This is a genomic window from Brevundimonas sp. DC300-4, from assembly GCF_049897365.1.
GTDB lineage: Bacteria > Pseudomonadota > Alphaproteobacteria > Caulobacterales > Caulobacteraceae > Brevundimonas.
In genome coordinates this window covers 110,592-333,836 of sequence record NZ_JAFCWC010000003.1, presented here as the reverse complement: position 1 = coordinate 333,836, position 223,245 = coordinate 110,592, and the positions used below count along the sequence as shown (strand labels likewise).

Here is a 223,245-nt window from a genome sequence, read left to right as displayed (position 1 = left end):
CGTATTTGCGGACCTGGCCGCCGACGGGGACCGGCTTGAGCGCGATCTTATGGCCTGCGGGGACATCGGTCGTGGCGGTGACGCCATCGACGGTCTCGCCGGCGGTCAGGGCGCGGACGGCGACGGCGACGTCGTCATCAGGATGGAGGCGGAGAACGAACGGGGAGGACATGGTCCTCCCCGCCTAGCATGAGGCAGCGGAAACGTCAGGCCGCAGGTGCGGCTTCGGCTTCAGCAGCGAGCTTCTTCTTTGAACGGCCGCGACCGACCCGGTAGACGGCGAAGGCGATACCGCCGCCGATGGCCAGGATGATGATCGTGGTGATGGGACGGAAGGCCAGCCACGCCAAAGCGATGGTCACGGTGCCGACGATCAGGCCGAGCACGAAGCCGATCAGGCCCGTGCCCATCCGCACGATCGTTCCGGCCAGGGGCAGGACGTCGGCCAGCACCCCGAACGGCGCCAGGATCAGACCGAAACCGACCATCAGCAGGACCATGCCGACGACGCGGATGATCCAGGCGATCACGTTGTTGGCGTCCTGGGCCGACTGGAACATGTCGCCGGCGGGCACGTCGCCGTCCGCGACCAGCAGGAATTCCGAGCCGTTGCGGGCGCGGTAGTCGAGGAAGTTGTCGCCGTTCTGACGGGCGACGACGCTGATTTCCGACGCCGGGGTGGCCTCATAGGAGACGCGGGTGTCGCCGATGGCGGGCGTCTGCGGGGTCTCGCCGAAGAAAATCGCGCCTTGCGACACCGTCAGGGTCGAAGCCTCGCCGGCGGCGGCCTCGATGGCATCGGTCTGTTCTGTCAGGTTCACGGCCTCGGCGCCGCCGACCTGGCTGAGGACGTTCTCCTCCAGACGATAGTCACCCAGCGTCGCGTCGGTCGCATAGATGTCGGCGCTCTCGACCGACATCTCCGGATTCTCGTGACCGGCCGGGGTGTTGAAGGCGCTGGAGTCGATCGCGGTCGAGGACCAGGCCTTGGTGTAGGTGTAGGTGGTGACGGTCTCTTCACCGCCGCCGAGCTTGGTACGGCTCTCGGACTTCGACTCCTCCTGCCACTGATACATCTCGGCGGTGCGCGACAGCTTCAGGCCGGTCGCGGCGACACCGTACTGATTGTCCTCCAGCGGCGCGGTGACAACGGTCTGGCCAGTGACGTGGACCAGCTTCTGGTCGTTGGCGGGATCGATCGGAGAGGCGGGCGCCTCGACCACGGCGCCGGCGCCTTCGGTCAGGCCGCGCGCGACCTTGACGGCATTACCCTCGTTCCAGGCCAGCCCCCACACGCAGGCGAAGATCAGGACGATACCGACCAGAACGCCGGCGAAGGCCGAGCCGATGCGGCTGAACCAGCCCTGGTTGGTTGTGACTGTGACTTGATCCGGCATGTGAGCCCCCCACGAGCTATCCGGCCGAAACCCGGCCGTCAGGCGCGCAGATATAGCACCGCTTCATCGCTGAGATAGCGATGGCGCGCATACGGAAGCTGACGACGCCCTACAGCCCGCGCCAGTCCCGCCACCAGGTCACGAACCGGCCCAGCCCCTCGGCCAGGGCGACCCTGGGCGCATAGCCGGTCAGGGCGGTCAGCCTGGACACGTCGGCCCAGGTGGCGGTGACGTCCCCCGCCTGCATCGGGCGCATGACCTTGACCGCCTCGCGACCCAGCGCCGTCTCCAGGGTGGCTATCATCTCCATCAAGCCGACCGGGCTGGAATCGCCGATGTTGTAGATCTCGTGCCCGCCCGGGGCCGGCGGCCTGTCCAGCACGCCCATGACGCCGTCGACGATGTCGTCGATGAAGGTGAAGTCGCGCGCCATCCGGCCCTCACCGAAGACCTGGATCGGCTCGCCCGCCATGATCTTCTCGGTGAAGCTGAAATAGGCCATGTCAGGCCGGCCCATCGGCCCATAGACGGTGAAGAACCGCAGGCCCGACTGGGGGAAGCCGTAGAGCGAGGCGTAGCTCTGGCTGATCAGTTCGCAGGAGCGTTTGGTGGCGGCATAGAGCGAGACGGGGCTGACCGTCGGATCGTCCTCGCGGAAGCCCTGCCCGGCCAGCGGCCGGTCGCCATAGACCGAGCTGGACGAGGCGTAGACCAGGTGCTCGACGCGGTTGTGGCGGCAGGCCTCAAGGATCGAGAGGTGGCCCTGCAGGTTCGAGCGCTGGTAGGCGAAGGGGTTCTCGATCGAGTAGCGGACCCCGGCCTGGGCGGCGAGATGGACCACACGGTCGGCGCCCGAGGCGCGGACCAGTTCGGCCATGACCTCGGCGTCGGCGATATCTGCGCGCACCATGCGGAAGCCCGGATAGGTCGCCAGCCGCCCCGCCCGCAGCTCTTTCAGCGCGACGTCGTAATAGGCGTTGAAGTCGTCCACGCCGACGACGGTCTCTCCGCGTTGCAGCAGGCGTTGCGCCACGTGCATGCCGATGAAGCCGGCCGCTCCGGTCACAACGACGGTCATGAGGCTCAGCCCCGTCCGATGCTGGTGTAGGCGAACCCGCGGGCGCGCATTTCCGCCGGACGATAGATGTTCCGCAGGTCCACGATGACCGGCGCCCGGGCCATCAGCTTGATCCGGTCGAGATCCAGAGCGCGGAACTGATCCCATTCCGTCAGAATCACGATCGCGTCGGCGTCCTGTGTCGCGCTGTAGGCGTCGTCCCGGTAGTCGACGTCAGGCAGAAGCTTCCGCGCCTCGTGCATGCTCTCGGGATCATAGGCCTGGACCTTGACCCCGGCAGCGATCAGGGCGGGCACGATGTCGAGGCTGGGGGCGTCGCGCATATCGTCGGTGTTGGGCTTGAACGCCAGGCCGAGAATGCCGACGGTCTTGCCCGCACCGGAGCCGCCCAAGGCCGCGATGACCCGGTCGGCCATGGCCTTCTTGCGCGCGTCATTGACCTCGACTGTCGTCTCCACCAGCCGGACCGGCGTGCCGTACTGCTGGGCCGTGCGGACCAGGGCGACGGTGTCCTTGGGGAAGCAGGAGCCGCCGTAGCCGGGGCCGGCGTTGAGGAATTTCGAGCCGATCCTTCCGTCCAGACCGATGCCCTTGGCGACCTGCTGCACGTCGGCTCCGACCTTTTCGCACAGGTCGGCGATCTCGTTGATGAAGGTGATCTTCAAAGCGAGGAAGGCATTGCCAGCGTATTTGATCAGCTCGGACGTCCGGCGCGACGTATAGATGACGGGGAAATCGTTGAGGCTCAGCGGACGATAGACCTCGGCCATCACGGCCTTGGCGCGATCATCGTCCGTACCGACCACGACGCGGTCCGGGCGTTTGAAGTCCTCGATCGCGGCGCCTTCGCGCAGGAACTCAGGGTTCGAGACCACGGCGAAGTCGGCGTCCGGATTGACCCGGCGGATGATGGCCTCGACCTCGTCGCCAGTGCCCACGGGAACGGTCGACTTGTTGACGATGACGGTGAAGCCCTCGATCAGGCCCGCGATCTCCTCGGCTGCCGCATAGACGTAGGACAGGTCCGCATGGCCGTCGCCGCGCCGCGTCGGCGTGCCCACGGCGATGAAGACGACATCCGCCGAGCGGATCGCCTCGGCGCCGTCCAGGGTAAACTCCAGACGGCCGGCCCTGACATTGTCGGCCACCAGTTGTTCCAGGCCGGGCTCAAAGATCGGGATCTCGCCCCGATGTAGTCGCTCGATCTTCGAGGGATCCTTGTCGACGCAGACCACGGTGTGGCCGAAGTCGGCGAAACAGGCTCCAGACACCAGGCCGACATAACCAGTGCCAATCATCGTGACGCGCATCAAAACATTCCCAGCGAGAGCGCGGGCAGCCTTAGCCCAGTCATCCCGGCGGCGCAAAAGGCGGGCGATACGCCCTGTTAAGCCTGTCCCCTTACCCGATCTTGAGCCGGACCCGTCAGGGTAGGCGCATGACCGACGCCTCCCGCTTCTCCCTGCCCGAAGCTGTTGCGACCGATCGCCGTCAGCAGGCGCGGGCGCCCTTCCGCAAGGCGCGGCGTGAGCACGAGCGCGTCCGCCTGCTGGGCCAGACTGTCGACCTGGTCAGGCCAGAGGAGGTTCTGCACCACGTCGAGACCTGGGTCGAGGCGCGCCGCAAGGTGCTTATCGCCAATCACAACCTCAACAGCCTCGCCCTGCTTCAGAAGCACCCAAGGCTTCAGCGCTTCTATGATCGGGCCGATCTTGTCGAGGTCGACTCCACGCCGCTGATCCATTTCGCAAGGCTGCTGGGCCTTCAGGGCAAGGCGTTTCACCGCTGCACCTATCTGGACTGGCGCGACCACTTCTGGAGCCTGGTCGACCGCAAGGGCTGGCGGGTGATGTACATCGGCGGTGCGCCGCAGGTGGTCGAGCGGGCGCGCGGCCGTCTGGCTTCGGAGTACCCGAACGCCGACATTCGCGCGCGTGACGGCTTTTTCGTCCCCACCCCGGGCTCGCGCGACAATGCAGTCGTGGTCGCCGAGGTGAAGGCCTTCGATCCGCACATCCTGTTCGTCGGCATGGGCATGCCGCGTCAGGAACTGTGGATCCTCGACAATCTGGACGCCCTGCCCGACTGCGCCGTTTTCTCGGTCGGCGCCGCATTCGACTATGAGGCCGGTGAGCAGAAAGCCGCGCCGCGCTGGATGGGTCGGATGGGCCTCGAATGGTTGTTTCGCCTGGTCCATGACCCGAGGCGGCTGGCGCGCCGCTATCTGATAGAGCCGTGGAGCCTGAGCCAACTGATCGTCGCCGATGTCTGGACGGCGATCCGGACGAAACGGTTCGGCCGGGCCTAGACCGCCAGGGACGAGGTGGTAATCGCGACGCGGCCAGCCCGGCCCGTGGCCCGTACCTGGGTCCGCGTCTCGCCCTCGAGCCGGACCGCCGACAGCACATTCGTTGCATAGGCGCCGGTGTCGACGCCGATTCGGCGCGCATCGGAATGAACCCCCTCGGCGGGGGTGTGGCCGTGCACAACCACCTGCTCGAACAGGCCTGCGTGATCCAGGAACGGCTCACGAATCCACATCAGATCTTGGGGCGACTGGACTGCCAGGGCGACGCCAGGCCGGGCGCCGGCGTGGGTGAAGAAATAGTCGCCGATCGAGATCGACATCTCCTGGCTGGCCAGCAACTCGCGGTGGGAATCCGGCAACGCCTCGTCGAGCGCTCGCGAGGCATCGGCCCAGGCCAGAGTATCGCCGCGCAGCGGGGGCGGACTGACGCCGTAGGACACCAGGGTGTCGCGGCCGCCGTCGTCGCACCAAGACGGGCCGACCTGGGGATCGCGCAGGAAGGCCTCCATCCGGTCCTCGTGGTTGCCGCGGATGAAGCGAACCTCCAGCCCCGGATCGGCCGCGAGATTGATCAGCTGATTCAGGACCCCTTTTGAGTCGAGACCGCGATCGACACAGTCGCCGAGGACGACGACGACCTTGCGCTTCACCTCGGCCGCATACAGGTCGGCACGGATGGCCTGTATCAGCCGGTCGGCCAGATCGGACCGTCCGTGGATGTCGCCCACCGCCCAGATGACACAGTCGGGCGGCGTGCGCGACGCCGGCCGTGCAGGCCGATTGGGGAACAGGCGGGAGAGCATGCCGATCACATGCCTCCTCGCTTCCCCGCGTTCAAGCCGAACCCGGGGGCGACGCCTCTAACGCCGGAGGATCAGTCGTGGATGAAGTGGGGAACGAAGCGCGAGACGTTGCGCGTGATCCGGCCTTCGTCCTCGCGCACCGACATGCCGGCCGGTTCCTCGCCAACCACCCATGAGCCGATGATGGCGTGACGGCCGTCGAACACGGGCGGAGCGTGGACGGCCTGGAGGATGGCGCGGCCGTCGTAGCCGCCGTCCTTTCCCTGTTCCGTACCGCCGGGCTCGACGATCGAGATGTTGTCGCCCTCACGAGAGAAAAGCGGCTTGCGGACGTGGGCGGAGGACAGGGCCGAGGCTCCGGGATCGTCCTCGAACCAGCTCTCCAGCAGGTTGGGGTGACCGGCGTGGCGTTCCCACAGCAGCGGCAGGATGCCCTTGTTGGACAGGATCGATTTCCACGCCGGCTCCAGCACCGTGATATCGGCGTGGGGCAGAGGCTCGGCGTAGTCGTCGCGCAGCATCTGTTCCCACGGGTAGAGTTTGAACATGGCCTGGATCAGCCAGTTCTGTTCGTCCACAAACTGCCCGTCGGCGTTCAGGCCGATGTCGCCGATGGCCACGAATTTCGGGTCGAGACCGGCCTGTCTGGCGATATCCTCGAGGAAGCGGACGGTCTGGCGATCCTCGACGAAATCGGGGTCCGACGAGAAATGCACGAACCCGCCCATCGGGAAGATGGCGCGGAAGCGGGCGACCAGTTTCTCATGCAGGCTGTTGAACTGGTCGGCGGCGGCCGGGATCGAGCCGTCGGCGATCCGGTCTTCCAGCCACAGCCACTGGAACACCGCGCTCTCATAGATCGACGTCGGGGTGTCGGCGTTGTACTCATAGAGCTTGGCGGGGCCCTGGCCGTCGTAGGCGAAGTCGAACCGGCCGTATAGCGACGGGTCGCCCCGCTTCCAGCTGTCGGCGACGTAGTCCCTGAGCTTTTCCGGGATGTCGAGCAGGCTCATCAGCCGTTCGGACTTCACCGCCTCGTCGACGAGATCGAGGCACATCTGATGCAGTTCGGCGGTCGGCGCCTCGATCCCCTCCTCCACTTCCTGAAGCGTCAGGGCGTAGGCGACCTCGTCGGACCAATAGGGATCGCCCGACGTGTGGTGCCAGGTGAAGCCGAGGCTGTCGGCCTTGGCCTGCCAGTCGGGACGTTCGGGGAGGATGAGGCGTTGCATATGATCTCCAATCCTCCCCCGTCGGGGGAGGTGGCGCGGCGCTACTTCAGCGCCGTGACGGAGGGGGCCAGCCGCGAATCCGGTGTCTGGGGCCAGCCCCCTCCACCGCTTCGCGGTCCCCCTCCCCCAAAGGGGGAGGATTTAGGCTGGGTCTTTATCCGGCGTCGCCTGCCCGATGCGCGGCGTGACCACCGTAATGTCCTGTTGCGTCAGCCGCGCCAGCACATCGTCGGCCGACGAATGCCCGGGCAGAATGCCGGCCTCCTTAAGCTTGGCGTCGAGGTCGGCGCCGGTGCGCTTGTCCTCGAACTCCTGGCCGACACGGAGACGCTCCTCCTGAACCGCCTGGCGCTGCTTGATGCGCTGCAGGCTGTCGGCGGCGGAGCCGATGCGCGAATGGGCGCCGGCCGATTGCAGGGCGACCGAGGTCTGGGCGCGTTGGACGCTTTCGTTGACCTTCACGATATCGATCTCGCGACGCAGGGTCTCAATCTTCTGGTCGGTCGAGGCGATGGCGGTGCGCAGGCGCGCCTCGGCGGCCTTCATGTTGTCGATCAGCGGACCGCGCGTGCCGATCTCGGATTCCAGTTCGGCGATCCGGCCTGCGACCTCGCGGGCCAGATCGGTCTTGCCCTGGCCGAGCGCGGCGCGGGTCGAACTTTCATATTTGCCGATCTGGTCGCGGAACGAGGCCATCTCGCTTTCCGCCATGCGGCGGCGGGCGACAAGGCCGGCAAGGTCGTCGCGGGCCTTACCCTGGGCCGTGTCGGCGTCGCGGATTTCCTGATCGAGGATCTTCAGGGCGTTGGCGTCAACCACCGACTGGGCGGTGTCATGGGCGGTGCCGCGGAACAGGGCGGAGAGTTTGCTGAGCATGGACATGGGTCTGGTCTCCGGTTCAGGCGGCGGCTTCGGTGCCGAAGGTTTCGCGCAGGTCGGTGGCGTCGATGGCGTTCTCGGCCAGGGTGCGCAGTTCAATCAGGATAGTCTGGAGCGTGGTCTTGGACGACAGTTCGCCCATCAGCTCATAGACGTCCTGATCGCCGACGGTGGTGATCGCGAAGTTCGACAGGGGCACCAGCCGCTGGGCCTTCAGCAGGAAGGCGTTGAACCGGGCCGTGTCGGCCTGTTCCGCCACCGGCCACAGCAGGACCGAACAGACGATCTGCGCCCCGCCGACGCTCAGATAGACCGGCAGGTCGCCATACTCATGCATGGTGGCCAACAGCACGGGATCGGCCCCTTCCAGCACGCGCAGGGTCATTTCCCCCTCGCGAACCAGGGCGGACTCGTCCAGCGCGGCCTTGATGGCGGGCACGGTCCAGGCGATTTCGATGACGGCGTCCATGTGCGGTTCGGCTCCGGTTGATGTCGAAGAGGTGGGGCGCCGACGGCGCGGCGCAAGCGCGGGTCCGCGCGTCGAATCGGTGACAATAGCGTGCACTGCAGCCCTGACATCGTCTCGGGTCGGGGCCGGCACCCAGAACTCCAGCTTGACCATGCCCGCTTCACGCCGGGCCTTTCGCCAAGCTCTGATCCGATCATTCGCCGACTGCAAGGGGGCTGTGTCCAGATTACGCATGTTTCATGTTACGCGTATCAGGAACGATTGACATCCGCTAGCCACCTGCCAAGATTCAACCTTGGGCATAGGGCCCGGCCGGGGTCACGGGCGAATGCTGCTGCCGCGAATGAAGCTCGCGCGACTGTTCGATGAGGCCTTCCATGCGATGGCCGATCTGCACTGGACCCTGCTTTTCCTGCTGATCAGCTTGCATGCCGTCTCGACCTGGGTGCTTTTCGTGCTTTTCGGAGAAACGGAACTGACGGCCCCAGCGACGTTTTTCTACTGGTACGCCACCACGGCCTATACGGTCGGCTATGGGGATCTGAGTCCCTCAAGCGACGGCGGCAGACTGATCACCGCCCTGTGGGTCTTTCCAGGGGCCATCGCCGCATTCACCACCGTCGTCGCCAAGGTCCTCGCCGCCATCGGCGAAGTCTGGCGCCTCCGCCGCGCCGGCAAAGGAGACTACTCCAGGATGACCCAGTCCATCGTGCTGATCGGCCATCACGCCGCTCGCACCCCGAAAATGATCGCCGAACTGTGCTCGGACGTGGCCCACGTCGTCTGCTATTTCGAAGACGAAGATCACGCTCGTTTGATCGACCAGCATTGCCCGGAGGTTGAGGTGATCCTGTCCGCCGGCCCGGAGTTGGTCGCGCGCGCCTGCAAGGACCCCGGCGCCAGTCAGGTCATCAGCGCCCTGACCAGCCATCTCGACGCCAGCGCGACCCTGTTCAGCCTGCAATGGCCGGATCGCGCGGCGCGTCCGTTCGGCGACCTGGCCAGAGTCCTTCTGGACCGGGGAGCCACGCTTCTGGCCATTCAGCCCGGACAGGACACCCGCCCGACCTTCAACCCGCCGGCAGACCGCCGCGTCGAACCAGGCGATCGTCTGTTCTATGTCGCGTCGAATAGGCTCGATGCCTCGGCAATCGCGGGGTAAAGACCGGGCCATGTTCAAGCGTCTCTTCGGCGGACAGCCTCCACCCGAGCCTACAAACCGGCTGGCGGTGGTGCGCAACATCACCGTGGGTCGCACCGTGTCCCTCGACCCGCTCGCCTGGCGCCGGCTGCAGCCCGAGACAGTCTTCAACCTGGACACCGACGCGCTGGAGATCACGGCCCAGGGCACGATCGCCCTGGACAGCGGCCAGCATGTGCATCGCTTCTACACCGACGACCACGTGATGCTGCAGGCCATGAGCGACGACGCCACCGGCGCCGAGGCCTATGATTTCTCCCTGTTCATTCCCTGGACAAGCGCCTATCCGCCCGGTCCGCGGGAGCGCCGAATCTGGACCGACCGGCTGAGCGAGCCCGTGTTCGACGGGACGGCGGAGGAGCTGCCGTCCTACCCCCGTTACTGGTTCGCCGAGAGCGACGCGCGCCAGCCGCCGGTGACGTTGTGGGAATCGATCTGGGACGACCGCACGGCGACCGTTCCCCATGGCCGGATCTTCCAGACCTGCATGCTGTATGCGCGGGACCTGTCGGGCGGGCGCGAACTGATGCTGGCGCTGGAAATGGAGCCCGAGAAGGTGCCAGGGAAATCCGCCGACATCAGCCACGAGATCATGGTCGGCATCCCCCTGGAAGTCGGCGAGTTCACGGCGTGAGCCGTCCCACGACAATGGAGCACTGAGACGATGGACTGGTTTGCATTCCAGACGGGGGCCACGGCCTTCGTCATCGCATTCGCCGCGGCGGGGGTCTTCACCGTGGCGTTCAAGCTGATCTACCAGTGGATCACGCCCTATCATGAGCGGACCCTGATCCGGGACGGCAATCCAGCGGCGGCCATTGCCCTGGGCGGCGCCCTGATCGGCTATGTCCTGCCGCTGGCCTCGGCCCTGTCGCATACGGTCAGCCTGATGGAGTTCGCCGCCTGGGCGACGCTGGCGGGCGTGATCCAGATCGGGGTCTTCGTGGTGATCAGCCGGCTGGCGTTCCGCAACCTCGCGACCCGGATCGAGGCCGGCGAGACCGCCGCGGCTATCTATCTGGCCACAATTTCCATCTGCGTCGGCTTGCTGAACGCCGCCTGCATGACGACGTGAGGGAAACATGAGCGACCTTCCCGAGACCACCACCATCCGCCGCCTCAAGCGATCGCGCACACTGCAGGTCACCAGTCTGATGGCGACAGCCTCCTTCTCGCTCGCCGCCTGCGGCGCGCCGCAGGTCGCGGTGCCGGAGCCGGTGCCGGCCCTGGCCTATACGTCCCTGGACGAGTGCAAGGCCGCCAATGACATCACCGACACGGAATGCGACGCCGCCGAGGCCAACGCCCGCACCCAGGCCGAAACGACCGCGCCCCGCTATGCCACCCAGTCGGAATGCGAGGGCCAGTGGGGTCCGGACCAGTGCCGTCCGAACAGCTCCGGCGGCTCATTCTTCACGCCCCTGCTGACCGGCTTTGTCATCGGCCAGATGCTGAACGGCGGCGGCTATCGCGGCGGCGGCGGCCTCTACCGCGACCGCAACGGCAATTTCCAGAACGGCTATGGCGGCGGATATCTGAGCCGCGACTATCGCACGGGGCGCCAGGTCGCCAATGGCCGCGACTACGGGACCGACCTCGCGCGTCAGGCGCCGAGCCGCGTCCAGAGCCGCACGACCGTGGTCTCGCGCGGCGGCTTCGGCGGCGGCGGACGGGTTTACGGGGGGTAGGCCCCTCTCCCCTTGCGGGAGAGGGCTTGAGCGCCCGAGAGCGAAGCGAACGGCCTCGCGCGAAAGGGGGAGGGGTCGAGATGCCTCTCGGGTCAGCGCCCCGCGTCACCCCTCACCCGACCGCGCCAGAACGACGGCTTCGCCGCCGTGCGCGATCTCCCTCTCCCGCAAGGGGAGAGGGTCTTGTTCTAGTGCCCGCCGCTCACCGTTGCCGCGACCTCGCCCCGCACCTTGGTCCGGGCCGCTGCGATGGCGAACACCGTCAGCGCCACATAACCCAGCAGCGGCACCCAGAAGGCCGGGTTCAGCACCCCGCCTGCGCTGTCCGCGATCCGCCCTGCCAGCAGCGGCAGGACGGCGCCGCCGATGATGCCGAAGACCAGCAGGCCCGAGGTCGCCGAGGTCGGGGCTGAGGACCGCTCCAGCGTCAGGGTGAAAATGGTCGGGAACATGATCGAGTTGAACAGCCCGATCGACAGGGCTGCATAGGCGGCCGTGGTCCCGCCGGTCTGGATGACGACGAAGCACAGGATGCCTGCCGCCACGGTGCACATCGCCAGCAACCAGCCGGCGGGAATGAAGCGCAGCAGGAGCGTGCCGACGAAACGGCCGACCATGGCGCCGCCCCAGTACAGGGCGACAAGCTTGCCGGCCTCCTCCAGCGGACGGTTGAGGATGCTCTCCGAGGCCAGGAAGTTGGTCATCAGCGAACCGATGGCCACTTCGGACCCGACATAGATGAAGATGGCCACGGCGCCGAAGATCGCCCAGGGCGAGCGGAAGGCGGTCAGGAAGTTGGAACCGGCCGCGTCGGTCACCGGAGCGGCCGCATTGATCTGTTTCCGCGCCGAGAAGATGAAGGCGGCGACCAGGGCGAAGAAGCCGCCCAGCGCCAGGAAGGCCAGGTCGATGGCGCGCATGGACTCGCCGCGAGTAGCGACAGTGACCACCGCGCCGGCCGCGAACACGCCGCCGGTCAGAAGGACGTGCGACCCCAGCCACGGCCCAATCGTCGTGCCGAGCGAGTTGAAGGCCTGCGACAGCGTCAGGCGCAGATGCGAGCTCTTCTTCGCCCCCAGCTCGGCGACCAGCGGATTGGCGGCGACCTGCAGCAGGGTGACCCCTGAGGCGATCACGAACAGGGCGATCAGGATGCCGGGATACCAGTCGACCATGGTCGAGAGCGGCACGATCAGACAGCCCGCCACCATCGTCGCCAGAGCCGCCAGGATGGCCCGGCTGTAGCCGAGGCGGGCGAGGACCGCAGCCGCCGGCAGGGAGGCGACCCCATAGGCGATGAACCAGGCGAAGGTGGTCAGGAAGGCCTCGGTGAAGCTGAGATCGAACACCCGCCGCACAGCCGCGATCAGCGGATCGATCAGCGAGGTCGCGAACCCCCAGGCGAAGAACAGCGTCGTCACATAGGCGAAGGCGAGGGTCGTGCCCTTCGTCGGGGTCGTGGTGGTCTCGGTCATCCTGGCCTCGTTTCCTGTCGGGCGTTGGTCGCCCGTAACCGCTTACGTCCCATGGGTCACGCGGATCGTCCGCGCCGTCCAGTGCGATCTTCCGCCCGTAACGAAAAGTGGCCGTGCAGGCGGACCCGCACGGCCAGTTTCACGCCTCAGGAGGCGGCGACCACACCCCGGCCCCTCGGGGCAAGGGGACGGGGGCGACCAATGATCGGATCAGTATTTGTAGTTCACACCGATCAGGAAGGTCCGGCCGTAGGTCTGATAGTCGATGACCTGACGCTCGTCGCCGTTCTGGAAGGTCTGGAACGGCTCGTCGGTCAGGTTGTTGACCTGGAACAGCACCGAGGCGCCCTCGAGCATGCCCGACTGGAACTCGTAGCCGACCTGGGCGTCGACGACGTTCTCGGCGGCGACGCTGCGCAGGGTGCGGCCGTTGCCGAAGCCGGCGACCTCTCCGAGGAAGTCGGAGCGGTAGCGGTTCGAGACCCGCGCCTGGAAGCCGTTGGCCTCGTAGTAGACAGTCAGGTTAGCGACTGTTTCCGACAGGCCTGGCAAGGCCGTCGCGGCCTGGCCGTCCGGCTTGATCTCGCTGGAGGTCTGCGAGACCGAGGCCTGCATACCGAAGCCTTCCAGCGCCGGGTGGACGATGTCGAACGGCATCGACAGGGCGAACTCGATGCCCGAGATATAGCCGCCCTCGCCGTTGTCCGGGGCCGAGACCACGCCCTGGTTGATCACCGGGACGACAGAGCCCGATGGGTAGCCGCTGAAGTCGAAGATCTGGTTCCGCGTAAAGACGAAGGTCTCCAGGTCCTTGTAGAAGCCGGCGATCGAGACATAGCCCTGACGGTCGGCGAAATATTTCTCGAACGAGATGTCATAGACGTTGGCGATGGTCGGCATCAGGTCCGGATTGCCGCCCGAGCCGCTCCAGGGCGAGTTGAGGTCCGGACGCGCCGCCGGCGTGTTGTTCGTCACGTTGAAGCTGAAGTTCCGCGACGCGCGCATATCGTCCATCCGAGTCCGCGCGAGGGTGCGGGCCGCGGCGAAGCGCAGGAACATGTCGTCCTGAACTTGGAGAATGAAGTTGGTGGAGGGCAGGAACTCCTCGTACTCCCGACCGCCGGACACGGCCCTCGAGACGGTCGATGCGCCGCTGCCCGAGGCTGCGAAGCCGTTCGAGCTCTGATCCGTGCCAATGTACTGCAGGCCGATGTTGCCCGTCAGAGGCAGGGAGCCCAGCATGTGATCGATGTTCAACTGGACGTAAGCCGTGTTGACCTTCTCGGTCACTTCCCAGTTGCCCGAACGCACATCGGCGTTGGGGTTGCGGACCCGGTTGTAGAAGCCGGAGTTCACCAGGCCCAGCGCGTCATAGCTGATGACGCCGCCCAGGCCGAGGTATGTCAGCTGGGTCGCGGGCAACAGGAAGGCGGTCGGCACGACGGCCGAGGCGCCGCCCGGAACGCCGAGGAAGAACTGGTCATTGACGAAGGTCTTCTCGCGCTCAGAGATGTTGACGCCGAACTTGATCGAGGAGAACGGACCTTCGCCGTTGAACTGGTGGCGAGCTTCGAGGCGCACAGCCTTGAGCTCGTCGTCGATGCTCGGGTTGTTCAGGTAGCCGTCCTGGCCGCCCGGAATGATGTCGCCGCCCCAGCCTTGCGGGCTGGTCAGACGGATCAGGTTCGGATCGGCATAGTTCAGGTTGTGGGTGAAGACGGGGACGTTGTTCTCATCCAGGCGGAAACCGAGCGTGTCCAGTGCTCCGGCGACGTCGCGTCCGGTGCCGGAATAGGTTTCCAGCACGACGTCCTCGCGCTCGACCTTGGAGTAGCTCAGGTCGGCCATGAACGACCAGTCGTCGTTCGCGTCGAAAACCGTGTTCCAGCCCAGCGAGGTGATGTTGCTGTCGCGGGTGTTGACGTCGTTGCGGATGACGCCCTTCACATTGTTGAACGTTCCGGCGGTGACGAAGCCGTTGGCGACTGTGGCACCGGTCTGCAGCGCCGGGCCGGGACGGCAGGTCGCCGTCTGCACCTGGGCCGGGCAGTTGCCCGAAGAGCCGCCCCACCACAGCGGGAACTCGATGCCGCGCAGGATCTGGGTGTTCTGGAACTCGGAATAGAAGCCGTCGATGGTCGAATGGAAGCGATCGTTCGGGCGGAACTCCAGCGTGCCCATGAAGCCGTCGCGTTCCAGCTCCGATGACATGACATAGGGCTTCACGCCGCCGATGACGAAGGCGCCCGAGCCGGTGGTCGGATAGCCCCAGGCGTTATAGCGCTCGGACTGATAGGGGCTGGTGATGTGGGCGTAGCCCAGGGCGATGCCGATCGTGTCGTCCGCGAACTGGTCGATGTAGGACACGCTGTAGCGGACGCCGCTGTCCTCGGTGCCCGAGTTGAGCGCGCCGATGTCGTTCTGCTCGTAACGGACGTTGGCGGCGATGGCGCGACGGCCGTAGGCCAGCGGGCGGATCGTCTGCAGGTCGACCGTGCCGGCCAGCCCCTGACCGATCAGCTGGGCGTCCGGGGTCTTGTAGATGGTGACGCCGCTGAGCAGTTCCGACGGGTACTGGTCGAATTCGACGCCGCGGTTGTCGCCGGTGGTGACCTGCTCGCGACCGTTCAGCAGGGCGGTGGTGAAGTCGGGACCGAGGCCGCGGATCGAGATCAGCTGACCCCGGCCGTCCAGGCGCTGGACCGTCAGGCCCGGCAGGCGCGCCAGGGATTCGGCGATGGAGACGTCCGGCAGTTTGCCGATGTCCTCGGCCGTGATGACCTCGACGATGGAGGTGTTGCGGGCCTTGGCGGCGATCGAGCTAGCGATCGAGCCACGGATGCCGGTGACGATGACTTCTTCCACCTGGGTGGCGTCATCGTCCTGTGGAGTGGTCTGGGCCTGCGCGCCACCGGTGACAACCAGCATTGCCAGGACGCTCGCCGCGCCTCCGGCCATCAGACGCGCACGCGTGTTGAAGCGGTTCCTCATCGTCTTCCTCCCTGCGGCCATCTCGCGTTTCTGACGAAGCGATCCCGACCTGTTACGCAAATCTATGCAAACTCTGCGCAACCTTGCAAGCCTGTAATGCGAGGGTTCGAAACAAGGCGAACCTGAAATCCAGCGATTCCGCCCAATATTGCAGCGCAACATATACACAGGGTAGCCGAAGGGGCGCTACCGTTGCTGCATTGACACGGCGAACCGAGCCTGCAAAATCTTGCAAAGAGTTCTGCCGGGCCTTGTATCCGGCGACCAGGAAGGGAGGAGATAGAGCGATGACCACATCATCCCGTCGCGTCCCGAGCATGGCTCGGGGCCTGACCCTGGGTCTCATGACGACGCTGCTGGCCTCCACCGCGCTTGCGCAGACGCCGGACTATCGCGCGCGCCTGCCGCAGGACGAGGTGATCTATTTCCTGATGCCGGACCGGTTCGACAACGGCGATGCGTCCAACGACACGGGCGGCATTTCCGGCGGGCGGCTGGACCACGGCTTCGACCCGACGCACGAAGGCTTCTATCACGGCGGCGACCTTGCCGGGATCGAGCGTCGGCTGGACTACATCCAGGGCCTCGGCGCGACAGCCATCTGGATGGCTCCGATCTTCAAGAACAAACCGGTGCAGGGCGAGCCGGGCCGCGAGTTCGCCGGGTCGCACGGCTACTGGATCACCGACTTCACCCGCGTCGATCCGCATTTCGGCGACGAGGCAGCGATGCGCGCCCTGGTCGAGGCCGCCCATGCGCGCGGCATGAAGGTCTATATGGACATCGTCGCCAACCACACGGCCGACGTGATCCGCTATCGCGAGTGCCCGGCCAACGACTGCGCCTATCGCAGCCGGGCGGACTATCCGTTCACCCGTCGGGGCGGTGTGGACGGCGAGGCGATCAACGACGGTTTCACCGGGCGGAATTTCGACCGGCTGACCGACACCGACTTCGCCTGGACCCCCTACGTCCCGGCGGGCGAGGAGACGGTGAAGGTCCCGGCCTGGCTCAACGACCCCGCCTATTACCACAACCGTGGCGACACGACCTTCCGGGGCGAGAGCTCGCTGGACGGCGACTTCGCCGGCCTCGACGACCTGATGACCGAACACCCGCGCGTGGTCGAGGGTATGATCGAGATCTTTGGCGACTGGATCGACCGCTACCAGATCGACGGCTTCCGTATCGACACGGCCCGGCATGTGAACCCCGAGTTCTGGCAGGCCTTCGTCCCGGCCATGATCGCGCGGGCAGAGGCCAACGGCATCCCGAACTTCCACATCTTCGGCGAGGTCTATGACGTCGATCCGGCGGTGACGGCGCGCTTCACCCGGATCGACGGCTACCCGGCGGTGCTCGACTTCGGCTTTCAGTACACGGTGACCGACATCGTCGCCCGCGACGCGCCGCCCGATCGCCTGTCCAGGGTGTTCGCCTCGGACGCCCTCTACCAAGGCGGCGAAATCGGCGCGCTCGGCCTGCCGACCTTTCTCGGCAATCACGACATGGGCCGGATCGGCGGCTTCATCCTGACGACCAAGCCCGACATCTCGGATGAAGAACTGCTCCAGCGCGAGACCCTGGCCCACGCGATGATGATGTTCTCGCGCGGCACCCCGACCCTCTACTACGGCGACGAACAGGGCTTCTCTGGCGCCGGCGGCTACGGCAGCGCGCGTCAGGACATGTTCGAGACCCAGGTCGCCTCCTATCGCGACGACCGGATCGTCGGCGGAGCCCAGCCGACCTTCTCGATCGAGGCCCCGCTGTACCGTGCGATCGCTGCGATGGCTCGCCTGCGCCAGGCCGATGTCCGCCTGCGCCGGGGTCTGCAAACCGTGCGTTTCGCCGCCGAGGCGCCGGGCCTTCTGGCCGTATCGCGCCGCATCCTGGACACGGCGGGCGAGACCCTGATCGTCTACAACACCTCGACCGCACCGATCACGGCGAACATCGAGGTGGACGCCGCCTCCGGCGACTGGTCCTCTTTGCGGGGTGATTGCCCCATGTCGGCGACCGCCCCCGCCAGTATCCGGGTCACCGTGCCCGCGCTCGATTATCTGATCTGTAGTTCCGAAGGTGTGCGTTGACTGCTGAACCCCTGAGCCAAGACCTGTACGCCGTCCCCGGGGGCGAGGCCGCGCCGCATCGCGAGTGGTGGCGCGGGGCCGTCATCTATCAGGTCTATCCGCGCAGCTTCGCCGACACCAACGGCGACGGAATCGGCGACCTGCCAGGCATCACCGCGCATCTGGGGCATGTCGCCTCGCTGGGCGTGGACGGGGTCTGGCTGTCGCCCTTCTTCACCTCGCCGATGAAGGACTTCGGCTACGACGTCGCCGACTATGTCGGCATCGATCCGATCTTCGGCACGATGGAGGATTTTGACCGGCTGGTGGCGCGAGCGCACGAACTGGGCCTGAAAATCATCATCGACCAGGTCTATTCCCACACCTCGGACCTGCATGAATGGTTCCAGGAAAGCCGCCAGGACCGGACCAATCCCAAGGCCGACTGGTTCGTCTGGGCCGACGCCAGGCCGGAAGGCTCGCCACCGTCCAACTGGCAGTCGGTGTTCGGCGGCCCGGCCTGGACCTGGGATGCACGCCGGCACCAATACTACATGCACAACTTCCTCAAGGAGCAGCCGCAGCTGAATGTGAGGAACGCCGAGGTCCAGGAGGCTCTGCTGGGCGTGGCCCGCTTCTGGCTCGATCGGGGGGTGGACGGGTTCCGTTGCGACGCCCTGAATTTCTCGATGCACGACCCCGCCCTGACCGACAACCCACCGGTCCTGACGCCCGGCAAGCGCACCCGCTCATTCGACTTCCAGCACCACGACCACAACCAGTCGCATCCCGACATCCTGACGTTCCTGACCCGGCTGCGTCAGACGACCGATTCCTATGACGGGGACCGGTTCCTGGTGGCCGAGGTCGGGGGCGAGAAGGCCAACGAGGAGATGAAACTCTACACCGAGGGCGCCGACCGGCTGCATTCGGCCTATGGCTTTCTCTATCTGTATGCCGACAAGCTGACGACCGATCTGGTCGATCGCGGCCCGGCAATGTGGCCGGGGACCGAGGGCGAGGGCTGGCCGTCCTGGAGCTTCTCCAATCACGACGCGCCCCGCGCCCTGTCGCGCTGGGCAGAGGGTCGCAACCCCAAGGCCTTCGCCGAGATGGCGCTGCTGCTGCTCATGTGCCTGCGCGGCAACGTCTTCGTCTATCAAGGCGAGGAGCTGGGACTGCCCCAGGCCGAGGTTCCGTTCGAGCGGCTGGTCGATCCCGAGGCCATCGCCAACTGGCCCGACACCCTGGGCCGCGATGGCGCCCGCACCCCCATGCCGTGGAAGAGCGACAACGGCTTCGCCGGTTTCTCGGAGCACGAGCCCTGGCTGCCGGTCGATCCGCGTCATCGCGCCCTGGCGGTCGAGGTGCAGGAGAAGGATCCGAATTCGACCCTGCATCTGGCGCGTCGCCTGATCGCCCTGCGTCACAGCCATCCAGCGCTGCGCACCGGCACGATGACGATGCTGAAGGACGCCGGCGAACTCCTGCTGTTCCGGCGCGAGGGCGGCGGCGAGACCCTGCTCTGCGCCTTCAACCTGGGTCACGATCCGATCGCCTGGACGCCGCCCGCGGGCTGGTCCGTAGTCGAGGCGGTGAACCAGCCGGACGCACGATCCGGTCAGCTTGCGCCGATGGCGGGGCTGATCTTCTCCGGGCCGACCGGATGACCTCAGCCGCCGCACGTCTCCCTGATGATCAGGTCGGTGGGGATGCGTTCGGAGCGCCCGCCGCCCTCGCCGGCGTGGTCCAGCAGTTTGGAGACCATCAGCCGGCCGGCCTTCATCGTGTCCTGGGCGATGGTCGACAGGGCCGGACGGCTGTAGCGGCTGAAGGGCACATTATCGAAGCCGATCACCGACACGTCCTCGGGCACCCGTTTGCCGGCATGAAGCAGGGCGCGCACCGCGCCGAGCGCGATCAGGTCGGACGCCGCGACGATGCCGTCGAAATCCAGTCCCCTGCGGATCATGGAATCGACCGAAGCCTCCGCGCTCTCGACCTCGAAATGCGCGGGGACGATCAGGTCGGGATCGACGCCCAGACCCGCCGCCTCGCAAGCCTCGGCATAGCCGCGCTGACGCTGCATCGCCTCGGGCGGTTCGAGGTCGCCGAGGAAGACGATGCGCTTCCTGCCCAGCCGCGCCAGATGCGCCGTCGCCCGGCGTCCGCCGTTGATGTTGTCCGAGCCGATCGAGCAATAGTTCTGGTCCGGCAGTTCGGCGCCCCAGACCACGAACCGGCCGTCCGTCTCCGCCATCCGGTTGAAGGCCGAATGCAGGGTCGATTGACCGAGAAAGATCACTCCGTCCGCGCGGCTGGTGTTCATGGCCGCGTTCAGATCATCGATATTCGCCGGCGAGACGTGGCTCATCACGAGGTCGCAACCGCGCTCGCGCGCCGCCTCCCCCACCCCGGCCAGAAGCTCAAGGAAGAAGGGATCGCTCAGACGCCCTTCACGCCCCTGCGGTCGCGGTGTCACCAGGGCGATGGTGCCCGAGGCGCCGATGGGGCCGGCGGGCATGTAGCGGCGGAACGGATAGTCGTGCTCGCGCGCCAGCTTCCAGATCGCCTGCTTGGTGCGCGCGTTCACCGCCGGGCTGTCGTTCAGCGCCCGCGAGGCGGTGGAGATCGACACCCCGGCCAGGGTCGCGATGTCTTCCAGACGGGTGGATCGCTTGCTCAAGCCCGCCCCGCCGATACTGCAAATTTTGCTGCAAACCACGTCATCGCCGCATCTGCATCCGTTGCGCGGCGCTTGGCAAGGGCTTCGATCCAGAAGCTTTAGAGGAGTGAAGCCGATGCGTATTCCGTTGCTTGTGCTGGCGCTGGTCGCCCTCTGTTCGCCGGCCGTGGCGCAGACCCCGCCCCCGGCGCAGGCAACCGTCTCCTCGCCCGACGGGTCGCTGACGGTCAGTGTCACGACCGACGGCGACGGCCGCCCGAGCTACGCCGTCAACCGCCTTGGCCGCCCTGTGATCGCCCCCTCGCGCCTCGGCTTCATCCTGACCGATGCGCCGAAACTGGAGCGCGGACTGGTCGTTTCGGCCGAACCCGCCACCGATCACGACGATACCTGGGAGCAGCCCTGGGGCGAGCGCCGGTTCATCCGCAACCACTACCGGGAACTGCGCGTGCATCTGCGCGAACGCACCGCCCTGGCGCGGATCTTCGACGTCGTGTTCCGCGTCTATGACGACGGTTTGGGCTTCCGCTACGAGTTCCCGCAGCAGGACGCCCTGCCAACCGTCCGCATCGGTTCGGAGCTGACCGAGTTCAACATCGCCGAGGACGGCGAGGCCTGGTGGATCCCCTCGCACGAGTGGAACCGCGAGGAATATCTGTATCACCGCACCTCGATCCAGGAGGCGTCGAACACCCAGACGCCGATGACGATGCGGCTGGACTCGGGTCTGCATGTCTCGATCCACGAGGCGGCCCTGATCGACTATGCCGGCATGAACCTGCGCCGCGCCGAGGGCCGTCGCTTCGTCGCCGACCTGACGCCCGGCTTCACCAACGCGGCGGTTGAGCGCGAGGCGCCGTTCAACACACCATGGCGCACCCTGCAGATCACCGACACGGCCGGCGGCCTGGTCGAATCCGCCCTGATCCTGAACCTGAACGCCCTCAATGCGATCGGTGACGTCAGCTGGTTCCGGCCGATGAAATACGTCGGCGTCTGGTGGGAAATGCACCTCGACCTGAAGACCTGGAACGCGGGTCCCCGTCACGGCGCAACCAATGACAACACCCGCCGCCACATCGACTTCGCCGCCGAGAACGGCTTCGGCGGGGTGCTGGTCGAGGGCTGGAACGTCGGCTGGGACGGCGACTGGTTCGGCAACGGCTGGGATTATTCGTTCACCGAAGCCTATCCCGATTTCGACATCGAGGGCCTCGCCGCCTACGCCCGCGAGCGCGGCGTCCAGCTGATCGGCCACCACGAGACCGGCGGCAACGCCTACCACTACGAACAGCAGATGCAGGCCGCCTTCGATCTGGATCAGCGGCTGGGTATCACGACGGTCAAGACCGGCTATGTCGCCGATGCCGGCGGAGCGCGGGTCACCGGCCCGGACGGCCAGCCGACCTTCGCCTGGCATGAGAGCCAGGCCATGAGCCGCCACCATCTGGCCGTCGTGCGCGAGGCGGCCGAGCGCCACGTCGCGATCAACGCCCACGAGCCGTTCAAGGATACGGGCCTGCGTCGCACCTACCCGAACATGACCTCTCGCGAAGGCGCGCGGGGCACGGAGTTCAGCGCCTGGGGCCAGCCGAGCAATCCGCCCGAGCACGAGGTCAACCTGGTCTTCACCCGCCTTTTGGCCGGGCCGATGGACTATACGCCGGGCATCTTCGGCATGGTCACCCGCGCGCCCGACGGAATTGCCACGACCTGGGCCAAACAGCTCGCGCTGTATGTGACGATCTACAGCCCGATCCAGATGGCGGCCGATCTGCTCGACAAATACGAGGCCAATCCGGCCCCCTTCCAGTTCATCAGGGACGTCGCTGTCGACTGGGACGAGACCCGGGTGCTGAACGGCGAGGTCGGCGACTTCGTCACCATCGCGCGCAAGGAGCGCGGAACCCGCGAGTGGTTCCTGGGCTCGATCACCGACGAGAACCCGCGCGTACTGCAAGCGTCACTGAGCTTCCTTGAGCCCGGGGTCCGCTATCGCGCGGAGATCTACCGCGACGGTCCCAGCGCCGACTGGCGAGATGGAGACGGCCGCAGCCGCACCGACATCGTCATCGAGCAGCAGGAGGTGACCTCGGCCGAGACCCTGACCCTGCGGCTCGCACCCGGCGGCGGCCAGGCCATCCGGTTCGTGCCGCTCGGGAGCGCGCGCCGGTGACCCCGCCCTCCGCCCTCCTGACCCTTCGCCCACGCCTGAACGCCCTGGCGATCATGAACATGTGCGTGGGGTTCTTCGGGATCCAGATCGGTTTCGGCCTGCAGAACGCCAACACCAGCCGAATCTTCCAGACCCTGGGCGCCGAGGTCGACAGTCTCGCCATCCTGTGGATCGCCGCGCCCCTGACGGGCCTGCTGGTCCAGCCGATCATCGGCCATCTCAGCGACAAGACCTGGACGCCGCTGGGCCGTCGGCGACCCTATTTCCTGGTCGGCGCGGTGCTGACGTCGCTGGCTCTGGTGGCGATGCCGAACAGCCCGACCCTGTGGTTCGCGGCCGCCATGCTGTGGATCATGGACGCCTCGATCAATATCACCATGGAGCCGTTCCGCGCCTTCGTCGGCGACCTGCTGCCCGACGAGCAGCGGACCGCCGGCTATGCGATGCAGAGCTTCTTCATCGGCACGGGTGCGGTGTTTGCGTCGTGCCTTCCGTGGATCCTGTCAAACCTCGGCGTCGCCTCCGTCGCGCCCGAGGGGATCACCCCCGACAGCGTCCGCTGGGCCTACTACATCGGCGCCGCCTGCCTGTTGTCGGCCGTGCTGTGGACCGTCTTCTCGACGAAGGAATACAGCCCCGAACAGGTCGCCGCCTTCGATGCCCACCGCGCCCTGCCCGGCCAGCTTCCCGACGGTGAACAGGCCCCTGCGCGGTCATCGAAATCCTACATCCTCGGCGGTCTGGTCTGGGCCGCCGTCGGCTTCGCGGGCTTCATCGGCGTCGCGGGGGCCGGGCTGGAGAAGGAACTCTATATCGCCGCCGGAGGCATCGCCGCCTTCGGGGTTTTACAGATCGCCGTCGGCGCCCTGCATGCGGCGAAGGCCTCGAACGGCGTGACCGAGATCGTCGATGACATCTTCCGCATGCCCGAGGCCATGCGCGGCCTGGCCGTGGTCCAGTTCTTCAGCTGGTTCGCCCTGTTCGCCATGTGGATCTACACCACCGCCGCGGTCACGGCCGTCCACTACGGCACGAGCGACACCACCTCGGCGGCCTACAACACCGGGGCGAACTGGGTCGGAGTCCTGTTCGGCGTCTACAACGGCGTGGCGGCACTGGCGGCCTTCGTCATCCCGGTGCTGGCCCGGAGGACCGGCCGCCGGGGCGCGCACGCCATCAACCTGGTGCTGGGCGGACTGGGCCTGATCGGCATCGCCATGATCCGCGACCCGGCCCTGCTGTGGGTTCCGATGATCGGCGTCGGCTTCGCCTGGGCCTCGATCCTGTCGATGCCCTACGCCATCCTGTCGGGCGCCGTGCCGGGGGGGAAGATGGGCGTCTATATGGGCATCTTCAACATCTTCATCGTCGTGCCCCAGCTCCTGGCCGCGACCATCCTGGGCCTGACGCTGAAGCACTTCTTCGCCGGCGAGGCGATCTGGGCCTTGGTCATCGGCGGCGGGTCGTTCTTCATCGCGGCCGTGTGCGCCCTGTTCGTCAGGGAGCCCGGGGCGGCATGATGGATCGGCGCGCCCTCCTCGTTGCGCTTGCGGCCCTGCCCTTTGCCAGCGCTGTACGGGCCGAGCCCGTGGCCGGCGGGCGGCTTGTCGAATACCCGGACATGAACTCGGCCCAGGCGGCGACGCGCAATGTCACCGTCTGGCTGCCTCCGGGCTACGACGTCGGCGCGGACCGCCATCCCGTCCTCTACATGCATGACGGCCAGAACCTGTTCGACGCGGCCCGGGCCCCGTTCGGAGAATGGGGCGTCGACGAGCATCTGGTCCGGCTGATCGCGACCGGCCAGGTGCGGGCTCCCATCGTGATCGGCGTCTGGAACACGCCGCTGCGCCTGCGCGAGTACGTTCCGTCCGAGCTGATCGCGGCCCTGCCCGACGCGACCCGCGCCGACGTCGAAACCCTCTATGGCGGCGCGTCCCTCTCGGACGGCTATCTGCGGTTTCTGGTCGAAGAGCTAAAGCCCCGCATCGACGCGGACTTCCGAACGCGGCCCGGGCGCGACGACACGGTCATCATGGGCTCCAGCATGGGCGGGCTGATCTCGCTCAGCGCCCTGATGCAATATCCCGACGTGTTCGGCGCCGCCGGCTGCCTCTCCACCCATTGGCCTCTGCGGCGTGACGCGCTGCAGGGAGAAGCCCTGGCGGCCTGGCGCGAGACGGTGGTCGCCGCCTGGTCCGGCGTCATCGCGGCTGGCCTGCCCGATCCGGCGACGCACAGACTGTATTTCGATCGCGGCGACGAGACACTGGATCAGTTCTACGCCTTCTTCCAGTCGCGCATCGACCAGGTGGTCACGGCTGCGGGCTGGCCTGCCGATCGTTTCCGGACCCTGGTCTTCCCCGGCGCCGAACACAACGAGAAGAGCTGGAACAGCCGGCTCGACATCCCCCTGACCTTCCTGCTTCCGCCCCAGTGAAAGTGATCCCGATGCGTAGTCTGACCGCCGCCCTGATGCTGAGCGCCGCCCTCCTGCCGCTGGGCGCCTGCGCTTCGATGAGCGCGGCCCCTGTCGCCGTCGCGCCGCAGATCGCCGAAGGCGTCGCCCCCGGCGCGCCGGGCGCTGTTCCGACCTGGTCCAGCGCCGTCAAACAAGGCGTCGGCGCCTCCTACGAGGCCTATGTCGACCGCCAGTATCGCGACGGCGGCCGCACCGGGACCGTCTCCCGCGTCTGGTTCTCGATCGCCGACGGGGTCCTGACCGAGACCATGTACGGCCTGATCCACGAGGCCCAGATCAAGCAGATGCGCTTCGCCGTGATGACCGGAACCGGTCTGTCCGTCGAAGGAACCGACACCACTTCGCGCATCGAATACCTGCACACGGACGCGGAAGGCCGCCCCCTGTCGCCCGCCTACCGCGTGATCACCCGGGACAGGCAGGACCGGTTCGAGATCGAGAAGCACGTGTACACCGACCCTGACCGCCAGAGCCTGGTCGTGCGCACGATGATCCGCGCCCTGTCCGGCCCGGTCACCCCGTATCTGCTGCTAGAGCCGCATATGGCCAATACGGGCGTCGGTGATCGCGGCGCGGCCTCGACCCGGTCACTCAGCGCTATGGAGGGCGACGTCGCCCTGAGCCTCGTGCCCAGCACGCCGTTCGAGGCGGCCAGCGTCGGGTTCTTGGGTGCGTCCGACGGCCTGACCGACCTCGCCGACGGGCGTCTCGATCACGCCTATGCCCCCACAGGGTCCGAGCCGGGCAACATCATGCTGACCGGCGCCCTGCCGACGGTGGGCCGGGGCCAGACCCTGAGCCGCGATTACGTCATAGGCTTCGGCGAGAACGCGGCCGGCGCCGAGGCCCAGGCAGCCGGGACCCTGACCGACCTCGACGGCGCGCTGGAGGCATTCACCGGACAGGGCGAAGCAGTCGGCTGGGAGGACTATCTCGGCTCCCTGACAGAACTGCCGCGCCTGGCGGAGCAGTCCACCGACGGCGGCAAACTGGCCTACGCCTCGGCCCTCATGTTGAAGGTGCAGGAGGACCGCACCCATGCGGGCGCGCTGATCGCCTCCCTCTCCAACCCGTGGGGCGACACGGTGGACGCGACCAACAGCTCGACCGGCTACAAGGCCGTCTGGCCGCGCGACTTCTATCAGGTGGCCATGGCCCTGATGGCGCTGGGCGATGCGGAGACCCCCGTCGCCGCCTTCCGCTACCTGCCCCAGGTTCAGGTGACGGCCGAGACGCCGGGCAATACTGGCGCGACCGGCTGGTTCCTGCAGAAGACCCATGTCGACGGCCAGATCGAATGGGTCGGGGTCCAGCTGGACCAGACCGCCATGCCGATCATGCTGGGCTGGCGCCTGTGGAAGGCGGGCGAGGTGTCCGACGCAGAGATGGCGCTGATGTACACCAGGATGATCAAGCCGGCCGCCGACTTCCTGGTGGACGGCGGCACGATCGCACTCGACTGGAACGACCGCACCATCACCCCGCCGTGGTCGCAGCAGGAGCGCTGGGAAGAACAGGAAGGCTACTCCCCCTCGACCACCGCCGCCGTCATCACCGGCCTGACTGTCGCCGCCGAGATCGCGCGGGCGTCCGACGACGCCGCCTCCGCCCACCGGTACCAGGCCGCCGCCGACGACTATGCGTCGAAGGTCGAGGCGCGGATGTTCACCACCGAAGGGACGCTGGGCGACGGCGACTATTTCGTCCGCCTGAGCCGCAACGAGGACCCGAACGACCACGCCCCGCTGGGTGAGAATAACGGCCAGGCCGCCCTGCCGGAGGATCAGATCATCGACGGCGGCTTCCTGGAGCTGGTGCGCTATGGCGTGCGCCGGGCTGACGCGCCGTCGGTCCTGGCCACCCTGCCCGAATACGACGACCTGACGCGCGAGGATCGCCTGCGCGTCCGCTACGACGTCGGCGGCGCGCCGGCATGGAGACGCTATGGCAACGACGGCTACGGCGAGAACATCGAGACCGGCGGAAACTACGGCCTGGGGGGCATGACGCCGGGCCAGCGCGGTCGCCTGTGGCCGATTTTCACCGGCGAGCGGGGTCACTACGAGCTGGCGCGGGCGCTTCAGGGCGGCGCGTCCGAGGCCGAGATCCGCGCGATCCGTGAGACCTATGTCGCCGGCATGGAGGCCATGGGCAACGACGGCTACCTGTTGTCCGAACAGATCTGGGACGGGGTCGGCGATCCGACGGTCCACCGTTATCAGCCCGGCCAGGGCACCAACTCCGCCACCCCCTTGGCCTGGAGCCATGCGGAGTACCTGAAGCTGTTACGGTCGCTGGCGGACCGGGCGGTCTGGGATCGCTACGCTCCCGTCGCAGAACGCTACAGCCGATAACGAAAACGCCGCCCCGGATCGCTCCGGGGCGGCGTCTTCAGGTTGGTCCAGAGGAAGACTAGAACAGGACTTTCAGCGTGGCGACCGCGCGGCCGTCGTACAGCGGAGCGTTGTCGACGTCTGTGTCGTGATAGCGGACGTCGAAGATCAGGCTATCGGTGAAGGCGTAGGCGGCGCCCACGTTCCAGGTGACGTAGTCGCCGGTGACGTCCAGCCACTGCTTGCCGACGGCGCCGGAGACCGTGACCTTGTCGATCGGCGTGAACGCCACATTGCCTTCGACGTAGGTGGCGGTCTCGTCCACGCCGAAGAAGTCCGGCGAGTAATAGACGGCGACGCCGGCGGTCACCGGGCCGATCGCGCGGGACGCGGCGGCCTTCACCTCGACGTAGTCGTAGTCGGAGGCCTGGTCGTCATGAGCGTAGAAATAGCCGACCGCGCCGAGGTCGAAGGCGAAGCCCTGCGCTTCGAAGCGGAAGCCGCCGTAGGCGTCGATCTCGGCCGAAGTGTCGTCGCCGAAATCGACGGTCGAGGCCCAGACGCCGCTGTAAAGGCCGCCGATGGTCATATCGACACCACCCGAGAGGGCGAAGTTCTCGTTGGACTGGCTGGCGCCGCGGAAGACGTAGTCGTTGGTCGCCGCCGCGTTGAAGGCGAACTCCGCGTCCTGGGCCAAAGCGGCGCCGGCCGTGGCCAGGGTGGCGATCGCGGCGGCCAGGGCCGCGCAGGAAGCTTGCAGTCTCATCTCGGTATCCCCGTGTGTTCTGTTTGAATCTGTCAGATTGGCTGCCGGGCGCGAGGAAAGTCGCGCCCGGCGGAACCGTCGTCAGTGTTCCAGGGCTTCGCCGTGGAGTGTGGTGTCGAGGCCTTCGGCTTCCTGCGCATCCGTCACGCGAAGCCCGGTCGTGAACTTGCAGATGATCAGGATGATGAAGGTGCCGACCGCCGAATAGGCGATGGTCCAGGCCAGGCCAAGGGCCTGGGTCGGGATGTTGGCGCCTTCGCCCAGGCTGTTGATCGCGGTCGTGGCGAACACGCCGGTCAGCAGGGCGCCGATCAGACCGCCTGCGCCGTGGATGCCGAAGGCGTCCAGAGAGTCGTCATAGCGGAGCAGTTTCTTGATCCACACCGAGGAGATGTAGCAGACCGGTCCGGCGATCAGGCCGATGATGACCGCACCCTTCGGATCGACGAAGCCGGCGGCGGGGGTGATGGCGACCAGACCGGCGACGACGCCGGACAGCATGCCGATTAGCGACACCTTCTTCTTCTCGATGACCTCGACAATCTTCCAGGTCAGGGCGGCGGCGGCGGCGGCCAGGATGGTGTTCAGCAGGGCGACGCCCATCAGCTCGTTGGCCGCGCCCGCGGAACCGGCGTTGAAGCCGATCCAGCCGACCAGCAGCAGCGAGGCGCCGATCATGGTCAGGACAGGGTTGTGAGCCGTGATGACGTCGGTGCCGTAGCCCTTACGACGACCCAGGAAGAGGGCGCAGACCAGGCCCGCGACACCCGAGTTGACGTGAACGACCGCGCCGCCGGCGAAGTCCAGCACGCCGGCCGAACCGAGGAAGCCGCCGCCCCAGACCCAGTGGCAGATCGGTGCGTAGATCAGCAGCGACCACAGGGCGGTGAACAGCAGCAGGGCCGAATATTTGAACCGTTCGGCGAAGGCGCCGGTGATCAGGGCCGGCGTGATGATGGCGAAGGTCATCTGGAAGGAGATGAACAGGAATTCGGGAATCCCGGGCAGCAGGGCGTTGGCCGTCTGCAGGGAAATGCCGTTCAGGAAAAGGGCGTCGAAGCCCCCGATATAGGGCTGGAGTGCCGGGTCGGCGTTGGCGCCGAAGGCGATCGAATAGCCGGCGATGAACCAGACCAGTGTCACGACGGCGAACACGCCGACCGACTGGGTGATGGTGGCCACGACGTTCTTGCGACGGACCATGCCGCCGTAGAACAGGGCCAGACCGGGGAGGGTCATCAGCAGGACCAGTGCGGTCGAGGTACCCAGCCAGCTGGTGCCGGCGGCGTCGAGCTCGAGCGCGGCCTGGTGGGCCAGAAGCGTGGGAGCGGCTGCTTCTTCCTCGGGAACGATCGCCTCGGCCACCTCGGTGGCGGCGGCTTCGACCGCAGCGGCGGCCTCCGCGATCGGAGTGGCCGGAGCTGCGGCCTCGGTGGTCGGGGCCGGCGCAGCGGCTTCCTGGGCGAAGGCGCCCCCCGTGTAGAAGAGTCCGATGGTTAGAAGACAGAGGGCAAGGATGCCCGGTAGCCGATTGAAGAACTGCGACATGAATGCATCCCCCGTGTGATCTCGCAGTTGCGAACTGTTTACCGCAAACGCGAGAGACGCAAGAGGTTGAGCCGTATCCGGCGCAATTTTCGTGTGCGTGTCGTGGGTTACACACCCATGCACGGCAAGTTATTACCTTAGCTGTCGCTGCGGCGCGCAATCGTTTCGCGCGCCGCAGCTATGATGAAAAGGTTAACCCCAGTGCATCTGAACCCGGTGCGCGGCGGCCCAGTGGATGGCCCGGATTGCGTCGATGATCGCCTCCGCCGCCGCCCGTGTGCCCAGTTCGCCACCCAGGTCCGCCGTCGTGGCGCCAGCGGCCAGCACGGCCGCAACCGCCGCCTCGATCGACGAGGCCTCGTCGTCCAGGTTCAGGCTGTGACGCAGCATCATCGCCGCCGACAGAATGGTTCCGACCGGGTTGGCCAGGTCCTGGCCGGCAATGTCCGGCGCCGAGCCGTGGATCGGCTCGAACAGGCCCGGTCCCGATTCGCCCAGCGACGCCGACGGCAACAGGCCGATCGAGCCGCCCAGTACGGAAATCTCGTCAGACAGGATGTCGCCGAACATGTTTTCCGTCAGGATGACGTCGTACTCTCGCGGCTTGCGGATCAAATGCATGGCCATGGAGTCGACCAGGGCATGCTCCAGCTGGACCTCCGGGAACTCCTCGGCATGGATGCGGGTCACGACCTCCCGCCACAGCCTTGAGGTTTCCATGACGTTGGCCTTGTCGACGGACGTAACCTTGCCGCGCCGTTGCAGGGCGGTCTTGAACGCGGCGCGGGTGATGCGCTCGATCTCGGGCACGGTGTAGATGCACAGGTCCGAGGCCATCGTATCGGTGCGGGTCTTTTCGCCGAAATAGACCCCGCCGGTCAGCTCGCGAAAGACGATCAGGTCGACGCCCTCGACGATCTCCTTCTTGAGCGGCGAGCGGTGCGCCAGGACCGGCGATACCTGCAGCGGACGCAGGTTGGCGAACAGTCCCATCGCCTTGCGGATGCCAAGCAGTCCTTCTTCCGGGCGCCGCGCCCCGCCGTCCCACCTGGGTCCGCCGACCGCGCCGAGCAGTACGCCGTCAGCCGCCAGACAGGCAGTTGTCGTCTCCGGCGGCAGGGGATCGCCGGTCGCGTCGATGGCGGCGCCGCCAATCAGATGCTCCTGGAACTCGAACCTGTGGCCGTAGAAGTCGGCAATGACGCGCAGCACGTCCCTGGCCGCCGAGATCACCTCCGGCCCCACGCCGTCGCCGGGCAACAGGACGATGTTGTAGGTCTGGGTATTCGGCATCACGCGGGCTCCGGGGAATGGGTACGCTCGTAGGATTCAATGTCAGGCATGTGTTTCTGGAGCCAGCCCAGGGTGTCGACGCCGTCCAGCAGGCACTGGCGCGCGAAGGGCTCGACTACAAAGGTCACCGGCGCATGGTTGCCCCGGCGGACCTCTCCGGCCTCCAGGTCAATGGTGACGACCTGTTCCGGGTTGGCGACCAGATCCTCCCAGGCCGCCTGATCGACGACGACGGGCAGGAAGCCGTTCTTCAGGGCGTTGGAGGTGAAGATGTCGGCGATCGAGGTCGAGATCACGGCCCGGAAGCCGTAGTCGTACAGAGCCCAGGGCGCATGCTCGCGCGACGAGCCGCACCCGAAATTGTCGCCGACGACCAGGATGCGATGCTCGGCCGGATCGATCCGGTTCAGCACCGCTTCCGGCCGCGCCGAGCCGTCGGCCTCGTAGCGCCAGTCGTAGAAGGCCTTCTGACCCAGACCCGTGGCCTCGGTTGTGGTCAGGAACCGCGCCGGGATGATCTGGTCAGTGTCGATGTTTGCTTGCGTGAGGACCAGCGTCCGCGAGGTCAGGATTTTCAGGGGTTCAGGCATGCGCGGTCTCGCTCAGATAAACTCGCGGATCGGTCAGCACCCCGGCGATGGCCGTGGCCGCCGCCGTCGCCGGACTGGCCAGGATGGTGCGGGCGCCCTTGCCCTGGCGGCCTTCGAAATTGCGGTTGGACGTCGACACGGCCAGCTGGCCGGGCAGGACGAAGTCGCCGTTCATCGCAATGCACATCGAACATCCGGGGATGCGCCACTCGGCGCCCGCCTCGGTGAAGACCTTGTGCAGGCCCTCGGCTTCGGCGTCGCGGCGCACGGCCTCGGAGCCCGGCACGACCAGCATGCGGACGCCCGGCTTCACCTTGCGCCCCCGCAGCACTTCGGCCGCCGCGCGCAGGTCGGGCAGCCGACCGTTGGTGCAGGAGCCGATGAAGACCACGTCGACCGCCTGGGTCGTCGTCGTCTCGCCGGCCTCGAACCCCATATAGGCCAGGGCCTTGCGGTCGCTGTCGGATTTGGGCTCGGGCACGCGCGACCCGATCGGCGAACCTGCGTCCGGCGTCGTGCCCCATGTCGCCATCGGGCGGATGGCGGCGCCGTCGATCACGATCTCCGCGTCGAAGACCGCGCCCGGATCGGTAACCAGCGTCAGCCACTCCGCCGCCTTCGCCTCATAGGCCTCGCCTTGCGGCACATGTTTGCGTCCCCGCAGCCAGTCGATGGCCACGGCATCCGGCGCGATCATTCCCGCCCGCGCCCCTGCCTCGATCGACATGTTGCAAAGGGTCATCCGCCCTTCCATGTCGAGAGACCGTACCGCCTCGCCGGCGTATTCGATGACGAAGCCGGTGCCGCCGCCGAAGCCCAGTTCGGCGATGACGGCCAAGGCCATATCCTTGCCCGACACGCCCGACTTCAGGGCGCCGGTGACCGTCACCCGCATGGCCTTGGACTTGCGCTGCAACAGGCACTGGGTCGCCAGCACATGGCCGACTTCCGACGTGCCGATGCCGAAGGCCAGCGCCCCGAAGGCCCCATGCGTCGCCGTATGGCTGTCGCCGCAGACGACGGTCATCCCCGGCTGGGTCAGGCCCAGCTCCGGCCCCATGACATGGACAACGCCGCGATCCGGAGAGCCCCAGCCGGCCAGGTCGATACCGTGGCGGGCGCAGTTCTCTTCCAGCCGCGTGACCTGAGACTTCGCCTCGGCCGTCACATACGGCCGCTCGCCGTCGATGGCCGGAAGGGTCGGGGTCGAATGGTCCAGGGTCGCGAAGGTCCGATCCGGGCGACGGACCGTCAGCACCCTCGCCTCGATCTCGGTGAAGGCCTGGGGGCTGGTGACCTCGTGGACCAGATGCAGGTCGATATAGAGGACGCCCGGCGTCTCGGCTGTTTCCGGCGTGACGACGTGGGCGTCCCAGACCTTGTCGAACAGAGTCCGGGGCACGCGGGTGTCAGGCCGCGACATGCGCATGCCTCTGCGTCGCCGTGCAGATGGCGATCAGTTCGGCGTCGTCGATCTCGCCGATCTCATCCGCCCGCGTCTTGAAGGCGGCGAAGGCGTCGTTCAGGTGGTCGCCAGTCAAAGGATAGCCCAGCACCTCGGCCCGCTTCTGCACCGCCGTCCGGCCCGAGTGCTTGCCCAGCACGAAGAAGCTGCCCGAGAAGCCGACATCCTCGGGACGCATGATCTCATAGGTGCGGGCATCGGCGTACATGCCGTGCTGGTGGATGCCGGCCTCGTGGGCGAAGGCGTTGATGCCGACGATGGCCTTGTTACGCACGATCGGCGAGTGGGTGACCTCACTCAGTGTGCGGCTGGTTTCCAGCAGCTTTGTGGTGTCGATCCCGGTCGTGACGCCATAGCGTTCGGCGCGGACGCGCAGGGCCATGACGACCTCTTCCAGCGCCGCGTTGCCGGCGCGTTCGCCGATGCCGTTGATGGTCGATTCGACCTGACGCACGCCCGCCTCGATGGCCGACAGGCTGTTGGCGACGGCCAGGCCGAGGTCGTTGTGGCAGTGGGTCGAGAAGATCACGTTCGGGAAGTTCGGGCGGATCCGCGCGATCAGGAACCGGTACAGGCTCGCGATCTCGTCCGGCGTGGCATAGCCGACCGTGTCGGGCACGTTCAGGGTCGAGGCCCCGGCGCCTGCCGCCGCTTCCAGCACCTCGGCAAGGAACTGCGGTTCGGTGCGGATCGCATCCTCGGCCGAGAACTCGACGTCGTGGAAATGGGTGCGGGCGTATTCGACCGAGCGCACGGCCTGGGCCAGCACCTGATCCGGCGTCATCCGCAGCTTGGCGGCGCGGTGGATCGGGCTGGTGCCGATGAAGACGTGGCAGCGCCTACGCTTCGTTCCGCGCAGGGCGCGATACGACGCATCGATGTCGCCCTCGTTCGACCGCGACAGAGAGCACAAGACCGGGCCGCTGTCGTCCTCGGCCATCTCGCCCACAACGGCGCGGATGCAATCCTCGTCGCCCGGAGACGCGGCGGCGAAACCGGCCTCCATGACATCGACGCCCAGGGCTTTCAGCGTGCGGCCCATGCGAACCTTATCATCAGGCGACATGGAGAAGCCCGGAGCCTGTTCGCCATCGCGCATGGTGGTGTCAAAGACGATAACCCGGTTGGGGTCGGTGGCTACTCGGTCCATGATAGAGCCGGTCATGCCGCCACACCGCTCTGATAGACGTAGGGCGAGGCGGCGAAGCCGACGCGGGTGGCGCCGATCAGCTTGTCGATCTGGCGGCCCAGGTTCTCGGTGCAGCGTCCCTCGTCACGGCCGCGAACCTGCAATTGGACACGGCGCATCGCGCCCTCGTCCGACAGGCTCATGCCGTCGATGTGGAAGCCCCGACGCTCCACGAGACCGATCAGGCGCTGGAGCGAGCCGTCGGCCCGGTCGATCTGGATCTGGATGGTGTCGGTCATCCCATGTCTCCTTCGAAGCGCGTGTCGTGCATCATTTCGCCGTTGGACTTGCCCGGAGGGACAAGCGGCCAGACGTTCTCTTTGGGGTCGATCAAGACGTGCATCAGGCACGGACCGGGCGCGGCCAGCAGGCGGGCGATGCTGTCGGTGACCTGGTCGCGCCGGTCGATCATGAAGGCCTCGATCCCGAAGGCCTGGGCCACGGCGACGAAGTCGGGATTGTCCGACAGGTCGACCTCGGAATAGTTCTCGGCGAAGAACAGCTCCTGCCACTGTCGCACCAGCCCCAGGGAGGCGTTGTCCAGTAGAACGATCTTCAGGGCCACTCCGTAGCGACGCAGGGTCGCCAGCTCCTGGATGTTCATCATGAAGCTGCCGTCGCCGGAGATGGTGACGACGTGGGCGTCGGGCTTGGCCAGCTTGGCGCCCAGGCCGGCCGGCAGGCCGTAGCCCATCGCGCCCAGGCCGCCAGACGTCAGGTGGGATTCAGGACGCGAAAACGCGCAGTGCTGGGCCACCCACATCTGGTGCTGGCCGACATCGCAGGCGGCGATGAAGCTGTCGCCCGCCGTCTTCGACAGTTCATTCAAAAGGGCCGGGGCGTAGACCCCCTCGCCCGGCGCGTCGTAACGGAAGGCGTTCCGTTTCGCGTTCGAGGTCGAGCGGATGATCCACGGATCGATGGTCAGAGACGCTCCCCCTTTTTCCGAGCCAGCCATCCGGGCCGTCAGGGCTTCGATGCCCGCCTTCATGTCGCCGATGACAGGAACGTGGGCGGCGCGCAGTTTGCCGATCTCGGCTGGGTCGATATCGAAATGAACCACCTTCGCATGAGGCGCGAACTCGTTCAGCTTGCCGGTGGCGCGGTCATCGAACCGGGCGCCGAAGACGATCAACAGATCCGAGTCCTGAACCGCCTCGTTGGCGGCGCGCGTGCCGTGCATACCCAGCATGCCCAGGAATCCCGGCGCGTCGGTGCGGATCGAGCCCAGGGCGTTCAGGGTCGAGACGGAGGGGATGCCGGTGCGTTCGGCGAAGTCTCGCAGGGCCTCGACGGCGCCGGCGATCTTCACCCCGCCGCCGATATAGATCAGCGGACGTTCGGCGGCGCGGATCAAGGTTTCCGCCTCGGCGATCGCGGCGTGATCCAGCGGCGTGACGTCGTTGGGGTAATGGAACCCGAAATCGTCCGAAGTCATCCCGACCTGAACGTCCTTGGGCAGGTCGACCAGGACCGGACCGGGGCGGCCCGAGCGGGCGACGTGGAAGGCTTCCTCGATGACGGCGGGGACGTCGGCCGGGTGTCGCACGACCCACGAATGCTTCACCAGCGGCAGGGTGACGCCCAGGATGTCGATCTCCTGGAAGGCGTCGGTGCCCATCAGGTGGGTGGCGACGTTGCCGGTGATACAGACCATCGGCACCGAATCCATCATCGCATTGGCGATGCCGGTGATCAGGTTGGTCGCCCCTGGACCCGAGGTCGCCATACAGACCCCGACCTTCCCGGTCGCTCGGGCATAGGCGTCGGCGGCGAAGGCCGCGCCCTGCTCGTGACGCACCAGAATGTGCTTCAGCTTCGATCCGGTCAGGGCGTCATAGACCGGCATGATCGCGCCGCCCGGATAGCCGAACACCACCTCGACGCCCAACCGGTCCAGGGTGGAGACGAGCAACCGCGCGCCGCTCTGGGGAGCGGCTGCGGCCTTGGCGCTGATGGCGGTGGCGACTGCGGACATTGCGGTTCTGGGACTGACTTTTTTGCGGTTCGACTATGCGGCTTCGGCGGTCTTGGGCGCGTGCAGCCAGGCCATCCGCTCGCGCAGACCGGCCCCGACCGACTCGATCAGATGCTCGCTGTCGGCCTTGACCAGGGCGTCATAGGCGCCCTTGCCGGCTTCGTTCTCGGCGATCCATTCGCGGGCGAAGGTCCCGTCCTGGATCTCGGTCAGGATCTCTTTCATCCGGGCGCGGGTCTCGGCGTTGATGACGCGCGGGCCACTGACGACCGAACCCCATTTGGCGGTCTCGGAGATGAACTCGTTCATCTTGCTGATGCCGCCCTCGTAGAACAGGTCCACGATCAGCTTCAGCTCGTGCATGCATTCGAAATAGGCGATCTCGGGCTGGTAGCCGGCTTCGACCAGGGTGGTGAACCCGCTCATGACCAGTTCCTTGGCCCCGCCGCACAGGACGGCCTGTTCGCCGAACAGATCGGTCTCGGTCTCTTCCTTGAAGGAGGTCTCCAGCAGGCCGCCGGTCGCGCCGCCGATCCCTTTCGCATAGCCCATGGCCCGGTCGCGGGCCTTGCCGGTCGCGTCCTGCTCGACGGCGAACAGGGCGGGAACGCCGCGTCCGCGCGCGTACTCGCGACGGACCAGATCGCCCGGCCCCTTGGGCGCGACCAGGATGACGTCCATGTCCTTACGCGGCGTGACGCGGCCGTACAGGATCGAGAAGCCGTGAGCGAACAGGATGGCCACGCCCTTCTTCGCATTGGGCTCGATGACCGTCTTGTAGATCTCGGCCTGGGCCATGTCGGGCGTCAGGATGGCGATGATGTCCGCCCCCTTCACGGCCTCCGAAGGCTCGGCCGTGGCGATGCCATCGGCGGTGGCGTTCTTCCAGCCCTTGCCACCGTGACGGACGCCGGCGACGACGTCGTGGCCAGACTCCTTCAGGTTCTGCGCATGGGCGCGGCCCTGGGAGCCATAGCCGATGACGGCGATGCGCTGACCGGCGATGACGCCTGGACGGATGTCGTCGTTGGTATAGATTTCCATGGCTCAGGCTTCCTGCGTCTGTCGTTGGTCCGCGCGGACTTGAGCCGGCGGCGGGTTGGGAATGGTGACGGCGCCCTGGGCGGCGGAGGCCACTGAGGCGCGGTACTTGGCGAAGACGCCGGTCGCCACGTTCAGCGGCGGCGCGACATGGCCGGTCCGCCGCGCGGCCAGGTCGGCGGCGACATCGATGCGGCGCGCGGTGACGTCGATGGTGATGCGGTCGCCGTCGCGGATCAGGCCGATCGGCCCGCCCGCCGCAGCTTCAGGCGACACATGCCCGGCGACGAAACCATAGGACGCGCCCGAGAACCGGCCGTCGGTGATCAGGGCCACGTTATGGATGCCGCGCCCTTTCAGGGCGGCAGTGACCTGCAGCATCTCGCGCATGCCGGGGCCGCCTTGCGGACCTTCGTAGCGGATGACGATGACGTCGCCCTCGCCGACCGAACCGTCCTGCACGGCGTGGAAGGCATCCTCCTCGGAATCGAACACGCAGGCGGGGCCCTCGAACCGGTCCACCTTGTGTCCGGTCAGCTTGATGACGGCGCCGTCCGGGGCGATGTCGCCATAGATCACGGCATAGGAGCCGCGCGGGCTGAAAGGCTCGGCGACCGTCGAGACCACCTTCTGGCCCGGGGTCTCTTCCGCTTCAGCAGCCTCGGCGAAGAGGCTGCGGCCCGAGACGGTGGGCGCATTGACGATCTTGCCGGCCTCGGCCAGCCGCTGTGTCACCAGTCGGGTGCCGCCGGAGGCGTACAGATGCGAGGCCAGGAACCGGCCGCCCGGCTTCAGGTCGCAGATGACCGGCGTGTCCTCGCAGGCCGTGTTGCAGTCCTCGACGCCGAACTCGATTCCCGCCTCGATGGCGATGGCGGTCAGGTGCAGCACCGCATTGGTCGACCCGCCCGAGGCGGAGACGGCGGCGGCCGCGTTCTTCAGCGAGGCGCGGGTGATGTATTTGCGCGCCGTATCGCCGGCGAAGACGCGCTCGACGATCAGTTCGCCGCAGCGATGACCCTGGGCGCCCTTCATCGGATCAACGGCCGGGACGTCGTTCGCTCCCATGGGAGACAACCCCATGACCGACAGGGCCATGGCCATGGTGTTGGCGGTGAACTGGCCGCCACAGGCGCCGGCCCCCGGGCAGGCCGCCCGCTCGACCAACTTCAATTGCTCGTCGTCGATAGTCCCGGCGCCGTGCGCGCCGATGGCTTCGAACACCTCCTGGATGGAGATCTCCTTGCCGCCGATGACGCCCGGCATGATCGTTCCGCCGTAGTAGACCAGACCCGGGATATCCATCCGGGCCAGGGCCATGGCGGCCGCCGGGATCGTCTTGTCACAACCGACGATGCAGACGACGCCGTCCAGCTGATGCCCCTGGACCGCCAGTTCGATCGAGTCGGCCACGACCTCGCGGGAGATCAGCGAGGCCTTCATGCCCGGGGTGCCCATGGAGATGCCGTCGGCGACGACGATGGTGTTGAAGTCGATCGGGAAGCCGCCGGCCGCGATGATCCCGGCGCGGACGTCTTTCGCGAGCCGGTCCAGGTGCATGTTGCATGGCGTCACAGACGACCAGGTGTTGACCACCGCGATCATCGGCTTCTCGAAATCGGCGTCGTCCATGCCGGCGGCCCGCAGATAGCTGCGGGCCGCGGCGCGGTTGGCTCCTGCGGTCACGACGGCGCTCCGTCGCTGTGGCGACGGGGCCGTATCTTCCGGAGTGAAATCTTGCGTCATGGTCTTGAGGCGTTCCGAGAAGGGTCCCGGATCGGCGCAACAAAAAACCCGCTTCCTTTCGGGAGCGGGTGGCTGCGTCGATCCTGATTTTGCTTGGGTTCAGGTCAGTTGCATCCACGCCGCTCCGGAGAGCAGGCCAAGGAGTACGCTGACAATAAGGGTGGTGAGGGCGGCGGGCGTGACCACAGGGCGCGTCGCTGCTACGGCGCGGGCCGTGTGGCGGATCGGGGTGTGACGGGTCTCGTGGCTCACGACCAACTCCTCATTACCAGGACATAGAGCCAGAAATCGCTGCGCCGCACAACCCGCTTTTGGAATAAACTTCCAATATCTGCTCGTCTGGATATCCAACAGGTAATTATAACCGCCGACTAAAACGCGTCGGGTGAAATCCACCGCATGCACAGCGGTTGCGGGTCGAAACGCCGCGCGCGCTGCTCCTATCCCAATCGGCCGGCACTAACCGGACGAGAGACGGAGTCAGCCATCCACCAATTCCTGCAACATGGGGGCGAGGCGCGCCTTCATGCGTTCGCATTCGTCGGCCGACAGCTTCATGCCGCCGGACAGATCGCGGCCCACGGCTACGCCCATCAGGATACCGGCCAGGATGCGGGCCCGGATCGGCGCGTCCTTGCCGCCGAGCCACTCTGTGAGCGGCTGGTAGAAACACTCCGTCGACAACTGCTGAACTATCTCAGCCGCCTTGGGCGAGCCGGCTGACTTCAGCATGATCAGCAGCCACGCGAGGTCATCGTCCTTGGCCGGGCCATAGACCAGGTCGTCGGCCATCCGTTCGCCAAAGGTCGAGCGGTCGCCCTCCATCAGGTCCTTACCGTCGCAGTCGTCGAGCACGGCCCGGAACAGCTCTTCCTTGGAGCCGAAATAGCGGGAGATCAGGGCGGGATCGACACCGACATCCTTGGCGATGTCTCGCATCCCCACCTGATCATAACTCTCGGCCGTGAACCGTTTGCTGGCCGCGTCGAGGATAGCGCTGCGGGTGGCCGCTGCGTTCCGGGGTCGATGGCAAACAGCGAAACTCAATGTGATCTCCAATAACCGTAGGAAAGGTATGGCTATGTCATCGGCTGTTGACAAGAGCAGCCGATGGACACAAGTAAGTCATCAGGCGATGACCGGGAGCTCCTCCCCCGTGATACCGGTTGCGCCCGACAGGGAATTTGCCCCTCAAGGGAGATTGCGCGCATGCGCAGGCTGAAGATCATCGCCGTGTCCGTCCTTGCGACGGGCGCGCTTTACGGCTGTTCACAACGTTCGGAGGCGCAGGGTCCGCCGCCGGCCGCGCCCGTCACGGTGGCCGTGCCGCTGGCTGAACGCGTCGTCGACTGGGACGACTTCACCGGTCGCTTCGAGGCCACCTCGTCCGTCGAGGTCCGGGCGCGCGTCGGCGGCTTCATCCAGGCCGTGCATTTCCGCGACGGCGCCTATATCCAGCGAGGCCAGCTGCTGTTCACCCTCGATCAGCGTCCGGCCCAGGCCCAGCTGGCCTCGGCCCGCGCCGCCCTCAACCAGGCCCAGGCGCAGCTGACGCTTGCCCGCACCAACCTGGCCCGCTCGGAAGGCCTGCTGGCCAGCCAGGCCGTCAGCCAGGCCGAGGGCGACACCAACAAGGGCGCCGTCCAGACCGCCGAGGCCTCCGTCGCCTCCGCCCAGGCCTCCGTCCGCGCGCGCCAGCTGGAGCTCGAGTTCACCCGCGTCACCGCTCCGGCCTCGGGCCGAGTGTCGGACCGTCGCGTCGATCCGGGCAACGTCATCGCCGGCGGATCGTCCGCTGCTGACGTCCTGACCACCATTGTCTCCTCCTCGCCGATCTACTTCGTCTTCGAGGGGTCCGAAGCCCTGTTGCTGAAGTATCAGCGCGACGCCCGCGCCGGCCGCTCCGCGCCGGTCCGCATCCGACTGCAGGACGAGAGCGACTTCACCCGCACAGGCACGCTCGACTTCACCGACAACGCGGTCGACGCCGCCTCCGGCACCATCCGCCTGCGCGCAGTCATTCCGAACGGCGACGGCTTCCTGAAACCGGGCATGTTCGCCCAGGCCCGCGTCGCCGGCGCTGGCGCCTATGACGCCCTGCTGGTGCCGGATTCGGCCATCGGCACGGATCAGGCCCGCCGCGTCGTCTCGGTCGTCGCCGCCGACGGTTCGGTCACCCCGACCCCGGTCCAGCTCGGCCCGCTGGTCGATGGCCTGCGCGTCATTCGTTCGGGCCTCCGTCCGACAGACCGGATCATCATCGATGGTCTGCAGCGCGCCATGCCAGGCATGAAGGTGGCCCCCACCAACGGCCGCATCGCGCGCCAGCCACGCCCGGAATCCGTCCCGACCACCTATGCGCCGCCAGCGGCGACCGGCACCCCCGCCGGCGCCCTGACGCAATCCGTCATCGTCGGCGACTGAGGCCAGACGCATGAACATCTCTCGCTTCTTCATCGACAGACCGATCTTCGCGGCCGTCCTGTCAGTGTTCATCACCCTGGTCGGGATCTTCGCCTATCCGCTGCTACCGCTCGCGCAGTATCCGGAGATCGCGCCCCCCACCGTCACCATCAACACCGCCTACGCGGGAGCCTCGGCCGAGACCCTGGCCGAGACTGTGGCCGCCCCGATCGAGCAGGAGGTGAACGGCGTCGAGGGGATGCTCTACCTCTCCTCGTCCTCGACCTCCGACGGCGCGGTGGCGATCACCGTAACCTTCCAGCCCGGCACGGATCTCGATTCGGCCCAGGTGCTGGTCCAGAACCGCGTCGCCCTGGCCGAGCCCCGCCTGCCCGAGGCCGTGCGCCAGGTCGGCGTGATCGTGAACAAGCAGGAATCCGGCTTCCTGATGATCCTGGGCCTGACCTCGCCCGGGAATGTCCTGAACAACGACTATGTCGGCAACTACGCCAACTCGACCCTGCGCGACCGGCTGTTGCGCATCGAGGGCGTCGGCAACGTTACCGTCTTCGGCGGCGGCAACTATTCGATGCGCGTCTGGATCGACCCGGCCAAGGCCGCCGCCCGCAGCCTGAACGCAACCGATATCGTCGGAGCCCTGCGCGGCCAGAACATCCAGGCCGCCGCCGGCTCCATCGGCCAGCCGCCATTCGCCACCAACGCCTCGGCCTTCCAGCAGCCGATCCAGGTCCAGGGCCGTCTGTCCAACCCGGACGAGTTCGCCGAGATCGTCATCAAGACCGACGCCGAAGGCAGGGTCACCCGGGTTCGCGACGTCGCCCGCGTCGAACTCGGCGCTCAGGATTACGGCATCCAGGGCTATTTCGACGGCCAGCGCGGCGTCGGCATCGCCATCGTTCAGCAGCCGGGCGCCAACGCCTTGGGCACCGCCGAACGTGTGACGGCCGAGATCGAACGCATAAAGGCCGACGCCCCGGAAGGTCTCGACATCGGCATTCCGTACAACCCGACGGAGTTCGTCGCCGCCTCGGTCGAGTCGGTGCAGCACACCCTTATCGAGGCGATCATCCTGGTCGTACTCGTCGTGCTGATCTTCCTGCAGTCGTGGCGCGCCGCGATCATCCCAATCGTGGCCATCCCGATCGCCCTGGTCGCCACCTTCGCGGTCCAGCTGGCGCTCGGCTATTCGATCAACTCCCTGTCGCTGCTGGCCCTGGTGCTCGCGGTCGGGATCGTGGTCGATGACGCCATCGTCGTGGTTGAGAACGTGGAACGCTACATTCGCGAGGGCCTGTCGCCCAAGGACGCCGCCTACAAGTCCATGCAGGAGGTGTCGGGCGCCCTGATCGCCATCGGCCTGGTGCTGGTCGCGGTGTTCGTTCCGACCATGTTCGTGCCCGGGATTCCGGGCATCTTCTACCGCCAGTTCGCCGTGACCATCGCGGCCGCCTCGGTGACGTCGCTGTTCGTCTCCCTGACCCTGTCCCCGGCCATGGCCGCCCTGTTGCTGAAGCCGCACGAGGAGCACGACGAGCATGCGGCCCGTCCGACGACCGTCCTGGGAAAGGCCCGCTACTATGGCGGTTGGGCGGGTCGGAAATTCAACGAGGGCTTCGACTGGCTGGCGCAAAAGTACGGCCGTCTGACCGCTCGCCTGGTACGCACGGTCGCTGTTGTTCTGGTCGTCTATGTCGGCCTGCTCGGCCTCACCGCCTGGCGGCTGATCGACACCCCGTCGGGCTTCATCCCGGACCAGGACCAGGGCTTCCTGATCGGCGTGATCCAGCTGCCAGCCGGCTCCTCGCTGGAACGCACCAATGCGGTGATGACCAGCGCCCGCGAGATCATCGAGAATACCGAGGGCGTCGACGGCACCGTGGCCTTCTCCGGCCTGGACGGCACAAGCTTCTCGTTCGGCTCCAATGCCGCGACCATCTTCGTCCGTCTGAACGATTTCCACGACCGGACGACGCGGGAGACGACCGCCGCAGCCCTCGCCGGCGCGATCACCGGCGCGGCCCAGGGGATCCAGAACGCGAACATCTTCGTCATCGCCCCGCCGTCCATCCAGGGCCTGGGCACTGGCAACGGTTTCGCGATGATGATCCAGGACAGGTCGGGCGCCGGCTATGGCGCGCTCGAGGGCGCGACCTTCGCCATGATGGGCGCCGCGGCCCAGGCGCCGACCGAGGTTCAGCAGGTCTTCTCGACCTACAACACCGCCTCGCCGCGCGTCGAAGCCGACGTGGATCGCGATCGCGCCCTGATGATGGGGGTCCAGCCCTCCGACGTGTTCAACACGATGGGGATCTATCTAGGCTCATCCTACGTCAACGACTTCAACATGCTGGGCCGCACCTTCCGGGTCACGGCGCAGGCGGAGCCGGCCTATCGCGACGACATGGCCGACATTGCCAATCTGAAGGTTCGTTCGGCCTCGGGCGCCATGGTGCCCCTGGGTTCGGTCGCCGCCTTCCGCGAGAGCGCGGGGCCGTCCCGGATCGTGCGCTACAACCTGTTCCCCGCAGCCGAGCTGCAGGGTCAGGGCGCGCCGGGCGTCTCGTCCGGTTCTGCTCTGGGCATCATGGAGACCATGGCGGCGACCACCTTGCCGCCGGGCTTCTCCTACGAATGGACCGGTCTGGCCCTGCAGGAGAAGACGGCTTCCGGCGGCGCGACGATCATCTTCGTGGTCGCGGTGCTTCTGGTCTTCCTGGTGCTCGCCGCCCAGTACGAGGCCTTCACGCTTCCGCTGGCCGTGATCCTGATCGTGCCGATGTGTCTGCTGGCGGCCATGCTGGGGGTGAACGCCCTCGGACTCGACAACAACATCCTGGTCCAGGTCGGACTGGTGGTGCTGATCGCGCTGGCGGCCAAGAACGCCATCCTGATCGTCGAGTTCGCCAAGCAGAACGAGGACGAGCACGGCCTGGACCGCTGGGACGCCGCCGTCGCGGCCGCCAAGACCCGTCTTCGTCCGATCCTGATGACGTCGTTCGCCTTTATTCTGGGGGTTCTGCCCCTGGTGTTGTCGGAGGGCGCCGGTGCCGAGATGCGTCGCTCCCTCGGAGCGGCGGTGTTCTTCGGCATGATCGGGGTGACCGTCTTCGGCCTGCTGTTCACGCCGGTCTTCTATGTGATCTGCCGGGGCCTGGCCGCGAAGATTCCGCAGCGCCCTCCAGCACCCAGCGCGACCCCGACGACGGCCTCGCCCTCAGACGACGCCATCCACAACCAGCCCACGCCAGCGCTCAACGCGCCCCGCACGGGAGACGGCGTATGACTTCCCGCCTCACCCCCATCCTGACCGCATGCGCCGCTGCCGCCCTGTTGGCGGCCTGCGCGGTCGGACCGAAGGCGCCCGACGCCCCTCTCCCCCCTCTCGCGTCGGGCGCCTTCGTAAGCTCGCCGCTCGGGTCCGCCAGCGTCGCGACCTCGACGGCGGAGGCCCGCAGCGACTGGTGGCGGCTCTATGCGGACCCGACGCTGGACGGCTTGATCGAACAGGCCTTCGCACAGAACAACGAGTTGGAAGCCGCCGTCGCCAATCTGCGCGCCGTCCGGGCGAGCCTGTCGGAAGCCCGCTCGGGTCTGTTCCCGACGACCAACACCTCGGCGTCCGCGACCCGCGGCCGCGCCTCGGCCGCGACCACGCCCGGCCTCCCCGCTGGTCAGCAAGCGCCGGAGGTCGATATTTATGCCGTCGGCCTCGACGCCTCCTACGAGATCGACCTGTTCGGTCGCGTCGCCTCGACCATCCGCGCCGCGAATGCCGACGCCGAGGCCCAGGCCGCGGTACTCGACGTGATCCGCGTCACGGTCGCGGCCGAGACCGCCCGCGCCTATGCCGACACCTGTTCCGCCAACGCCCAGATCGCAGTCGCCGAACGCACCCTCGGCCTGCAGCGGAACACGGCCGACCTGACCCAGCGCCTGTTGGAGGGCGGCGCCGGCACAGGCCTCGACACCGCCCGCGCCCGGTCCCTGCTGGCCTCGACCCGCGCGCAGTTGCCGACTTTGCGGGCCCAGCGCGACGGCGCCCTCTATCGCCTCGCCACCCTGACCGGCGTCGCGCCGGCCGAAGCTTCCCAGGCCGCCCGGTCATGCCAACGTCCGCCGCAGCTTTCACAGCCGATCCCGGTCGGCGACGGCGCGGCCCTTCTGGCCCGTCGTCCCGACGTCCGCCAGGCGGAGCGCGCCCTCGTCGGCGCCGCTGCACGGGTCAATGTCGCCACAGCCTCTCTTTTCCCGACCATCTCGCTCGGCGGGTCGATCGGCTCGACCGCGCTGGAGGCCGGCGATCTCAGTGACGACACGTCGTATCGCTTCTCGTTCGGCCCGCTGATCAGCTGGAGCTTCCCCAACATCCAGGCCGCCCGCGCCCGGATCGAAGCCGCCGACGCCCGCACCGACGCGGCCCTGGCGACCTTCGACCAGACGGTGCTGCTGGCCCTGCAGGAGACCGAGACGGCCCTGACCAACTACGCCAACGAACTGGACCGCCGCGCGGCCCTGACCGAGGCGCGGGACCAGGCCACCAATGCCGCCCGTCTGGCCCGCCTGCGCTTCGACGCCGGCGCCGACAGCTTCCTGACCGTCCTGGACGCCCAGCGGACGGAAGCCGCAGAGGACGCGACCCTGGCCCAGTCGGACGCTCTCGTGACCACCTACCAGATCGCCCTGTTCAAGGCTCTGGCGGGCGGCTGGGACCAGAGCTGAGACCTGCCAAAAGACTCTCCCTCCCCATCGGGGGAGGGTCGTCGCGAAGGGGCGGGGTGGGAACAACCGGCGATGCAGATACCGGCCTGTGATGATTTGCCTTGCCGCCCCCACCCGGTCTCCGATTCGCTTCGACCACCCTCCCTGACCGGGGAGGGTGAAATCCGCGAGCCACTCGCAATTGCGCGCATATTTCATGCGCATGACGGATGAGTTGACCCCAGATCGGGGAAATCATTTGCGCTGACAGCCCTGTCTCGCCTTATATGTTGCCATGCAACAGAAAGGCCCATCCGGACCGCAAGGGTTCGTCGTCCAACCGCGCCGCCTGCCCAAGGCGGAGGCGGCCGTGCGCGTGCAGGATTTCGGCGAGATCATCGTCAAGCCGACCACCGAGAACGTCGAGATCCAGGCCGGCCGCTGCACCGACTGCGGCGTGCCCTTCTGCCAGACCGCCTGCCCGTTGCAGAACAACATCCCCGACTGGCTGGGCCTGTCCGCCGAGGACGAGATGCGCGAAGCTTGGCGTATCGCCTCGGCCACCTCGACCATGCCCGAGATCTGCGGCCGCATCTGTCCGCAGGACCGGTTGTGCGAGGGCTCCTGCACCCTGAACCAGTCCGGCTGGGAAGCCGTGACCATCGGCTCGGTCGAGGCCTTCATCGGCGACACCGCCTTCGACAACGGCTGGGTCGAGCCGATCCGTCCTCTGCATGAGCGAGCCCAGTCTGTCGCCATCGTCGGCGCCGGCCCCGCCGGCATGGCCGCCGCCGACCGGCTGCGCGAACAGGGCTATCAGGTCACCGTCTACGACCGCCACGACCGCCCCGGCGGCCTGCTGACATACGGCATCCCCGGCTTCAAGCTGGAGAAACGCGTCGTCCAGCGCCGCATCGATCGCCTGATCGACGGCGGCGTGACCTTCGTCACCCACTGCGATGTCGGGACCGACATTACCCTTGCCGAGTTGCGCGAGCGCCACGACGCCGTCCTGCTGGCCATGGGCGTCTATCAGGCCCGCGCGCTGCAGGTGCCCGGCGCGGGTCCGGGCGACACCCTCCCAGCGCTCGAGTTCCTGATCCACCAGAACCGCCGCGACCTGGGCGAGGCCGACGACGACACCGGCCATCACGCCCGGGGTCGCAACGTCGTCGTCATCGGCGGCGGCGACACGGCCATGGACTGCGTCCGGACCGCAATCCGCCAGGGGGCCGAGAGCGTCACCTGCCTGTACCGTCGCGACCGCGAGAACATGCCCGGCTCGGCCCGCGAGGTTCTCAACGCCGAGGAAGAGGGTATCCGCTTCGAGTGGCTGGGCGCGCCCAAGGCCCTGATGTCGCGTGACGGCTCGGTGTCCGCTGTCCGCGCCGCGCGCATGGCACTGTCGGAACCCGAGTTCGGCAAGCGCCGCGAGATCGTGCCGGTGCCGGGCGCCGACTTCGACCTGAAGGCCGACCTCGTCATCGAGGCGCTGGGCTTCGAGCCGGAGAAATTCGCCGCCCATCACGACGACCTCAGCCTGACCGAATGGAACACGGTGGCCACCGCCCGGTCCGGCTTCGCCACCAGCCTGCCCGGCGTCTATGCGGCGGGGGACGCCGTCCGTGGCGCATCGCTCGTCGTCTGGGCCGTTCGCGATGGTCAGGACGCTGCCGCCGAGATCGACCGTTACCTGCGTACCCGGACGGCGGAGGTCGCGGCGTGACACGTCAATCTCCGTGCATCCCCGCGAAGGCGGGGACCCAGTCCTTTGGGCGGGCTCGTATTTTCGCGTGCCCGCTGACCCCCATCCCAACCGCCCGTGCCTCACAAAAGCACTGGGTCCCCGCCTTCTCGGGGATGAGCGGAGAGTACGCATGACCTGGCTGACCAAGTATCAAGAAGACCGACAGCGCCTGATCGACGCCCACGCCTACGAGCCGTCGTCGGAGAAGGACGCCTGCGGCGTCGGCCTCGTCGCCGCGATCGACGGCAAGCCGCGCCGCGAGGTGGTCGAATTGGCCATCAAGTCGCTGAAGAACGTCGCCCACCGGGGCGCGGTCGATCCCGACGGTCTGTCCGGAGACGGCGCCGGCCTGATGGTCGAGGCGCCCCAGGCCTTCTTCGCCGAACAGGTTCGCGTCATCGGCCAGACGCTCAAGCCCGGCCCCATCGCCATCGGCCAGATCTTCCTGCCGCGCACCGACCTCGGCGCCCAGGACCGTGCCCGCGCCATCGTCGAGACCGAGGTCCTGCGCGCCGGTTTCACCATCTACGGCTGGCGCCAGACGCCGATCGATCTCAGCGTGGTCGGCTCCAAGGCCGATGCAACCCGGCCCGAAATCGAACAGATCATGCTGGCCGTCCCCGCCGATCTGACGGACGACGGCGAGGCGCTGGAGCGCGAACTCTATCTGGTCCGCCGCCGCATCGAGAGCGCGGTGATCGCCGAAAGCGTGCCCGGATTCTACATCTGCTCCCTGTCGGCCCGGTCTCTGATCTACAAGGGGATGGTCCGCGCCGAGCTGCTGGACCAGCTCTATCCCGACCTGCTGGATCCGACCTTCCAGGCCGCCTACGCCATCTTCCACCAGCGCTATTCGACCAACACCTTTCCCGAATGGCGGCTGGCCCAGCCGTTCCGCATGCTGGCCCACAATGGCGAGATCAACACGCTGAAGGGCAACCTGAACTGGATGCGGTCGCACGAGATTCGCATGACGGCCCAGGCCTTCGGCGACAGGGATGGCGACGTGAAGCCCGTTGTCCAGCCGGGCGGCTCCGACTCCGCCGCCCTCGACAACGTGTTCGAGGTCCTGGTCCGCGCCGGCCGTCCCGCCCCCATGGCCAAGGCCCTGCTGATCCCCGAGGCCTGGGCCCGCGACGAGGGCCTGATGAAAGCCGAGCACCGCGCCCTCTACGCCTACTGCAACGCGGTGATGGAGCCGTGGGACGGCCCCGCCGCCATCTGCGCCACCGACGGCCGATGGATCGTCTGCGGCAAGGACCGCAACGGCCTTCGTCCCCTGCGCGCCATGGAGACCCATGACGGCCTGCTGCTGGCGGGCTCCGAGGCGGGCCTTGCCGGTCTGCCGGAAAGCCGCATCAAGCGCCGCCTGCCGATCGGCCCGGGCCGCATGATCGTCGCCGACCTCCAGAACGGCGTCCTGCTCGACGAGATCGAGACCATCGACGCTCTCGCCGCCGATCATCCCTATACGGAATGGCTGGAGAACATGGTCGATCTGGAGCCGATCATCGGCCCCGGACCCGAGCCGCGCGCCGCCACCGGCGAGGCCCTGACCCGCCGCCAGATCGCCGCCGGCTTCAGCCGCGAAGACCTCGACCTGCTGCTCGATCCGATGATCAAGGACGGCAAGGAAGCGGTCGGTTCCATGGGCGACGACACGCCCCCCGCGGTGCTCTCCGCCCTGCCCCGGCCGCTGGCGCATTACTTCCGCCAGAACTTCTCCCAGGTCACCAACCCGCCGATCGACCCCCTGCGTGAAGCGGGCGCGATGAGCCTGAAGACCCGGTTCAAGAACCTCGGCAACATCCTCGCTGCGGAAGAGGCCCAGACGAATGTCTTCGTGCTCGACAGCCCGGTCCTGACGACCGGCATGTACGAGCGGATGCTCGACGTCGTCGGCGCCGGATCGACGGTGGTGATCGACTGCTCCTATCCCCTCCCCGAGGCCGATGCGCGCCCGGGCGGCGGCCTGCGCGCCGCGCTGGACCGCATCAAGGACGAGGTCGAAGCCGCCGTCCGTCACGGCTCCAGCCTTGTCGTCCTGACCGACGAGCGCGCGTCCGAGTCCAGCCTGTCAGTGCCGATGATCCTGGCCACCGCCGGGGCGCATGGCCGCCTGACCGACACCGGCCTGCGCAGCTTCGTCTCCATCGTCGTCCGCTCGTCCGAGGTTCTGGACCCGCACGGGTTCGCCGTCCTTGTCGGCGTCGGCGCCACGGCCATCAATCCGTGGCTGGCGCAGGAGATGTTCCAGGAGCGTCTGGATCGCGGCGCCTGGCCGGGCCTCTCCCTCCGCGACGCCTGCCTGAACTACAAGGCCGCGCTGGAGGCCGGTCTCATGAAGACGCTGGCGCGCAAGGGCATCAGCGTCATCTCAGCCTATCGCGGCGGCTGCGAGTTCGAGGTCCTGGGACTGTCCCGCGCCGTCACGGCCGAGTTCTTCCCGGGCGCCCCCTCGCGCATCTCCGGCATCGGCCTGGCCGGCCTGGAACGGGCCGCGTTGCAACGCCATGCCCAGGCCTGGACAGAGGCCACCCCCTCCCCCGCCGTCGGCGGCTTCTTCCGCATCCGCGCAGGCCAGGAAGCTCACGCGCACGATGCGAAGACGATCCACCTGCTGCAGGACGCCTGCAATCGCGGCGACTACAAGCGCTTCAAGCAATACTCAGAGGCCGTCCGCGACCAGCCGGACCTCGCCCCCCGCGACCTCCTCGACTGGCGCGAAGGCCTGAAGCCCGTCCCGGTCTATGAGGTCGAATCCGTCTCCGACATCAGGAAGCGTTTCCTGACCCCCGGCATGTCGCTCGGCGCCCTGTCGCCCGAGGCGCATGGGGTGCTCAACGTCGCCATGAACCGTATCGGCGCCCGCTCTGTCTCGGGCGAGGGCGGCGAGGATCCGGACCGCTACGCCACCCGCCCGGACGGCGACAACATGAACTCGGCGGTCAAACAGGTCGCGTCGGGCCGGTTCGGCGTCACCGCCGAATACCTGAACCAGTGCCGCGAGATCGAGATCAAGATCGCCCAGGGCGCCAAGCCCGGCGAGGGCGGCCAGCTGCCCGGCTTCAAGGTCACCGAATTCATCGCCCGGATGCGCCATTCGACCGTCGGCACGACCCTGATCAGCCCGCCGCCACACCACGACATCTATTCGATCGAGGATCTGGCCCAGCTCATCTACGACCTGAAGTCGATCAACCCGGACGCCCGGGTGACGGTCAAACTGGTCTCCGCCTCGGGCATCGGCGCCATCGCCTCCGGTGTCGCCAAGGCGAAGGCCGACTGTATCCTGATTGCGGGCCACAACGGCGGCACCGGGGCCTCGCCCCAGTCGTCGATAAAGCACGCCGGCCTGCCGTGGGAGATCGGCCTGGCGGAAACCCATCAGGTCCTCAGCCTCAACAACCTGCGCAGCCACGTCGTGGTCCGCGCCGACGGCGGAATGCGCACCGGCCGGGACATCGTCATCGCCGCCATCCTGGGCGCCGAGGAGTTCAACATCGGCACGGCCAGCCTGATCGCCATGGGCTGTCTAATGGTGCGCCAGTGCCACTCCAACACCTGCCCGGTGGGGGTCTGTTCGCAGGACCCGCGTCTGCGCGAGAAGTTCACTGGCACGGCCGACAAGGTCGTCAACCTGTTCAGCTTCATCGCCGAAGAAGTCCGCGAATACCTGGCCATGCTGGGTGCCCGCTCGATCGACGAGATTGTCGGCCGCACCGACCTGCTGCGACAGGTCCGTCGCGGCGGCGCTCACCTGGACGACCTCGACCTCAACCCGCTCCTGGTCCGCGTCGAGGCCGCCGAGAAGAAGACCTGGGCCGAGAAGGGCCGTGCCGAGGTTCCGCCGACCCTGGACGCCCGCGTGCTCAACGACGCCTGGGCCTTCCTCGATCGCGGCCAGACATCGGAGCTGACCTATCCGATCTCCAACGTCATGCGCACCATCGGCGCGGGCGTGTCCTCGGCCATCGTGCGTCGATGGGGTCCGACTGGACCGACCGGCGTCCTGACCCTGAAGCTGCAGGGTTCGGCCGGGCAATCCTTCGGCGCCTTCGCGGCCAAAGGTCTGAAACTCGTGCTGACCGGCGAGGCTAACGACTATGTCGGCAAGGGCCTGTCCGGCGCCGACATAGTGGTCAAGCCGATCGAGTGGCGCGAGCACCAGCCCGCCATCGGCAACACGACGCTCTACGGCGCCACCTCAGGCCGCCTGTTCGTCGCCGGTTCGGCGGGCGAGCGGTTCGCGGTCCGCAACTCCGGCGCCGAGGCCGTGGTCGAGGGCGCCGGCGCCCACGCCTGCGAATACATGACCGGCGGCCGCGTCGCGATCCTGGGCCCCGTCGGCTGGAACCTGGCCGCCGGCATGTCGGGTGGCGAACTGTTCGTCCTCGACGAGGCGGGCCGGACGGGTCTCGCCCTCAACGGCGATCTCGCGGCCTTCGCTCCCGTCACCCGGGCGGCGGGCGAGCGGCTGAAAGCCCTGATCGAGGCTCATCTGGCGGCGACTGGATCGCCCCTGGCGCGTCGTCTGCTCTCGGCCTGGTCGGACAGCCTGAAGCGGTTCGTCCGCATCGTCCCGATCCCGGTCGCCGAGGCCGAGCGCAAGCTTGACCATGGCGAAGCGGTCCCAGCATGATCCGTCTTCCCTGACGTTCCAGAGGCCTCCCCGCCGATGACACTCGCCGCCGCGCCCGCCCTCCTCGCCCATCAGGCGCCGCTCGTCATCGACGGCGCGGCGACCGCCTGGATCCTCGTCTCGACGGCCTTCGTGCTGATGATGACCCTGCCCGGGCTGGCGCTGTTCTACGGCGGCATGGTGCGCAGGAAGAACATCATCGCCACCATCGCCTCATCGACGGCGGCGCTGATGGTGGTGACCATCCTGTGGTTCATCGCCGGCTACAGCCTGTCGTTCGGGACCTCAGGCCCGGCGACCAACGGCTTCATCGGAGGGCTTCAGGCGGTCTTCCTCGACGGGGTGCGGATCAACACGGCGCACAGCCTGGCGCCTGCTCTGCCCGAATACCTGTGGATCGCCTACCAGCTGACTTTCGCCATCATCACCCCGGCCCTGATCGCCGGGGCCTTCGCCGAGCGGATGAAGTTCTCGGCGTCCCTGCTGTTCTTCGGCCTGTGGCATCTGATCGTCTATGCGCCGATCTGCCATCAGGTCTGGGGCGGGGGCTACCTCGGCTCGTGGGGCGTGCTCGACTTCGCAGGCGGCGCCGTGGTGCACGTCAATGCGGGTGTCGCGGGCCTCGTCTGCGCTCTCGTCCTCGGTCCGCGCTATGGTTTCGGACGGGACAATATGGCGCCCGCCAATCTCGCCTACACCGCCATCGGCACGGGCCTGCTGTTCGTGGGCTGGCTGGGCTTCAACTCGGGGTCCGCCTGGGCCGCCGACGGCATCGCCGCCGTCGCCGCCCTCAACACCCTCATCGCCCCCGCCGCCGCCGCCCTCGGCTGGATGGTGATCGAGTGGATCGAGAAGAAGCGTCCTACGCTTCTGGGACTTCTCTCCGGCATCGTCGGGGGCCTGGTCGCCATCACGCCCGCGGCCGGCTTCGTCGATCCCAAGGGCGCCTTCCTGATCGGCCTGATCGGCGGCCCGGCCTGCTACGCCGGCGCGGTCTGGCTGAAGCACGCCCTGAAATACGACGACAGCCTCGACGCGTTCGGCATCCACGGGGTCGGCGGTATCGTCGGCGCCATCCTGACCGGCGTCTTCGCCACCACGGCTATCAACGGCGCAGCCGAAGGCGCGGACGTGGTGAAACAGATCGTCGGCCTCGCCGCCGTCATCGCCTGGAGCGCGGTCGGCACCTTCGCGGTCCTGATGGTGTGCAAGTTCTCAACCGGCCTGCGCCCGACCAAGGACGGCGAGGTCGAGGGGCTCGACTACTCCGAACACGGCGAGAGCATTCACTGAGCGTCCCTCTCCCGCCGGGAGAGGGAACCGCGCCCTAATCCACCTTCCGCACGTTGTCGTCGGAGTTCCGGTCGATCCACTTGTTGTACGGATCTGCCCCCGCGAAGGTCGGCTTCGTTGCCGTCGTGAACCGGAACGTCTGCACCCCGCCCCTCAGCGGCCGCCGCTCGAACAGCAGCACGTTGCTGGCGTCGAACTCGCCCTTGCCCGGTTCGGCCGAGAACAGGCCGATGTCGAAGGTCTCGTTCAGCGGCGATTCCGTCTCCACGCCCTTGCCGTCGGCGTAAAGTTTGCGCGCCTCGACCGTGACCGTCACATCCCAGCGTCCATCACGGCGTTCGGTGGCTGTCGTCGCCGTGGTCTTCACGTCGTACAGGGTGATCTTCTCGAACAGGTCGGTAATCAGGGCCTGTTTGTCGGCCGGGGCATTGGCCCGGATCAGGTTGATCAGGTCGACCGAGCGCGGATAGGGCGCGGACTTGAAGGCGTGGGCGGCCAGAAACTGGGACAGCGCCCGATTCACATTCGCCTCGCCGATCTGGTCGGCCAGCAGGTACATGACCACCGCGCCCTTGCGGTAGTGGATGTACTGTTGGTTCTCCATCCGGTTCAGCGGCAGCTCCTCGATCAGCTCGGTCCCGCGCGAGCGCAGGTAGCGGTCCAGCTCGAACTTCAGGAACCGGCGGATCTTGTCGGGTCCGTACATCTCCCGCATCACCATCAGGGCCGAATACTGGGCCAGGGTTTCGGACATCAGGGTCGCGCCCTGCATGTTCGCCCCGACCACCTGGTGCGCCCACCACTGGTGCGCGAACTCGTGCGCTCCGATGTAGGTGACGTAGTCGATCTTGGTGTCGTCCCGCAGGTCGGCGATGAAGCCGAGGTTCTCGGACCAGGCGAAGGTGTTCGGCATCGACTGGGCGAACGAGCCGTAAGGGAACTCGCTGATGCGCGCCTGACGGAACTGGTAGGGCGAGAAGTTCGTCTGGAAATAGTCCAGCGCGTTTTCCAGCGCCGTCATCATTCGGGGCACGTTACGGCCGTGCTGCGCGTCATGGAAGACGACCATCTCCACGCCGTTGTGCATCTGGCGCGCGATCTCGTAGCGGGCCGACTGGACCGACAGGAAATAGAGCACGGGGCTCTCGGTCACGAACCGCATCGTGCGGCGACCATTGGCCGTCGTGTCGCTGCGCACCTGGCCTGGCGCCAGCGGAGTCTGGTCGGCGTCGGTGGTGACGGTGACGTCGGCCGTGACCCAGTCGGCGCCGATATAGTTGCGGCCCGTCGCCGTCAGGTCCTCGAGCTTGGCGGGACGCAGTTCTGGCGGAAGACCGTTCTTGCGGCGCTTCGAGCGGTCCTGAAGCAGGCCGATGGAGCGATCCATGCCGATCATCGGCGCGAACTCCATGTTGTTCACGAAGGTCCCGTTGTCGACGATCCGAGTCGTATTGCCGCTGTTCTTGAAACCGCGCTGTTCCAGCACGGTGTCGAACGACACCGTACGCCGTTCGCCGGGGGCCATCGGCGTGTCGAAACGGTAGATGCGATAGTCGAACTCGGGCCACTCGCGCACCATTCGCGCGCCCTGGACCGTCAGCGCCTTCATCTCCAGTTCGTCGTTCCAGCGCATGTGCATTTCCGACAGCGGCGCGCCGGTGCGGTTCTCGACCACATAGGTTCCGGTCGTCTCAAGGCGCGGGGTGCGCGGGTGCAGGTCGAGGTTCAGTTTCACGTCGACCAGCGTGGGCTGGGGCGTGGTCTCGAAACGCAGCAGGGTCTTCTCGTACTCGGCCTGCAGCTTCTCCTGCTGGCCCTGGCTGCGATACTCGTTCCAGACATTGGTGTTGACGTAGATGAAGACGCCCAAGCCGATGAAGGCGACCAGGGCCAGGCCGCCGACGACGCCCGCAGGCCCCATCAGCCGGTGCGGAAGACGCTTCAGCCGCGGCATAAAGCGGGTCTCGGTCCCCCGCCGCCACAGGACATAGCCGAGGGTCAGCAGAATGATGGCGGCCATCGTCCAGTAGGCGTCCAACCAGGCGGCAAAGCCGGCGTAGTCGCCCCGGCCGTTCATGTCGGACAGAGGCTGACCGACGCCCGAACCGTAGCGGTACAGCACATGGTCGAAGCCCATGTTGGACGCCACGATGGTGGAGATCATGTAGACCACCATGATCGCCCAGCCGACGAACTTGTTGGGTGACAGCGACTGCACAAAGATGGCGAGCACCGCCAGCAGGGCGAAGTTGATCGTCTGCGGCACGACGTACCACATCAGGTATTTGTCGAACTCGTAGTCAGTGTAGCCCTTGAAGGTCTGCACCGCGACGCCGGCCACGACGCCCGCGATCGAGATCGAGGCCAGCACCAGGATCAGCGCCAGGGTCTTGGGCAGCAGGAAGGTCCAGTCAGGCGTCGACGAGGCGTCGATGATCTCGTGCACCTTGCGCTCGCGATCACGCCAGACCAGCTCGCCGGAATAGTAGATGGCCACGATCATCGCGATCAAACCGAACGGCAGGCCGTCGATGACTACGCGCGTCACCAGCAGGACGGGCGCGCCGTAGATCTCGCCGAGGAACAACAGAGTCGTGACCGCGAAGGCGAAGCCCAGCAGGATCAGGACGAAATAGGCCGGGCTCTTGAACACCAGGCTCATTTCGAACGCCGTGCGCGAGGCCAGCCGCGTCCAGCCGGCGGCGAAGCCCTCGGTCGGCGTGGGCAGCGGGCGGTTCGGCGTCAAGGCGGGCGCAGCGGTCTCGGCCATCTTGCGCAGCTTGTCGGTCTTGCCCTCCTTGGCCCCGCGAATGGCCGGGCGATACAGGGCGTAGGCGACCGCGAGGATTCCCGCGCTGATACCCAGCCACAACAGTCGGTTCCACAGGAAGATTCCCTCCAGCGGGATGTTCAGCGTGTTCCGCTCGGCGGACGTCCAGTATTTGGTCGCCAGGCCGAAGGCTGCGGCGCCGAAGGGCTCGCCCCATGCCATCGCCGTCTCAAGCTCGGGCTTGTTTCCCAGAACCCCCGACGCCGCCAGGTAGAGGATGAAGACCGCCACCACGCCGACATAGGTCGCCATCATCGACCGGGTCACGGTCGCCAGGGCGAAGAACAGGGCCGAGGTCAGGAACACGCCCGGAAGGCCCAGCACGAGGTAGTTGTAGAGGTAGTCCCATGGCCGGAAGGCGCCGATCGTCTCCTTGTCGACCCAGGGTGCGATCGTGCCCGCGATGACGCCCAGCGAGATGACCGCGAAGCACAAGGCCGTCGCCAGGAAGGCGCCCGTGAACCGCCCATAGAGGTAGTCGAACTTCGTGATCCGGGTGGACTGGACCATGGGCCCGAAGCCCGTCTGGATGTCCCGCACCACGACATTGGCGACGATCGCCGTGGTCGCCAGCATGAAGAACATCGACATGATCGCGTTGATGCTGGCCAGGGCGTAGGGCGCGTTCTTGTGGACGTTGCCGCCCGCGCCGATGGAGATGTTGTCCGAGGCGGCGACAAGGCCGAAGCCCATCAGGCCGAAGATGATGGCGATGACCCAGAAGGCCGGCTGGCGCAGCTGGTAGCGGAATTCGAAGGCGGCGATTTTCCCGAACATGGTCTTACGCCGCGACCTTGCGCGAGGCTGACAGGGTCGAGAAATAGACATCCTCCAGCCCGCCCGGCACGGGCTCGAAGCCTTCGCCCGGACGACGGTCGGCCAGGACGTGGATCACGGTCTTGCCGGCGAACAGGCGCGTCGAGATGACCTCGTGTCTGGCGCGGTTTTCCTCCAGCGCCTCCTTGTCGATGGTCTTCTTCCAGACCCGGCCGTTCAGCTGTTCCATCAGGTGGGCGGGCGCGCCTTCCAGCTGGATCTTGCCGCCCGCCAGCACCGCCATGCGCGGGCACAGGTCGGCCACGTCCTCGACGATGTGGGTCGACAGGATGATGACCACATTGTCCGCAATCTCGGCCAGGAGGTTCAGGAAGCGGTTACGCTCTTCGGGGTCCAGACCCGCCGTCGGCTCGTCGACGATGATCAGTTTCGGATTGCCGATCAGGGCCTGGGCGATGCCGAAGCGCTGGCGCATGCCGCCGGAGAAGCCGGCCAAGGCCTTCTTGCGCACCGACCACAGATTGGTCTGTTGCAGCAGGGTCTCGACCGTCTCCTTGCGGTCCTTGCCCGAGGCGATGCCCTTCAGCACCGCCATGTGATCCAGCATGTCGTAGGCCGAAACGCGCGGATAGACGCCGAAATCCTGGGGCAGATAGCCCAGGGTGCGGCGCAGCTTTTCCGGGTCCTTGATCACATCGATGCCGTCGAAGTCGATCGAGCCGGAGGTGGGCGTCTGCAACGTCGCGATCGACCGCATCAGCGTCGATTTGCCCGCGCCGTTGGGACCCAGCAGGCCGAACATGCCGTTGGGCACGCTCAGCGACACATCATCGAGCGCCCGTGTCCCGTTGCCGTAAACGTGGACGAGATTCTTGATCGTAAGCATGAGCAGCCCCCTGACAGTCAAGCGACCTTGTCACGCCGGTCGGGGGCTCGGCAAGTTACGATTGAGTCACGGTTTGCCGGAAATGCAGGGCCGACCGCCGATCGACGAGTTCGCGGTGATTTCGACCATGCCGAGGTCGCCATGTTCCGGCGATTTCGACCAGCACGGCTATGCAGAATTCTGACGAATCGGGCAGAGGCCGCATTCGGCTCAGGACATCGGCGCCCGGCTGAGCGTGAAGCCGCCCGAGGTCGCCGCAAAGGCGTCCTCGCCGGTGCGATGGAAGGCCATCGCTACCGATCCGTCAGCGGCCAGCATCTCGAACCCATTCGCCGTCGCGCGCCAGCTCTTCGCCCGCGTCGCCGCGGGTATGCCGCAGTTCTCGGCCAGCACCGGCCGGACGCCGTCGATCACGAGGTTGGCCAGCGACACCTGGCAGCGCGCGCCGTCGGGCCCGCGCAGGGACCAAAAGCCGGCGACCTGATCCACCGCCAGCACCCGCCCCTGCGGCTCCGACGAAGCCGGCGGCGCGGCGCAGCCGGTCATGAGGATCGCTCCGGCGACAGCGCAGATGATGGATCGGTCACGGATCATGCTTTCCTCTCTAGACGATCAGCTTCCGCCGCGATCGGGGCAGAGACAAGGCCGTATCAGCCCGCCTTCACCCTGAGCCGATACGCATGCAGCAACGGCTCGGTATAGCCGTTCGGCTGCTCCACCCCCTCGAACACCAGGGCCCGCGCCGCCTCGTACGCCAGCGACCCATCGGGGTCCGGCGCCATCGCCCGGTACAGGGGATCGCCCGCGTTCTGGGCATCCACCCTGGCCGCCATCCGCAGGAAGGCGGCATCGACCTGAGCCGCTGTGCACACCCCGTGCAGCAGCCAGTTGGCGATATGCTGCGAACTGATCCGCAGCGTCGCCCGGTCCTCCATCAGCCCGACATCGTGGATGTCTGGCACCTTGGAACACCCCACCCCCTGGTCGATCCAGCGCACCACGTAGCCGAGGATGCCCTGGGCGTTGTTGTCCAGCTCATCAGCGACCTCCTGCTCCGACCAGTTGGCCCCATTCGCCAACGGCGGGGTCAGCAGATGCTCAAGCCCCGGTGTCGGCCGCCCCGCCACGTCCTTCTGCACCGCGAACACATCGACCGCGTGATAGTGCAGCGCGTGCAGGGTCGCGGCTGTCGGCGAGGGCGTCCAGGCCGTGTTGGCTCCGGTCCGTGGGTGGCCGATCTTCTGCTCCAGCATGTCCGCCATCCGGTCGGGCGCGGCCCACATCCCCTTGCCGATCTGGGCCCGGCCCGAAAGACCGCAAGACAGGCCGATGGCGACGTTGCGCGCCTCATAGGCGGCGATCCATTTCGAACTCTTGATGTCGGCTTTTCGCACCACCGGCCCGGCCTGCATCGCCGTGTGGATCTCGTCGCCGGTGCGGTCCAGGAAGCCCGTGTTGATGAAGACGATCCGGTCCTTCACCGCATGGATACAGGCGGCCAGATTGGCCGAGGTCCGCCGCTCCTCATCCATCACCCCGACCTTGATCGTATGCCGCGCCACACCCAGCAGGTCCTCGACCGCATCGAACAGCTTGTTCGTGAACGCCGCCTCGTCCGGCCCGTGCATCTTCGGCTTGACGATATAGACCGACCCCGCGCCGGAGTTGGTAAAGGCGCCGATGCCCTTCAGGTCGTACATCGCGATCAGCGACGTCACGATGGCGTCGAGAATCCCTTCCGGCGCCTCGGTCCCGTCCGGCAGGCGGATCGCCGGATTGGTCATCAGATGGCCGACGTTGCGGACGAACAGCAGCGACCGGCCCTTGAGCGTCACCGCCCCTCCGCCCGGCGCGGTGAAGGTGCGGTCCGGTTCCAGCCGCCGCTCCAGCGTCTCTCCGCCCTTCTGGAAGCTGGCCGACAGGTCGCCCCGCATCAGCCCCAGCCAGTTGCGGTAGGCGGCGGTCTTGTCCTCGGCATCCACCGCCGCGACCGAGTCCTCGAGGTCGCAGATGGTCGAGAGGGCGCTCTCCAGCACCACGTCCGACAACCCCGCAGGATCGCTCCCACCGATCGCGCTGGACCGGTCGATGACCAGCTCGACGTGCAGCCCGTTGTTGACCAGCAAGATCGAGGACGGCGCCGACGGCTCGCCCAGATAGCCCACGAACTGAGCCGGATCCCTCAGCCCCGGCTTCAACCTGCCGGCCGCCACCGACCAGCCCGTCACCTGCGAATGCGATCCCGTTTCCAGCGGAACCGCATCGTCGAGGAAGGCCCTGGCCCGCGACACGACCCGCGCTCCGCGCGCCGCATCATACGGCCCGGCCGGCGGCAGATCGCCCAGCGCGTCGGTACCGTAGAGGGCATCGTAGAGGCTGCCCCACCGCGCATTGGCCGCGTTCAGCAGGAAGCGCGCATTGAGGATCGGCACCACCAGCTGCGGCCCCGCCAGCCGCGCCAGTTCGTCGTCGACCCGTTCCGTCGTCACCGAGAAGGGCGCCGGTTCGTCGACCAGATAGCCGATGTCGCGCAGGAAGCTCTCGGTCCCTGCCGGTTCGTGCGCCTGTCCCTTGCGGTCTCGATACCAGCTGTCGATCCGCGCCTGCAGGTCGTCCCGGCGCTTCAGCAGTTTGCGGTTCTCCGGGGTGAATCGCGCGAACACCTCCGCCACGCCGGTCCAGAACCCGTCCGCCCCGATCCCGAGCCCCGGCAGGACATCGTCCTCGATGAAGCTCGCCAGTTCGGCGGCCACTGACAGGCCGGCGCGGTCATGGTGGGTCATGCGGATCTCCAGCGCAGACCGGCTGGGGAGGCGGCCTGTAACAATGCGTGATCGCACTAGAGCGGAGCGGTGTGCAGGCCGCAAGGGGCGTTTCGGCTGACACCGGTGACAGCGGTGCTGTGGCGGGCCTAATGTCAGCGATCGCGGTGGCGCCGCTCTCCGTGCGCCCCGGCGAAGGCCGGGGCCCAGAAGGCGGATCCGGTCGTCGGGACAGCGATGCAGGCGGCCCCTTCCGGCCGCCCCGTTTTGGGATCTGGACCCCGGCCTTCGCCGGGGTGCACGGAGTTTGAGATGAGTGTTTCGCGTCGTTCGGTGGTCGCCGCCGCCCTGATCCTGCCCACGCTCGCCGTGCCCGCCTTCGCTCAATCCGACCACCCGGTGGTCGCCACCACCAAAGGGCCGGTGCGCGGCCAGACGGACGCCGGGATCGCGGTGTTCAAGGGCCTGCGTTACGGCGCCGACACCGGACCGCGCCGCTTCCAGCCGCCCGTCCGCCCGACCTCATGGACCACCCCTGCCGAGGCCTTCGCCTATGGGCCCGCGAGCCCGCAGGGCGGGACTGAAGCCAGTCAGTCCGAGGACTGCCTCTTCCTCAATGTCTGGTCTCCGGGGCTCGACCACGAGCGGCGGCCGGTGATGGTCTATATCCACGGCGGCGCCTATTCGAACGGCTCGGGCTCCAGCCCGCTCTATGACGGGACGCGGCTGGCGAGGCGCAACGACGTGGTCGTGGTGACCCTGAACCACCGGCTGAACCTGTTCGGCTACGCCTATCTGGCCCGCATCGCGGGCGCGCCCTTTCTCGACAGCGGCAACGCCGGACAGCTCGATCTGCACCTCGCGCTGGAATGGGTGCGCGACAATATCGGAGCCTTCGGCGGCGATCCCTCCCGCGTCATGGTCTTCGGCCAGTCCGGCGGCGGGGCCAAGATCGCGACCATGATGGCGACGCCGGCCGCCGCCGGCCTGTTCCATCGCGCCGCCACCATGAGCGGCCAGCAGGTCACCGCCTCCGGCCCCTGGAACGCGACCCGCCGCGCCGAGGCCTGGCTCGACGCCCTTGGCCTGCCGAATGACCGCGCCGCCGAGGCCGCGACCCTGCCGGTTGAAGATCTGCTGAAGGCCTCCGAGGCGACCGATCCGGTGCTCGGCTTCGGCGGCCTCTACTGGGGGCCGGTGCTCGATAACCGCAGCCTGACGCGTCACCCCTTCTATCCGGATGCACCCTCCCAGTCGGCCCAGATCCCGATGATCATCGGCAACACCCACGACGAGACCCGCGCCTTCCTTGGCAATGACCCGGCCAATTTCGCCCTGACCTGGGACGACCTGCCCGGCAAGTTGACGAACCGGGAGTTCCGCATCGACGTCGCCCCCGAACCCGTCATCGCCGCCTATCGCCGGATGTATCCCGCCTACTCTCCGTCCGACGTCTTCTTCTCCGCCACCACGGCGGCCCGCTCATGGCGCGGCGCTGTGATCGAGGCCGAGGCCCGCGCCGCGGCCGGAACCCCGGCCTGGGTCTACCAACTGGACTGGACATCTCCGATCGACGGCGGCCGGCGCGGCGCCATGCACACCGACGACATCCCCCTGGCGCTCGACACCGTCAGGGCGACCGGCAGCCGCGCCCAGGGACCGGAGGCGCAAGGCATGGCCGACCGCCTGTCGAGGGCCTTCGTCGCCCTGGCCCGCGACGGGGATCCCAACCACCCAGGCCTGCCGAGCTTGACCCCCTACGATCTGACCCGCCGCCAGACGATGATCATGGACGCGCCGCCCCGGATGGAGGACGATCCGCGCGGCGCCGAACGTCGCCTGTTCGCGGCGATCCCCTACATCCAGCCCGGAACCTGATGGCCCAGCCGCCCGCCCCGCCCGAAGCCCGCCCGCCGTTCCGGGTGCTGCGCCTGCATGGCGTGTTGCTGGCGGGTCTGGCGACCGCGGCGGTCATCACCCTCGCCGCCCCGGTCGAGTGGCGCTGGACCGTGCGGCTCGCGGCAGGCTGGGATGCGGGCGTGGCCCTGTTCCTGCTCCTGACCTTCCTGAAGCTGGCCCGGACGCAGTCGGTCGAAGCCATCCGCGCCCGGGCGGCCGAACTGGACGAGGCCGGGGTCGCAGTCCTCCCGCTCAGCCTGCTGGCCGCCGCCGCCAGCGTCGCCCTGGTCATCTCCGAGGCCGCCACGGCATCGGCGGGCATCGACAAGGGGATCGAGGCCCTGCTGACCCTCGGCACCGTCGCCGCCTCCTGGCTCTTCGTCCACGTGCTGTTCGGCCTGCACTACGCCCATCGCTTCTATGCTCCGGACAAGACGGGCGATCGTGGCGGCCTGCTGTTTCCGGGAGAGACCGAGCCCGACTACTGGGACTTCCTGCACTTCTCCCTGATCCTCGGCGTCGCCTCCCAGACCGCCGACGTCCAGATCGCCGACCGGGGCCTGCGTCGGCTCTCGACGGTGCACAGCGTGACGGCCTTCGTGTTCAACACCGTGCTGGTGGCGCTCGCGGTCAACCTGGCGGTGAGCCTGATCTAGGCCGGTCGTCTCCTCCCCGTCGCTGCGCGACAGGGAGGAGACGACAGCCGTCCGCCTTGACTTCGCCGCAGTGTGCGCCCATTTGCGCTGCGTCGCACAATTGCGATCCCCGGCGTCTCCAGCGCGTGTGGGTCTTGCTTCCGAGCGAAGACCTGACTGTAGCAGCCGCCGGACCCTCAAGATTCATTCGCTGCCCGGACACGCGGGGCGGCGCCCGATCCACCCCGCGAGCCCCACTCTGGTGCTCCGTCGGGACTGGCGGTGCGCGGCCTTATCGGCGTTGAGCCATGGCTGATGCGCGTCGCCGCATACGCGAAAGAAACATAGCTCCCATGAGCATTACCTTCGAATCCTTCGGCCTTAACAAGGCCCTGCTGCAAGCCCTCACGACCGAGGGCTACACCATCCCCACGCCGATCCAGGCCCAGGCCATTCCCGACGTCATGCTCGGCAAGGACCTGCTGGGCATCGCCCAGACCGGCACCGGCAAGACCGCCGCCTTCGCCCTGCCGATCCTGCATCGCCTGGCCGAAAATCGCGTCGCCCCCCTGCCGCGCACCACCCGCTGCCTGATCCTGTCGCCGACGCGTGAACTGGCCAGCCAGATCGCCGAGAGCTTCAAGACCTACGGCCGCCACCTCGGCTTCAAGGTCGCCGTCGTCTTCGGCGGCGTGAAATACGGCCCGCAGGAACGCGCCATCCAGGGCGGCCTCGACGTCCTCGTCGCCACCCCCGGTCGCCTGCTGGATCATATGCAGCAAAAGACGCTGGACCTGTCCTCCACGGAAATCTTCGTCCTCGACGAAGCCGACCAGATGCTGGACCTCGGCTTCGTCAAGCCGATCCGCCAGATCGTCTCGCGCATTCCGGCCAAGCGCCAGAACCTGTTCTTCTCCGCCACCATGCCGACCGAAATCGGCAAGCTGGCCGGCGAGCTGCTCAAGGATCCGGTCAAGGTCCAGGTGACCCCCCAGGCCACCACGGTCGAGCGCATCAACCAGTCCGTGGTCCACGTCGAACAGGGCCGCAAGCGCGCCCTGCTGACCGAGATGTTCGCCGACGACAACTACACGCGCTGCCTGGTCTTCACCAAGACCAAGCACGGCGCCGACAAGGTCGCGGCCTATCTGGAGGCCGGCGGCGTCCAGGCCGGAGCGATCCACGGCAACAAGAGCCAGCCCCAGCGTGAGCGTACCCTGGCCGCCTTCAAGGCCGGCAAGCTGCGCGTTCTGGTCGCCACCGACATCGCCGCGCGCGGCATCGATGTCGACGGCGTCTCCCACGTCGTGAATTTCGAACTGCCCTTCGTGCCCGAAGCCTATGTTCACCGCATCGGCCGGACGGCCCGCGCGGGCGCCGACGGCTCGGCCATCAGCTTCGTCGCCGGCGACGAGATGAAGCTGCTCAAGGACATCGAGAAAGTCACCCGCCAGAAGATCCCGGCCACCGACCGTCGTAACGACAAGTCGCTGGGCCTGCTGGACCAGTCGATCATGGCCGCCGGCGTCGGCACCAAGGCCACCATGCCCGACCGCGAGGATCGTCCGCGCGGCGATCGCGGTCCGCGCAACCCGCGTCGCGACGGCGTCAAGCCGGCTCACGGCGGCCAGCCGCATCGCCAGCGCAAGCCGGCTCCGGGCGGCAACCGCGAAGGCGGACGCGATGGCGGACGCGATCAGAACCGCGGCCACAACGGCGACCGGTCGATCACCAACGTCACCCCGTTCGATCCCCTGGCCGCCGACCGCGCCCGCTCTGCCGCCAACGCCAACCGTCCGGTCGCGGCGCCCAAGCCCGACGGCGAGATCAGCCGCCGCCCCCGCGGCCGTCGCCCATCCAACGGCGGCAAGGGCTACGTCGCCAAGGCCTGATGCTTTGAACTGAAATGAGACGGCGGGCCTCGCGAGGGGCCCGCCGTTTTCATGTGTGGAGCGCCGTCGCGATCCCGGCCGCGCCAAGCGTCCCCGCCAGCGCCTGGACTGCCGCCTCGACCTTCGCCGCATCCCGGCCGCGCACCACCAGATTCGTGCCCAGCTCGCCGTCCGACCCGGCTCCAAACGGATAGCTGCCGAACGACAGGTCGCAGTCCGCCTTCGCCGCCTCGGCCAGGGGCGCCGCGATAGCGCCTTCGCCGACGCCGGTGACCCTCAGCGTCCGCTGATGCACCACCGCCCCGGTCCGCAACCTGGGCGCCACATCCTCCAGCATCCCGGTCATGATCTTCGGCACGCCCGCCATGACGAAGACGTTGCCGATCTGGAATCCCGGCGCATCCGTCACGGGATTGGCGATCAGCACGCCGCCGTCCGGAATCCGCGCCATTCGCCGTCGCGCCTCGTTGAGTTCGTCACCATAGCGCCGCTCCAGGATCGCCAGCGCGTCTGCACGTTCCGCTATGCCGACGCCGAACGCCTCGGCCACGCAGTCCGCCGTGATGTCGTCGTGCGTCGGGCCGATCCCGCCGGTGGTGAAGACATAGTCGTGCGCGGCGCGCAGCGCGTTCAGCGCCTCCACGATCTGCGGCGGTCGATCCCCGACCGTTCGCGCCTCCAGCAGGTCGATCCCCAGCGCGCCGAGGAAACGCGCGATAGAGTTCAGATTGGTGTCGGCCGTCCGCCCGGACAGGATTTCATCGCCGATGATCAGGACGGCGGCGGTCGGTGCTGCGTGGGTCATGCGCCACACCTACGCCGCCGCGGCCAGCCGACAAGGGTCTCGCCGTCACAGCCGCTGAAAAGGCTTGAGGAAGCGTGCTACACTGCCCACATAAGCTCCGACGGCGCTGACCAGCGCGACCCCGAGACCGCCGAATGTACGAAACGCCCGAGCTGGCTGAAGAGACCTTCACGCGGACCAGCGCCATCCGTCTGTATGAGCCCGGGGATTTCGAAGGCATGCGCGTCGCCGGCCGTCTGGTGGCCGAGGCGCTCGACATGATCACGCCGTTCGTCGTGCCCGGCGTGACGACCCAGGAGATCGACGACCGCATCCGCCAGTTCACCCTGGACAAGGGCGGCCTGCCCGCCTGCCTCGGTTACAAGGGCTATATGAAGACCGTCTGCACCTCGATCAATCACGTGGTGTGCCATGGAATTCCGGGCGACCGGGTGCTGAAGGACGGCGATATCGTCAACATCGACCACACCGTCATCGTCGACGGCTGGCACGGCGATTCCAGCCGCATGTACGCCGTGGGCAACCTGGCCCCTCGCGTGAAGAAGCTGGTGGATGTCACCTATGAATCGCTGGCTCTCGGGCTGGAGCAGGTGAAGCCGGGCAATACGTTCGGCGACATCGGCTTCGTCATCCAGCGCTACGTCGAGGCCAACCGCATGAGCGTCGTGCGCGACTTCTGCGGCCACGGCATCGGCCGCCTGTTCCACGACAGCCCCAATGTCCTGCACTATGGCCGCAAGGGCGAGGGCGCAGTGCTCAAGCCCGGTATGTTCTTCACGATCGAGCCGATGGTGAATCTGGGCAAGCCGCACGTGAAGGTGCTGACCGACGGCTGGACCGCCGTGACCCGCGACAAGTCCCTGTCCGCCCAGTGCGAGCATACGGTCGGGGTGACCGAGGACGGCTGCGAAATCTTCACCGCCAGCCCGGCCGGCCTGTTCAACCCGAACTAGAAACCCCCTTGAACCGCGCCCGCCACCGGTTAGCCTGACTACGTGTCAGCAGAGGGCGTCGTGACGGATCAGGGCGATCAACCGACAACGACCACCGCCATGGTCGTCCCGCATTATGTGGGACACCGCGAACGGCTGCGCGAGCGCGCCCGAACCGCCGGCCTGCACCATCTGCCCGATTACGAACTGCTGGAGCTGTTCCTGTTCCGCAGCCAGCCGCAGGGGGATGTGAAACCGGTCGCCAAGGCCCTGCTGTCGCGGTTCGGATCCTTCGCCGCCGTCCTCGCCGCCTCGGTCGAGGACCTGATGACCGTCCGCACTGAGGACACCCGGGGCCGCAGAAAGGGCGTCGGCATGGAGACGGCCCTGGACCTCGCCGCCCTGCACGAGGTCGCGCAGCGCGTGGCCAGGGAGCCGACCGTCAAACGGCCCGTCATCTCGTCCTGGACGGCACTGCTCGCCTACGTCCGCGTCGCCCTCCAGCACGAACCGCGCGAGCAATTCCGCGTCCTCTATCTCGACAAGAAGAACCAGCTGATCCTCGACGAGATCCAGAACCGGGGCACGGTCGACCATGCCCCGGTCTATCCGCGCGAGGTTGTCCGCCGGGGCCTGGAGGTCAGCGCCGCCGCCCTGATCCTGGTCCACAACCACCCGTCCGGCGACCCGACCCCCAGCCGCGCCGACATTGACATAACCAGACAGATCATCCAGGCGGCGAAAGCCCTCAGCGTCGAGGTCCACGACCACCTGATCGTCGGCCGCGAGGGCGTGACCAGCTTCAAGCAACTGGGACTGATGTGACTGGACCCGTCATCACCACGCCGCGCCTGACCCTGACGCCCGTCGCCCTGACGGATTTCGACGACCTGGCCGAGCTTTGGCGCGACGCGCGGTTCACCCTTCCCATCGCAGGGCGGGGACCGATGACCCGCGAAGAGGTCTGGTTCCGGCTGCTGCGCGATCTGGGCCACTGGCAGGCGCTGGGCATGGGCAACTGGGCCATTCGCATGACCGACACCGCCCACTATGTCGGCAGTGTCGGGGTGCTGGACTACCGGCGCGAGACGCATCCGCCAATGGACACGCCGGAACTCGGCTGGGGCGTCGGGGTCCGCTTCCAGGGGCTGGGGCTGGCGCGAGAGGCTCTGGAGGCGGCGCTGCACTGGTGCGATCATTCGCGCAGGCTGCCCCGGACCGTCTGCATGATCGATCCGCCGAATGCGCCTTCGCTGAAGCTGGCCGGCCGCACGGGCTTCACTGCCTATGCGGAGGGGACCTATCAGGACAAGCCCGTGATCTTCCTGGAACGGCCGGCGGCCCGATGATCTCATCCTCCTTCGAAGGGAGGGAGGTGGCCGTCGCCGCTAGCCAGCCATTAAGGTTTACCGGCCATTGTCCACCCCATGCCGATGCCCGTCGAAACCCTGCATGCCTATCTGATCGAGGCGTTTCCCGACGCCGAAATCGTGATCGACGACCTCGCCGGCGACGGCGACCACTACAAGGCGCGTATCGTCTCAACCGCCTTCGCCGGCCTGCCGCGCGTGAAACAACACCAGCTCGTCTATGCCGCGCTCAAGGGGCATATGGGCGGCGAACTGCACGCCCTCGCGCTCGAAACCTCCGCCCCCTCCACGACAGGCTGATCCGCCATGCGCTATCGCCCCTTCGGCGCATCCGGCGCCGCCATCTCGACCCTGACGCTCAGCCTCGGCGTCGAAAATCTGGCGCGGGGGGTGGCGGCCGCCAACGACCTGATCTTTTCGGCCCTGGAGGCCGGTATCAACTCCTACAGGCTGGAGACGGCCGACCCGGTTCTCGCCGAAGTGCTTGGTCAGGCCCTGGCCAACGTCGATCGCAAGCTCCTGAACGTCAGCCTTCAACTGGGCGTCGGCGACGGCCGTCGGGGTTCCGCCCGCGACTTCTCGGCCGAGGGCATGACCGGCGCCATCGACCGCTGCCTGCATGTCTCCGGTCTCGGCTGGATCGATGTCGCCATGCTTCAAGAGCCCGGCGAGGACGAACTGCCGCAATCCTCCCTGAACGCCCTCAAGGCCCTGCGCGCCACGGAACGCGTCCGCTTTCTCGGCGTCTCCGGCGAGGGCGAGGTCATGGACGCCTATGTCTCGACGGGCGCCTTCGATGTTCTCGGCACGCCCTTCCACGTCAATGTCGACTGGAAGATCCGCTCTCGCCTCCGCGCTGCGCGCGAACAGGACATGGCCATCCTGGCCTATGATTATTTCCCCGCCGAACTCGATACCGAGAAGAAGGCCGCAACCCTGCATGAGCCCAAGAAGGGCCTGTTCGGCTTTGGCGGCGGGTCGAAGACGAAGGACAACCCACTGGCCCATGCCGGCACCTTCGCCTTCCTGCATCGCACGCCGCACTGGACCGCGGAGGCCATTTGCCTCGCCCACACCATGACCGACCCGGCGATCTCCAGCGTCCTGATCACCGCCCGGGATGCCGAACGCCTGAACGCCCTCGCCGCTGTGCCCGAGCGCGACATGCCGCCTGGCCTTTCGGCTCAGATCGAGATGGCCCGGGTCGCCGCCTGATATGCCTCTGGACACGCAGGCTTGAGGCTCGCCTCCCTTGACCGGCGTCCCCGCCATCCCTAGCTGACGCCTTCAACGAAAGGCGTCTCCCTGTGTCCGAACAAGCCCTCGATACCGCCGCCGATCCGGCCCACGCCTTCATCGCCCGGACCGTGGCCCAGAACGACGTCGTCCTGTTCATGAAGGGGACGCCCGACAGCCCGCGTTGCGGCTTCTCCTCGCTCGCCGTCCAGATCCTCGACCATGTCGGCGCGCCTTTCGTCGGCGTCGATGTTCTTCAGGACGACGGCCTGCGCGACGGCATCAAGGCCTTCACCGACTGGCCGACCATCCCCCAGCTCTATGTGAAGGGCGAATTCGTCGGCGGTTCGGACATCGTGCGCGAGATGTTCCAGGCTGGCGAACTGACCGCCCTGATGGTCGAAAAGGGTGTTCCTCTCGGCGAGGCGTAAGCCTTGGCCCGCCCGACCCTGACGCCGCGCGAGGACCGCGAGGTCTTCGAGGTCCCCCTCGATATCCGTTCCGAGCACATCGACGACAACGGCCACGTCAACAACGTCGTCTACGTCGGCTGGCTGCAGGAGGCGGGCACGACCCATTGGAACGCCCGGTTCGACAAGGCGACGCGCGCGAAATGGTCCTGGGTCGCCCTTAGGCACGAGATCGACTATCTGCGCGCCCTCCTGCCTGACGCCACAGCCGTGGCCCGGACCTGGGTCGGCGATCCGCAAGGTCCGCGCTTCGCCCGCTATGTCCGTATCGAGGACGGCGAGGGCCGGCTGTGCGCCCAGGGCGTTTCGGAATGGTGTCTGGTCGATGCCACGACAATGCGGCCGACGCGCATCCCGGCCGACATGCTGCCGACCTTCGAGCAGCGCTAACGCACTCACGGGATCCGCGTTCCCGACTTTCCGCGATTCTTGCGTTGAATCCGAGTCATGCGTGCTAAGTTGGTTTTCCGACTTAGGCGATGTGGCCTGAGCCTCTTCCTCGACAATTCGGCCGGGTATGGCTTTCGCACCGCGAGCCTCCGGATCACCTGGAGGGTCAGCGATGGCTGCCCACCCGCCGCTGCATCCCGACGGCCCCCTCAGCCTCGCGCTTGCCGTAGTGGGCTCCTCGACCGTGCCGCTGCTGATGCTGGACCAATCGCTGAAGGTCATCGCCGCCAGCACCTCCTTCTGCCGCGTCTTCGCCATCGACCCGAACCGCATCGTCGACCGCTTCCTTGACGAGATCGGCGTCGGGGAATGGAACGAGCCCCAGCTTCGCGTGCTGCTAGACGCCACGGCCTCAGGCGACGCCGACATCGACGCCTATGAAATGGACATGAAGGATCCGCGCCAGGGTGTGCGCAAGCTGGTCATCAAGGCGCAAAGGCTGGTCCTTGCGGACGACCAGCCCGTTCGCCTTCTGCTGACCGTCGAGGACGTCACGGCCGCGCGCGAGGGCGAGAAACAGAAGGACGACCTGCTGCGCGAAAAGGCCATCCTGCTGCAGGAGCTGCAGCACCGGGTCGCCAACAGCCTGCAGATCATCGCCAGCGTCATCCTGCAGAGCGCCAGGAAGACCACCTCGGACGAGACGCGCGTCCAGCTTACGGACGCCCACAGCCGCCTCTTGTCGGTCGCCGCCCTGCAACAGCAACTGTCGACCTCCCGTCTCGGCGAGGTCGAACTGGCCCCGTATTTCACCCAACTGTGCAAGAGCATCGCGGCGTCGATGATCCATGACCCCACGCGCCTGTCGCTGCGAGTGGAGGCCGACGACAGCGCCACCAGCGCCGACGTCTCCGTCAGCCTGGGTCTGATCGTCACCGAACTGGTGATCAATGCCCTGAAGCACGCCTTCCCGGGCGGCCGATCCGGCACGATCGTGGTGGGATACTCAAGCCACGGCCGCAACTGGACCCTGACGGTCCGCGACGACGGCGTCGGTATGCCGAAGGACGCGGCGAGCACAACGCCCGGCCTGGGCACCAGCATCGTCGAGACCCTGGCGAAGCAGCTTCAGGCCCGTATCCAGGTGGAAAGTCCAGGCCGTGGGGTCGTCATCTCGTTGATCCACAGCCCGCTCGCGGCCGTCGAGACCCCTTCGCTCGCCGCCAGCAGCGCCGCCGCCGCCTAGGTCGTCGGAATCGTCGACGGCAGCTGATAGGGGTTGTTGACCGACACCCGCGAGCCGGGGATCAGGCCCAGCTCCTCGAACGACCAGATCAACTCGACGCCGTCGGCCAACGGGGTCTCGCAATCGTCCTGTTCGATGCGGCGCAGGGTGATGGTCGAGTCGGCACCCATGTGGTCCACGACCGGCCGCAGGTCGGACTTGTCGGTGCAGCCGTTCGAGCTGACCCAGAACACGGCCAGGTCGCGCGTGATCGCGGCGGCGTGGATCGGTTCCAGCTCACCGGGCATGGCGACCGTCTGCATTGGCGTATCTCGCTGGAACCAGGCGCAGCCGGACGTCGCCAGCGCGGCTGCCGCGATCAGTGCGAACGTGCGGATCGGCGCCATGTCCCGGGTCCTTGAACAGCCTTGGCCACCACCATCGCCCAATTCGGCCGTTTCCGCACCTGATTTTCGCCGATAGGGCGAGCCGGTCACCCCGGCAGGTCGAGCCGATGCAGCTCGACCCCGATGCCGAACACCGCCACCCCGTCCCCGTTCGGTACGATCCGGACCTTGTTGACCGCCAGACCCATGGCGACCGGGGCCCAGGTCGCCCCGGCGTCCCGGGTCTCGAACCCGTTTGGAACTGCGCCGATCCAGCCGCGATTCTCGTCCACGAAGCCGATGCCGAATTCGCGAACCGCTGCATTGTCGATCAGCGGCAGTTCCGACCAGGTCAGGCCGCCGTCAGTGGTCTTGGCGAAGACCCGCTGCGACACGGTCGTATCCGGATTGTAGCTCTGCACCGTCACGTAGCCGGTGCTCTCGGCCGGGAAGGCCATCTTCCACGTCAGTTCGAACGGCCGTGAGCCCTCATAGACCCGTGCCCAGGTCCGGCCGCCGTCAGCGGTCCGCAGGATCACCGCGTGGGACTGTTCGACATTGGTGTCCGACGCGCCGCAGATGAAGCCGATCCGTTCGTCGACGAAATGCACATCCAGGATCATCGCCGTCAGGGCGGACAGATCCTCCGAGGTCCAGGTCTCGCCGCCGTCGCGCGAGGTGGCCAGCAGAGCCGGGCCTCCGACCCGTCCGCCCGCGCGGATCGTGACCCGATGGCCGAGAACACCGGCATTGATGAACGACGCCTTGTGCACATCGATGGCGCAGATGCCGGTCACCGCCGGCCCCTCGATCGGCACTGCCTCCCACGACGCGCCGCCATCCCGGGTCCGATAAAGCGGCGTCGCATCCGTCCCGCCGGGGAAATAGTCCGGCCCGATATTGCCCAGGAACCCCAGGTCGGCGTCGACGAAGCCGAGCGCCCGCACGAAGGTGCCGGGCCTGTCGAGGATCCGCGTCCAGCTCTGGCCGCCGTCCGTCGTCTTGAACAGCTTGCCCGCGCCATTGCCGTACCAGCCGGTCAGGGCGTCGACGAAGACCACGTCGTCCTGCTTGCCGCGATAGGGCTCGGTCGGCAGCTTGATCCACGCGGGCTCGAGCGCCTGGGCCCAGCTCAAGCCCGGCAAGGCCCCCATGACCACGCCTGCGGCCAGCACCTGTCTGCGATCCATCATGCCTCTCCCCGTGGAAGCGACATGGAAAGCGTGCTTTACGTCCGACGGCAAGTGAACAGTCTGTAATCCGCGCACGAAAAAGGCCCCGGATTGCTCCGGGGCCTTTCCAGTCCAGATCGTATAACGATCAGGAAGAGTAGTATTCGACGACCAGGTTCGGCTCCATCTTCACCGCGAAGGGCACGTCGGCCAGTTCGGGGAAGCGGACGAAGCGGACCGAGAAACCACGGTCGCCCAGTTCCAGGTAGTCGGGGATGTCGCGCTCGCCGGACTGCTGGGCTTCGAGCACCAGCGCCATGTTGCGGGACTTTTCCTTGACCTCGACGACGTCGCCGACGCGCAGGCGATACGAAGCGATGTTCACCTTCTTGCCGTTGACGGTGACGTGGCCGTGGTTGACGAACTGACGGGCTGCCCAGGGGGTCGGCACGAATTTGGCGCGATAGACCGTGGCGTCCAGACGGGCTTCCAGCAGGCCGATCAGGATTTCCGAGGTGTTGCCCTTACGGCGAGCGGCCTCGTCATAGGTCTTGCGGAACTGCTTCTCAGTCAGGTTGGCGTAGTAGCCCTTGAGCTTCTGCTTGGCCTTCAGTTGCAGGCCGAAGTCGGAGACCTTGGACTTGCGGCGCTGGCCGTGCTGACCGGGACCGTAGGAACGCTTGTTGACCGGCGACTTGGCGCGGCCCCACAGGTTCTCACCCATGGCCCGATCGATTTTATACTTGGCGCTATGGCGCTTCGACATTGTGTTCTCTTTTAAATGATGCGGCCCGGCCCCTCCGCGAATGGAGGGACGATCTCAACGGCGGTCCACGCATCGTCCGTAGTCAATTCACGCGCCGGACCAGGGTCAGGCGCGTGAAGGGGCGGCTTATGCGTTCCCCGCCCTGTGGAGTCAAGGCTGGGCCGGTGTTTCCGGAACCCAGATGAAGCCGTCCGCCCGGCGCTGGAACTTGCCCAGGCCCGGGTAGGGGAAGTGGACGCCATAGACGCGCAGGGACTGCGTCGCGCCCCGCCCCAGCACCGCCAGCCGCGTCGCGATGGCGGCGTCGGAATCGAAGTCCCACTGGTTCACATACTCGGGCCGCTCGACCGAGATGATCGAACTGTGCAGGGCGTCGCCCAGATACAGCAGCCGGTCCTGGCCGGAGACGATCTCATAGCCGGTGTGGCCGGCCGTGTGGCCCTGCAGGGCGACGGCGGTGATCGAGGGCGTCACCTGGGCGCCGGGCTCGAAGGCTTCGACCCTGGGCGTGATGATCGGGATCAGGGCGGCCACTGCGGCGTCGGCCTGCAGCGCGGTCCATTCGGCGGCGCTCATCCGGATCGTGGCGTTCGGGAATGCGAGGGCGCCGTTGGACACCAGACCGCCGACGTGGTCGCCATGGCCGTGCGAAATAAGGATGTCGGTCACCTGGGCCGGCTGGACCCCGGCCGCCGCCAGCGAGGCCGGCAGCTTGTTGGTTGTGCCCATGCCGCCGCCCGCGCCGGTGTCGATCAGCACGACCTTGTCATCGCCCCGGATCAGCAGCGGCTGGATCGACAGATGGATCTCGGCATCGCCCGTCGGACGCAACGCTTCGGCGACACCGGCCGTGTCGCTCCAGGGGCTGGAGCCGGCCGCGTTGTCCAGCGTCAGGTCGCCGTCCTTCAGCGCGACGGCCTGAAGCGTGCCGATGGTGAAGGGATAGACATCGACGCTGGCCGCCGACTGCACCGCCGGAGCAACGGGCGCATCGGCTTTCTCGGCGGGTTTCTGGCATCCGGCGACGATCATCCCGGACAGGATCAAGGCGGCGGCGAGCTTGAACTGGGTGGTCATGATGTCCTCGGGGCGAGCGAACGGCTCAGCGCAGATAGGTCGGCGCGCGCAAGGCGCCAGACGGCGTATCATGAAGCTTTTTCACGACCCGCCGCCTGTTGCAAAAGTGCCCGATCAGGCCGAGGCGGCCGCGAACAGGGCGTTGGCCTTGTTCCAGTTCACCACGGTCCAGAAGGCCTTGAGGTAGTCCGGACGGCGGTTCTGGTATTTCAGATAGTAGGCGTGTTCCCAGACGTCAGCGCACAGGACGACCGCGCCCTTCTGTTCGGCGACATCCATCAGAGGGTTGTCCTGGTTCGGGGTGGACGTGACCTTCAGCTTGCCGTCCTGGACGATCAGCCAGGCCCAGCCCGAGCCGAACTGGCCGGCGCCGGCGGCGTTGAAGTCATCCTTGAACTTGTCGAGCCCGCCCAGGTCGCGATCGATCGCGGCGGCCAGTTCGGCCGAGGGCTCGCCGCCCTGACCGGCGGGGGCCAGAAGTTCCCAGAACAGGGCGTGGTTCCAGTGACCGCCGCCGTTGTTGCGCACGGCCTTGGGCGCGGTCGAGATCGAGGCGAACAGATCTTCCAGCGACTTGCCCTGCAGGCTCGCATCGGCGTCGACGGCCTTGTTCAGGTTGTCGACATAGGCCTGGTGATGCTTGTCGTGGTGGAAGGTCATCGTCTCCTTGTCGATGGCGGGCTCCAGCGCATCATAGGCGTAGGGCAGCGGCGGCAGGGTGAAGGCCATGGGGAGAGGCTCCTTGTTTTCGATGTATCGGTGACGCGTATGTAGGCGTCCGGTGTCCGCCACCAAAGGCTTGGGCAGAGAAAAACAGCCTGTTTGCGTACGACATCGGAAACAAAAGACGGAACAATGGTATTCCTCACCAGTTGTTCTTCCGAACGAGTATACCCCGGGAGGCACATCCCATCTTCTATCCAAACTCGAAAGAGAACGACGAACGAAAAATCGCCCCGATGTCGATGAATGGCGTCAAATTTCTCACCGCGATCGCATCTTGTCTTGCGATGTTAGACAAGAAGCCTCGCACACCCGAGACCGATACAGAGAACGGGCCCGCGGCAGACCCCGAGCCTCCGACGCCGGTGGCTGAACGACTTGGTCTGGCGTCGTACCTCGCCCGCCGCCTCGCCACCGCTCCCTGCGCCTCGCCGACCGCTTAAGCATCTTGCCGGGGAACGGTTATTCCCCGCGACCCTTGATACGTGTGGAAGGAGAGGTCACCCGATGGGACAGACATTCGCCTACGCCCCGCCCGCCTGCGCCCCGCCGAAACTCAGCCGGCACGCGCTTGACGCCCTGCGACATGAACTTCTCTACGCGGCCGAGTTCATGGCAGACGACCAGATTTTGTGCGTCGCCGACGCACTGCACGATACGCTGCGGAACCGGCGCCGGCTGCGGTGCAAGATCCATGATCGGGTCGAAGAACGTCTCTGCGCCGGCGCGATCACGCCCTTTCCCGTCTAGACGGCCTCCGCCGGGAGATTGGCCTTCAGGCAGTCCCGCACCGCCCGCTTCAGGCTGCCCGGCGCGTTGAGGAAATCGACCCCGTCAGCCTCCAGCACCACCTTCACCGTCGCATCGAGCCCCGACGGCAGGGCGGCGATCACCTTCTTCTGACCCTTGTCGTGCAGGCAGTGGCCCAGCTCGTTGCACAGGGCGGCGAACAGGTCGTCATAGGTCGCGTCAGTCATAGTTTCAGTCTTTCCGCATGGAAGGCGACATGGTCCGCGATGAAGCTGGCCATAAAGAAATAGGAGTGGTCGTAGCCCGGCTGCATCCGCAGGCGGATCGCCTGCCCCGCCGCCTCACCCGCGGCAGTCAGCAACTCGGGCTTCAGCTGTTCGATCAGGAAGGGGTCGGCGTCACCCTGGTCGATCAGGATGTCGCCGAAATGTCCGCGCGCGGTACCGGCCTCGATCAGAAGAGCGGCGTCGTGTTTGGCCCATTCGGCTCGGTCTTCGCCCAGATAGGCGGTGAACGCCTTCTCGCCCCAGGGACAGCGCGTCGGCGACGAAATGGGCGCGAAGGCCGAGACGGATCGGAACAGCTCCGGGTGACGCAGCGCCAGGGTCAGCGCTCCGTGTCCGCCCATCGAATGGCCGCTGATCGCCCGCGTGCCCGTCGTCGGAAACTCGACGTCGATCAGGGCGATCAGTTCCTCGACGACATAGGTTTCCATGCGGAAATGCTTCGCCCAAGGCGTTTGCGTCGCATCGATATAGAAGCCCGCGCCCTGGCCCAGGTCATAGGCCGGGTCGTCGGCCACACCCTCTCCGCGCGGCGAGGTGTCGGGCGCGACGATGATCAAGCCATGTTCCCCGGCGGAGGCGTATGCTCCGGCCTTGCTGGTGAAATTGTCCTCGGTGCAGGTCAGGCCCGACAGCCAGATCAGCACCGGGAACGGGCCCTCGCCCGGCGGAACGTAGACCGACAGGGTCATGGGCGTGCCGGTCACGGCGCTGTCGTGGCGCAGGTAACGCAGGGTGCCGCCGTGAACGGCGTGGGTCTTGAGGACTTCCATGCCGCCCGGATAACACCTCGCGGCGAGCCGGAGCTAGCCGGCCCGGTGCATGGCGCAGATCTTGTTGCCCGCAGGATCGCGCAGATAGGCCAGGTTCAGCGTACCGAACGGCCCTTCGCGCGGGCCGGGCGGGTCCTCAATGGCCGTACCGCCGGCCGCGATCCCTGCGGCATGAAAGGCGGCGACCGCCTCCATATCCTTCGCCGCAAAGCCGATCGTGCCGCCGTTGGCGTGACAGGCCGCCTCGCCGTCGATGGGCTTGCAGACCGCAAAGGCCCCGCGCGGCGTGCGCCACCAGAATCGCCCCTTGGCGTCCGGGCCGCTCGACGCATCGATCCCCAGCGCCCCGAGCGCCGCATCATAGAACCGGCGCGACGCCTCGATGTCGTTCGCGCCGACAGTCATATGGGTGAACATGGCTTTCCCTCTCCCGGTGTCAGGTCAGTTTTTTTAAACAACTACCGTTGCAGCGCAAGCCCTAGAACACCACGACCGAACGGATGCTCTCGCCCGAATGCATCAGGTCGAAGGCCTCGTTGATCCGTTCCAGCGGCAGGGTGTGGGTGATCATCGGGTCGATCTCGATCTTGCCGTCCATGTACCAGTCGACGATCCTGGGCGTGTCGGTGCGGCCCCGCGCGCCGCCGAAGGCCGAACCGCGCCAGACGCGGCCGGTGACCAGCTGGAACGGGCGGGTGGAGATTTCCTTGCCGGACTCGGCCACGCCGATGACGATGCTTTCGCCCCAGCCCCGGTGGCACGCCTCCAGAGCCTGGCGCATCACTGTGGTGTTACCGGTGCAGTCGAAGGTGTAGTCGGCCCCGCCGCCGGTCAGCGCGACCAGATGGGCGACGACGTCCGGCGTGTCCTTCGAATTGACGAAATGGGTCATCCCGAACCGGCGGCCCCACTCTTCCTTGTCCGGGTTGATGTCCACGCCGACGATCATGTCGGCCCCGACCATCTTCAGCCCCTGGATAACGTTCAGACCGATACCGCCCAGGCCGAAGACGACGGCGTTGGCGCCCGGCTCGACCTTGGCCGTATTGACCACTGCGCCGACGCCCGTGGTCACGCCGCAGCCGACGTAGCAGGCGCTTTCGAACGGCGCGTCCTTGCGGATCTTCGCCACCGCGATTTCGGGCAGGACCGTGTAGTTCGAGAAGGTCGAGCAGCCCATGTAGTGGGCGATGGCCTGACCCTTGTAGCTGAAGCGCGAGGTGCCGTCGGGCATGACGCCCTTGCCCTGGGTCGAGCGAATGGCCGTGCACAGGTTGGTCTTGCGGCTCAGACAAGACTTACACTGGCGACATTCCGGCGTGTAGAGTGGGATCACGTGATCGCCGACCGCCAAGCTGGTCACGCCCGCGCCGATCTCGACGACGATGCCCGCGCCCTCGTGGCCCAGGATCGAGGGGAAGATGCCCTCGGAGTCCAGACCGTCCAGCGTGTAGGCGTCGGTGTGGCAGATGCCGGTCGCCTTGATCTCGATCAGGACCTCGCCGGCGCGCGGACCCTCCAGATCGACCTCGACGATCTCAAGCGGACGTTTGGCCTCGAAGGCGACGGCGGCGCGGGTTTTCATCGGTAGCTCCTGGTTATTCCTCCCCCGTCGGGGGAAGTGGCGCGGCGCCGCTTTGCGCCGTGACGGAGAGGGCCTGCCCCAGATGCGGTGTTTGGGGTGGGCCCCCTCCACCGCTTCGCGGTCCCCCTCCCCCTACGGGGGAGGATTGTTCGCGCGCAAGCCTTTCCAGCACCCGGCCGCGCCCCTTCGACAGGGCGGTGATCACGCCCCGGAAGGTGGCGACCTCCTGCGCGCTGAAGGCCGAGCGGCCCAGCATGACCCGCAGGTTCTGGCTCATGGAGCGGAATTTCTCGGGCGGATGGAAGAAGCCGGCGGCGTCGAGCTCGCGCTCCAGATGTTCGTACATCCCGAGTTGGAGGTCGCCTGACGCCGGCGCCTCACCCTCGCGGAAGTTCGGCGGCGGGGCGTCAAGCACCAGGGTGCGCCACTCATAGGCGTTGATCGCCACAGCCTGGGCCAGGTTCAGGCTCTGGTGGCGCGGGTCGATGGGGATGGTGACGATGCCCTGGCACAGGGCGATGTCGGTGGTCTCCAGCCCGGCCCGCTCGCTGCCGAACAGAAGGCCGACGCCCAGACCGGAGGCGGCGTCATCATACAGGACGCGCGAGGCCTCGCGCGGCGTCCGAACCGGCTGGCGGGTCTCACGCGGGCGGGCGGTGGTGGCGAAGACGGTGGTCAGGTCGGCGACGGCGGCGGCCACGCTGTCGAACACCTGGACCCCGTCCAGAACCCAGTCGGCCCCGGAGGCCAGGGGCCAGGCGCGATCCTGGGGCCAGCCGTCGCGCGGGCTGACCAGCCGCAGTTTATCGAGCCCGAAGTTCGCCATCACCCGCGCGACCGCGCCGATGTTCTCGGCCATCTGGGACCGGTCGAGGATGACGACGGGAGGCGTAGGCTCGGTCAAACCGGATCAGTCCTCGCCGATCATGGCCAGCCACGGGTCCGCCGTGCCGGCCTCGACCTCGGCCACCTTGACCGCCGGCCAGCCGATCGACTGCGTGCCCGCGTCGCGCCAGGCCAGGGTGATCAGGTCGCGCAGTTCGGCCGCACCCGCCGCGATCCGCGTGGTGGCGAACTCGGCGCCCGGCGCCAGAACAGCGCCTTCGGCATCCGCCGCGAAGGCGCCGGTCTTTTCCAGCCGGTAGAAGGGAATGACCTGGGCCAGGGTCGTGTTCAGATAGGTCGCCGTCCGCGCGCGCAGGTCGAAGCCGTCCAGATTCGGGGCCGGCATGACCGCCTCGACGGCGTCCAGGCGCAGGTTACGACGGATGAACCCGCCCTCGAACGCGCCGTGGGTGCTGCGTGCGTTGGTGAAGCCCTCCGGGTTCGGATAGTCGCCCCAGCCATTGTAATGGATCGACATATGGTGCGGCTGCGAGCCGTCGCCGACGTAGTGCGACAGGTAGCCGATGTCGCGCAGGATCAAGGCCTCACGGCGCAGGCGGTCCTCGCGGTACCAGGCGCGCTTGCCGGGATCGAGCTCGCGGGCCTCGGCCGCGTTCAGGACGCGCCAGGTGGCGAAGTCGCGGGCCAGCTGCTGGTAGCCGTCCGTGATCGCATAGGGCAGGTAGCCGGCGTCGTTGACCTCGATGCCCGAGGCGGCCAGCAGGGCGTCGTATTCGCTCTTCAGCTGCGGCAGCTCCGACAGGGTCGGGCCCGAGGCGTTCATGACATGACCGTTGTCGTCCAGGTCGACGAAGTGGGCCGTGTCGCGCTCGCGGTCGTGCGGCTGGCCGGCGCCCTTGGTGCGGTCGGGCTCGCGCGACAGTTCGCCGACCTCGGCCACGGCGCCCGGATTGCGCAGGAAGGCCGGCAGCTCGTCGGACAGGCCGCGCATGGCGGCGACGCCGATGGTGCGGTGGCCGGTCGCGCCCCAGGCATCGACCCGGGTGGCGGTGAAGACGCCGCCGGCTCCGACGATCAGGGCGGCGGCGGCGACGAGGGCCAGATGCTTGAGGGAAGGGCGCTTCATGGCGGGGCTCCGGCTGGGATGCCCCGCCGTTAAATCCACGCCGCGACGGCGTCCAGCGGCTTCTTGTCCAGCGCGGCCAGCGGCACGGTCGCATCGGCGGCCGGGTGACCCGCCACCAGCAGCAGGAAGGGCTTCTCGCCCTCCGGCCGCCCGCAGATTTCGGACAGGAAACTCATCGGCGCGGGCGTGTGCGTCAGGGTCGCGAGGCCGGCGTGATGCAGGGCCGCAATCAGGAAGCCGGTGGCGATGCCAACGCTCTCCGGGACGAAGTAGTTCTTCTTGGCGTCACCCGGGCGCGGCCCGCCGCGCTTCTGGCCGAACACGGCGATCAGGACCGGCGCGACCTCCAGAAAGCCCTTGTCCGGATCGGTGCCGAGCGGCGCCAGGGCGTCCAGCCATTCCTGCGGCGCCTTCGTCTCATAGAAGTCGCGCTCCTCCGCCTCCGCCGCCGAGCGGATGCGCGCCCTGGTTTCGGGGCTTTCGATGACGGAGAAGAACCACGGCTGGTGATTGGCGCCTGACGGAGCCGAGGCGGCCGTCAGGATCGCCTTTTCCACCACCACCCGGTCGACCGGCCGGTCCGAGAATTCCCGCACTGTCCTGCGACCCGTCATGATCCCGTGAAAACGTTCGGCCCTTCGCAGGCACTCGGCGTCGTCGATGTCGGGATAGCCGGGGAGAGGCGTCGCGAGATGATCCTTCATGCGGCAAACCCTAGCGGCTGACAGGCCGAAGCTCCACCCGGCTTGACGGCAAGGCGACCAGCCCCCTACGCCTTGCGCCTGTTCTTTTGGGGCTCGTCATGAAACGTCTCTCGTTCGCCGCCGTCTCTCTGATCGCCCTGCTCGCCGCGCCCGCGGTGGCGCAACAAACGCCGGTCATCGACCAGAACGCGGTCGCCGCCCACATCGGCTTTCTGGCCGGAGACGAGTTGCAGGGCCGGGGCAGCGCCACGCGCGACGAGGCCATCGCCGCCGCCTATGTCACCGCCCAATTCCGCCTCGCCGGCCTGACCCCGGCTCCGGGAATGACCGGCTTCGTGCAGCGCGCCCCGGTGGTGAAGACCACGCCTTCGGGCACCGCGACCGTGACTGTCGGCGCAAGCACCCTGAACCAGGGCGCCGACTTCGCCATCCTGACGGGCGGGCTGAACGCAGCCTCGGGCGCCGTGACGGTCGCCGCCGACCCGGCCGCCCTGCCCTCCGGGCGCGAGACCCTGATGATCGCCCCGGCCGAGGGTCCGGGAGTGCGCGCCCTGTTCGGCGCCGCCATGCGCAGCGGCGCGAGATTGATCCTGTTGCGCCGGACGGAGGCGCTCGCCGCGGCCACCGGCGACGGCGGTTCGCGCGATCCGGTTATCCGCCTCGCCGACGCCACGCCGCGCGTCGGGCCGGTCGTCCTGGTCCTGGCGACCGAGGCTTATGACCGTCTCGCGTCCGCTGGCGGAACAGCCTCCTACGATCCTGGTCCGTCGGAGGTGCAGCAAGGCTTCACCTCAAACGCCATCGGCTGGCTGCAGGGAACCGATCCTTCGACCGGCGTCCTGATGGTCTCGGCCCACCTCGACCACATCGGCGTCCGCTCGGACGGCGTCGTGATGCACGGAGCCAACGACGACGCCTCGGGCACGGTGGCGGTGATCGAACTGGCCAACGCCCTCGCCGCCTCGGGGCCGCACGAACGCAGCATCATGTTCGTCGCCTATGGGTCCGAAGAAGCCGGCCTGCTTGGTTCGCGCTACTTCGTCGACCACCCGCCCATCCCGCTGGAGGACATCGCCGCCAACCTGGAGATCGAGATGATCGGCGATCAGGATCCTCAGCTGCCTGCGGGGGTGATGATGATGACCGGCTTCGAGCGCTCCAACTTCGGCGCGGCCCTGAAGGAGCGCGGCGCCCTGGTGGGGCCCGACCCCTATCCGGAACAGAATTTCTTCCAGCGCTCTGACAACTACGCCCTGGCCCTGAAGGGCATCGTCGCCCACACCATCTCGGGCTGGGCCACCATTCCGACCTATCACACGGCCGAGGACACGATCGAGAACCTCGACATCCCCTTCATGACCAACGCCATCCAGTCCCTGGTCGAACCGCTCAAAGCCATGGCCGACGGCGACTTCACGCCCGAGTGGGCGGACGGTGGTCGGCCGGAGTAGTCTCTTCCCTTCTCCCCTTGCGGGAGAAGGTGGCTGAGCGCAGCGAAGTCGGATGAGGGGTCGTGCTGACGCCAAAGATCCGCGCTTCGAGCTTCACTTCATCCGCCTGCGTGACCCCTCATCCGTCAGCCTTCGGCTGCCACCTTCTCCCGCAAGGGGAGAAGGATCACTTGATCCCGAACGCCGTCTCAACACGCGTGATCCAGCCCCTGACGTTCGGATAGGCGGACAGGTCAAACCCGCCTTCGTCGGCGACGCGCGTATAGGCGACCAGGGCGAGGTCGGCGACGGTCGCCGCCTGCCCGCCCGCAAGCCAGTCCGTCCCGGCCAGAGCCGTTTCCATCCGCGCCAGCGCCGCATGCCCCCGTTCGATCAGGCGCGGCTCGACTTCGTCCGCGGTCTTGCCGGCATAGACCCGCTGGAACCGGGCCACCGCGACATAGGGTTCGTGGCTGTATTGCTCCCAGAACAGCCACTCCAGCATCTTCGCCCGCTCCCAGGCGTCGGCCGGGATCCAGGCCGTCCCCTCGACCAGATGCAACAGGATGGCGTTCGACTGGGCCAGGGTCCGGCCGTCCTCCAGCGTCAGGGTTGGGACCTGACCGAACGGATTCCGCAGGAGAAATTCCGGCGTCCGGCTCCCACCCGACATGATATCAACCTCAACCCATTGATAATCACGCCCGAGCGCGTCCAGCATCCACTTGACCTTCAAGCAGTTGCCTGAGCGAATATCTCCATGAACAGTAAGCATCTCACCCCAGCAAAGGATTTCTGATCCGGCTATACTGCTATCGCGATTGCAGACGTTGCCCAACCCCCGTTCCGCTTATCTCAGGCAACGGTTGACTGATCCATGCACGCATGGGGACAGACGGTCGCAGCGGGGTATTCGACACATTCTCGCCACAGGCCCGAACGACAAGCCTGCCGCCGGTACGTTTCTGGGGACCGGTGTCACGATGAGTTCGATCTGTGTTCAACACCCTCGCGGCGTTCGCCATGCTTTGGGCTTCGGCTTTTCCAGCCGGAGATCCGGTGCCTTACGAGACGGCCGTCGCGGCCGACCCCGTGGTAGCGGTAAGCCCTGACATCGCGGACGGTTCCAGCGAGGTTTCAGCAGATCTGACCCCCGAACAGGCCGCCTTGATGGCCGAAGACCCCGACTGGAACGCGCGCGCCAGCCTCTATCATGCAGGCGGCGGCGGAGCGACGGGCAACGATTCGCTCGGCTGCCGTCCGATCCCGATGCGCACCCTGGCCACCGACCCGCGTGTCATTCCCCGCCGCACCAAATTGTTCATCCGCGAGACCGTCGGCATGCGGATGGCCGACGGCACGATCCATGACGGCTACTGGTACGCCTCGGACACCGGCGGCGCGATCCGCGGCCAGCGCGTCGATCTCTACACCGGCAACGGCCGCGGCTCGATGCAGCCGGTGCTGCGCTTCAACCAGCAACGCCTGACGATCACCAACGCCGGCCGCTTCGACGGCTGCCCCCCCGCCTGGAACACCGCTTCCAACTAACGGCTTTGCCGACGCCGGCTGTCGTGGCCTAGGTTGACGCGATGGATGGCGTGACCCTGTATTTCGGATGGCGCGTCGCGATCCTCGGCTTCGCCGCGATCCAGATGCTCGCCCTGGCCGTCGCCCTGACCCTGCCGGCGCCCAACCATCTCTCGAACCGGCTGCTCGCCGCAGTCCTGGTCGTGCTCGCAGGCTTGCTGACCCCCTATGTAATAGGTTTCGCCGGCGCCCATGATGCCTGGCGATGGCTGACCTTCGCACCTTTCGCGATCACCCTGGCCCTGCCTCCGCTGCTGTACGGCTATACCAGCGCCCTGGTGCAGGGCCGGCGCCCCGAGCGGTTTGGTCTGCACCTCACGCCCGCCTCCATCCAACTGGTCTATTTCCTCGTCGCCTTCACCCTGCCGCTGGATGCCAAGTGGAGCTGGTACACGTCGGGCCACCGACACTGGATCGGACCGGCGTTCGACGTCCTGCTGCTGGTCTCGCTGGCGGTCTATTCGGTGGCGGCGCTGCGACTTCTGCGAGCCTACCGGGCGACGCTCGCCGATCAGCGAAGCGATGGCGACCGCTTCGCAGCACGCTGGTTGAGCCGCGTCATCGTGGCGCTGATCGTGACCTTCCTCCTGTATCTGGCCTTCACCCTCTGGGACCGGCTGTCCGGGGGCATCGACTTCTTCCAGGAGACGGGCCTCTATCTCGCCCTCGCCGGGATCGGCCTCTATCTCGGCGTGGAGGGTTGGCGTCACTCGACGCAGCGGTTCCCGGTCCTGACCGCGCCGACCAGGGACGATGCGCGTTCAAGTCCCGACTGGCCGTCGATCGGACAGGACTTCGACGCCCGACTCCGGGCAGGCGGATGGGCCAGCGAGCCGGACCTGAGCCTGCCCGGCGTCGCCCGGCGTCTGGCGACCAACACCGGTCGGGTGTCGCGGGCGATCAATCTGGGGCTGGGCCTGAACTTCGCCGCCTGGATCAACGGCGTCCGCGCCGAGGCGGTCGCAGCCGCCCTCGATGCAGGATCGTCGGAGGACCTGCTCACCCTTGCCTTCGACGCCGGGTTCAGTTCCAAGGCCAGCTTCAACCGCGCCTTCCAGGCCCGCTTCGGCGTCGCCCCCTCGCGCTATCGTCGACGCGTCTCAGATCATGATTTTCGGCTTTCGGAACCGGAAATGAGGCGCGAACCGAACGGATCGCCATCAGGGTCCGCGGGTCGCTTTTGACAGGACCGGAGACCCGACATGCCCGTTCGCCTTCTGCTGCTCCTCCTCTCCCTCACCCTCTTCCTGCCCGTCGTGGCCGAGGCACAGCCTGCCCAGACGGCGGTCGAGCTTCGTCTGGGCCTGATCGGGCGCTGGTCCGGAGCCTTGGGCTACAGGGACTACCAGACCGATGAGCTGTTCGAGATCCCGGTCGTCACCACCATCGAAACGCCGGGCGACGGCGCCACCCTGATCCGCCGCTCGCTGTTCAACGACGGCCCGAACAATCCGGTCTGGATCACGACGATCAGTCTCGACGACGCCGAAGCGGCGAAATCGACCTCGGCCAGCTTCCGCGCCGGGAAGGTGCCCGACCTGTCGACGGAGGCAGTAGAGGTCGCCGCCTTGGTCGATTCCACCCACTGGACCCTCATCTATCGCCGGGTCGGCGAGGATGACGACGCGCCCGCCGATATCCGGATCACCGAGACGCGCGACGGCGATGCGCTCGTCGAGATCAAGGAGGTGCGGCCGGTCGGAGCGGGGGACGACGCCTGGCGGTTCCGCAACCAAACCCGTCTGACGCGGATCGCGGATCAGGGCGCCGCATCGAACTGACCGCATTCCAGCCGCCACGCATATGGTCTAGCTTGGCTGCCTTGAACTGGAGGAGGTCCGAATGCGCATCCGCCTTGTTTCCATCGTCCTGGCCGCCCTTACATTGGCGGCTCCCGTCCTGGCTTCGGCACAGGACGCCGCCGTTCCCATGCGCGACCGCACCGAGCGGATCGGCCTGTCGGGCCGGCGCGGCCCGAGCCTGTTCCGCCCCGGCTTCGCCATCGCCGAATACACGGGCTGGGCCAGCCTGCGGGATTCCGCAGTGAATTTGCCCTGGCAATCGCGCGACTTCGCCACCGCCGAACTGTTGATCGCCACGCCGGCCGGAGAGGTCACGGGGAACTGCGGCGGCGGCCAGGGTCATCGCAACATCCTGGGCATCACCTTCGACCGCGAAACCCTGAGCTATGACTGCGAGTACGGCGGCGCGGCCCCCGCCGACGCGGGCATGGGGCTGGCCCTCGCGCGCGGTTCGATCCTGCGCCGGATCCAGCAGCCCCAGCGCGCCGGAAGCCTGATATGGAACGGGGTCGAATACCGGACCGAGACGCGGCGCATCGGCGGCCTGCCGTTCGGCGGCGGCAGCGTCATGGGCTATGTCATCACCCGCGACGGGATCGAGATCGGCGGCGTTGACCTGAACGGGATGCGGCCAACCTTCTATCTGCCGCCTGCCGGTTCGACCGACCGTGACGCCGTGGCCGTCTTCGCCATCAGCCTGTGGGCCTTCCGTGATCCGGCCAACCGCTGATCAGAACCGGCGCTTGCCGCTGACGGTCTCGAAGAACATCCGCCAGTCGCCCAACAGGCTCCACAATGGGTATTTGAAGGTGGCCGGACGGTTCTTCTCGAAGAAGAAATGCCCGACCCAGGCGAACCCGTAGCCGACCAGCGGCATGGCCGCGAACCACCAGGCGTTCACGAACAGCCCCAGCAATGCGGCCACGATGACCAGCGCCGATCCGACGATATGGATGCGCCGGCAGACCGGATTGGAATGCTCGTGGATGTAATACGGATAGAAGGCTGCGAACGAGGCGAAGCGTTCGCCGTTGACGGGCTGGCTGGTCATGACCTCAGCTTGCCTCCGAAACTTGCCGGCTGACAAGTCAGGCCATCACGCCCCGACGCCGGCCCACAACAGGCCCAGCCCCAGCACGCCGACCGCTATCCTCCACCAGGCGAATGGCGCGAAGCCGTGTTTCGACACGAAATCCAGCAGGAACCGCACCACCACCAGCGCCGTCACGAAGGCGGTGAGGAAGCCGACGGCGATCAGTCCGACGTCGGTGAAGTCCAGATCGTTGCGGCTCTTGAACAGGTCATAGGCCACCGCGCCGCCCATGGTGGGCAGGGCGAGGAAGAAGGTGAACTCCGCCGCCGATCGTTTGTCGGTTCCCAACAGCAGCCCCCCCGCGACGGTCGCGCCCGAACGCGACACACCGGGCAGCAGGGCCAGACATTGGAACAGGCCGATCAGGCCATAGACCCGGAACGGATAGGTGTTCACGTCCAGGTATTTCGGGACCTTCTTCATCCGGTCGAGCAGGAGAAGCAGCACGCCTCCGACGATCAGGGCGATACAGATGATCACCGGGGTCTCGAAGAAGATTTCCTTGATGATGTCGTACATGAACACGCCCGCAAAGGCGGCGGGCAGGAAGGCGATCACCACCCCGATGATGAAGTGACGGGCCCGGGCGTCATGCGGCCAGCGCGTGGCCAGAGCCCACAGCCGCTGGAAATAGACGCTGATGATGGCCAGGATCGCGCCCAGCTGGATCACGATCTCGAAGGTCTTGCCCTCGCTCTCGAAGCCGATGAAGTGGCCGAGCAGCAGCAGGTGGCCCGTAGAAGAGACGGGAATGAACTCCGTCAGTCCCTCGACCAGCCCCAGGATGATCGCTGCAATCCAGTCCGACATGAAATCCCCGCTCCGGGCTCGCGTTCAGTCGCTCGCCGGTCCCCAGCCTGATCTTCAATCAGGCGGAGAATAAAAGTGCGACCTCGATTCTCGGCTTCGCCGATCAAGGTCGGGGTCTGACATAGCGCAGGCGCACCCGGATAGGCGAGCCGTCGATGATCTGATCCAGCGCATGGGCCATCAGACCGGTCAGCCGGCCGATCAGCAGCACGTCCGAGGCCCCGTCGCGCGGCAGGTCCAGACGCCGCGCCATGATCGCCAGCGCCCCAGCGAACCCGGTCCTCTGGCCGCTCGCCGCCTCCCCCTCGCGGATCACCGCCGTCAGGTCGTTGGGCAGGTCCGCCAGCGCGAGCAAGGCTTCGACGCGCGGATCACCGTGCGGAAAGGTTTCGCTGCCGAAGCCGGGGATGGAGCCCTCGTCGGCCATCCGCCGCTGGGCCGCGCCTGCGGGGTCGCGCCGCGCTTCGGCGACATAGGCGATCGCCTGGGTCAGGGTCCGGGCCGCTGGCGACCCGGCCGTCGTGGTCAGCCCCGCGAACGCCGCTCCCGCCGGGGAAGCCCCGCCCGAAACCGCCGCCCGCGTCGCCAGAACCGCCGGATCGAGATCAAGATCGGCCGCCAGCACCAGGGCGCGTCTCAGATGCACGCTGTCGCGCTCCAGCATCTTCCAGCCGCGCGCGAGGCGCTGATGGAAGAACAGACGCGGACCCGGCCCCGCCATGGCATCGACCACCTCGTTCAGCGCCACGGCGGCCTCGATCTTCAGCACCTCCGGCGACCGGCCGGTCGAGGACGGGTCTTCCTCCGCGCGTCGGGCAAGGGCCGCGAACAGCCGCGCCCGATGCGACGATCCGCCGGCGCTGGCGACGCGCACGCCCAGGCCCGCGAACGGGTTCGAGTCCCCGGCGCCCCACAGCAGCCGGGCGGTTTCCTCCAGAGTCGCGTTCTGGGCCCACTGGGCCACGTCGCGGCCGCGATAGTAGAGCCGCCCGTCCGAGATCAGGCTGACCGTCGACCGGATCAGACTCTCGCCCTTCACCGCCGGCTCGAACGGCACGACCACGCCCGCCGGCTCGCCCGAGCTCGCGCCCTTCAGCCGCGCTACATCGGCGGCGGCATAGAGGCTGCGGCGAGGATCGTTGGGGTCAGGTCGGGCCGTGATCCGCCCCCGGCTGACATAGGCATAGAGTGTCTGGGTCTTGACCCCCAGCAGCGACAGGACCTCGGCGCGGGGGATCCATCGATCCGCCGTCTCTCCGTCCCGCTCGCTAACGCCTGGCGTCATCGCTGCAAGTCCCCGTCCCCTCAGGGTTAATCCGCGCGCACCTTGGGGCGCTTTGATGACCGCAAGCCTAACGGCGGTTCCCGAAGAGTCCTCCATTGGCAACCGACGGGCGATCAGCGAAAAGGGCGGCGATGACCTCCCCTGTCTCGCCGCCGCCGACACCTGCCCCTGGATCCGGTCCCTGGAGCGCCGTCGCCACCCTTTCGACGCGCCAGATCACCGGCCTGTCGGTCGGCGTCGCGGTCCTGCTGATCGCGATGAAGGCCTTCGCCCTGGGCGCGTCCGGGTCGGTGTCCATCCTCGCCTCACTGGCCGATTCTGCGCTCGACCTGATCGCCTCCCTGACCACCTTCGTCGCCGTGCGCTGGGCCGCCGCCCCCGCCGACGCCGACCACCGGTTCGGCCACGGCAAGGGCGAGGCCATGGCCGCGCTGGTCCAGGCCGGGCTCGTCTTCGCCTCGGCCGTCTTCATCGGCTGGGAAGCGTTGCAGCGGATGTTCGACCCCCGGCCGGTCGTCGGCGGCTCCTGGGCCGTGGGCATTGTGATCCTCTCCATCCTGGTGACAGGCCTGTTGGTCTGGCTCCAGACCCGGTCGCTGAAGGCTTCGGGCTCCATGGCCGTCTCGGCCGACCGCGCCCACTACGCGGCCGACCTGGCGTCCAGCGCCGTGGTCCTGATCGGCGTGATTTCCGGCGCCTGGCTCGCCGCGCCCGGCCTCGACGCGGCCGCCGGTCTCGTGGTCGCCGTCTGGCTGTTCTGGGGCGCGGTCGGCATGCTCAAGGGCGCGGGCGACCATTTGCTCGACCGCGAGGCGTCGGACGCCGACCGCGTCGCCCTGACCAACGCCGTCCTGTCCGACATCCGGATCGGCGGGGTGCACCAACTTCGCACCCGGATGTCGGGCGACCGGCTGATGGTCCAGATGCATATCGATCTTGACCGAAGCCTGTCGTTCGAGGCCTCGCACGACATCGTCGTCGCCGCCGAGGACCGGGTTAAGGCCGCCTTCCCCGGCGCCGACGTCCTGATCCACGCCGACCCGCGCGGTCCGGTCGGTCCGTCAGTCCCCGTCACAGCGTCGCCCTCAGCGTAAACGAGGTTTTAACGGCGACCGGTGCAGGACAGGCCGATGTCGGCGAACGTCCTGTTCCATTTCCCCTTCGATCCCGGCAGCCGCACTGCGCGTCTGGCCCTGGGCGAAGCACGCATCGAATGGACCGAGGTTCTCGTCCGCCCCTGGGAGGCGGACTGCCCCCTCGGCGACCTGAACCCCTCCGGCATGCCGCCCGTGCTTCAGGTCGAGGGCCTGACCCTGTGCGAGGCGCCCGCCATCCTCGGCTGGATCGAGGATGCGCAGAAGACGCCGCTACTGATGCCTGCCGACGCCGCCGAGCGCGCGGAGACGCGTCGGCTGACCGCCTGGTTCGACCGCCGCTTCACCGACGAGGTCAACGCCGTCCTGCTGCACGAGCGGATGGAGAAGCCCCTGCTGCGCCTCGGCCCGCCAGAGGCGCGGATGCTGCGCGAGGGTCGCGAGGCCCTGAAGCACCACCTGGCCATCTTCGACGCCCTGCTGGCCCGACGCGACTGGCTGGCCGGGCGCCGCCTGTCCCAGGCCGACATCGTCGCTGCCGCCCATCTGTCGACCCTCGACTATTTCGGCGAGGTGTCCTGGGCCCACTGGCCGGCGCTCAAGACCTGGTACATGAAGATCAAATCCCGCCCCTGCTTCCGGCCCCTGCTCGCGGACCGGTTCCAGGGCCTGGCCCCGGCGGCGCAGTACGCGGATCTGGATTTTTAATCCTCGCCCCTAGGGGAAGGTGGCGCGCCTTCGCGACGTGACGGACGGGGCTGACCTCACACGCGGTGTTTGGAGCCGCCCCCCCTCCACCACTTCGTGGTCCCCCTCCCCCCGTGGGGGAGGATTGAGTAAGGCTCACGGATGTCCGACCTCCGCGACACCCTCCGCGCCAAGGCCGCCGAACTCGGGTTCGACGTGTGCCGGTTCGCGTCGGCATCGGAGCCCTGGTCCGCCGGCGAACGGCTTCAGCATTTCGTCGAGGCCGGGCGACACGGCGAGATGGGCTGGATGGAGACCACCCTCGAGCGCCGCGCCCACCCGACGGCCATGTGGGACGCCGCCCGCACCGCCATCGTGCTCGGCATGAACTACGGGCCCGAACATGATCCCCTGCCCGAAATGGAAGACAGCAGCGCCGGCTATATTTCGGTCTACGCCCGCGGCGACGACTATCACGAGGTCATCAAGGGCCGGTTGAAAACCCTCGCCGGCCAGCTCGCCTCGCGCCTCAATGCCGAAGTGAAGGTCTTCGTCGATACCGCCCCCCTGATGGAAAAGCCCCTGGCCCAGCGCGCCGGCCTCGGCTGGCAGGGCAAACACACCAACCTCCTGAGCCGCGAGCACGGAAGCTGGCTGTTCCTCGGCGTAATCCTCTGCGCCGCCGAAATCGAGCCCGACGCGGCCGAGACTGAACACTGCGGTTCCTGCACCGCCTGTCTCGACGCCTGCCCGACCAAGGCCTTCCCCGCGCCGTTCCAGCTCGATGCGAGGCGCTGCCTGTCCTACCTGACCATCGAACACGCCGGACCCTGGCCCGTGGAGTTCCGCGCCCTGACCGGTTCTCGCATCTACGGCTGTGACGACTGTCTGGCGGTCTGTCCTTGGAACAAGTTCGCGGTCGCCTCGCGCGAAACGCGGCTGGCTGCGCGCGAAATCTCGGTCAGCCCACGCCTCGCCGACCTCGCCGCGCTCGACGACCCGACGTTCCGCATCCTGTTCTCGAAGAGCCCGATCAAGCGCATCGGCCGCGACCGTTTCGTGCGCAACGTCCTCTATGCGATCGGCAACAGCGGGGATGCGGCGTTGATCGAGGTCGCGACGCGGCTGCTGGACGATGGGTCACCACTGGTGCGCGGAGCGGCTGTTTGGGCGCTGTCGCGGTTGATGGAGGCGGATGCGTTCGCAGGCGCGCACGATGCGAGACTTGCCGGCGAAGAGGATGAGAGCGTGTTGGCGGAGTGGCGCATGGCCTCTCCCTCCCCCTCGGGGGAGGGTTGTCGGAGCGAAGCGGAGACCGGGTGGGCGCGGCAAGGCGAGCCAATCACCGTATGAATCCGGATTTCGGGCCGTTCCCACCCCGTCGCTACGCGACGCCCCTCCCCGAAGGGGAGGGAAAAACCTGCGTTCTACCCCGTCGCCAGCCCCGTCCCGCGTCCCCCGCCCGGCACGGGCGCCACGTCCAGCAGCTTGATCCGGAACACCAGCACCGAGTTCGGCGGAATGTCCGCCCCCTGGCCGCGCTCACCATAGCCCAGCGCCGGCGGCACATAGAGCATCCACTCGTCGCCGACCTTCATCCGCTGCAGGGCCTCTGTCCAGCCGGGCACGACCTGCTCCGCCGTCGTCACATAGGGCTGGCCGCGCGAGAAGGAGCTGTCGAACACCGACCCGTCGGTCAGGGCGCCCTCGTAGTCCACCCGCACGAGGTCGTTGCGGTCCGGCGTCGCGGCGCCCGACGGACCCGACTGAACCACCTTGTACTGCAGGCCGCTCGGCAGGGTTTCGATCCCGTCGGCCTTGGCGTTGGTCTCCATGAAGAAGGCCGCCGCCCGGGCATTGGCTTCAAGATCAGCGCCGCCCGCTGCATCACGGGTGCAGCCCGCCAGGGCGAGACTGCCGATGACGGCGATGCTAACCCATCCGAAGCGCATATCCCTGGTCCTTCAAAGCCTGTCCGATCGCGTCGGAGTGGGCGCTATCGCGCGTTTCGACCATGATGTCGAACTCCGCCCCCTTGGCCGGGACGTCCAGCGCCAGCCGGTTGTGGACCACGTCGATGATGTTGCCGCCGAGGCCCCCGATCACTGCCGCCATGGCCGACAGCATGCCCGGCCGGTCGTCGCCCAGGATCCGGTAAACGATAAGCCTCCGTTCACGGACCATCTCGCGGTTCAGCACCACGGCCAGCATCCGCGGGTCGATATTGCCGCCGCACAGGACCAGCCCGACCTTCATCCCCTTGAACTTTTCCGGATAGCGCAACAGGGCCGCCAGACCGCCGGCGCCGGCGCCCTCGGCTACCGTCTTTTCGAGGGTCGCGAACAGGGCCACCGCCTTTTCGAAATCCTCCTCGTCGACGACCAGCACGTCCTCGACCAGCGGATCGGCGAGCGCGAACGGAATGTCGCCGACGGCCTTGATCGCGATGCCCTCGGCGATCGTCGCCCCGCCGCATTTCGGCGTCTCGCCCTTCCTACGTGCGCTGAACGACGGATACATGGCCGCCTCGACGCCGAAGATTCGGATGTCCGGCTTAATCGCCCTGGCCGCGATCGAACACCCGGCGATCAGCCCGCCGCCGCCGATGGGAATGATCAGGGCGTCGAGGTCCGGCGCGTCCTCGAGAAACTCGATGGCGCAGACGCCCTGCCCCGCGACGATGCCCGCGTCGTCGAAGGCGGAGATGAAGACGAACCCTTCCTCGTCTCTCAGACGATGCGCCTCCTCGGTCGAGCCGGTAAAGTCCGCGCCCTTGATGACCACGGTCGCCCCGTGACTGCGCGTGCCGTCGATCTTGGTGAAGGGCGTGCCCTCCGGCATGACTATGGTCACCGGCACGCCCAGCCGTCCGCCATGATAGGCCAGGGCCTGGGCATGGTTTCCGGCCGAAGCCGCCACCACGCCCCGCTTCATCTCGTCCGGCGTCAGCGACAGCAGCCGGTTCAGCGCCCCGCGCTCCTTGAAGCTGCCGGTGAAGTGGAGATTGTCGTACTTCACCCACACCTCGGCCCCGGTCAGTTGCGACAGGCGCCGGGAATGGCGAACGGGGGTGCGATCGACCTGGCCGGCGATGCGCGCCTGTGCCGCCTGGATGTCTGCAAATACGACTGTCATGGGGTCCCTGTAGACCAGCTTGGCGGCGAGGTCCGAACCGGCCGGCCGCTCTGTTATCCCGGACTTGTGGCGCCCGGCGTCAGGTCCCGCAACCTTGACCTTACGCCTGCGTTAGGCGTCAAGTGGCTTCGCCCGTCAGGCGATTCCGCATGCCTGACAGAGAGAGTTCCGATGTCCATGCGCCTCGTTTCCATCCTCGCCGCCACCGCTGCGTTCGCCTCGACCCTGGCCGCCTGTGCGCCGGTCCCCGGCCCCAGCGGCTATGGCCCCTCGCCGTCCGCCGCCTTCAACGCCACGGATTTCGGCTGGTCGGTCCGGACCGGCACGGCTGGCATCGACGGCCGCGTCGCCTACGGTCGCGATGGCCAGAACTTCGCCTGCACGGGCTCGGTCGCCCTGACGCCCGACACCCCCTATACCCGCGCCCGGTTCCAGACCCTGTACGGTTCGACCGATCAGGCTGCGGTGCCGGAGGCCGTGATCCGCGCCCGCACCGTGCCGGACCCCAACGCCGACTACCGCTCCTACGTCCGCTCGACGACCTGCGAGAACGGCCGCTTCCGCTTCGACGGCCTGCCAGACGGCGGCTGGTTCCTGATCACCCCGGTCAGCGCCGGCGGCGACCGTATCGTCCTGATGCGCCACGTCGTCACCCGCGCCGGCGCGACCGCAAACGTCACCCTGTAAAAGGCTTACCCCCGATCCACTGGCGGGCCGATCCCGCACAAGCCGAGGCGTTGACCATGAAAGCCGCAGCCCTAGCCGCCGCCCTCCTGACCGCCTCGGTCGCTCTTCCGGCTGCGGCCCCCGTAGCCGCACAGAACTGGGGCTACCCGGACCAGGCCCGGACCTGGTCGAGCTACGGCCGCTACGGAAACGACTACAACGGCCAGCAGGATCGGCCCGGCGACTATCGCTGCGACGCCTATTGGGACCGGGCTCGCGAAGACTGCGACGCCCGCTGGCGCGACCAGCGGCCTTACAGGTCCTACAGCTCGAACCCTCGCTACAGCCGCTATGGCCGCGAGCACGACGGCGGGGGCTACGTCTATCAGCCCTACAATCAGGGAACCCAATACTACGGCGCCTATGGTCGCCCGGATCAGGTCTATCCCGGCTCGGGTTACGGCGGTCAGGTCCAGAACTATTACGGTGCCGGATACTCGAACGGTCGCGATTCGGGGCGGTCGGCCTACTGCGCCTCGCGCTATCGCTCCTACGACCCGGTCAGCGGCTACTACCGCGCCTGGTCGGGTCGACTGGTCTTCTGCGGATAACCACGGTCATTCGATCACAGGTTCGCGCCTGAACGTCGTTCGCCATCTTTCAGACGCACCGGCCCCGCCTTCGTCGATCCCGGTCCACCACGGACCGGTCTTCAGTTCGGGGAGCGTCTCCATGTCCCAGCATAATATCATCGGCTCGGAAGCCTTCGACCGGTCGCCGTTCGTCATCATCCGCTCGGTCCGCACCGGCGGCATGCGCCGCCGCCAGACCCGCACGGCCTTCGCCTTCGTGGCCGGCGCCTGTGCGGCCGTGATCGGCGGCGTCGTCGCGGCCGTTGTGGCGTTCGGTCCGAGCCTGGCGGGCTAGATCCTCACCCATCAGGGGAGGGGGACCGCGTAGCGGTGGAGGGAGCCGACCCCGGAAACTGGGTCTGCGGTTAGCCCCCTCCGTCACGGCGCGAAGGCGCGCCGCGCCACCTCCCCCATCGGGGGAGGATTCAGATCAAGCCAGCCACACCATCATGCGCGTGTCGATGTCCGCCTTTCGCGCGCGACTGAACGCCCGCCGCGTCTCGCCGGTGTAGAGGAAGCCCGCCTTCTCCAGCACGCGACCGGACGCCGGGTTGTCCGCGAAATGCCCCGCCACCAGCGCCCGGCGCTTCCAGCGCTTAGAGGCCCAGACCAGGGCGCCTTCCAGCGCCTCGGTCGCCAGGCCGCGGCCCCAGAACTCCCGCCCGATCCAGTAGCCGGTCTCCGGAACCCGATCCTCGTCTTCGAACAGGCCGATGACGCCGACGGGACCGTGGTCCTCATGTTCGATCAGGAAGGTCATGGCCCTGGCCGGGTTCTGGGCCGCGACAGCGATAACGAAGTCCTGCGCATCGCCCTGTCCGAAAGGGTGAGGCATCCGCTTGGTCATGCGGGCGATGTCATGGTCGTTGGCCAGGCGGGCGATCGCGGGCACGTCCTGGGGCGCGGGCGCGCGCAGCACCAGACGCCGGGTCTCAACGACCGGAGAGGTTTCGATGACGCACATGTTTCCAGCCTCGGTATGCGGTCCGCCTCCTTGGAGGGCTCGGGCGGACTTCGATGCGGGAACGCAAACGGGGAGCCTGTGATCCAGACTCCCCGCGGAAAATTTCCCTGGTCCGGATCGGCTGCTTTTTAAGGAGCAACGCGATCCGACATCCGGTTCTGCGTTACTCGGCGGCGAGCGCCACTTGGGCGCCGTCGTTCGCCGGAATGATCGACACGTAACAACGGCCGTTCGCTTTCTTGGTGAACTTCACCGCGCCATGTTCCGTGGCGAACAGGGTGTGGTCGCGGCCTAGGCCAACGTTGTCACCCGGGTGGAAGGTGGTGCCGCGTTGGCGCACGATGATGTTGCCGGCCAGAACGCGCTCGCCGCCGAACTTCTTCACGCCGAGGCGTTTTGATTGGGAGTCGCGACCGTTGCGCGACGAACCACCGGATTTTTTGTGAGCCATCTGAACTCTCTTTTCGTTGCGCTAACGGCCGTTGGGCCTGCTGGCGCGCGTCTTGTTTAGGCTTCGTCGGTCGAAGCGGCGGTTTCGGTCTTGGCGGCGGCCTTCTTGGCGGGAGCCTTCTTGGCGGGAGCCGAGCTCTCGACCACGGCGGCCTGCACTTCGCCACCCTTGGACGAGGTCACAACCGTCTCGGTCGAACCCAGGTCCGACGTCGCTTCGCGCTTGGCCAGGCCACGGGCGCGCAGGTTGATCTCGGCCTTGGTCATCAGGTCGATCTTGCCGTCCCACTTGGAGACTTCGCCGGCGCCGTCGATGCCGGTGATGCGCAGGACCGATTCCATCTGGCGGTGGCCGTTGGTGCGGCGGTAGCCCTGACGACGGGTCTTCTTGAAGATCTTGACCTTCTCACCCTTGCGGGTCTCGATCAGGGTCGCGCCGACGAAGGCGCCGTCGATCAACGGCGCGCCCAGGGTCACGCCCTTGTCGCCACCCAGCATCAGGACGCTGTCGAACTTCAGTTCCTGGCCGGCATCGCCATCGAGTTTCTCGACGACGATCGTGTCGCCCGGTTGAACCCGGTACTGCTTGCCGCCGGTCTTGATCACCGCGTACATGTTGGAGCCTCAGCGTAACGCAAAAAAGGATGCGCCCGCCGGGTAGACCCCGCGGGCGAAGAGCGGCGACATATACGGACCGGCCCCTCGGAGTCAACGTGAAAGGCGCTGGTCAGCCTCTTATTGGCGTCCGCGCTGGGCTTGACCCTTATTCTTCTACCGTGCACCCCGGCGAAGGCCGCGGTCCAGATCACACGCGGGATGCCGGGATTAAAGCCCTCTGTGATCTGCAGCCGTCGGTGTCCGCCAACTGGACCCCGGATTGCGCCGGGGCGCACGCAGGTTGGAGGAGAGAAGACACCATGACCCAGACCATCGACCGCCGGGTCACCGCCGCCCGCTGCATCGCCTCGCATATCGCAGAGCAGTTGCAGGCCGACCTGTCGCTTCAGCTCTGGACCGGCGAAGTCATCCCCCTGGGTCCGAACGCCCGCGACGACATCCGCATCGTCCTGGCCGACCCGTCCGCCGTGCGCCGCCTGGTGCTGAAACCCGGCCTGATGACCCTGTTCGAGCTCTACGCCACCGGCGATGTCCGTATCGAGGGCGGCTCGCCGCTGGAGGCCGCCGACCGCTGGGACCACGGCCGCGCCGTCCACCTGCCCAAGCGCGTGAACAAGGGACTGATCGCGCGCGAACTGATTCCCTTCCTGCTCGACGGCTCCACCCGCACCGTCGGCGACGCCGCCTACGACCCCACCGGCGAGGCCGGCCAGCGTCGGGATAAGTCCGCCCGCAAGGACAAGGACTTCATCTCCTTCCACTACGATGTCGGCAACGACTTCTACGGCCTCTTCCTGGATCCGGAGATGGTCTATTCCAGCGCCTGTTACGCCGACGCGGACCAGTCGCTGGAGGACGCTCAGACCCGCAAGCTGGACCTCATCTGCCGCAAGCTCCGCCTCAAGCCGGGCCAGAAACTGCTCGATGTCGGCTGCGGCTGGGGCGGCCTGTCGTGCTGGGCGGCCCGGCATTATGGCGTCACCGTCCACGGCGTGACCCTGTCGGAAGAACAGCTCGCCTTCGCCAATGCGAAGATCGCCCGCCTCGGCCTCCAGGACAGAATCACGCTCGAACTCAAGGACTACCGCGACCTGGAGATGACCGAGCAGTTCGACGCCGTCAGTCAGGTCGAGATGTTCGAACACGTCGGCTTCGCCAACCACGACCGCCACTTCCTGGAGATGCGCCGGCTGCTGAAGCCCGGCGGCCTCTATTTCCACCAGGCCTCCGTGCGTCGTGGAGGCCGCGTCGCCGGCAACATTACGCCCCAGACCAACGCCACCCGGACCATCGGCCGCTTCATCTTCCCGGGCGGAGAGCTGGACACCATCGGCATGACGGTCACCAACATGGGCCGGCTGGGTTTCGAGGTTCTGGACGTCGAGGACCTGCGCGAGCATTTCCAGGCCACCACCGCCGAATGGTCGCGCCGCCTCATGGCCCGCCGCGACGAGGCCGTCGCCATGGTCGGCGAGGAACGCACCCGCCTCTGGCTCATCTTCTTCGCCATGTGCGCCAAGGGCTTCGAGCGCGGCTCGATCCTCGTCTACCAGACGGTCGCCCAGCGCCGCCGCGCGGGCCCGAGCGGCATTCCGATGGATCGGGGCAGTCTTTATCGTTGATTGGGGTCCCTCTCCCACCGGGAAAGGGACGCGGAAAAACCTCTCGACCGTTATAAAGTAACACGCTATATCGGGTCAATGTCGCCCCCCGCCTTTGAACAGCCGGTCCTCTTTTCTCTCGTCGCCGGCGGGTTCGCCGCGGCCTTCCTGCACGCGGCCCTGCCGACGCACTGGCTGCCGTTCGTGCTCGTCGGCCGCGCACAGCGCTGGAGCCTGACGAAGAACCTGCTGGCCGTCAGCGCCGCCGGCCTGGCCCACATCGCCAGCACCGCAGTCGTCGGCAGCCTGATCGTCGCCGCCGGCCTTGCGCTGGACGGACTGGTGGCGGGATTTCTGCCCCACCTGTCGGCGGTCCTGCTCTTCGCCTTCGGCGGCTTTTATCTGATCAAGTCGGCGATCCGGCGGCCGGTGATGGCCGGCGGCCCCGCCCTCGACCTCGCCGAGCCCACGGTGTCGCACTCCGCCGCCTTCTGGGGCCTGGTCGCTGTCATGGCCCTGTCGCCCGGCGAGGTGCTGCTGCCCATCTATATGTCGTCCGCCCAGGAAGGCGTCGGAGCCCTGGCCCTGCTGACCCTCGCCTTCGCGCTCGGCACCATTCTGGGCATGGCGACTTTCACGGCCCTGGCCCGCGCCGGTGCCTCCGTGCTCAGACTGGAACGGTGGGCGCGCTACGAGGGCGCCATCCTCGGCCTCGCCCTGATCGCGATCGGGTTGGTCATCGTGACACACCAGCACTAGGCTGGAACAATGACCGCACACGATCACGCTCACGACGATCATGACCACGCCCATGGTCATTCGCATGGCGCAGGCGGCCATGCGGGCCACGCCCACGGCCCGGTCGACACCGGCGACTGGCGCTACCTCGTCGGCCTGCTCGTCAACCTCGCCTTCGTCGCCTGCGAGTTCGGGGCCGGTATCTATTCGGGCTCGACCGCCCTGCTCGCCGACGCCGGTCACAACCTGTCCGACGTGCTCGGTCTCGCCATGGCCGGCGGCGCGGCCGTCCTCGCCCGTCGTGCGGCGGGCAAACAGCTGACCTACGGCTTCGGCAAGGCGACCATCCTCGCCGCACTGGCCAATGCACTTCTGCTCATCTTCGCCTGCGGAGCCATCGCCTTCGAAGCGGTCCAGCGCCTGACCGACCCCGCCCCGGTCCAGTCGGGCGTCATCATGATCGTCGCCGGCATCGGCTTCATCATCAATCTGGGTACCGCCCTGATGTTCATGCGCGACCAGCACAGCGACCTCAACGCCCGGGGCGCCTACCTGCACATGATGGCTGATGCAGGCGTCTCCATCGGTGTCGTCATCTCCGGCGCGATCATCATGTTCAGTGGCTGGTGGATCCTCGATCCGATCGTCTCGATCGCCATCGTCGCCGTGATCCTGTGGGGCACCTGGGGCCTGCTGAAGGATTCTGTCGGCCTCGCCATGGACGCCGCCCCCCGCTCCGTCGACGTCACGGCGGTGCGCGAGGCTCTCGCCGCCCTGCCCGGCGTCTCGGCCGTCCACGACCTGCACGTCTGGAACATGTCGACGACGTCGACGGCCCTCACCGCCCACCTCGTTCACGACCGGGGCGACCCCCGCGCCCTGCTGATCGAGGCCCAAACCCTGGCGAAGACAAGGTTCGCCATCGGCCACACCACGCTGCAGCTCGAAACCGATGTCATGCCGGACTGCCCGACCTGCTGACCCTGCAGGGGTCTCCTCCCCACGCCCTTGCGCATGGGGAGGCGGTGGCTAGCCCTTGCGACCTGACGGAGGGGGCCTTGCCGCGCGAAGATCCCCTCCGTCTCTCCGCTTCGCTCCGAGCCACCTCCCCATCGCTGCGCGATGGGGAGGAGACCGCTCCTTTCGCTTGAGCCCTCGTGCCCCTAGATGAGCCTCATGACCGACACCCGTATCCCCGTCACCGTGCTCACCGGCTATCTCGGCGCGGGCAAGACCACCCTGCTCAACCGCATCCTGACCGAGGACCACGGCAAGCGTTACGCCGTCATCGTCAACGAGTTCGGCGAGATCGGCATCGACAACGACCTGGTCGTCGGCGCCGACGAGGATGTGTTCGAGATGAACAACGGCTGCGTCTGCTGCACGGTGCGCGGCGACCTGATCCGCGTCGTCGCCGGCCTGATGAAGCGCCAGAAGCCGGGCGCCCCCGCCTTCGACGCCATCATCGTCGAGACGACCGGCCTGGCCGACCCCGGCCCGGTGGCCCAGACCTTCTTCGTCGACGAGGACGTCAAGGCCAAGACCACGCTCGACAGCGTCACCGCCCTGGTCGACGCCAAACACGTGATGGCTAGGCTGGACGATTCGAAGGAGGCCCGCGAACAGGTCGCCTTCGCCGACCGCATCATCCTCAACAAGACCGACCTGGCGACCGAGGCCGAGCTGGTCGCCGTCGAACAGCGGCTGCGCAAGCTGAACCCGCTGGCCCCCATCACCCGGGCCGAACGCGCCAATGTGCCGCTCGATCAGGTCCTGGGCCTGCACGGCTTCGACCTCGAGCGGATCATCGACATCAATCCCGAGTTCGCCAACTCAGTTTCTGGCCCGGCCCACGGCGAGGCCGGCCACGTCCATGACGAGCACTGCGGCCACGAGCATCATGACCACGGGCACGCCCATGGCCCGCGCGGCCACGACCACGGCGACGACATCAAGGGAATCTCCCTCAGCCTCGACCGACCCATGAACGGCGTCCGCTTCACCGCCTGGCTGGACAAGCTGCTGGGCGAGAAGGGTCAGGACATTCTGCGCGCCAAGGGCATCATCAATGTCGAGGGCGAGGACAAACGTCTGGTCTTCCAGGCCGTCCACATGATCCTCGAAGGCGATCTCCAGCGGGAATGGGGGGCCACCGAACGCCGCTGGTCCCGCGCCGTCTTCATCGGCCGCGACCTCGACGAGGCCGCGATCAGGGCCGGCTTCGAAAGCTGCGCGGCCTAGCCCCAACCGGTGCATCCCCGCGACCCGAAGGGCGGCGCGTAGCAGCCAATGCGGGACCCAGTGGTTTCGTGAAACACGGTGCGCGGGATCGATTTCAACGCGGACCCGGTGATACCGGTCGCCCACAGAACTGGGTCCCCGCCTTCGCGGGGATGATCGGAAGATAGATTGATGCCCACCTTCACCTTCGACGCCCAGGTCACCTCGGCCCATTTCGACTCCTCCGGCGCGGTCTTCGCCCTGGGTGACGGCTCCGTGCGGTTCGAGGACCGGACCTTCGACGCGGTCCATGACGGCGCGATCCTGTGCGCCGTGGTCCATCCGTCCGGCGACGGCCTGGTGACCGGCGGCGACGACGGCCGGGTGATCTGGAGCCGCAAGGGCGAGGCGGGCGTGCTCGCCACCGCCAAGGGCCAGTGGATCGACTCCATCGACGCCTCGGCGGAAACTAGGCTGATCGCCTTCTCGGCCGGCAAGACCCTGTCCGTCATCGACGCGACCGATGCCGGCTTCCGCTGCGACTTCCAGCATGAGCGAACCGTCTCCGGCGTCGCCTTCGACCCCAAGGGCCGGCGGATCGCTGCGTCCACCTACGGCGGCGCCTGGCTGTGGTACGCCCGGATCGCCGAACAGAAGCCGACGAAGCTGGCCTGGGCCGGATCGCACACCGGCGTGGCCTTCTCGCCGGACGGCGCCTTTGTCGTCACCGTGATGCAGGACGCCCAGTTGCACGGCTGGCGGCTGAAGGATGCGAAGAACATGCGGATGGGCGGCTATCCGTCCAAGATCCGCTCCGTCGCCTTCATGGCGAAAGGCCGCCTGCTCGCGACCTCGGGAGCCCAGGGCGCGGTGCTCTGGCCCTTCGACAGCACCAACGGCCCCATGGGTCGCGAGGCGTCCGAGATCGGCTTCGACGATACGACCCTGGTCAATCTCGTCGCGTCGGCCAACCCGCACAGCCGCCTCGCCGCCGGCCTGGCCGACGGCCGCGTCTGGGTCGCCGATCCGGCGGGCCAGGGCCTCAACTTCATCAAGGCCGACAAGGGCGCGCCCATCATCGCCCTGGCCATGAGCCCCGACGCGACCCGCGTCGCCTGGGCCGACGAGGACGGACAGGCCGGCGTCGCCGATCTCTGAGCCTCGACACCCCGCGCCGACGCACCCTATCGTCCGCGCGAACGGGGGTTCCTGATGAACGGTCGACCGGGAGGCGAGACGCCGCGAATGGCCTTCGGCTGCATGGCCGTCGGCATTCTGGCCCTGGTCGTCATCGGTGCCTTCGCCGTGATCTTCCTGTGGGACGTGAACGTAAAATAGGCTGGCCCCGGCCTCGCCCTTGCATGGCCACGCTTCCCGGCCAAAACTCCGCCCCGGGAGGGATCATGACTGACGAACAGCCGCGGCGGCGCAAGCGCCGTCCGATCCTGACCGTCCTGCTGGTCCTCGCCGCCCTGCCGATCGGCGGGGTGTTGGTCCACACCCTGGCGCCCCCGCCCCTGACCCTTCTGATGGCGCGCGAGTTCGTCGCCGGTCACGGGCTCGACTATCGCTGGCGTTCGCTGGACCAGATCTCGCCCGACCTCGTCGCCTCGGCCATCGCCGCCGAGGATGCCCGGTTCTGCAGCCACGGCGGCTTCGATATGAAAGCTATCGAAAGAGCGCTGAAGAACAACGAGAACGGCCGCAAGGTCCGCGGCGGCTCCACCATCTCTCAGCAGACCGCCAAGAACGTCTTCCTCTGGCCCGGTCGCGACTGGATCCGCAAAGGTCTCGAGGCCGGCTACACCCTGATGATCGAGACCGTCTGGTCCAAGCGCCGCATCATGGAAGTCTATCTGAATGTCGCCGAGATGGGGCCCGGCGTCTATGGCGCGGAGGCCGCCGCCCGGCACTGGTTCGGCAAGTCCGCCGCCGACCTGACCCCGCGCGAGGCCGCCCGCATCGCCGCCATCCTGCCCAGTCCGCGCCGTTACAGCGCGGGTTCGCCCGGCCCCTATGTCCGCCGCCGCGCCGCCAGCGTCCAGGCCAACGCCCGCGTCGTTCGCAACGAAGGGCTGGCGTCCTGCGTGCTGGACTGATCGTCCGTTAACCGTCCGCCTTAGCCGAAACCTTAACCGTCGCGCGCTAGACGAGGTCGATTGCGGTCCTCCGTCCGGGGCCGCCGCGCACACGGGTGGGCCATGACGACCGAGAACCGGGGGAGCCGTCGATTGCGGGATGTCGCGCGCCGCTTCGCGTCCGACACGCGTGGCAATATCGCCATGATCTCGGCCTTCGTGATCCCGGTGCTGCTGCTGATCACCTTCGGCGGCATCGACATCCACCGTGCCTCGACGGTGAAGGCCAATCTGCAGGACGCCCTGGACGCCGCCACCCTGGCCGCCGCCCGGTCCCAGTACACGGCCGACACCGATATCACCCGCGTGGGCCTGGCCTCTCTCCGCGCCAACCTCGCGCCCTACAACGACATCACCCTGCTGACCGCCCAAACGACCTTCGTTCTGGACCCCAGCACCGGCGCCGTGGTCGGCGACGCCAGGGTCAATGTCGCGGCCCTCGTCGCCAACATCATCCTGCCGATGGTGGGCCAGGGCACGGGCGACCAGATCCCTGTCGGCGCCCATTCCGAGGTTCTGCGTTCGAACAACCGCGTCGAGGTCGCCCTCGTCCTCGACAACACCGGATCCATGTCCGGTGCCAAGCTCACCAACACCAAGGCTGCGGCCATCGACCTGATCAACCGGCTGGAAGCGGCCGACAGCCGGTCCATCGAGCCGGACGCCATCAAGATCTCGCTGGTGCCCTTCTCCCAGACGGTGCGCATCTCGCAGGGCGGCTCGAACACCGTGCCCAGCTACATGTCGAACGCCACGACCCACACGGGCGGCGGTCAGTATTCGACCGTCCCGACCAGCCTGTTCAGCGCCGCCGTCGGCCGCTTCACCCTGTTCGGCAACGTCGGCACGACCTGGGGCGGCTGTGTCGAGGCCCGCCTCGCGCCCTTCGACATCAGGGACACCGCCCCCCTGTCGAGCACCCAGGGCCGGATGTTCGTGCCCTATTTCGCCCCGGACCAACCCGACGAGGGCGATTACCCGATAGACTGGACCTGGCGGAACTACGCCTACGAGGACAACGACTATCTCGATGACGCCCGCAAAGGTCTTATTGTTCCCTTTGTGGACACCGCGGCGCGCGAGACCGAGTGGGGTCTGCGCCTGCGGGACCGCACTAGGTACAGGACCTCCAGCAAGCGGTCGGGCACGCTCGATACCAACTGGGGTCCGAACCGGGGCTGCGATCTCCAGCCCCTGATCCGGCTGACCGACAAATATGGTGCACTGCGCACTGCGGTCGACAACATGATCGCCAGCGGCAACACCAACGTCCCGCTCGGTACGATGTGGGGCTGGCACACCCTGTCGCCCAATGCCCCGTTCGGCGACGGCCGGGCCTATGGCACGGAGCGCCTGACAAAGATCATCATCATCATGACCGACGGCGAGAACGTCATGAGCGACGCCAGCAACCCCAACCGGGGCACCTACAACGGCCTGGGCTACATCTATCAGGACCGGCTCGGCATCACGAGCGGCAGCAATTCCCAGCGCCGCACCGCCATGGACAACCGCTTCGACCACCCGACCGCAGGGGTCGAGGACATGTGCGGCAATATGAAGGACCAGAACATCGAGGTGTATACCGTCGCCGTCCAGGTCGACGGCTCGGCCCAGACCCTGCTGCGCCGCTGCGCCACCGACGACGACCACTATTTCCCGGTCGATAGCGCGGCCGGCATCGGCGCCGCCTTCGATCGCATCGCCGGGGCCATCGAGAACCTCAGGATCTCGCGATGAACGCCGCCGCGATCGCCGCCGGAGGCCTCGCCTCGGCCGTGGCCCGGTTCGAGCAGAGCGCCGTCCGAACCGCCCGGGCCCCGCTCGACAACCTCGAGGCCGAGATGGTCGAACGGATCGAAGCGAGGGCATCCGTTTCGGCCAATATCGCCGTGCTCAGGACCGCCGACGATATGGCCGGCGCGCTTCTGGATATGTTCGCCTAGAGCATGATCGCTTGTGGTGGAGACGCCACGCGGGTCCGACACGAAGCGGAACTCAGGCTCTCGCCAGGATCTGGAGCCTGATTCACGTCTGGTCAGGCCGGGATGGGGTTTCGGGCGGCTTGTCGACGTCGGGAGTCGCCGTCGTCTCATTGGCCCGCCGCGTCGCAGACGTCGCATCGTCGGCGGCCGGTTCGGGCGACGGGGGCGCAGTCCGGGCCGGTGCGGCCTCAGCTGCCTGATCCCCGGCCGGCCCACGGTCCTCCTCGGGCTCTTCCTTCTTCGCGGCGGGCCGGGGTTGAGCCACAGGCGCGACCTCATCCTCCACGATCGGCACGGCCTCGATGAAGTCGAGTTCGGCGACCGGGCCCCCGGCCTCACCGGCAGCGGGCGACTGTTGTCCACACGCGGCCACAAGGGTCGAAAGGACGATCGAGATGGCGATGCGTTGCATGATGAAGCCCCCGAAACCGGAGACGCGCCGCCGGTCGCGGGAATCCTCCGTCATTCTCCGAAGCCGATCAAGCCGCTCTGACAGATCGCTGCGCGACGCCTATATTGGCCGGGATGCCCGCCGACGCCCCGCCCATTGATTCGACCGTCCCACTCGTCGCCGCCGATCTGATCCGCGACGAGGCCCGGCGCGCGCCCGACAAGCCGGGCGTCTACCGCATGTACGGCGAGGACGGGACCTGCCTCTATGTCGGCAAGGCGCGCTCGATCAAGAAGCGCATCCTCCAGTATGCCCAGGGCAGGTTCCACACCCAGCGCATTGGCCTGATGGTCTCCCTGACCCGCTCGATGGAGCTGGTGGTCACCGCCTCCGAGACCGAGGCCCTGCTGCTCGAATCCAACTTCATCAAGAAGCTGAAGCCCCGCTTCAACGTCGTCCTGCGCGACGACAAGTCCTTCGCCGAACTGATGATCCGCAAGGACCACCGCGCGCCCCAGGTCCGCAAGCATCGCGGCGCCCACACCACCGACGGCGAATATTTCGGCCCATTCGCCTCGACCTGGGCGGTGAACCGGACCCTGAACACCCTGCAGAAGGCCTTCCTGCTGCGATCCTGTTCGGACAGCGTCTACGAGACCCGCACCCGCCCCTGCATGCTGCACCAGATCAAGCGCTGCTCGGCCCCCTGCACCGGCCTGATTTCGCTCGAGGACTACGGCGACCTGGTCCAGGAGGCGTCACTGTTCCTGCGCGGCAAGTCGCGCGCCGTGATCGGCCGACTGTCGCAGGAAATGACTACCGCCGCCGAGGCCATGGACTTCGAACAGGCCGCCCGCGTCCGCGACCGAATCCGCGCCCTGTCGGCCATCACGATGGAGAATTCGGTCAGCGCCGACAGCGTGGCCGAGGCCGATGTCTTCGCCCTGTTCAGCGAGGGCGGTCAGGCCTGCGTCCAGGTCTTCTTCTACCGCGGCGGCCAGAACTGGGGCGGCCGCGCCTATTTCCCGCGCGTGGACAAGTCCGACACCGATCCGGAAATCCTCTCGGCCTTCCTCGGCCAGTTCTACGAGGACAAGCCGGTCGCCCGCCTGATCCTGTCCAACGTCGTCCCGTTCGAGAAGGAACTGCTGGAAGAGGCCTTCTCCATGAAGGCGAAGGAGGCGGACGGCCGCCGCGTCGTCTCGATCGAACGGCCGATGCGCGGCGACAAGAAGTCTCTCGTCGACCACGCCCACACCAATGCCCGCGAGGCGCTGGGCCGCAAGATGGCCGAGGGCTCGGCCCAGGGCAAAATCCTGACCGAGGTCTGCGAAGCCTTCGGGCTGGACGGCACGCCCGAGCGGATCGAGGTCTACGACAACGCCCACATCCAGGGGACCAATGCGGTGGGCGGCATGATCGTCGCCGGCCCCGAGGGCTTCCAGAAGTCGCAGTACCGCAAATTCAACATTCGCGGCATCGATCTGACTCCCGGCGACGACTACGGCATGATGCGCGAAGTCATGCGCCGCCGCTTCAGCCGCCTGGTCAAGGACGAGGAAGACGGCGCCGAGGAGGTGGTCCGTCCCGACCTGCTGCTGATCGACGGCGGCGCCGGTCAGCTGGCCGAGGTACAGGCCGTGCTGGCGGATCTGGGTCTGGACGACATCCTCGCTGTCGGCGTCGCCAAGGGGCCGGACCGCGACGCGGGGATGGAGCGGTTCTTCGTACCCGGCAAACCGCCCTTCATGCTGCCGCTGAAGTCGCCGGCCCTCTACTACATCCAGCGCCTGCGCGACGAGGCCCACCGCTTCGCCAACGGCGCCCACCGCACCCGCCGCTCGATGGACATCAAGAAGAACCCGCTCGACGAGATCGAGGGCGTCGGTCCCGGCCGCAAGAAGGCCCTGCTGCACGCCTTCGGTTCGGCCAAGGGCGTCGGCCGCGCCGCCGTCGTCGATCTGGTCAAGGTCGAGGGCATCAACCAGCCGCTGGCCGAACGTATTCACGGATTCTTCCATCCCGAGACGCAGCGCTAACGTGATGCCCTCCAAATGACCATCGACAGGAGATGTCAGTTGAGCGACTTCCCCCAAGGCGTCGTCCACAATGCCGGACCCGACCTCGAATCCGCCGTTCGATCGGCGCCGGAGGTCTTCGCCCTGTGGCAAAAGCTGACGCCGCTGGGACGCAATGAGTTCATCTGCTGGGTGGACGACGCGAAACAGGCCAGGACCCGCGAACGTCGCATCCAGAGAACCGGCGAAGAATTGCTGGAAGGCAAGACCCGGCCCTGCTGCTGGGTCGGCTGCATCCACCGGACCGACAAGGCCCCGAGCCGCTGGCAACAGGCGGTTCTGATCGATGGCAAGCGATCCCCTGGGCGCTAGCAGGCTTTCCGGTGCCCTCCCCTCGGCATCGGGGATTGCCTATACCGTCGCCATGTCGAACGATTCTTCCGATCCCCTCATCTCCGGCTACCACCGCTTTCGCGCCAACCACTGGCCAGCGGCGCGTGCGGAGTACGAGGCCCTGGCCGCCGGTCAGACACCACACACCCTGATCGTCGCCTGTTCCGACAGCCGCGCCGACCCCGCCCTGATCTTCGACGCCGCGCCCGGCCAACTGTTCGTCGTCCGCAACGTCGCCAACCTCGTTCCGCCCTATGAGCCGGACGGCCAGTTGCACGGCGTCTCCGCCGCGCTGGAGTTCGGGGTGAAGGTTCTGAACGTCCGCCGCATCGTCGTCATGGGCCACGCCCACTGCGGCGGCGTCGCCGCCATGCGATACGGCGCACCCGACACCGTCCAGGACTTCGTGGCCCCCTGGATTGCCCAGGGCACGCCCGTCGTCCGCCGGATCGCCGAGATGTGCGAGCCGGAATCCTGTGAACAGGCGACCGAGGAGGCTGTCGTGCGCCTGTCCCTCGACAATCTGCGAACCTTCCCCTGGATCGCCGGGCGCGAGGCGGACGGGCGGCTCGAATTGACCGGTCTGCATTTCGGCATCGCTGAGGGCATGCTGCGCAAGCTGACTTCGGCTCCCCGGTTTGAACCGCTAAGCTAGGCGCGCGTTCGCTGAAGACCGCCTATCCTGTCCCGGCCAGCCCTGCCCTGCCCTGCCCTGCCCTGCCCTGCCCACGGAATCGCCATGTCCCCCACACACCACGTCAATCCAATCCCCAACATCCTGACCGGCCTGCGCCTGGTCGCCGGCGTGGTGATGTTCCTGATCCTGGCGGGCGCGACCGGCGGGGTGCCGATCCTGTCGTCCTATCTGAGCCCGGAGGACCAGTTCGGCCTCTATCGCGCGGCCTTCTACATCTTCGTGGTCGCCGCCTCGACCGACTGGGTTGACGGCTATCTGGCCAGGCGCTGGCATGCCGAGACGCGCTGGGGCGCCATCCTGGATCCCATCGCCGACAAGGTTCTGGTCACCGGCGCCATTCTCGGCGTCCTGACCTCCGGCTCGGTGCCGCAGATCGCCATCCCCTGCGGCCTGATCCTGTTCCGGGAGTTCGCCGTTTCGGCCCTGCGCGAAACCATCGCCGGCCGCGTCACACTGGAAGTCACCCTGCTGGCCAAGTGGAAGACCACCGTCCAGCTGGTCGCCCTGGGCTGCCAGCTGTTCGCCCGCAACTGGGACGGCTTCGGCCTCGACTTCGAATACCTGCCCTACTTCCAGCTGTTCGCCGACAGCCTGATCTGGTTCGCCGCCATCGCCACGGTCTGGACCGGCTGGCAGTATTTCGACACGGCGAGACGGTCCCTTGCCGATCCGGACGCCAGATAGGCCAGGGCGACGGGGGTCAGTCGACCCCCAGCTCCTCCACCAGCCGGCCCATGTCGTAGACATCGCGCAGGGCCACGGTCACCGCCCCCGTGGTGACGATCACGCTGCGATTGACATTGCGGTCGTAGCCATAGGCGTTGCGCTGGGTCAGGACGGTGGAGTCGAAATTAGCCCCCAGCATCTCGCCCGCCGCATTGACCGCCGGCGAGCCTGACGAGCCGCCGATGGTGTCGGACGACAGCGTCATGTTCAGCACCGTGTCCGGGTCGATCTCATCACGCGCGGCCAGCAGCTTGGGCGCGACGTCGAAGGGCGCCGAGCCCGTCGCCCGGTCCCACAGGCCTGCGAAGGTCGTGAAGGGCCCCCAGCGCTGGCCGGGCACGTCCGATCCCTCGATCTTGCCATAGGTCAGTCGCAACGTCCCTGTCGCGTCCGGATAGACGGTGTCGCCATAGGCCGCGAAGCGCGCGGCGGCGAGGCGTTCGGCGGCCTGATCGGTGGGGGCCTGCACGCGCGTCTCCCAGTCCGAACGCACGGCGCGGGTCTCGTCCTGGATCGACAGCAGGTACTGGATCATCGGGTCGTCCGAGGCCTCAATGGCCGCCAGTCCCCCCTCCCACAGGGCGCGGCGCGCGCCCGGATCGGCCAGTGTCGTCCCCTCGATCAAACGCGCCGACAGCTGCTCGGGCGATTCCCGGCCCAGCAGGCTCCGCACCGCGGGATTGTCGACGGTCAGCCACTCGCGGGTCTTGGACAGCCACCACTCCATCCGCACCTGCTCCAGCGCCGGATAGGTCGGGCGCTCGGCGAACAGGCCGGACTGCACACCCGACAGGCGCGCATCGCCGAACTCCGGCAGGCGCTCGGCCGAGGGTTTGGCCCGCTCCTGAGCGCCGCGCACCAGGGTCCGCGCCCACAGGAACAGCTGGGACCCGCCGGCGACCGGCGTCGTGCCGATGCCCGTGCCGCCTTCCAGCAGGGCGTAGGCGGGATAGAGCTCGCGCGCGATCGGCTGGACGGTCGCCAGCGCGCCCCACGGATCGGCGGCGCGCTCGGCCAGGGCGGTGTCGGCCGCGACCCGACTGCGGAAATCGACCTCGCCCTCGGCGCGCGTCGCCATGAAGCCCGGATCAGTCAGGGCGCGCATCCGCCCCAGGCCGCGCTTGTAGGTGTTTTCCAGGCCGACGATCGGATCCATGGCGATGAAGGCGTTCTCCTCCGATTCCTCCGAGAACCGGATCAGCCGCCCCCTCAGCTCCGAGGCGATCAGCTGGTCCAGGGGCAGGACCACATCGCGAACAGTGAACAGCTGATCCTGGGTCAGCAGGCGCTGGGTCGCGCCGGGACTGCCGGTCACGAACACCGGCGTCCCCTCCACCGGCGTGTCGGCGTTCCAGACGAAGTGGGTCGCCGTCACGGCCGGGGCGTTGTTCTCGTACAGGCGGATAAAGGCCGCATCGATGGCGAAGCGCGGGAAGGAGAAGTTGTCCAGGTCGCCGCCGAAGGTCGCGGCCCGATCCTCCGGCGCGAAGGCCAGGCGGACATCGGTGTATTTCTTGTAGGTGTAGAGCTTGAACTGTCCGCCCCGATACAGGGTCACGACCTGGCAGCGCCTGTCCGTCGCGTCGCCACAGGCCTCGGTCTCGATCCGCCCGATCTCGGCGTCGCGCGCACGGTTGAAGGCCTGACCCGTCAGGCCCTCGCCCGCCGCATGCACCCGGTCGGTGACGTCGGAGATGTCCGTCAGCACCTCGGCCGTGCCGCCCGGGCATTTCACCTCGTCCTCTCGATTGCGCGGGGTGAAACCGGTCTCGGCGTAGTTCACCGCCTGGGTCGACAGATTGGCCACGCAGGTCGCGACGCAGTGGTTGTTGGTCATGACCAGGCCTTCGCCTGACACGATCCCGGCCGAACAGCCGCCGAACTTCACCGAGCTCAACCGCACCCGATCAAGCCACGCCTGGTCGATCGAGGTCCCCAGCGTCGCGTTGGCCCGCGCGATGGGGAAGTTGTCGAACGTCCACATCCCCTCGTCGGCCCGGGCCGGGGCAGCGGGCATGGCGGCGCAGACGAGGGCCGCCATCGAAACGGCGGCGGCGAGCGAACGATGGTGCATCTGGTTTCTTCCCGGTGCGCCGGCGACCCGGCGATCTTGTGTGGCGATAGCTAGTCCCGCCGCCGACGGCGCGGCAAGCGTGGCCATGGCACGCCCATTTTCCCTTACCCCGATTTAACTTGGAGGGAACCCGACAGCAGGTCAGATAACGCTGCAAGTCACGGATGTTTCAAAGACGATGTCGCTCGCGCTTTCCACGCTGCTCTTCGAGTGGCGCCGCTACATGGCCGCCGTCATGGCCCTGGCCCTGTCCGGTCTGCTCGTTCTCGCCATGACCGGTGTCTTTATCGGCATCGGCAAGGGCTTCACCGCGACCATCGAGCGTTCCAGCGCCGACATCATCGTCATGCAACCGGGGGCCAAGTCGCTGATCGGCGGGCCTTCGGGCGTGCCACGCCGCTTCATTCCCCTCGTCTACAACAACCCGCAGGTGGTCGAGGTCCAGCCGCTGGACGGCGCCGGCGGCAGCTTCCAGTCGGTCAAGGACATCGATCCGACGATGTCCCAGGCCGAACGGGCCAAGATGGGCACGCCGCGCCAGCAGTTCGTCCAGGCCTCCATCATCGACACCACGCCGGGCTCGGTGACCATCCCGACCGACTACTCCCGGGAACTGGTCGACGCCCTGCGCCAGCCCTACACCGTCGCCATCGACGAGACGGCCATCAGCAAGCTGGGCGTCAAACTGGGCGACCGCGCCCTCTACAACGGCCAGACGGTCACCGTGGTCGGCATCACGCGCGGCTATCCGAACATGATGCAGGCCACCGTGATCATGTCGCGCGATACCCTGCGCATGGTGGGCCAGGCCGACACGGGGGCCAGAGTCGGGCCCCTGATGGTCAAGCTCAAGGACCCGACCCAGGCGATCCGCGTCGCCGCCGAGCTCAACGCCTCCGGCAATGGCCAGTGGAAGGCCTGGACGCGTCAGGAACTGGCTGACGCCAACGCCGGCGCCATGTTCGAGGAAGGCATCCTCGTCATCATCATCGGGGGCTGCGTCTTCTTGGGCACCGTCATAGGCATCGCCATCACCTGGCAGACCCTGCGCGGCGCGATCATGGCCAACATCAAGGAGTTCGCCTCCCTGCGGGCGCTCGGCGTCGGCATGGGCTCGCTGAACCGCATCGTCATGGAACTCAGCTTCTGGGTCGGCTGCGTGGGAGTGCTGGCCGCGATCCTGCTGACGATGGGCATTCAGGCTTTCGCCTTGGCCAACGCCGTGATCATCGCCCTGCCGCCGATCTTGCTGGTCGTCGTCGGCGGCGGCCTGATCGTCATCGCCATGCTGTCGGGCCTGCTGTCCCTCGGCATCCTCAAGAACAGCCAGCCCGCGGACCTGCTGCGATGACCGACTTCGTCCAGCACACCAAGGTTCACGGCAAGCATGGCGATTTCGCCATCGAGGCCAAGGGACTGGTCAAGCGCTTCAAGTCCGGCAAGGCCTTCGTCGAAGTGCTGAAGGGCGTGGACTTCGACGCCCGTCACGGCGACCTGACCATGGTCATGGGCCCGTCCGGCTCCGGCAAATCCACCCTGATCGCCGCCCTGTCCGGCCTGCTGCGGCCCGAGGAAGGCCGTGTGGACGCCCTCGACGTCGATGACCTGTGGAAGCTGTCGCTCGGCAAGATCGACAAGTTCCGTCTGGATCACTGCGGCTTCATCTTCCAGGGCTTCAACCTGTTCCCGGCCCTGACCGCATTGCAGCAGGTCGAGGTGGTGCTGAAGTTCCAGGGCCTGACGCCTGGCCAGGCGAAGAAGCGCGCCACCCAGGCTCTGGAGGAGGTGGGCCTGGGCCCGCGCCTGCATCAGCGTCCTTCGGCCCTGTCAGGCGGTGAGAAGCAGCGCGTCGCCATCGCCCGCGCCCTCGCCAAGGATCCCAAGATCCTGTTCGCCGACGAACCGACCTCCGCCCTCGACGGCGAGAACGGCCAGGTCGTCATCCGCCTGCTGCGTCGCGCGGCGGATGAATACGGCGCGGCCGTCATCTGCGTCACCCACGACCCCCGGCTCGAGGAATGGGCCGACCGGGTCATCAAGATCGAGGACGGCGTCATCATCTCCGACGAACGCCGCACGCCCAATCCGAACGCCACCCTGGCGTCCCACCACTAAGACCGCCCGAGGATTCAAACCGTCATGCCCGCCTTCCTGAAGAACAAATGGCTCTGGATCGGCATCGTGCTGATCATCGTGCTCGTGGCCGGATTCTCGTTCATGCGCAGCCAGGGCGAGTCCAAGAAGGCTGAAGCCGAGAAGGCCGAGGCCCAGAAGGTCGAAAGCCCCTACGCGGCCATCGCCAACGGCAAGGTCGATATTGAGGGCGGCATCATCCAGATCGCGGCCCGTCGCGGCGGCATCGTCCGCGAAGTCCTGGTCCAGGAGGGCGATACCGTCGTCGCCGGCCAGATCCTGGCCCGTCAGGAAGATGACGAGGCCCGTCTGGCGCTGCAGACCTCGAACGCCGACCTCGCCTCGGCCCAGAGCCAGCTCAACCTGATCCAGGTCGATATCCGCACCGCCCAGCGCGAGTACGATCGGCTGGAACGCCTCGTCGCCACCAACTTCGTCGCCGCCCAGCGTCTCGACCAGGCCCGCGACGGCATCGCCCAGGCCCAGGCCCGCCTCGGCTCGCAACAGGCGGCGGTCCAGACTGCCCGCGCCCGCCGCGACCAGGCCGCCTACAATGTCGAGCTGACGGTGATCCGCTCGCCGGCCAACGGCCGCATCGTGCGCCGCTACGCCAACCCGGGCGCCGGCGCCTCGACCCTGAACGTGTCCAACATGTTCGATCTGGAGCCCAATGCGCCCCGCATCGCCCGCGCCGAGATCGTGGAGTCGGACATCCCCAACGTCACGACCGGCCAGGCTGTCGAGATCACCCCCGAGGGCGATCCGTCGAAGGTCTATATCGGCACCGTCCTGCGTCGCGCCGCCGTCTTCGGCGCCCGCAAACTGGCCTCGGACGACCCCTCGCAGCGGTCCGATGAACGCGTGGTGGAAGTGGTCGTCACCGCCGGCGACGCCCCCCTGTTGATCGGTCAGCGCGTCCTGGTGAAGTTCATGAAGCCCGGCCAGGCCGCCGGCGCCGCGCGCACCCCGACCGTCGGCGTCCCCGCCACCCGCTCGATGCAGACGCCTGAAGCGCGGGCGGCGAGCTGACAACAATCGACCCTCTCCCCTTGCGGGAGAGGGCTTGAGGCTCGCAGAGCGTAGCGATGCGATGCGGTTTAGCCGAAAGGGTGAGGGGTCCTGGCCGCCTCACCGGTGAGAGTCTGTGTGACCCCTCACCCGACCGCGCCAGAACGACGGCTCCGCCGCCGTGCGCGATCTCCCTCTCCCGCAAGGGGAGAGGGCATTGCTCTCAGTCCTTCTTCCCGTACCGGAAGGGCACGAAGTTGGACGGGTGGCTGACCACCCGCTCGCTTTGGCGAGACGGTCGATTGCTCACCAGCATCCCGCCCCACAGGGCAAAAGACATCATGGCGTGCTGGAGGTTTCTCTCCTTGTCGTTCATCTTGGCGTCTCCTTTCGCTGAACGATGAAAAGAGACGCGTCGTGCTCGCAGGGATTTTCACCCTCTCAGTCGTTTCGCGTCGATGACACCCTCGCACATTTCCGCAGATTTGCAAGTTTTTTAGTCCGGCTTCGGATCAGTTTTCGCAATCATGTCTTCAAATGCAGCTCCACAGCCACACTCCATCGCCTCCCCTTGCGTGCAGATCTGCATCGTCGATGGGCCTACGGGACTGTGCCTGGGGTGTTACCGGAGCTTGGCGGAGATCGGCGGCTGGAGCCAGCTGACCGACAATCAACGCACTGAAATCATGGCTGAACTTCCATCACGAGAGGGTCGCATAGACCCCGCGAAGCTGGGCCGTTGAACCGTTAACCCCTCGTCAGCCACGTCGCTTCACCGCATCCCAACCCGGCGCAGGCACTGTACGGCCATCCGCAGAAGCGGTCCGTCACGAAGGTGTGCCGCGTTGCGTCTAGATATCCAGTCAGCGATCGTCATGGGCATCGCAACCGTCTCCTCGTTGAGCGTCGCCTGGTGGCTGACTCACCAGGAGCCACGCACGGCCGAGGCGGCAGTTATGGTCGTCCCCGCCGAGGCTCCGGCCAACGTTCGCGCCGCACCCGGCCAACCCACCCAGATCGCCCGCGCCGCAGACGGCCATTACTGGGCCGAGGCCGACATCGACGGTCGGGCCATCCGCGTCCTCGTCGATACCGGCGCCTCCGTCGTCGCCTTGACCCGCCAGGACGCCCTGCGTCTCGGCCTGCGCCTGACCCCTGCCGATTTCACCCAGACGGTCGAGACCGCGTCGGGCCCCGTCAAGGCCGCACCCATCGATCTGGATCATGTCGCCGTCGCCGGCGCCCGGGTGAACAAGGTCCGTGCTCTCGTCGTCGAAGAAGGCCTGCCCCACTCCCTTCTGGGCATGAGCTACCTCGGCCGCCTGTCCGCCTTCGAGGCGCGGCCCAGCGGCCTGACGCTGCGGCCCTGAGCCACACCAACCGTGCATCCCCGCGAAGGCGGGGACCCGGTGCTTTGGGCGACAGGCGTTACCGAGTCTGGACCGCCATAGATCCAGCGCACCAGGCCGGGGCTTGAACCTGGGGTCCCCGCCGTCGCGCGGACGCACGGATGAGAAAGCGGGCACACCGCCCTATCGCATCGGTTTGCCCTTCTGCGGACTCAGCAGCGTTGTGCAGTTTCTGCAGAAATTGCCGTAGCCTCCCTCGCCGAAATCGTCGGATTTTGCCGCAACTCACTATCTGAAATCGCCGCGAACTCATCGGAGGTCGCCAGGACTGCAATTCGATCCCTAGAGCGCCTTCACCACCACCGAGACTGCGGTCAGCAAGAGATAGATCGCGAACGCCTTCCTCAGCACCTTGCGGTTCAGCCGGCGCGCCAACTGCGCGCCATAGGGGGCCACCAGCGTCGTCAGCACGCCCATGGCCACGGCCGCGGGCACATTGACGTAACCCAGGCTCAACGGCGGCCTGCCATCTGCGCCAAATCCAAACACGACGAAGCCCACCGTCGCCGCGGCCCCGATGGCGATGCCGAATCCTGACGCCGTCGCCACGGCCTGATGGATCGGCCGCCCGCACAGGGTCATCAGCATCCCGCCGAAACTGCCGCCCCCGACCCCCATCATCGCGGATAGCAGGCCGATCAGCCCGCCGATCCCGCGCCGCCACCAGCCCGTCGGCAGGTCCTCCCGGACGTGCACCGTCTCCGGTAACAGCCCCATCTGCGCCGCGACCACGGCGAGACAGACGCCATAGACGATCGCCAGCCCCTCCATCGAGGTCAGGCCCGCGATCGCGGCACCGACCAGCGCGCCCGCCCCGACCCAGGGCGTCCAGGTCTTCAGCACCTGTTCGTCCACCGCCCCGTGGGCCCGGTGCGCCCCCAGCGACCGCCAGGACGTCGCCACGATGGTCAGCAGGGAGGTGCCGATGGCGACATGCAGGTTGCTCTCCCCGCCCAGCCCCAGCACCGAGAAGGCATAGAACAGCGCCGGCACCAGCACCGTCCCGCCGCCGACCCCGAACAGGCCCGCGATCAGGCCGCCCGCCAGCCCCGCCGCAAGCACCGCAGCGGCCAGCAGGGCCAGTTCGTTCAGGGGAAGGGAAGTCACCGGTGCGGTCTAGCGCGACCCGCCCGTCTCTAGAAGCGCGCCGTCACGCCAAGCTGCACGACCGGGAAGAGGGCCTTGTCCTTCGCGTCTTCCTGGATGTCCCGCGCTTCCTGCTCCAGCCGGGCGCGGAAGATGGGATCGTTCGACAGGGTCCCGCCGCTCGACGACAAACCGACCTCCGGCTGCTGGCTCCAGGCCACCCCGACCATGCCGCGGACGCCCCAACGCCCCTCGCGATAGAAGCTGTCGTCATAGCCGACGCCCACGAACGGCGCCGTATCCGACAGCTTGATCCGCCCGCTCAACGTCCCGACCTGCGCCGGCGTGAACGTCGCCCCGCCGATCTCCACCGGCGTCGTCGGCTGCCCGTTGAGATTGATTGTGCGGTCTCCCACATAGATCCCGCCGGAGATGAGGAACCCATTCAGGAACGGATGCAGATCGACGAACCCCGACACCGTGTCGAAGTCGAACCGGCCCGAATAATCGACGTCGCTGTACGACTGATCGAAATCGTACCCCAGCGTGTCGATGCCCCCCCGCACTACAAACACTGGACCCAGCGAAAGCTGCACTTCGGCGCCCAAGCCCGTCGTCCCGGCGTTCAGGGCGGCCGTTATCGGGGAGCGCGGATGACGGCTCTGGGCCTCCGCCATACCGGCCGAGCCGGTCAAAAGAGTGAGAGCGATCAGCACTATGCGGGTCATGGCCGCAGCCTTGTCCCGGTTACGCTTAACGGACCGTTGACCGTGTCAGGCGGCCTCTTCGACCCGGTCGTGCCGCGCCTCGGCCTCGCGCACCGCCTCGACCGCGCGATCGACGACATCCAGACCCGCGCCCGGCCTGATCGCCTCGACCGTCAGAATGCGCCGGAAGGCCCGCGCGCCCGGCCGCCCATGCATTACGCCCAGCATATGCCGCGTCATGGCATGCAGGCCCCAGCCCTCCTCCAGCCGCGCGGCCAGATAGGGCTTGTACCGCTCGACCGCCGCGAACGGATCGACATCGGCGCCCGCCGCGCCGAACAGCCGCCGGTCGACCTGACCCAGCAAGGCCGGCTCGTGATAGGCGGCCCGCCCCAGCATGACCCCGTCCAGCTGCACGCCGTCGCTCGCGTCCAGATGCGCCTCCGCCTCGTCCAGCGAGCCGATGCCGCCATTGATGCAGACGGTCAGATGGGGCCGCTCCCGCTTCAGGCTGCGCACCAGCGGATAGTCCAGCGGCGGCACGTCGCGGTTCTCCTTGGGCGACAGGCCGCTCAGCCAGGCCTTGCGCGCATGGACGATGAAGGTCTTCACCCCGACGGCCGCCGAGGCGTCCACCGTGGCGAACAGACTCACCGCCGGGTCCTGATCGTCCACGCCGATGCGACACTTCACCGTGGCCGGCACATCCACCGCCTCGCGGATGGCCGCCATACAGTCGGCGACCAGTTCAGGCTCCCTCATCAGACAGGCCCCGAACCGCCCCGACTGCACCCGATCCGACGGGCAGCCGACATTCAGATTGATCTCGTCGTATCCCATGGCCGCGCCGATCTTCGCCGCCTCGGCCAGCTGGGCCGGATCGGATCCGCCGAGCTGCAGCGCCACCGGATGCTCGACCGCGTCGAAGCCCAGCAGCCGTTCTCGATCGCCATGGATCACCGCCGGCGCCGTGACCATCTCCGTATAGAGCAGCGCCCGGCTCGACAGGGCGCGGTGGAACGCCCGGCAATGCCGGTCGGTCCAGTCCATCATCGGCGCGACGGACAATCTGTGGGCGGCATGGATCATCGTCGGCGACCCCATACGCGCAAGACGCCCGAAAGTCAGCCCAACCCCAGCCGCTTCACAATGGCCTCGGCCGCCTCGACCGCGCCAAGGACCATGGTGTCGATGACGATCTCGGCGGCTTCCGGCGCCTCATACGGGCTGTCGATCCCGGTGAAGTTCTTAAGGTCGCCCGCCCGGGCCTTGGCGTACAGCCCCTTGACGTCGCGCGCCTCGGCGACCGCCAGAGGCGCATCGACGAACACCTCCAGGAACTCGCCCTGCGCCATCATTTCGCGCGCCATCCGCCGCTCGGCCCGGAAGGGCGAGATGAAGGCCGTGATGACGATCAGGCCGGCGTCGGCCATCAGTTTCGCCACCTCAGCCACCCGGCGAATGTTCTCCACCCGGTCCTCCTCGGTGAAGCCCAAGTCCCGGTTCAACCCATGACGGATGTTGTCCCCGTCCAGCAGATAGGTGTGCCGCCCCAAGGCATGCAGCCGCTTGTCGACCAGGTTGCCGATGGTCGACTTTCCTGCCCCGGACAGTCCGGTCAGCCAGACGACTGCGCCCTTCTGGCCCTTCATCGCCGCCCGCGCCGAGCGGTCCACGTCGATGGCCTGCCAGTGGATGTTGTCGGCCCGGCGGAGGGCATAGCGGACCATCCCCGCCCCGACCGTGCGGTTGGTGATCCGGTCGATCAGGATGAAGCCGCCCAGATCCCGGTTCCTCTCATAGGGCTCGAAGGCGATGGGCCGATCCAGCGAGATGTTGCAGACGGCAATATCGTTCAGCTCCAGCCGCTTGGCCGCCAGTTTCTCAAGGGTATTGACGTTGACCCGGTGCTTGATCGCCGTGACCTGGGCCGTCGCCGCACGGGCGCCGATCTTGAGCAGATAGGACCGGCCTGGCGACAGGGTCTCCTCGTCCATCCAGACGACGGTCGCCTCGAACTGGTCCGCGACCTCGGGCGGGGCCTCGGCCGCCGCGATCACGTCGCCGCGCGAGACGTCGATCTCGTCCTCGAGCGTCAGGGTGACCGACTGGCCGGCTGCAGCCTCTGCGAGGTCGCCGGGCATGGCCACGATCCGCGCGATCCGGCTGTCGCGACCCGCAGGCAGCAGACGGACCCGGTCGCCCGGCATCACCGTCCCCGCGGCGATCAACCCCGCATAGCCGCGAAACTCCGGGTTCGGACGATTGACCCACTGAACGGGCATCCGGAACGGCTGCGCCGCCGCATCGTCGCCGACCTCGACGCCTTCCAGCCATTCCAGCAGGGTCGGCTGATCGAAGCCCGGCGACCGCGCGACCACCCCCTCCCCCGTCAGGCCCGACAGGGCGATCGGCGTCACATCGCTCAGGCCGATGCTGTCGGCGAACGCGCGATAGTCGGCAACGATCCCGGCGAACACAGCCGGATCCCAGCCCACGAGATCCATCTTGTTGACCGCCAGCCCGACCTTGCGGATGCCCAGCAGGGCGCAGAGGTAGGAGTGCCGTCGCGTCTGGACCAGCACACCCTTGCGCGCGTCGATCAGGATCACGGCCACATCGGCCGTGGAGGCGCCGGTGACCATGTTGCGCGTGTACTGCTCGTGGCCCGGTGTATCAGCGACGATGAATTTCCGCCGCTCGGTGGCGAAGAAGCGATAGGCCACGTCGATGGTGATGCCCTGCTCGCGCTCGGCCGCCAGCCCGTCGACCAGCAGGGCGAAGTCGATGTTCTGACCCTGGGTCCCGACCTTCTTCGAGTCCGCTTCCAGCGCCGACATCTGGTCGTCGAGGATCGTCTTGGTGTCGTAGAGCAGCCGCCCGATCAGGGTCGACTTGCCGTCGTCCACCGAGCCGCAGGTGATGAAGCGCAGCAAGGACTTCATCAGAAATAGCCCTCCGCCTTCTTCTTCTCCATCGAGGCGGCGTGGTCATGGTCGATGACCCGCCCCTGCCGCTCCGAGGTGGTGGAGGCCTTCATCTCGGCGATGATGTCGGCGACGCTGGTCGCCTCGCTCTCGACCGCGCCGGTCAGCGGATAGCAGCCCAGGGTCCGGAATCGCACCGACCTTACCGAAGGCGTCTCGCCGGGCAGCAACCGCATCCGTTGGTCATCGACCATGATCAGCGCCCCGTCGCGCTCGACCACCGGCCTCGGCCGAGCGAAATACAGAGGCACGATCGAGATCGCCTCCTGCTCGATGTATTGCCAGACATCCAGCTCGGTCCAGTTCGAGATCGGGAAGACGCGGATGCTCTCCCTCGCCCCGATCCGCGTGTTGTACAGCCGCCAGAGCTCCGGCCTCTGGTTCTTCGGATCCCAGCGATGTCCGGCCGAACGGAAGGAGAAGACCCGCTCCTTGGCCCGAGACTTCTCCTCGTCGCGCCGGGCGCCGCCGAACGCCGCCTGGAAGCCGTGGTGATCCAGCGCCTGTTTGAGTCCCTCGGTCTTCCACAGGTCGGTATGTAAGGAGCCGTGATCGAACGGATTGATCCCCCGCGACCGCGCATCCTCGTTGACCCAGATCTTCAGATCGACGTCGCCCGCCGCCACGACCTGGTCGCGCAGCGCATACATGTCCCTGAACTTCCACGTCGTATCGATGTGCATCAGCGGGAAGGGGATCGGCCCCGGGAAGAAGGCCTTTCTCGCCAAATGCAGGATAACAGCGGAATCCTTGCCGATCGAATACAGCATCACCGGCCGCTCGATCTCGGCCGCCACCTCGCGCAAAATATGGATCGCCTCGGCCTCAAGTGACTGGAGGTGGGTCAGGCGGGCGGAGGGCGTTGGATCGGTCACACCCATCGATAGCAACAACCGTGACGGCGCGCACCCCGTGCGATCGGGACCTTCGGCCTAGCCAGAGAAACCATTTACTGCCGCCCTCGCCGCTGCGGCGTCGGCGTCGATGATCTCGAACCGCTCGGCCCGGTCACCCAGTTCGCGAATGACACGGGGCGGGGCGGGATTGAAGCCGAGCACCGGCGCGACGTCCTTGCCGAACTTGGCGGGATGGGCGGTCGAAAGCGCCACCACCGGACCCCGGCTTCTGTTCACGCCCCGCGCGGCCGAAAGGGCGACAGCGGTGTGCGGGCAGACGACCTGACCCCAGGTCGCGTAGGCATGGGCGATCTGTTCACGCGTCGCGTCCTCACTGACTGACAAGGCCGAGACCTCGGCGCGGATCGCGTCGAGCAGCGCCGGCGGGAGCGCCACCGAGCCCTCGCGGGCGAAGGTTTCGAACAGGGTGCGGGTCAAGTCCGCATCGCGACCCGAGGCCTCGAACACCAGACGCTCGAAGTTCGAAGGGGCCTGCACATCCATGCTGACCGATGCGGTCTCGACGGCGGCCTTCCTGGCATAGACGCCGTGGTTGATGGCGCCCGCCAGGGCGTCGTTGCGGTTCACGGCGGCGACGAATCCGGCGACCGGCAACCCCATCCGCGACGCCGCGATCCCGGCAAAAGCGTCGCCGAAATTGCCCGTCGGGACCACAAAGACCGGCGCCCGCGTCTCGCCCAGCGCGGCCAGTTGTGAAACCGCTGACAGATAGTAGGGAACCTGTCCCGCCAGCCGGGCCCAGTTGATCGAGTTCACGCTGGAGAACCGGCCCCCGTCGCGCAGGCTCTCGTCGGCCAGCAACCCCTTCACCAGCCGCTGGCAGTCGTCAAAGTCCCCACGAACGGCCAGGTTCAGCACGTTCGGGGCTTCGACCGTAGTCATCTGGCGGCGCTGGACGGCCGAGACCCGCTCATGCGGGTGGAGCACGATCAGCCGGACCCGATCGGCATTGGCGAAGGCGGCCACGGCGGCCGCGCCGGTGTCTCCACTAGTCGCCGTAACCAGGGTCAGTCGCTCGCCCGACGCTGCCAGCGCCTCGGACGAAAGCGCCGCCGCGAGCTGCATCGCGAGGTCCTTGAATGCGGCGGTCGGACCGTGGAACAGCTCCAGCATATAGAGGCCGTCCTCAAGGCAACGCAGCGGCGTCACCTCGGCCGGCTCGAAGCCCGCCGTCAGTCGAGCCAGGCCCCGGTCCAACGCTCCAGCTGGCAGGGCGTCGCCGATGAAGGGCGCCATGGCTCGTGTCGCGATCGAGACATAGCCGAGCCCGGCCGCCCAGCTCTCGGGTGAGAGGCTGGGCCAGGCTCCCGGCAAGTAGAGGCCACCGTCAGGAGCCATGCCGCGCAGCAAGACTTCGGCGAAGTCGCTGCCGGAAGCCTCGCCTCGGGTCGAAACATAGCGTTCGGAAGTCTGGGCCATCGTCATTCTGGTTCGGTTCGGCGAAGCGGGTTCGCCGAAGGGTGTAAGTCGGAGTCGTGCCGAAACGATCAGGCCGCCTCGCGCCACCACGCCGCCCGCCGGAAGAAGGCGGCCGGGTCCTTGGGTGTCACCAGTTTGGTCGGGTCGTGGAAGACGCGGTCGTGAAGCCGGGTCAGGGTGAAGCGGATCGCGGCGGCCTCGCCGAGCGTCGGCAGCGCGACAGCCTCCGCCCGGGTCAGGGGGCGCACAGCCTCGTATCCGCGCCGGAAGGCGTCGACCGAACTGGAGATGGCGACGCCCGAGCCATCAAATCCCCAGGCGCTCAGAGCAATAGCAAGGTCGTAAGCCAACAGGTCCGTGCAGCCGAAATAGAAGTCGATCACGCCGGATACCTGACCTCCGTCGAACAGGACATTGTCGGGGAAATAGTCGGCATGGATCGGTCCGCGGGGCAAATCCTCCGCCCACGGGTTACCAAGCCGCGCCAGGGCCACTTCAACGCCGTCCAGGATCTCGCGGTCCTCCCCTCTGGCCACCGTCGCAGCCCGATCCGCCAGCGCCCGCCAGACTACGGGCCCGACAGGGTTGGCCCTCTGGATCGGGAAGCCCCCGGCCTTCAGATGCAGTCGCGCCAGCATCGCCCCCGCTGCCTCGACCTCGGCCGAAGACGGGTCCCTTAACCAGGCGCCCGGAAGCCATTCGATCACCGCCGCCGGCCGGCCGTTCAGCGTCCCGACCCAGGCGCCATACTTACTCCGGACCGGCCTCGGGGCCGGAAGTCCTCGGCCCGCCAGATGGTCGGGCAGGCCCAGACAGAACGGCAGAGATGCTGCGTCGGTGCGCGCCTCGAACAGGGTCAGGACATGACGGGCGCCCTTGGTCTCCAGCCGATAGTTCGTGTTCTCCACTCCCTCGGCGATGGGATGCAGGGACGCGAATGCGCCCAGCGGATAGTCCGCCAGGAACGCGCGCGCGTCATCTTCGGTGACCGGGGTGAAAACTGCCACGCGCTAGTGGTGACCCAGCGACGCATGGCGCGCGCGAACGATGTCGGCGAGGTCCGCCAGCACGCTCTCGGTCGTCGGCCAGCGGCCCGCGCCGCGGCCCTTGCACGACCAAACCCGACCGTCCTCGCCATAGACCTTCAAGGCGTTGCGCTCCCCGTCCAGGCTCTGGAAGAGCGGATCGTCGAGCCCCACGTCAAGCGAAACCGACGCCTTCAGCCCCTCCCCGTCCCGAACACAGGCGCCGATCTGGCGGACCGGCCCGGCCGGCTTGAACGCCTCCGACAGGACGGCGCAGGGTACGTCGGCTTCGGCCGGCGTCCGCCCGAAGGCCTCGAAAGCCAGTAACCGGACCTTGGCGGCCGAATCGCGGCCCTCAAGATCCGACGACGGATCCTCCTCGGCGAAGCCCGCGACCCGGGCATCGGCCAGAGCGTCGGCGAAATCGGCGCCGGCCTGAAGCCGCGTCAGCATAAAGTTGACCGTGCCGTTCAGCACCGCCTCGAATCCATTCACTGGCCCGGCCGCCCTGGCCACGCGCAGGGTCTCGATCATCGGCGCCGCGCCCCCGACCGCCGCCGAATAGGCGAGGTGCGAGCCGTGAGCACGGGCGGCGTCCGCGAGACCGGCCGGGTCCCGGCTGATCGCCTGTTTATTGGCGCTGGCGACATCGATGCCGCGTTCCAGGGCCGCACGGATCAGGTCGTGACCGGCAGCGCCCTCTGACAGGGCCTCCAGCAGGATGTCGGGCCGAAGCGCCAGCAGCGCCTCACGGTCTGACGTGAAAAGGTCGGCGGGCGCCTCCACATCCCGGGGCTTGGATGGATCGCGCACCAGCACGCCGACGACCTGGAACCGGTTATCCTTCAGCAGCCGTTGCAGCAGGCCGCCGCCGACGACGCCGCAGCCCGCGATGGCCACCTTCAGAGGCGCATCAGGGATCGACGGCCCGGGAGGCGCGGAATGGTCTCCGACCACCGTGCAATCGGCGCGACCGAGCGCGGCCACCTCGATCTCCACCGACCGCTGCTGACCCATGTCGATCGCGTCGTGCTGGACCAGGGCGCCGCCGTGGCGACGGGCGTCGTCCCAGCTGGCCCGGCGATAGCGCAGCGGCTTGCCCGAGGCCGAAGCCGGATCGCGGTCGTAGAGGCCGTCGACATCCTTCACCAGACGCACGCGGCTGAGGCCCAGTTCGGCCGCGAGGAAGACCGCCGTCAGGTCTGAACCGCCGCGCCCCAGCAGCACCACCTTCCCTTTCTCACCCACGGCGCCGAAGCCCGGAACCACGACGACTTGATGGTCCGCCAGCGCCTTCCACAGAGCGTCGCTGCGCAGCGAGACCGGATGCGCATGCTCGGCCGGGCCGTCGGCCACAATGCCCAGTTCGCGCACGGACAATGCCGCCGCATCCAGGCCGATCCGGTCGCAGGCGATAGCCACTAGCGCCGCCGCCTTCTCCTCACCCAGCGCCACATAGCCGGGAAGGAGGTCGTTCTCGTGATCGAGGCCGAGGGCGCGCGCGTCAGCGAATAGCCGGTCGGTGTGGCCGCCCAGGGCCGAGACCACGGCGATCACCTTCCGGCCCGCGCGGACGTGGCCATAGATCTCGGAGGCGACAGCGGGGGCGCAGGACTGGTCCTGCAGGATTGAGGAGCCGAACTTCAGCACCACCACTTCGGCGGTGGGCGAAGGCTCGGCGATCGGTTTCTCGACGACGGCGAGGCGGGCGCTGGAGTGGGGCATATGGATGGTCCGTTCGGGGAGGAGTTGGGATCAGGGCAATAGAAAACCCGCCTGGCCGGGGCCGGGCGGGTCTGGGTTGGCTGAGGTGTTTTCGACCTGCGCGCTAACCTGTTCCCGCCCGCGAGGGGCCGGTGATGGTCATACCGGTCGTGGTCGAAATGAGAGTCGCAAGGGTCATCGAGCGCACCGCGGGGGCGGTGGTCGAGGTCGAAACGGCGATGCTGCCGAGACGGGACACGGGCGAGTTCCTGTAAAAATCGTTGGTCGCAGAGTGTCGGGAGAAACGACCGTCGTCAACCCGGTTCGAGCATCTTTTTTGCGTCTGCCGGCCCTTTAGCTACCTTCCAGTCACAGCCTATCCGTCAGACCGGATCAATGGGGTAGATTTTTTCTCTTGACCGGCGGTCTTCGCACCCGCAACGTAAATCCACTCATCAAGACCGACCGAGGGATAGGCCCTTTGACGTCGGGGCAACCATCGGTTTCCAGCCGAACGGTGCCAACTCCTGCGAGGATCCTTTTCGAAGGGTCCGCGAGAGATGAGTGGAGCGTCGACGAGGCGACGTCTCCACGATCTGTCATCGCATCCGGAACCTTGCTGGGCGGGACGATGCAGACGACGCCATGGCTTTCGACACTCAACAGATTTCCGCAGAACCCCTCTGTCGTCCGACAGCGCGCTCGACTGCGATCCTTGCCCGCAAGGGCGGCGGTGCGGTCGATATCACCGTCGACATCCCGGTCGACTTCCGCCTCAAGTCGGGCGAGCGACTGGGCCAGCGCCAGATCGTTGGGCGGCTGCACGGCCGGGCCGGGGCGCCGCTGGTTGTGGTGGCGGGCGGCATCTCGGCGGGGCGGTTCGTGCACCGGACCGAGACCAACGGCCTGGGCTGGTGGTCGGGCGCGGTCTCGATCCGCGGGCCGATCGACCTGAGCCGCTTCCAGGTCCTGGCCTTCGACTATGCGCCGGAGGCCGCCGACGGGATGAAGCCGGTCACCATCACCACCCATGACCAGGCGCGGCTGCTGCGGCTGATCCTCGAAGAGATCGGCGATCCCGTCGTTTCGGCCTTCGTCGGCTGCTCCTATGGCGGCATGATCGCCCTGGCCTTCTGCGAGCTGTTCCCCGAGCGTGTCGAGCAGCTGGTTGTGGTCTCCGCCGCCCACCGGGCCCATCCGCAGGCGACCGCGTGGCGCGGGATCCAGCGGCGCATCCTGCAGCTGGCCGAGGCCGCCGGACGGCCCGAGGACGGGGTCGCCCTGGCCCGTGAACTGGCCATGACCACCTATCGCACCGCCGAGGAGTTCGGCGAGCGGTTCGAGACCGAGGCCCCCGCGGCGGCGGGGCAGGCCTATCCGGTGTGCGAATACCTGACCGCGCGCGGCAAGGCCTACCGGACCCACACGACGCCGGCCCGTTGGCTGTCGCTGTCGGACTCGATCGACCGCCACAGCGTCACGCCCGAGGCGATCCGGACCCCGGTGACCCTGGTTGGCTTCACCTCGGACCGGCTGGTGCCGATCGACGACATCCGCGAGCTCGGCGCTCGCCTGCCCGCCCTGTGGCGTCTGGTCGAGGCCCCGTCCCTGTACGGCCACGACGCCTTTCTGAAGGAGGACGAGGCGGTCGCCGCCATCCTCCGTTCCGCGCTCAAGGAGATCGACCAATGACCCGTCCCACCGGCAAGCGGCCGCATGACGTCCGCACCACCTGCGCCCGCTCCGGCGTCGATACGGACACGGCCCACGGCGCGGTCATGCCGCCGCTGTATCTGTCCTCGAACTATTCGTTCGCGGGCTTCGAGCAGAAGCGAAAATACGACTACAGCCGCTCCGGCAATCCGACCCGCGACGTCCTGGCCGAGACCCTGGCCGAGCTGGAAGGCGGAGCCGGCTGCGTGGTCACGGCGACCGGGATGGCGGCGGTGGATCTGCCGCTGAGCCTGCTGGAGCCCGGCGATCTGCTGATCGCGCCGCACGACTGCTACGGCGGCACCCACCGCCTGCTGTGCGCCCGGGCCAAGAAGGGGCATTTCGAGGTCCTGTGGGTCGATCAGGGCGACACCGTCGCACTGGATGCGGCGCTGGCCCTGAACCCCAGGCTGGTCCTGATCGAGACGCCGTCGAACCCCCTGCTGCGCGTGGTCGACATCGCCGACATCTGCACCCGCGCCCACCGGGTCGGGGCCAAGGTGGTGGTCGACAACACCTTCCTGTCGCCGGCGCTGCAGCGGCCGATCGAACTGGGCGCCGACATCGTGGTCCACTCGACGACCAAATACATTAATGGCCATTCCGACGTGGTCGGCGGGGCGGTGATCGCGGCCGATCCGGCGGACCATGCGGAGCTGGCCTGGTGGGCCAACTGCCTGGGCGTCACCGGCTCGCCGTTCGACGCCTATCTGACCCTGCGCGGGGTGCGGACCCTCTTTGCACGGATCGAACGGCAGCAGACGACGGCAGGCAAGGTCGCCGACCTGCTCGAAGCCCACCCGGCGGTCTCGATCGTCCACTATCCGGGCCTGAAGTCGCACCCGAACCACGCCCTGGCCGCGCGCCAGCAACAGGGGCCGGGCGCCATGCTGAGCTTCGAGCTGGCCGGCGGCGTCGATGCCGTGCGCCAGCTGGTGGAGACGCTGGAGACCTTCACCCTGGCCGAGTCGCTGGGCGGGGTCGAAAGCCTGATCGCCCACCCGGCGACCATGACCCACGCCGCCATGACGCCGGAAGCGCGCGTCGTCGCCGGGATCACCGACGGCCTGTTGCGGTTGTCGGTCGGTCTGGAGCACGAGGATGACCTGATCGCCGACCTGGTCCAGGCGCTGGATGCTCTGGCGGAGGTCCGGGCGGAGGCGGCCTGATCGTTCGGAGTGAGACTCCAAAAATGGAGTCGACAGAGTCTACAGAGTCGCGGCCGATCTGAATAAAATCAGCGGGTTGGCGTTTCGATGCGTGCGACTCTGCCGACAGCGAAATGCAGCATGCGGAGGCATCACCTGACGGTTTCAAAGACCCGGTCGAGACGTGATCGTCGCACGCGGCCAGCGCAAGCCCGGACGGAGAATAAATTCTCCTTCGCGGGCGCGAGTGCATCCGTCATCCGCTTATCCCCGCGAAGGCGGGGCCCCGGTCTTTGGACGATGACTCTCGCCGGCACGCATGAGACGAACCCAGACGCCGAGCCTCACTTAAGCACTGGGTCTCCGCCTTCGCGGGAATGAGCGGCGTTCGGGGATCGGGCGCGGGCCTCCTAGGGGATCAGCAGGATGGCGACCGGGATCACCGTCCCGGCGAGCAGCGCCCAGCGCGCGACGATCTTCAGCCGGCCCATCGTCACGCCCATCCAGACGCCCAGCAGGGTCGACAGGAACAGGCCGACCGCGACCAGAACGAAGAACCACTGGAGCAGGCTCTTCGAGAGCGGGGTCGCGGGTTTTCCGACCTCCTGCGGCGCCGCGGCTCCGGCCGGACGGGCCGTCTCGGGCCGGGGCGGGCGCGGGGGCTGCACCGCGAAGACCTGGTCCTTGTGCACCCGGCCCAGCTTCTCGATCAGCGGTGCGGGCGTGTAGCCGGGGTGGCTTTCCTGCAGGCGGAAGATCTGCAGCCCGCCGGTCACCGCGAACATCAGGATCGAGGGCGCGATGACCATGCCCACCACGGTGTGGGTCTGGCGCAGGATCATCGACCATGGGATCGGGCGGGCATTGGGCATGGCTTTTTCCGGTTTGCCCCGGAGCGTTAGCCTTGAACCGTGACGCTTGCCAGCCTAGGCGCAGGCCTCGACCGCCTCGGTTTCGAGATGGATGACGAAACAATGCTCGGGCCCGCCGTCCTCGGACTGGACGATCACGCGCAGGGCGTCGTCCTCGGCCCATGGCGAATGGGCCTCGGCGAAGGTCAGGGCCGCATCCTCGAAGCTGCGGGCTTCTAGGATGTGGCAGTGATCGGACTCGGTGTGGGCGACGTAACGGGCGGCCTGGGGCATGGGAAAGCTCCTCCTCCGCAGGATCAACGCGTTACCCGCGAAATGGATTCAATCGCCGTTACGCAGGCTGTGGACGGTTCTGCATCGCGCCGGTCATGGGGATGAAGAAGACTCCCACGTCGCGGCGTGAATGGACCCGGCCGTCGGCATCCTTGGTGTAGACATAGAGGACCTGTCCGCGACGGAAGGGCTGGCCGATCGGGATGATCAGCTTGCCGCCCGGCTTGAGCTGGCGGAACAGTTCCGGCGGGGCGTACTGGGCGACGCAGGTCAGCATGATGGTGTCGAAACCCTCGGTCACCTCGGGCCAGCCGAAATAGCCGTCGCCGACCTTGCCGTGGACGTTGTCGTAGCCGAGCGGGGCCCAGATCTTGCCGACCGCCTCGCCGATCGGCTGGATGATCTCGATGGTGTAGCTGTCGCGGACGACGCGGCTGAGCAGGGACGACTGGAAGCCTGAACCGGTGCCGATCTCCAGCGTCACATCGGTCGGTTTCGGAGCCGCCAGCTGGGTCATATAGGCCTGACCCAGATAGTCGGAGAGCACGCTGCCGTGGCCGATGGCCCAGGGCTTGGGATTGGCCTCATAGGCCTGATACGCGGTCGAGGCGTCCGACGCGTAGGCGTAGTGGAAATACTCGCGCGGCAGGCTTTCGAAGGCCTGGATCACGTTTGGATCATGGGCCCCGAAGCGGCCGTCGAGATAGGTCCTGATGCGTTCGATGGCGGCGGGCTTGCGGGCCTGGATCTCGGTGAACTGGGTCTCGGTGATCGAGTGTGGACGCTGGGACGCCGACATGGCGGTATTGAAACGGGCGAAGGTCCAGGGCTCGCTCGGCATACGGACCGTCGCGGAGACGGCGGAGGCCTCGCCAGCGGCGGCCGTTGTCGGGGCGGCGGGCACGGCAGCCCCTGCCCCGCCCGAGGCCTGCGTCGGGTTGAGGCGCGCCTGGACGGACTTCATCGTGGTCTCGTCACAGCCGGCGAGCCCGGTCAGGGTCGCGACGCCGCCGGTGGTCAGCAGGGTGCGGCGGTCCATCATCGTGCGATCAGGGGTCATGCGGGGCTCGTCTGGCTCGAACCGTTCTGGTCCGGGAAGGGGTCAAGGCGGGCGGGAACGGGGTCCGGCAGGTCGGCGAAGGGATTGGTCGGGACGGCAGGCTCGAACACCGGAACGGTCTTTCGGACAGCCGCAGCGACCGGCAGGACGAGGAAGGCGAGCGCGTAGAGGCCCGCCGCCACGATCAGCAGGGACGAGAAGCCGACGTCGCGGCTCATCAGATTGGCGAGGGGAGTGGCGACCACCGAGAAGGCGCCGTTCAGCCCCCAGGCCCAGGGCAGGGCGCGGCCGTCTCCGACCTGGATCAGGCCGAGCGGGAACGGCAGGCCAAGCGCCAGTGACACTGGGGCGGCGGCGAGGACGACCAGACCGGCCTTCATCGCCCACGACTGGTCGAGGGTGCGCATCATGAAGTCCTCGGCGCCGACCAGCATGGCGCCGATCCAGGCGAGGACGACGATCAGGCCGATCATCGAGGCGACCTTGGGCATGGCGGCGCACTTGCCGGCGATCATGCTGCCGAGGCCGGAGAAGATCAGCATGGCCGTCAGGACCAGGGCGAAGGCCGACGAATAGTCGTTGAGATAGAAGGCCGCCTTGTCGATCAGGAAGATCTCGACCAGCAGGAAGCCGAGGCCGAGCGCCGGGAAATACAGGGCCGGCCAGAGCTTCGTCTTCTCGCGTGCCCCGCCCGCGCGACGACGGAACAGGGCGGGCGCGGCCAGGACCAGAAGGGCGATGACGATGGCCTGACCCAGAACGGCGATGTTCACCAGGGCGCCGATCTCGGCCTGGGGCAGGACCTCGAGCCGCTTGATCAAGGTGTCGAGGCGTTCGAGGCGCAGGGACGAATAGAAGGCGGGGCGGTCCAGAGTCGCGGGGCGGACGTGGAAGGCCTCGGACGACGGCGACGGGCGACCGACGAGGACGGCGGCAACCTCGTTGGCGATGGCGTCGTCGGGACCGTCGGAGGTCATCTGGCCGGTCTCGAACGAGACGCTCGGCAGGTCGTTGAACAGCGCCGCGCGGGCGGCGACCACATCCATGCCGGGACGCCAGGAGACGTCGAACGACCGTTCGGCGCACCAGGCCTGAAGCGCGGCCACGTCTGCGGGCGACCAGGCGGTCGGGCTGATCAGGATGCGGGCGTTCCAGGCGGAACGGTAGATCAGGACGTGGGCGGACGGATCGACGATACCCTTGGCCAGCAGCGCTTGGCGGGCGGTCGAGAGGACCCTCAGGGCGTAGACGGGGAAGTCGCGGATGGAGACGGACATCGACACGGCGCCGCCGGGTTTCAGCGCGGCGAGATAGGCGGCGAGCGCCTCCTCCGTGACGCCCGTGACATTGGCGGGGGCGGCATCCACGAAGTCGGCGGAGACGTCGATGATATCGTAGGAATTCGGCCCCGCGCGCCAGGCGGCGGCGATGGGGCCTCCGTCCAGCAGGGTCACTCTGGCATCGGCAGCGAGCGCGGGCGACGGGCCGAGACCGGCGCTCAGGGCGTGGCGCAGGACGGGTTCGCCCTCAATGCCGTCGATGCGGGAGGCTCCGAGCGTCAGGGCCTCGGCGACGCGGTAGCCGCCGGACAGGCCGACGAGCAGGACGGTGGGCGACCGGCGCAGGGCGTAGGGGGCGGCACTGAGCGCGCTCGGCGCATAGGCGGCGTCGAGCGGGCCGGCCTTGGGCAGGGAGGCGATGCGATTGCCGTCGCGGTAGAGGCCGTAGGTCGAGGGCGGGCCCGCGATCCCCATCAGGCCGGCGTTGTTGGAGACGTCGGCATCGACCCGCTCGGTGAAATTCTCGAGCAGCAGATAGTGGCCGCGCGGCTGGCGGATCTCGGCGACGACGGCGGCGCCGGGCGTATTGAGCGGGGCGTAGATGGCCTTGAACTCGGAGAAGGCCGGGGGCGCGCCGAGGAAGAGGATGGCCTCTCCGGCGACGAGGGCCGCGCCGGCGAGACCCGCGCCCAGCCAGTTTAGCCGGCCGGGCTGGAACAGGGTCGAGAGGGCCAGCGGCACAAGCAGGACCGGGGCCAGAAGGAAGGGATGGACGACGAACATCAGGCCCAGCGCCAGGGCCGCGCCGAGGCCTGCGCCGATTAGATCATACCCATAGACCCGCCCGATCTCCCGGTGATTCAGGACGAAGATCAGGCTGATGTAGAGGCCGGCGAGGAAGAAGAAGGGCAGCAGGGCCGCGTAATAGAGGCCGATGTTCTTCACCTGATCGGGCCAGGTGGTGGGGTTCTGAAGCTGCAGCGGATTGAACGGATTGGCCGTGACCAGCTGGTATCCGACCGCCGCCGCGATCACCATCGCCGCCGGAAGAATGGTCCTCAGGATCACGCCGTGCCGGGCGACGCTGTCGCGGAACAGGGCCGTGACGACGCCCGAGAGCGCGAACCCGGCCATGACGATGGAAATAATCCAGTAGCCGTACTCCGACCATTTCGCGACCGCGAAATAGCGGGTCAGGGCGTTCTCGATCCCGACCACACCCATGGCGATCAGGAACAGCGGGATCAGGGCCGCGCGCGTCTTGCTGGTCAGGTCGGGAGCGGCGGCGGTCAATGGACCGTCCTGGTGACGCGGGTGTCGAGGAAGTCGAGCAGCAGGGTGTTGAACCGCTTCGGCTCATCGACGAACAGGGCGTGGCCGGCGCCCTCAAAGATCGTCATCGAGGCGTTCGGATGGGTGCGGACAAGGGTCTCGCCCTGCTCCCTCCAGCGCGGACGGACGACATAGAGGACGGGGCGGTCGGTGGAATGGACGGCGGCGCGCCAGTACTCGCGGGGGACGTCGTAGGCGAGCAGCCGACGCTCGTCCTCGACGGTCATGCGCAGGGCCTGATCGGTCAGCCGTGCGCGATAGTCCGTCCCCGGATCATGGGCGAAGATGGAGGCGACGAAGGCGGCGCGGCGGGCGCGGCGTTCCTGTGGCGTCGGCTCGGGCGGCGGGGTGGCGGACCGCGGCGGAGCCGGGGCGGCGCGCGGCGCCGGCTCTTCGCCGATGGAGTTGTCGATCAGGACGAGGCCGGCGATCCGGTCGGCCCCGCCGTCCGCGACCCAGGCCAGGCTGTCGAGCACGCCGAGCGACCAGCCGACGAGAACGACCGGACCTTCGGCGGCATGGTCAATCAGCTCGCCGATATCCCGGCCGCGACGCTCATGGGTGTAGCCGAAGCGGGTCACCTCGCTCTCCCCCTGGCCACGGGGGTCCAGGGCGAGGACGTGGTAGCGGTCCGACAGGGCGTCGATCTGCGCCTCGAAGATCCAGCCGGGCATGGTCCAGCCGGGCACGAAGACCACGGTCCGGCCCTCCGAAGGACCCGCCTCCAGATAGTGGAGGCGGGCCCCGTCGGAAGTGATGAAACTGCGGCTCTCGGCCGCCGCGACCGCATCCCCCGATACGGCCGTCGCACTCGCGAGAACGGCTCCGCCCAGCACGCCGACCATGGCCGCCCGTGTCCATGCCGGCAGGGTCAGGTATCCGTTACGCCCCATCGGGCGGCATGTGACTCACACCCGCGTTCGATGTCGATAGGGTTCCCCGGAGGCGGGAGCGATAGGGTTAAGGCCGTGGCCCGAACGGCACGACCTTGTTCTCGCGGTCGTGGGCGATGTCGGCGAGGCCGAGGTAAGGAATGCCCGAGCGCTCGCACCAGAACTGGACGATCTGTTCGCCGGTCAGGCCGAAGTCCGGCTCATTGACCGTGACGTCGGTGAAGCGTCCGGCGCGAATGCCGGCGAGGCGGCGGATCGACGGCTGGCTGGTCAGGTGGAACATCATCCGGTCGATGCGGTAGGCGGCCTCGGACACGTCCTCGAGCATCAGGATGTGGCCGGTCAGGTCGGGCTCCAGCGGCGTGCCCAGCAGCTGGTCGAGGACCGTCAGGTTGAAGGCGACGGCCGGGCGCGGGTCGGTGAGGAGCGATGGCTCCAGCCCCTCGGTCTCGCTCTTGCGCAGCCAGTTCAGAGAGCGGAAGCCCGTCGGATCGTTGCGCACGCCGTCCGAGGCCATGGGACCGTGGGCGACCTCGAAGCCGTTCTTGTAGAGGATGGCCAGCATCGAGCCGACGTCGGAATAGCCGAGGTAGCGTTTCCGCCTCGCCACATCGGTCAGGCGCAGCATGACCGCTTCGGCGATGCGGCACGAGCCGTAGCCGCCGCGCGCGAACCAGATGTGATCCAGACGCGGGTCGTTGGCGAACTCGACGAAGGCATCGGCGCGGGCGGCGTCATCGCCGGCGAAATGGCCCGACTTGGCGAAGCTGTTGGGATGGAAGGCGACGGTCACCTCGCCCGTCGGGAACTTCAGGTCGAACCAGGCCTGGATGGCCTCGGCGCGCTCCTTCGCGAAGCGGGACGAGACAGCGACGACCCCGATCTTCATTCTTGTGTTCCCTCCCCGGCTTCTCCTCTTTAGTCACCGGACCATGAGCGAACCATCCTATTTCTTCTGCGGCGTCGGTGGGTCGGGCATGCTGCCCCTGGCCATGATCGTACAGGCGCGCGGCGCGGCGATCGAGGGCTCGGACCGGGCGCTGGATCAGGGCCGCACGCCGGAGAAGTTCGACTGGCTGAGGGCGCACGGCGTGGTTCTGCATCCGCAGGACGGGTCGGGCGTGCGCAGCGGACAGATCGTGGTCGCGACAGGGGCGGTCGAGGACACGGTGCCGGACATAGGGGCGGCCAAGCGCGTGGGCGCCGAGATCGTCACCCGGCCGCAGCTGCTGAGCCAGATCTTCAACGCGGCCCCAACTTCGGTGGGAGTTGCGGGGACCAGCGGCAAGTCGACCATAACCGGCATGATCGCCTGGATTCTGAGCCAGTCGGGGCGCGAGCCGACCGTGATCAACGGGGCGGTGATGCGCAACTTCGCTGATGCCGACCATCCGTTCGCCAGCGCCCTGGTGGGCGGCGCAGACCTGTTCGTGGCCGAGGTGGATGAATCAGACGGCTCGATCGCGCGCTACGATCCGACGGTGGCGGTGGTGTCGAACATCTCGCTGGACCACAAGTCGATGGAGGAGCTGCGCGACCTGTTCGGCGGCTTCACGGGCGGGGCGCGGACCGCAGTGCTCAACCTCGACAACGTCGAGACGGCGGCTCTGGCGCAAACCATGGTGGACGACGGGCGGGCGGCGACGGTTCTGACCTTCGCCCTTGGGAATGAGGCGGCGGACTATGCGGCGCACGACCTGAAACCCCTTCCCGCCGGCATGACCTTCCACCTGACGGAGCGGTCGAGCGGGGCGCGGATCGCGGCGACGCTGAACGTTCCAGGCGCGCACAATGTCGCCAATGCGCTGGCGGCGCTGGGGGCGGTGCGGGCGCTGGGCGTGCCGCTGGAGGCGGCGGTCACATCGCTGGAGACCTTCGCCGGGATCAGGCGGCGGATGGAGGTCGTGGGCGTCGCGAACGGGATCACCGTGCTGGACGACTTCGCCCACAACCCGGACAAGATCGCGGCGACGGTGAAGACGCTGCACGCCTTCGACGGACGGTTGCTGGTCCTGTTCCAGCCGCACGGCTTCGGGCCGCTGAAACTGATGAAGCGGGAGTTCATCGAGACCTTCGCAGGCCTGCTGAAGCCCGACGACCTGCTGTTGATGCCGGAGCCGGTCTATTACGGCGGCACCACGGATCGCAGCGTGGGGTCGGAGGACATCGCCTCGGGCGTCCGCGCCGAGGGCCGGAACGCAGAGGCCCTGCTCGACCGCGCGGCCTGCGGCGACCGGATCGTGGCTTTGGCGAAGCCAGGCGACCGGATCATCGTCATGGGGGCGCGGGACGATACTCTGTCCACGTTCGCGGCGGAGCTGCTGGAACGGTTGCGCGTCTAGGCCTTTCCGGATCCCAGGATCCCCGCGAAGGTGGGACCCCAAGCTTTCATGTGTCACCATGCCTGAAAGCGCTGATGATCAGCTGTCGGTAAGAGAGCCCAAACTTGCTCCCCGCCTTTGCGGGGATGCACGGAACAGGGGCGCGGTCGCTGGCCAGCCGGTTGGATCCAAGAAAGAGTCGCATGCTGCAAGACATCCCCGCCGACCTTCCCGACATCGTCGTCACCGCCGCGCGTCTGCCGCCCGCTGCGGGAGACGCGGCCTTCTCCGTGATCCGGCTGGACGAGGGGGTGCTGGGCCGGGCGAGGCGGATCGATGAGGCGCTGCAGACCGTACCCGCGGTCAGCCTGTTCCGGCGGACCTCGAGCCTGGCGGCCAATCCGACGACCCAGGGGATATCGCTCCGGGCCATCGCGCCGTCGGGCGCTGGACGGACACTGGTGACGCTGGATGGCGTGCCGCTGAACGATCCGTTCGGCGGCTGGGTGCTGTGGTCGCAAGTGGCGCCGGAGAGTCTGTCGGGGCTCGACATCGTGCGCGGTTCAGGAGCCGGACCCTATGGGGCGGGCGCCCTGACCGGGGTGATCCAGCTGCGTGAACGCGACGGAGACGGCGGAGCGCTGGACGTGTCCGGCGCAGAGTATGGCGGGCGGAGGCTGGCGGCCGCGACGACGCTGAGCGCGGGGCGGTTCGCCCTGACCGGGGTGGTGCAACGGGAGTTGAGCGACGGCTATGTCCCCGTCCGCGGCGCGGCGGCCGGCGCGGTCGATACGCCGCTGGATCTGGCGACGCTGAGCGGATCTCTGCGGGCGGACGTGGCGATTGATCCGGCGACGGCGCTGTCGCTGCGGGCCGCCGCCTATGAGGAGAATCGCGGGTCGGGCCTGGCCGGGGCGCGGTCGTCGGCTATGGGGCAGAGCTGGTCGGCGACTGTTTCGAGGACGCCCTCGGCCGAACGGCCGGGCTGGCGGGCTCAGCTATGGCGCCGCGAGAGCGACTTCGCCAACACCTCGGTCGCAGTGGCGGCCGGGCGGGGATCGACCACCCCGGCCAATGACCAGTTCGCGACCCCGGCCGAGGGCTGGGGCGCCAATGTCGCCCTGCGGCGAGTGGCCGTCGCTCTGGGCGGCGGTTTGCTGGAGTGGGAGCTGGGCGCCGACGCCCGGTTCAACGAGGGCGAGACGCGGGAGCTGTTCCGTTTCATGGCCGGGAGCTTCACGCGGGATCGGGTCGCGGGCGGGGAGGCCTCGGTGATCGGCGGTTATGGCGAGGCGTCGTGGACGGCAGGGCCGTGGCTGGTGGCCGGCGGTCTGAGGCTCGATGGCTGGGCGAATTCGAACGGCCGGCGGGTCGAGCGTGATCTGACGACCGGTCAACCGACCCTGGACGAGGGTTCGCCGGATCGATCGGGCGAGGTGTTCTCGGCGCGGCTGGCGGCGCGGCGCGATCTGGGCGGCGGGCTGGCGGCGCGGGCGGCCGCCTATTCCGGCTTCCGGCCAGCGACGCTGAACGAACTGCACCGACCGTTCCGGGTCGGCAACGACCTGACCGAGGCGAATGCGGCGCTGGTTCCGGAAGAGCTCCAGGGAGTCGAGGCCGGGCTGGCCTGGGAGGATGAGACGACATCACTCGGGGCGACGGTGTTCTGGAACCGGATCGAGGACGCCATCATCAACGTGACCATCGGGGTCGGGCCGGGCGCCTTCCCGAGGGCGGGCTTCGTGCCGGCGGGCGGGGTGCTGAGGCAGAGGCAGAACGCGGGGACGATCGAGGCGACCGGCGTCGAGCTGACGGCCAAGCATCGGGTCGGCGAGCGGCTGTCCTTCGATGGGGCTCTGTCGTGGACGGATGCGGAGGTCGATGGCGGAACGTCGGCGGCGCAGCTGACGGGACTGCGGCCGGCCCAGGCGCCGGAGTGGAGCGTCTCGGCGGGGGCGGAGTGGCGCGTCGTCGACCGGCTGACGCTGGTCGGCCGGGTGCGGTACGAGAGCCGCCGCTTTGAGGACGATCTGAACAGCCGCGTGCTGGACGCGGCGACGACGCTGGATGCGCGGGCCGAGTTCGAGGTACGGACCGGGGTGGTCGCCTGGGTAGCTGCGGACAATCTGTTCGACGCCGAGGTCCAGGTGTCTGAAACGGGCGACGGGGTGGCGGGGTATGGGCCGCCGAGGACCGTCCGCGCGGGGCTGACGCTGAGCTGGTGACGCCCGTCCGTGGACCCCGGCCTTCGCCGGGGTGCACGGAAAAGGGGGCGCTCAGACCTCCGACCAGCGCCGCAGCAGGTTGTGGTAGACGCCGGTCAGTTCGAGCACGGCCTGATCGGTCGGCCCCCTGTCCACGGCGACGCGCTGGGTGGCGATGTCGAGCTGGAACAGGGTCTCGCGGTCCTGATCATCGGCGACCAGCGACTGGATCCAGAAAAATGATGAGACGCGGGCGCCCAGGGTGACCGGGGTCACGCGGTGCAGGCTGCGGGACGGATAGAGGACCATGTCGCCGGCGGGCAGTTTGACGGTCTGGGTGCCGTAGGCGGTCTCGATGGTCAGCTCGCCCCCGTCGTAGTCCGAGGGTTCCGACAGGAAGAGGGTCGCCGACAGGTCGGAGCGGATGCGAAGGCCCGAGGGGTGGAGGCGGATCGCGTTGTCGACGTGGGCGGCGAAAGCCTGACCGCCCTCGTAGCGGTTGAACAGCGGCGGGAAGACCGTGTGCGGAAGGGCCGCCGAGACGAACATCGGATTGGCGGCCAGCGCCTGCTGGATCAGGGCGCCGACCTGGCGGGCCTGCGGGCAATCCTCTGGCAGCTGGCTGTTGTTCTTGGCGCGGGCCGACTGGTGGCCCGAGGTGACGTTGCCGTCGGTCCACGGACCGGCATCGAGGATCGCGCGAAGACGGGCGACCTCGTCCTTGCTGAAGACTTCGGGGATATGAAGGAGCAAGGACGGGGTCTCCGGGTCGTTTCCTAGAATCGGATGTTCAGCGCCAGGGTGGCCGAACGGGCCGGGGCGACGTCGGCGTGGTGAACGCCGTTGGTGCGGACGATATACTGTTCGTCACCCGCGTTCTGCACATTGAGTTGCAGGGTGGCGCGGTCGGTCAGATCGTAGGATGCGAACAGGTCCACGCGGGTGTATTCCGGAGCGTAGATGCGATTGGCGCCGCCGCCGGCGCCGCCCTGGTTGCCGCCGAAGCTCTTCGACACATAGTAGACGCCGCCGCCCGCCGAGACGCGGTCCGTGACAGTGTAGGTCGAGAACAGGCTGAACGAGTGCTCGGGCGTGTTGGCCAGGGGGTCGCCCTGGTTGATGCCGTTGAAGGCGCCGCGGACCAGTTCGGAGTCCATGAAGGTATAGCCGCCGAACACCTGCCATCGGGTGGTGAGGTTGCCCGAGGCGCCGAGCTCGATGCCCTGGACCTCGACCTCGCCGACCTGGGCGAAGACGCCCGTCGCGATCTGGATCTGGGCGTCTTCGCGTGTCAGTTTGAACGCCGCAGCCGACAGCAGAAGCTGCTGGCGGAACAGGCTGAGCTTGCCGCCGATCTCCTAGCTGGTGGTCTCTTCCGGCTCGAGCAGGACATTGACGAGATTGCCGCTGCCCTGGCCGTGGCCCGCGTTCTGGTCGCCGGCCGCAATCGTCGGAGGCGTCGAGGAGGTGGAGTAGCTGGCGTATATCGACGCGTTGCGGCTGGGCTTGTAGACCACGCCGACCTGGTAGTTGACGAAGTCCCAGTCGCCGTTGCGCGGGGTGTAGACGGGCGCCGCGATCGTGCCGGTCGCGTCCGTACCCTCGACAGAATACTGATCGTAACGGACGCCGAGGTTGACGACCCACCGCTCTCCGATGGCGATGGAGTCGAAGGCGTAAAGGCCGACCGTCTCCGCTAGATTGGTCGAGACCACGCCCTTCACGATGGTACCGGTCCAGGGATCGGACGGGTTCGGATCATACAGGGGGGTGCAGTCGAGGCCGGTCAGGGCCGCGGGGCAGGCCGAGCCGGTCAGGGTGGCGACGGTCCACGACGCGTTGCTGTTGCGCTCGCGGCTGATCTCGACGCCGACGTCATACGAGTGTCTCAGGCCGCCGACGGAGACCGTGCCGAAGATGTCGGTGACATTGGCCAGCGTCCTCGTCGGGTTCCAGCGCGACTTCAGGCCGCGCTTCATCCAGTAGGTCTCCCTGATGAGGGCCACGCCGTTGTTGGTGATATTGCCGCCGTCACCCGGGTTGGTAACGATATAGTCGTTCAGGGTCTCGGAATAGCGGGTGACGTTGCGGACGGTGATCGCGTCCGACAGCCGCTTCTGGAAGTCGAGGGTGAAGGCGTCGGTCTCGCCGGTCAGATAGTCGCGCGCTGTCAGGCCGTAGAAGCTGTCGTAGGGCACGTCGAGCACGCCCGACGGCGTCGTGCGCACGCCGATCTTCGTGAACAGGGGGATGCCGTAGTCGGGCATCGCGTTCGCTGTCAGGTGGTAGTAGCTGGCCGTCAGGCTGGTGTCCGTGCCCAGGCCGATCCCGGCCGAGACGAGCACCCCCCACCTGTCATAGTCGACGGCGTCGCGACCGGGGACGTCGCCCCGGGCCCCCATGAGGTTGATGCGCAGGGCCGCTGTCTCGCCCAGCGGCGCGTTCCAGTCGACCGTGCCGCGCAGGTAGCCGTCTGTACCTCCGCCGAGGGAGACGTTGGTGAACTGTTCCAGACGCGGACGCTTGGTCGAGAGGTTGATCGACCCGCCGCCCGAGCCGCGGCCAGCGTAGACCGAATCCGGGCCCTTGATCACCTCGACCTGTTCCAGGGCGAAGACCTCGCGTTGCTGGCCGCCCGTGTCGCGGATGCCGTCGAGAAAGACATTGTTGGCCGAGGCCTGGCCGCGGATGAAGGGCCGGTCCGCCAAGGGCTGGCCGCCCTCGCCCGCCCCGAAGGTGATGCCCGGGGAGGTGCGCAGAAGGTCCTGCAGCGAGGTGGCGCCGGTCTGTTCGATGATCTGTTGCGGGATCACGGTGACGGCGCGGGGCGTATCGACGACATCGGCGGTGAAGCGGGGCGAGGCGGGCTCACGGCGGACGCGCCGACCCTCGACATCGACGGTTTCCAGCGTGGAGGTCTGGGCCTGCAGCGCATCGGTCGCCGGATCAGTGCTGATAATGACCTCAGGTTCGGCGGCGAAGGCGGGCCCTGCACAGAGCATGCCGGCGGCGGTAGAGGCGCTGAGGAGAGCACGGAGAGCGGTAGCGTTGGGGAGGGACAATGCGGCGATCCGGTGTTGAAACTGCGATGCGGTCGCAATAGCAGCCTGGCCGGAGCAGGCAAGGCAATTTGCGAGTTAGTCGCAGTTTCATTCTCAGAACGCCGGATGGCCCTCCTCTCCCGAGGAAGAGGGGAAGCTTATCCCACCACCGAAATACAGGGTCGCGCGGCGAGGGTCGGTTCCATCCACGGCGGGGCGGGCATGGACCGATGCGCCTCGGCCAGGGCTTCGGACCAGCGGCGGCCGAGATCCTTGAAGTAGGGATCGTCGGCCTCGATGCGGCGCTGGTCGCCGTGCCGGGTGTCACGCGGGATCACGATCATGTCGAAGGGCGGTCCGACCGCGATGTTCGAGCGGATGGTCGAATCGAAGCTGATCAGCCCCAGTTTGACCGCCTCGGACATCGGGGTGTCAGGGTGCAGGGCCCGGTCCAGGATGGGTTTGCCATACTTCAGCTCGCCGATCTGGAGGTAGGGGGTATCGGTCCCGCACTCGATGAAATTGCCCTGCGCGTAGATCAGGTAGAGGCCCATCTTGCCGCCCTTGATCTGGCCGCCGAGCAGCATGGAGGCCGTGACCTTCAGCGCATCAGCAGCCACTGTCGGCTGAAGGTCCTGGCGCACCTGGTTGAGGCAGTAGCCGACCAGCTGGGCCGCGCGGAACAGGGTCGGGCAGGTCTCGAGCGTTTCCGGCACGTCGTGACCGGGCATGAGCACGCCTTCGGCCAGCATGGCCAGGGCCGTCTGGGTCACCGACAGGTTGCCGGCGGTGGCGATGGAGATGACGCGGTCGCCGGTGATCTCGGTGACGTGCAGCTTCTTGTAGGAGGAGATGTTGTCCACACCGGCGTTCGTGCGGGTGTCGGCGATCATCGCCAGACCCTCATCCACCATCATGCCGACGCAGTAAGTCATAGAGAAAGACTGGCCCCGAACCGGGGCCTCCATCCGAATGGAACAGTCACGTTAACAGATTCGGGATTCAACACGAGGTTAACGGCGTTCATGATCAGGCCTGCGACTGCTGTTGCTGCTGGGTCTGTTGCATCTCGCGCACACGCAGCGCCACGGTCATGGTCTCGCGCCCCCCGCCGTAGCTGATGCCGCGAATGGGCGAGGCCCCGAGCGCGTCGAGACCGCAGGCGACGCGGACATAGTGTTCGGTCGGGCTGATGCCGTTGGCGGCGTCAAAGCCGACCCAGCCCAGATCCTCGACCCAGGCCTCGGCCCAGGCGTGGGCGGCCTCCTGGTTCTCTATCCCGTCGGTGCGGTGCAGGTGGCCGGAGATGTAGCGGGCCGGGATGCCCATGCGGCGGGCGGCCGAGATGAAGATCTGGGCGTGGTCCTGGCAGACGCCCTGACGCTGGGCCCAGGCGTCGGCGGCGGTGTGGTCGGCGGTGGTCGAGCCGACCATGAAGGCGACCGTGCTGTTGATGGCCTGCATCAGACGGTGCAGGCGGGCGAGCGTGTCACCCTGCTCCCCGACCTCGGCGGCGAGTTGGCGCAACGGTCCATCGGCATGGGTCAGAGGAGTGTCGCGCAGGAAGACGAGAGGCGAGAGCCGCTCGGGGCTTCCGCGCAGGACGCCGCCGGTGTCCACGGTCGCGATCTCGCCGGTCACCCGCACCATCAGGGCGTTGGTGGGCCGCTCGGTATAGAGGGTGTGGACGATGTTGCCGAAGGCGTCTTCGGAGCGACGCAGGTGGGCGTCGACGTCGGTCTCGATGCGCCAGTCGCGGACCTGCTGGCCTTCGGTCGAGCGCGGCGTCAGGCGAAGCACCTGGACGATGAACCGGGCGGCGCGGTCGTAGGCGTAACGGGTTTCGTGGTCGATCCGGATGCGCATCCTACACCAGGTACTGATCGTGGACGGCCGCTGCCAGGGCGTTGTTCTCACTCAGAAAGGCGAGGATGTATTCGTGCAGGCCGGACTGGAAGATCTCTTCGATATTGGTCTCGTTGAACCGCGTCAGCCGCGCCGAGGCGATGCGCTGGGCGGGTCCGCGTCGCCCGTAGTCGGTGGCCAGCCGGTCCAGATAGCTGACGATCATCCCCTGACAGCTGGCCAGGGAGCGCGGCATCTGGCGGTTCAGCACCATCAGATCGGCGACCAGCCAGGGGCGGACGCTCTCGCGATAGACCCAACGGTAGGCGGTCAGGGCGGAGACCTCGCGAAGAAGCGTCGTCCACTGGAAATAGTCGAGTTGGCCGCCGACCCGCTCTCCGGCCGGGAGCAGCAGGTGATATTTGACGTCCAGCAGGCGGGCCGTGTTGTCAGCCCGCTCGATCGCCATGCCCAGACGGAGGAACCAGTAGGCGTCGTTGCGCAACATGGTCCGCGACGAGGCGCCCTCGACGGCGAGGGAGACGTTCTTGACCCACTCCAGATAGCGGATGAAGTCGTCGCGCTTGGTCGGTTCGCCGAACTCGTTGAGCCCGTTCCAGGCGCCGTTGATGGCCTCCCACAGCTCGATGGTCAGGGCGGTGCGGACCGACCGGGCGTTGGTGCGGGCCGCAGTGATGCAGGCCCGGATCGAGGAGGGATTGTCCGGCGCGAAGGCCAGATACTCGCGGACCGACTTCTCCGACGGGGTGCGGGCACTGGCCGCGAACTGGCGCGAGACGCCGGCCGAGGCGATGGCCGAGGCCCAGGCCGTGGCGGCGGCGCCGTCGCGGGCCGGCAGCGCGGCCAGACGCACGGCCGCCTCCAGGATGCGCGCCAGGAAGTCGGCGCGTTCCATATATCGGCCGGTCCAGTACAGGCTCTCTGCGGTGCGGCTCAGCACGAAGCGTCTCCTCCCTGTCGCGCGGCGATGGGGAGGTGGCTCGGAGCGTCGCGGAAAGACGGAGGGGTTCTTTCTTGACGCGAACCCGATGTGCTTGCGTCAAAAGCCCCTCCACCACCCGCCAAGCGGCGGGCGGTCCCCCTCCCCATCGCCAAGCGGCGACGGGGAGGAAACATGTTGCGCAGCTCAGTCATCCAGCACCCAGGTGTCCTTGGTCCCGCCGCCCTGGCTGGAGTTGACCACCAGCGAGCCCTGTTTCAGCGCCACGCGCGTCAGGCCGCCCGGAGCGACGCGGATGCCGGCGGGGCTGGACAGGACGAACGGGCGCAGGTCGACGTGGCGGGGCGACAGGCCGCCGCTGCTGTCGAGCGTCGGGGCGGTCGACAGCGCCAGGGTCGGCTGGGCGATGAAATCGTCGGGGTCGGCGATCAGCTTGGCCCGGAAGACCTCGATCTCGGCCTTGGTCGAGGCCGGGCCGACCAGCATGCCGTAGCCGCCGGAGCCGCCGACCTCCTTGACGACCAGTTCGGGCAGCTTGTCGAGCACCTCCTTGAGCGCGTCCGGCTCGCGGCAGCGCCAGGTAGGAACGTTGCCCAGGATCGGGTCGCCGCCCGAGAAGAACTTAATGATCTCAGGCATGTAGGTGTAGACGGCCTTGTCGTCGGCGACGCCGGTGCCGACCGCGTTCGACAGGGTGACGTTTCCGGCGGTGTAGGCCGCCATCAGCCCGGGCACGCCGACCGTGGAGTCCGGACGGAAGGTCAGGGGATCGATCCAGTCGTCGTCGACGCGGCGATAGATGACGTCGACCCGCTTTGGGCCCTCGGTCGTGCGCATGAAGACGATGTCGTCATTGACGAACAGGTCCCCGCCCTCGACCAGCTCGACCCCCAGTTTGTCGGCCAGGAAGCTGTGTTCGTAGTAGGCTGAGTTGAAGGGGCCGGGCGTCAGGACGACGACGTTCGGATCGGCGCCGGCGTGGTCCGGGGCGCTGGCGCGGAGGCTGGCCAGCAGCATGTCGGTATAGGTCTCGACCGGGCGGATGCGGTGCTCGGCGAAGAGGTCAGGGAACAACCGCATCATCATCTCGCGGTTCTCCAGCATGTAGGAGACGCCCGACGGCGTGCGGCAATTGTCTTCAAGCACCACGAACCCGTCCTCGCCCGTCCGGACGAGGTCGACGCCGCAGATGTGGGTCCAGATGTCCCCCGGCGGACGCCGGCCCTGCATCTCCGGCCGATAGTGGGGGTTGGTGAAGATCAGTTCGGCCGGGACGATGCCGGCGCGGATGCACTCCTGCGGGCCGTAGATGTCTTTCAGGAAGGCGTTGATCGCGCTGACGCGCTGCTTCAGCCCCTTTTCCAGTTCATCCCATTCGGACTTGCCGATGATGCGCGGCACCACGTCGAAGGGGATGAGACGCTCGTTGGATTCAACGTCGCCATAGACCGCGAAGGTCACGCCCATGCGGCGGAAGAACAACTCCGCCTGACGCGACCGGGCCTGGAGCAGGTCCGGCGGCGCGGTTTCGAGCCACCGGGCAAGCGTCCGGTAGCTCTTTCGGACCTCCTGGGATCCGGCATGGCCTGACATTTCGTCGAACGTGACGGTCGCTCCCGAACCTGGCGGCCACTTTGGTGATTGGGCAGCGTGGACCGGGCGACAACCGATACGCAACAGTTTTGTTGCGGTGCGGAATTATTCCTCCCCCATCGAGGGATGGGGACCGCAGCGCGTTTGCGCTGTGGTGGAAGGGACCAGCCCCCGACACCGAATCTGCGGCGGGGCCCCTTCGTCATGTCGCGAACACGCGCCGCGCCACCTTCCCTGACGGTGGGACTTCTGACGGGTCAAGACATCCCGGAACATCGCGGCAAGCTCTGCCAGGAAGCGGCTCTGGAGCAGGAAGGCGACGCCCTCGTCCGCAAGAGGGAGGGTCGTGACTCAGCCCTTGACCGTTCCACTGTTACAGCATAGTGGAACGCGCAGATGTCCGACCCTCTTTCCCGCAAGGCCGTGAACAAGGCCGCCGACGACCGGATGGCGCTGTACGACGCCCTCCTGTCGCTGAAGACGCCTGCCGAGCTGGACGCCTTCCTGTCCGACCTGTGCACCCCCGCCGAACTGCGCGCCTTCGCCGAGCGCTGGGCCGTGGCGAGACTGCTGGACGAGAAGTCCAGGACCTATCGCGAAATCGCCGTAGAAGCGGGCGCCAGCCCGACAACGGTCGTCCGCGTCGCGCGTTTCCTGCGCGAAATGAACCATCAGGGCTATCGCCTCGTCCTGGACCGAATGAACAAGAAAGCCTGATTTCCCGATGAGTACCGTACAGGGGCGACTTCGCATCGCCGTGCAGAAATCCGGCCGCCTGGCCGACCGCAGCCTCGACCTGGTGCGGGACGCCGGCCTTCGCGTCGTGAAGGGCGCCAACGACCTGCTCTACAAGGTCGAGAACTACCCGATCGACCTGCTGCGGGTGCGCGACGACGACATCCCGACCTTTGTGGCGGATGGGGTCTGCGACCTTGGCATCGTCGGCGAGAACGTGCTGGAGGAAGGCAAGAATGGTGGCGCGAACGCCTCGGTGATCATGCCGCTGGGTTTCGGCAAGTGCACGCTGAAGCTCGCCTGTCCGCCCACGCTCGACTACGCTGGACCGGCCTCTCTGGAGGGGCTGCGGATCGCGACCTCCTATCCGAAGATCCTCAGGCGTTATCTGGATGAGCGTGGGATCCGAGCCGAGACCGTCGTCATGCGCGGGGCCGTCGAGGTAGCCCCCCGGCTGAAACTGGCCGCGGCGATCTGCGACCTGGTCTCCACGGGCGCAACGCTGGAAGCCAACGGCCTGATCGCCAAGGAGACGGTGTTCGAAAGCCAGGCCGTGCTGATCCGGTCGCCCGTGGCGCCAGAGCCGGGGCTGCAGCATCTGCTGGATTCGATCATCGAGCGGATGGCCGGCGTGGTGTCCTCGCAGGGGGCCAAATATGTCATGCTGAACGCCCCGCGCTCAGCCCTGGACGAGATCACGGCGATCCTGCCCGGCGCCGGCGCGCCGACGGTGATGCCGCTGATGGGCCGGGATGATGCAGTCGCGGTCCATGCCGTGTGTCAGGAGGCCGTCTTCTGGGAGACGCTGGAGAAGCTCAAGCGGGCGGGCGCCTCGGCCATCCTGGTCCTGCCGATCGAGAAGATGATGTGATGAAGCGGTTCGACTGGTCATCGCTGGATGCGGCGGGGCGGAAAGACGCCCTCGCCCGGCCGAAACGGCGCTCGGAAACGCGTGTCGGCGACGTCGTGCGCGCGATCTTTGACGACGTGCAGGCGCGCGGCGGCGAGGCCGTGACCGAGTGGGCGATCAAGCTGGACGGCGCGCCACCGCGGCGCATCGCCATCACCGACGCCGTGGTCGCCGAGGCGCGCAATGCCCTGCCCCCGGCGGATACGCGGGCGCTGCGGGTCGCGGCGGAGAATGTACGTGTCTTCCATCAGGCCACGACGCCCGAGGATTCGAAACGGGTCGAGACGACGCCGGGCGTGACCTCGCGGATCGTCTGGCGACCCATCGGCGCGGCCGGTCTCTATGCGCCCGGCGGCACGGCGCCGCTGTTCTCGTCCCTGTTGATGCTGGCCATTCCGGCGGGCGTCGCGGGCGTGACGACCCGCGTCGCCGTGACCCCGCCGTCGAAGGACGGTTCGGCGCATCCGGCGATGATCCTCGCCGCCGCCGAGGCCGGGCTCGACGCCCTGTGGCTGCTGGGTGGAGCCCAGGCGATCGCCGCCATGACCTTCGGTGTGACGCTCGACGACGGCGAGATTCCCGCCTGCGACAAGCTGTTCGGGCCGGGCAACGCCTATGTGGCCGAGGCCAAGCGCTATGCGTCGTCCCTGCCCGGCGGGCCGTCGGCGGACATGCCGGCGGGGCCTTCGGAACTGCTGGTCATCGCCGACCGGTTCGCCGATCCGGAGTTGGTCGCGGCCGACCTGCTGAGCCAGGCCGAACACGACGCCGACGCCCAGGTCGTTCTGGTCGCCGAGCGGGCCGCGACGATCGACGCAGTGCTCGAAGCGGTCGAGGAGCAGGTCTCCACCCTGCCCCGCGAAGCCATCGCGCGCGCGTCGCTGGCCGAGGCGCGGGCGGTGCTGGTCGGCGATCTGGCCGAGGCGGTCGCAGTGTCGAACCTCTACGGCCCCGAACACCTGGCGCTGCATGTCGAGGACGCCGAAAAGCTGGTGCCCTCGATCCGGGCGGCGGGCGCGGTCTTCGTCGGGCGCTGGGCTGCCGAGACCCTCGGCGACTATGCGGCGGGGCCGAGCCACGTCCTGCCGACCGACGGCGGGGCGCGGACGCTGGGCGGGATCACGACGTCCAGCTTCATGACCTCCATGTCGGTGCAGACGGTGACCGAGGCCGGCGCCGAACGGCTGGGGCCGATCGCGGCTCGGCTGGCGCGGCTGGAGGGGCTGGAAGCCCACGCCCGGGCGGCGGATCTGAGGAGCGTGCCGTGACCCTGCCGGCCCCCTATTCCCCCCTCGTCGCCGGCGGCGACGGGCTTGAGAACTATCCCGGTGACGCGTCCGCCCTGCAGGCGCGCATGGCGCAGATCTACGGCGTCGCGCCCGATCAGGTGCTGGCGGTGCGCGGCCTGACGCACGGGCTGGAGTTGGTCTGGCGGCTGGCGGCGCGCGAGGGCCGATCGGTCGAGGCGCCCGACGCCGAGCCATATGCCGGACTGAGCCGCATCTATCGCGCCAGCGACGGCGAACGGGCGGCGGTGGTGATCCGCGCTCTGGGCTCTGCGGAAGCCGTGGCCGAGATGGCGGAACGGGTCGCGCCGGCCCTGCTGGTCGTCGACGAGGGGCTGGTCGAGTTCGCGGATGCGCCGTCGGCGACGACCCTGATCGCGGACCACGCCAATCTGGTCATCCTGCGCAGCCTGTCGCTGGCCTATGGGCTCGCCGGGGCGCGGGTCGGGGCGGCGTTGGCGCAGGCGCACACCCTGGCCCGGCTGGCGGATGTGGTCGAACCCTACGCCCTGCCCGAGCCTCTGGTGCGACTGGCGATCCAGGCCCTGGACCCGTCGCGGATGATCGAGACGACGGAGCGGATCGCGGCCGTGCGGCGCGAACGCGAGCGGCTGGTGCGCGAGATCGGCCGGGCCATGGTCGTCGAGAGCGGCGTCGGGCCGATCCTGATGGCGCGGCCGTCGGACATCGAGGCGACGCTGGCCGAACTGACCAGATACGCTGTGGCGGCGGACCGGCCCAAAACCGGAGATCGCGATCGGCTGAGGCTGCCGGTTTCGATCAAGCCCGAGGTCAACGACCGGCTGTTGACGGCGCTCGGTCTGGCGCCTGCCAAGACGCGGCCGCACCGGGTCGGGCAGGCCGTGCGCGACACGAAAGAGACGCGCATCGTCTGCGCCGTCGATCTCGACGCGACCGGGCCGATCCGGATCGAGACCGGCGTCGGCTTCTTCGACCACATGCTGGAACAGGTGGCGGCGCACGGCGGGTTCTCGCTGCGCCTGCAATGCGAAGGCGATCTGCACACGGATCCGCACCACACGATCGAGGACAGCGCCATCGCCCTGGGCCAGGCGCTGAAACAGGCGCTCGGCGAACGGCGCGGCATCCAGCGGTACGGCTTCGTCCTGGCGATGGACGAGGCCGAGGCCAAAGTGGCCATCGACCTGTCGGGACGGCCCTACCCCCTGTTCGAGGGGACGTTCGCGACGCCCTTCATCGGCGAGTATCGCACCGACCTGACGGCCCACGTTTTCCGCTCGCTGGCCGAGGCCATGGGGGCGGCGGTGCATATCTCGGTCACCGGCGACGACGACCACCACAAGACCGAGGCCGTCTACAAGGGCTTCGGCCGGGCGCTGCGGCAGGCCATTAGGGTCGAGGGCGACGCCGTGCCGAGCACCAAGGGGGTGCTGTGATGAGCGCATCCGGTTTCCTTCTCCCCTCGGGGGAGAAGGTGGGCCCGAAGGGCTCGGATGAGGGGGCCGCTTCAGCGAATCGGCCTTCGGCAATCGAGCGTGCGGACAGAGCCCCCTCATCCGTCTCGCTCCGCGAGCCACCTTCTCCCCCGAGGGGAGAAGGATCTTGATCGCCATCGTACACCTCGGCGCGGGCAACACCGCGTCCGTCCAGTTCGCGCTGGAGCGGCTGGGCGCCGAAGTCGTCGTGACCTCGGACGCCGCCGTGATCGCGGAGGCCGAGCGGGTCGTCCTGCCGGGCGTCGGGGCTGCGGGCTACGCCATGGAGCGGATGGGCGCCCTCGGCCTGACCGACATCATCAAGAGGTTCGAACGGCCGCTGCTGGGCCTGTGCCTCGGCCAACAACTGCTGTTCGCCGAGAGCGAGGAGAACGGCGGGGCGACGATGCTCGGGTTCATTCCTGGAAGGGTCACCCGGATGCCTGTCCGCGACGACCTGCCGGTGCCGCACATGGGCTGGTCCCAGCTCCATGGGCTGGCCGACGACCCGATCCTGCAGGACGTTCGCGAGGGCGACTATGCCTATTTCGTGCATTCCTACGTCTGTCCCGATACCGATGCGACCATCGCCTGCGCCGACTACGGCGCCGAGGTTCCGGCCATGGTGCGACAAGGCAATCGCTGGGGCTGCCAGTTTCACCCGGAGCGTTCGGCGAAGGCCGGCGCACAAATCTTGCGAAACTTCCTGGAGCTCGACGCATGATCGTCTATCCCGCCATCGATCTGCGGAACGGCGTCTGCGTGCGGCTGATGCATGGCCGGTTCGATCAGGTGACCGAGTATGATCAGGTCCCGGCCGCGCGGCTGGCGGCGTTCGTCGCCGAGGGCGCGACCTGGGTCCACATCGTCGACCTGGACGGCGCTGAGGCCGGCCGCGCGGTGCAGCAAGCCCTGGTCGGCGAACTGGCCGGCAGTATCGACGTCAAGATCCAGTCGGGCGGCGGCGTGCGCGACGTGGACGATGTGGAGCGGCTGCTGGCTGCGGGCGTGTCGCGGGTCGTGGTCGGATCGCTGGCCGTCAGCAATCCGGTCGTGGTGGCGGGATGGCTGGAGCGATTCTGCCCGGATCGGATCACTCTGGCGTTCGACGTTCGAGTCGGCGAGGACGGGGTTCCCGTACCCTCGCTGAAGGGCTGGACCGAGGCCGCGGGGCTGGACCTCTGGGCGGCGCTGGATCGCTATCCGGTCGGGACGCTGAAACATGTGCTGATCACCGACGTAGGTCGGGACGGTGCGCTGACCGGGCCGAATCTGAAGCTGCTGGCCGAAGTGCTGAAACGGCGGCCGGAGCTGAAGGTGCAGGCATCGGGCGGGGTCTCCTCGCTGGAGGACCTGCTGGCGGCGAAAGCCATCGGCTGCGACGGCGCCATCGTCGGGCGCGCGATCTACGAGGGCCGGTTCACCGCGCGACAGGCGATCGAGGCTGTGACTTGACCGCCGCATCCCTTCTCAAGAAGCGAGTCGTCCAATGACGGCTCGACGCATCATCCCCTGCCTCGACGTCAAGGACGGCCGGGTCGTGAAGGGCGTGCGGTTCGAGGGGCATGTCGACATGGGCGACGCCTGCGAACTCGCCGCCCGCTATCGCGACGAGGGCGCCGACGAACTGGTCTTCTATGACATCACCGCGAGCCCCGAGGGGCGCACGCTGGACTATGGCTGGGTGCGGGATATCGCCAGGCTACTGGACATCCCCTTCTGCGTGGCGGGCGGAATCCGCAGCGTGGATCAGGCGGCGGCCTGTCTCGACAACGGGGCGGACAAGGTCTCGATCAACTCGCCGGCACTGGAGCGGCCTGAGCTGATCTCCGAGATAGCCGAGCGGCTGGGGTCGCAGTGCGTCGTCGTCGGCGTCGATAGTCGGCGCGAGGACGGCACCTATGTCGTGCACAAATACACCGGCGATCCCGATGCGCGGCGCCTCGCCGGGCGACGGACGATGGACTGGATCGTCGAGGCGCAGGAGCGCGGCGCCGGCGAGATCGTGCTGAACTGCATCGACCAGGACGGGGTGCGCAAGGGCTATGACACGGCGCAGCTGGCCGATGCGCGGGCGCGACTGACCGTCCCGCTGGTGGCCTCGGGCGGGGCCGGGGCGGCGTCTCATTTCCTCGACGTGTTCGACCGGGCGAACGTGTCGGGCGCGCTGGCGGCCAGCGTCTTCCACTCCGGACAGATCGCGGTGCCTGATCTGAAGGCATTCCTGGCGGGCGCGGGTGTTGAGGTGCGGCAGTGACCTCCCTCTCGATGCATTCCCGCGGAGGCGGGGACCCCGGTTTTCAGACGATCGGGCAGACCCGGCGCGTGCCTCACATCAATCCCGGACGCCGTGCGTCACGAAAGAACTGGATCCCTGCCTTAGCGGGGATGCATGGAACCTAAGATGATCGATCCATCCAACCTCGACTTCGCAAAGGGCGCCGGCCTGATCCCGGCCGTGGTGCAGGACGCCGACACCCTCCAGGTGCTGACGCTCGCCTATATGGACCGGGCGGCGCTGGAGGAGACAATCGAGAGCGGCGAGGCGACCTTCTTCTCGCGCTCGCGGGGCGGCCGCTGGCGCAAGGGCGAGACGTCCGGCAACCGGCTGACGGTCGTGTCGATCACGCCCGACTGCGACGGCGACGCCCTGGTGCTGGCGGTGCGGCCGATGGGGCCGGCCTGTCACCTCGGGACGACCAGCTGTTTCGGCGATGCGGACGCGCCGGGCCTGGGCCGGATCGCGCGTCTGGAACGGACCATCGCCGAACGCGCGAGCGCCGATCCGGAAAGCAGCTGGACGGCGAAGCTCCTGGCGCAGGGGCCCAAGCGGGCCGCACAGAAGGTCGGCGAGGAGGGCGTGGAGACGGCCCTGGCCGGCGCCGCCGGGCCTGATGAAGAGGTCGCATCCGAAGCGGCGGACCTGATCTACCACTTGCTCGTTCTGTTACGGGCGCGTCACTTGTCGTTTCAGGCGGTGCTGGACGTGTTGGCCTCGCGCGAGCGACCGGCCAAACAACCACAATAGACGACGGGGCCTCGTCCCCGACAGGGAGACAGGCAAGCATGACGGCTCTGGTGCTGTTCGGCGGCGGTGGCGATCTGGCGATGCGCATGCTGCTGCCCTCGCTTTATTTCCTCGAGCACGACGGCCTGTTGCCGGACGGGCTGAAAATCATCGGCGCGGCCCGCTCCGAGGAGAGCCGGGACGAGTATATCGAGAAGGTCCGCGCGGCCGTCGAGGGCAAGGCGAAGGCGGACGACGCCTGGGATGACGCCAGCTGGAGCCGGATGAAGGCGCGCCTCGACTATCTCGCCGTCGACGCCACCTCCGCGGAGAGCCTGAAGCCGCTGAAGGACAAGGTGGGCGACGGGGCCTGCACCAGCTTCCTGGCCGTCTCGCCGTCCCTCTATGCGAAGATCGTCACGGCCATGCGTGCGGCGGGTCTGGCCGAGCCCGAAGACCGCGTGGTGCTGGAGAAGCCGGTCGGGCGCGATCTCGAGAGCTTCCGCGCCATCGATGACGCGGTCGCCGACGCCTTCTCGGAACAGCAGGTGTTCCGCATCGACCACTATCTGGGCAAAGAGACGGTGCAGAACCTGATCGCCCTGCGCTTCGGCAACGTCATCTTCGAGCCGCTGTGGAACAATCTGTCGATCGACCATGTCCAGATCACGGTCGGCGAGACCGTCGGGGTCGGCGACCGCTGGCCCTACTACGACGAATACGGCGCGCTTCGGGACATGCTGCAGAACCACATGCTGCAGCTGTTGTGTCTGGTGGCGATGGAGCCGCCCTCGGACCTCGATCCGGATTCGGTGCGCAACGAGAAGGTCAAGGTGATCCGCTCGCTGCGCCCGATCACCGACGAGGACGCCGAGCGCACCACCGTGCGCGGCCAGTATGTTTCGGGCACCGTCAAGGGCCAGCGCGTTCCGGGCTACGACGAGGAGCGCGGCGCGGATTCCGACACCGAGACCTTCGTCGCCATCCGCGTCGACATCGACAACTGGCGCTGGGCCGGGGTGCCCTTCTTCCTGCGCACCGGCAAGCGCCTGCCCGAGAAGCGCACCGAGATCGTCATCCAGTTCAAGCCGGTGCCCCACTCCATCTTCGGCCAGGACGCCCGCGACGAGGATGCCGCCAACCGTATGGTCATCGAGCTTCAGCCCGAAGAGGACATCTCCCTGACGGTGATGAACAAGAAGCCGGGACTGGATCAGCGAATGCAGCTGCAGCCGATCCAGATGAGCCTGTCGTGGGGCGTTGGCGGCAAGGGCGACAAGCCCCCGCGTCGGCGCATCGCCTATGAGCGGCTGCTGCTCGATGCGCTGAACGGGGATTCGACCCTGTTCGTGCGCCGCGACGAAGCGGAAAAGGCCTGGGAGTGGGTCGACGGCGTGTCGCAGGCCTGGGTCGACGGCAAGGTCAGGCCGCAGCCTTATCGGGCGGGCACCTGGGGTCCGGATGCCGCTGACATGCTGATGGCCCGCACGGGCCGGGACTGGAACACGCAGGCATGACCCGCTTCGCTCCGTGCATCCCCGGGAAGGCGGGGCCCCAGGCCTTTGGGCGATCAGCGGCGCCGTGTGAGCACAGCCGCCAACGGACCGTGTGCCTCACGACAGAACTGGGTCCCCGCCTTCGCGGGGATGCACGGAAATAAGATGACCGAAATCGAAACCTTCCCCACCCTCGACGCCTGGTCGGCTACGATCGCCGGCCGCATCGAAGAATCGCTGGCCGCCGCCGTCCTCGCCGACGGCCGGGCCCTATTCGCCGGCTCCGGCGGGTCGACCCCCTCACCTGTCTATGCCCGCCTGGCCCAGGCGGATATCGGCTGGGACAGGGTCGCGGTCACCCTGGTGGATGAGCGCTATGTCCCCGAGACCGACCCGGAATCGAACGCGCGGCTGATCAAGGCCGTGCTGCTGCAGGGGCCGGCGTCACAGGCGACCTTCCTTCCGCTGTACCATTCCGAGGTCACCGTCGACCGGGCGGCGGCGGTGGCGGCGCACAGGCTGGCCGCGGTCGGCGAGCGGTTCGACGCAGTGCTTCTGGGCATGGGCGAGGACGGGCACATCTGTTCGATGTTCCCCGGCAGCCCGACGCTGAAGACCCTGTTATCGCCGACGCTGAAGCCCACGGTGCTGGGCGTGCCGCACGGGCGGGACGGGATAGCGCCGAGCCTGGAGCGGATCTCGATCAACCTGCCGTACCTGATGTCGGCGGGTCGGGTGATCCTGGCCCTCAAAGGCGCAGCCAAGCGTTCGGTGTTCGAGCGGGAGGCCCAGGGCGATCCGGCCGTGCAACCGATCGCGGCGATGATCGCCGCAAATGTCCCGCTCGAAGTCGTCTGGACGGAGGCGAACTGATGGCTCTTCACCCTGTCGTGGCGGAAGTCACCCAACGCATCATCGAGCGCTCGAGAGAGACGCGGACCGACTACACCCGCCGCATGGACGCGGCGCGGGACGCGGGCGTCGGTCGCGCCAAGCTGTCGTGCGCCAACTGGGCGCATGCCTTCGCGGGCCAGACCATCGCCGACAAGCTGAAGGTGATGGACGGCAAGACGCCCAACGTCGGCATCGTCACCGCCTACAACGACATGCTGTCGGCGCATCAGCCGTTCGAACGCTTCCCGGATGTGATCCGCAAGGCTACCCGCGAGGTCGGCGCGACGGCCCAGGTCGCCGGCGGCACGCCCGCCATGTGCGACGGCGTCACCCAGGGGCGGCCGGGTATGGAACTGTCGCTGTTCAGCCGCGACGTCATCGCCATGTCGGTTGGGGTCGCCCTGACCCACGACGCCTTCGATGCCGCCATGATGCTGGGCGTCTGCGACAAGATCGTGCCGGGCCTGTTCATGGGGGCGTTGGCGTTCGGCCACCTGCCCGTCGTCTTCGCCCCCGCCGGACCCATGCCCTCGGGCATCCCCAATGCCGAAAAGGCGCGGGTGCGAGCCGAATACGCGCAAGGCAAGGTCGACCGGTCCGTCCTGCTGGCCAGCGAGATCGGCAGCTACCACTCGCCCGGCACCTGCACCTTCTACGGCACCGCCAACTCCAACCAGATGATGATGGAGCTGGGCGGGCTGCACATGCCGTCGACCGCCTTCGTCCACCCGGAGACCGGCCTGCGCGACGCCCTGACGGCGGCGGCGGCGAAACGGGCGGTCGAGCTGGCTCAGTCCGGCGACTGCCGGATGGCCGACGTGATCGACGAGAAATCCATCGTCAACATGATCGTGGCCCTGCTGGCCACCGGCGGCTCGACCAACCACGCCATCCATCTGGTGGCCATGGCGCGGGCGGCAGGCGTCCTGATCGACTGGACCGACATGGACCAGCTGTCGTCCGTGACCCCGTTGCTGGCGCGGATCTATCCGAATGGATCAGCCGACGTGAACGCCTTCCAGGCGGCGGGCGGCGTGGCCTTCGTGGCGCGGGAACTGGCCCAGGCGGGTCATATCCATTCCGACGTCACCACCATCATGGGCCGGGGCATCCATCATTATTTCCAGGAGCCGGCGATGATCGACGGCGAGCTGGTCTGGAAGGATGGCGTGGCCGAGAGCCTGGACCGCGACATCCTGCGTCCCGCCTCCGACCCCTTCGACAGCGAGGGCGGCCTGCGGCTGGTCAAGGGCAACCTCGGCAGGGCGGTGATCAAGATCTCGGCCGTGAAGCCGCAGCATCGCAGGGTCGAAGGCCCCGCGCGGGTTTTCGACGCCCAGGAAGACGTGCTGGCGGCCTTCCAGGCGGGCGCGCTGGACGGGGGCGGCGTGATCGTCCTGCGCTTCCAGGGGCCCAGAGCCAACGGCATGCCGGAGCTGCACTCCCTCTCGCCCCTGATGAGCGTGCTGCAGGATCGCGGCGTGCCGATCGCCCTCGTCACCGACGGACGGATGTCGGGCGCCTCGGGCAAGACCCCGGCGGCCATCCATGTGACGCCGGAAGCGCTGGAGGGTGGGCCGCTGGCCTATGTGCTCGAGGGCGACATCGTCCGACTGGACGCCGAGGCCGGGGTCCTGGCCATCGACGCCGACCTGAGCACGCGCGAGCGGGCGCGGCCGAACTCGGTGCAGAGCTGGGGCTATGGCCGCGAGCTGTTCGGCGCCTTCCGCGCGGCCGTGTCGTCGGCCGAGCGCGGCGCCTCAATCTGTTTCGCGGCCGAACCGACGCAGCGGCAACCCGAGATCCGCGATGTCGCCGATCCCAATGTGCAGAACCGGGAGATCGACGCATGAGCGACAGCACCCTTCTCGTCGGCGATGTCGGCGGAACGAATGCCCGCTTCGCCCTCGCCCGCATGGTCGACGGCCAGATCACGCTGGACCACCACGAGAGTTTCCCGGCCGAACAGTATCCGACCTTCCTGAAGGGGGTCGCGGCCTTCGTCGATGGCTGCGAGGTCAAACCCTCGGGAGGCGTCATCGCTGTGGCCGGACCGGTGACGGACGGCGCCATCGACCTGACCAACAGCCCTTGGGCGGTGTCGGAGGCCGAGCTTCAGACACTTGGCCTGAACCCTGTGCGGCTGATCAACGACTTCGAGGCGCTGGCCTGGGGCGCACCGGTCGTGCCTGCGGCGGATCTGGCGCATCTGGGCGGCCCGACCCATGGCGATCCGCATTCCGCCATCGCGGTGCTGGGCCCGGGCACCGGCTTCGGCGTGTCGGCCCTTGCGCGGGACATCCACGGCCGGGAGATCGCCCTGCCGTCCGAAGGCGGCCACGCCTGTTTCGCGCCGGGCGATCCTGTCGAGGACGAGATCCTGCGCATCCTGCGTCAGCGCTACGATCGGGTGTCGATCGAGCGGCTGGTCTGCGGTCCGGGCCTGCTCAACATGCACCGGGCGCTGGCCCAGATCGACGGCCGCGAGACCCATATCGATGATCCTGCCCAGATCACGGACGAGGCTATGGCCGATCCGCGCAGCCACTGTGGCGCTACCCTGGCCCGGTTCTGCGCCATTCTGGGCGCCGTGGCCGGCGACGTGGCGTTGACGATGGGTTCGCGGGGCGGGGTCTATATCGCCGGAGGAATCGCGCCGCGCATCCTGCCCTTCCTGAAGGCCAGCCCCTTCCGTGAGAGGTTCGAGAGGAAGGGCCGGTTCCAGGACTATATGGCCGATATCCCGACCTGGGTGATCACCCACAAACATGCCGCCCTGCTCGGGGCCGCACGCGTCGCCTTTGCAGACATCGCGTAGCGTCGATCAAAATTTTCTTCACGCACCCGTGAACCTTCCGTGAGGTGGTGCATTTTTTCGGCTTCACTGGAAGGGATTCCCCATGCGTAAACTGATCATCGCCTCCGCCGCCATTGCCCTGGCCGGCTCGCTCGCCGCCTGCGGCGAATCGGCTGCCGACAAGCAAGCCGAAGTCCAGGCCGACGCCCTGGAGCAGCAAGCTGCGGCCGCTCCGACCGAAGCCCAGGAAACTGCCCTGAACGCTGAAGCCGACCGCATCGAGCAACAGGCCGGTAACGCCGATGGCGGCATGACCACCGCCAACACGCCGAACACCTCGCCTTCGGCTCCAGAAGCCCCGGCCCACTAAGCCGATCGGCACGGGGTGTCATGAACCCCGACTAGCCTTCAGAAGACTACGGAGCCCCCGTCGCGAAAGCGGCGGGGGTTTTCGCTATGTCTTCTTCGGCGGCATCGGGATGAAGGCGCTCGTCCGGCGGATGTAGTCGGCGTATTTGGGCCGAGACTTTCCGATAGCCTTCTCGGTGATGCCGATCCCCGACCAGCGGGTCAGGGTGAAGGTCAGGAAGATCGGCCCGACCACCGAGGCGATCCCGACCCAGCCGGTCTCGGCCGCGATCAGCCACAGCCCCCACCAGACGCAGGCGTCGCCGAAATAGTTGGGGTGGCGGGTGTAGCGCCACAGGCCCGTGTCCAGCACCTTGCCCTTGTTTTTCGGATCCTTGCGGAAGGCGGCCAGCTGGGCGTCACCGACGCTCTCGAAACCGATTCCGACCACGACGACGAGGGCCCCGATCCAGCCGAGCCAGCCGATCGGCCCGTGTTCGACCTGGCCCAGTTGCACCGGCAGGGAGGTCAGCCACCCCAGAAACGCCTGGGGCAGGAAGACGAACAGCAGGGCGGTCTTGCCGAAGCTCCAGCCGTGCTCCCTCTCCTGGGTCTCGACGATCTCGGCGTAGCGGCCGTCGACGCCGTTCGCGCGCCACCGGCGCAGCAGGTGCCAGGCCAGGCGGACGGCCCAGACGGCGCAGAGCCAGAGCAGCAGGAATTTTCGGGTCTGATCGCCATCGGTGCGGGGGAAGGTGATCAGGGCCAGGAGCAGCATCCCCAAGGGCCAGACGCCGTCGATGAAGCTGACATCCTTCAGCCGCAGCGCCAGTCCCCACAGGGCCAGCATCGTCACGGCGAGCAGGGCGAGGTTGAGGCCCAGCAGGGCGGCGAGTTCAGGCAGGGTCATGCGACAGAAACGCTAGCATGACCTGCACGGATGCGTCCTGTACCTTGGGGGCCGTCAGTCGACGCACAGGGTCGGGCCGGCGCGGCCGTTCTCGACCGGGGTGTTGCAACCGAACGGCAGGTCATTTGGCGCGCAGACGCCGGTGACCGCTCCCTCGCGCGGACCCGCGGTCTCGGCGCGGCAGTCGCCGAGGCAGTCGTCACCGTCGCGGCAGACCTTGCCCGCGTCCGGGAAGGGCACGACGCAGCGCGAGGTCTGCAACCGGCCGACGCGCATGATCTCCCCGCCCCGCGCGGCGCAGGCCGCCCCCGCGGTCTGGGTCGGGGCGGCGGCATCCGGGGCCTGTTCAGCCATCGGCGAGCAGGCTGCGGACAACATTGCGAGGGCGACGATCAGGATGCGCATGAATAGTCCTTGCTTACTTGGAGACGTCGCCCCTGGCGAAGCCGGTCCAGACGTCGTCGTAGTCGAGCTGCATCGTCGGCGTGGTTTGCGCCCATTCCGTGGTGCGGATCGGGAAACGGGTCTCGAACATTAAGGCCAGGGTATTGTCCAGCCTGTGCGGCTTGAGGTCGGCCGAGACCGCCTTTTCGTAGCTTGCCTGATCCGGGCCGTGGCCGCTCATGCAGTTGTGCAGCGAGGCGCCGCCGGGGGCAAAGCCGCCCTCCTTGGCGTCATAGGCGCCGGTCACCAGACCCATGAACTCGCTCATGACGTTGCGGTGGAACCACGGCGGACGGAAGGTGTCCTCGGCCACCATCCAGCGCGGCGGGAAGATGACGAAGTCGCAGTTGGCCGTGCCGACCGTGTCCGATGGCGACGTCAGGACGGTGAAGATCGAGGGGTCCGGGTGGTCGAAGCTGACCGTCCCGATGGTGTTGAATCGGGCCGTGTCCCAGCGGTAGGGCGCGTTGTTGCCATGCCAGGCGACCACGTCGAGCGGCGAGTGATCGAAGGTCGTGACCCACAGGCGGCCGGCATATTTCTGCACGCATTCCGTAGGGCGGGTGACGTCCTCGAAGGCCGCGACCGGGGTCTCGAAATCGCGCGGATTGGCCAGGCCGTTCGAGCCGATGGGGCCCAGGTCCGGCAGGCGGAACGGCGCGCCGTAGTTCTCGCAGACATAGCCGCGGATGGGGCCGCTGCACTCGACACGGAAGCGAACGCCTCGCGGGATGACGACGATATGGCCGGCGCTGGCCTCGATCCGTCCGAACTCGGTGACGAAGGCGTGGTCGCCCTCCTGCGGCACGATCAGCAGCTCGCCGTCGGCGTCGTAGAAGACGCGGTCCGTCATCGACCGGTTGGCGGCGTAGAGGTGGATGCCGACGCCGACCTGGGCCTCCGCATCGCCATTGCCGCCATAGGTGACCAGACCCTCGACCCAGTCGGTCGGCGTGGTCGGCAGGGGCAGAGGGTCCCATCGCATGCGGTTCGGGCTGGGCGGGGCGTCGTGGAAGGGGCCGGAGCGGACGCGACCCCGATCGAACGGCTGATAGGCCGGATGCTGGGCCGAAGGGCGCAGGCGATAGAGCCAGCTGCGGCGGTTCTCGGCGCGCGGGGCGGTGAAGGCCGTGCCGCTGAGTTGCTCGGCATAGAGCCCCATCGGCGTCTTCTGTGGCGAGTTCCGGCCGATCGGCAGGGCGCCGGGGACGGCCTCGGTGGCGAAGTGGTTGCCGAAACCGGTCAGATAGGTCGCGCTGTTCAGCGTCATGCGGAGTCTCCCTTGGCGGGAGGTTTAGCGGGGGTGGTTCAGCGCGTCACCCTCTCCCGGCGGGAGAGGGCTTGAGCGCACGACGGCTTGCCGGCGTCCTTGCGTGAAAGGGTGAGGGGCGTGCCCTCACCGATTAGCGCCAGCCCCTCACCCTTTCGGCCAAGACGCATCGCTATCGCTCTGCGGGCCTCAAGCCCTCTCCCGCCGGGAGAGGGAGGGTTTAGTATCCCCCAGCCCGCGCCAGCTTCTCGGCGTGGAAGCCGGCGTCGCCGAGCAGTTCGTTCAGCACCCGCACCCGCTTCATATAGAGGCCGACATCGTACGCCTCGGTCATGCCGACGCCGCCGTGCATCTGGACCGCTTCCTGGACCGCCAGCTCCGCAACGCGGCCGGCCTTGGCCTTGGCGATGGAGACGGCGAGGTCGGCTTTCGGCGCGCCGGCGTCGAGGCGCTGCAGGGCGCCGAGGACGGCGGCCTTGGCCAGCTCCAGCTCGGTGAACAGGTGGGCGGCGCGGTGTTGCAGGGCCTGGAACTCGCCGATCAGCTTGCCGAACTGTTTGCGGGTCTTGAGGTATTCGACCGTGGTCAGGAAGGCCTGGTCGCCAGCGCCGGTCAGACAGGCTGCGGCGCAGGCACGGCCAAGGTTCAGTGCGCCCTCGAGGGCCGCCTCGCCCGCATCGACGTCGCCGATGACGGCGTCAGAGTCGACGTGGACGTCGGTCAGGGTGATGCGGGCGGCGTTGTGGGCGTCGACCATGACAGTGCGCTCGATCTCGACGCCAGAAGTCTTCGGATCGACGAGGAACAGGGTCAGGCCGGCGTCGGTCCTGGCCGCCACGATCAGGGCGTCGGCGATGTGGCCGTCGAGGACGAAGCCCTTGGCGCCGTTGAGCTTGAAGCCGTTGCCGCTGCGTTCGGCCGTGGTGGCGATCCGCGACGGCTGGTGTTTCGGCCCCTCATCGAGAGCCAGTGACAGAATGGCCTCTCCGGCCGCGATCTTCGGTAGCCAGGCGGATTGCTGATCGGCGGAAGCCGCGTCGATCAGGATGCGGGCGGCCAGGATCGACGAGCCGAAGAAGGGCGAAGGCGTCAGGGTGCGGCCCAGACCCTCGGCCACGATGCCCGCCTCGACCGCGCCGAGGCCGGAGCCGCCGTGTTCCTCGGGGATGATGACGCCGGCGAATCCCATCTCGCCGAACGCCTTCCACAGGTCGCGCGACACGCCATCAGCATCTTTCGTGTCCCGCAGTTTGCGGAAGTGGGCGATGGGCGCGTTTTCGCTGAGGAAGCCGTCGGCGGCGTCCTTCAGCATGGTCTGCTCTTCAGTCAGGATCAGGGGCATGGGCTCAGGCTCCCGGCAGCTGAAGCAGGTGTTTGGCGATGATGTTCAGCTGCACCTCGGAGGTGCCGCCTTCGATCGAATTGGCCTTGGTGCGCAGCCAGTCGCGGGCCGGCGTGCCCTTGTGCGAGCGCTCGCTTTCCCACTCCAGGGCGTCCGAGCCGCCGGCGGCCATGGCCAGCTCGTGGCGGCGCTTGTTCAGCTCCGAGCCATAGTATTTCAGCATCGAGGCGATGGCCGGAGAGACCTGTTTGGCCTTCACCTGATCGCCGACCCGCTCCATCGACAGGCGGAAGGCGGCGGCGTCGATCTCCAGCTCGGCGATCTTCGTGCGCAGCATCGGTTCGTCGAGACGACCCGCATCGTCGAGGCCGATGGAATCCGTCGCGACCTGGCTGATCGGACGACCCATGTCGCCGACGGCGCCGATCATCGTCCGCTCGTGCGCAAGCAGGGCCTTGGCCACGTCCCAGCCGCGGTTGAGCGTCCCGATCAGGTTTTCCTTCTCGACGCGGACGTCGTCGAAGAAGGTCTCGCAGAAGGCGGACTTTCCCGAGATCAGCTCGATCGGCCGTGTCGTCACCCCGGGCGTGGCCATGTCGAACAGGACGAAGGAGATGCCGAGGTGTTTCGGTGCCTCAGGGTCGGTGCGGATCAGGCAGAAGATCCAGTCGGCCTTGTCGGCGTAGGAGGTCCAGATCTTCTGGCCGTTGATGATCCAGTGGTCGCCCCTGTCCTCGGCACGGGTCTGGACGGCGGCCAGGTCGGAACCGGCGCCGGGTTCGGAATAGCCCTGGCACCAGCGAATCTCGCCACGCACGATCTCGGGCAGGAAGCGTTTCTTCTGTTCCTCGGTTCCGAACTGCAGCAGCGCCGGGCCCAGCATCCAGATGCCGAAGGACGACAGGGGCATCTGGGCGTCGATGCGGCGCATCTCCGAGGCGAGGACCTTGGCCTGTTCCCGGTCAAGACCGCCGCCGCCGTACTCGGTCGGCCATTGGGGCGCGGTCCAGCCGCGCGCGGCCATGGCGTCCATCCAGCGCTTGTGGGCCGGGGTCTTGAAGGTCGCGTTGCGGCCGCCCCAGACGCGGTCCTCGTCATTGTCGAGCGGACCGCGGCATTCCGCCGGGCAGTTCGCCTCGAGCCAGGCGCGCGTCTCCGCGCGGAAGGTTTCCAGATCGGCCATGGTTCGCTCCCTGACGCCTGTGCCTGCGCCTCAGAGGGACAGGTTAGCAGCGATCAGTCTGGAGAAGCCACCGTGACGCCGCGTCAGCTTCGAGCGTTTTGTCTCCTCCCTGTCGCGGCTTCGCGATGGGGAGGTGGATGCTAGCTCTTGCGAGCAGACGGAGGGGCTCCAGACGGCGGCAAGAACCCCTCCGTCTCTCCGCTTCGCTCCGAGCCACCTCCCCATCGCTGCGCGACAGGGAGGAGACGCCGGGCGTCACTTCGTCGGCAGGAAGGGCGAGAAGGTGATGACGGTGAAGGTGTCGCGGATGTGGGGGCGGGTCTGGACCGACTTCGTGACGAAGGTGCCGATGTCCATCTCCCGGGGCAGCTGGAACTTGGCCAGGAGGTCGTACTGGCCCGAGGTGGAATAGACCTCCGAGACATATTCAACATTGTCGACCATGTCGGCGGCGACGTCATTGGCGTGGCCCAGCTCGCATTTGATGAAGACGAAGATGGCGGTCATCATGGTCGTGGGCTCCGGTGTTCGGGGGCTTGAGTAGCGGATGCGCACGTGAGCGATAAGCCCCCCCAATCAGACTTGGATCTCGAAGCCGGATACAACAACCGGGCCGCCGTGCCCGATCACCCCGTCGTCATGGCCCGGTGGAAGGCGGATGCGGAGGCGGCGCGCGTGCTCCATCCGCCGACCGCCCTGCCCTACGGCCCCGGCAAGCGTGAGGTCATGGACCTGTTCGAGGCCGGGCCGGACGCGCCGGTCGCGGTCTTCATCCATGGCGGATACTGGCAGGCGCTGGATCGATCGTGGTTCAGCTGGATCGCGCCGGCGATTCTGAAGCATGGCGTCAGCCTGGCCGTGCCGTCCTATGACCTGTGCCCCGATGTGCGGCTGGGGCGGATCATCGGCGAGATTCGGGATGCGGTGGCGCTGATCCGCACACGGACCGGCAGGCGGCCGGTGGTGTTCGGCCATTCCGCCGGCGGGCATCTGGCGGCCTGCATGCTGTCGGAGGGACGGGCTTCGGCGGCCGTCGCGATCTCGGGCCTGTTCGATCTGGAGCCGCTGATCCCGACCTCGCTCAACGAGGCGCTGCGGTTGGACGCGCGCGAGGCGGCCGCCCTGTCGCCGGTTCACTGGCCGGTCCCGAACGGATCGACGCCGGGCGGGACGGTTCTGGATTGCGTCGTCGGGGCGGACGAAACGAGCGAGTTCGTGCGCCAGTCGCGGGACATGGCGGACGACTGGGGCGGCAAGGGAGTGGAGGCGCGGTTCGAGGCCCTGCCGGGCCTGAATCACTTTACCGTCCTGGACCCGCTGGGCGACCCGGAGAGCGGGCTGGTGAAGCGGATCGTGGAGCTAGCGAAAGCCTGAAGCCCCTCGCAATCGCGGCAAAGCGTCGCCACTATAGGGGCTCGCGGCACGGGACGGATCATGGCGGAACCGACGGGAATGGGTCTGGGCCACGCGGTGGCGCTGCTGGCGGCGGCGGTCGTCGCCGTGCCCCTGTTCAAGCGGTTCGGCCTGGGCGCCGTGCTGGGCTATCTGGCGGCCGGTCTGATCCTGGGACCGTCGGCCCTGGGCGTCGTGCGTGAGCCAGAGACCATGCTGCATGTGGCCGAGATCGGCATCGTGCTGTTCCTGTTCATCATCGGGCTGGAGATGCGCCCGGCGCGGCTGTGGAGCCTGAGGCGGGAAATCTTCGGCCTCGGCGCCGTGCAGGTGATGACCTGCGCCGTCCTTCTGACCGGGGCCGCCCTGCTGGCGGGTCTGCCCTGGTATGCAGCGGTGATCGCCGGTTTCGGCTTCGCCCTGTCGTCCACGGCCATCGTCATGCAGTTGCTTGACGAGCGGAACGAGAAATCCGGACCGGCGGGCCAGCGGGTCGTGTCGGTGCTGCTGTTCGAGGACATCTCCATCGTGCCGCTGCTGGCGATCGTCGCCGCCCTGGCCGCGACCTACGGGACGGCCGTGGAGGCCGCGAGGCCGGTCTGGATCACCATCGGGTCAGCGGTCGCGGCCGTGGCCGGGGTCTATGTCGCGGGGCGCTGGCTGGTGAACCCGCTGTTCCGCCTTCTGGCGCGCTACGGCGGGCGCGAGGTCATGACAATGGGCGCGCTGGTCGTGGTGCTGGGCTCCGCCTTTGCCGTCAGTCTGGGCGGACTATCCATGGCCATGGGCGCCTTTCTGGCCGGCGTGCTGCTGTCGGAATCGACGTTCCGGCACCAGTTGGAGGCCGATGTGGAGCCGTTCCGCGGCATCCTGCTCGGCCTGTTCTTCCTGGCCATCGGCATGTCGCTGGACCTCGCCGTGGTCGTGCGCGACTGGGCCTGGGTGCTGGGCGGGGTCGTAGCCTTCTCGGCGCTGAAGATGATCGGCGTCTATGCCGTCGCCCGGCTGAAACAGAGCCACGGCGAAGGGCTGTTGCGCGCCGCCCTGATGGGCGAGGGCGGGGAGTTCGCCTTCGTCCTGTATGCGACGGCGGGGGCGGCCGGCCTGTTCGATCCGCGCACGGCGGCGATCCTGTCGGCGATGGTCATTCTGTCGATGGCCCTGACACCGCTTCGGCTGTTTATCGCCGACAGGCTGAGACCGGACGAGGCGCTGGATCCGGACACGGCGGATGGCGTGGACCGGGCCGCGAACCTGCGCGAGCGGGTGTTGATCATCGGTTTCGGCCGGTTCGCCCAGGTCGTGGCGCAGCCGCTGCTGGCCCGCGACGTCGATGTCTCGATCATCGACATGGATGTGGAGATGATCCAGGCCGCCGGAAAGTTCGGTTTCAAGGTCTATTACGGTGACGGCTCGCGCCTGGACGTGCTGCGCGCGTCGGGCGCCGAGGGGGCCGAGACCATCCTGGTCTGCGTCGACAAGCCTGAGGCGGCGGACCGGATCGTGGAACTGGTCAAGGCCGAGTTCCCGCTGACCAAACTGTTCGTGCGCGCCTATGATCGGGGTCATTCGATCCGGCTGATCAACGCGGGCGTGGAGTTCCATATCCGCGAGACCTTCGAAAGCGCTCTCGCGTTCGGCGAGCATGTTTTGAAGGACCTCGGCTTCTCCGAGGACGAGGCGCGCGAGACCATCGAGGACGTGCGTCGTCGCGACGAGGAGAGGCTGGTGCTGCAGGTCTCGGGCGGGCTGCAGGCCGGCCGCAATCTGTGGCGCAACAATACGACGACGCCGCAGCCGGAGCCCTACGTCAAGCCGCGGCGCGAGGCCCAGGCCCTGAACGAGGACGCCGCCGAGGTCATGACCGCCGAGGAGCGAGAGCGGCAACAGGAAGAGGCCTGAGGTCGCCGGCCGAACCCGCGCGATGTTCTGTGGGCTCTAGGGTCGCGTGACGATCCAGTCGTCACCGTCGCGACGGGCGGTCCAGGGCACACCTTCCCAGTCGAGGAAGTTCAGGATCGCGTCGGGATGGGCCGACCCCGCGCCGAAGGGCGAATGGTCGAACCGGCGTGCATCGGCGTCCCACCTCGCACGCCAGCAGCCTCCGTCCCAGGTTTGATAATAAATGACGGTGTCTTCGTGCCCCGCATCGGCGTCTCTGGCCGTATGCAGAAACCGTTCGCCGTCGAGACGCGCCCGCCACAGCGAGCCGTCACAGGTGATATAGGGAATTTCCGTGACTACGCGTTCCTGCGTCGCCGCGGGCTCGCTCGCGGCCCCCGCGATCAGACCCAGCGCCACCCCGACTCCCGCCTGAAACACACGCATGGTTTCCCTCCGGACTGCTCAAGCCTAGCCGTTTGGGCCGCGGGAGTCAGCCCCTGCTGCGGCGCCCCGGCAACAGTCGGGACGACAAACACAACGCTCCGCGAAGGCGAGGAACAGCTTGACCACATCACCATTGTCCTCCGTGAAAGAGGATTGCCGATGCCGACGAAGAAGCCGAACAAGCCCGACCTGAGACTCGTCGTCGAATCCGAGGTCTATGACCTCATGCGCGCCCCCGAAAGCACCAGCGAGCGGGTCAGGCGCCTACAGATGGAAGCACGCGCCCTGGCCATTGAGCAGGTCGAGGCGCTGGAAAAAATCCTGAACGACGCGGCGACCCTGGCCGACGAGATCGCCAAGGGCGGCGACGCCTATCCGGTCGGGGCAAGGGAAATCGCGTCGCGCCTGGCCGAGGACCTGCCGGCCAAGGCCCAGACCATCAAGGCGATCGTGTCGCGCCTGCCGTGACGCCGTCACGGGCGTAAAGCCTCTGCCGCAGGCGCTTCGCGAGGCGGAACACCAGAACCGCCAGGACGATCAGCACCACCGGAACGAGGATCGGGGCCAGGAAGGCCAGGATCACCGTGCAGAAGGCCAGCACGTCCTCGATCAGGGACAGGACCGGATTGCCGACGCCGCCGGTCGTCGCGGTGGAGGTCAGGCGGGCTCCTCCCTGGGCGGCGTTGAAGGCGAAGGCGGTCGGGGCGCCGACGATGACCCCGGCGATGGCGGCCGTGGTCGGGTCGAGGCCGGCGAACACACTGCCCGCCGCGACCGCTCCGGCGACCGGTCTGGTGAAGGCGCCCAGTACGTTGAGGCCGTGATCGACGACGGGGATCTTGTCGCCCGCGAACTCGACGACCGCAGCGACGCCAAGCGCCGCAATGGCGGGCCAGTCCGCCAGCCAGTCCATCTGGTCGTTCAACTGGATGCCGAACAGGCCGAACCGCGCGGCGAGGGCCAGCATCAGCAGCGGCAGGAAGGTGCGCAGCCCGGTCGCCGAAGCGAGGCCGAGCCCCAGCAGGGCAGGCAGGACCCAGGTCTGGAGCGGACCGGCAGCGGCGCCGAGCCCTTGCTGAACGGCTTGAAGGTCGATGCTGTCCATCCTGCTCCTGCCGGTCCGTTGCCGGGCGAATGACGTAGCGCCCCGAAAGGTTTAGCCGATCACGTCGGCGTAGTCCCGATGCCGCCTGAACCAGGCGACCGCATAGCTGCACACCGGCGTCAGTCTATGGTTCCCGGCGCGGGCGTGGTCGGCGAGGCTCTGCATGAATTTGCCCGCTGCGCCGGAGCCGCGCAGTTCGTCCTCGGCCTCGACGTGAAGGATGGCGCGACGGTTCCCCTGAACCGAATAATCGGCCCAGACGCGACGGGTTTCGCCGTCGGCGTCGGTAAAGCCCTGTTCGTACCGTTGCTCGGCCACGACGTCGCAGAACTCGGTCATGAGTATCCCCTCGGCACGGCAGTCAAACCCCCTGGGTCGACGCACCGTTCCGTATGGTCACGCCTGATCAGGCGGGCTTGTCCGACATCAGGTTCACGACGCCGAGAATGCTCTTCACCGTGAACCAGATGCTGAGCAGGAACCACAGGGCACCGAACAGCAGCAGGAACGGGATGCCGATCAGGATGATCGACGCCGCCATGCTGATCGCGATCAGCACCCACAGGGCGATGGTCCACCAGAAGACCGACCAGAACAGCGCGATCTGGGCCTCGATATGCTGGCGCGGGAGACCGGTGGCGGAGCCGCGCGCGGCGTAGGCGACGACCAAGCCGACCAGGACCAGCACATTGGCCGACGGAATCGACAGGATGTAGAGGCCCCAGGCGATCAGGGCGGCGGGCTTGCCCTCGGCCTCGTGGCCGGGCTCGAGCCGAGGTTGCGACGCGTCGGACATGGGGACTCTCCTAGAACAGCCAGGCGCGCGGTCGCTCGATCGGACGGCCCGCCTTGAGTTTCAGAACGCCGCCGGCCCCGCGAAGGATCAACCACACCGCCAGGACGAACAGGACGAAGACGCCCAGGCCCACAGCGATCAGGATGGCGCCGAGCAGGGCGACGACGGCGCCGGCCCACAGGGTGCGCTGCTGGAACATGAAATGGCTGGCGGCCACTTCGCCTTGCGGACCTGCACGGCCGGTGACGGCCAGCAGAGCGATCAGGGCCGAGACGCCCAGGGTCGGCACGGCGAACAGGATCAGGGCATAGACGGCATAGATGCCCATGGCGCCGTCGATCGGCGCGGGCTCTTGGCGGCGACTCGCAAAAACGCCGACGGGTTGTTCGGGCATCGGCGTCTCGCGGGCCCATTGCGGCATCGGTTCCGCCGTGATCGGCGGACTCGGGATCGGCTTCGGCGCGGCGATCTCGGGAACCGGGGCGTCCACCGGGCCGGGCTTCGCGACGAAAAGCTCGGGCTCGGGAGCCGGCGCTTCAGATTCAGGCTCGACCGGGTGCGGCGCGGGCGCGCGCATCTGACCCTCCAGCGCGGCGGGCGAGGCAAAACCGATCAGGTCGTCGTCATGCAGCTCCGGATCAGAGGTCTGGGGCGCATTGGGATCGCCGGGCTCGGCCATCGGGGTCCTCGCGTTCATGGTCAGGACAATGGCGGGGCCGCCGGTCGGAGGCAAGCCGAACCGCGCGTAACCTTACCCCTTCAGGTCGTTGATCGACAGATCCGCCCGATCGATCCAGCTTCCGGCGGCCCAGGCGCGTTCGGCGGCGCTCAGGTGCTCGCCGATGATGATGGCGTTGGTCGGAGTCTCTTCCAGGGTGAGTTCCACGCAGCGGTAGGGGGAGCCGTCGTCGGCCAGGATGGCGTCCAGCTTGCGACGCAGGGCGACCGCAAAGGCCTCGGTCGTCGGATCGCCGTCGAACACCATCAGGCGGGCGACCCGCTGAGGCTCATTCGCCTGGAACCAGGCCAGCATGGGATCGGCGCCGTTCAGCTGGAAGGCGTGATCCACGGCCTTGTCGATGAAGCCGTGCCAGCGGCCCTTCAGCGTTTCGAACGAAGTGACGAAGTTCGAGGCGCCGAAATCCATCTCCGCCTCCGTGGCCAGGACGACGTGGACGAACTCGTTGTGGCCATGCGGCACCGCGCACCGCGACGCGGGGTCGGAGAGCAGGCGGTGGGCCATCGAGAAACGGCGGGTGAAACGAACCTGGGGCATTGCGCGGCGACATGTCGTGCCGAAAGCCGGCAAAGGCAAGGCTGGAGCCGAATCAGCAGCCCCCTTGTCCTTCGGACGAGACCCTTCAGCGTCTGTACGTCAGTTCGCACCCGGCCCCGTCGGCGGCCTCCAGCGCGTCCGGCTTGTCGATCCGCACGGTCACGCCGAGCACCCGGGCATCCTCCAGACAGTGCAGGGCCAGCCGCTCGGCGAAGGTCTCGACCAGGCCAACGTGGCCCTCGGCGATGATGCGGCGGGCGGAGGCGGCGACGGTTTCGTAGTTGATGGTGTCGGAAAGGCCGTGGACCTCGGCGGGGCCAAGATCGAGGGTCACGTCGATGACCAGGGTCTGCAGCCGGCCGTGCTCGTGGTCGTAGACACCGATACCGGCCTCGACCCGCAGGCCCTTGACGAAAACGGTCAGGTTGGCGCGCCGGGCGGCCGAAAGGGGTTGGATCACGGCGGGTTTCACTCGGCGATGTCGGGGGTCTGCCAGGCCAGGTGCTGGCCGCCGTCCACGGCGATCATCTGGCCGGTGACCGAGCGGGCGTCAACGAGATAGACGACGGCTCCGGCGATGTCCTCGGACGACGGGCCGTGGCCCAGAAGCATGGCGGCCTGTTCGGCGGCGAACTCGGCCTCCGACTGATGGATCGAGGCCAGGGTCGGACCGGGGCCGACGCCATTGACGCGAATGCGAGGGGCCAGCGCCTGGGCCAGGGTCCGCGTCGCCCACCACAGGCCGTTTCGCGACAGGGCATAGGAGAAGAAGCGCGGGTCGGGCTTCAGCACCCGCTGGTCCAGCAGGTTGACGATCGAGGCGCCGTCGGGAGCCTGGGCGGCGAAGGCCTCGGCCAGGACGAGGGGGGCGCGAAGGTTGGTCTCCAGATGCAGGTCCCAGGTCTCGCGGGACAGGCTGCCGACGCGGTCATCCTCGAACACTGAGGCATTGTTGACCAGGATGGAGATCGGGCCGAGCACCTCGACCGCCGCCGGGATCAGGGCGCGGGTCCCGGCCTCGTCGGTCAGGTCGGCGGGCAGGACCGCGGCGCGGCGACCGAGCGCGCGCACCTCTTCGGCCAACTGCTCCGCGTCCGCGACCGAATCCCGATGGTGGATAGCGACGTCATGGCCGCGCGCGGCCAGAGCCAGCACGATGGCGCGGCCGATCCGGCGCGCACCGCCCGTGACGAGCGCCGCGCCGCGCTGGGGTTCAGTCAACTCGGCCGAACTCGAACAGGTTAATGGCGCCGAGAACGGCGACGAAGCCGAGGATGATGTAGAGGGCCAGCATGGGGAGCTCCTGATTGTGACGCCGGAATAGAGGGCGCAGTCGAACGGTTCAAGGTGTCGATGCGAGCAAGGCCTGGAACGCAACAAAGCCCCGATTGAAGATCAGCGTTGTGACGAACAAACAAGGCGACCGCCGTGAACCCTAGCGAACGCGATATCCTGAGCAAGGTCCCGGCCATCACCGCCGGCTTCTGGCTGATCAAGATCCTGGCCACGACCCTGGGCGAGACCGGCGGCGATACCGTCAGTATGTCGATGGGGCTGGGGTATCTGACCGGCACGGCGATCTTCGCCACGATCCTGCTGGTGCTGGTGGCGGCGCAGATCCGGGCGAGGCGGCGTCACCCGTTCCTGTACTGGGCGACGATCATCGCTTCGACCACTGCCGGGACCACCCTGGCCGACTTCGCCACGCGGTCGCTGGGGATCGGCTATACGGGTGGTTCGGCCTTGCTGCTGGCCGCAGTGCTGGCGTCGCTGTTCGTCTGGCGAAGGGTCGAGGGCGAGATTCAGTCCGACACCGTCAGCTCGCCCCGCGCCGAGATCTTCTATTGGGTGACCATCACTCTGTCCCAGACCCTGGGCACGGCGCTGGGCGACTGGACGGCGGACACCGGCGGGCTGGGCTACCTGGGCGCGGCAGCGGTGTTCGGAGCCCTGCTGGCGGTCGTGGCCGGGCTGGCGCTGTGGACGCGCGTCAATCGGGTGCTGCTGTTCTGGGCGGCCTTCATTCTGACGCGACCGCTGGGCGCGACGGTGGGCGACTTCCTCGACAAGCCGCTGGACCACGGCGGACTGGCCTTTAGCCGACCTGTCGCATCGGCCGTGCTCGCCGTCGTGATCGTGGGGCTGATCCTGTTACTGCCCCAGCGAGCGGGCGGCCATCCGGGCGGCGGAACGGGCCGCACGATCCCGGCGGTCTGACGCAGGCGTTGATCGTCGGCCGTCCCTGTCGGACAAGGCGGCCATGACCGACTTTCCCGTGACCATCTTCCACAACCCGGACTGCAGCACGTCTCGCAATGTGCTCCGGGCCATTCTCGACCAGGGCTATGCGCCGAAGGTCGTGCTCTATCTCGAGAGCGGCTGGACGGCGTCGCAACTGACCAATCTGATCGCGCGCATGGGCGTTCCGGCCCGCGCCGTCCTGCGCGAGAAAGGCACGCCCGCCGAAACGCTGGGTCTGCTCGATCCGGCGGTGTCCGATGAGACCCTGATCTCGGCCATGGTCGAGCATCCGATCCTCGTAAACCGGCCGATCGTCGAGACGCCGCTGGGCGTGGTGATGGGGCGGCCGTCGGAGCGGGTGTTCGAGGTCCTGGACCGGCGGCCCGAACGGTTCGTCAAGGAGGACGGCGAGGTCGTCGTCCTGTAGCGTCGCCGCATGAACTGGCGCGTCCGAATCGAGCCCTTCACCCGGCCGCTGTTTTTTACCTACTCGCGCCTGCAGCGCGGCATGACGCTAGGCGTGCGGTCCGTGGCGGTCGATGCCCAGGGGCGGGTCATGCTGGTGAAACACACCTATCTGGCCGGCTGGTGGCTTCCGGGCGGCGGTGTCGATCGCGGCGAGACCACCATGGACGCCGCCGCGCGCGAGCTGTTCGAGGAGACGGGGCTGAGGGCGACCACGCCCGGCCGGCTGGTCTCGGTCCATTCCAACGAGCGGTTCTTCAAGGGGGATCATGTCCTGGTCTATCGCTTCGACGCCTTCGAGGCGGGCGCGTTGACCCACCATGGCGAGATCGCCGAGACCGGCTGGTTCGATCCGCGGAGCCTGCCCGAGGATGCGCACCGGTCGACCCGTGACCGGATGGCCGAGATGTTCGGCGGTGCGCCCGTCGATCCGCGCTGGTAGAGGCTGAACGTATGAACTTCGCACCCTGGATCGCCATGCTGGCGGTCGTCCTCGCCGGCGGCGCCACCGCGCTTCAGGCCCCGACCAATGCCCGGCTGGCGACAGCCTTGGTCAGCCCGGTCAACGCGGCCTTCGTCTCGTTCGCCGTCGGCACGGCCGCGCTGGGTATCCTCGCGGCCATTCTGCACACGCGGCCGGACATCACGGCGGCCAAGGGTCTGCCCTGGTACGCCTGGGTCGGAGGCCTGTACGGCGCGATCTTCGTCGTCGCCGCGACCTGGGCCGTGCCCCGGCTTGGCGTGGCCATGACCATCACCCTGATGGTGGCGGGCCAGTTAATCATCAGCCTGGCGCTGGATCATTTCGGCGCCTTCGGCGTGCCGCGCGCCCCGGTCAATCTGGGCCGGATCGCGGGCGTGGCCCTGGTCATCGGCGGCGTCATTCTGGTGCGCCGGAGCTAGGCGCGCTGTAACCGTTTCGAGCCTGGCGGCGAACCGGAGGGGAACCTTCACCGGAGCCTCCATGATCGAATCCCTGTCCCCGCCTCGCCTCGACGGCCGCGCCGCCCTGCGGTTCGGCATCGCCCTGATCCTGCTGTGGTTCGGCTACATGAAGTTCCTGCCCTACGAGGCCGAGGGCGTTCGCGGCATCGCCGAACACTACTGGCTGTTCAGCTGGCTCTATCCGCTGGTCGGCGTGGGCGGCGCCTCCGCGGTGATCGGCGTGCTGGAGGTCACGGCAGGCGTCCTGATCGCCCTAGGCGGCCGTTTCCCGTGGGCGGGACTGCCTGGCGCGCTGATGGGGGTGGCGACCTTTGTCGTGACGCTGAGTTTCTTCTTCACCGCACCCGGCATCTGGCAGGACGGCTACGGCTTCCCCGCCCTGGGCTCGACCGGGCAGTTCCTCACCAAGGACGTCGGGCTTCTGGCCATCTGCGTCTATCTGGCGCTAGACGCGTGGAAACGGCTCGACCTGTGACCTGACGCCGGGCGGACGGAGTGCTATCCGTCCGCCATGTCAGCCCCCCTCCCCGACGCCGGCCGCAACTGGGTCGACGCCCGAGCGCCCGAAGGCCTGAAGCCCTGGCTGAAGCTGGGGCGGTTCGACCGGCCGATCGGGATCTGGCTATTGTTGCTGCCCGGGTGGCAGGGGATCACCCTGGCGCTGGCCCAGTACAGGACGATACCCGACCTCCATGAGCTGTGGCTGTTCGTCGGCTTCGCCGTCGGCGCCTGTCTGATGCGGGCGGCGGGTTGCGCGTTCAACGACATCGTCGATCGCGAGATCGACCTGAAGGTCGCGCGGACGGCGGCGCGGCCGATCCCGTCAGGACGGATCAGCGTGCGGCAGGCGTGGCGGTTCGTGATCGGGTGCAGCCTGGTCAGCCTGTCGATCCTGCTGACGCTGAACCTGACGGCGGTGCTTCTCGGCGTCGGGTCGCTGGCGCTGGTGGCGGCCTATCCCTTCATGAAGCGGATCACCTGGTGGCCGCAGGCCTGGCTGGGGCTGACGTTTAACTGGGGCGCGCTGATGGGCTACGGCGCCGCGACCGGCGCCCTGTCCTTCCTCGTCTGGGCCAATGGCCAATGGAAGGTCGTGACAGGCGACTGGCTGACCTTCGCCGTCGCGCCGGGCGTGAACGGAGAACTGACGATCGCGGCCATCCTGCTCTACGTCGGCGGCGTGTTCTGGACCCTCGGCTACGACACCCTCTACGCCCTGCAGGACATCGAGGACGACGCCATGGTCGGGGTGAAGTCCTCGGCACGCCGATTGGGCAAGGGCGTTAAGACCGGAGTCGCCGCCTTCTACGGGCTGGCCGTGCTGTCCGCCGTAGCCGCCGGGGCGGTCGCCGGACTGGGCGTGGCCTTCTACGTCGGCCTCCTCGTTTACACCGCCCATCTGGCCTGGCAGGTGCGCACCCTGAGGCCCGCCGACGGCGCCCTGGCGCTGAAACTGTTCAAGTCGAACCGGGAAGCGGGGCTGATCCTGCTGGCGGCCATCGCCCTCGGCACCGTATCACTGCCCGTCTAGTCAGGAGATCGCCATGACCATGCCGTTTCGTCTCGCCGTTCTGAGCCTCGCCGTCGCCGCGACCCTGGCCGGCTGCAACCGCGACAAGGCGGCCGAGCCCGCCCCGCCGGCCGCCACCGCTGGAACCGGCGCAATCGTGACCCCGGCCGACGCCGCCGCCCCGATGGCCTTTGAGTCCAAGACCGCCTTCGCCGAGGTCAGCCTGACCCTGCCTGTCGCGATCAAGGCCCAGCCGGACCTTCACGCCCGCCTCTACGCCGCCGCCGTCCGCGACCTGCGCGAGTTCTCCGAAGGGGCCCAGGCCGACCGCACCGAGGCCGGCGGCGACGCGGGCATGGGCGCCTACAACAAGTCCATCGAGATCACGCCCGGCGCCGAGACCGGCAAGCTGTTCAGCCTGATCCGCACGGATTCGGAATACACAGGCGGGGCGCACCCCAACTCGTCGTTCGCCGCGATCCTCTGGGACAAGGCGCTGAAGCGCGAGCTCGCGGCGGCAGACCTGTTCACCAAGACCGGCGACCTGTCGGCGCTGGACAATGCCCTGTGCGCCGCCATCAACGCGGAAAAGAGGAAGCGCGACCCGCAGGCCCGGACGGTGTCCCTGACCGGCGGCGATATGTGGACATGCCCGCGCGCGGCGAGCCTTCCCTTCGTGCTGGCCCAGGGCACGATGCCGGGCAAGACGGGCGGACTGGTCTTCCTGATCGGGCCCTACATGGTCGGGCCCTATTCCGAGGGCGCCTACGAGGTGACCGTCCCGCAGAGCGCCTTCCGGTCCCTGCTGGCTCCCGCCTATGCCGACGAGTTCGCCGGCCAGCCCAAGCCGGAAGCCTGACGCAATCTTCTCCCTCACCTCTATGGGGAGGGTGGCCGAGGGAAGCGAGGTTGGGTGTGGCCTGTCCGTCCGTGCGAACTCGCCATTCGTACCCCACCCTGATCGCTGCGCGATCGTCCCTCCCCATGAAGGGGAGGGAAAACATCACGGCCTACTTCAGAAACTCGTCCACCAGCGCGTCGAAGCGCGCCGGCTGGTCGGCCATGATGAAGTGGCGGCTGGCGTCGACGCGGATCACCTTCACGCCCGGCAGGGCGGCGTATTCCCGCTCCCACAGGCCTTGCGCCATGGCGGGCGGCGGGCCGCCGTCCGGATCGGTGGCGTAGAGGGCTGTGACCGGGGTGGTCATGGCGGCCAGGCCCGGACGGGCGTCGGTGGTCATCACATCGCTCATCGCGGCGGCGAAGGCGTGCCGGTCGCTCGCCATTGACCAGTTGATGATGTGCTCGCGCATGGCCGGATCCCGGGCGAGGCTCGCCGCAGTTTGACCCTGTTGCGTCCGGAAGGCGGCCTCGTCTGCCGCGAGGATGCCAGCGGCGGCCTGGGCGGCGAAGGGACGAGCCTGATCAGCGGTCACGGTCGGGCCGAACATGGCGCTGTAGAACGGCAGGGCATCGACGATCATCAGTCGGCCGACGCGATCCGGATGCGACTGGGCCAGCAGCAGGCCACTGAGCCCCCCCCATCGAGTGGCCGATGACCGCTGGATGATCGAGGCCGAGCACGGCGATGTAACGGGCGAGTTCCTCGACCTCGGGCGTAACGAACGGGCCGTCGCCGTGGTTCCAGGGTTCGCCGGCGAAGCCCGCCAGCTGAACGAGATGCACCCGATGGGTGGCGGCGAGCCGGGTGGCCAGCGGACGCCAGACCTCGCGCGACGAAGCCAGGCCGGGGATCAGGATGACGTCGGGGCCGGAGCCGAACACCTCCACCGAAAGCCGGTCGGAGGCGAAGGGCGCAGTTTGCGAGGCGCCAGCGGGCTCGGCGTGAGCCTGGTCGTTGGCCACGATACAGGCGACAAAGACGCCGACAATGATCGCGAACCAGGCACGGGGGCGCCGGCACGCAGGAAAGGCGCGTGAAAACATTATAGTCTCCTTTGTAAGGTTATGCTGACTTATGCATTAGGCATGGGGATTGTCGAAGACGTCTTCCACCGCGCGTTCGAACAGGGCGGCGATGCGGTAGGCGAGGTCGAGGGACGGGTCGTGCTTTTCGGTCTCGAGCGCATTGACGGCCTGACGAGAGACTCCCAGCGCCTGACCCAGCTGTTCCTGGGTCCAGCCCTTGCCGGTGCGCAACTCGCGCAACGTGTTCTTCATCGGCCCGTGCTCTTCACGAACGGAGAGATCAGGCCGAACAGGCCCCAGAACAGCGGGTAGATCAGCCAGCCCGGCGCATGCCACGCGCCGCCGTAGCTCTCGGCAAAGCCCCAGCCGCTGAACAGGGCCATGGCCAGTCCGGAGGCGATGACGAAGCGTTTCGCGGTCAGGGCGCGCACGAACTCGTCGGCCTCGTTCATCAACGACAGGGTGGCCCAAAGCTGCCCCGCGATCGGCGCGGCGACGCACAGGCCCAGGACCACGCCAGCCGCCTTGCCGATGATCTCGTCGAAAGCGCCGAAGATGGCCGCCACATTGACCAGGACATAGCCGGTCATGAACATGTTGGTGCGGATCACATAGCGCTTATGCGCCGGATCCATTGTCTTCCACGAGGCCATGTGCGAACTCCTTTTGTAAGGCCCACCTTACACGATGATTTTGTCAGGTCAACATGACTTTTGTCAGGTGATGCTGACATGCATCGAGGCGGCTTGGTGGGCGCGCGGAGGCGGCCTATCATCACCGCCATGCCCGCCGCCCCGCGCATATCGCCCGCCGAGGTCTTCGCTCCCGACGCATGGGCGCCCTTCCAGGCGCGCTCGGCGTGGAAGGGGCCGCTGCTGGTCGTCCACTGCTGGGGCGTCATCGCCTTGGCCGTCCTGGCGGGGGTCTGGCAGCCGATCCTGATCCCGCTCTGCGTCATGATCATCGGCACGCGCCAGCTGGGTCTCGCCATCCTGATGCACGAGGCGGCGCACGGGGCGCTGGCGAAGACCCTGAAGCTCAATGATGTCCTCGGCCACTGGCTTTGCGCCGTGCCGATCGGAGCGTCGCTGGACGCCTATCGCCCCTACCACCTGTCACACCACCGCTTCGCGCAGCAGCCGGAAGACCCCGATCTGGTCCTGTCGGCGCCCTTCCCCGTCTCCGGCGACTCCCTGCGGCGCAAGATGATCCGCGACCTGACCGGCCAGACCTTCTTCAAGCAGCGGGTCCTGCTGCCGCTGGCCGTGCTGCGGAAGCGATCGGCGGCCGGGGAGGCCCATGACTATGACGCCATCGTCACCGGCCGCTCGGTCGCGCCCTTCCTGCTGGTCAATGCTGTGATGCTGGCAGGCTTCATCGTCGCCGGCGTCTGGTGGGCCTGGTTCGCCCTGTGGCTGCTGCCCATGGCGACCTGGTTCCCGCTGGTCACGCGCCTGCGCAACATCGCCGAACACGCCTGCGTCGAGGGCTCGGCGACCGATCCCTTCCGCGCCGCCCGCACGACCCGCGCGAGTTGGTGGGAGCGCGCCTTGATCGCCCCCTACTGGGTCAATTTCCACGCCGAGCATCATCTGTTCATGCACGTCGCCTGCTGGAACCTGCCGAGCCTGCACAAGGCGATCCGGGCGACCGGGCCCGGCGAGCGGATGGAGGTGGCGCCCGGCTATGTCAGCGTCCTGCGTCAGGCCGCGTCCGGACGGATCGCCGAGACCGCGTGACCATCACCGATCCCGCCGCCTTCATCCTGGCCAACACCCGGCTGCAGGCAGTGCCGCATGCGCCGGAGATCTCCCTGTGGCTGGCCGACGAGATCACCCCGATCTGGAAACTGACGGAGGAGGAACTGGGCGAGCTGGGCCTGCCGCCCCCGTTCTGGGCCTTCGCCTGGTCGGGCGGACAGGGGCTGGCGCGCTGGGTGCTGGATAACCCAGACACGTTCGCCGGCAAGACCGTCGTCGACTTCGCCACCGGATCGGGACTGGTCGGGGTGGCGGCGATGAAGGCGGGCGCGGCGAGCGTGCTGTGCGCCGATATCGACCCCTTCTGCGAAGCGGCGGTAAGGCTGAATGCCAAGGCCAACGGCGTGGCCCTGTCCTTCACCGACGCCAACCTGCTGGACGCGGCTCCGCCCGAGGTCGACATCCTCTGCGCCGGCGACGTCTGTTATGAAAAGCCGATGACCGAACGGGTCATGGCCTGGCTGAGACAGGCGCGATCACACGGATCGCAGGTCTTCATCGGCGATCCGCACCGGACCTATTTCCGCACCGACGGCCTGACCCATCTGGCCGAATACCAGGTGCCGACCACGCGCGAGCTGGAGGATTTCGCCATCAAGCGCAGTTCGGTCTTCTCGCTGGATTGATCGCGGCCACGCTTGGTCGAAACGGCGTCTGGCCCCATCTTGATGGACATGAAAGTCGCAGCCGTCATCCTGCTGTCCGTCCTGTCCGCCGGGACCGCGTCGGCGCAGGTGTATTCGCCTGGCCAGCCCTATATCGGCGACCCCATGGCCGATCGGCTGCGCGATCGGATGGAAACCCAGCGCCTTCAGTCCGAACAACAGGCCGCCTATGCTCGCCAGCAGCAGCTCAGCGCCCGCCTGACCGAGGCGGAAATCCGCGCCCAGCGCCAGCCGGAGCCCTATGTGCCTCTCGTCGATGTCCCAGCCTCGCCCGACGCCCAGCGGCGAGCGCGCGAAGCGGCCACGGCGCGCCGTGAAGCCGTCTCGTCCGGCGTGGGTCAGATCGACGACTGGCTGGCGCGTCAACCGCGATAGCGGGCGCCGCGACAGGATTGCATCCCTTCCCCTCCGGCTGCGTTCCGGCCTAGCTTGAGCGGGACATACGGGAGACGGCGATGCGTTGGCAGGGCGGACAGCGAGGCGGCGGGATCGAGGATCGCCGCGGCATGGGCGGCGGAGCCGTTGCGGGCGGAGGCATCGGCGTCGCCGTGCTGGCCCTGATCGGCTATTTCGTCTTCGGCATCGACCCCTCGACCACCACCCAGGTCGCCAGCCAGTTCGGGCAGGCGGGAACCTCGCAAGAGGGGGTCCAGGGTACGCCTGAGGATCAAGCCGGTCTGTTCGTCGATATCGTGGGCAAGAACATCAACGACGTCTGGGCGACGAAGCTCGAAGGCTACCGGCCGCCCGACAACATCGTCATCTATGAGCAAGGCACGCCCACGGGCTGTGGCTTCGGTCAGTCGGCGATGGGGCCATTCTACTGTCCGACCGATCGCCAGGTCTATCTGGACCTCGCCTTCTGGCAGGAAATGGAGACCCAGCTCGGGGCCTCCGGCGCCGACTTCGCGCGCGCCTATGTCCTGGCCCACGAGATCGGCCACCACGTCCAGACACTGACCGGGGCGTCTGAACAGGTTCAGCGGGCGCAGCAGAGCGCCTCTTCCGAGGCCGAGGGCAACCGCTATTCCGTGGCGCTGGAGCTCCAGGCCGACTGCTACGCCGGGGTCTGGGCCGCCAATGCGGCCTCCGTCTCCGGCGGCGAGGTCGCGGTCGAACAGGGCGACCTGGAGGAGGGCCTGCGCACTGCCTCGGCCATCGGCGACGACACCCTGCAGCGTCGCTCGGGCGGACAGGTCAGCCCGGAGAACTTCACCCACGGCTCGTCGGCCCAGCGAATGGAATGGCTGCAACGCGGCTATCAGACCGGCGATCCGGCGAGCTGCGATACGTTCCAAGGCCTCTAAAGGCCGCTTGTTGCATCGCACACGGCGCGGCATGGTCGCGCCGTGACCGCCCCTGCCCTGACCACACCCGAAGTCGCCTCCCCCGCCGCCAGCCTGCGCGCGGCGCGACGCATCGTGGTCAAGGTCGGGTCCTCGCTCGTGGTGGACCAGAAGGCCCCGGCGACCCTGTGGCTGGCCGGTCTGGCCGCTGATATCGCTGCGCTGCGGGCCCAGGGGCGACAGGTCGTGATCGTGTCGTCAGGGGCCGTCGCGCTCGGGCGCGGTCGGCTCGGGCTGGAGAAGAATGCACGGCTGGACGAGAAACAGGCCGCCGCCGCCGTCGGACAATCCCTGCTCATGCAGGCCTGGGAGGCGGCGCTGGCCGGGGCGGGCCTGACGCCCGGACAGGTCTTGCTGACCCGCGACGACACGGAACGCAGGCGGCGCTGGCTCAATGCGAGGGCGACGCTGGAGGCCCTGCTGAAGCTCGGCGTCGTGCCGGTGGTCAACGAAAACGACACCGTCGCCACGGAAGAGATCCGCTACGGCGACAACGACCGGCTGGCGGCGCGCACGGCCCAGCTGGTCCGGGCGGACCTGCTGATCCTGCTCTCGGACGTCGATGGTCTGTACACGGCCGATCCGCGTCGCGATCCGGCGGCCCGGCACCTGCCAATCATCGAGAGCCTCGGGCCCGAAATCCTCGCCATGGCGGGCGGGGCCAATGCCGCCGCCGCCGTGGGCACCGGCGGCATGGCGACCAAGCTGGAGGCGGCGCGCATCGCCCGGTCGGCCGGGTGCGCGACCCTGATCGTCTCGGGACTGGAGGCGCGGCCGCTGAGTGCGGTCGCCGCAGGCGCACGCGCCAGCCTGATCACCGCGACCGCCACACCCCTGCAAGCCTACAAGGCCTGGATCGCGGGCAGTCTGGAACCGGCAGGAGCGCTGACCGTCGACGACGGCGCGTCCCAGGCGCTGGCGAGCGGACGCAGCCTCCTCGCCTCAGGCGTCAAACACGTCGAGGGCCGGTTCGACCGGGGCGACTGCGTGCGCGTGATCGGGGCCGATGGCGGGGTGCTGGGCGTGGGGCTGGCTGCCTATGCCGCCGACGAGATGGACCGGATCCGGGGCCATCACTCCGGCGAGATCGAGGATCTGGTCGGCTACAAGGGACCGGGCGTGGCCATCCACCGCGACGACCTGGTGCTGCACAGATGAGCGATCTGGACATGGCGATGCGCGTGCGTGGACGGCGCGCACGGGCGGCGGCGGACGCTGTGCGACTGGCCCCGGCCGACACGCGGTCGGCGGCCCTGAGGGCCATATCGATGGCACTGAGGGCGCGAGCCGACGACATCCTGACGGCCAACGCCCGCGATATCGACCGGGCCCGGACGAATGGCATGGCCGAGGCGCAGATCGACCGGCTGGCCCTGAATCCCGCGCGCATCGAGGCCATGGCGACGGCGGTCGCCGAGGTCGCGACCTTTCCCGATCCGCTGGGCGTCGAGACCGTACGCTGGACCCGGCCGAACGGTCTCGACTTCGCCCGGGTGCGGACGCCGATCGGGGTGCTGGCCATCATCTACGAGAGCCGGCCCAATGTGACGGCCGATGCGGCGGCCCTGTGCATCCGTTCGGGCAATGTCGCCATCCTGCGCTGCGGGTCTGACTGTCTCAACAGTTCGCTGGCCATCCATGCAGCGGTTGTCGCGGGGCTCGCGGCGGCGGGATTGCCCGCGGACGCGGTTCAGTTGGTCGATACGCCAGACCGGGCGGCGGTGGGCGCGCTCCTGACGGGGCTGGAAGGCGCCATCGACCTCCTGATTCCGCGCGGCGGCAAGAGCCTGGTCGCCCGGGTGCAAGCCGAGGCGCGGGTTCCGGTGCTGGGCCATCTGGAGGGGATCAACCACACCTATCTGCACGTTTCGGCGGAGGTGGGGATGGCGCGCGACGTCGTGGTCAACGCCAAGATGCGGCGGGTGTCCGTGTGCGGATCGACGGAAACCCTGCTGGTTGATCGGGCGGGCGCGGCGCGGCTGTTGCCGCCGGTGGCCGAGGCGCTGATCGCAGCCGGTTGCGAGCTGCGAGGCGATGCGGAGGCCAGGGCGCTTGTGCCGCAGATGCGCTCTGCGACCGACGACGACTGGGGGCATGAATTCCTGGCGCCGATCCTGGCGGTCAGGATCGTCGAGGGGACGGACGCGGCGATCGAGCATATCCACACCCATGGCTCTGGCCATACCGACGCGATCGTGGCCGGGGACGAGGCGGCGGCGGCCGAATTCCTGAACCGCGTCGACAGCGCCATCGTGCTGTGGAACGCCTCGACCCAGTTCGCGGACGGGGGCGAGTTCGGCTTCGGCGGAGAGATCGGCATCTCGACCTCGCGCCTGCATGCGCGCGGGCCGGTCGGCGCCGAACAGCTGACCAGCTACAAATACGTTGTGCGCGGGACCGGCCAGACCCGACCCTAGCCGATGGTCAGGTCCAGCGGTCGCGAGGCGTGCAGACGACCCCCGCCGAGATCGAGCACCATCCGACGCCCCGCGAAGGCCTCCATCCCGACCAGGGCGGCGGGGAAGCCGGGCAGGGGCACGTCGGCATAGATGGGCGTGTCGGCGTCGCGATAGATCTGGTCGCCGACGGTGATGGTCCGTGACCGGACGATCTGCGAGTCGATCGACCCGCCGAGGACAATACTGCTCCCACGCTGCGACGGCCGACCGTCCAGCAGGCCCGCGCCCTCCGCCGCCTCTCGCGACAGGGCCAGCAGGGCCGAGGCGCCGGTATCGACCACGGCCTGGATCGTCGCGCCCTCGACGGTCACCTCGGTCGTCAGGGCGCCGCTCGCCTTCGACACCGGGATGGCGGCGACGTTGGTCGGCAGGACGTGGCCCTCACGCGGCAGGAACCGCATGCGGCGTTCCTCGGTGTCCAATTCCAGCACCGTCTCGCCCAGCAGGTCCTGACCGAGGATCAGCGGAGCCGAGAGGCCTTCGCCGACCGCCAGCGGCCCCAACGACAGGATGGCGGTGCGGAGCGCCTCGATCCGCATCGCACCGACCGCCACGTCCAGTGTCACCCCCCGCCCCATCTGGGCGCCGCCGCCGACTCCATAGGCGACCAGTGGAATATCGAAGGCCTGGGTCAGGCCCAGCCGCTGGAACAGGCTGCGGTCGATGACGGAATACTGGGCCCCGGAATCAACCAGGGCGCGGACCGGCTGGCCCGCGACGGTCACCCGTACGGTAGGCACCGAGGCGCGCCGTTCGTCATAGGGCAGCCAGCCGCTGTTTCCCTCCGGTCCGAAGGCGACGCCGGGATCGCGCCACAGCACATGGTCCCTCAGCCACCACGCCCCGCCGAGACCGGCGGCGACGAGCACGGCGCGGGTCAGGAGGGCGCGGCGATTCATTCCTTGACATTGGGGACGGGTTGCGGCGCTGTCGAGGCGCGACGGCGTCGCAATTCTCCTTCAGCGTCGCCGGAGGACGGTGCCCGGCCGACTCGGGAATTCAGAGTCCAGATCGTCCCTAGAGTCCGGCCGGCCCGGTCTTGAAAACCCCGTCCGAAGCGTCCGATGCGTTCGAAGCGTTCGCCCACGATGTTCCTCTCCGCGCGAAAGGGATCAGTATGGGGCCGTTTCAGGGGGTGATGGGTAAAAGGGCTCTCGTTAGACGCGGGTATTGATTTTAAGGGCCGATTCCGACGATCCGTTGATGGGTATGGGCTGTTTTCCCTCTCCCGGTGGGAGTGGGCTTGAGGCTCGCAGAGCGTTGGCGATGCATCTTGGCCGAAAGGGTGAGGGGCGTGCCCCCACCGGTTAGCGCCAGCCCCTCACCCTTTCGCGTTTCCAATCGCTGCGCTCCTGGACGCTCAAGCCCTCTCCCGCCGGGAGAGGGAAGCAGGCCCCTTCCTCACACCTCGAACCGCACGCCCTGGGCCAGCGGCAGGGCGGCGGAGAAATTCACGGTCTGGGTCTGGCGGCGCATATAGGCCTTCCAGGCGTCGGAGCCGGACTCACGGCCGCCGCCGGTCTCCTTCTCGCCGCCGAAGGCCCCGCCGATCTCGGCGCCCGAAGGGCCGATGTTGACGTTGGCTATGCCGCAGTCCGAGCCCCAGGCGGAGAGGAAGGCCTCGGCCTCGCGCACGCTGTCGGTGAAGACGCAGCTCGACAACCCTTGCGGCACCGCATTCTGCATCGCCACGGCCTCGTCGAACTCACGCCAGGTCAGGACGTAGAGGATGGGGACGAAGGTCTCATGCTGCACCACCGCGCTCTGGGCCGGCATGCGGACGATGGCGGGGCGGACATAGGCGCCATCGCGGGTTCCGCCGACGACGATCTGACCGCCCTGCTCCAAGGCTTGTTTCAGCGCGGCGTCGAAGCCCTTCGCCGCGTCATCGTCGATCAGCGGTCCGACGAGCACCCCGTCCTCGCGCGGATCGCCGATCGGCAGGGTGGCGTAGGCTCTGGCCAGGCGTTCGATCAGGGCGTCGGCGATATCCTCATGCACGAGCAGGCGACGCAGGGTCGTGCAGCGCTGACCGCAGGTGCCGACGGCGGAGAAGGCGATAGCGCGGACCGCCATGTCCATATCGGCGGACGGCGTGACGATCATGGCGTTGTTGCCGCCCAGTTCCAGCAGCGACCGCCCGAGCCGTCCGGCCACCGTCGTGGCGACGGCCTTGCCCATCCGGGTGGAACCGGTGGCTGAAACGAGCGCCACGCGCGGATCGGCGGCCAGAGCCTCGCCGACCTCGCGACCGCCGACCAGCAGCTGGACCAGACCGACGGGCGCATCGCCGAATCGGGCCAGGGCGCGCTGCATCACCGCATGGGTGGCGATGGCGGTCAGGGGCGTCTTCTCAGACGGCTTCCAGATCACCGGGTCGCCGCAGACCAGCGCCAGCGCCGCGTTCCAGGCCCAGACAGCGACCGGGAAGTTGAAGGCCGAAATCACGACGACCGGGCCTGCAGGCTGCCAGGTCTCGCGCATGTGGTGGCCGGGACGTTCGCTGGGCAGGGTCAGGCCGTAGAGTTGGCGCGAGAGACCGACGGCGAAGTCGCAGATGTCGATCATCTCCTGCACCTCGCCCAGACCCTCGGACGTGACCTTGCCGGCCTCGAGCGTGACCAGCATGGCGAGGTCGTCCTTCGACGCGCGCAGTTCCTCGCCCAGCAGCCGGACCAGCTCGCCGCGACGGGGCGCGGGGATGCGACGCCAGGCGTCAAAAGCGGCGGTGGCGGCGGCCAGGGCGGCCTCGAGCGCGGCGGCGTCGGCGACGCGAACGGGCGCTCCGGTCGAGCCGTCGATGGGCGAGCGGGTGGGCAGGCCGGAGGGATCGAAGGTCGCCTCGGAAACGCTGAGGCGGGTCAGGATGGCGTGGGCGTTCTGGGCTGCGGTCATGTCGGCGGCTTAGCCGCACGACCGGAAAAGCGAAAGGGCCGCCTCCTTTCGGAAGCGGCCCCTCGATCAGCTTGCGATCAGCTTACCAGCGGCGGCCGTCGCGGTCGCGGCGTTCGTCGCGCAGGTTACGCTCGATCCGGTCGAGGCGGTCCTGGAGATCGCGGCGCTCCCAGCGGCTCAGGCCGTCACGGCCGTAGCGCCACGCCAGCCGCTGGTACTCGTCCAGCTGCCAGCGCAGGTTCTGGGCCTCGCGACGGCTGATGCGGCCGTTGTAGGCGGCGCGATCAATACGCTGGGCGAGACGGGCCTGGTCGCCGTTCAGGCCGCCGCCGTTCCAGCCGCCATTGTAGCCGCCGCCGTGGTTCTGGCCGTAGCCGCCGCCACGGTCACCGTGGCCTCGGCCGTAGTCCTGGGCCAGCGTCGGGGTCGCGATCGCGACCGCCGACGCCGCCAGAAGCGAAAGCAGGGCTTTCTTCGTCAGGGCGGTCGTCATGATCTTCTTCCTTCATCTGGCCCGGGGTGGGCTGCGAGGTGAAGAAAACCACTCTGAAGCTGACACGCATCTGAGCCGGCTGTTGTGTAACAGACAGGTTGATGAACGGCCACGCTTGATGCCCGCGCTGAACGCGTCGGTCTGGTAGGTTCAGCGCGCGGCGGACTGAATTCCGTCGCATCTTCATCCCTGCTTCACCCTCTTGCGAAACCGGGCGTCAAGGGCTGATCCCGCAGGGTGGAGCGGAACGGGTGAGGACGACCATGGCGCGTGCGCAATTCCAGAAGGGCCAGAAGGTCTGGGTCGAGTGCGTGGGCGCGTGGGCCCAGATCGAAAAGGTCCAGCCCGTCTGGGCCAAAGGCTTCGAAGAACCGGTCAAGGTCACTTACGACGTCGGCCTCGGCCGCGAGTTCCAGGCCTCCGAACTGATGCTGCCGGCCGAGGACGAGGCCGGCGGCGCCCTGGGCGCATGGCGCATGCTGCGGGCGCGCAACAAGTGGCAGCTGGCCGAAGACGTGCCGCACCACCCCTATCCCGGCACCTATCCCGTCGTGGTCACCGATCCGGCGGACTGGGGCGGCTGGCGCGTGCCGGGCGCCGAGTACGACCGCGATCCGCAGCGGATCGAATTCCAGGCCCGCCTGATCGCCGCCGCGCCGCGCCTGATGGATCTGGCGCAAAAGCTGGTCGACACGGTCGCCGAAAGTCCTGAGGACGCCCCGCCGGAGACCCTGGCCCTGGCCCGTCAGGCGCGCGAGGTCCTCAAGTCCGTGACCGAGGCCCTGGCCCCCGCGCCCGAGGCCACCGCGCCCGCTGTTCGCGCGCACGCCGCCTAGAATACTTTCGTTAACCAAACCTCGACAGGATTCAGCGACGCAGCCTAGATTCCGAGCCGTCGTCGAATCGCCCAGCGCCTGACCCTGCCGCCCCGGCGGGGACCGCAGCGATCATGTCCGGGAGAGCGCCTTGCGGGGCACAGAGCGCCGCATTCAGCAGCCGGGGCGACGGTCGCAGGACCGTCCCGAAGGCTTGCCGACCTGGGGCCGGGTGCTGGTTCTCGCCCTCACGCTCGGCCTCGCCATCTATGTCGTCCTGTTCGCGCGGGAGAGTACGCGCCCCGCGCGCGAGGCGGCGGTGCTGAAGGCCGAGGTGCTGCATCGCGACTCCGACCTGGGAGCCGCACTGCTGGACGCCAAACTGGCCAGGGCCCACCTCGGGTTAAACGTTGCCGCCGAGGCCCTGAGAACGAATCCGAAACGTCCGCTGGATGCTCTGGAAGCCGCCCGGGCCGCCGCCCCGGCCAGTGCCTTCGCCGTGATCGACGCCGGCGGTGTCGCCACCGCGGCCGTCGGCGCGAGCCCGGCCGAGTTTCGCCCGCTGGCGGCCTCCGGGTCCACTGGGCCTCGGGCGACCCTCGATCGCTTCGCCCTTCTGTCGTTCGCCCCAGGGACCGGGGGTCTGGTGGCCCGCACGCCCGTCGCCGGCGCGACCGGCGAGCGCACCCTCGTCGTCTCGCCGACCGAGGGGCTCATCGCGGGCGCTGCCGGCACCTCACTGAAAGAGCGACTGGGCCTCGAGCTGTCGGCCCTGACCGCCTCGCAGACCGTCGTTCACGGTTCGCCCAGACCGAACGAAGCGGTACGGGCCACGGCATCCCCTGTGGGCGACACCGGCCTCAGCGTCGTCGCCTGGCGGCCGGACTCGACCGGGGCCGCCGCCATCATCAGCGACCTGTGGCTGTTGATCGCGCCGCTCGGCCTGGGGGTCCTGGTGCTGGGCCTCGCCTTGCTTCAGCGCTGGCGACAGGCGCGCGCGTCCAAGGCCTGGGCAGAGACGGAACATCGTTTCCGCGTCGCCGTCGAGGCGGCGCGTTGCGGCGTCTGGGAATGGGATCTGAACGCCGGCGAACTCGTGGTGTCGGACTTCATGGCGGAGTTGCTGGGCCTTCCCGCCGGCGGCGCGGTCAAGGCCGAGGACGTGATGGAGCGAATTCACCCTCGCTATCGCGATCTGGTCGAACACGCCCTGCGTCAGGCCGCGACCTTCGGCGCCTTCGAGGTGACCTTCCCCGTACCGCTGGCGACCGGCGGAGCCCGCTGGATCGACGCGCGCGGCCAGGCGCGCGGGTCGCGCGGCGAGGACGGCTTCAGCATCATCCTGGGCGTCGCCCTGGACATCACCGAGGCTCGCCGCGCCAAGGCCCAGGCCCAGGCCGCCGAGAACCGGCTGCGCGACGGCATCGAGAGCGTCTCTGACGCCTTCGTCCTGTTCGACAAGCACGGCCGGCTGATCCTGTGGAATCAGGCCTTCAAGGACGCATTCGGCTTCGCCGACGAGGCGGTGCGCAAGGGCGCCATGAAGGACGAGCTGAACCGTATCGCCGCCCTCGCCATCAAGGAGGAACGCCCCTCCGCCGAGGGTCGCGCCGGCGCTCGCGAGGTCGAACTGCATGACGGCCGGGTGCTGCAGCTGTCCGAGCGGTTTACCGGCGACGGCGGCACGGTCGTCACCGCCGCCGACGTGACCGCCATCCGACGCCAGGAACTGGAGCGCCAGCGCGCCGCCGACAGTCTGCGGATCACCGTCGACCAGTTGGAGTCCAGCCAGGAGAAACTCAGCCTCCTGGCGCGAAAATACGAGATCGCCATGACGCGGGCCGAGGCCGCCAACCAGGCCAAGTCCGAGTTCCTGGCCAACATGTCCCACGAACTGCGCACGCCGCTGAACGCGATCAACGGCTTCTCGGAGATCATGGCCGGCGAGATGTTCGGGCCGCTGGGGGACGCCAGATACAAGGGCTACGCCGCCGACATCCTGAAGTCCGGCCAGCACCTGCTCAGCCTGATCAACGATATCCTCGACATGGCCAAGATCGAGGCGGGCAAGATGACCCTGCACTACGAGCCCGTGTCCCTGACCGAGATCTGCGAGGACGCCATAAGGCTGATGCGCGGGAAGGCGCAGGACTCGGGCCTGATCCTGTCGCTGCAGGCGCATGATCTGCCCGAGATCGACGCCGACTATCGCGGACTGAAACAGGTGATGCTCAACCTGATCTCCAATGCGGTGAAGTTCACGCCGGAGGGCGGCGAGATCACCGTGTCGCTGGACACCCTGAACGCGGACCGGGTGCGGATCTCGGTGACAGACACCGGCATCGGCATCGCGGCCGAGGACCTGAAACGCCTGGCCCATCCCTTCGAACAGGTCGAGGGGCAGCATTCCAAGACGACACAAGGGACCGGCCTCGGCCTGTCCCTGACCAAGGCCCTGATCGAGCTCCACCAGGGGCAGATGCTGATGGAAAGCGAGCCCGGCGTCGGCACCACGGTCAGCTTCGACATCCCGATCAAACGCCCCGGCGCGCCGGTCGAACATATCCGGGCTCAAGCCGCCTGAGCCTGCTCATTGGACTCTAGCGCGGCGCGGGCTTGGTCCCCTCACGACCCTCGCCGTGACCGCCGTCTCCGCCGCCCTTGCCGCGACGGAGGATCTGGGCGAAGGCGGCGCGTTCGGCCGGCTCCAGCGTGCCGAGGATGGTCAATGTGTCGGCTTCCAGACGCCGGCGACCGCGAATCTCGGCCGCGCGGGACTGGTCCAGCAGTCGTTCCACGAGCACCGGATCATAGGGCTCGGCGGCGGCGGCGGCGATCGCCTGCCGACGCGCCGCGCGGGCCTGCTGGAAGTCGGGCCGGGCGGCGAGGCCGGCGTCCCGCAACGCCTGACGCACACGGCCGCGAACCTCGGGATCGAGCGCAGCGACCAGCTCGCGCGGCGAGGCGCGATACTCGTCCCCCGCCTTGCCGTCCATACGGCGTTCGATTCGATCCTGTCCCGTCAGGGCCGTGTAGGCGGCGGTCGCGGCAAACAGGTTCACCGCGACCGAGGCGGCCAGGGCGACGCCGAGAACGATGGCGAGGGTGCGCATGTTCATCCCAGCACCTCGGTCTCGTCGAAGCTCAACATGGCCTGGTCGAGCACGGCGTCGGCCTGGCTCTGCGCCGCCAGATGGCCGCCCAGATTGGCGCCGTAGACCACGCCTGCGCAGGCCGCGGCGGCCCAGCTCGCCCCCCCGATCCAAAGCAGCTTGCGTAGCGAAGGCCAACCGGCGCGCGCCTTCAGGTTCGCCGCTACGGCCGAGGCAAGGACACGATCCCGCAGATCCATGGACACGGCCGGATTGGGGGATGCGAAAAGGGCGGCGTCGGTCTGGCGCGCGTCGAACAGCGCACGTCCGGCCTCGAGCGGATGGGTTTCGATCCATGCGCGCGCGGCGTCGCGCACGCTCTCGGGCCAGCGACGGACATCGCCCCCATAGGCTGCGGCCAGTTCGCCGATGCGCGTCTCGTCCATGCCCTCGCGGGTCATCGTAGTGCTCCTTCGACCGCCGGCTCCGCGCCGGGGGCCAGATGCGCCAGCGTCTGCCTCAGGGTCCTGCGACCCCGCGACAGCAGGCTTTCCAGCGCCTCGATACTGACCGACATCAGGCCGGCGGCCTCGATATTGGTCAGTTCCTGATAATGACACAGCACAATGGCCTCGCGCTGGCGCTGCGGCAGGGCGATCAGGGCCCGATCCACCTGCGCGCCCAGCTGGGCCGTCATGATCCCGCGATCCGGGGCTGGCCCCTCGTCGGGCCGATCCGGAGAAATCTCGGTCGGAACCTCGCGTCGCCGACGCAGCCGATCGTAGCAGAGGTTAAGCGCCACCCGGTGCAGCCAGGTGTCGAACTTCGCCTTGCCCGGCGTCCAGCGCGGCGCCTGTTTCCAGGCTCTAAGCAGGGCTTCCTGCGCCACGTCCTCGGCCTCGGCCTCGGCAGGGTCGCCCAGAATCCGCTGCGCCAAGGCCAGCATGCGCGGGAGTTTCCGCGCCACCATGGCCTGAATGGCCGCCGGGTCGCCCTGACCCACGCGGCGCACCAGTTCCTCGTCGGGGTCGGCGACAGAGGCCAAACGGTCCCTTTCCGGGCGAGCAGACAGGCGGGCGAAGGGGCGGGACGGCCAGGGAAGTGCGACCGTCCCCACCCTCTTACTCCGAAGCGGGCGCCGAAGGCGACGCCCGGCGCGCGGCGCGACGCTCGTGGCGCTGCTCGCGCATGGCCTGGCGGGCCGCCGTGCGTTCCTCGGCCGTGATGAAGCCGTCATGGTTGGCGTCGACCCGGTCGAACCGGGCCGTCAGACGGGTCTGGACATCGGCGATGGCCAAGGGACCGCGCGCCTCGGAGCCACTACCCCGTGCGCCGCCGTGCCCCCGACCGCCGCGATGGCCGCGCATGCCGTGACGGGCCCCACCCTCTGCGCGGTCGCCGCGCATCTGGCGGGCAGCGGGGAACTCCTCGCGGCTGACGGCGCCATTGCCGTCCGTGTCGAGCGTCTCGAAGCGGGCGGAGACGCGCTGGTTTCGGCGCGTGTCCATGCCCGACCGGCGCTCCTCGGCGCTGATCGAACCGTCGCGGTTGGCGTCGATGGCGGTCAGGCCGGCGATCCGGCCGTCGACGAACTCGGCACGGCTGATCCGGCCGTCGCCGTCGGCGTCGCCACCGGCGCCCCGCGTCTGCGCCTGCTGGGCCATAGCAGCGCCGGCAGTCAGGACGGCCAGAGCGGCGGCGCCGGCGGCCAGGGTGGATTTCCTCATCTGTTCGTCTCCGAAAAGGACGGCCGCGCAAGCGTCCGCAAGACCCCCGTCTTGAAACTGTAACGGGCCAGTCCGGACTATCCGTCGCTCCGGGAGGGCAGCACCGTCTCGAACGCCCCCCGCGCGGCCTTGCGCACGCGCTCCAGCCGGAGGCGCAGGGCCGGGAAGTCCGCCTCCCCCGCCGCCTCGGCGAGGCGGGTCCGGAAGGTTTCCGACTCGGCCTCCGGATCGCCCTTGTCGTCAAAGGCGCAGGCGAGGAGCTGCGCAAGAGCCTGGTGCAGGACCCAGGCGTCCTTCAGCGGCGGATCCCTTTCCAGCTGATCCAGGATCGAGACGCTCAGACGTCCACCCTCGGCGGCCGTCTGCAACTGGCGGAACTGGCCAACGAACTCGGCGTCGACCAGCCCGCCGGGCACCAGCTTCAGGTCCCAGAAGCCCCTGGCCGGCCGCTCCCGGTCCATCAGGTCGCGCATGGCCCGCACGTCGCCGGCCGTGTCCACTCCGGGTCGCGGACGGCACAGCGCCGCCTCGATGGCCGCCGTCACCTCGGCGCCGAACCCCGGCTCGCTGGCCCAGGCGACGCGAGCCCGGGTCAGGGCCATGAATTCCCAGGTCGCAGCCTCGTCTGAATAATAGGTCTGGAACCCCGACAGCGGCACCGCCACGGGCCCCTTCGACCCTGAGGGCCTGAGCCGCATATCGACCTCGTAGAGCCCCCCCTCGGCCGTATGCGCCGACAGGGCCGAGATCAGTCTCTGGGTGAAGCGGACGTAGAAGACGTCAGGCGACCAACCCTTGGTGGCGGACACGGCGTCCGACGGCGCGCCGTATACGGTCATCAGGTCGAGGTCCGATCCCGCGGTCATCTCCCCGGACCCGGCCTTGCCCAGGGCGATGACAGCCACCGCGCCCGGCATCGCTCCGCCCAGCCGCTCGGTTTCCGTCAGGGCCGCCGATGACAGGGTGCGCATCACTGCGTCGGCGAGGTTGGTGAATCCCATGCCCGCCGCTTGCGGCCCCACCCGACCACTGAGGGTCTGCATGCCGATGCGGAAGGCCTGTTCGCGATGCAGGCGACGCACGGCGTTCATCGCCCCTTCGAAATCCCCGGCGGCGGTCGCCTCCTCCGCCATCTGATCGAAGAGGCCGGTGTTGACGCCGAGTTCGGTGTCGAACCGTGCGTCGAGCATCGAGTCCAGCGCCGCCGGATAGCGGCCGAGGGTCCGCGCCAGTCGAGGGGCGAAGGCCATGACGCCGACGATCCGCTTGAACAACTCGGGCTGGTTCAGGAACAGGGCCTGGACCTGAACCCCCGCCGACAAGCCCGCGAAGAAGACCGAGAACCGCTTGAAGGCGGCATCGGCCGCGCCGGTGCGGGCGAGGGCGGTCAGCAGGCGGGGGGCCAGTCGGGTGAACAGCTCGCGTCCCCGCACCGAACGCGTCGCCGGGATGCGGCCGTGGTGCCAGGAGCGGATGGTATCGGCGACCGCACCCGGATCGGAAAAGCCCATCCGTTCCAGGGTCGCCAGGGTCTCCGGGTCGTTGTCGACGCCGGTGAAGACGAGACTGCCGAACGGTGACGACAGCTCTTCCTCGCCCTCGAACAGGGCGCCGTAGCGACGGTTCACGCCGATCAGCACGGCCTCGACCCCGGCATCGAACGCAGCCAGGTCGCCCTGCCCCGCCAGGGCCGCGACGGCCGCGCGGCGCGCCGGATCGGCAGGCAGGATATGGGTCTGCTCGTCTTCGAGCATCTGCACCCGATGCTCGAGGCCCCGCAGTTCGACATAGGCCCCGGTCATCTCGGCGGCGACCTCGGCGGGCAGGTGCCCTTTCGCGACCAGGGCGGCGAGCGCATCGACCGTCCGTGAACTGCGCAGCGACGAATCGCGGCCGCCGAGGATCAGCTGCTGGGTCTGGGCGTAGAACTCGATCTCGCGAATGCCGCCGCGCCCCAGCTTCAGATTGGCGCCCGCCGCCTCCATCGCCTCGCCGGTCTTGTGGACGTGGATCTGGCGTTTGATCGACTGGATGTCGAGCACGGCCTGATAGTCGAGGCTGCGACGCCAGACGAAGGGGACCAGCGCCTTGAGGAACTCGGTCGCCGCACCGAAATCGCCGCAGATGGCGCGGGCCTTGATGAAGGCCGCCCGCTCCCAATTCTGACCGACGCTCTCGTAGTAATCCAGCGCCATGGGCACGGTGACGACCGGCGGGGTCGAGGAGGGATCTGGACGCAGCCGCAGATCGACGCGGAAGACATAGCCGTCGGCGGTGCGCTCGGACAGCAGGGACGCCACCCCCTGCGCCACCCGGTTCATCAGGCCTTGCGCCTCTGTGCCCTCGGCCAGCACCGGGGCCAGACGTTCGGGATCGAAGAACAGGCTGAGGTCGATGTCGGAGGAATAGTTCAGCTCGAACGCGCCGTGCTTGCCCATGGCGAGGCCGAACAGGCCGGGAATGGGGCCGCGTGTGTCGTCGGCTGCGGTCAGGAGCTTGCCGCGTCGACGCAGATCCTCGGCCACGCCGGACAGGGACGCCCGCGAGGCGACATCGGCGAACTTGCTCAGCGCGCCGGTGACCTGATCCAGATCCCAGACCCCGCCGAGATCGGCCAGGGCCGTCAGAAGATGCAGTTCCGCCTTCAACCCCCGCAACGGCGAGCGCATGTCGTCCGCTCCGCCGGTCAAGGCGATGGTGCGCGCGGCGATATCGTCAAGCCGAACCTCGGGCGCATCGGTCAGGATCGCGTGCAGCATCTCCGGCCACCGTCGCGCCAGACCGAACAGATAGGGCGAGGCGGCGAACACGGGCTGTAACGCCGGCCAGACAGTGTCCAGCAGCGTGCCCCAGCCGCCCTCCGCCGCGCTGCCGGACAACCGTTCGTGGGCACGGGCGGCCGCCTCCGCATCGGCCACCGGCCCGCAGGCCGCCAGTCGTTCGCCAAGGGGAGCCGAACTCATTCCTCGCTCGCGGGCGGCAGGACCAAGGCGACGCGCAGGCCCGGCCCGGACTCGCCATAGGCGCCGGGGCCCTCATCCAGCTGGATGCGGCCCATGTGCGCCTCCATGACTGCGCCCACCAGAGACAGGCCCAGGCCGGAGCCCGCCTCGGTGCGACTGTTGTCGAGGCGGACGAACCGCTCGATGACCCGGCCGCGATCCTCTTCCGGCACCCCCGGCCCGGTGTCGGTGACCGAGAATTCAATCTCGCCCGAGGACCGCCGGCGCGCGCGCAGCATGACCGCCCCGCCGACAGGCGTGTATTTGATGGCGTTGTCAATGACATTGGCCAGGGCCTGGGCCAGGAACGGCCGGGCGCCCTCGATCATCAGGCCGCGCTCGATCTCGGCCGAGAAGTCGAGCCCCTTGTCCTCGGCCGCCGGCTCGTACAGCTCGGCCATGTCGGCGGCCAGTTCGGCGGCGTCGAACACCGCAGCATCGGGTACGCGCCCGGCCGCGGCCTGAAGTCGGGCGATGGCGAGCACGGTGTTGAAGGTCTTGAGCAGGGTGTCGGCCTCGTCCAGCGCGACCTGAAGCGCGTCGACGCCGTCGACCCGCCCGCTCTCGGCGTCGATCAGGGCGACCTCCAGCCTGGCTCGCATGCGCGTCAGCGGCGACCTCAAATCGTGGGCGATGGCGTCGCCGGCGTGACGGATCGAGGCCATGGAGGCCTCCAGCCGGTCCAGCATTCCGTTCAGCCCCTGGCCCAGCTCGTCCAGTTCGTCGCCGGACCCCCGCACCGCCACCCGCGCTTTCAGGTCGCCGTCCTGCACGGAGCCGACGACGGCGTTCAGCCGACCCATGGAGCGTTCCAGATTGCGGCTGATCAGCAGACCTCCGCCGAGGCCGAGCAGCAGGACCATACCCATGGCCATCCACAGCGCCTGGGTCAGCCGGCCCAGATAGGCCTCGGTATCGCCCAGGGATTCCCCGACGATCAGCCCCTCGCCGCCCGCCAGCCGCACCTGGACGGCCCTCACCTGGGGCCGGATCACCCGACCGTCCGGATCGGTGTCGGTGATGGTGAAGGTGGTCCATTCCTCCGCACCCGGAGCCGCGTCGAACGGTGACACGTTGAGACTGCCGGTGCCGCGGGTCCCGTCCTTGTCGATCAGCTGGTAGACATAGGCGCTACGAGTCAGAGTCCTGTCGATCAGCGCGACATTCAGCGCATCGAGACCGCGGCTGTCATAGACGCCACGCAGGGTCTGCAACTCGCCCCGCACGTCAGCCTCTGCCCGCGCCTGGGCCTCCGAGGCCGAGGCGACATAGACATAGGCCAGGATGGCGCTGGCCGCCGCCGCGAACAGCACGAGGAACAGCAGCGTCAGCCGGAAGGGCGTGCGGCGGAAGAGGGAGGGGAGACGCATCAGGGAACTATTCTCCCTCCCCCTGCGGGGGAGGGTGGTCGGAGCGAAGCGGAGACCGGGTGGGGGCGGCAAGGCAGGCCGCACGCACCTCGTCGATCACATCGTTGAGCCGATCTCGCACCATCAGATTATCGTAGCGCAAAGTCAGCAGGCCTTCTCTGGCGAAAACAGCGTCTCGAACACGATCCTGACGCTGACGATCCTCGTTGTGATGTGAGCTCCCATCCACCTCGACGATCACCCCCCGCGCCCAGCAAAAGAAATCGAGATAGTAGCCCCGCATCGGACACTGCCGTCGAAAATGCAGACCTTCGGCTCGAAGCGAACGAAGGGCGACCCACAGACGAGCTTCCGCCGGTGTCAGGGCCTTCCGCATCTCGCGCGCCCGAGCGATGATCGCCATGTCGCCTGGCCCTCCCCACCCGGCCGCTTCGCGGCCACCCTCCCCCGAGGGGGAGGGAGAAAGCATTTCGGCTTAAGCCTCCAGCCGATACCCCGCCCCGCGCACCGTCTGCAGCATCGGCTTGTCGAAGCCCTTGTCGATCTTGGAGCGCAGGCGGCTGATGTGGACGTCGATGACATTGGTCTGGGGGTCGAAATGGTATTCCCACACCTTCTCCAGCAGCATGGTGCGGGTCACCGACTGGCCGGCGTGGCGCATCAGGAACTCCAGCAGCTGGAACTCGCGCGGCTGCAGGTCGATCTCCGAGGCCCCGCGATGCACGGTGCGGGCGATCAGGTTCATCTCCAGGTCGCCGACCTTGAGGACGGTCTGGACCCCGCCGGTCTCGCGCCGGCGCGACAGGGCCTCGACCCGGGCGATCAGCTCGGCGAAGGCGTAGGGCTTGACCAGATAGTCGTCGCCGCCGGCCTTCAGGCCCATGACGCGATCCTCGACCTCGCCCATGGCGGACAGGAACAGGACCGGCGTCTGGTCGCCGTCCTTGCGCAAAGTCTCGACCATGCCGATGCCGTCCAGGCGGGGCATCATCCGGTCGACCACATAGACGTCGTAGTCGCCCTTCTGCGCCTCCAGCAGCCCATAGGCGCCGTCGATGGCGTGACTGGCCACGTGACCCGCCTCGGCCAGACCGCGCACCATCGCCTGGGCCGCCTCGGCGTCGTCCTCGACCACAAGAATTTTCACAGGCCAGCCCCTCCGGAATCACAAACGCCGCCGACGGTAACCCATCGGCGGCGACTTAGGGAGTTAAGGCTTGTTCAGGCTGCGGACTACTCTGCGGCGGCGGCGGGCGTCGTCAGCGGCAGAACGACCGGGCGGTTGCCGTTCGACGTGCGGACCAGCAACACGATGCCCTCGCGACCCGCTTCCCTGACGCGCGCGATGGCGGCACGCAGATCGGCGGCGGTCCGAACCGGCCGCTGGTCCGCCAGAACGATGACCATGCCCGGCTCGAAGCCCATCCGACCCGCACGTGACGTCGGAGCGGCGGCGGTGATCACCAGACCGTTCAGCGTATCAGGCAGGCTGAAGCGGCTGCGCAGGGCCTCGCTTACCGGCGTGACGGTCATGCCTTCGACCACCTCGCCAGCGCTCGGGGCGGGGCGATCGGGGGCGCTTTCGGGCTCGCCCGAGTTCGCACCATTCTGTGCCGCCTGGATATCGGCCGGGCGCGTCCCTGAGCGGACGTTGATAACCTGATTCCGGCCCTCGCGAATGATCTCCAGGCGCAGGTTGTCGCCCGGAGCGGCCTGACCCACCGCACGGGTCAGCTCGGTCGATGAGGTGATCTTGCGCCCGTTAAGCGAGGTGACGATGTCGCCGATCTGCAGGCCGGCGCGATCGGCCGGGGCTCCGGCGGTGACGTCGACGATGTAGGCCGCCTCGAAATCGGCGGGGAATCCGTAGGCGGTGCGCTCATCATCAGTGATGGTGCTGATCGTAGCGCCCAGATAGCCCCGCTCGATGGCGCGACCGCTCATCAGACGATCCGTGACCGTCTTGGCGATGGAGGCCGGGATGGCGAAGCCGATGCCGACCGAGCCGCCCGTCGGAGAGAAGATCGCCGAGTTCACGCCGATCACCCGTCCATAGATGTCGAAGGTCGGGCCGCCCGAGTTGCCGCGGTTGATGGCGGCGTCGATCTGCAGATAGTCGGTGTAGGGCGTCGAACTGTCGCCGATCTCGCGGGCGCGGGCCGAGACGATGCCGGCCGTGGCCGTTCCGCCCAGGCTGAAGGGGTTGCCGACGGCGAGCACCCAGTCGCCGACGCGCGGCTCCGCGGCCTCCTCGAAGCTGACGAAGTTGAAGCCCGAGCCCTCGACCTTGACCACCGCCAGGTCGGTGTCGGCGTCGCGACCGACCAGCCGGGCAGGCAGTTCACGGCCGTCGGACATCCGCACCGTGATCTTCGTCGCATTGGCCACGACGTGGTTGTTGGTGACAATGAAACCGTCGCCCGAGATAAAGAAGCCGGAGCCGGCGCCCTGGGCGGTGGGCGCTTCCTCCTCCTCGCCGGGCTCCTGGGTCTCCGGCGCCTGGAAGCCGAAGCCGGGCAGGCCGGGAATGGGGATCATTCCGCCGCGCGGGCGTTCGATCGGGGTCTCGACGTCGATCTGGACCACGGCGGGCGCCACCTGGTCGAAGATGTCGGCGAAGCTCAGCGGGGCGCCCTGGGGCGGGGCGAAGGCGAGGCCCGAGGCTCCCGCGGAGGGGATCAGTCGGCCGCTCGCCTCTGCGGCATTGGCGCCCGGCCAGTCGATCACGCCTCCGGCAGTCGCGGCGGCGGCGAACACGAGGCCGACGGCGGCCCCCAGGATGAATTCCTTACGCTTCATCATCGGTGTGTTTTCGATCCTTCAATGGGCCCGGCCAGAAGACTGACAGGCGCCCGTTTCGCCTTGTGATATAGGGCTATGGCGACTTTCGCCAACCATTGCGCCATGACCCTTGGTCCGCCTCAACGCCCGTCGTGAGGCGCGGATGCGTCAGGATCGGGGCGAACCGTTTCCCTTTGGAGAAGATCGGCCAGCCGACGTTCCTCATCGGGCGAAAGCAGCGCGGTTTCGACGGCCTTGCGACGCGCGAAAACGAACAGGGCGAGACCGCCGATCAGCGCCAGCAGGGCGGGTCCGAACCACAGCAGCCAGGTCCCGGTCCGCACCGGCGGGGTGAACAGGACATAGTCGCCGTAGCGGCGCACGAGATCGTCCCTGACCGCCTGGTCCGTGGCGCCCGTGGCGATCTCCTCACGGATCAGACGGCGCATGTCACCGGCGATCCCGGCCGGGCTGTCGGCGATGGATTCGTGCTGGCAGACGACGCAGCGCACGACCTCGAAAATCGCCTGGGCGCGGGCTTCCTGACCCGGCGAGGCCAGCGGCCGGTCCGGCGGGGCGGCGGGTTCCTGGGCGAGGGCGGGGCCGGACAGGGTCAGGGCTGCCAGCAATATGACCAATACAAATCCGAGCATCCCCGCGAAGGCGGGGATCCAGTGCTTTGGGCGATCAGCGGCGCCGAGCGCGCGTTGCCCGTGAACCGAGACGCCGCAGTCTTGGCTAAAACCTGGGTCCCCGCCTTCGAGGGGATGCACGGAAGAATGGGAGCTCATGCAGCCACCCGCCTGCGCCCGCCCACCGCCAGCCTCAGCCGTCGATCGAACAGCGACAGCACCCCTCCCAGCGCCATGACGAACGGCCCGAGGAAAATCAGCCGCGCCCACGGGTTGTAGTAGACCCGAACGGTCCAGGCCTGGGCCGCCTCAGGGGTGCTACGGCGCTCGCCCATGACGACATAGACGTCGTCCAGGCCCCGGAAATCGAGCCCGACCTCGGTCGTCGTCTGCCCCCCGGCGGGGAAGAAACGGCGCTCTGCCGTGACGGTGCTCGGGACGGCGCGGCCATCGGTCGAGGCCACCGTCAGCGTGCCGCGTTCGGCCAGATAGTTGGGGCCCTCGACGATCTCGACCTTGTCGAGCGTCACCACCCAGCGTCCCGCATGGACCTCCCCGCCGATGGGCAGGGGGGCGGCGGCCTCGACCTTGAAGCCGGTCTCGACCACGGCGCCGAGCACGAACAGGCCCAGACCGGCATGAGCGAGCGTCATGCCCCAGGCGCCGAGCGGCAGGCCCCTGGCCCGACGGCCGACCTCCGCCAGCGGAGCCCGGAACAGGCGCACCCGTTCGACCACCTCGGCCAGCGCCCCGAGGATCAGCCAGGCCCCGACGGCCAGACCCGCGGCCGCGAAGGCCTTCCTCGGCTCGAACGCCAGCCAGCCAACGAAGCCGCAGGCGATAGCAAGCGCCGCGGCGAGAGCCAGTCTCTGCATTGCCCCCTTCAGGTCGCCGCGCTTCCAGGCCAGAAGCGGCCCGGCCGGCAGGATCAGGAAGGCCACGGCCATCAACGGCGTGAAGGTCAGGGCGAAATAGGGCGGGCCGACCGAGATGGTGGCGCCCGTCGCCGCCTCCAGGATCAGCGGATAGAGGGTGCCCAGCAGGACCGTCACGGCGGCGACCGTCAGGAACAGGTTGTTCAGCACCAGGGCGCCCTCGCGGCTGACCGGGGCGAACAGCCCGCCGCCCTTCAGCTGGGGCGCGCGCCAGGCGAACAGGGCGAAGGCCGACCCGGCTGTGAAGCCCAGGATGCCCAGCAGCATCAGCCCCCGCTCCGGATCGACCGCGAAGGCGTGCACGGAGGTCAGGACGCCCGATCGCACGAGGAAGGCGCCCAGCATGGAGAAGGTGAAGGCCAGAAGCGCCAGGAACACGGTCCAGCCCGCCAGCGCCCCGCGCCGCTCGGTCACCACCGCACTATGAAGAAGCGCCGTGCCCGCCAGCCACGGCATGAAGCTGGCGTTCTCGACCGGGTCCCAGAACCACCAGCCGCCCCAGCCGAGCTCATAGTAGGCCCAGAAGGCGCCCAGGGTGATCCCGGCCGTCAGGAAGACCCAGCTCGCCAGGGCCCAGGGCCGCACCCAGCGTCCCCATGCGGGCCAGAAGCCGGAAAAGGCCTTGCCCTCGATCAGGGCGGCGACGGCCAGGGAGAAGGTCACCGAGAAACCGACATAGCCCGCGTAGAGCAGGGGCGGATGGATGGCGAGCGCCGGATCCTGCAGCAGAGGATTCAGCGACATGCCCTGGAACGGCGCCGGGTCGATCCGCGCGAACGGGTTGGAGGTGAAAACCGCAAAGGCCAGGAACAGGGCTCCCAGCCCGCCCTGCACCCCGACCGCCGAGGTCTTCAGCCCGAACGGAAGCCCCCTGGCACGCGTCAGGGCCGCGCCGAACCCGGTCATGACCAGGCACCACAGGACCAGCGACCCCTCGTGGCTGCCCCAGGCGGCGGCCACCTTGTAGAGCATCGGCTTGTCGGTGTGGCTGTTGCTGGCGACGTTGGCGACGGAGAAGTCCGACGTCGCAAAGGCGAAGATCAGGGCTCCGAACGCCAGGGCCGTGGCCAGGGCTGCGCCCATCGCCGCGCCTTCTGCTCCGCCGGCCAGCAGGGGACTGCGACGCCAACGGCCGGTCGCCGCCAGACCGGTCTGCAGCACCGACAGCATCAGGGCGAGGATCAGCGCGAAGCCGCCGAATTCGACGATCACAGGGCTTGGCTCTGCACAGGCCGTGCCGTCGATGCGCCGCCCTCAGGCCGCCATTCGCCCTTTTCCTTCAGCCGGTCGGCAACCTCGCGCGGCATGTAGTTCTCGTCGTGCTTCGCCAGAACGGTATCGGCGTGGAACACGCGGTCGGGGCCGAACCGGCCTTGCGCAACGATCCCCTGCCCCTCGCGGAACAGGTCCGGCAGGTCGCCCTCAAAGATCACCTGGCTGGTCGCGGCATTGTCGGTGACGGAGAAGGCGACGATCGTACCGTGTTGCTCGACGCTGCCGGCCTCGACCAGTCCCCCAAGGCGGATGACCCGACCGGCCGGCGCGGCGTCCGCCGTCGCCTCCGACGGCGAGAAGAAATAGGTCACGCTGTCCTGCATGGCCCAAAGCGACAGGCCGACGGCGAGCGCCAACACCGGTGCGGCGGCGGCCACGACCCACAGGCGACGACGCGCTTTCGGTGATTTGGGAAGCCAGCTCATGGGCGGACGACGGGTTCCGGAAACGGAGAGGTTGCGCCGTATAGCGCCTGTACAGTCGGGCTCCAACGGGTCATGCGGCCGCGTCCAGGCGACTGACCAGATCGGTCCGGCGCGGATCGGCCGGATCCAGCACGGCGATCAGGGGCGCCCAGACCTCGCGCGCCTTCGCCACATCGCCCCGGGCTAGGGCCGCTTCACCGACGAAATAGCGCGCGCCCAACTGGTCCGGGTCGAGGGAAAGCGCGCGGGTGAAGGCCGCCTCGGCGTCCACACCGACCTCCCCGTCCTGCGCCCGCACCAGACTTTCGCCCAGACGGGACCAGCTGGTGGCGTCGTTCGCATCCAGCGCCAGAGCCCGACGGAAGGCCGAGGACGCGCCGATGGGATCACCGGCCTCGAACCGGGCCGCGCCCAGCATGATCAGGGCGGTGCGGTTGTCCGGCTCGCGTTCGACCGCCCGGCCGAGCACGGCGGCGATCCGGGGCGCGTCGAGGGTCTCCGGGCTGGAGGCCCATTCGTCGATCCGGCGCTCATAGGGCTGGTCCGGCAGTCCCGGGTCGCCGAAGACGAGATACAGGCCCAGAGTCGCCGCGACCGCCCCGACCAGCCCGACCAGAACGATCGTCCGGTCCCGCCCGCCAACGCGAGGCACGGCGTCCGGCGACGCGCTCGTCAGCAGCCGTCGTCCCGCCTCGGCCCGTGCGGCGGCCCAGGCGTCCTCGTCCAGCAAACCTCGCGATTTGAGGCGATCCAGCTCGGCCAGCTCGGCCGCGCCGGTGTCAGACAGGGGCGGCTCATGGTCCGCGCGGCGCCGGGCCACGCTCAACACCAGCAGCCCGGCCAGCGCCGTGGCGAGTCCGGCCAGGGTCCAGAAAACGATCATCCGCCCTGATTAGCGGATCAGGCGGCCCGGGGCGAGCGCTCCTGCGTCGCAGCGGACGACGGGCGGGCGCCGGCGGCGGCGGCACGGCGGCGGGCGGTGCGGGCCGCGTCGGTCGCCTCGATCAGCAACAGGCATTTGGCCAGGGTCTCGACCAGGGCGAGCGACTTCCGCTGATCCGGCGCATCGCCGGCGTTCACCGCCTCGACGACCTGATCGACATAGACGGTGACCCGCTCGGTCACCGACTGCACCAGCTGATAGCGCAAGGATTCGCAGCCGAAGACCTGGGCCGCCGTGCGGATAGCGCCCAGCAGGGTCAGCAGGACGATCGCGGCCTGAACGGCCTCCAGCGGCGGCGCCTCGGCCTCCAGATCGGGCGCCTGACGGGTCATGCGGCCCGTGGTCTTGACCGCCTTGGACGGCATCAGCCGGTCCAGCGCCTTGTCCAGAGATCGGAGCGACTTGGACAGGGCGCCGTTGATCCGGTCACGGGCCTCCCGCGCCTGCTTGCCCCAGTCCCCCTCGGGATCCAGTTTCAGCGTGGCGTCCAGCTCGCCCAGGGTCTCGGCGCACCAGGCGATGTCGGTGCGCACCCCGGGGCCGGGGTCTGCCTTGGCGCCCGGCTTGTAGGAGGCGATGCGGGTGATGCGAGCCTCGACCTCGGCGATCAGGCGATTGACGAAACCGGCCATTTCCGATTCCGAAAGGAAGCCTTCCTTGGCCGCCGCATGAGACGAATGCACCACCAGCCGCAGGATCAGGGAGGCGTCGCCCAGGTGGGCGAACATGATCTCCAGCATGCGCGGCCCGCCATCGACGGTGATCTCGGCGCAGTCCCGGATCAACAGCCGCAGCTCCGCCAGTTGGTCGCCCGTCGGTCTCAGGATCAGGTCGGGCAGGTTCAGCAGGCCGCGCCGGGCCATGGCCGCCAGGTCAAAGCACAGGGCCAGTTCGTCCAGCCCCTTGATGCGGGCCGCATCGTCGCTGCCGTTCGACGGCCAGACGACCTCCGGCTTGTCGCGCACGGCGGCAGCGGCGGCCACGCAGATGCGGTCGGCGACCGCGCACATCTTCGGATTTTCCTCGATCGGACGATAGTCGTCGAGCGCCAGCAGCAGCTCTGGCTCCACGCTCGAGGCCGCCTTCCACAGGCGAGGCAGCACGCCGGCCGGGAAGGTCAGAGATTCGACACCGTCGGGGCGCCGCTGAAACATCGGCAACAGGGGGGCGAAGGCGATGGCGCGGCGGCGGCGGTCGATGCTTTCGTCAGCCAGCATGATGCTGAGCGCGGCGGCACGCTCTCCGGGCATCTGGGCGACGGCGCCCGAAAGGATCGTCAACACGCGGTCGGGCACACGCTCCAGCATCTGGGCGAGCACTGCACGCTGCGCGACCGAAAGCTCGGCCATGCCACACTCCGTCAACCGCGAAACGGCGGCCAGGAAACACGGTGAAGGCGCGAGGTTAAGATTCCGGAAGCGGAGATTCCGGCCCCGCAGTCTCAGGACTCGGCTGCGGGCAGTTCAAGCACGGCCTTGAGCCCGCCCAGATCGCTGGCCGCCAGCGTCAGCCGGCCGCCATAGGCGCGGGTCAGGTCGTCGACGATGGCCAGTCCCAGACCCGACCCCGGCGCATCCTCGTCCAGACGGGCGCCCCGCTTCAGCATGCCGTCGCGCTGATCGGCCGGGACACCCGGTCCATCGTCCTCGACCACGGCGATCATCTGGCCCAGGCCGCTGGCGCCGGCGGAGACCCGCACCCGGCGCGTCGACCATTTGCAGGCATTCTCCATCAGATTGCCGAGGATCTCCTGCAGGTCCTGACGCTCACCGAGGAAGGCCAGGTCGTCGGGTGCGCGCCAGTCGATCTCCACGTCCTTCGACTGGAACACCCGCTCCAGCATGACCGCCAGTTCGTCGATCACCTCGCCCACCGGCGTCTTTTCGCCCAGGCCGTGGGCGGCGCGGGCGGCGGCGCGGGCGCGGCGCAGGTGGTGGTCGACCTGGCCCTTCATCACCTCGGACTGACGCCGGACTATATCGGCCAACGGCCCTGCGTCGGTCCCGGCCTCGGCCAGCATGACCGATAGCGGCGTCTTCAGCGCATGGGCCAGGTTGCCGACGTGGGTGCGCTGGCGCTCGACGACTTCCTGATTGTGGTCCAGCAGGCGGTTGACCTGTTCGGCCAGGGGCTGGATCTCGGTCGGATAGTCCTTCTCGATCCGGGCGGCCTTGCCCTTGCGTACATTGGCGATCTCGACGCGCAGATCGAACAGCGGCCTCAGCCCGATCTGGACCTGCAGGAAGACGGCGATGACCAGGCCGATCCCCAGGATCAGCAGCGCAGTCCAGGTGAAGGTCGCGAACTGGCGGGTATCGACATCGATCTCGGACCGGTCGAGACCCGCCATGAAAACGAACGGCCGTCCGTTCAGCGACTTCATGCTGGACGCGATCTGCAATGGCTGGGTCCCGTCCGCCAGGATGCCGGGATCGTTGTAGCTGAGGGTCGCCCCCATCGCCGCCCGCAGCCGCTCGGGCAATTCCGGATCGACGTACAGGCTCTCACCCGCCAGGGACGGAGACTTCGCCAGCACGGCGAAGCCGCCCTCGGCGTCCACCTCTCCGACCATCCAGTATTTTCCGGACAGGCCGCGCAGCGTCGGGGCGTCCTTGATCTCGGCGACTCTCAGGCCGTCGGGCGTCATGACGCTGGCGATGACCACGTCGTCGATCACGGCGCTCAGCTGATTGTCCAGACGGCGAAGGGCGCTCTCGCGATACTGGCTGGTCAGCATCCAGCCGGTTAACATCAGGGCGACGATGATCCAGGCCGAGGCGAGCCAGATCAGACGGCGCGTGAGGCTGCGGCCCGGCCGGCCGAACCAGCGTCCCCAGGACGGTTTTGGAACCGCCGGCGTCTCTGTCACGCCGCCTCGGACTCCCCGGCGAGCGGCGTCAGGCGATAGCCGAGGCCGCGCACGGTCTCGATCCGGTCCGCCCCGACCTTCTTGCGCAGCCGGCCGATGAAGACCTCTATGGTGTTGGAATCCCGGTCAAAGTCCTGGTCGTAAAGGTGCTCCACCAGTTCGGTGCGGCTGATCACCCGACCCTGGTGCATCATCATGTAGTGAAGCAGCCGGTACTCAAGCGACGTCAGCCGCAAGGGCTCGCCGTTGACTGTCGCACGCGCCGCGCGCGGATCCAGCCGCAGCCCGCCGCAGGCCAGGGTCGCCGAGGCGATTCCTGCAGACCGCCGCAGCAGGGCCCTCAGGCGCGCCAGCAGTTCCTCGGTATGGAAGGGCTTGGTCAGATAGTCGTCGGCCCCGGCGTCGAAGCCCGCAACCTTGTCCGACCAGGCGCCGCGCGCGGTCAGGATCAGGACCGGCGTCGCCTTGCCGTCGCGACGCCAGCGTTCCAGCACCGACACGCCGTCGATCTTGGGCAGGCCCAGGTCCAGTACCACCACGTCATAGGGTTCAGTGTCGCCCAGGAAATGGGCTTCCTCGCCGTCGGCGGCGTGATCGACCGCATAGCCGGCGTCGCCCAGCGCCTGCTTCAGCTGGCGCGACAGGTCGGCGTCGTCTTCGACCAGGAGAACTCGCATCGTGTTGGTCCCTCGTGTCCGTCAGCCGCGCGAGTCGACTGAGATGTCGATGATCTGACCGTCGCGCTCGAAGCGGAAGACATAGCTGTTGCCGCGCAGGCCCAGCGAGCCGACGAAGCGGGCGCCTCTGGCGCGCGACTGGGCAATCCCCTGGGCCTCCGCCTCGCTGATGCGACGCGGCTCACGCTGGAACTCCTGCCCGCTCCTGTCCCCACCGCGATCGCGATCGCCACGGTTGCCACGGTCCTGCGCGTTCGCGGCGCTCAGCGGCGCTGCGGCGATCAGGACGGACAGAAGGAGGACGGACAGGCGGGTCATGGGGCGTCTTATGAGGCCGGCGCTCTGAACGGCGGCTGAACACGAAGCTTAGGGACGTTTAACTTCCGGGGAAACGGGCCTCTCGCAGGGGATGAACGGAACCTGACCCGGTCCGTTCAGGATCGGCTCAGTGGCGATCAGCTTTCATCAGGTCAACGCAGCCGATCGCGGTTGTGGCGATCTGAGATGGAGAGATCCGATGATGAAGAAGATGCTTGTTCCCGCCCTCGTCCTCGCCGCGGTCTCGGCCGCCGCCCTGCCGGCTGCGGCCCAGAACTACAATCGTCCCGGCCAGCACCAGAACGACAATCGCGGCGCCTACGGCGGCTGGCAGTCGATCAACGTGCGTCAGGCCAATCTGGACCGCCGCATCGATCAGGGCGTCCGCAACGGCCAGTTGAGCCGCCGCGAGGCGACCCGCGTCCGCAGCGAGTTCAACGCCCTGCTGCGCCTGGAGGCGAATTACCGTCGCGGCGGCCTGACGGCCTGGGAACGGACCGACCTTGATCGTCGTTTTGACCGTCTGTCGGCCTCGATCCGCGAGCAACGCCGCGACCGCGACAATCGTCGCCACTAACGGTTCGTGAGCTTCGGGCGGCTGTGCCGAAGACACGGTCGCTCGCAAGGCGGGGGGCGTGGTCCGAAAGGGTCGCGCCCCCTTTCCGTACGTGGATCAGAATCGCAACACCGACCCCATGACGGTCACGGCATGCCCGCGGATCAGCACCCGGTCGCCCGCAAGCTCGGTCTCGAACCGCGCGCCCCGCCCGGGATAGGCCTGTTCGAAGGTGACGTTGCTCCGATCGAGCTTCATCGCGAACAGGGGCGCCAGGCCGCACCGGGCAGAGCCGGTCGCCGGATCCTCGTCGATTCCGCAGCCGGGTCCGAAAAACCGATCCACGACATCGACCCCGTCATCCGACAGGGCCGCAGCGATCACCTGTCCCCGCTCCATCGCCCCGTCGCCGAACGTCAGCAGGGCCGGAATGTCCGGGGTCAGGCCGCGCACCGTCGCCGCATCCGCCATGACCGCGATCAGGTATCGACTGGCCCAGACCTCGACCGGCGCGGCGCCGAGGGCCTTGGCCAGCCCCACCGGCGTCTCTACCCGGGTCAGCGGATCAGCCGGAAAGTTCATTTCGTAACCCTCGCCGAACCGCCCCACAGTCAGCGGGCCCGACGCGGTGTCGAAGGTCAGTTGACGCGCCTCCACACCCAGCTCGCGCCACAGCACATGCGCCGCCGCCAGGGTGGCGTGACCGCACAGGGACACCTCCACTGTCGGAGTGAACCAGCGCAGGTCGAAACGCGCCCGATCGGCCGTGCTGCGCAGAAAGGCGGTCTCCGAGTGATTGTTCTCCGCCGCCAGCGACTGCATCCACCCGGTGTCAGGCCAGGTGTCCAGCGGCTGAAGCACGGCGGCAGGGTTGCCCATGAACGGGCGTTCGGCGAAGGCGTCGACGGTCCACTGGCGCATACCGCCGAGCTTAAGCTAGGACGCGAGGTGAGACCAGACGGACCCGCCCATGACCGCCGCCCTGACCACTGATTTCAACGAGGCCCGCCTGCGCACGGCCTGGCGTTGGATCGCCGAGGAAAGCTACTGGGGCGCCCGCATTCCGTGGACCACGTTCGAGCGGGCCTGTCGCGGTTCGCTCTGCTTTGGTCTGGTCGAGGACGGAGACCTGCTCGCCTTCGCCCGCGTCATCACGGATCAGGCCACCTTCGCCTGGCTGTGCGACGTATTCGTCGACGAGCGGGCGCGCGGCCGGGGTCTGGGCAAGCAGCTGATGCAGGAGATTCTCGGCGATTCCCGACTGCAGGATCTGCGTCGCTGGGGCCTCGCCACCGCTGACGCCCACGGCCTCTATTCGCAATACGGCTTCGAAGCCGCGGACCCTCTGCGGCATATGGAGCGCGTCGACCGGGATATCTATCCGGTGTTGTCGCCGGCGACCTGAAGCTCGGGCCAGCGCGAGCGGGCGCTGGCGACGACCTTGCCCCAACCCCGGGCCAGCGGCCGGTTCGGATTGGGCCGGATGACCATGTCGAACACGTCCTGAAGCCCGAACGGCGCGGCGACGCTGATCGTATCGTCGTCCTCCAGCCGCACCCCGATCCCGAAGGCCGGCGCCACGAACCGCTCCAGGGCCGCGTCGGTATTCGGCAGCGGCTCATAGTCCTCGCCGAACCGGTCATGGAACCACAGATGCACCCGCGCCTGGTTCCGCACCTCGACATCACTGCGGAAGGGCTCGTCGAAGGCCGCCGCGACCCGCTTTATGACCCCGTCCTCCGCGTCCCACGATGTGTCCGGATCGAAATAGCCGAGGTCGAAATCCTTGCGGCCATACCCCACGGGCCGGCCCGTCAGTGCGTTCCACACCGACTGATAGACCGCGCCGGAAAAGACACGCCAGTCAGGCAGGTCCAGCCCGCGCACAGTCGTCAGCACATGCATCAGGTCGGCGTCCGCCCGGACGATCTCGACCAGCCGCGTCTCAAGATCGCTCATCGCGCGTCCCTCAGGGGCCAGCCATGATCCAGCGGGCCGTGGCCATGGCCCAGGCCGGGGGCGCGCCGGATCGCCTCGGAGACATAGGCCCAGGCCTCGGCCACCGCGACCTCCAGCGGCCGGCCCTGAGCCAGACCCGCCGCGATCGCGCTGGCCAGGCTGCAGCCGGTGCCGTGGGTCGAGGTCGTTTCGAGGCGGGGCCCCTCCAGCAGGGTCTCACCCGATGGCGTGACCAGCAGATCGACGACGGTCTCCCCCGGCACATGGCCCCCCTTCATCAGCACCGCCCGGGCTCCGAGCTCCAGCAGCGCCGCCCCTGCCCGACGCTGCCCCTCCAGGTCCTCAACCGCGATCCCGGTCAGGGCCTCGGCCTCCAGCGCATTGGGGGTCAGCAGGGTCGCGCGCGGGATCATCAGGCTTCGCACCGCCTGCACCGCGTCGTTGTCCAGCAGGGCCGCGCCGCCCTTGGCCACCATGACCGGATCGACCACGACCGGCGCACGCGACGTATCGAGAATGGCTGCGACCCGCTCGACCACCGCCACCGAGCCCAGCATGCCGGTCTTGATCGCGTCGGCCCCGATGTCGTCCAGCACCGCCCGCGCCTGCGCTTCGATCAGATCCAGCGGCAAGGGGTGCACGCCGTGTACGCCGAGCGTGTTCTGCACCGTGATTGCGGTGATCGATGTCGCCGCATAGCCGCCCATGGCGGTCACGGCCTTGATGTCGGCCTGAATTCCCGCCCCGCCGCCGGAATCCGAACCTGCGATGATCAGGACGCGGCCGAGGAAGGAAGATGATTGTGACATGGCGGCTGGATGCGTCACCGGCGCGGAATCGGCAAGGCCCGCCCTCTACCAGGCGGCGGCCGCCACCGCTGCCTGAACCGCCAGGGCCTGCACCGTTTCACGCACATCGTGGACTCGGATCACCGACGCACCGCGACGGGCGCCTTCCAGCGCGAGGGCGATCGAGCCGCCCAGCCGGTCGCCCGCCTCCGTCGCCGACGGGTCGATGTTCCGGATCATGCGCTTGCGACTGGCCCCCAGCAGCACCGGGAACCCCAGCTCCGCCAGCGTTCCCAATCCGGCGATCAGCGCCAGATTGTGCTCGATCGTCTTGCCGAAGCCGATGCCGGGATCGAGCGTGATCTTCTCGCGCCCCACCCCCGCCGCCATCGCCGCCTCGGCCCGGCCGGCCAGATAGTCGCGCACCTCGGCGACTACGTCGGCATAGCGCGGCTCGACCTGCATGCTGCGCGGTTCGCCCAGCATGTGCATCAGGACGACGTCGCAGCCCAGTTCCGCCGCGACCTCCGGCGCATCAGGGGAATACGTCAGCGCCGTCACGTCGTTCCAGATCGTCGCCCCCGCCGCGACCGCCGCCCGGGCCGCCTCGGGCTTCATCGTGTCGATCGAGATCGGCCCGTGCCAGCGCGCGTGCACCGCCGCGATCACCGGCGCCGTCCGCGCGATCTCCTCGTGCACAGCGACCGGTTCGGCCCCCGGCCGCGTGGATTCTCCGCCGATGTCGAGGATGTCCGCCCCGTCGCCGATCAGCCGCATCGCCTGGGCCAGGCCGCCTTCGACCGAGGCGTGCAGGCCCCCGTCGGAGAAACTGTCCGGAGTGACGTTCAGGATGCCCATGACACGGGGCCGGATCGAACTCATGCGCTGTTCCCGGCCCTTTTCTGCGGCGCCATCAGTCCCTCTTTCCGATCAGTCCGCCCAGGGCTTCAAGATAGGCGGCGAAAGCCTTTCGGCCAGAGGGGGTCAGGGTGACGCGGGTCAAGGGCTTGTTGTTCTGGAAGCTCTTGTCAATCGCGACATAGCCGGCCTCATCCAGCTTCTTCAGATGGACCGACAGATTGCCCTGGGTCGCCTCCAGCACCGTCTTCAGCTCGGTGAAGTCGGCGGTCTCTACGTCGGCCAGATAGACCATGATCCCCAGCCGCATGCGGCCGTGGATGACCTCGTCGATCCGGCCAAGATCGGTCAGGGCCATGGAGTCAGGCGGCCTTGCTCTGGGCTTCCCGCATCATGATCCAGCCCGGCAGGGCGAACAGCAGGAACAGGGCGGCTGTGCAGACATAGAGATACTGGTCCGGCTGGCGCACCAGCAGCCCCAGCGCCACCGCCGTCAGCCAACCGCCCGCCGCCGTCGCCAGCATCCACGCCTTCTTCTTCAGCACCCAGGCGACCGACCACGCCGCAGCCTGCAGCCCGAACACCACGGCCGGATAGTAGAGCCAGAGGGCGAAGTCGTTGTCCCGCCACGCCCCGACGCCGAAGATGATGATCATGGCCAGATTGACCATGCCCGCGCTGGAGAAGCCCGCGTTCAGCGTCCGCGTCGCGAGCGGCCCGCGATTGCCGCCGCCCTTGCGCATGTCACGGATCGAGGCCCAGGCGATCGTGGCGCAGACCGCGATGGTGATGCCGATAACGAAGGCCAGGTTGGCCAGGTCCGGCCAGCGGATCACGCCGAAGATCTGGCCGATGTGGAACAGACACTGGATCCCGTAGAGCAAGCCCCCTGCCAGATAGCAGATGGCCATGGTGATCGACGGCTTGCCGCCGCCCTCGACGATCGAGCGCAGGAAGGCGAGGTCGGCCTCGGCGGACGGCTTCGTGGAGCTGGCGGGCTTGGAGGGCATGGGCGATTCTCATCTGCGACCGGCGCGCCCGGGGTGGACGAGCCGGTCCGTCTTGGCAAGCTATTCGGCGGGAACGGCCGCGACGGGCCGAGCCTTGCGCCACGGCACGCGCCGCCCGTTCAGCCACCGGCCCATGAAGCTGTGGCGGATCAGCAGCTCATAGGTGATCAGGCAGACGGCGAAGACGCCCAGCGACACGCCGCCCAGCTTGAGCCACCACGGCCCCGCCCAGTCCTGCACCCAGACCTGGGCCAGCATGACCAGCGGCAGGTGCAGGATGTAGACCCAGTAGGAGGCGTCGGCGAGATAGCGCCGGATCGCGCTTTGCCCCGACAGGAAGCGAAGGCACAGCCCCATGGCCGCGAAGGCCGAGGCATAGACCGCCAGGGCCGTCACCGCTGCCGCGATCGCCTTCTCGTCCGTCAGCTCGACCATGGGGGTGATCTTCGGCCCGCCGGCCAGACTGTAGGCGGCGGCGCCCGACACCACGGCGATGGCCAGGAACAGCGGCGTCCAGGCGGCGATCCGGTTCAGCAGGTCGCGCCGACGGTCCAGCAGGAAGCCCAGGCCGAACGCCATGCCGAACCCGACCAGCGACGCCGTATGGGGAACCAGTCCCGCATCCGGCGTCGGCACGGCGAAGAAGGCGATCCATTTCGGGTCCAGATACAGGGCCAGGGCCAGCGGCGCGGCCAGAACGGCCGGGGTCCATGGGCCGATCAAGGCTCCGGTGACCCCGTCCACGACCCGCCCCCAGCCGCCGTCCTTGTCCAGGATCGCGAACGGCGCGCGCAGGATCAGGACCGCCGCGTAGAACAGCGTCAACACGTATAGGAACCAGAGATGGGTCAGCGGGACGTTGGTCCAGTCGTAGGTCGGCGGCGGAGGCGGCGGAGCGCCCGGCACGACCAGGCCGTTGACGTAGGACGTCCAGATCAGGGCTCCGACGATGCCGACCATGACCGGGAACCAGAAGGCAGTCAGCGGTCCCGTGATCCGCAGCACCCGGTCCTTCGCAAAGCTCAGCCACCCCCGACGCGCCAGCATCATGTGGGCGAACAGGCCGGCGATCAGGAAGAAGGCGGTCATCCGGAACAGGTGGATGGCGAAGAACAGCCCCGCCGCGGCGATGGACCGGCTGTCGTCGGCGACGATCCAGATCTGCTGCGGAAAGAAGGCCAGGCTGGCGTGCAGGACGACACCCAGAAGCAGCGCGCCCGCCCTCAGGGCGTCCAGGCCGTGCAGCCGCTCGGGCCGGTCGATGTCGGTGGTCATGATGGATCTCCCCTCGGGTTGGGAAACCGTTTCTCACAGACTTGTTTGGATCGCAAACTAGTTCATCAGAAAGAACCCCGCCTCGATCTCTCAAGGCGGGGTTCCGGAGGCCTAGTGGACGGTCGGGTGCTGTTCCGAGGCCACGACACTGACGCCGTCCGACACAGGGGTAACCGGCACGGAGACCGAGGGACCGGCGTTGGGGAAATTGTTCTCGTCGCGGTTCGGCGCGGCGCCCTTCTCCAGCAGATCCTTGATCTCCTCGCCCGACAGGGTCTCGTACTCCAGCAGGGCCTGGGCCAGGGTCTCCAGGTCGGCAGCCCGGTCCGTCAGGATCTGGCGCGCCTCGTCCCAGCCCGAGGTGACCAGTTTGCGGACCTCGGCGTCGATGGTGCGCGCGGTCTCTTCACTGATGTTCTGGCTGCGGGCGACCGAGTGCCCCAGGAAGACCTCCTGCTCGTTCTCGCCGTAGGCCACGGTGCCCAGGACGTCGGAGAAGCCCCATTGGGTCACCATCCGGCGCGCCAGCTTGGTGGCCTGCTGGATGTCCGAAGAGGCGCCGGAGGTGATGTTGTCCTTGCCGAAGATGATCTCCTCGGCGACGCGGCCGCCGGCCAGGATGGCGATGCGATCGATCATCTGCTGGTATTTCATGGAATAGCGGTCGCCTTCCGGCAGCTGCATCACCATGCCCAGCGCCTGCCCGCGCGGGACGATGGTCGCCTTGTGCACCGGGTCGGCCATCTTGACGCTCATCGCCACCAGGGCGTGGCCGCCCTCGTGATAGGCGGTCAGGCGGCGCTCTTCCTCGTTCATGGCCATGGATTTGCGCTCGGCGCCCATCATGACCTTGTCCTTGGCGTCCTCGAAGTCTCGCTGGGTGACCATGCGCCGGTCCTTGCGGGCCGCCATCAGGGCCGCCTCATTGACCAGATTGGCCAGGTCGGCGCCGGAGAAGCCGGGCGTGCCGCGCGCGATGGTCTTGGTGTTCACGTCGGCGGCCAGGGGCACGTCCTTCATGTGCACGCGGAGAATTCGCTCGCGACCGGCGACGTCCGGGTTCGGCACCACGACCTGACGGTCGAAGCGGCCGGGACGCAGCAGGGCCGGGTCCAGCACGTCGGGACGGTTGGTGGCGGCGATCAGGATGATGCCTTCGTTGGCCTCGAACCCGTCCATCTCGACCAGCAGCTGGTTCAGCGTCTGCTCGCGCTCGTCGTTGCCGCCGCCGAGACCCGCGCCCCGGTGACGACCGACAGCGTCGATCTCGTCGATGAAGATGATGCAGGGCGCGTTCTTCTTGGCCTGTTCGAACATGTCGCGCACGCGGCTGGCGCCGACGCCGACGAACATCTCCACGAAGTCCGAACCCGAGATCGAGAAGAAGGGCACGCCCGCCTCACCCGCGACGGCGCGGGCCAGAAGCGTCTTACCCGTACCCGGAGGGCCCACCAGCAGGGCGCCCTTGGGGATCTTGCCGCCCAGTTTCTGGAACTTGGCCGGGTCCTTGAGGAAGTCGACGACCTCCTGCAGCTCCTCCTTGGCCTCGTCCACGCCGGCGACGTCGTCAAAGGTCTTGCGACCCTTGTGCTCGGTCAGCAGCTTGGCCTTGGACTTGCCGAAGCCCATGGCCCCGCGCGCGCCGCCCTGCATCTGGCGCATGAAGAAGATCCAGACGCCGACCAGCAGCAGGATCGGCAGCAGGCCGATCAGCAGCCCCTGCCACCACGACTGGCGCGTGGTCTTCACATCCACCTCGGCGCCCGAGGCGCGGATGGCCTCGACCAGACCCTCGTTCGGATAGGGGGTGGTGGTCACGAAGCGGGTGTCATTGCGATAGGTCCCGGTGACCTGATCGCCGCGAACCGAAACGTCCTTGATCTGACGGCCTTCGACCGCAGTGACCAGTTCCGAATAGGTGATCGCATCGGGCCGGCCCTGCGCCTGGGCGCCGGGGGCCTGGCCGGGCATCGTCGCGCCGCCATTCTGGCTGATGGCGGCATAGACGGCCAGCAGGCCCAGTATGATCACGCCCCAGATCGCCAGGTTACGCAGGTTCATTGGTCTGAAATCCTCGTCGCCGACCTCGTGAGCCGGCAGATGTTACGTCATTGTCGTCAAAATAGGTCAGGCGGCGGCGTTTCGCCATGGATGGTTCCTGCAAGGTCGCTTTCCTGCGTCGTTTCGCCCGAGGACGCCCACTGGGCGAGGCTCAGACGGCGCGGTCCCAGGGTGCGAACCTCGGCCTTTCTCCATGCAAGAACCGGCGCACCCCCGCCGTCCCGGATCAGGACCGGCAGGGCGGCCCGCGCCCAGGCGGGGACGGCGGCCACGACAGAGCGATCCGCCTTCGACAGGGCGTTCAGGCGACCCAGCGCGGCAGCAGCGATCCAGCCGGGTTCGCGTCCGGTGATCTCATAGCGACCGTCCCAGACAACGGACACCCCCGGGTGCAGGGCGAGCTCGGCGACTGGCCGACGGCGCATCTCGCCCGCCTCGCGGCCGACGATAACCGTCTCCCCCAGCGCCTCGACCCGCGCGCCGGCGAGGGTGGCGATGAAGTCTTCGCCTGCATTCAACCGTTCCGCCAGCCTCTCGAGCCGATCCCCGCGCGGGGGCACCTCGCCACCGGATGCGCACAGCAACACCGCTGCGAGCTCTGCTGCATCAATCGATCGATCGATCTCAATTCCCTCTCCCAGAGGGAGAGGGCTTGAGCGCACGACGGCTGGTCGTCGTTCTTGCGCGAAAGGGTGAGGGGTTGGCGATAACCGCCGAAGGCTGCCCCTCACCCTTTCGGCTGAAGACGCATCGCTACGCTCTGCGAGCCTCAAGCCCTCTCCCCCCGGGAGAGGGTTCAATGCTGCACGCGCCTGCCCTCGCCCGAACGCCGCATTCCCCGGGTCCTCGATCCAGTCCTCCCCGGCCTCGCGCAGAATGGCACGCAGCGCCTCGCGCCCCTCCTCCAGCATCGGACGCAGCAGCATCAGCCCCCGCCCCTCCGGCCAGGCTGGCGATGGCGACCATTCCCGCAACCGGCCCAGGGGCGTGCCCCGTTCCCGCATCCAGTCGCCCTCGGCGATGTCATCGGCGGTGTGGGCGAACAGCAGGACCTTCGCCCCCGCCTCGCGCGCGGCCTCCGCAATCAGGGCATGCCGGGCCCGGCGGGCGGCGGCGGGCAGGCCGGTCGACGGCTTCGCCCCCTCCCAGCGACGCTCGATCCAGTCCGCCCCCGACGCCCGGGCCACGGCCTCGCAGCGCCGGCTCCAGTCGCAGCTGTCGGGGTTCAGCCGATGATCGAAAGTGATCGCCAGCAGCCGTCGGCCTGACGCCCGGGCCCAGGCCGCCGCGATCCGCAGCAGCGCCATGGAGTCCCCGCCGCCGGACAGGGCCAGGGCCACGGGATGATCGACGTCCTTCTGAAGCCGCGCCTCCAGCCGCGCCGCGACCCGCCCTTCCAGCCCGGTCGGTTCGGTCGGGTTCAGCGGCAGCCTGCCCGCGTGCGGGTATCGGTGGCTATGGCGCGCAGGGCCGGCGTCGAGGTCGCCTGATAGCGCCGGACGTATTCGCCCAGGGCCGCACAGGCCTGCGCGTCCCGGTTCGTCGCTTCCAGCCCGCGCGCGAGCTTCAACGTCACTTCTCCGGCCCACGGCAGGGTCGGCCAGCCCGAGAGGGCGGTGGCGTACTGCTGCACCGCGCCGGCCTGGTCTCCCGTGGCGCGGATGATGTCGCCGATGCGCCAGACGGCTTCCTTGCCCGACGGCGTATCCGGCCAGTTGGTCGCCACGGCCTCCAGAGCGGCGCGCGAGGCGGCCGGGTCGGTCACGGCGCGGGCGGCGGCCAGGTCGGAAACCGCGTCCCCGGTCGGCGAGCGCGGCCCGCGCGCGGCCTCCTCGGCGGCGGCGGCGGCGGCTCGGGCGGCGTCCTCGGCAGCGCTCTCGATCCGTTCGACGCGGGCGTCCGCATCGTTCAGCCGGCCGCGCAGGGCGGCATTGTCACGGTCGCTCTCGTCGAGCTGGAAGGTCAGTCGCTCGATGTCGCCGTTCACGCGCTGGACGGTCGCCTCCATGTCCTGCAGTCGGCGATCCATCTGGGACACGCGTCCCTGCAGGGCGATCAGTTCGGGATCGGACTCGACCAGCAGGGGCTCGCCCTGACTGTTGCGCTGCGTCAGGGCGCGCTCGAGCCGGCGGACGTTGCGGTCCAGAGTGTCGAGGCGGCGCACATCCCACTGGATGGCCGGCAGGGGCTGGGTCTGGGCGATGACCGCGCCGCCGACAAGCCCGAGGGCCACGGTCGCGAGGGCGATGTTCCGGAAGGAGAATGGGCTGTTCATGACGCTACAGCTTTCATCGTTTTGCGGCGCCCGCAAGGCGTCAGGCCCCGAGGCCTAGCGCGACAATGGCCACGAGGAACAGGGTCGAGACCAGCAGGCAGAAGACCAGCAGGAAGCATGTCCGCCACAGCGCCGACCAGATCGACAGCCCATAGGTCCCCTTCAACTGGGCGAACATATGCGCCGGAACCGCCAAGGCGCCGACAAGGCTCAGAAACCCGGCCAACCAGCCGTTCATCCGCCCCAGAACGCCCAGCAGCATGAACAGGATGGACATAAAGGTCAGGGAATACAGCACGAACACCCCGTGGTCGTACCAGGTGAACCCCCGTTTCCAGGCGAACAACAGCCAGAGGAACGGGATCGACATCGGCACCAGCAGAAAGGCGAACTTGTAGGTGGTCTGCTGGAATTTGTAGACGGCCAGGTCGGGGTTCGCGAGCTTGTGCAGGATCTTCTCCTGCATTGTCTTGTCGCCGAGCCCGATGCGGATGTTCCCGTTGTGGGCCATGTCGGCCATGCTCGCCTGCCAGCTGCCGACGGTCAGGCCATCGGCGCGCGGGCCGCTCGCCTTCGCCTCCTTGAGCGCCTGAAGCTCGGCTTCCGCCCCCGCCAAGCCGGCCTGCAGACCGGCCCGTGCCCCCTCTGCGCCCGGGCTGTCCGCTGCGTTTCTGGTTTCAGCCTCGGCGATCTGGGCCCGCAGGTTGGTGATCGCAGTCTCCGTGCCGGCGATCCGCTCGTCCACGCTGCGCGTCTCGGTCGGCATGAGGGCGGCCCCGCCGAAGCTCAGGGCGAAGAACATCAGGAAGACGGTGAACAGGAAGATGGCCAGGGGCGAGACGTAGCGGGTCCGCTTGCCCTCGATCCACTCGCGCGTCAGCCGACCGGGATTGGCGACCAGCAGCGGCAGGGTGCGCCAGATGCGAGCGTCAAAATGCATGACCCCGTGCAACAGCTCTTCGCCGAGGTGCAGCAGGGTCCGGTGCACATGGGTCGGCTGGCCGCAGTTGGCGCAGAAATTGGCCGTGGTCGGCTCGCCGCAGTCGCTGAAGGTCCCGGCGTGCTCGTCGCCTGCGACGCCGCCCGGCTTCTCGACCGCCCCCGCGATCAGGGCGCCGGTCGCCAGACCGCCCGCCGCATCGATATCCACCATCGCCCCCTCCACGCACGCTGCACCCTATGTGCAGTGCAGCGGAGGAGCGAGCAAGGGCGGATCTGTCTCCTCCCCGTGCGAACCATGGGGAGGTGGATCCGTAGCGAAGCGAAGGAGACGGAGGGGTTCTTGCCGCTCCTCAGAACCCCTCCTTCAGCTCGCAAAGGGGCTCGCCGACACCTCCCCATGCGCACGGGCGCACGGGGAGGAGACAGGCTTCTTACTGAGCGCCTGAAACGATCGCCGTGTGGCCGTTACGGTTGCGGGCCCACGAGTCCTCGCTGGCCCCTTCCGCGATCGGGCGCTCCTTGCCGAAGCTGATCGTGTCGATCCGGCCGGCCGAAACGCCGCGACCTATCAGATAGTTGCGGACCGATTCGGCGCGGCGGGCGCCCAGGGCCAGATTGTATTCGCGCGTGCCGCGTTCGTCGGCGTTGCCCTCGATGCGGACCGTGATCTGCGGATAGCGGGCCAGCCAGGACGCCTGGGCGTCCAGGCGCGGATAGGCCTCGGGGCTGACCGAATAGGAATCGAGGTCGAAATAGATCCGGTCGCCTACGTTGACGACAAAGTCCTGTTCCGAGCCGGGCGCGCCCGAACCGATAT

The 223,245-nt window shown here is 67.9% G+C and carries 215 protein-coding genes, 1 pseudogene and 1 riboswitch (2 of these 217 running past the window's edge); of the genes and pseudogenes, 95 read left to right on the top strand and 121 right to left on the bottom strand.

Features of this window, described 5'->3' with window-relative positions:
* The 4 genes from ACP7AZ_RS07330 to ACP7AZ_RS07315 all read right to left on the bottom strand — a co-directional run.
* Positions 1 to 172: the 5' end (the start) of a UxaA family hydrolase gene (locus tag ACP7AZ_RS07330; protein ID WP_426037529.1), read on the bottom strand. Its footprint begins 1,337 nt before the window's first position; the window shows 172 of its 1,509 coding nt (coding positions 1–172); its start codon is at positions 170 to 172; its stop codon lies off the left edge, out of view.
* A gap of 34 nt (positions 173 to 206) precedes the next feature.
* A complete protein-coding gene (locus ACP7AZ_RS07325) occupies positions 207 to 1,397 on the bottom strand; it encodes a TMEM43 family protein (protein ID WP_426037527.1) in 1,191 nt (396 codons plus the stop codon).
* A 109-nt stretch (positions 1,398 to 1,506) separates the two neighbouring features.
* Complete coding sequence (locus ACP7AZ_RS07320) at positions 1,507 to 2,475, bottom strand: NAD-dependent epimerase/dehydratase family protein (RefSeq protein WP_426037525.1); 969 nt, start codon at positions 2,473 to 2,475, stop codon at positions 1,507 to 1,509.
* Between the two features lie 5 nt (positions 2,476 to 2,480).
* Positions 2,481 to 3,785 carry a UDP-glucose dehydrogenase family protein gene (locus ACP7AZ_RS07315; RefSeq protein ID WP_426037523.1) on the bottom strand — a complete coding sequence of 435 codons (1,305 nt, stop codon included), beginning with the start codon at positions 3,783 to 3,785 and terminating at the stop codon, positions 2,481 to 2,483.
* Positions 3,786 to 3,913: 128 nt separating this feature from the next.
* On the opposite strand from ACP7AZ_RS07315, the gene ACP7AZ_RS07310 reads away from it, so the two are divergent.
* On the top strand, positions 3,914 to 4,783 hold the full coding sequence (locus ACP7AZ_RS07310; protein ID WP_426037521.1) for a WecB/TagA/CpsF family glycosyltransferase: 870 nt from the start codon (positions 3,914 to 3,916) through the stop codon (positions 4,781 to 4,783).
* Here the strand turns inward: ACP7AZ_RS07310 and ACP7AZ_RS07305 are convergent.
* The 4 genes from ACP7AZ_RS07305 to ACP7AZ_RS07290 form a co-directional block, all read right to left on the bottom strand.
* Entirely contained in the window at positions 4,780 to 5,586 is an 807-nt protein-coding gene (locus ACP7AZ_RS07305; protein ID WP_426037519.1) for a metallophosphoesterase family protein, read from the bottom strand. The genes ACP7AZ_RS07310 and ACP7AZ_RS07305 overlap by 4 nt on opposite strands.
* A 71-nt stretch (positions 5,587 to 5,657) precedes the next feature.
* The gene (locus tag ACP7AZ_RS07300; RefSeq protein ID WP_426037517.1) at positions 5,658 to 6,818 is read right to left on the bottom strand and encodes a glutathionylspermidine synthase family protein; all 1,161 of its coding nucleotides are present in this window, start codon (positions 6,816 to 6,818) and stop codon (positions 5,658 to 5,660) included.
* Between the two features lie 141 nt (positions 6,819 to 6,959).
* Entirely contained in the window at positions 6,960 to 7,700 is a 741-nt protein-coding gene (locus tag ACP7AZ_RS07295) for a PspA/IM30 family protein (protein ID WP_426037515.1), read from the bottom strand.
* Positions 7,701 to 7,716: 16 nt separating this feature from the next.
* Entirely contained in the window at positions 7,717 to 8,166 is a 450-nt protein-coding gene (locus ACP7AZ_RS07290) for a YjfI family protein (protein ID WP_426037513.1), read from the bottom strand.
* Between the two features lie 328 nt (positions 8,167 to 8,494).
* Here ACP7AZ_RS07290 and ACP7AZ_RS07285 point away from each other — a divergent pair, with 328 nt between their 5' ends.
* The 4 genes from ACP7AZ_RS07285 to ACP7AZ_RS07270 are packed head-to-tail and all read left to right on the top strand — an operon-like array spanning position 8,495 to position 11,055.
* Positions 8,495 to 9,328 (top strand): potassium channel family protein, encoded by an 834-nt coding sequence (locus ACP7AZ_RS07285; protein WP_426037511.1) that lies wholly within the window; start codon positions 8,495 to 8,497, stop codon positions 9,326 to 9,328.
* Between the two features lie 10 nt (positions 9,329 to 9,338).
* Positions 9,339 to 10,001 (top strand): YjfK family protein, encoded by a 663-nt coding sequence (locus ACP7AZ_RS07280; protein ID WP_426037509.1) that lies wholly within the window; start codon positions 9,339 to 9,341, stop codon positions 9,999 to 10,001.
* Between the two features lie 30 nt (positions 10,002 to 10,031).
* Positions 10,032 to 10,442 carry a DUF350 domain-containing protein gene (locus tag ACP7AZ_RS07275; protein WP_426037507.1) on the top strand — a complete coding sequence of 137 codons (411 nt, stop codon included), beginning with the start codon at positions 10,032 to 10,034 and terminating at the stop codon, positions 10,440 to 10,442.
* Positions 10,443 to 10,449: 7 nt separating this feature from the next.
* Positions 10,450 to 11,055: a DUF1190 domain-containing protein gene (locus ACP7AZ_RS07270; RefSeq protein ID WP_426037505.1), complete on the top strand. Its 606-nt coding sequence runs from the start codon at positions 10,450 to 10,452 to the stop codon at positions 11,053 to 11,055.
* 188 nt (positions 11,056 to 11,243) lie between these two features.
* On the opposite strand, the gene ACP7AZ_RS07265 is transcribed toward ACP7AZ_RS07270, so the two are convergent.
* Entirely contained in the window at positions 11,244 to 12,530 is a 1,287-nt protein-coding gene (locus ACP7AZ_RS07265) for a sugar MFS transporter (protein ID WP_426037503.1), read from the bottom strand.
* A 210-nt stretch (positions 12,531 to 12,740) separates the two neighbouring features.
* Positions 12,741 to 15,521 carry a TonB-dependent receptor gene (locus ACP7AZ_RS07260; RefSeq protein WP_426037501.1) on the bottom strand — a complete coding sequence of 927 codons (2,781 nt, stop codon included), beginning with the start codon at positions 15,519 to 15,521 and terminating at the stop codon, positions 12,741 to 12,743.
* Between the two features lie 287 nt (positions 15,522 to 15,808).
* Between ACP7AZ_RS07260 and ACP7AZ_RS07255 the strand changes: the two genes are divergently transcribed.
* The gene (locus ACP7AZ_RS07255; protein ID WP_426037499.1) at positions 15,809 to 17,614 is read left to right on the top strand and encodes an alpha-amylase family glycosyl hydrolase; all 1,806 of its coding nucleotides are present in this window, start codon (positions 15,809 to 15,811) and stop codon (positions 17,612 to 17,614) included.
* Positions 17,615 to 17,625: 11 nt separating this feature from the next.
* Complete coding sequence (locus ACP7AZ_RS07250) at positions 17,626 to 19,263, top strand: alpha-amylase family glycosyl hydrolase (RefSeq protein WP_426037736.1); 1,638 nt, start codon at positions 17,626 to 17,628, stop codon at positions 19,261 to 19,263.
* 2 nt (positions 19,264 to 19,265) lie between these two features.
* On the opposite strand, the gene ACP7AZ_RS07245 is transcribed toward ACP7AZ_RS07250, so the two are convergent.
* Positions 19,266 to 20,318 carry a LacI family DNA-binding transcriptional regulator gene (locus ACP7AZ_RS07245; RefSeq protein ID WP_303694001.1) on the bottom strand — a complete coding sequence of 351 codons (1,053 nt, stop codon included), beginning with the start codon at positions 20,316 to 20,318 and terminating at the stop codon, positions 19,266 to 19,268.
* Between the two features lie 76 nt (positions 20,319 to 20,394).
* On the opposite strand from ACP7AZ_RS07245, the gene ACP7AZ_RS07240 reads away from it, so the two are divergent.
* From ACP7AZ_RS07240 to ACP7AZ_RS07225, 4 genes are all read left to right on the top strand, one after another.
* Complete coding sequence (locus ACP7AZ_RS07240) at positions 20,395 to 22,455, top strand: glycoside hydrolase family 97 protein (protein ID WP_426037496.1); 2,061 nt, start codon at positions 20,395 to 20,397, stop codon at positions 22,453 to 22,455.
* 53 nt (positions 22,456 to 22,508) lie between these two features.
* The gene (locus tag ACP7AZ_RS07235) at positions 22,509 to 23,975 is read left to right on the top strand and encodes an MFS transporter (protein WP_426037734.1); all 1,467 of its coding nucleotides are present in this window, start codon (positions 22,509 to 22,511) and stop codon (positions 23,973 to 23,975) included.
* A complete protein-coding gene (locus tag ACP7AZ_RS07230; protein WP_426037494.1) occupies positions 23,972 to 24,895 on the top strand; it encodes an alpha/beta hydrolase in 924 nt (307 codons plus the stop codon). The genes ACP7AZ_RS07235 and ACP7AZ_RS07230 overlap by 4 nt, the downstream gene beginning before the upstream one ends.
* A 77-nt stretch (positions 24,896 to 24,972) precedes the next feature.
* Positions 24,973 to 27,291, top strand: a complete 2,319-nt coding sequence (locus ACP7AZ_RS07225; RefSeq protein WP_426037732.1) for a glucan 1,4-alpha-glucosidase — start codon at positions 24,973 to 24,975, stop codon at positions 27,289 to 27,291.
* A 58-nt stretch (positions 27,292 to 27,349) separates the two neighbouring features.
* Here ACP7AZ_RS07225 and ACP7AZ_RS07220 read toward each other — a convergent pair whose 3' ends face one another.
* From ACP7AZ_RS07220 to ACP7AZ_RS07170, 11 genes are all read right to left on the bottom strand, one after another.
* Entirely contained in the window at positions 27,350 to 28,036 is a 687-nt protein-coding gene (locus ACP7AZ_RS07220) for a TorF family putative porin (protein WP_426037492.1), read from the bottom strand.
* Positions 28,037 to 28,117: 81 nt separating this feature from the next.
* On the bottom strand, positions 28,118 to 29,584 hold the full coding sequence (locus tag ACP7AZ_RS07215; RefSeq protein ID WP_426037490.1) for an ammonium transporter: 1,467 nt from the start codon (positions 29,582 to 29,584) through the stop codon (positions 28,118 to 28,120).
* Positions 29,585 to 29,776: 192 nt separating this feature from the next.
* A complete protein-coding gene (gene leuB / locus ACP7AZ_RS07210) occupies positions 29,777 to 30,877 on the bottom strand; it encodes a 3-isopropylmalate dehydrogenase (RefSeq protein WP_426037488.1) in 1,101 nt (366 codons plus the stop codon).
* Positions 30,877 to 31,467 (bottom strand): 3-isopropylmalate dehydratase small subunit, encoded by a 591-nt coding sequence (leuD, locus tag ACP7AZ_RS07205; protein WP_426037486.1) that lies wholly within the window; start codon positions 31,465 to 31,467, stop codon positions 30,877 to 30,879. The genes leuB and leuD overlap by 1 nt, the downstream gene beginning before the upstream one ends.
* Positions 31,460 to 32,890 carry a 3-isopropylmalate dehydratase large subunit gene (gene leuC / locus ACP7AZ_RS07200; protein WP_426037484.1) on the bottom strand — a complete coding sequence of 477 codons (1,431 nt, stop codon included), beginning with the start codon at positions 32,888 to 32,890 and terminating at the stop codon, positions 31,460 to 31,462. The genes leuD and leuC overlap by 8 nt, the downstream gene beginning before the upstream one ends.
* Positions 32,877 to 34,097, bottom strand: a complete 1,221-nt coding sequence (locus ACP7AZ_RS07195) for a 2-isopropylmalate synthase (protein WP_426037482.1) — start codon at positions 34,095 to 34,097, stop codon at positions 32,877 to 32,879. The genes leuC and ACP7AZ_RS07195 overlap by 14 nt, the downstream gene beginning before the upstream one ends.
* Positions 34,094 to 34,360: an ACT domain-containing protein gene (locus ACP7AZ_RS07190; protein ID WP_426037480.1), complete on the bottom strand. Its 267-nt coding sequence runs from the start codon at positions 34,358 to 34,360 to the stop codon at positions 34,094 to 34,096. Before ACP7AZ_RS07190 ends, ACP7AZ_RS07195 begins: the two co-directional genes overlap by 4 nt.
* A complete protein-coding gene (gene ilvG / locus ACP7AZ_RS07185) occupies positions 34,357 to 36,099 on the bottom strand; it encodes an acetolactate synthase 2 catalytic subunit (RefSeq protein ID WP_426037478.1) in 1,743 nt (580 codons plus the stop codon). Before ilvG ends, ACP7AZ_RS07190 begins: the two co-directional genes overlap by 4 nt.
* Positions 36,100 to 36,132: 33 nt before the next feature.
* The gene (gene ilvC / locus ACP7AZ_RS07180) at positions 36,133 to 37,143 is read right to left on the bottom strand and encodes a ketol-acid reductoisomerase (RefSeq protein WP_426037476.1); all 1,011 of its coding nucleotides are present in this window, start codon (positions 37,141 to 37,143) and stop codon (positions 36,133 to 36,135) included.
* Between the two features lie 3 nt (positions 37,144 to 37,146).
* Entirely contained in the window at positions 37,147 to 38,886 is a 1,740-nt protein-coding gene (locus ACP7AZ_RS07175) for a dihydroxy-acid dehydratase (RefSeq protein ID WP_426037474.1), read from the bottom strand.
* Positions 38,887 to 39,366: 480 nt separating this feature from the next.
* On the bottom strand, positions 39,367 to 39,933 hold the full coding sequence (locus tag ACP7AZ_RS07170) for a TetR/AcrR family transcriptional regulator (protein ID WP_426037472.1): 567 nt from the start codon (positions 39,931 to 39,933) through the stop codon (positions 39,367 to 39,369).
* 162 nt (positions 39,934 to 40,095) lie between these two features.
* On the opposite strand from ACP7AZ_RS07170, the gene ACP7AZ_RS07165 reads away from it, so the two are divergent.
* From ACP7AZ_RS07165 to ACP7AZ_RS07140, 6 genes are all read left to right on the top strand, one after another.
* On the top strand, positions 40,096 to 41,310 hold the full coding sequence (locus tag ACP7AZ_RS07165) for an efflux RND transporter periplasmic adaptor subunit (RefSeq protein WP_426037470.1): 1,215 nt from the start codon (positions 40,096 to 40,098) through the stop codon (positions 41,308 to 41,310).
* A 10-nt stretch (positions 41,311 to 41,320) separates the two neighbouring features.
* Positions 41,321 to 44,593, top strand: coding sequence for an efflux RND transporter permease subunit (locus ACP7AZ_RS07160; RefSeq protein WP_426037468.1), 3,273 nt, complete (start codon positions 41,321 to 41,323; stop codon positions 44,591 to 44,593).
* Positions 44,590 to 46,029 carry an efflux transporter outer membrane subunit gene (locus ACP7AZ_RS07155; RefSeq protein WP_426037466.1) on the top strand — a complete coding sequence of 480 codons (1,440 nt, stop codon included), beginning with the start codon at positions 44,590 to 44,592 and terminating at the stop codon, positions 46,027 to 46,029. The genes ACP7AZ_RS07160 and ACP7AZ_RS07155 overlap by 4 nt, the downstream gene beginning before the upstream one ends.
* Positions 46,030 to 46,303: 274 nt before the next feature.
* Positions 46,304 to 47,734, top strand: a complete 1,431-nt coding sequence (locus tag ACP7AZ_RS07150) for an NAD(P)-dependent oxidoreductase (protein WP_426037464.1) — start codon at positions 46,304 to 46,306, stop codon at positions 47,732 to 47,734.
* Positions 47,735 to 47,885: 151 nt separating this feature from the next.
* Positions 47,886 to 52,397, top strand: coding sequence for a glutamate synthase large subunit (gene gltB / locus ACP7AZ_RS07145; RefSeq protein ID WP_426037462.1), 4,512 nt, complete (start codon positions 47,886 to 47,888; stop codon positions 52,395 to 52,397).
* Positions 52,398 to 52,433: 36 nt separating this feature from the next.
* The gene (locus ACP7AZ_RS07140; RefSeq protein WP_426037460.1) at positions 52,434 to 53,690 is read left to right on the top strand and encodes an ammonium transporter; all 1,257 of its coding nucleotides are present in this window, start codon (positions 52,434 to 52,436) and stop codon (positions 53,688 to 53,690) included.
* 34 nt (positions 53,691 to 53,724) lie between these two features.
* On the opposite strand, the gene ACP7AZ_RS07135 is transcribed toward ACP7AZ_RS07140, so the two are convergent.
* The 4 genes from ACP7AZ_RS07135 to ACP7AZ_RS07120 form a co-directional block, all read right to left on the bottom strand.
* A complete protein-coding gene (locus ACP7AZ_RS07135; protein ID WP_426037458.1) occupies positions 53,725 to 57,297 on the bottom strand; it encodes a M1 family aminopeptidase in 3,573 nt (1,190 codons plus the stop codon).
* Positions 57,298 to 57,301: 4 nt separating this feature from the next.
* Entirely contained in the window at positions 57,302 to 58,183 is an 882-nt protein-coding gene (locus ACP7AZ_RS07130) for an ABC transporter ATP-binding protein (RefSeq protein WP_426037456.1), read from the bottom strand.
* A 210-nt stretch (positions 58,184 to 58,393) separates the two neighbouring features.
* Positions 58,394 to 58,777 (bottom strand): AprI/Inh family metalloprotease inhibitor, encoded by a 384-nt coding sequence (locus tag ACP7AZ_RS07125; RefSeq protein WP_426037454.1) that lies wholly within the window; start codon positions 58,775 to 58,777, stop codon positions 58,394 to 58,396.
* 56 nt (positions 58,778 to 58,833) lie between these two features.
* Entirely contained in the window at positions 58,834 to 60,966 is a 2,133-nt protein-coding gene (locus tag ACP7AZ_RS07120) for a malate synthase G (protein WP_426037452.1), read from the bottom strand.
* Positions 60,967 to 61,257: 291 nt separating this feature from the next.
* Between ACP7AZ_RS07120 and ACP7AZ_RS07115 the strand changes: the two genes are divergently transcribed.
* The 3 genes from ACP7AZ_RS07115 to ACP7AZ_RS07105 all read left to right on the top strand — a co-directional run bounded on the left by ACP7AZ_RS07115 (position 61,258) and on the right by ACP7AZ_RS07105 (position 65,371).
* Positions 61,258 to 62,823: a carboxylesterase/lipase family protein gene (locus ACP7AZ_RS07115; protein WP_426037450.1), complete on the top strand. Its 1,566-nt coding sequence runs from the start codon at positions 61,258 to 61,260 to the stop codon at positions 62,821 to 62,823.
* Positions 62,823 to 63,500, top strand: coding sequence for a DUF1345 domain-containing protein (locus ACP7AZ_RS07110; protein WP_426037448.1), 678 nt, complete (start codon positions 62,823 to 62,825; stop codon positions 63,498 to 63,500). The genes ACP7AZ_RS07115 and ACP7AZ_RS07110 overlap by 1 nt, the downstream gene beginning before the upstream one ends.
* Before the next feature lie 332 nt (positions 63,501 to 63,832).
* Positions 63,833 to 65,371, top strand: a complete 1,539-nt coding sequence (locus tag ACP7AZ_RS07105; RefSeq protein ID WP_426037446.1) for a DEAD/DEAH box helicase — start codon at positions 63,833 to 63,835, stop codon at positions 65,369 to 65,371.
* 49 nt (positions 65,372 to 65,420) lie between these two features.
* Here the strand turns inward: ACP7AZ_RS07105 and ACP7AZ_RS07100 are convergent, their stop codons facing one another.
* Complete coding sequence (locus ACP7AZ_RS07100; RefSeq protein WP_426037444.1) at positions 65,421 to 66,176, bottom strand: competence/damage-inducible protein A; 756 nt, start codon at positions 66,174 to 66,176, stop codon at positions 65,421 to 65,423.
* Positions 66,177 to 66,310: 134 nt separating this feature from the next.
* On the opposite strand from ACP7AZ_RS07100, the gene map reads away from it, so the two are divergent.
* The 8 genes from map to ACP7AZ_RS07060 all read left to right on the top strand — a co-directional run bounded on the left by map (position 66,311) and on the right by ACP7AZ_RS07060 (position 71,820).
* Positions 66,311 to 67,129 carry a type I methionyl aminopeptidase gene (gene map / locus ACP7AZ_RS07095; protein ID WP_426037442.1) on the top strand — a complete coding sequence of 273 codons (819 nt, stop codon included), beginning with the start codon at positions 66,311 to 66,313 and terminating at the stop codon, positions 67,127 to 67,129.
* Between the two features lie 99 nt (positions 67,130 to 67,228).
* The gene (gene radC / locus ACP7AZ_RS07090) at positions 67,229 to 67,933 is read left to right on the top strand and encodes a RadC family protein (protein ID WP_426037730.1); all 705 of its coding nucleotides are present in this window, start codon (positions 67,229 to 67,231) and stop codon (positions 67,931 to 67,933) included.
* Positions 67,930 to 68,457, top strand: a complete 528-nt coding sequence (locus ACP7AZ_RS07085) for a GNAT family N-acetyltransferase (RefSeq protein WP_426037440.1) — start codon at positions 67,930 to 67,932, stop codon at positions 68,455 to 68,457. The genes radC and ACP7AZ_RS07085 overlap by 4 nt, the downstream gene beginning before the upstream one ends.
* Before the next feature lie 78 nt (positions 68,458 to 68,535).
* Positions 68,536 to 68,778: a BolA family protein gene (locus ACP7AZ_RS07080; RefSeq protein ID WP_303694033.1), complete on the top strand. Its 243-nt coding sequence runs from the start codon at positions 68,536 to 68,538 to the stop codon at positions 68,776 to 68,778.
* 6 nt (positions 68,779 to 68,784) lie between these two features.
* Positions 68,785 to 69,693, top strand: coding sequence for an oxidoreductase (locus ACP7AZ_RS07075; protein WP_426037438.1), 909 nt, complete (start codon positions 68,785 to 68,787; stop codon positions 69,691 to 69,693).
* A 92-nt stretch (positions 69,694 to 69,785) separates the two neighbouring features.
* The gene (gene grxD / locus ACP7AZ_RS07070; RefSeq protein WP_303694035.1) at positions 69,786 to 70,145 is read left to right on the top strand and encodes a Grx4 family monothiol glutaredoxin; all 360 of its coding nucleotides are present in this window, start codon (positions 69,786 to 69,788) and stop codon (positions 70,143 to 70,145) included.
* Between the two features lie 3 nt (positions 70,146 to 70,148).
* Complete coding sequence (locus tag ACP7AZ_RS07065) at positions 70,149 to 70,574, top strand: acyl-CoA thioesterase (protein WP_426037436.1); 426 nt, start codon at positions 70,149 to 70,151, stop codon at positions 70,572 to 70,574.
* Positions 70,575 to 70,746: 172 nt separating this feature from the next.
* A complete protein-coding gene (locus ACP7AZ_RS07060) occupies positions 70,747 to 71,820 on the top strand; it encodes a sensor histidine kinase (protein WP_426037434.1) in 1,074 nt (357 codons plus the stop codon).
* On the opposite strand, the gene ACP7AZ_RS07055 is transcribed toward ACP7AZ_RS07060, so the two are convergent.
* From ACP7AZ_RS07055 to ACP7AZ_RS07035, 5 genes are all read right to left on the bottom strand, one after another.
* A complete protein-coding gene (locus ACP7AZ_RS07055) occupies positions 71,817 to 72,206 on the bottom strand; it encodes a hypothetical protein (RefSeq protein WP_426037432.1) in 390 nt (129 codons plus the stop codon). The two genes, ACP7AZ_RS07060 and ACP7AZ_RS07055, sit on opposite strands and share 4 nt — an antisense overlap.
* Positions 72,207 to 72,292: 86 nt before the next feature.
* Positions 72,293 to 73,378, bottom strand: a complete 1,086-nt coding sequence (locus ACP7AZ_RS07050) for a WD40/YVTN/BNR-like repeat-containing protein (RefSeq protein ID WP_426037430.1) — start codon at positions 73,376 to 73,378, stop codon at positions 72,293 to 72,295.
* 127 nt (positions 73,379 to 73,505) lie between these two features.
* Positions 73,506 to 74,123 (bottom strand): 30S ribosomal protein S4, encoded by a 618-nt coding sequence (rpsD, locus tag ACP7AZ_RS07045; protein ID WP_292152148.1) that lies wholly within the window; start codon positions 74,121 to 74,123, stop codon positions 73,506 to 73,508.
* 150 nt (positions 74,124 to 74,273) lie between these two features.
* Positions 74,274 to 75,200, bottom strand: a complete 927-nt coding sequence (locus ACP7AZ_RS07040; RefSeq protein ID WP_426037427.1) for an MBL fold metallo-hydrolase — start codon at positions 75,198 to 75,200, stop codon at positions 74,274 to 74,276.
* Positions 75,201 to 75,314: 114 nt separating this feature from the next.
* On the bottom strand, positions 75,315 to 75,929 hold the full coding sequence (locus tag ACP7AZ_RS07035; protein ID WP_426037425.1) for a superoxide dismutase: 615 nt from the start codon (positions 75,927 to 75,929) through the stop codon (positions 75,315 to 75,317).
* Between the two features lie 501 nt (positions 75,930 to 76,430).
* Here ACP7AZ_RS07035 and ACP7AZ_RS07030 point away from each other — a divergent pair.
* Complete coding sequence (locus tag ACP7AZ_RS07030) at positions 76,431 to 76,673, top strand: hypothetical protein (protein ID WP_426037423.1); 243 nt, start codon at positions 76,431 to 76,433, stop codon at positions 76,671 to 76,673.
* Here the strand turns inward: ACP7AZ_RS07030 and ACP7AZ_RS07025 are convergent.
* The 7 genes from ACP7AZ_RS07025 to ACP7AZ_RS06995 form a co-directional block, all read right to left on the bottom strand.
* A complete protein-coding gene (locus tag ACP7AZ_RS07025; protein ID WP_426037421.1) occupies positions 76,670 to 76,900 on the bottom strand; it encodes a hypothetical protein in 231 nt (76 codons plus the stop codon). The genes ACP7AZ_RS07030 and ACP7AZ_RS07025 overlap by 4 nt on opposite strands.
* On the bottom strand, positions 76,897 to 77,730 hold the full coding sequence (gene fghA, locus ACP7AZ_RS07020; RefSeq protein WP_426037419.1) for an S-formylglutathione hydrolase: 834 nt from the start codon (positions 77,728 to 77,730) through the stop codon (positions 76,897 to 76,899). The genes ACP7AZ_RS07025 and fghA overlap by 4 nt, the downstream gene beginning before the upstream one ends.
* Positions 77,731 to 77,763: 33 nt before the next feature.
* The gene (locus tag ACP7AZ_RS07015; protein WP_426037417.1) at positions 77,764 to 78,147 is read right to left on the bottom strand and encodes a VOC family protein; all 384 of its coding nucleotides are present in this window, start codon (positions 78,145 to 78,147) and stop codon (positions 77,764 to 77,766) included.
* Positions 78,148 to 78,208: 61 nt separating this feature from the next.
* Positions 78,209 to 79,315: an S-(hydroxymethyl)glutathione dehydrogenase/class III alcohol dehydrogenase gene (locus ACP7AZ_RS07010; RefSeq protein WP_426037415.1), complete on the bottom strand. Its 1,107-nt coding sequence runs from the start codon at positions 79,313 to 79,315 to the stop codon at positions 78,209 to 78,211.
* 13 nt (positions 79,316 to 79,328) lie between these two features.
* Complete coding sequence (locus tag ACP7AZ_RS07005; protein ID WP_426037413.1) at positions 79,329 to 80,219, bottom strand: RNA methyltransferase; 891 nt, start codon at positions 80,217 to 80,219, stop codon at positions 79,329 to 79,331.
* Between the two features lie 6 nt (positions 80,220 to 80,225).
* The gene (locus ACP7AZ_RS07000; protein WP_426037411.1) at positions 80,226 to 81,287 is read right to left on the bottom strand and encodes a S1/P1 Nuclease; all 1,062 of its coding nucleotides are present in this window, start codon (positions 81,285 to 81,287) and stop codon (positions 80,226 to 80,228) included.
* Positions 81,288 to 81,316: 29 nt separating this feature from the next.
* Positions 81,317 to 81,991: a nitroreductase family protein gene (locus ACP7AZ_RS06995; protein WP_426037409.1), complete on the bottom strand. Its 675-nt coding sequence runs from the start codon at positions 81,989 to 81,991 to the stop codon at positions 81,317 to 81,319.
* Between the two features lie 98 nt (positions 81,992 to 82,089).
* On the opposite strand from ACP7AZ_RS06995, the gene ACP7AZ_RS06990 reads away from it, so the two are divergent.
* A complete protein-coding gene (locus ACP7AZ_RS06990) occupies positions 82,090 to 83,442 on the top strand; it encodes a M28 family metallopeptidase (protein ID WP_426037407.1) in 1,353 nt (450 codons plus the stop codon).
* 166 nt (positions 83,443 to 83,608) lie between these two features.
* On the opposite strand, the gene ACP7AZ_RS06985 is transcribed toward ACP7AZ_RS06990, so the two are convergent.
* Entirely contained in the window at positions 83,609 to 84,196 is a 588-nt protein-coding gene (locus ACP7AZ_RS06985; protein ID WP_426037405.1) for a glutathione S-transferase family protein, read from the bottom strand.
* Between the two features lie 221 nt (positions 84,197 to 84,417).
* On the opposite strand from ACP7AZ_RS06985, the gene ACP7AZ_RS06980 reads away from it, so the two are divergent.
* The 4 genes from ACP7AZ_RS06980 (at position 84,418) to ACP7AZ_RS06965 (ending at position 87,543) form a co-directional block, all read left to right on the top strand.
* Complete coding sequence (locus ACP7AZ_RS06980; RefSeq protein ID WP_426037403.1) at positions 84,418 to 84,972, top strand: 3D domain-containing protein; 555 nt, start codon at positions 84,418 to 84,420, stop codon at positions 84,970 to 84,972.
* Between the two features lie 41 nt (positions 84,973 to 85,013).
* Complete coding sequence (locus ACP7AZ_RS06975; protein WP_426037401.1) at positions 85,014 to 86,195, top strand: helix-turn-helix domain-containing protein; 1,182 nt, start codon at positions 85,014 to 85,016, stop codon at positions 86,193 to 86,195.
* Between the two features lie 18 nt (positions 86,196 to 86,213).
* On the top strand, positions 86,214 to 86,792 hold the full coding sequence (locus ACP7AZ_RS06970; protein ID WP_426037399.1) for a hypothetical protein: 579 nt from the start codon (positions 86,214 to 86,216) through the stop codon (positions 86,790 to 86,792).
* A gap of 61 nt (positions 86,793 to 86,853) precedes the next feature.
* Complete coding sequence (locus tag ACP7AZ_RS06965; RefSeq protein ID WP_426037397.1) at positions 86,854 to 87,543, top strand: hypothetical protein; 690 nt, start codon at positions 86,854 to 86,856, stop codon at positions 87,541 to 87,543.
* Here ACP7AZ_RS06965 and ACP7AZ_RS06960 read toward each other — a convergent pair whose 3' ends face one another.
* The 3 genes from ACP7AZ_RS06960 to ACP7AZ_RS06950 form a co-directional block, all read right to left on the bottom strand.
* The gene (locus tag ACP7AZ_RS06960; protein ID WP_426037395.1) at positions 87,544 to 87,864 is read right to left on the bottom strand and encodes an Mpo1-like protein; all 321 of its coding nucleotides are present in this window, start codon (positions 87,862 to 87,864) and stop codon (positions 87,544 to 87,546) included.
* A gap of 45 nt (positions 87,865 to 87,909) precedes the next feature.
* Entirely contained in the window at positions 87,910 to 88,716 is an 807-nt protein-coding gene (locus ACP7AZ_RS06955) for an undecaprenyl-diphosphate phosphatase (protein ID WP_426037393.1), read from the bottom strand.
* A gap of 103 nt (positions 88,717 to 88,819) precedes the next feature.
* Positions 88,820 to 90,001: a citrate/2-methylcitrate synthase gene (locus ACP7AZ_RS06950; protein ID WP_426037391.1), complete on the bottom strand. Its 1,182-nt coding sequence runs from the start codon at positions 89,999 to 90,001 to the stop codon at positions 88,820 to 88,822.
* Between the two features lie 131 nt (positions 90,002 to 90,132).
* On the opposite strand from ACP7AZ_RS06950, the gene ACP7AZ_RS06945 reads away from it, so the two are divergent.
* From ACP7AZ_RS06945 to queG, 3 genes are all read left to right on the top strand, one after another.
* Entirely contained in the window at positions 90,133 to 91,095 is a 963-nt protein-coding gene (locus ACP7AZ_RS06945) for a cation diffusion facilitator family transporter (RefSeq protein WP_426037389.1), read from the top strand.
* 36 nt (positions 91,096 to 91,131) lie between these two features.
* Positions 91,132 to 91,803, top strand: a complete 672-nt coding sequence (locus ACP7AZ_RS06940) for a glutathione S-transferase family protein (RefSeq protein ID WP_426037387.1) — start codon at positions 91,132 to 91,134, stop codon at positions 91,801 to 91,803.
* Between the two features lie 141 nt (positions 91,804 to 91,944).
* A complete protein-coding gene (gene queG / locus ACP7AZ_RS06935; protein ID WP_426037385.1) occupies positions 91,945 to 93,135 on the top strand; it encodes a tRNA epoxyqueuosine(34) reductase QueG in 1,191 nt (396 codons plus the stop codon).
* A gap of 74 nt (positions 93,136 to 93,209) precedes the next feature.
* On the opposite strand, the gene ACP7AZ_RS06930 is transcribed toward queG, so the two are convergent.
* Positions 93,210 to 93,734 (bottom strand): FKBP-type peptidyl-prolyl cis-trans isomerase, encoded by a 525-nt coding sequence (locus ACP7AZ_RS06930; protein WP_426037383.1) that lies wholly within the window; start codon positions 93,732 to 93,734, stop codon positions 93,210 to 93,212.
* Complete coding sequence (locus ACP7AZ_RS06925; RefSeq protein ID WP_426037381.1) at positions 93,715 to 94,917, bottom strand: threonine ammonia-lyase; 1,203 nt, start codon at positions 94,915 to 94,917, stop codon at positions 93,715 to 93,717. Before ACP7AZ_RS06925 ends, ACP7AZ_RS06930 begins: the two co-directional genes overlap by 20 nt.
* 171 nt (positions 94,918 to 95,088) lie before the next feature.
* On the opposite strand from ACP7AZ_RS06925, the gene ACP7AZ_RS06920 reads away from it, so the two are divergent.
* From ACP7AZ_RS06920 to ACP7AZ_RS06910, 3 genes are all read left to right on the top strand, one after another.
* Complete coding sequence (locus tag ACP7AZ_RS06920) at positions 95,089 to 95,604, top strand: hypothetical protein (protein ID WP_426037379.1); 516 nt, start codon at positions 95,089 to 95,091, stop codon at positions 95,602 to 95,604.
* 56 nt (positions 95,605 to 95,660) lie between these two features.
* Complete coding sequence (locus tag ACP7AZ_RS06915; RefSeq protein WP_426037377.1) at positions 95,661 to 96,194, top strand: BA14K family protein; 534 nt, start codon at positions 95,661 to 95,663, stop codon at positions 96,192 to 96,194.
* Positions 96,195 to 96,315: 121 nt separating this feature from the next.
* Positions 96,316 to 96,510 (top strand): hypothetical protein, encoded by a 195-nt coding sequence (locus ACP7AZ_RS06910; RefSeq protein WP_303694067.1) that lies wholly within the window; start codon positions 96,316 to 96,318, stop codon positions 96,508 to 96,510.
* Between the two features lie 135 nt (positions 96,511 to 96,645).
* Here the strand turns inward: ACP7AZ_RS06910 and ACP7AZ_RS06905 are convergent, their stop codons facing one another.
* From ACP7AZ_RS06905 to rplU, 3 genes are all read right to left on the bottom strand, one after another.
* Positions 96,646 to 97,179, bottom strand: coding sequence for a GNAT family N-acetyltransferase (locus ACP7AZ_RS06905; RefSeq protein WP_425988514.1), 534 nt, complete (start codon positions 97,177 to 97,179; stop codon positions 96,646 to 96,648).
* A 163-nt stretch (positions 97,180 to 97,342) separates the two neighbouring features.
* Entirely contained in the window at positions 97,343 to 97,630 is a 288-nt protein-coding gene (gene rpmA, locus ACP7AZ_RS06900; RefSeq protein ID WP_426037374.1) for a 50S ribosomal protein L27, read from the bottom strand.
* A 56-nt stretch (positions 97,631 to 97,686) separates the two neighbouring features.
* Positions 97,687 to 98,244, bottom strand: a complete 558-nt coding sequence (gene rplU, locus ACP7AZ_RS06895; protein ID WP_426037372.1) for a 50S ribosomal protein L21 — start codon at positions 98,242 to 98,244, stop codon at positions 97,687 to 97,689.
* A gap of 302 nt (positions 98,245 to 98,546) precedes the next feature.
* Here rplU and ACP7AZ_RS06890 point away from each other — a divergent pair, with 302 nt between their 5' ends.
* The 9 genes from ACP7AZ_RS06890 to ACP7AZ_RS06850 all read left to right on the top strand — a co-directional run bounded on the left by ACP7AZ_RS06890 (position 98,547) and on the right by ACP7AZ_RS06850 (position 106,890).
* Positions 98,547 to 99,869: a class I SAM-dependent methyltransferase gene (locus tag ACP7AZ_RS06890; RefSeq protein WP_426037371.1), complete on the top strand. Its 1,323-nt coding sequence runs from the start codon at positions 98,547 to 98,549 to the stop codon at positions 99,867 to 99,869.
* 78 nt (positions 99,870 to 99,947) lie between these two features.
* Positions 99,948 to 100,607 carry a hypothetical protein gene (locus tag ACP7AZ_RS06885; protein ID WP_426037369.1) on the top strand — a complete coding sequence of 220 codons (660 nt, stop codon included), beginning with the start codon at positions 99,948 to 99,950 and terminating at the stop codon, positions 100,605 to 100,607.
* A 9-nt stretch (positions 100,608 to 100,616) separates the two neighbouring features.
* The gene (locus ACP7AZ_RS06880) at positions 100,617 to 101,567 is read left to right on the top strand and encodes a cation diffusion facilitator family transporter (protein ID WP_426037367.1); all 951 of its coding nucleotides are present in this window, start codon (positions 100,617 to 100,619) and stop codon (positions 101,565 to 101,567) included.
* A gap of 195 nt (positions 101,568 to 101,762) precedes the next feature.
* A complete protein-coding gene (locus ACP7AZ_RS06875; protein ID WP_426037365.1) occupies positions 101,763 to 102,827 on the top strand; it encodes a CobW family GTP-binding protein in 1,065 nt (354 codons plus the stop codon).
* Positions 102,828 to 102,998: 171 nt separating this feature from the next.
* Positions 102,999 to 103,964, top strand: coding sequence for a WD40 repeat domain-containing protein (locus tag ACP7AZ_RS06870; RefSeq protein ID WP_426037363.1), 966 nt, complete (start codon positions 102,999 to 103,001; stop codon positions 103,962 to 103,964).
* A 54-nt stretch (positions 103,965 to 104,018) separates the two neighbouring features.
* Positions 104,019 to 104,144: a hypothetical protein gene (locus ACP7AZ_RS06865; RefSeq protein WP_426037361.1), complete on the top strand. Its 126-nt coding sequence runs from the start codon at positions 104,019 to 104,021 to the stop codon at positions 104,142 to 104,144.
* 65 nt (positions 104,145 to 104,209) lie between these two features.
* The gene (mtgA, locus tag ACP7AZ_RS06860) at positions 104,210 to 104,905 is read left to right on the top strand and encodes a monofunctional biosynthetic peptidoglycan transglycosylase (protein ID WP_426037359.1); all 696 of its coding nucleotides are present in this window, start codon (positions 104,210 to 104,212) and stop codon (positions 104,903 to 104,905) included.
* Positions 104,906 to 105,007: 102 nt separating this feature from the next.
* Positions 105,008 to 106,684 (top strand): pilus assembly protein TadG-related protein, encoded by a 1,677-nt coding sequence (locus tag ACP7AZ_RS06855; protein WP_426037357.1) that lies wholly within the window; start codon positions 105,008 to 105,010, stop codon positions 106,682 to 106,684.
* Entirely contained in the window at positions 106,681 to 106,890 is a 210-nt protein-coding gene (locus ACP7AZ_RS06850; RefSeq protein WP_426037355.1) for a flagellar hook protein FlgE, read from the top strand. Before ACP7AZ_RS06855 ends, ACP7AZ_RS06850 begins: the two co-directional genes overlap by 4 nt.
* 82 nt (positions 106,891 to 106,972) lie before the next feature.
* Here the strand turns inward: ACP7AZ_RS06850 and ACP7AZ_RS06845 are convergent, their stop codons facing one another.
* A complete protein-coding gene (locus ACP7AZ_RS06845) occupies positions 106,973 to 107,395 on the bottom strand; it encodes a hypothetical protein (RefSeq protein ID WP_426037353.1) in 423 nt (140 codons plus the stop codon).
* Between the two features lie 59 nt (positions 107,396 to 107,454).
* Between ACP7AZ_RS06845 and uvrC the strand changes: the two genes are divergently transcribed.
* From uvrC to pgsA, 4 genes are all read left to right on the top strand, one after another.
* Positions 107,455 to 109,359: an excinuclease ABC subunit UvrC gene (uvrC, locus tag ACP7AZ_RS06840; RefSeq protein WP_426037351.1), complete on the top strand. Its 1,905-nt coding sequence runs from the start codon at positions 107,455 to 107,457 to the stop codon at positions 109,357 to 109,359.
* A 39-nt stretch (positions 109,360 to 109,398) separates the two neighbouring features.
* Complete coding sequence (locus ACP7AZ_RS06835) at positions 109,399 to 109,710, top strand: YdeI/OmpD-associated family protein (protein WP_426037349.1); 312 nt, start codon at positions 109,399 to 109,401, stop codon at positions 109,708 to 109,710.
* 52 nt (positions 109,711 to 109,762) lie between these two features.
* Entirely contained in the window at positions 109,763 to 110,386 is a 624-nt protein-coding gene (locus ACP7AZ_RS06830) for a carbonic anhydrase (RefSeq protein ID WP_426037347.1), read from the top strand.
* Between the two features lie 84 nt (positions 110,387 to 110,470).
* Complete coding sequence (gene pgsA / locus ACP7AZ_RS06825; protein WP_426037345.1) at positions 110,471 to 111,112, top strand: CDP-diacylglycerol--glycerol-3-phosphate 3-phosphatidyltransferase; 642 nt, start codon at positions 110,471 to 110,473, stop codon at positions 111,110 to 111,112.
* A gap of 16 nt (positions 111,113 to 111,128) precedes the next feature.
* Here the strand turns inward: pgsA and ACP7AZ_RS06820 are convergent, their stop codons facing one another.
* Entirely contained in the window at positions 111,129 to 113,228 is a 2,100-nt protein-coding gene (locus tag ACP7AZ_RS06820) for a S46 family peptidase (RefSeq protein ID WP_426037343.1), read from the bottom strand.
* Positions 113,229 to 113,406: 178 nt separating this feature from the next.
* Between ACP7AZ_RS06820 and ACP7AZ_RS06815 the strand changes: the two genes are divergently transcribed.
* From ACP7AZ_RS06815 to ACP7AZ_RS06805, 3 genes are read left to right on the top strand one after another with little or no spacing between them, the layout of a single operon-like run.
* Positions 113,407 to 114,579, top strand: coding sequence for an ABC transporter permease (locus tag ACP7AZ_RS06815; protein ID WP_426037341.1), 1,173 nt, complete (start codon positions 113,407 to 113,409; stop codon positions 114,577 to 114,579).
* Complete coding sequence (locus tag ACP7AZ_RS06810; protein WP_426037339.1) at positions 114,576 to 115,343, top strand: ABC transporter ATP-binding protein; 768 nt, start codon at positions 114,576 to 114,578, stop codon at positions 115,341 to 115,343. Before ACP7AZ_RS06815 ends, ACP7AZ_RS06810 begins: the two co-directional genes overlap by 4 nt.
* 24 nt (positions 115,344 to 115,367) lie before the next feature.
* Positions 115,368 to 116,390 carry an HlyD family secretion protein gene (locus ACP7AZ_RS06805; RefSeq protein ID WP_426037337.1) on the top strand — a complete coding sequence of 341 codons (1,023 nt, stop codon included), beginning with the start codon at positions 115,368 to 115,370 and terminating at the stop codon, positions 116,388 to 116,390.
* A 202-nt stretch (positions 116,391 to 116,592) separates the two neighbouring features.
* Here the strand turns inward: ACP7AZ_RS06805 and ACP7AZ_RS06800 are convergent, their stop codons facing one another.
* On the bottom strand, positions 116,593 to 116,745 hold the full coding sequence (locus tag ACP7AZ_RS06800) for a hypothetical protein (RefSeq protein ID WP_426037335.1): 153 nt from the start codon (positions 116,743 to 116,745) through the stop codon (positions 116,593 to 116,595).
* 151 nt (positions 116,746 to 116,896) lie between these two features.
* Between ACP7AZ_RS06800 and ACP7AZ_RS06795 the strand changes: the two genes are divergently transcribed.
* A complete protein-coding gene (locus ACP7AZ_RS06795; protein ID WP_426037333.1) occupies positions 116,897 to 117,112 on the top strand; it encodes a DUF1289 domain-containing protein in 216 nt (71 codons plus the stop codon).
* Between the two features lie 132 nt (positions 117,113 to 117,244).
* Positions 117,245 to 117,739 carry a TIGR02281 family clan AA aspartic protease gene (locus ACP7AZ_RS06790; RefSeq protein WP_426037331.1) on the top strand — a complete coding sequence of 165 codons (495 nt, stop codon included), beginning with the start codon at positions 117,245 to 117,247 and terminating at the stop codon, positions 117,737 to 117,739.
* A 321-nt stretch (positions 117,740 to 118,060) separates the two neighbouring features.
* Here the strand turns inward: ACP7AZ_RS06790 and ACP7AZ_RS06785 are convergent, their stop codons facing one another.
* The 8 genes from ACP7AZ_RS06785 to ACP7AZ_RS06750 form a co-directional block, all read right to left on the bottom strand.
* Positions 118,061 to 118,885: a sulfite exporter TauE/SafE family protein gene (locus tag ACP7AZ_RS06785; protein WP_426037329.1), complete on the bottom strand. Its 825-nt coding sequence runs from the start codon at positions 118,883 to 118,885 to the stop codon at positions 118,061 to 118,063.
* 29 nt (positions 118,886 to 118,914) lie between these two features.
* On the bottom strand, positions 118,915 to 119,592 hold the full coding sequence (locus ACP7AZ_RS06780) for a hypothetical protein (protein ID WP_426037327.1): 678 nt from the start codon (positions 119,590 to 119,592) through the stop codon (positions 118,915 to 118,917).
* A gap of 45 nt (positions 119,593 to 119,637) precedes the next feature.
* On the bottom strand, positions 119,638 to 120,660 hold the full coding sequence (dusA, locus tag ACP7AZ_RS06775; RefSeq protein WP_426037325.1) for a tRNA dihydrouridine(20/20a) synthase DusA: 1,023 nt from the start codon (positions 120,658 to 120,660) through the stop codon (positions 119,638 to 119,640).
* 35 nt (positions 120,661 to 120,695) lie between these two features.
* Positions 120,696 to 122,516 carry a sulfate adenylyltransferase subunit CysN gene (gene cysN, locus ACP7AZ_RS06770; RefSeq protein ID WP_426037323.1) on the bottom strand — a complete coding sequence of 607 codons (1,821 nt, stop codon included), beginning with the start codon at positions 122,514 to 122,516 and terminating at the stop codon, positions 120,696 to 120,698.
* Positions 122,516 to 123,433, bottom strand: coding sequence for a sulfate adenylyltransferase subunit CysD (gene cysD / locus ACP7AZ_RS06765; RefSeq protein ID WP_426037321.1), 918 nt, complete (start codon positions 123,431 to 123,433; stop codon positions 122,516 to 122,518). Before cysD ends, cysN begins: the two co-directional genes overlap by 1 nt.
* A 57-nt stretch (positions 123,434 to 123,490) precedes the next feature.
* A complete protein-coding gene (gene thrC / locus ACP7AZ_RS06760) occupies positions 123,491 to 124,894 on the bottom strand; it encodes a threonine synthase (RefSeq protein ID WP_426037319.1) in 1,404 nt (467 codons plus the stop codon).
* A 68-nt stretch (positions 124,895 to 124,962) separates the two neighbouring features.
* Positions 124,963 to 125,901, bottom strand: a complete 939-nt coding sequence (gene thrB / locus ACP7AZ_RS06755) for a homoserine kinase (RefSeq protein ID WP_426037317.1) — start codon at positions 125,899 to 125,901, stop codon at positions 124,963 to 124,965.
* A gap of 3 nt (positions 125,902 to 125,904) precedes the next feature.
* The gene (locus tag ACP7AZ_RS06750) at positions 125,905 to 127,644 is read right to left on the bottom strand and encodes a homoserine dehydrogenase (protein ID WP_426037315.1); all 1,740 of its coding nucleotides are present in this window, start codon (positions 127,642 to 127,644) and stop codon (positions 125,905 to 125,907) included.
* 428 nt (positions 127,645 to 128,072) lie between these two features.
* Positions 128,073 to 128,190, top strand: a riboswitch (SAM riboswitch).
* Positions 128,191 to 128,268: 78 nt separating this feature from the next.
* On the opposite strand from ACP7AZ_RS06750, the gene metX reads away from it, so the two are divergent.
* Both metX and metB read left to right on the top strand, forming a co-directional pair.
* On the top strand, positions 128,269 to 129,315 hold the full coding sequence (metX, locus tag ACP7AZ_RS06745; protein WP_426037313.1) for a homoserine O-succinyltransferase MetX: 1,047 nt from the start codon (positions 128,269 to 128,271) through the stop codon (positions 129,313 to 129,315).
* Positions 129,312 to 130,505: a cystathionine gamma-synthase gene (metB, locus tag ACP7AZ_RS06740; protein ID WP_426037311.1), complete on the top strand. Its 1,194-nt coding sequence runs from the start codon at positions 129,312 to 129,314 to the stop codon at positions 130,503 to 130,505. Before metX ends, metB begins: the two co-directional genes overlap by 4 nt.
* A 389-nt stretch (positions 130,506 to 130,894) precedes the next feature.
* On the opposite strand, the gene ACP7AZ_RS06735 is transcribed toward metB, so the two are convergent.
* From ACP7AZ_RS06735 to ACP7AZ_RS06710, 6 genes are all read right to left on the bottom strand, one after another.
* Positions 130,895 to 131,356, bottom strand: coding sequence for a hypothetical protein (locus ACP7AZ_RS06735; protein WP_426037309.1), 462 nt, complete (start codon positions 131,354 to 131,356; stop codon positions 130,895 to 130,897).
* A 54-nt stretch (positions 131,357 to 131,410) separates the two neighbouring features.
* Entirely contained in the window at positions 131,411 to 131,629 is a 219-nt protein-coding gene (locus tag ACP7AZ_RS06730) for a DUF5961 family protein (protein WP_426037307.1), read from the bottom strand.
* Positions 131,630 to 131,687: 58 nt separating this feature from the next.
* A complete protein-coding gene (locus ACP7AZ_RS06725; protein ID WP_426037305.1) occupies positions 131,688 to 132,689 on the bottom strand; it encodes a protein-L-isoaspartate O-methyltransferase family protein in 1,002 nt (333 codons plus the stop codon).
* Positions 132,686 to 135,262, bottom strand: a complete 2,577-nt coding sequence (locus ACP7AZ_RS06720; RefSeq protein ID WP_426037303.1) for a hypothetical protein — start codon at positions 135,260 to 135,262, stop codon at positions 132,686 to 132,688. Before ACP7AZ_RS06720 ends, ACP7AZ_RS06725 begins: the two co-directional genes overlap by 4 nt.
* A complete protein-coding gene (locus tag ACP7AZ_RS06715) occupies positions 135,259 to 136,194 on the bottom strand; it encodes an alpha/beta fold hydrolase (protein WP_426037301.1) in 936 nt (311 codons plus the stop codon). Before ACP7AZ_RS06715 ends, ACP7AZ_RS06720 begins: the two co-directional genes overlap by 4 nt.
* A gap of 67 nt (positions 136,195 to 136,261) precedes the next feature.
* Positions 136,262 to 137,083 carry an LD-carboxypeptidase gene (locus ACP7AZ_RS06710; RefSeq protein WP_426037299.1) on the bottom strand — a complete coding sequence of 274 codons (822 nt, stop codon included), beginning with the start codon at positions 137,081 to 137,083 and terminating at the stop codon, positions 136,262 to 136,264.
* A gap of 43 nt (positions 137,084 to 137,126) precedes the next feature.
* Between ACP7AZ_RS06710 and ACP7AZ_RS06705 the strand changes: the two genes are divergently transcribed.
* On the top strand, positions 137,127 to 138,536 hold the full coding sequence (locus tag ACP7AZ_RS06705; RefSeq protein ID WP_426037297.1) for a UDP-N-acetylmuramate--L-alanine ligase: 1,410 nt from the start codon (positions 137,127 to 137,129) through the stop codon (positions 138,534 to 138,536).
* 182 nt (positions 138,537 to 138,718) lie between these two features.
* Positions 138,719 to 140,740: a TonB-dependent receptor gene (locus ACP7AZ_RS06700; protein WP_426037295.1), complete on the top strand. Its 2,022-nt coding sequence runs from the start codon at positions 138,719 to 138,721 to the stop codon at positions 140,738 to 140,740.
* Positions 140,741 to 140,791: 51 nt separating this feature from the next.
* On the opposite strand, the gene ACP7AZ_RS06695 is transcribed toward ACP7AZ_RS06700, so the two are convergent.
* The 6 genes and pseudogenes from ACP7AZ_RS06695 to ACP7AZ_RS06670 form a co-directional block, all read right to left on the bottom strand.
* On the bottom strand, positions 140,792 to 141,472 hold the full coding sequence (locus ACP7AZ_RS06695) for a Fe2+-dependent dioxygenase (RefSeq protein WP_426037293.1): 681 nt from the start codon (positions 141,470 to 141,472) through the stop codon (positions 140,792 to 140,794).
* A gap of 23 nt (positions 141,473 to 141,495) precedes the next feature.
* Positions 141,496 to 143,721, bottom strand: a pseudogene (locus tag ACP7AZ_RS06690) (TonB-dependent receptor).
* A gap of 197 nt (positions 143,722 to 143,918) precedes the next feature.
* A complete protein-coding gene (locus ACP7AZ_RS06685; protein WP_426037291.1) occupies positions 143,919 to 144,695 on the bottom strand; it encodes a peptidase in 777 nt (258 codons plus the stop codon).
* Between the two features lie 94 nt (positions 144,696 to 144,789).
* Complete coding sequence (locus ACP7AZ_RS06680) at positions 144,790 to 145,626, bottom strand: transglutaminase family protein (protein ID WP_426037289.1); 837 nt, start codon at positions 145,624 to 145,626, stop codon at positions 144,790 to 144,792.
* A 1-nt stretch (position 145,627) separates the two neighbouring features.
* The gene (locus tag ACP7AZ_RS06675) at positions 145,628 to 146,566 is read right to left on the bottom strand and encodes an alpha-E domain-containing protein (RefSeq protein WP_426037287.1); all 939 of its coding nucleotides are present in this window, start codon (positions 146,564 to 146,566) and stop codon (positions 145,628 to 145,630) included.
* Between the two features lie 186 nt (positions 146,567 to 146,752).
* A complete protein-coding gene (locus ACP7AZ_RS06670) occupies positions 146,753 to 148,159 on the bottom strand; it encodes a circularly permuted type 2 ATP-grasp protein (protein WP_426037285.1) in 1,407 nt (468 codons plus the stop codon).
* A gap of 396 nt (positions 148,160 to 148,555) precedes the next feature.
* On the opposite strand from ACP7AZ_RS06670, the gene ACP7AZ_RS06665 reads away from it, so the two are divergent.
* The 13 genes from ACP7AZ_RS06665 to ACP7AZ_RS06605 all read left to right on the top strand — a co-directional run bounded on the left by ACP7AZ_RS06665 (position 148,556) and on the right by ACP7AZ_RS06605 (position 161,111).
* Positions 148,556 to 148,876 (top strand): YerC/YecD family TrpR-related protein, encoded by a 321-nt coding sequence (locus tag ACP7AZ_RS06665; protein WP_303694114.1) that lies wholly within the window; start codon positions 148,556 to 148,558, stop codon positions 148,874 to 148,876.
* 7 nt (positions 148,877 to 148,883) lie between these two features.
* Positions 148,884 to 149,765, top strand: coding sequence for an ATP phosphoribosyltransferase (gene hisG, locus ACP7AZ_RS06660; protein ID WP_426037283.1), 882 nt, complete (start codon positions 148,884 to 148,886; stop codon positions 149,763 to 149,765).
* Positions 149,765 to 151,072 (top strand): histidinol dehydrogenase, encoded by a 1,308-nt coding sequence (hisD, locus tag ACP7AZ_RS06655; RefSeq protein WP_426037281.1) that lies wholly within the window; start codon positions 149,765 to 149,767, stop codon positions 151,070 to 151,072. The genes hisG and hisD overlap by 1 nt, the downstream gene beginning before the upstream one ends.
* Positions 151,069 to 152,508, top strand: a complete 1,440-nt coding sequence (gene hisB / locus ACP7AZ_RS06650) for an imidazoleglycerol-phosphate dehydratase HisB (protein WP_426037279.1) — start codon at positions 151,069 to 151,071, stop codon at positions 152,506 to 152,508. The genes hisD and hisB overlap by 4 nt, the downstream gene beginning before the upstream one ends.
* Positions 152,509 to 152,674: 166 nt before the next feature.
* On the top strand, positions 152,675 to 153,271 hold the full coding sequence (hisH, locus tag ACP7AZ_RS06645) for an imidazole glycerol phosphate synthase subunit HisH (protein ID WP_426037277.1): 597 nt from the start codon (positions 152,675 to 152,677) through the stop codon (positions 153,269 to 153,271).
* Positions 153,268 to 154,002, top strand: coding sequence for a 1-(5-phosphoribosyl)-5-[(5-phosphoribosylamino)methylideneamino]imidazole-4-carboxamide isomerase (gene hisA, locus ACP7AZ_RS06640; RefSeq protein WP_426037275.1), 735 nt, complete (start codon positions 153,268 to 153,270; stop codon positions 154,000 to 154,002). Before hisH ends, hisA begins: the two co-directional genes overlap by 4 nt.
* 34 nt (positions 154,003 to 154,036) lie before the next feature.
* Positions 154,037 to 154,804, top strand: a complete 768-nt coding sequence (hisF, locus tag ACP7AZ_RS06635; protein ID WP_426037273.1) for an imidazole glycerol phosphate synthase subunit HisF — start codon at positions 154,037 to 154,039, stop codon at positions 154,802 to 154,804.
* A 147-nt stretch (positions 154,805 to 154,951) separates the two neighbouring features.
* Complete coding sequence (hisIE, locus tag ACP7AZ_RS06630; RefSeq protein ID WP_426037271.1) at positions 154,952 to 155,575, top strand: bifunctional phosphoribosyl-AMP cyclohydrolase/phosphoribosyl-ATP diphosphatase HisIE; 624 nt, start codon at positions 154,952 to 154,954, stop codon at positions 155,573 to 155,575.
* Between the two features lie 38 nt (positions 155,576 to 155,613).
* On the top strand, positions 155,614 to 157,071 hold the full coding sequence (zwf, locus tag ACP7AZ_RS06625) for a glucose-6-phosphate dehydrogenase (protein ID WP_426037269.1): 1,458 nt from the start codon (positions 155,614 to 155,616) through the stop codon (positions 157,069 to 157,071).
* A gap of 144 nt (positions 157,072 to 157,215) precedes the next feature.
* The gene (gene pgl, locus ACP7AZ_RS06620) at positions 157,216 to 157,923 is read left to right on the top strand and encodes a 6-phosphogluconolactonase (protein ID WP_426037267.1); all 708 of its coding nucleotides are present in this window, start codon (positions 157,216 to 157,218) and stop codon (positions 157,921 to 157,923) included.
* Complete coding sequence (edd, locus tag ACP7AZ_RS06615; protein ID WP_426037265.1) at positions 157,923 to 159,797, top strand: phosphogluconate dehydratase; 1,875 nt, start codon at positions 157,923 to 157,925, stop codon at positions 159,795 to 159,797. The genes pgl and edd overlap by 1 nt, the downstream gene beginning before the upstream one ends.
* Positions 159,794 to 160,762, top strand: coding sequence for a glucokinase (glk, locus tag ACP7AZ_RS06610; RefSeq protein WP_426037263.1), 969 nt, complete (start codon positions 159,794 to 159,796; stop codon positions 160,760 to 160,762). The genes edd and glk overlap by 4 nt, the downstream gene beginning before the upstream one ends.
* 82 nt (positions 160,763 to 160,844) lie before the next feature.
* Positions 160,845 to 161,111 carry a hypothetical protein gene (locus ACP7AZ_RS06605; RefSeq protein ID WP_426037261.1) on the top strand — a complete coding sequence of 89 codons (267 nt, stop codon included), beginning with the start codon at positions 160,845 to 160,847 and terminating at the stop codon, positions 161,109 to 161,111.
* An 84-nt stretch (positions 161,112 to 161,195) separates the two neighbouring features.
* Here ACP7AZ_RS06605 and ACP7AZ_RS06600 read toward each other — a convergent pair whose 3' ends face one another.
* The 6 genes from ACP7AZ_RS06600 to ACP7AZ_RS06575 form a co-directional block, all read right to left on the bottom strand.
* Positions 161,196 to 161,999 (bottom strand): DUF1295 domain-containing protein, encoded by an 804-nt coding sequence (locus tag ACP7AZ_RS06600; RefSeq protein WP_426037259.1) that lies wholly within the window; start codon positions 161,997 to 161,999, stop codon positions 161,196 to 161,198.
* 54 nt (positions 162,000 to 162,053) lie between these two features.
* Complete coding sequence (locus ACP7AZ_RS06595; protein WP_426037257.1) at positions 162,054 to 162,404, bottom strand: hypothetical protein; 351 nt, start codon at positions 162,402 to 162,404, stop codon at positions 162,054 to 162,056.
* A gap of 13 nt (positions 162,405 to 162,417) precedes the next feature.
* Positions 162,418 to 163,713, bottom strand: a complete 1,296-nt coding sequence (gene hmgA / locus ACP7AZ_RS06590) for a homogentisate 1,2-dioxygenase (RefSeq protein ID WP_426037255.1) — start codon at positions 163,711 to 163,713, stop codon at positions 162,418 to 162,420.
* A 220-nt stretch (positions 163,714 to 163,933) separates the two neighbouring features.
* Positions 163,934 to 165,055 carry an acyl-CoA dehydrogenase family protein gene (locus tag ACP7AZ_RS06585; protein ID WP_426037253.1) on the bottom strand — a complete coding sequence of 374 codons (1,122 nt, stop codon included), beginning with the start codon at positions 165,053 to 165,055 and terminating at the stop codon, positions 163,934 to 163,936.
* A 4-nt stretch (positions 165,056 to 165,059) separates the two neighbouring features.
* Complete coding sequence (locus tag ACP7AZ_RS06580; RefSeq protein ID WP_426037251.1) at positions 165,060 to 166,238, bottom strand: acyl-CoA dehydrogenase family protein; 1,179 nt, start codon at positions 166,236 to 166,238, stop codon at positions 165,060 to 165,062.
* A 255-nt stretch (positions 166,239 to 166,493) separates the two neighbouring features.
* Positions 166,494 to 166,748: an Lrp/AsnC family transcriptional regulator gene (locus ACP7AZ_RS06575; protein WP_303694133.1), complete on the bottom strand. Its 255-nt coding sequence runs from the start codon at positions 166,746 to 166,748 to the stop codon at positions 166,494 to 166,496.
* 45 nt (positions 166,749 to 166,793) lie between these two features.
* Here ACP7AZ_RS06575 and ACP7AZ_RS06570 point away from each other — a divergent pair, with 45 nt between their 5' ends.
* Together ACP7AZ_RS06570 and ACP7AZ_RS06565 are read left to right on the top strand one after the other, a co-directional pair.
* The gene (locus ACP7AZ_RS06570; RefSeq protein ID WP_426037249.1) at positions 166,794 to 167,612 is read left to right on the top strand and encodes an alpha/beta hydrolase; all 819 of its coding nucleotides are present in this window, start codon (positions 166,794 to 166,796) and stop codon (positions 167,610 to 167,612) included.
* A gap of 60 nt (positions 167,613 to 167,672) precedes the next feature.
* Positions 167,673 to 169,532 carry a monovalent cation:proton antiporter-2 (CPA2) family protein gene (locus ACP7AZ_RS06565; RefSeq protein WP_426037247.1) on the top strand — a complete coding sequence of 620 codons (1,860 nt, stop codon included), beginning with the start codon at positions 167,673 to 167,675 and terminating at the stop codon, positions 169,530 to 169,532.
* Positions 169,533 to 169,568: 36 nt separating this feature from the next.
* On the opposite strand, the gene ACP7AZ_RS06560 is transcribed toward ACP7AZ_RS06565, so the two are convergent.
* Entirely contained in the window at positions 169,569 to 169,958 is a 390-nt protein-coding gene (locus ACP7AZ_RS06560) for a hypothetical protein (protein ID WP_426037245.1), read from the bottom strand.
* 159 nt (positions 169,959 to 170,117) lie between these two features.
* On the opposite strand from ACP7AZ_RS06560, the gene ACP7AZ_RS06555 reads away from it, so the two are divergent.
* The gene (locus ACP7AZ_RS06555; RefSeq protein WP_426037243.1) at positions 170,118 to 170,426 is read left to right on the top strand and encodes a hypothetical protein; all 309 of its coding nucleotides are present in this window, start codon (positions 170,118 to 170,120) and stop codon (positions 170,424 to 170,426) included.
* On the opposite strand, the gene ACP7AZ_RS06550 is transcribed toward ACP7AZ_RS06555, so the two are convergent.
* The 7 genes from ACP7AZ_RS06550 to ACP7AZ_RS06520 form a co-directional block, all read right to left on the bottom strand.
* Positions 170,398 to 171,063: a DUF4126 domain-containing protein gene (locus ACP7AZ_RS06550; protein ID WP_426037241.1), complete on the bottom strand. Its 666-nt coding sequence runs from the start codon at positions 171,061 to 171,063 to the stop codon at positions 170,398 to 170,400. The two genes, ACP7AZ_RS06555 and ACP7AZ_RS06550, sit on opposite strands and share 29 nt — an antisense overlap.
* Positions 171,064 to 171,114: 51 nt before the next feature.
* Positions 171,115 to 171,402, bottom strand: coding sequence for a GNAT family N-acetyltransferase (locus ACP7AZ_RS06545; RefSeq protein ID WP_426037239.1), 288 nt, complete (start codon positions 171,400 to 171,402; stop codon positions 171,115 to 171,117).
* A 67-nt stretch (positions 171,403 to 171,469) separates the two neighbouring features.
* A complete protein-coding gene (locus tag ACP7AZ_RS06540) occupies positions 171,470 to 171,859 on the bottom strand; it encodes a hypothetical protein (protein WP_426037237.1) in 390 nt (129 codons plus the stop codon).
* Positions 171,860 to 171,869: 10 nt separating this feature from the next.
* On the bottom strand, positions 171,870 to 172,538 hold the full coding sequence (locus ACP7AZ_RS06535) for a hypothetical protein (RefSeq protein WP_426037235.1): 669 nt from the start codon (positions 172,536 to 172,538) through the stop codon (positions 171,870 to 171,872).
* A 72-nt stretch (positions 172,539 to 172,610) separates the two neighbouring features.
* Positions 172,611 to 173,135 (bottom strand): 6-pyruvoyl trahydropterin synthase family protein, encoded by a 525-nt coding sequence (locus ACP7AZ_RS06530; RefSeq protein WP_426037233.1) that lies wholly within the window; start codon positions 173,133 to 173,135, stop codon positions 172,611 to 172,613.
* 85 nt (positions 173,136 to 173,220) lie between these two features.
* Positions 173,221 to 173,595, bottom strand: coding sequence for a dihydroneopterin aldolase (folB, locus tag ACP7AZ_RS06525; RefSeq protein WP_426037231.1), 375 nt, complete (start codon positions 173,593 to 173,595; stop codon positions 173,221 to 173,223).
* A gap of 8 nt (positions 173,596 to 173,603) precedes the next feature.
* A complete protein-coding gene (locus tag ACP7AZ_RS06520) occupies positions 173,604 to 174,356 on the bottom strand; it encodes an SDR family oxidoreductase (RefSeq protein ID WP_426037229.1) in 753 nt (250 codons plus the stop codon).
* A 207-nt stretch (positions 174,357 to 174,563) separates the two neighbouring features.
* Here ACP7AZ_RS06520 and ACP7AZ_RS06515 point away from each other — a divergent pair, with 207 nt between their 5' ends.
* The 7 genes from ACP7AZ_RS06515 (at position 174,564) to ACP7AZ_RS06485 (ending at position 179,155) form a co-directional block, all read left to right on the top strand.
* Positions 174,564 to 175,352 carry a hypothetical protein gene (locus tag ACP7AZ_RS06515; protein ID WP_426037227.1) on the top strand — a complete coding sequence of 263 codons (789 nt, stop codon included), beginning with the start codon at positions 174,564 to 174,566 and terminating at the stop codon, positions 175,350 to 175,352.
* Positions 175,353 to 175,395: 43 nt separating this feature from the next.
* The gene (arsC, locus tag ACP7AZ_RS06510; protein ID WP_426037225.1) at positions 175,396 to 175,803 is read left to right on the top strand and encodes an arsenate reductase (glutaredoxin); all 408 of its coding nucleotides are present in this window, start codon (positions 175,396 to 175,398) and stop codon (positions 175,801 to 175,803) included.
* A 9-nt stretch (positions 175,804 to 175,812) separates the two neighbouring features.
* Entirely contained in the window at positions 175,813 to 176,283 is a 471-nt protein-coding gene (locus tag ACP7AZ_RS06505) for an NUDIX domain-containing protein (RefSeq protein ID WP_426037223.1), read from the top strand.
* Positions 176,284 to 176,294: 11 nt separating this feature from the next.
* Entirely contained in the window at positions 176,295 to 176,744 is a 450-nt protein-coding gene (locus ACP7AZ_RS06500) for a DMT family transporter (RefSeq protein ID WP_426037221.1), read from the top strand.
* A 61-nt stretch (positions 176,745 to 176,805) separates the two neighbouring features.
* Positions 176,806 to 177,261, top strand: coding sequence for a YkgB family protein (locus tag ACP7AZ_RS06495; RefSeq protein ID WP_426037219.1), 456 nt, complete (start codon positions 176,806 to 176,808; stop codon positions 177,259 to 177,261).
* Positions 177,262 to 177,297: 36 nt separating this feature from the next.
* Positions 177,298 to 178,317, top strand: coding sequence for a UbiA family prenyltransferase (locus tag ACP7AZ_RS06490; RefSeq protein WP_426037217.1), 1,020 nt, complete (start codon positions 177,298 to 177,300; stop codon positions 178,315 to 178,317).
* A 13-nt stretch (positions 178,318 to 178,330) separates the two neighbouring features.
* Positions 178,331 to 179,155: a DUF3298 domain-containing protein gene (locus tag ACP7AZ_RS06485; RefSeq protein ID WP_426037215.1), complete on the top strand. Its 825-nt coding sequence runs from the start codon at positions 178,331 to 178,333 to the stop codon at positions 179,153 to 179,155.
* Positions 179,156 to 179,306: 151 nt separating this feature from the next.
* Here the strand turns inward: ACP7AZ_RS06485 and ACP7AZ_RS06480 are convergent, their stop codons facing one another.
* From ACP7AZ_RS06480 to ACP7AZ_RS06465, 4 genes are read right to left on the bottom strand one after another with little or no spacing between them, the layout of a single operon-like run.
* The gene (locus tag ACP7AZ_RS06480; protein WP_426037213.1) at positions 179,307 to 179,780 is read right to left on the bottom strand and encodes an alpha/beta fold hydrolase; all 474 of its coding nucleotides are present in this window, start codon (positions 179,778 to 179,780) and stop codon (positions 179,307 to 179,309) included.
* Positions 179,722 to 180,243, bottom strand: a complete 522-nt coding sequence (locus ACP7AZ_RS06475; RefSeq protein WP_426037211.1) for an alpha/beta fold hydrolase — start codon at positions 180,241 to 180,243, stop codon at positions 179,722 to 179,724. Before ACP7AZ_RS06475 ends, ACP7AZ_RS06480 begins: the two co-directional genes overlap by 59 nt.
* Before the next feature lie 36 nt (positions 180,244 to 180,279).
* Positions 180,280 to 180,477, bottom strand: coding sequence for a helix-turn-helix transcriptional regulator (locus tag ACP7AZ_RS06470; protein ID WP_426037209.1), 198 nt, complete (start codon positions 180,475 to 180,477; stop codon positions 180,280 to 180,282).
* A complete protein-coding gene (locus ACP7AZ_RS06465) occupies positions 180,474 to 180,878 on the bottom strand; it encodes a hypothetical protein (RefSeq protein ID WP_303694155.1) in 405 nt (134 codons plus the stop codon). Before ACP7AZ_RS06465 ends, ACP7AZ_RS06470 begins: the two co-directional genes overlap by 4 nt.
* A 78-nt stretch (positions 180,879 to 180,956) precedes the next feature.
* On the opposite strand from ACP7AZ_RS06465, the gene ACP7AZ_RS06460 reads away from it, so the two are divergent.
* The 6 genes from ACP7AZ_RS06460 (at position 180,957) to ACP7AZ_RS06435 (ending at position 186,413) form a co-directional block, all read left to right on the top strand.
* Positions 180,957 to 181,964 (top strand): fatty acid desaturase family protein, encoded by a 1,008-nt coding sequence (locus tag ACP7AZ_RS06460; RefSeq protein WP_426037207.1) that lies wholly within the window; start codon positions 180,957 to 180,959, stop codon positions 181,962 to 181,964.
* Positions 181,961 to 182,611 (top strand): class I SAM-dependent methyltransferase, encoded by a 651-nt coding sequence (locus tag ACP7AZ_RS06455; protein WP_426037205.1) that lies wholly within the window; start codon positions 181,961 to 181,963, stop codon positions 182,609 to 182,611. The genes ACP7AZ_RS06460 and ACP7AZ_RS06455 overlap by 4 nt, the downstream gene beginning before the upstream one ends.
* A gap of 48 nt (positions 182,612 to 182,659) precedes the next feature.
* Positions 182,660 to 183,025 carry a hypothetical protein gene (locus tag ACP7AZ_RS06450; protein ID WP_426037203.1) on the top strand — a complete coding sequence of 122 codons (366 nt, stop codon included), beginning with the start codon at positions 182,660 to 182,662 and terminating at the stop codon, positions 183,023 to 183,025.
* Positions 183,026 to 183,105: 80 nt separating this feature from the next.
* Complete coding sequence (gene ypfJ / locus ACP7AZ_RS06445) at positions 183,106 to 183,957, top strand: KPN_02809 family neutral zinc metallopeptidase (RefSeq protein WP_426037201.1); 852 nt, start codon at positions 183,106 to 183,108, stop codon at positions 183,955 to 183,957.
* A gap of 57 nt (positions 183,958 to 184,014) precedes the next feature.
* Positions 184,015 to 185,154 (top strand): glutamate 5-kinase, encoded by a 1,140-nt coding sequence (proB, locus tag ACP7AZ_RS06440; protein WP_426037728.1) that lies wholly within the window; start codon positions 184,015 to 184,017, stop codon positions 185,152 to 185,154.
* On the top strand, positions 185,151 to 186,413 hold the full coding sequence (locus tag ACP7AZ_RS06435; protein ID WP_426037199.1) for a glutamate-5-semialdehyde dehydrogenase: 1,263 nt from the start codon (positions 185,151 to 185,153) through the stop codon (positions 186,411 to 186,413). The genes proB and ACP7AZ_RS06435 overlap by 4 nt, the downstream gene beginning before the upstream one ends.
* Here ACP7AZ_RS06435 and ACP7AZ_RS06430 read toward each other — a convergent pair.
* The 3 genes from ACP7AZ_RS06430 to ACP7AZ_RS06420 form a co-directional block, all read right to left on the bottom strand.
* Positions 186,410 to 187,354: an aspartyl protease family protein gene (locus ACP7AZ_RS06430; RefSeq protein ID WP_426037197.1), complete on the bottom strand. Its 945-nt coding sequence runs from the start codon at positions 187,352 to 187,354 to the stop codon at positions 186,410 to 186,412. The genes ACP7AZ_RS06435 and ACP7AZ_RS06430 overlap by 4 nt on opposite strands.
* Before the next feature lie 502 nt (positions 187,355 to 187,856).
* Positions 187,857 to 189,350, bottom strand: a complete 1,494-nt coding sequence (locus tag ACP7AZ_RS06425; RefSeq protein ID WP_426037195.1) for an aldehyde dehydrogenase family protein — start codon at positions 189,348 to 189,350, stop codon at positions 187,857 to 187,859.
* Between the two features lie 82 nt (positions 189,351 to 189,432).
* A complete protein-coding gene (locus ACP7AZ_RS06420) occupies positions 189,433 to 189,843 on the bottom strand; it encodes a hypothetical protein (protein WP_426037193.1) in 411 nt (136 codons plus the stop codon).
* Positions 189,844 to 190,106: 263 nt separating this feature from the next.
* On the opposite strand from ACP7AZ_RS06420, the gene ACP7AZ_RS06415 reads away from it, so the two are divergent.
* Positions 190,107 to 190,679, top strand: coding sequence for a hypothetical protein (locus ACP7AZ_RS06415; RefSeq protein WP_426037191.1), 573 nt, complete (start codon positions 190,107 to 190,109; stop codon positions 190,677 to 190,679).
* Positions 190,680 to 190,809: 130 nt separating this feature from the next.
* Entirely contained in the window at positions 190,810 to 193,242 is a 2,433-nt protein-coding gene (locus ACP7AZ_RS06410; protein WP_426037189.1) for a PAS domain-containing sensor histidine kinase, read from the top strand.
* Between the two features lie 16 nt (positions 193,243 to 193,258).
* On the opposite strand, the gene ACP7AZ_RS06405 is transcribed toward ACP7AZ_RS06410, so the two are convergent.
* The 17 genes from ACP7AZ_RS06405 to ACP7AZ_RS06325 form a co-directional block, all read right to left on the bottom strand.
* Positions 193,259 to 193,777: a periplasmic heavy metal sensor gene (locus ACP7AZ_RS06405; protein ID WP_426037187.1), complete on the bottom strand. Its 519-nt coding sequence runs from the start codon at positions 193,775 to 193,777 to the stop codon at positions 193,259 to 193,261.
* Entirely contained in the window at positions 193,774 to 194,211 is a 438-nt protein-coding gene (locus ACP7AZ_RS06400) for a hypothetical protein (protein ID WP_426037185.1), read from the bottom strand. Before ACP7AZ_RS06400 ends, ACP7AZ_RS06405 begins: the two co-directional genes overlap by 4 nt.
* The gene (locus ACP7AZ_RS06395; RefSeq protein WP_426037183.1) at positions 194,208 to 194,795 is read right to left on the bottom strand and encodes an RNA polymerase sigma factor; all 588 of its coding nucleotides are present in this window, start codon (positions 194,793 to 194,795) and stop codon (positions 194,208 to 194,210) included. The genes ACP7AZ_RS06400 and ACP7AZ_RS06395 overlap by 4 nt, the downstream gene beginning before the upstream one ends.
* Before the next feature lie 76 nt (positions 194,796 to 194,871).
* The gene (locus ACP7AZ_RS06390; RefSeq protein WP_426037181.1) at positions 194,872 to 195,477 is read right to left on the bottom strand and encodes an EF-hand domain-containing protein; all 606 of its coding nucleotides are present in this window, start codon (positions 195,475 to 195,477) and stop codon (positions 194,872 to 194,874) included.
* A 77-nt stretch (positions 195,478 to 195,554) separates the two neighbouring features.
* The gene (locus ACP7AZ_RS06385) at positions 195,555 to 198,440 is read right to left on the bottom strand and encodes a bifunctional [glutamine synthetase] adenylyltransferase/[glutamine synthetase]-adenylyl-L-tyrosine phosphorylase (protein WP_426037179.1); all 2,886 of its coding nucleotides are present in this window, start codon (positions 198,438 to 198,440) and stop codon (positions 195,555 to 195,557) included.
* Positions 198,437 to 199,849 carry a sensor histidine kinase gene (locus ACP7AZ_RS06380; RefSeq protein WP_426037177.1) on the bottom strand — a complete coding sequence of 471 codons (1,413 nt, stop codon included), beginning with the start codon at positions 199,847 to 199,849 and terminating at the stop codon, positions 198,437 to 198,439. The genes ACP7AZ_RS06385 and ACP7AZ_RS06380 overlap by 4 nt, the downstream gene beginning before the upstream one ends.
* Before the next feature lie 7 nt (positions 199,850 to 199,856).
* Positions 199,857 to 200,252, bottom strand: a complete 396-nt coding sequence (locus ACP7AZ_RS06375) for an endonuclease domain-containing protein (RefSeq protein WP_426037175.1) — start codon at positions 200,250 to 200,252, stop codon at positions 199,857 to 199,859.
* Between the two features lie 72 nt (positions 200,253 to 200,324).
* Complete coding sequence (locus tag ACP7AZ_RS06370; RefSeq protein WP_426037173.1) at positions 200,325 to 200,996, bottom strand: response regulator transcription factor; 672 nt, start codon at positions 200,994 to 200,996, stop codon at positions 200,325 to 200,327.
* 86 nt (positions 200,997 to 201,082) lie between these two features.
* On the bottom strand, positions 201,083 to 202,651 hold the full coding sequence (locus ACP7AZ_RS06365) for a trypsin-like peptidase domain-containing protein (RefSeq protein ID WP_426037171.1): 1,569 nt from the start codon (positions 202,649 to 202,651) through the stop codon (positions 201,083 to 201,085).
* A gap of 119 nt (positions 202,652 to 202,770) precedes the next feature.
* Positions 202,771 to 203,259, bottom strand: coding sequence for a cytochrome c-type biogenesis protein (locus tag ACP7AZ_RS06360; protein ID WP_426037169.1), 489 nt, complete (start codon positions 203,257 to 203,259; stop codon positions 202,771 to 202,773).
* A 158-nt stretch (positions 203,260 to 203,417) separates the two neighbouring features.
* Positions 203,418 to 205,409, bottom strand: a complete 1,992-nt coding sequence (locus ACP7AZ_RS06355) for a heme lyase CcmF/NrfE family subunit (protein ID WP_426037167.1) — start codon at positions 205,407 to 205,409, stop codon at positions 203,418 to 203,420.
* A complete protein-coding gene (ccmE, locus tag ACP7AZ_RS06350) occupies positions 205,406 to 205,897 on the bottom strand; it encodes a cytochrome c maturation protein CcmE (protein ID WP_426037165.1) in 492 nt (163 codons plus the stop codon). The genes ACP7AZ_RS06355 and ccmE overlap by 4 nt, the downstream gene beginning before the upstream one ends.
* A gap of 70 nt (positions 205,898 to 205,967) precedes the next feature.
* Entirely contained in the window at positions 205,968 to 206,780 is an 813-nt protein-coding gene (gene ccmI / locus ACP7AZ_RS06345) for a c-type cytochrome biogenesis protein CcmI (protein ID WP_426037163.1), read from the bottom strand.
* 17 nt (positions 206,781 to 206,797) lie between these two features.
* Positions 206,798 to 208,189 (bottom strand): hypothetical protein, encoded by a 1,392-nt coding sequence (locus tag ACP7AZ_RS06340; RefSeq protein WP_426037161.1) that lies wholly within the window; start codon positions 208,187 to 208,189, stop codon positions 206,798 to 206,800.
* 92 nt (positions 208,190 to 208,281) lie between these two features.
* Positions 208,282 to 209,709: a sensor histidine kinase gene (locus ACP7AZ_RS06335; RefSeq protein ID WP_426037159.1), complete on the bottom strand. Its 1,428-nt coding sequence runs from the start codon at positions 209,707 to 209,709 to the stop codon at positions 208,282 to 208,284.
* A complete protein-coding gene (locus ACP7AZ_RS06330; protein ID WP_426037157.1) occupies positions 209,706 to 210,386 on the bottom strand; it encodes a response regulator transcription factor in 681 nt (226 codons plus the stop codon). Before ACP7AZ_RS06330 ends, ACP7AZ_RS06335 begins: the two co-directional genes overlap by 4 nt.
* A gap of 21 nt (positions 210,387 to 210,407) precedes the next feature.
* On the bottom strand, positions 210,408 to 210,704 hold the full coding sequence (locus ACP7AZ_RS06325; RefSeq protein WP_426037155.1) for a hypothetical protein: 297 nt from the start codon (positions 210,702 to 210,704) through the stop codon (positions 210,408 to 210,410).
* Between the two features lie 199 nt (positions 210,705 to 210,903).
* Here ACP7AZ_RS06325 and ACP7AZ_RS06320 point away from each other — a divergent pair, with 199 nt between their 5' ends.
* Entirely contained in the window at positions 210,904 to 211,281 is a 378-nt protein-coding gene (locus tag ACP7AZ_RS06320) for a hypothetical protein (protein WP_426037153.1), read from the top strand.
* Between the two features lie 96 nt (positions 211,282 to 211,377).
* On the opposite strand, the gene ACP7AZ_RS06315 is transcribed toward ACP7AZ_RS06320, so the two are convergent.
* Positions 211,378 to 212,181: a PhzF family phenazine biosynthesis protein gene (locus ACP7AZ_RS06315; RefSeq protein WP_426037151.1), complete on the bottom strand. Its 804-nt coding sequence runs from the start codon at positions 212,179 to 212,181 to the stop codon at positions 211,378 to 211,380.
* A gap of 49 nt (positions 212,182 to 212,230) precedes the next feature.
* On the opposite strand from ACP7AZ_RS06315, the gene ACP7AZ_RS06310 reads away from it, so the two are divergent.
* Entirely contained in the window at positions 212,231 to 212,665 is a 435-nt protein-coding gene (locus tag ACP7AZ_RS06310) for a GNAT family N-acetyltransferase (RefSeq protein ID WP_426037149.1), read from the top strand.
* On the opposite strand, the gene ACP7AZ_RS06305 is transcribed toward ACP7AZ_RS06310, so the two are convergent.
* The 11 genes from ACP7AZ_RS06305 to pal form a co-directional block, all read right to left on the bottom strand.
* A complete protein-coding gene (locus ACP7AZ_RS06305; protein ID WP_426037147.1) occupies positions 212,638 to 213,219 on the bottom strand; it encodes a nucleotidyltransferase family protein in 582 nt (193 codons plus the stop codon). The genes ACP7AZ_RS06310 and ACP7AZ_RS06305 overlap by 28 nt on opposite strands.
* Positions 213,216 to 214,028, bottom strand: coding sequence for a bifunctional hydroxymethylpyrimidine kinase/phosphomethylpyrimidine kinase (gene thiD / locus ACP7AZ_RS06300; protein ID WP_426037145.1), 813 nt, complete (start codon positions 214,026 to 214,028; stop codon positions 213,216 to 213,218). Before thiD ends, ACP7AZ_RS06305 begins: the two co-directional genes overlap by 4 nt.
* Before the next feature lie 45 nt (positions 214,029 to 214,073).
* Entirely contained in the window at positions 214,074 to 214,889 is an 816-nt protein-coding gene (folP, locus tag ACP7AZ_RS06295) for a dihydropteroate synthase (protein ID WP_426037143.1), read from the bottom strand.
* Positions 214,890 to 214,920: 31 nt separating this feature from the next.
* Entirely contained in the window at positions 214,921 to 215,223 is a 303-nt protein-coding gene (locus ACP7AZ_RS06290) for a winged helix-turn-helix domain-containing protein (protein ID WP_303694190.1), read from the bottom strand.
* Between the two features lie 4 nt (positions 215,224 to 215,227).
* Positions 215,228 to 215,875, bottom strand: a complete 648-nt coding sequence (locus ACP7AZ_RS06285) for a hypothetical protein (RefSeq protein WP_426037141.1) — start codon at positions 215,873 to 215,875, stop codon at positions 215,228 to 215,230.
* 60 nt (positions 215,876 to 215,935) lie between these two features.
* Complete coding sequence (locus tag ACP7AZ_RS06280; protein WP_426037139.1) at positions 215,936 to 217,150, bottom strand: acyltransferase family protein; 1,215 nt, start codon at positions 217,148 to 217,150, stop codon at positions 215,936 to 215,938.
* A 111-nt stretch (positions 217,151 to 217,261) separates the two neighbouring features.
* Entirely contained in the window at positions 217,262 to 219,211 is a 1,950-nt protein-coding gene (gene ftsH, locus ACP7AZ_RS06275; RefSeq protein WP_426037137.1) for an ATP-dependent zinc metalloprotease FtsH, read from the bottom strand.
* A 56-nt stretch (positions 219,212 to 219,267) separates the two neighbouring features.
* Positions 219,268 to 220,551, bottom strand: a complete 1,284-nt coding sequence (gene tilS / locus ACP7AZ_RS06270; RefSeq protein ID WP_426037135.1) for a tRNA lysidine(34) synthetase TilS — start codon at positions 220,549 to 220,551, stop codon at positions 219,268 to 219,270.
* Positions 220,552 to 220,631: 80 nt separating this feature from the next.
* Positions 220,632 to 221,486: a tol-pal system protein gene (locus tag ACP7AZ_RS06265; RefSeq protein ID WP_426037133.1), complete on the bottom strand. Its 855-nt coding sequence runs from the start codon at positions 221,484 to 221,486 to the stop codon at positions 220,632 to 220,634.
* A 40-nt stretch (positions 221,487 to 221,526) separates the two neighbouring features.
* Positions 221,527 to 222,639, bottom strand: a complete 1,113-nt coding sequence (locus tag ACP7AZ_RS06260) for a DUF3667 domain-containing protein (RefSeq protein WP_426037131.1) — start codon at positions 222,637 to 222,639, stop codon at positions 221,527 to 221,529.
* A gap of 220 nt (positions 222,640 to 222,859) precedes the next feature.
* A protein-coding gene (gene pal / locus ACP7AZ_RS06255; RefSeq protein WP_426037726.1) for a peptidoglycan-associated lipoprotein Pal crosses the window boundary here: on the bottom strand, positions 222,860 to 223,245 show its 3' portion. 169 nt of this gene lie beyond the right edge of the window; the window shows 386 of its 555 coding nt (coding positions 170–555); the start codon falls outside the window, past its right edge; its stop codon occupies positions 222,860 to 222,862.

What these genes read in the sequence shown, in the direction of transcription:
- ACP7AZ_RS07325 (WP_426037527.1), bottom strand. Translation starts at nt 1,397, where the DNA reads ATGCCGGATCAAGTCACAGTCACAACCAACCAGGGCTGGTTCAGCCGC.
- ACP7AZ_RS07320 (WP_426037525.1), bottom strand. Translation starts at nt 2,475, where the DNA reads ATGACCGTCGTTGTGACCGGAGCGGCCGGCTTCATCGGCATGCACGTG.
- ACP7AZ_RS07315 (WP_426037523.1), bottom strand. Translation starts at nt 3,785, where the DNA reads ATGCGCGTCACGATGATTGGCACTGGTTATGTCGGCCTGGTGTCTGGA.
- ACP7AZ_RS07310 (WP_426037521.1), top strand. Translation starts at nt 3,914, where the DNA reads ATGACCGACGCCTCCCGCTTCTCCCTGCCCGAAGCTGTTGCGACCGAT.
- ACP7AZ_RS07305 (WP_426037519.1), bottom strand. Translation starts at nt 5,586, where the DNA reads ATGCTCTCCCGCCTGTTCCCCAATCGGCCTGCACGGCCGGCGTCGCGC.
- ACP7AZ_RS07300 (WP_426037517.1), bottom strand. Translation starts at nt 6,818, where the DNA reads ATGCAACGCCTCATCCTCCCCGAACGTCCCGACTGGCAGGCCAAGGCC.
- ACP7AZ_RS07295 (WP_426037515.1), bottom strand. Translation starts at nt 7,700, where the DNA reads ATGTCCATGCTCAGCAAACTCTCCGCCCTGTTCCGCGGCACCGCCCAT.
- ACP7AZ_RS07290 (WP_426037513.1), bottom strand. Translation starts at nt 8,166, where the DNA reads ATGGACGCCGTCATCGAAATCGCCTGGACCGTGCCCGCCATCAAGGCC.
- ACP7AZ_RS07285 (WP_426037511.1), top strand. Translation starts at nt 8,495, where the DNA reads ATGCTGCTGCCGCGAATGAAGCTCGCGCGACTGTTCGATGAGGCCTTC.
- ACP7AZ_RS07280 (WP_426037509.1), top strand. Translation starts at nt 9,339, where the DNA reads ATGTTCAAGCGTCTCTTCGGCGGACAGCCTCCACCCGAGCCTACAAAC.
- ACP7AZ_RS07275 (WP_426037507.1), top strand. Translation starts at nt 10,032, where the DNA reads ATGGACTGGTTTGCATTCCAGACGGGGGCCACGGCCTTCGTCATCGCA.
- ACP7AZ_RS07270 (WP_426037505.1), top strand. Translation starts at nt 10,450, where the DNA reads ATGAGCGACCTTCCCGAGACCACCACCATCCGCCGCCTCAAGCGATCG.
- ACP7AZ_RS07265 (WP_426037503.1), bottom strand. Translation starts at nt 12,530, where the DNA reads ATGACCGAGACCACCACGACCCCGACGAAGGGCACGACCCTCGCCTTC.
- ACP7AZ_RS07260 (WP_426037501.1), bottom strand. Translation starts at nt 15,521, where the DNA reads ATGAGGAACCGCTTCAACACGCGTGCGCGTCTGATGGCCGGAGGCGCG.
- ACP7AZ_RS07255 (WP_426037499.1), top strand. Translation starts at nt 15,809, where the DNA reads ATGACCACATCATCCCGTCGCGTCCCGAGCATGGCTCGGGGCCTGACC.
- ACP7AZ_RS07240 (WP_426037496.1), top strand. Translation starts at nt 20,395, where the DNA reads ATGCGTATTCCGTTGCTTGTGCTGGCGCTGGTCGCCCTCTGTTCGCCG.
- ACP7AZ_RS07235 (WP_426037734.1), top strand. Translation starts at nt 22,509, where the DNA reads ATGAACATGTGCGTGGGGTTCTTCGGGATCCAGATCGGTTTCGGCCTG.
- ACP7AZ_RS07230 (WP_426037494.1), top strand. Translation starts at nt 23,972, where the DNA reads ATGATGGATCGGCGCGCCCTCCTCGTTGCGCTTGCGGCCCTGCCCTTT.
- ACP7AZ_RS07225 (WP_426037732.1), top strand. Translation starts at nt 24,973, where the DNA reads ATGAGCGCGGCCCCTGTCGCCGTCGCGCCGCAGATCGCCGAAGGCGTC.
- ACP7AZ_RS07220 (WP_426037492.1), bottom strand. Translation starts at nt 28,036, where the DNA reads ATGAGACTGCAAGCTTCCTGCGCGGCCCTGGCCGCCGCGATCGCCACC.
- ACP7AZ_RS07215 (WP_426037490.1), bottom strand. Translation starts at nt 29,584, where the DNA reads ATGTCGCAGTTCTTCAATCGGCTACCGGGCATCCTTGCCCTCTGTCTT.
- leuB (WP_426037488.1), bottom strand. Translation starts at nt 30,877, where the DNA reads ATGCCGAATACCCAGACCTACAACATCGTCCTGTTGCCCGGCGACGGC.
- leuD (WP_426037486.1), bottom strand. Translation starts at nt 31,467, where the DNA reads ATGCCTGAACCCCTGAAAATCCTGACCTCGCGGACGCTGGTCCTCACG.
- leuC (WP_426037484.1), bottom strand. Translation starts at nt 32,890, where the DNA reads ATGTCGCGGCCTGACACCCGCGTGCCCCGGACTCTGTTCGACAAGGTC.
- ACP7AZ_RS07195 (WP_426037482.1), bottom strand. Translation starts at nt 34,097, where the DNA reads ATGACCGGCTCTATCATGGACCGAGTAGCCACCGACCCCAACCGGGTT.
- ACP7AZ_RS07190 (WP_426037480.1), bottom strand. Translation starts at nt 34,360, where the DNA reads ATGACCGACACCATCCAGATCCAGATCGACCGGGCCGACGGCTCGCTC.
- ilvG (WP_426037478.1), bottom strand. Translation starts at nt 36,099, where the DNA reads ATGTCCGCAGTCGCCACCGCCATCAGCGCCAAGGCCGCAGCCGCTCCC.
- ilvC (WP_426037476.1), bottom strand. Translation starts at nt 37,143, where the DNA reads ATGGAAATCTATACCAACGACGACATCCGTCCAGGCGTCATCGCCGGT.
- ACP7AZ_RS07175 (WP_426037474.1), bottom strand. Translation starts at nt 38,886, where the DNA reads ATGACGCAAGATTTCACTCCGGAAGATACGGCCCCGTCGCCACAGCGA.
- ACP7AZ_RS07165 (WP_426037470.1), top strand. Translation starts at nt 40,096, where the DNA reads ATGCGCAGGCTGAAGATCATCGCCGTGTCCGTCCTTGCGACGGGCGCG.
- ACP7AZ_RS07160 (WP_426037468.1), top strand. Translation starts at nt 41,321, where the DNA reads ATGAACATCTCTCGCTTCTTCATCGACAGACCGATCTTCGCGGCCGTC.
- ACP7AZ_RS07155 (WP_426037466.1), top strand. Translation starts at nt 44,590, where the DNA reads ATGACTTCCCGCCTCACCCCCATCCTGACCGCATGCGCCGCTGCCGCC.
- ACP7AZ_RS07150 (WP_426037464.1), top strand. Translation starts at nt 46,304, where the DNA reads ATGCAACAGAAAGGCCCATCCGGACCGCAAGGGTTCGTCGTCCAACCG.
- gltB (WP_426037462.1), top strand. Translation starts at nt 47,886, where the DNA reads ATGACCTGGCTGACCAAGTATCAAGAAGACCGACAGCGCCTGATCGAC.
- ACP7AZ_RS07140 (WP_426037460.1), top strand. Translation starts at nt 52,434, where the DNA reads ATGACACTCGCCGCCGCGCCCGCCCTCCTCGCCCATCAGGCGCCGCTC.
- ACP7AZ_RS07135 (WP_426037458.1), bottom strand. Translation starts at nt 57,297, where the DNA reads ATGTTCGGGAAAATCGCCGCCTTCGAATTCCGCTACCAGCTGCGCCAG.
- ACP7AZ_RS07130 (WP_426037456.1), bottom strand. Translation starts at nt 58,183, where the DNA reads ATGCTTACGATCAAGAATCTCGTCCACGTTTACGGCAACGGGACACGG.
- ACP7AZ_RS07125 (WP_426037454.1), bottom strand. Translation starts at nt 58,777, where the DNA reads ATGATCCGTGACCGATCCATCATCTGCGCTGTCGCCGGAGCGATCCTC.
- ACP7AZ_RS07120 (WP_426037452.1), bottom strand. Translation starts at nt 60,966, where the DNA reads ATGACCCACCATGACCGCGCCGGCCTGTCAGTGGCCGCCGAACTGGCG.
- ACP7AZ_RS07115 (WP_426037450.1), top strand. Translation starts at nt 61,258, where the DNA reads ATGAGTGTTTCGCGTCGTTCGGTGGTCGCCGCCGCCCTGATCCTGCCC.
- ACP7AZ_RS07110 (WP_426037448.1), top strand. Translation starts at nt 62,823, where the DNA reads ATGGCCCAGCCGCCCGCCCCGCCCGAAGCCCGCCCGCCGTTCCGGGTG.
- ACP7AZ_RS07105 (WP_426037446.1), top strand. Translation starts at nt 63,833, where the DNA reads ATGAGCATTACCTTCGAATCCTTCGGCCTTAACAAGGCCCTGCTGCAA.
- ACP7AZ_RS07100 (WP_426037444.1), bottom strand. Translation starts at nt 66,176, where the DNA reads ATGACCCACGCAGCACCGACCGCCGCCGTCCTGATCATCGGCGATGAA.
- map (WP_426037442.1), top strand. Translation starts at nt 66,311, where the DNA reads ATGTACGAAACGCCCGAGCTGGCTGAAGAGACCTTCACGCGGACCAGC.
- radC (WP_426037730.1), top strand. Translation starts at nt 67,229, where the DNA reads ATGGTCGTCCCGCATTATGTGGGACACCGCGAACGGCTGCGCGAGCGC.
- ACP7AZ_RS07080 (WP_303694033.1), top strand. Translation starts at nt 68,536, where the DNA reads ATGCCGATGCCCGTCGAAACCCTGCATGCCTATCTGATCGAGGCGTTT.
- ACP7AZ_RS07075 (WP_426037438.1), top strand. Translation starts at nt 68,785, where the DNA reads ATGCGCTATCGCCCCTTCGGCGCATCCGGCGCCGCCATCTCGACCCTG.
- ACP7AZ_RS07060 (WP_426037434.1), top strand. Translation starts at nt 70,747, where the DNA reads ATGGCTGCCCACCCGCCGCTGCATCCCGACGGCCCCCTCAGCCTCGCG.
- ACP7AZ_RS07055 (WP_426037432.1), bottom strand. Translation starts at nt 72,206, where the DNA reads ATGGCGCCGATCCGCACGTTCGCACTGATCGCGGCAGCCGCGCTGGCG.
- ACP7AZ_RS07050 (WP_426037430.1), bottom strand. Translation starts at nt 73,378, where the DNA reads ATGATGGATCGCAGACAGGTGCTGGCCGCAGGCGTGGTCATGGGGGCC.
- rpsD (WP_292152148.1), bottom strand. Translation starts at nt 74,123, where the DNA reads ATGTCGAAGCGCCATAGCGCCAAGTATAAAATCGATCGGGCCATGGGT.
- ACP7AZ_RS07040 (WP_426037427.1), bottom strand. Translation starts at nt 75,200, where the DNA reads ATGACCACCCAGTTCAAGCTCGCCGCCGCCTTGATCCTGTCCGGGATG.
- ACP7AZ_RS07035 (WP_426037425.1), bottom strand. Translation starts at nt 75,929, where the DNA reads ATGGCCTTCACCCTGCCGCCGCTGCCCTACGCCTATGATGCGCTGGAG.
- ACP7AZ_RS07030 (WP_426037423.1), top strand. Translation starts at nt 76,431, where the DNA reads ATGGGACAGACATTCGCCTACGCCCCGCCCGCCTGCGCCCCGCCGAAA.
- ACP7AZ_RS07025 (WP_426037421.1), bottom strand. Translation starts at nt 76,900, where the DNA reads ATGACTGACGCGACCTATGACGACCTGTTCGCCGCCCTGTGCAACGAG.
- fghA (WP_426037419.1), bottom strand. Translation starts at nt 77,730, where the DNA reads ATGGAAGTCCTCAAGACCCACGCCGTTCACGGCGGCACCCTGCGTTAC.
- ACP7AZ_RS07015 (WP_426037417.1), bottom strand. Translation starts at nt 78,147, where the DNA reads ATGTTCACCCATATGACTGTCGGCGCGAACGACATCGAGGCGTCGCGC.
- ACP7AZ_RS07010 (WP_426037415.1), bottom strand. Translation starts at nt 79,315, where the DNA reads ATGAAAACCCGCGCCGCCGTCGCCTTCGAGGCCAAACGTCCGCTTGAG.
- ACP7AZ_RS07000 (WP_426037411.1), bottom strand. Translation starts at nt 81,287, where the DNA reads ATGAAGCGCCCTTCCCTCAAGCATCTGGCCCTCGTCGCCGCCGCCGCC.
- ACP7AZ_RS06995 (WP_426037409.1), bottom strand. Translation starts at nt 81,991, where the DNA reads ATGAAGGATCATCTCGCGACGCCTCTCCCCGGCTATCCCGACATCGAC.
- ACP7AZ_RS06990 (WP_426037407.1), top strand. Translation starts at nt 82,090, where the DNA reads ATGAAACGTCTCTCGTTCGCCGCCGTCTCTCTGATCGCCCTGCTCGCC.
- ACP7AZ_RS06985 (WP_426037405.1), bottom strand. Translation starts at nt 84,196, where the DNA reads ATGCTTACTGTTCATGGAGATATTCGCTCAGGCAACTGCTTGAAGGTC.
- ACP7AZ_RS06975 (WP_426037401.1), top strand. Translation starts at nt 85,014, where the DNA reads ATGGATGGCGTGACCCTGTATTTCGGATGGCGCGTCGCGATCCTCGGC.
- ACP7AZ_RS06970 (WP_426037399.1), top strand. Translation starts at nt 86,214, where the DNA reads ATGCCCGTTCGCCTTCTGCTGCTCCTCCTCTCCCTCACCCTCTTCCTG.
- ACP7AZ_RS06965 (WP_426037397.1), top strand. Translation starts at nt 86,854, where the DNA reads ATGCGCATCCGCCTTGTTTCCATCGTCCTGGCCGCCCTTACATTGGCG.
- ACP7AZ_RS06960 (WP_426037395.1), bottom strand. Translation starts at nt 87,864, where the DNA reads ATGACCAGCCAGCCCGTCAACGGCGAACGCTTCGCCTCGTTCGCAGCC.
- ACP7AZ_RS06955 (WP_426037393.1), bottom strand. Translation starts at nt 88,716, where the DNA reads ATGTCGGACTGGATTGCAGCGATCATCCTGGGGCTGGTCGAGGGACTG.
- ACP7AZ_RS06950 (WP_426037391.1), bottom strand. Translation starts at nt 90,001, where the DNA reads ATGACGCCAGGCGTTAGCGAGCGGGACGGAGAGACGGCGGATCGATGG.
- ACP7AZ_RS06945 (WP_426037389.1), top strand. Translation starts at nt 90,133, where the DNA reads ATGACCTCCCCTGTCTCGCCGCCGCCGACACCTGCCCCTGGATCCGGT.
- ACP7AZ_RS06940 (WP_426037387.1), top strand. Translation starts at nt 91,132, where the DNA reads ATGTCGGCGAACGTCCTGTTCCATTTCCCCTTCGATCCCGGCAGCCGC.
- queG (WP_426037385.1), top strand. Translation starts at nt 91,945, where the DNA reads ATGTCCGACCTCCGCGACACCCTCCGCGCCAAGGCCGCCGAACTCGGG.
- ACP7AZ_RS06930 (WP_426037383.1), bottom strand. Translation starts at nt 93,734, where the DNA reads ATGCGCTTCGGATGGGTTAGCATCGCCGTCATCGGCAGTCTCGCCCTG.
- ACP7AZ_RS06925 (WP_426037381.1), bottom strand. Translation starts at nt 94,917, where the DNA reads ATGACAGTCGTATTTGCAGACATCCAGGCGGCACAGGCGCGCATCGCC.
- ACP7AZ_RS06920 (WP_426037379.1), top strand. Translation starts at nt 95,089, where the DNA reads ATGTCCATGCGCCTCGTTTCCATCCTCGCCGCCACCGCTGCGTTCGCC.
- ACP7AZ_RS06915 (WP_426037377.1), top strand. Translation starts at nt 95,661, where the DNA reads ATGAAAGCCGCAGCCCTAGCCGCCGCCCTCCTGACCGCCTCGGTCGCT.
- ACP7AZ_RS06910 (WP_303694067.1), top strand. Translation starts at nt 96,316, where the DNA reads ATGTCCCAGCATAATATCATCGGCTCGGAAGCCTTCGACCGGTCGCCG.
- ACP7AZ_RS06905 (WP_425988514.1), bottom strand. Translation starts at nt 97,179, where the DNA reads ATGTGCGTCATCGAAACCTCTCCGGTCGTTGAGACCCGGCGTCTGGTG.
- rpmA (WP_426037374.1), bottom strand. Translation starts at nt 97,630, where the DNA reads ATGGCTCACAAAAAATCCGGTGGTTCGTCGCGCAACGGTCGCGACTCC.
- rplU (WP_426037372.1), bottom strand. Translation starts at nt 98,244, where the DNA reads ATGTACGCGGTGATCAAGACCGGCGGCAAGCAGTACCGGGTTCAACCG.
- ACP7AZ_RS06890 (WP_426037371.1), top strand. Translation starts at nt 98,547, where the DNA reads ATGACCCAGACCATCGACCGCCGGGTCACCGCCGCCCGCTGCATCGCC.
- ACP7AZ_RS06885 (WP_426037369.1), top strand. Translation starts at nt 99,948, where the DNA reads ATGTCGCCCCCCGCCTTTGAACAGCCGGTCCTCTTTTCTCTCGTCGCC.
- ACP7AZ_RS06880 (WP_426037367.1), top strand. Translation starts at nt 100,617, where the DNA reads ATGACCGCACACGATCACGCTCACGACGATCATGACCACGCCCATGGT.
- ACP7AZ_RS06875 (WP_426037365.1), top strand. Translation starts at nt 101,763, where the DNA reads ATGACCGACACCCGTATCCCCGTCACCGTGCTCACCGGCTATCTCGGC.
- ACP7AZ_RS06870 (WP_426037363.1), top strand. Translation starts at nt 102,999, where the DNA reads ATGCCCACCTTCACCTTCGACGCCCAGGTCACCTCGGCCCATTTCGAC.
- ACP7AZ_RS06865 (WP_426037361.1), top strand. Translation starts at nt 104,019, where the DNA reads ATGAACGGTCGACCGGGAGGCGAGACGCCGCGAATGGCCTTCGGCTGC.
- mtgA (WP_426037359.1), top strand. Translation starts at nt 104,210, where the DNA reads ATGACTGACGAACAGCCGCGGCGGCGCAAGCGCCGTCCGATCCTGACC.
- ACP7AZ_RS06855 (WP_426037357.1), top strand. Translation starts at nt 105,008, where the DNA reads ATGACGACCGAGAACCGGGGGAGCCGTCGATTGCGGGATGTCGCGCGC.
- ACP7AZ_RS06850 (WP_426037355.1), top strand. Translation starts at nt 106,681, where the DNA reads ATGAACGCCGCCGCGATCGCCGCCGGAGGCCTCGCCTCGGCCGTGGCC.
- ACP7AZ_RS06845 (WP_426037353.1), bottom strand. Translation starts at nt 107,395, where the DNA reads ATGACGGAGGATTCCCGCGACCGGCGGCGCGTCTCCGGTTTCGGGGGC.
- uvrC (WP_426037351.1), top strand. Translation starts at nt 107,455, where the DNA reads ATGCCCGCCGACGCCCCGCCCATTGATTCGACCGTCCCACTCGTCGCC.
- ACP7AZ_RS06830 (WP_426037347.1), top strand. Translation starts at nt 109,763, where the DNA reads ATGTCGAACGATTCTTCCGATCCCCTCATCTCCGGCTACCACCGCTTT.
- pgsA (WP_426037345.1), top strand. Translation starts at nt 110,471, where the DNA reads ATGTCCCCCACACACCACGTCAATCCAATCCCCAACATCCTGACCGGC.
- ACP7AZ_RS06820 (WP_426037343.1), bottom strand. Translation starts at nt 113,228, where the DNA reads ATGCACCATCGTTCGCTCGCCGCCGCCGTTTCGATGGCGGCCCTCGTC.
- ACP7AZ_RS06815 (WP_426037341.1), top strand. Translation starts at nt 113,407, where the DNA reads ATGTCGCTCGCGCTTTCCACGCTGCTCTTCGAGTGGCGCCGCTACATG.
- ACP7AZ_RS06810 (WP_426037339.1), top strand. Translation starts at nt 114,576, where the DNA reads ATGACCGACTTCGTCCAGCACACCAAGGTTCACGGCAAGCATGGCGAT.
- ACP7AZ_RS06805 (WP_426037337.1), top strand. Translation starts at nt 115,368, where the DNA reads ATGCCCGCCTTCCTGAAGAACAAATGGCTCTGGATCGGCATCGTGCTG.
- ACP7AZ_RS06800 (WP_426037335.1), bottom strand. Translation starts at nt 116,745, where the DNA reads ATGAACGACAAGGAGAGAAACCTCCAGCACGCCATGATGTCTTTTGCC.
- ACP7AZ_RS06795 (WP_426037333.1), top strand. Translation starts at nt 116,897, where the DNA reads ATGTCTTCAAATGCAGCTCCACAGCCACACTCCATCGCCTCCCCTTGC.
- ACP7AZ_RS06790 (WP_426037331.1), top strand. Translation starts at nt 117,245, where the DNA reads ATGGGCATCGCAACCGTCTCCTCGTTGAGCGTCGCCTGGTGGCTGACT.
- ACP7AZ_RS06780 (WP_426037327.1), bottom strand. Translation starts at nt 119,592, where the DNA reads ATGACCCGCATAGTGCTGATCGCTCTCACTCTTTTGACCGGCTCGGCC.
- dusA (WP_426037325.1), bottom strand. Translation starts at nt 120,660, where the DNA reads ATGATCCATGCCGCCCACAGATTGTCCGTCGCGCCGATGATGGACTGG.
- cysN (WP_426037323.1), bottom strand. Translation starts at nt 122,516, where the DNA reads ATGAAGTCCTTGCTGCGCTTCATCACCTGCGGCTCGGTGGACGACGGC.
- thrC (WP_426037319.1), bottom strand. Translation starts at nt 124,894, where the DNA reads ATGGCCCAGACTTCCGAACGCTATGTTTCGACCCGAGGCGAGGCTTCC.
- ACP7AZ_RS06750 (WP_426037315.1), bottom strand. Translation starts at nt 127,644, where the DNA reads ATGCCCCACTCCAGCGCCCGCCTCGCCGTCGTCGAGAAACCGATCGCC.
- metX (WP_426037313.1), top strand. Translation starts at nt 128,269, where the DNA reads ATGGCTTTCGACACTCAACAGATTTCCGCAGAACCCCTCTGTCGTCCG.
- metB (WP_426037311.1), top strand. Translation starts at nt 129,312, where the DNA reads ATGACCCGTCCCACCGGCAAGCGGCCGCATGACGTCCGCACCACCTGC.
- ACP7AZ_RS06735 (WP_426037309.1), bottom strand. Translation starts at nt 131,356, where the DNA reads ATGCCCAATGCCCGCCCGATCCCATGGTCGATGATCCTGCGCCAGACC.
- ACP7AZ_RS06730 (WP_426037307.1), bottom strand. Translation starts at nt 131,629, where the DNA reads ATGCCCCAGGCCGCCCGTTACGTCGCCCACACCGAGTCCGATCACTGC.
- ACP7AZ_RS06725 (WP_426037305.1), bottom strand. Translation starts at nt 132,689, where the DNA reads ATGACCCCTGATCGCACGATGATGGACCGCCGCACCCTGCTGACCACC.
- ACP7AZ_RS06715 (WP_426037301.1), bottom strand. Translation starts at nt 136,194, where the DNA reads ATGGGGCGTAACGGATACCTGACCCTGCCGGCATGGACACGGGCGGCC.
- ACP7AZ_RS06710 (WP_426037299.1), bottom strand. Translation starts at nt 137,083, where the DNA reads ATGAAGATCGGGGTCGTCGCTGTCTCGTCCCGCTTCGCGAAGGAGCGC.
- ACP7AZ_RS06705 (WP_426037297.1), top strand. Translation starts at nt 137,127, where the DNA reads ATGAGCGAACCATCCTATTTCTTCTGCGGCGTCGGTGGGTCGGGCATG.
- ACP7AZ_RS06700 (WP_426037295.1), top strand. Translation starts at nt 138,719, where the DNA reads ATGCTGCAAGACATCCCCGCCGACCTTCCCGACATCGTCGTCACCGCC.
- ACP7AZ_RS06685 (WP_426037291.1), bottom strand. Translation starts at nt 144,695, where the DNA reads ATGACTTACTGCGTCGGCATGATGGTGGATGAGGGTCTGGCGATGATC.
- ACP7AZ_RS06680 (WP_426037289.1), bottom strand. Translation starts at nt 145,626, where the DNA reads ATGCGCATCCGGATCGACCACGAAACCCGTTACGCCTACGACCGCGCC.
- ACP7AZ_RS06670 (WP_426037285.1), bottom strand. Translation starts at nt 148,159, where the DNA reads ATGTCAGGCCATGCCGGATCCCAGGAGGTCCGAAAGAGCTACCGGACG.
- ACP7AZ_RS06665 (WP_303694114.1), top strand. Translation starts at nt 148,556, where the DNA reads ATGTCCGACCCTCTTTCCCGCAAGGCCGTGAACAAGGCCGCCGACGAC.
- hisG (WP_426037283.1), top strand. Translation starts at nt 148,884, where the DNA reads ATGAGTACCGTACAGGGGCGACTTCGCATCGCCGTGCAGAAATCCGGC.
- hisD (WP_426037281.1), top strand. Translation starts at nt 149,765, where the DNA reads ATGAAGCGGTTCGACTGGTCATCGCTGGATGCGGCGGGGCGGAAAGAC.
- hisA (WP_426037275.1), top strand. Translation starts at nt 153,268, where the DNA reads ATGATCGTCTATCCCGCCATCGATCTGCGGAACGGCGTCTGCGTGCGG.
- hisF (WP_426037273.1), top strand. Translation starts at nt 154,037, where the DNA reads ATGACGGCTCGACGCATCATCCCCTGCCTCGACGTCAAGGACGGCCGG.
- hisIE (WP_426037271.1), top strand. Translation starts at nt 154,952, where the DNA reads ATGATCGATCCATCCAACCTCGACTTCGCAAAGGGCGCCGGCCTGATC.
- zwf (WP_426037269.1), top strand. Translation starts at nt 155,614, where the DNA reads ATGACGGCTCTGGTGCTGTTCGGCGGCGGTGGCGATCTGGCGATGCGC.
- pgl (WP_426037267.1), top strand. Translation starts at nt 157,216, where the DNA reads ATGACCGAAATCGAAACCTTCCCCACCCTCGACGCCTGGTCGGCTACG.
- edd (WP_426037265.1), top strand. Translation starts at nt 157,923, where the DNA reads ATGGCTCTTCACCCTGTCGTGGCGGAAGTCACCCAACGCATCATCGAG.
- glk (WP_426037263.1), top strand. Translation starts at nt 159,794, where the DNA reads ATGAGCGACAGCACCCTTCTCGTCGGCGATGTCGGCGGAACGAATGCC.
- ACP7AZ_RS06605 (WP_426037261.1), top strand. Translation starts at nt 160,845, where the DNA reads ATGCGTAAACTGATCATCGCCTCCGCCGCCATTGCCCTGGCCGGCTCG.
- ACP7AZ_RS06600 (WP_426037259.1), bottom strand. Translation starts at nt 161,999, where the DNA reads ATGACCCTGCCTGAACTCGCCGCCCTGCTGGGCCTCAACCTCGCCCTG.
- ACP7AZ_RS06595 (WP_426037257.1), bottom strand. Translation starts at nt 162,404, where the DNA reads ATGCGCATCCTGATCGTCGCCCTCGCAATGTTGTCCGCAGCCTGCTCG.
- hmgA (WP_426037255.1), bottom strand. Translation starts at nt 163,713, where the DNA reads ATGACGCTGAACAGCGCGACCTATCTGACCGGTTTCGGCAACCACTTC.
- ACP7AZ_RS06585 (WP_426037253.1), bottom strand. Translation starts at nt 165,055, where the DNA reads ATGCCCCTGATCCTGACTGAAGAGCAGACCATGCTGAAGGACGCCGCC.
- ACP7AZ_RS06580 (WP_426037251.1), bottom strand. Translation starts at nt 166,238, where the DNA reads ATGGCCGATCTGGAAACCTTCCGCGCGGAGACGCGCGCCTGGCTCGAG.
- ACP7AZ_RS06575 (WP_303694133.1), bottom strand. Translation starts at nt 166,748, where the DNA reads ATGATGACCGCCATCTTCGTCTTCATCAAATGCGAGCTGGGCCACGCC.
- ACP7AZ_RS06565 (WP_426037247.1), top strand. Translation starts at nt 167,673, where the DNA reads ATGGCGGAACCGACGGGAATGGGTCTGGGCCACGCGGTGGCGCTGCTG.
- ACP7AZ_RS06560 (WP_426037245.1), bottom strand. Translation starts at nt 169,958, where the DNA reads ATGCGTGTGTTTCAGGCGGGAGTCGGGGTGGCGCTGGGTCTGATCGCG.
- ACP7AZ_RS06555 (WP_426037243.1), top strand. Translation starts at nt 170,118, where the DNA reads ATGCCGACGAAGAAGCCGAACAAGCCCGACCTGAGACTCGTCGTCGAA.
- ACP7AZ_RS06550 (WP_426037241.1), bottom strand. Translation starts at nt 171,063, where the DNA reads ATGGACAGCATCGACCTTCAAGCCGTTCAGCAAGGGCTCGGCGCCGCT.
- ACP7AZ_RS06545 (WP_426037239.1), bottom strand. Translation starts at nt 171,402, where the DNA reads ATGACCGAGTTCTGCGACGTCGTGGCCGAGCAACGGTACGAACAGGGC.
- ACP7AZ_RS06540 (WP_426037237.1), bottom strand. Translation starts at nt 171,859, where the DNA reads ATGTCCGACGCGTCGCAACCTCGGCTCGAGCCCGGCCACGAGGCCGAG.
- ACP7AZ_RS06535 (WP_426037235.1), bottom strand. Translation starts at nt 172,538, where the DNA reads ATGGCCGAGCCCGGCGATCCCAATGCGCCCCAGACCTCTGATCCGGAG.
- ACP7AZ_RS06530 (WP_426037233.1), bottom strand. Translation starts at nt 173,135, where the DNA reads ATGCCCCAGGTTCGTTTCACCCGCCGTTTCTCGATGGCCCACCGCCTG.
- arsC (WP_426037225.1), top strand. Translation starts at nt 175,396, where the DNA reads ATGACCGACTTTCCCGTGACCATCTTCCACAACCCGGACTGCAGCACG.
- ACP7AZ_RS06505 (WP_426037223.1), top strand. Translation starts at nt 175,813, where the DNA reads ATGAACTGGCGCGTCCGAATCGAGCCCTTCACCCGGCCGCTGTTTTTT.
- ACP7AZ_RS06500 (WP_426037221.1), top strand. Translation starts at nt 176,295, where the DNA reads ATGAACTTCGCACCCTGGATCGCCATGCTGGCGGTCGTCCTCGCCGGC.
- ACP7AZ_RS06495 (WP_426037219.1), top strand. Translation starts at nt 176,806, where the DNA reads ATGATCGAATCCCTGTCCCCGCCTCGCCTCGACGGCCGCGCCGCCCTG.
- ACP7AZ_RS06490 (WP_426037217.1), top strand. Translation starts at nt 177,298, where the DNA reads ATGTCAGCCCCCCTCCCCGACGCCGGCCGCAACTGGGTCGACGCCCGA.
- ACP7AZ_RS06485 (WP_426037215.1), top strand. Translation starts at nt 178,331, where the DNA reads ATGACCATGCCGTTTCGTCTCGCCGTTCTGAGCCTCGCCGTCGCCGCG.
- ACP7AZ_RS06480 (WP_426037213.1), bottom strand. Translation starts at nt 179,780, where the DNA reads ATGATCGTCGATGCCCTGCCGTTCTACAGCGCCATGTTCGGCCCGACC.
- ACP7AZ_RS06475 (WP_426037211.1), bottom strand. Translation starts at nt 180,243, where the DNA reads ATGTTTTCACGCGCCTTTCCTGCGTGCCGGCGCCCCCGTGCCTGGTTC.
- ACP7AZ_RS06470 (WP_426037209.1), bottom strand. Translation starts at nt 180,477, where the DNA reads ATGAAGAACACGTTGCGCGAGTTGCGCACCGGCAAGGGCTGGACCCAG.
- ACP7AZ_RS06465 (WP_303694155.1), bottom strand. Translation starts at nt 180,878, where the DNA reads ATGGCCTCGTGGAAGACAATGGATCCGGCGCATAAGCGCTATGTGATC.
- ACP7AZ_RS06460 (WP_426037207.1), top strand. Translation starts at nt 180,957, where the DNA reads ATGCATCGAGGCGGCTTGGTGGGCGCGCGGAGGCGGCCTATCATCACC.
- ACP7AZ_RS06450 (WP_426037203.1), top strand. Translation starts at nt 182,660, where the DNA reads ATGAAAGTCGCAGCCGTCATCCTGCTGTCCGTCCTGTCCGCCGGGACC.
- ypfJ (WP_426037201.1), top strand. Translation starts at nt 183,106, where the DNA reads ATGCGTTGGCAGGGCGGACAGCGAGGCGGCGGGATCGAGGATCGCCGC.
- ACP7AZ_RS06435 (WP_426037199.1), top strand. Translation starts at nt 185,151, where the DNA reads ATGAGCGATCTGGACATGGCGATGCGCGTGCGTGGACGGCGCGCACGG.
- ACP7AZ_RS06430 (WP_426037197.1), bottom strand. Translation starts at nt 187,354, where the DNA reads ATGAATCGCCGCGCCCTCCTGACCCGCGCCGTGCTCGTCGCCGCCGGT.
- ACP7AZ_RS06425 (WP_426037195.1), bottom strand. Translation starts at nt 189,350, where the DNA reads ATGACCGCAGCCCAGAACGCCCACGCCATCCTGACCCGCCTCAGCGTT.
- ACP7AZ_RS06420 (WP_426037193.1), bottom strand. Translation starts at nt 189,843, where the DNA reads ATGACGACCGCCCTGACGAAGAAAGCCCTGCTTTCGCTTCTGGCGGCG.
- ACP7AZ_RS06415 (WP_426037191.1), top strand. Translation starts at nt 190,107, where the DNA reads ATGGCGCGTGCGCAATTCCAGAAGGGCCAGAAGGTCTGGGTCGAGTGC.
- ACP7AZ_RS06405 (WP_426037187.1), bottom strand. Translation starts at nt 193,777, where the DNA reads ATGAACATGCGCACCCTCGCCATCGTTCTCGGCGTCGCCCTGGCCGCC.
- ACP7AZ_RS06400 (WP_426037185.1), bottom strand. Translation starts at nt 194,211, where the DNA reads ATGACCCGCGAGGGCATGGACGAGACGCGCATCGGCGAACTGGCCGCA.
- ACP7AZ_RS06390 (WP_426037181.1), bottom strand. Translation starts at nt 195,477, where the DNA reads ATGAGGAAATCCACCCTGGCCGCCGGCGCCGCCGCTCTGGCCGTCCTG.
- ACP7AZ_RS06385 (WP_426037179.1), bottom strand. Translation starts at nt 198,440, where the DNA reads ATGAGTTCGGCTCCCCTTGGCGAACGACTGGCGGCCTGCGGGCCGGTG.
- ACP7AZ_RS06380 (WP_426037177.1), bottom strand. Translation starts at nt 199,849, where the DNA reads ATGCGTCTCCCCTCCCTCTTCCGCCGCACGCCCTTCCGGCTGACGCTG.
- ACP7AZ_RS06375 (WP_426037175.1), bottom strand. Translation starts at nt 200,252, where the DNA reads ATGGCGATCATCGCTCGGGCGCGCGAGATGCGGAAGGCCCTGACACCG.
- ACP7AZ_RS06365 (WP_426037171.1), bottom strand. Translation starts at nt 202,651, where the DNA reads ATGATGAAGCGTAAGGAATTCATCCTGGGGGCCGCCGTCGGCCTCGTG.
- ccmE (WP_426037165.1), bottom strand. Translation starts at nt 205,897, where the DNA reads ATGAGCTGGCTTCCCAAATCACCGAAAGCGCGTCGTCGCCTGTGGGTC.
- ccmI (WP_426037163.1), bottom strand. Translation starts at nt 206,780, where the DNA reads ATGATCGTTTTCTGGACCCTGGCCGGACTCGCCACGGCGCTGGCCGGG.
- ACP7AZ_RS06340 (WP_426037161.1), bottom strand. Translation starts at nt 208,189, where the DNA reads ATGGCCGAGCTTTCGGTCGCGCAGCGTGCAGTGCTCGCCCAGATGCTG.
- ACP7AZ_RS06330 (WP_426037157.1), bottom strand. Translation starts at nt 210,386, where the DNA reads ATGCGAGTTCTCCTGGTCGAAGACGACGCCGACCTGTCGCGCCAGCTG.
- ACP7AZ_RS06325 (WP_426037155.1), bottom strand. Translation starts at nt 210,704, where the DNA reads ATGACCCGCCTGTCCGTCCTCCTTCTGTCCGTCCTGATCGCCGCAGCG.
- ACP7AZ_RS06320 (WP_426037153.1), top strand. Translation starts at nt 210,904, where the DNA reads ATGATGAAGAAGATGCTTGTTCCCGCCCTCGTCCTCGCCGCGGTCTCG.
- ACP7AZ_RS06315 (WP_426037151.1), bottom strand. Translation starts at nt 212,181, where the DNA reads ATGCGCCAGTGGACCGTCGACGCCTTCGCCGAACGCCCGTTCATGGGC.
- ACP7AZ_RS06310 (WP_426037149.1), top strand. Translation starts at nt 212,231, where the DNA reads ATGACCGCCGCCCTGACCACTGATTTCAACGAGGCCCGCCTGCGCACG.
- ACP7AZ_RS06305 (WP_426037147.1), bottom strand. Translation starts at nt 213,219, where the DNA reads ATGAGCGATCTTGAGACGCGGCTGGTCGAGATCGTCCGGGCGGACGCC.
- thiD (WP_426037145.1), bottom strand. Translation starts at nt 214,028, where the DNA reads ATGTCACAATCATCTTCCTTCCTCGGCCGCGTCCTGATCATCGCAGGT.
- folP (WP_426037143.1), bottom strand. Translation starts at nt 214,889, where the DNA reads ATGAGTTCGATCCGGCCCCGTGTCATGGGCATCCTGAACGTCACTCCG.
- ACP7AZ_RS06290 (WP_303694190.1), bottom strand. Translation starts at nt 215,223, where the DNA reads ATGGCCCTGACCGATCTTGGCCGGATCGACGAGGTCATCCACGGCCGC.
- ACP7AZ_RS06285 (WP_426037141.1), bottom strand. Translation starts at nt 215,875, where the DNA reads ATGCCCTCCAAGCCCGCCAGCTCCACGAAGCCGTCCGCCGAGGCCGAC.
- ACP7AZ_RS06280 (WP_426037139.1), bottom strand. Translation starts at nt 217,150, where the DNA reads ATGACCACCGACATCGACCGGCCCGAGCGGCTGCACGGCCTGGACGCC.
- ftsH (WP_426037137.1), bottom strand. Translation starts at nt 219,211, where the DNA reads ATGAACCTGCGTAACCTGGCGATCTGGGGCGTGATCATACTGGGCCTG.
- ACP7AZ_RS06265 (WP_426037133.1), bottom strand. Translation starts at nt 221,486, where the DNA reads ATGAACAGCCCATTCTCCTTCCGGAACATCGCCCTCGCGACCGTGGCC.
- ACP7AZ_RS06260 (WP_426037131.1), bottom strand. Translation starts at nt 222,639, where the DNA reads ATGGTGGATATCGATGCGGCGGGCGGTCTGGCGACCGGCGCCCTGATC.